Origin of the sequence: Leptospira tipperaryensis (genome assembly GCF_001729245.1) — a bacterium.
Lineage (GTDB): Bacteria > Spirochaetota > Leptospiria > Leptospirales > Leptospiraceae > Leptospira > Leptospira tipperaryensis.
Window position 1 is genome coordinate 598185 of the sequence record NZ_CP015217.1, and the last position, 199316, is coordinate 797500.

The 199316-nt window shown below is 42.4% G+C and carries 163 protein-coding genes, 2 tRNA genes and 2 pseudogenes (2 of these 167 cut by a window edge); 83 read left to right on the forward strand and 84 right to left on the reverse strand.

Annotated elements, in window-relative coordinates; genetic code table 11:
- Nucleotides 1-562, reverse strand: the 5' end (the start) of a protein-coding gene (locus tag A0128_RS02930) for a UvrD-helicase domain-containing protein (protein ID WP_069606155.1). The gene continues 740 nt to the left of window position 1, outside the view; 562 of the gene's 1302 nt are visible here — the first part of the coding sequence; the start codon lies at nt 560-562; the stop codon falls past the left edge of the window.
- Between the two features lie 521 nt (nt 563-1083).
- Here A0128_RS02930 and A0128_RS02940 point away from each other — a divergent pair.
- From A0128_RS02940 to A0128_RS02950, 3 genes are all read left to right on the forward strand, one after another.
- Nucleotides 1084-1416, forward strand: coding sequence for a hypothetical protein (locus tag A0128_RS02940; RefSeq protein WP_069606157.1), 333 nt, complete (start codon nt 1084-1086; stop codon nt 1414-1416).
- A 96-nt stretch (nt 1417-1512) separates the two neighbouring features.
- The gene (locus A0128_RS02945) at nt 1513-2157 is read left to right on the forward strand and encodes a DedA family protein (protein ID WP_069606158.1); all 645 of its coding nucleotides are present in this window, start codon (nt 1513-1515) and stop codon (nt 2155-2157) included.
- A 43-nt stretch (nt 2158-2200) separates the two neighbouring features.
- Nucleotides 2201-3208: a hypothetical protein gene (locus A0128_RS02950; RefSeq protein WP_069606159.1), complete on the forward strand. Its 1008-nt coding sequence runs from the start codon at nt 2201-2203 to the stop codon at nt 3206-3208.
- Between the two features lie 80 nt (nt 3209-3288).
- Here A0128_RS02950 and A0128_RS02955 read toward each other — a convergent pair whose 3' ends face one another.
- The gene (locus A0128_RS02955) at nt 3289-4434 is read right to left on the reverse strand and encodes a DUF1577 domain-containing protein (protein WP_069606160.1); all 1146 of its coding nucleotides are present in this window, start codon (nt 4432-4434) and stop codon (nt 3289-3291) included.
- Between the two features lie 483 nt (nt 4435-4917).
- Here A0128_RS02955 and A0128_RS02960 point away from each other — a divergent pair, with 483 nt between their 5' ends.
- The 5 genes from A0128_RS02960 to A0128_RS02980 all read left to right on the forward strand — a co-directional run bounded on the left by A0128_RS02960 (nt 4918) and on the right by A0128_RS02980 (nt 12642).
- Nucleotides 4918-5259 (forward strand): hypothetical protein, encoded by a 342-nt coding sequence (locus A0128_RS02960; protein WP_156781757.1) that lies wholly within the window; start codon nt 4918-4920, stop codon nt 5257-5259.
- A gap of 40 nt (nt 5260-5299) precedes the next feature.
- Nucleotides 5300-7528: a carbonic anhydrase gene (locus A0128_RS02965; RefSeq protein WP_069606161.1), complete on the forward strand. Its 2229-nt coding sequence runs from the start codon at nt 5300-5302 to the stop codon at nt 7526-7528.
- Nucleotides 7529-7739: 211 nt separating this feature from the next.
- Complete coding sequence (locus A0128_RS02970; RefSeq protein ID WP_162274088.1) at nt 7740-8099, forward strand: hypothetical protein; 360 nt, start codon at nt 7740-7742, stop codon at nt 8097-8099.
- Between the two features lie 105 nt (nt 8100-8204).
- On the forward strand, nt 8205-9560 hold the full coding sequence (locus tag A0128_RS02975; protein WP_069606163.1) for a TolC family protein: 1356 nt from the start codon (nt 8205-8207) through the stop codon (nt 9558-9560).
- Nucleotides 9526-12642: an efflux RND transporter permease subunit gene (locus A0128_RS02980; protein ID WP_069606164.1), complete on the forward strand. Its 3117-nt coding sequence runs from the start codon at nt 9526-9528 to the stop codon at nt 12640-12642. The genes A0128_RS02975 and A0128_RS02980 overlap by 35 nt, the downstream gene beginning before the upstream one ends.
- Before the next feature lie 80 nt (nt 12643-12722).
- On the opposite strand, the gene A0128_RS02985 is transcribed toward A0128_RS02980, so the two are convergent.
- From A0128_RS02985 to A0128_RS03000, 4 genes are all read right to left on the reverse strand, one after another.
- Nucleotides 12723-13643, reverse strand: coding sequence for a lipase family alpha/beta hydrolase (locus A0128_RS02985; protein WP_069606165.1), 921 nt, complete (start codon nt 13641-13643; stop codon nt 12723-12725).
- A 358-nt stretch (nt 13644-14001) separates the two neighbouring features.
- Nucleotides 14002-14922, reverse strand: coding sequence for a lipase family alpha/beta hydrolase (locus A0128_RS02990; RefSeq protein ID WP_069609072.1), 921 nt, complete (start codon nt 14920-14922; stop codon nt 14002-14004).
- Nucleotides 14923-15206: 284 nt separating this feature from the next.
- Nucleotides 15207-16103, reverse strand: coding sequence for a hypothetical protein (locus A0128_RS02995; RefSeq protein ID WP_083244040.1), 897 nt, complete (start codon nt 16101-16103; stop codon nt 15207-15209).
- A 95-nt stretch (nt 16104-16198) separates the two neighbouring features.
- Nucleotides 16199-17023, reverse strand: coding sequence for a hypothetical protein (locus tag A0128_RS03000; protein ID WP_069606166.1), 825 nt, complete (start codon nt 17021-17023; stop codon nt 16199-16201).
- Nucleotides 17024-17284: 261 nt separating this feature from the next.
- Here A0128_RS03000 and A0128_RS03005 point away from each other — a divergent pair, with 261 nt between their 5' ends.
- Nucleotides 17285-18508: a hypothetical protein gene (locus A0128_RS03005; protein ID WP_069606167.1), complete on the forward strand. Its 1224-nt coding sequence runs from the start codon at nt 17285-17287 to the stop codon at nt 18506-18508.
- A 126-nt stretch (nt 18509-18634) separates the two neighbouring features.
- Here the strand turns inward: A0128_RS03005 and A0128_RS03010 are convergent, their stop codons facing one another.
- Nucleotides 18635-19450, reverse strand: a complete 816-nt coding sequence (locus A0128_RS03010; protein WP_427854339.1) for a hypothetical protein — start codon at nt 19448-19450, stop codon at nt 18635-18637.
- A gap of 403 nt (nt 19451-19853) precedes the next feature.
- Nucleotides 19854-20927 carry a PA0069 family radical SAM protein gene (locus A0128_RS03015; protein ID WP_156781758.1) on the reverse strand — a complete coding sequence of 358 codons (1074 nt, stop codon included), beginning with the start codon at nt 20925-20927 and terminating at the stop codon, nt 19854-19856.
- A gap of 160 nt (nt 20928-21087) precedes the next feature.
- Between A0128_RS03015 and A0128_RS03020 the strand changes: the two genes are divergently transcribed.
- From A0128_RS03020 to A0128_RS03035, 4 genes are all read left to right on the forward strand, one after another.
- On the forward strand, nt 21088-21375 hold the full coding sequence (locus A0128_RS03020; protein ID WP_069606170.1) for a metal-sensitive transcriptional regulator: 288 nt from the start codon (nt 21088-21090) through the stop codon (nt 21373-21375).
- Between the two features lie 18 nt (nt 21376-21393).
- Nucleotides 21394-21603: a heavy-metal-associated domain-containing protein gene (locus tag A0128_RS03025; RefSeq protein WP_069606171.1), complete on the forward strand. Its 210-nt coding sequence runs from the start codon at nt 21394-21396 to the stop codon at nt 21601-21603.
- A complete protein-coding gene (locus A0128_RS03030) occupies nt 21600-23834 on the forward strand; it encodes a heavy metal translocating P-type ATPase (protein WP_069606172.1) in 2235 nt (744 codons plus the stop codon). Before A0128_RS03025 ends, A0128_RS03030 begins: the two co-directional genes overlap by 4 nt.
- Nucleotides 23835-24480: 646 nt before the next feature.
- Entirely contained in the window at nt 24481-25749 is a 1269-nt protein-coding gene (locus A0128_RS03035; protein ID WP_162274089.1) for a S41 family peptidase, read from the forward strand.
- Between the two features lie 34 nt (nt 25750-25783).
- Here the strand turns inward: A0128_RS03035 and A0128_RS03040 are convergent, their stop codons facing one another.
- From A0128_RS03040 to A0128_RS03050, 3 genes are all read right to left on the reverse strand, one after another.
- Nucleotides 25784-26404, reverse strand: coding sequence for a glutathione S-transferase family protein (locus A0128_RS03040; protein WP_069606174.1), 621 nt, complete (start codon nt 26402-26404; stop codon nt 25784-25786).
- 93 nt (nt 26405-26497) lie between these two features.
- Complete coding sequence (locus A0128_RS03045) at nt 26498-27415, reverse strand: AraC family transcriptional regulator (RefSeq protein WP_069606175.1); 918 nt, start codon at nt 27413-27415, stop codon at nt 26498-26500.
- A gap of 6 nt (nt 27416-27421) precedes the next feature.
- Complete coding sequence (locus A0128_RS03050) at nt 27422-28741, reverse strand: ATP-binding response regulator (protein ID WP_069606176.1); 1320 nt, start codon at nt 28739-28741, stop codon at nt 27422-27424.
- 180 nt (nt 28742-28921) lie between these two features.
- On the opposite strand from A0128_RS03050, the gene A0128_RS03055 reads away from it, so the two are divergent.
- Both A0128_RS03055 and A0128_RS03060 read left to right on the forward strand, forming a co-directional pair.
- Nucleotides 28922-29620, forward strand: coding sequence for a PAS domain S-box protein (locus A0128_RS03055; RefSeq protein WP_069606177.1), 699 nt, complete (start codon nt 28922-28924; stop codon nt 29618-29620).
- Between the two features lie 200 nt (nt 29621-29820).
- Entirely contained in the window at nt 29821-32079 is a 2259-nt protein-coding gene (locus A0128_RS03060; RefSeq protein WP_282433214.1) for a PAS domain-containing sensor histidine kinase, read from the forward strand.
- A gap of 38 nt (nt 32080-32117) precedes the next feature.
- On the opposite strand, the gene msrA is transcribed toward A0128_RS03060, so the two are convergent.
- Entirely contained in the window at nt 32118-32711 is a 594-nt protein-coding gene (msrA, locus tag A0128_RS03065) for a peptide-methionine (S)-S-oxide reductase MsrA (protein ID WP_069606179.1), read from the reverse strand.
- Nucleotides 32712-32857: 146 nt separating this feature from the next.
- Here msrA and A0128_RS03070 point away from each other — a divergent pair, with 146 nt between their 5' ends.
- On the forward strand, nt 32858-34114 hold the full coding sequence (locus tag A0128_RS03070) for an NAD(P)-binding protein (RefSeq protein WP_069609074.1): 1257 nt from the start codon (nt 32858-32860) through the stop codon (nt 34112-34114).
- 332 nt (nt 34115-34446) lie between these two features.
- Here the strand turns inward: A0128_RS03070 and A0128_RS03080 are convergent, their stop codons facing one another.
- Entirely contained in the window at nt 34447-35316 is an 870-nt protein-coding gene (locus A0128_RS03080) for a class I SAM-dependent methyltransferase (protein WP_069606181.1), read from the reverse strand.
- Between the two features lie 265 nt (nt 35317-35581).
- Between A0128_RS03080 and A0128_RS03085 the strand changes: the two genes are divergently transcribed.
- On the forward strand, nt 35582-36154 hold the full coding sequence (locus A0128_RS03085) for a hypothetical protein (RefSeq protein ID WP_069606182.1): 573 nt from the start codon (nt 35582-35584) through the stop codon (nt 36152-36154).
- Nucleotides 36155-36317: 163 nt separating this feature from the next.
- A complete protein-coding gene (locus A0128_RS03090; RefSeq protein ID WP_069606183.1) occupies nt 36318-36848 on the forward strand; it encodes an SET domain-containing protein in 531 nt (176 codons plus the stop codon).
- A gap of 21 nt (nt 36849-36869) precedes the next feature.
- Here the strand turns inward: A0128_RS03090 and A0128_RS03095 are convergent, their stop codons facing one another.
- On the reverse strand, nt 36870-37469 hold the full coding sequence (locus tag A0128_RS03095; protein WP_069606184.1) for a DUF2179 domain-containing protein: 600 nt from the start codon (nt 37467-37469) through the stop codon (nt 36870-36872).
- Nucleotides 37470-37820: 351 nt separating this feature from the next.
- Between A0128_RS03095 and A0128_RS03105 the strand changes: the two genes are divergently transcribed.
- Entirely contained in the window at nt 37821-39887 is a 2067-nt protein-coding gene (locus tag A0128_RS03105) for a cellulase family glycosylhydrolase (RefSeq protein ID WP_069606186.1), read from the forward strand.
- 185 nt (nt 39888-40072) lie between these two features.
- Nucleotides 40073-41260, forward strand: a complete 1188-nt coding sequence (locus tag A0128_RS03110; RefSeq protein WP_069606187.1) for a serine hydrolase domain-containing protein — start codon at nt 40073-40075, stop codon at nt 41258-41260.
- Nucleotides 41261-41492: 232 nt separating this feature from the next.
- Here the strand turns inward: A0128_RS03110 and crcB are convergent, their stop codons facing one another.
- From crcB to A0128_RS03190, 14 genes are all read right to left on the reverse strand, one after another.
- A complete protein-coding gene (crcB, locus tag A0128_RS03115; RefSeq protein WP_069606188.1) occupies nt 41493-41876 on the reverse strand; it encodes a fluoride efflux transporter CrcB in 384 nt (127 codons plus the stop codon).
- 13 nt (nt 41877-41889) lie between these two features.
- A complete protein-coding gene (locus A0128_RS03120; protein WP_069606189.1) occupies nt 41890-42315 on the reverse strand; it encodes a hypothetical protein in 426 nt (141 codons plus the stop codon).
- A 174-nt stretch (nt 42316-42489) separates the two neighbouring features.
- Nucleotides 42490-43593 (reverse strand): peptide chain release factor 2, encoded by a 1104-nt coding sequence (prfB, locus tag A0128_RS03125; RefSeq protein ID WP_069606190.1) that lies wholly within the window; start codon nt 43591-43593, stop codon nt 42490-42492.
- 53 nt (nt 43594-43646) lie between these two features.
- Nucleotides 43647-44492 carry a hypothetical protein gene (locus tag A0128_RS03130; RefSeq protein ID WP_069606191.1) on the reverse strand — a complete coding sequence of 282 codons (846 nt, stop codon included), beginning with the start codon at nt 44490-44492 and terminating at the stop codon, nt 43647-43649.
- Nucleotides 44493-44496: 4 nt separating this feature from the next.
- Nucleotides 44497-45777 (reverse strand): phosphoribosylamine--glycine ligase, encoded by a 1281-nt coding sequence (purD, locus tag A0128_RS03135; protein ID WP_069606192.1) that lies wholly within the window; start codon nt 45775-45777, stop codon nt 44497-44499.
- Nucleotides 45767-48415 (reverse strand): valine--tRNA ligase, encoded by a 2649-nt coding sequence (locus tag A0128_RS03140; protein ID WP_069606193.1) that lies wholly within the window; start codon nt 48413-48415, stop codon nt 45767-45769. Before A0128_RS03140 ends, purD begins: the two co-directional genes overlap by 11 nt.
- Nucleotides 48416-48504: 89 nt before the next feature.
- Complete coding sequence (locus A0128_RS03145) at nt 48505-48936, reverse strand: DUF1801 domain-containing protein (protein ID WP_245667192.1); 432 nt, start codon at nt 48934-48936, stop codon at nt 48505-48507.
- Nucleotides 48937-49011: 75 nt separating this feature from the next.
- Nucleotides 49012-49791 (reverse strand): TetR/AcrR family transcriptional regulator, encoded by a 780-nt coding sequence (locus A0128_RS03150; RefSeq protein ID WP_069606195.1) that lies wholly within the window; start codon nt 49789-49791, stop codon nt 49012-49014.
- 494 nt (nt 49792-50285) lie between these two features.
- On the reverse strand, nt 50286-51857 hold the full coding sequence (locus tag A0128_RS03160) for a cytidylyltransferase domain-containing protein (RefSeq protein ID WP_069606197.1): 1572 nt from the start codon (nt 51855-51857) through the stop codon (nt 50286-50288).
- Nucleotides 51832-53370: a spiro-SPASM protein gene (locus tag A0128_RS03165; RefSeq protein WP_069606198.1), complete on the reverse strand. Its 1539-nt coding sequence runs from the start codon at nt 53368-53370 to the stop codon at nt 51832-51834. Before A0128_RS03165 ends, A0128_RS03160 begins: the two co-directional genes overlap by 26 nt.
- 49 nt (nt 53371-53419) lie before the next feature.
- On the reverse strand, nt 53420-54454 hold the full coding sequence (locus A0128_RS03170) for a putative peptidyl-prolyl cis-trans isomerase (RefSeq protein ID WP_069609075.1): 1035 nt from the start codon (nt 54452-54454) through the stop codon (nt 53420-53422).
- An 84-nt stretch (nt 54455-54538) separates the two neighbouring features.
- Entirely contained in the window at nt 54539-56614 is a 2076-nt protein-coding gene (locus A0128_RS03175; protein WP_069606199.1) for a methyl-accepting chemotaxis protein, read from the reverse strand.
- 168 nt (nt 56615-56782) lie between these two features.
- Nucleotides 56783-58861, reverse strand: coding sequence for a methyl-accepting chemotaxis protein (locus A0128_RS03180; RefSeq protein ID WP_069606200.1), 2079 nt, complete (start codon nt 58859-58861; stop codon nt 56783-56785).
- Nucleotides 58862-59393: 532 nt separating this feature from the next.
- Complete coding sequence (locus A0128_RS03190) at nt 59394-60611, reverse strand: aspartate kinase (protein WP_069606202.1); 1218 nt, start codon at nt 60609-60611, stop codon at nt 59394-59396.
- A gap of 179 nt (nt 60612-60790) precedes the next feature.
- On the opposite strand from A0128_RS03190, the gene A0128_RS03195 reads away from it, so the two are divergent.
- Entirely contained in the window at nt 60791-62596 is a 1806-nt protein-coding gene (locus A0128_RS03195) for a sodium:solute symporter family protein (protein WP_069606203.1), read from the forward strand.
- A gap of 124 nt (nt 62597-62720) precedes the next feature.
- Here A0128_RS03195 and A0128_RS03200 read toward each other — a convergent pair whose 3' ends face one another.
- Nucleotides 62721-63209 (reverse strand): PaaI family thioesterase, encoded by a 489-nt coding sequence (locus A0128_RS03200; protein WP_069606204.1) that lies wholly within the window; start codon nt 63207-63209, stop codon nt 62721-62723.
- A gap of 467 nt (nt 63210-63676) precedes the next feature.
- On the opposite strand from A0128_RS03200, the gene A0128_RS03210 reads away from it, so the two are divergent.
- Nucleotides 63677-66496 carry a TonB-dependent receptor plug domain-containing protein gene (locus A0128_RS03210; RefSeq protein WP_069609076.1) on the forward strand — a complete coding sequence of 940 codons (2820 nt, stop codon included), beginning with the start codon at nt 63677-63679 and terminating at the stop codon, nt 66494-66496.
- 112 nt (nt 66497-66608) lie between these two features.
- Here the strand turns inward: A0128_RS03210 and A0128_RS03215 are convergent, their stop codons facing one another.
- Nucleotides 66609-67220 (reverse strand): Tll0287-like domain-containing protein, encoded by a 612-nt coding sequence (locus A0128_RS03215; RefSeq protein ID WP_069606206.1) that lies wholly within the window; start codon nt 67218-67220, stop codon nt 66609-66611.
- Nucleotides 67221-67398: 178 nt separating this feature from the next.
- On the opposite strand from A0128_RS03215, the gene A0128_RS03220 reads away from it, so the two are divergent.
- Nucleotides 67399-68148: a YebC/PmpR family DNA-binding transcriptional regulator gene (locus tag A0128_RS03220; RefSeq protein WP_069606207.1), complete on the forward strand. Its 750-nt coding sequence runs from the start codon at nt 67399-67401 to the stop codon at nt 68146-68148.
- Between the two features lie 102 nt (nt 68149-68250).
- Nucleotides 68251-68745, forward strand: a complete 495-nt coding sequence (locus A0128_RS03225; RefSeq protein WP_069606208.1) for a crossover junction endodeoxyribonuclease RuvC — start codon at nt 68251-68253, stop codon at nt 68743-68745.
- A 312-nt stretch (nt 68746-69057) separates the two neighbouring features.
- Here A0128_RS03225 and A0128_RS03235 read toward each other — a convergent pair whose 3' ends face one another.
- Nucleotides 69058-69588, reverse strand: a complete 531-nt coding sequence (locus tag A0128_RS03235) for a rhodanese-like domain-containing protein (protein ID WP_069606210.1) — start codon at nt 69586-69588, stop codon at nt 69058-69060.
- Nucleotides 69589-69718: 130 nt separating this feature from the next.
- Here A0128_RS03235 and A0128_RS03240 point away from each other — a divergent pair, with 130 nt between their 5' ends.
- The gene (locus tag A0128_RS03240) at nt 69719-70585 is read left to right on the forward strand and encodes an alpha/beta fold hydrolase (RefSeq protein ID WP_069609077.1); all 867 of its coding nucleotides are present in this window, start codon (nt 69719-69721) and stop codon (nt 70583-70585) included.
- Nucleotides 70586-70787: 202 nt separating this feature from the next.
- On the opposite strand, the gene A0128_RS03245 is transcribed toward A0128_RS03240, so the two are convergent.
- The 3 genes from A0128_RS03245 to A0128_RS03255 all read right to left on the reverse strand — a co-directional run bounded on the left by A0128_RS03245 (nt 70788) and on the right by A0128_RS03255 (nt 73052).
- Nucleotides 70788-71324 (reverse strand): hypothetical protein, encoded by a 537-nt coding sequence (locus A0128_RS03245; protein ID WP_069606211.1) that lies wholly within the window; start codon nt 71322-71324, stop codon nt 70788-70790.
- A gap of 194 nt (nt 71325-71518) precedes the next feature.
- Complete coding sequence (locus A0128_RS03250; RefSeq protein ID WP_069606212.1) at nt 71519-72292, reverse strand: type III pantothenate kinase; 774 nt, start codon at nt 72290-72292, stop codon at nt 71519-71521.
- A 1-nt stretch (nt 72293) separates the two neighbouring features.
- Nucleotides 72294-73052 (reverse strand): biotin--[acetyl-CoA-carboxylase] ligase, encoded by a 759-nt coding sequence (locus A0128_RS03255; protein WP_069606213.1) that lies wholly within the window; start codon nt 73050-73052, stop codon nt 72294-72296.
- Between the two features lie 281 nt (nt 73053-73333).
- Between A0128_RS03255 and A0128_RS03260 the strand changes: the two genes are divergently transcribed.
- Complete coding sequence (locus A0128_RS03260; RefSeq protein WP_069606214.1) at nt 73334-74050, forward strand: DUF1554 domain-containing protein; 717 nt, start codon at nt 73334-73336, stop codon at nt 74048-74050.
- 405 nt (nt 74051-74455) lie between these two features.
- On the opposite strand, the gene A0128_RS03265 is transcribed toward A0128_RS03260, so the two are convergent.
- Both A0128_RS03265 and A0128_RS03270 read right to left on the reverse strand, forming a co-directional pair.
- Nucleotides 74456-75781: a thiolase family protein gene (locus A0128_RS03265; RefSeq protein WP_069606215.1), complete on the reverse strand. Its 1326-nt coding sequence runs from the start codon at nt 75779-75781 to the stop codon at nt 74456-74458.
- A 44-nt stretch (nt 75782-75825) separates the two neighbouring features.
- On the reverse strand, nt 75826-76686 hold the full coding sequence (locus A0128_RS03270; protein WP_069606216.1) for an acyl-CoA thioesterase: 861 nt from the start codon (nt 76684-76686) through the stop codon (nt 75826-75828).
- A 252-nt stretch (nt 76687-76938) separates the two neighbouring features.
- Between A0128_RS03270 and A0128_RS03275 the strand changes: the two genes are divergently transcribed.
- From A0128_RS03275 to A0128_RS03285, 3 genes are all read left to right on the forward strand, one after another.
- Nucleotides 76939-77553, forward strand: a complete 615-nt coding sequence (locus tag A0128_RS03275; RefSeq protein WP_069606217.1) for a TetR/AcrR family transcriptional regulator — start codon at nt 76939-76941, stop codon at nt 77551-77553.
- 179 nt (nt 77554-77732) lie between these two features.
- A complete protein-coding gene (gene msrB / locus A0128_RS03280; RefSeq protein WP_177343069.1) occupies nt 77733-78128 on the forward strand; it encodes a peptide-methionine (R)-S-oxide reductase MsrB in 396 nt (131 codons plus the stop codon).
- Nucleotides 78129-78239: 111 nt separating this feature from the next.
- On the forward strand, nt 78240-79130 hold the full coding sequence (locus A0128_RS03285) for an esterase/lipase family protein (protein WP_069606219.1): 891 nt from the start codon (nt 78240-78242) through the stop codon (nt 79128-79130).
- A gap of 287 nt (nt 79131-79417) precedes the next feature.
- Here A0128_RS03285 and A0128_RS03290 read toward each other — a convergent pair whose 3' ends face one another.
- Nucleotides 79418-79678 carry an RNA-binding regulator gene (locus A0128_RS03290; protein ID WP_069606220.1) on the reverse strand — a complete coding sequence of 87 codons (261 nt, stop codon included), beginning with the start codon at nt 79676-79678 and terminating at the stop codon, nt 79418-79420.
- 33 nt (nt 79679-79711) lie between these two features.
- Nucleotides 79712-79892: pseudogene (locus A0128_RS22320) on the reverse strand (hypothetical protein); the annotation flags it as partial.
- A gap of 37 nt (nt 79893-79929) precedes the next feature.
- On the opposite strand from A0128_RS22320, the gene A0128_RS03295 reads away from it, so the two are divergent.
- Together A0128_RS03295 and A0128_RS03300 are read left to right on the forward strand one after the other, a co-directional pair.
- On the forward strand, nt 79930-80505 hold the full coding sequence (locus tag A0128_RS03295) for a GNAT family N-acetyltransferase (RefSeq protein ID WP_069606221.1): 576 nt from the start codon (nt 79930-79932) through the stop codon (nt 80503-80505).
- Between the two features lie 163 nt (nt 80506-80668).
- Nucleotides 80669-81763, forward strand: coding sequence for a fatty acid desaturase (locus A0128_RS03300; RefSeq protein ID WP_069606222.1), 1095 nt, complete (start codon nt 80669-80671; stop codon nt 81761-81763).
- Nucleotides 81764-81888: 125 nt separating this feature from the next.
- Here the strand turns inward: A0128_RS03300 and A0128_RS03305 are convergent, their stop codons facing one another.
- A complete protein-coding gene (locus A0128_RS03305; protein ID WP_069606223.1) occupies nt 81889-82317 on the reverse strand; it encodes a DUF1801 domain-containing protein in 429 nt (142 codons plus the stop codon).
- 114 nt (nt 82318-82431) lie between these two features.
- On the opposite strand from A0128_RS03305, the gene A0128_RS03310 reads away from it, so the two are divergent.
- Nucleotides 82432-82680 (forward strand): GNAT family N-acetyltransferase, encoded by a 249-nt coding sequence (locus A0128_RS03310; protein ID WP_069606224.1) that lies wholly within the window; start codon nt 82432-82434, stop codon nt 82678-82680.
- A 7-nt stretch (nt 82681-82687) separates the two neighbouring features.
- Here the strand turns inward: A0128_RS03310 and A0128_RS03315 are convergent, their stop codons facing one another.
- The gene (locus A0128_RS03315) at nt 82688-83281 is read right to left on the reverse strand and encodes a TetR/AcrR family transcriptional regulator (RefSeq protein WP_069606225.1); all 594 of its coding nucleotides are present in this window, start codon (nt 83279-83281) and stop codon (nt 82688-82690) included.
- Nucleotides 83282-83653: 372 nt separating this feature from the next.
- Between A0128_RS03315 and A0128_RS03320 the strand changes: the two genes are divergently transcribed.
- Nucleotides 83654-84103, forward strand: a complete 450-nt coding sequence (locus A0128_RS03320) for an acyl-CoA thioesterase (protein ID WP_069606226.1) — start codon at nt 83654-83656, stop codon at nt 84101-84103.
- 156 nt (nt 84104-84259) lie between these two features.
- Here A0128_RS03320 and A0128_RS03325 read toward each other — a convergent pair whose 3' ends face one another.
- Nucleotides 84260-84949 carry a zinc finger Ran-binding domain-containing protein gene (locus A0128_RS03325; RefSeq protein ID WP_069606227.1) on the reverse strand — a complete coding sequence of 230 codons (690 nt, stop codon included), beginning with the start codon at nt 84947-84949 and terminating at the stop codon, nt 84260-84262.
- 90 nt (nt 84950-85039) lie between these two features.
- Here A0128_RS03325 and A0128_RS03330 point away from each other — a divergent pair, with 90 nt between their 5' ends.
- Both A0128_RS03330 and A0128_RS03335 read left to right on the forward strand, forming a co-directional pair.
- Nucleotides 85040-85891 carry an LIC13305 family lipoprotein gene (locus A0128_RS03330; RefSeq protein ID WP_069606228.1) on the forward strand — a complete coding sequence of 284 codons (852 nt, stop codon included), beginning with the start codon at nt 85040-85042 and terminating at the stop codon, nt 85889-85891.
- An 87-nt stretch (nt 85892-85978) separates the two neighbouring features.
- A complete protein-coding gene (locus tag A0128_RS03335) occupies nt 85979-86788 on the forward strand; it encodes an LIC13305 family lipoprotein (protein WP_069606229.1) in 810 nt (269 codons plus the stop codon).
- 176 nt (nt 86789-86964) lie between these two features.
- Here the strand turns inward: A0128_RS03335 and A0128_RS03340 are convergent, their stop codons facing one another.
- Nucleotides 86965-87855, reverse strand: a complete 891-nt coding sequence (locus A0128_RS03340; protein ID WP_069606230.1) for a LysR family transcriptional regulator — start codon at nt 87853-87855, stop codon at nt 86965-86967.
- 99 nt (nt 87856-87954) lie between these two features.
- Here A0128_RS03340 and leuC point away from each other — a divergent pair, with 99 nt between their 5' ends.
- From leuC to A0128_RS03360, 4 genes are all read left to right on the forward strand, one after another.
- Nucleotides 87955-89367 (forward strand): 3-isopropylmalate dehydratase large subunit, encoded by a 1413-nt coding sequence (gene leuC, locus A0128_RS03345; RefSeq protein ID WP_069606231.1) that lies wholly within the window; start codon nt 87955-87957, stop codon nt 89365-89367.
- Nucleotides 89364-89957: a 3-isopropylmalate dehydratase small subunit gene (gene leuD, locus A0128_RS03350; protein WP_069606232.1), complete on the forward strand. Its 594-nt coding sequence runs from the start codon at nt 89364-89366 to the stop codon at nt 89955-89957. The genes leuC and leuD overlap by 4 nt, the downstream gene beginning before the upstream one ends.
- Nucleotides 89958-90288: 331 nt before the next feature.
- The gene (gene lpxD / locus A0128_RS03355) at nt 90289-91302 is read left to right on the forward strand and encodes a UDP-3-O-(3-hydroxymyristoyl)glucosamine N-acyltransferase (protein WP_069606233.1); all 1014 of its coding nucleotides are present in this window, start codon (nt 90289-90291) and stop codon (nt 91300-91302) included.
- 138 nt (nt 91303-91440) lie between these two features.
- Nucleotides 91441-92346: a DMT family transporter gene (locus tag A0128_RS03360; protein ID WP_069606234.1), complete on the forward strand. Its 906-nt coding sequence runs from the start codon at nt 91441-91443 to the stop codon at nt 92344-92346.
- A 299-nt stretch (nt 92347-92645) separates the two neighbouring features.
- Here the strand turns inward: A0128_RS03360 and A0128_RS03365 are convergent, their stop codons facing one another.
- Both A0128_RS03365 and A0128_RS03370 read right to left on the reverse strand, forming a co-directional pair.
- Nucleotides 92646-92867, reverse strand: a complete 222-nt coding sequence (locus A0128_RS03365) for a hypothetical protein (protein WP_069609078.1) — start codon at nt 92865-92867, stop codon at nt 92646-92648.
- Nucleotides 92868-92923: 56 nt separating this feature from the next.
- Nucleotides 92924-93532 carry a tetratricopeptide repeat protein gene (locus tag A0128_RS03370; RefSeq protein WP_427854316.1) on the reverse strand — a complete coding sequence of 203 codons (609 nt, stop codon included), beginning with the start codon at nt 93530-93532 and terminating at the stop codon, nt 92924-92926.
- Nucleotides 93533-93772: 240 nt separating this feature from the next.
- On the opposite strand from A0128_RS03370, the gene A0128_RS03375 reads away from it, so the two are divergent.
- Both A0128_RS03375 and A0128_RS03385 read left to right on the forward strand, forming a co-directional pair.
- Nucleotides 93773-94381, forward strand: coding sequence for a hypothetical protein (locus A0128_RS03375; protein WP_069609080.1), 609 nt, complete (start codon nt 93773-93775; stop codon nt 94379-94381).
- Between the two features lie 182 nt (nt 94382-94563).
- On the forward strand, nt 94564-95181 hold the full coding sequence (locus A0128_RS03385) for a hypothetical protein (protein ID WP_069606236.1): 618 nt from the start codon (nt 94564-94566) through the stop codon (nt 95179-95181).
- 5 nt (nt 95182-95186) lie between these two features.
- Here A0128_RS03385 and A0128_RS03390 read toward each other — a convergent pair whose 3' ends face one another.
- On the reverse strand, nt 95187-96089 hold the full coding sequence (locus tag A0128_RS03390) for a LysR family transcriptional regulator (protein WP_162274090.1): 903 nt from the start codon (nt 96087-96089) through the stop codon (nt 95187-95189).
- A gap of 88 nt (nt 96090-96177) precedes the next feature.
- Here A0128_RS03390 and A0128_RS03395 point away from each other — a divergent pair, with 88 nt between their 5' ends.
- The 5 genes from A0128_RS03395 to A0128_RS03415 all read left to right on the forward strand — a co-directional run bounded on the left by A0128_RS03395 (nt 96178) and on the right by A0128_RS03415 (nt 103136).
- Entirely contained in the window at nt 96178-97167 is a 990-nt protein-coding gene (locus A0128_RS03395; RefSeq protein WP_069606238.1) for a zinc-dependent alcohol dehydrogenase family protein, read from the forward strand.
- Between the two features lie 116 nt (nt 97168-97283).
- Complete coding sequence (locus A0128_RS03400; RefSeq protein WP_069606239.1) at nt 97284-97832, forward strand: glutathione peroxidase; 549 nt, start codon at nt 97284-97286, stop codon at nt 97830-97832.
- A gap of 66 nt (nt 97833-97898) precedes the next feature.
- The gene (locus A0128_RS03405; protein WP_069609081.1) at nt 97899-98756 is read left to right on the forward strand and encodes a ChaN family lipoprotein; all 858 of its coding nucleotides are present in this window, start codon (nt 97899-97901) and stop codon (nt 98754-98756) included.
- A gap of 44 nt (nt 98757-98800) precedes the next feature.
- Nucleotides 98801-101578 carry a transglycosylase domain-containing protein gene (locus tag A0128_RS03410; RefSeq protein WP_069609082.1) on the forward strand — a complete coding sequence of 926 codons (2778 nt, stop codon included), beginning with the start codon at nt 98801-98803 and terminating at the stop codon, nt 101576-101578.
- On the forward strand, nt 101568-103136 hold the full coding sequence (locus tag A0128_RS03415) for a hypothetical protein (RefSeq protein ID WP_069606240.1): 1569 nt from the start codon (nt 101568-101570) through the stop codon (nt 103134-103136). Before A0128_RS03410 ends, A0128_RS03415 begins: the two co-directional genes overlap by 11 nt.
- A gap of 671 nt (nt 103137-103807) precedes the next feature.
- Here A0128_RS03415 and A0128_RS03420 read toward each other — a convergent pair.
- Both A0128_RS03420 and A0128_RS03425 read right to left on the reverse strand, forming a co-directional pair.
- Nucleotides 103808-103892, reverse strand: a tRNA-Tyr gene (locus A0128_RS03420).
- Between the two features lie 11 nt (nt 103893-103903).
- Nucleotides 103904-103976: transfer RNA gene (locus A0128_RS03425), tRNA-Thr, on the reverse strand.
- A 192-nt stretch (nt 103977-104168) separates the two neighbouring features.
- On the opposite strand from A0128_RS03425, the gene A0128_RS03430 reads away from it, so the two are divergent.
- The 5 genes from A0128_RS03430 (at nt 104169) to A0128_RS03450 (ending at nt 108513) form a co-directional block, all read left to right on the forward strand.
- Nucleotides 104169-104555: a hypothetical protein gene (locus tag A0128_RS03430; protein ID WP_069606241.1), complete on the forward strand. Its 387-nt coding sequence runs from the start codon at nt 104169-104171 to the stop codon at nt 104553-104555.
- A gap of 60 nt (nt 104556-104615) precedes the next feature.
- A complete protein-coding gene (locus A0128_RS03435) occupies nt 104616-105440 on the forward strand; it encodes a transketolase (RefSeq protein WP_069606242.1) in 825 nt (274 codons plus the stop codon).
- 191 nt (nt 105441-105631) lie between these two features.
- Nucleotides 105632-106531 carry a transglutaminase-like domain-containing protein gene (locus tag A0128_RS03440; protein WP_069606243.1) on the forward strand — a complete coding sequence of 300 codons (900 nt, stop codon included), beginning with the start codon at nt 105632-105634 and terminating at the stop codon, nt 106529-106531.
- 67 nt (nt 106532-106598) lie between these two features.
- On the forward strand, nt 106599-107558 hold the full coding sequence (locus A0128_RS03445) for a polyprenyl synthetase family protein (protein ID WP_069606244.1): 960 nt from the start codon (nt 106599-106601) through the stop codon (nt 107556-107558).
- Nucleotides 107559-108009: 451 nt separating this feature from the next.
- Nucleotides 108010-108513: an SRPBCC family protein gene (locus tag A0128_RS03450; RefSeq protein WP_069606245.1), complete on the forward strand. Its 504-nt coding sequence runs from the start codon at nt 108010-108012 to the stop codon at nt 108511-108513.
- Between the two features lie 39 nt (nt 108514-108552).
- On the opposite strand, the gene A0128_RS03455 is transcribed toward A0128_RS03450, so the two are convergent.
- Nucleotides 108553-109293, reverse strand: coding sequence for an LIC10920 family plasminogen-binding lipoprotein (locus tag A0128_RS03455; RefSeq protein WP_069606246.1), 741 nt, complete (start codon nt 109291-109293; stop codon nt 108553-108555).
- Between the two features lie 160 nt (nt 109294-109453).
- Between A0128_RS03455 and A0128_RS03460 the strand changes: the two genes are divergently transcribed.
- From A0128_RS03460 to A0128_RS03475, 4 genes are all read left to right on the forward strand, one after another.
- The gene (locus A0128_RS03460) at nt 109454-110617 is read left to right on the forward strand and encodes an LBF_2804 family protein (RefSeq protein ID WP_069606247.1); all 1164 of its coding nucleotides are present in this window, start codon (nt 109454-109456) and stop codon (nt 110615-110617) included.
- A 9-nt stretch (nt 110618-110626) separates the two neighbouring features.
- Nucleotides 110627-114127: a PAS domain-containing protein gene (locus A0128_RS03465; RefSeq protein ID WP_069606248.1), complete on the forward strand. Its 3501-nt coding sequence runs from the start codon at nt 110627-110629 to the stop codon at nt 114125-114127.
- Nucleotides 114128-114148: 21 nt separating this feature from the next.
- On the forward strand, nt 114149-114544 hold the full coding sequence (locus A0128_RS03470; RefSeq protein ID WP_069606249.1) for a response regulator: 396 nt from the start codon (nt 114149-114151) through the stop codon (nt 114542-114544).
- A gap of 110 nt (nt 114545-114654) precedes the next feature.
- Entirely contained in the window at nt 114655-115677 is a 1023-nt protein-coding gene (locus tag A0128_RS03475) for an MBL fold metallo-hydrolase (RefSeq protein WP_069606250.1), read from the forward strand.
- Nucleotides 115678-115699: 22 nt separating this feature from the next.
- Here A0128_RS03475 and A0128_RS03480 read toward each other — a convergent pair whose 3' ends face one another.
- The 4 genes from A0128_RS03480 to A0128_RS03495 form a co-directional block, all read right to left on the reverse strand.
- Entirely contained in the window at nt 115700-115993 is a 294-nt protein-coding gene (locus tag A0128_RS03480) for a hypothetical protein (protein WP_156781761.1), read from the reverse strand.
- Nucleotides 115994-116175: 182 nt separating this feature from the next.
- Nucleotides 116176-116949 (reverse strand): ribonuclease H-like domain-containing protein, encoded by a 774-nt coding sequence (locus A0128_RS03485; RefSeq protein WP_069606252.1) that lies wholly within the window; start codon nt 116947-116949, stop codon nt 116176-116178.
- Complete coding sequence (locus A0128_RS03490) at nt 116950-118698, reverse strand: apolipoprotein N-acyltransferase (RefSeq protein WP_069606253.1); 1749 nt, start codon at nt 118696-118698, stop codon at nt 116950-116952.
- Nucleotides 118698-119750, reverse strand: coding sequence for a lipase secretion chaperone (locus A0128_RS03495; RefSeq protein WP_069606254.1), 1053 nt, complete (start codon nt 119748-119750; stop codon nt 118698-118700). Before A0128_RS03495 ends, A0128_RS03490 begins: the two co-directional genes overlap by 1 nt.
- Before the next feature lie 87 nt (nt 119751-119837).
- Here A0128_RS03495 and A0128_RS03500 point away from each other — a divergent pair, with 87 nt between their 5' ends.
- A complete protein-coding gene (locus A0128_RS03500) occupies nt 119838-120860 on the forward strand; it encodes an NAD(P)-dependent oxidoreductase (protein ID WP_069609083.1) in 1023 nt (340 codons plus the stop codon).
- 187 nt (nt 120861-121047) lie between these two features.
- Here the strand turns inward: A0128_RS03500 and A0128_RS03505 are convergent, their stop codons facing one another.
- A complete protein-coding gene (locus tag A0128_RS03505; protein ID WP_069606255.1) occupies nt 121048-121878 on the reverse strand; it encodes an Fpg/Nei family DNA glycosylase in 831 nt (276 codons plus the stop codon).
- A 311-nt stretch (nt 121879-122189) separates the two neighbouring features.
- On the opposite strand from A0128_RS03505, the gene A0128_RS03510 reads away from it, so the two are divergent.
- The 3 genes from A0128_RS03510 (at nt 122190) to A0128_RS03520 (ending at nt 123726) form a co-directional block, all read left to right on the forward strand.
- Nucleotides 122190-122552: a TIGR04452 family lipoprotein gene (locus A0128_RS03510; RefSeq protein ID WP_069606256.1), complete on the forward strand. Its 363-nt coding sequence runs from the start codon at nt 122190-122192 to the stop codon at nt 122550-122552.
- A 113-nt stretch (nt 122553-122665) separates the two neighbouring features.
- Nucleotides 122666-123196: an acyl-CoA thioesterase gene (locus A0128_RS03515; protein WP_069606257.1), complete on the forward strand. Its 531-nt coding sequence runs from the start codon at nt 122666-122668 to the stop codon at nt 123194-123196.
- 20 nt (nt 123197-123216) lie between these two features.
- The gene (locus tag A0128_RS03520; protein WP_069606258.1) at nt 123217-123726 is read left to right on the forward strand and encodes a MarR family winged helix-turn-helix transcriptional regulator; all 510 of its coding nucleotides are present in this window, start codon (nt 123217-123219) and stop codon (nt 123724-123726) included.
- A 21-nt stretch (nt 123727-123747) separates the two neighbouring features.
- Here A0128_RS03520 and A0128_RS03525 read toward each other — a convergent pair whose 3' ends face one another.
- Nucleotides 123748-127248 carry a response regulator gene (locus A0128_RS03525; RefSeq protein ID WP_069606259.1) on the reverse strand — a complete coding sequence of 1167 codons (3501 nt, stop codon included), beginning with the start codon at nt 127246-127248 and terminating at the stop codon, nt 123748-123750.
- A 620-nt stretch (nt 127249-127868) separates the two neighbouring features.
- On the opposite strand from A0128_RS03525, the gene A0128_RS03530 reads away from it, so the two are divergent.
- Nucleotides 127869-130250 (forward strand): PAS domain-containing sensor histidine kinase, encoded by a 2382-nt coding sequence (locus tag A0128_RS03530; protein ID WP_069606260.1) that lies wholly within the window; start codon nt 127869-127871, stop codon nt 130248-130250.
- Between the two features lie 756 nt (nt 130251-131006).
- On the opposite strand, the gene A0128_RS03540 is transcribed toward A0128_RS03530, so the two are convergent.
- On the reverse strand, nt 131007-131684 hold the full coding sequence (locus A0128_RS03540; protein WP_069606262.1) for a flagellar filament outer layer protein FlaA: 678 nt from the start codon (nt 131682-131684) through the stop codon (nt 131007-131009).
- 86 nt (nt 131685-131770) lie between these two features.
- Here A0128_RS03540 and ompL47 point away from each other — a divergent pair, with 86 nt between their 5' ends.
- The 3 genes from ompL47 (at nt 131771) to dinB (ending at nt 134815) form a co-directional block, all read left to right on the forward strand.
- Nucleotides 131771-132856, forward strand: a complete 1086-nt coding sequence (gene ompL47, locus A0128_RS03545) for a multi-beta-barrel domain surface protein OmpL47 (RefSeq protein ID WP_069606263.1) — start codon at nt 131771-131773, stop codon at nt 132854-132856.
- Nucleotides 132857-132945: 89 nt separating this feature from the next.
- Nucleotides 132946-133677 (forward strand): ComF family protein, encoded by a 732-nt coding sequence (locus A0128_RS03550; protein WP_069609084.1) that lies wholly within the window; start codon nt 132946-132948, stop codon nt 133675-133677.
- Nucleotides 133678-133726: 49 nt separating this feature from the next.
- Entirely contained in the window at nt 133727-134815 is a 1089-nt protein-coding gene (gene dinB / locus A0128_RS03555; RefSeq protein ID WP_069606264.1) for a DNA polymerase IV, read from the forward strand.
- Nucleotides 134816-134819: 4 nt separating this feature from the next.
- On the opposite strand, the gene A0128_RS03560 is transcribed toward dinB, so the two are convergent.
- The 7 genes from A0128_RS03560 to A0128_RS03590 all read right to left on the reverse strand — a co-directional run bounded on the left by A0128_RS03560 (nt 134820) and on the right by A0128_RS03590 (nt 144473).
- Nucleotides 134820-135773 carry a hypothetical protein gene (locus A0128_RS03560; protein WP_069606265.1) on the reverse strand — a complete coding sequence of 318 codons (954 nt, stop codon included), beginning with the start codon at nt 135771-135773 and terminating at the stop codon, nt 134820-134822.
- Between the two features lie 12 nt (nt 135774-135785).
- Nucleotides 135786-137072 (reverse strand): hypothetical protein, encoded by a 1287-nt coding sequence (locus A0128_RS03565; protein WP_069606266.1) that lies wholly within the window; start codon nt 137070-137072, stop codon nt 135786-135788.
- Nucleotides 137073-137074: 2 nt separating this feature from the next.
- Nucleotides 137075-137596 (reverse strand): RNA polymerase sigma factor, encoded by a 522-nt coding sequence (locus A0128_RS03570; protein ID WP_069606267.1) that lies wholly within the window; start codon nt 137594-137596, stop codon nt 137075-137077.
- 435 nt (nt 137597-138031) lie between these two features.
- Nucleotides 138032-139237 (reverse strand): sigma factor sigX-regulated lipoprotein SrpA, encoded by a 1206-nt coding sequence (gene srpA / locus A0128_RS03575; RefSeq protein ID WP_069609085.1) that lies wholly within the window; start codon nt 139235-139237, stop codon nt 138032-138034.
- A gap of 244 nt (nt 139238-139481) precedes the next feature.
- Entirely contained in the window at nt 139482-141356 is a 1875-nt protein-coding gene (locus tag A0128_RS03580; RefSeq protein WP_069606268.1) for a RecQ family ATP-dependent DNA helicase, read from the reverse strand.
- Nucleotides 141357-141522: 166 nt separating this feature from the next.
- A complete protein-coding gene (gene mnmC / locus A0128_RS03585) occupies nt 141523-143484 on the reverse strand; it encodes a bifunctional tRNA (5-methylaminomethyl-2-thiouridine)(34)-methyltransferase MnmC2/FAD-dependent 5-carboxymethylaminomethyl-2-thiouridine(34) oxidoreductase MnmC1 (RefSeq protein WP_069606269.1) in 1962 nt (653 codons plus the stop codon).
- Nucleotides 143484-144473: an LIC10647 family lipoprotein gene (locus A0128_RS03590; RefSeq protein ID WP_083244044.1), complete on the reverse strand. Its 990-nt coding sequence runs from the start codon at nt 144471-144473 to the stop codon at nt 143484-143486. The genes mnmC and A0128_RS03590 overlap by 1 nt, the downstream gene beginning before the upstream one ends.
- 92 nt (nt 144474-144565) lie before the next feature.
- Between A0128_RS03590 and dusA the strand changes: the two genes are divergently transcribed.
- The 4 genes from dusA to A0128_RS03610 all read left to right on the forward strand — a co-directional run bounded on the left by dusA (nt 144566) and on the right by A0128_RS03610 (nt 148890).
- A complete protein-coding gene (dusA, locus tag A0128_RS03595) occupies nt 144566-145633 on the forward strand; it encodes a tRNA dihydrouridine(20/20a) synthase DusA (RefSeq protein WP_069609087.1) in 1068 nt (355 codons plus the stop codon).
- A 171-nt stretch (nt 145634-145804) separates the two neighbouring features.
- The gene (locus tag A0128_RS03600; RefSeq protein ID WP_245667193.1) at nt 145805-147637 is read left to right on the forward strand and encodes a PP2C family protein-serine/threonine phosphatase; all 1833 of its coding nucleotides are present in this window, start codon (nt 145805-145807) and stop codon (nt 147635-147637) included.
- Between the two features lie 399 nt (nt 147638-148036).
- Nucleotides 148037-148381, forward strand: a complete 345-nt coding sequence (locus tag A0128_RS03605) for an ArsR/SmtB family transcription factor (RefSeq protein WP_069609088.1) — start codon at nt 148037-148039, stop codon at nt 148379-148381.
- Nucleotides 148378-148890, forward strand: coding sequence for an SRPBCC domain-containing protein (locus tag A0128_RS03610; RefSeq protein WP_069606271.1), 513 nt, complete (start codon nt 148378-148380; stop codon nt 148888-148890). The genes A0128_RS03605 and A0128_RS03610 overlap by 4 nt, the downstream gene beginning before the upstream one ends.
- 399 nt (nt 148891-149289) lie before the next feature.
- On the opposite strand, the gene A0128_RS03615 is transcribed toward A0128_RS03610, so the two are convergent.
- The 4 genes from A0128_RS03615 to A0128_RS03630 form a co-directional block, all read right to left on the reverse strand.
- Complete coding sequence (locus A0128_RS03615) at nt 149290-151182, reverse strand: AMP-dependent synthetase/ligase (RefSeq protein WP_069606272.1); 1893 nt, start codon at nt 151180-151182, stop codon at nt 149290-149292.
- A gap of 63 nt (nt 151183-151245) precedes the next feature.
- Entirely contained in the window at nt 151246-152004 is a 759-nt protein-coding gene (locus A0128_RS03620) for a helix-turn-helix transcriptional regulator (RefSeq protein ID WP_069606273.1), read from the reverse strand.
- Nucleotides 152005-152206: 202 nt separating this feature from the next.
- Complete coding sequence (locus tag A0128_RS03625; RefSeq protein WP_069606274.1) at nt 152207-153058, reverse strand: pirin family protein; 852 nt, start codon at nt 153056-153058, stop codon at nt 152207-152209.
- Between the two features lie 116 nt (nt 153059-153174).
- Nucleotides 153175-153942 carry an SDR family oxidoreductase gene (locus A0128_RS03630; RefSeq protein WP_069606275.1) on the reverse strand — a complete coding sequence of 256 codons (768 nt, stop codon included), beginning with the start codon at nt 153940-153942 and terminating at the stop codon, nt 153175-153177.
- A gap of 84 nt (nt 153943-154026) precedes the next feature.
- Here A0128_RS03630 and A0128_RS03635 point away from each other — a divergent pair, with 84 nt between their 5' ends.
- From A0128_RS03635 to A0128_RS03655, 3 genes are all read left to right on the forward strand, one after another.
- The gene (locus A0128_RS03635; RefSeq protein WP_069606276.1) at nt 154027-154809 is read left to right on the forward strand and encodes a helix-turn-helix domain-containing protein; all 783 of its coding nucleotides are present in this window, start codon (nt 154027-154029) and stop codon (nt 154807-154809) included.
- A 1416-nt stretch (nt 154810-156225) separates the two neighbouring features.
- On the forward strand, nt 156226-157191 hold the full coding sequence (locus A0128_RS03650; protein ID WP_069606279.1) for an MBL fold metallo-hydrolase: 966 nt from the start codon (nt 156226-156228) through the stop codon (nt 157189-157191).
- A gap of 80 nt (nt 157192-157271) precedes the next feature.
- Nucleotides 157272-158261: a cytochrome-c peroxidase gene (locus A0128_RS03655; RefSeq protein WP_069606280.1), complete on the forward strand. Its 990-nt coding sequence runs from the start codon at nt 157272-157274 to the stop codon at nt 158259-158261.
- 275 nt (nt 158262-158536) lie between these two features.
- Here A0128_RS03655 and A0128_RS03660 read toward each other — a convergent pair whose 3' ends face one another.
- The 4 genes and pseudogenes from A0128_RS03660 to A0128_RS03675 all read right to left on the reverse strand — a co-directional run bounded on the left by A0128_RS03660 (nt 158537) and on the right by A0128_RS03675 (nt 160816).
- Nucleotides 158537-158938: a DUF3703 domain-containing protein gene (locus tag A0128_RS03660; protein ID WP_069609089.1), complete on the reverse strand. Its 402-nt coding sequence runs from the start codon at nt 158936-158938 to the stop codon at nt 158537-158539.
- A gap of 65 nt (nt 158939-159003) precedes the next feature.
- Complete coding sequence (locus tag A0128_RS03665) at nt 159004-159351, reverse strand: nucleotidyltransferase domain-containing protein (RefSeq protein ID WP_069606281.1); 348 nt, start codon at nt 159349-159351, stop codon at nt 159004-159006.
- Between the two features lie 52 nt (nt 159352-159403).
- A pseudogene (locus A0128_RS03670) lies at nt 159404-159529 on the reverse strand (HEPN domain-containing protein); the annotation flags it as partial.
- 6 nt (nt 159530-159535) lie between these two features.
- Nucleotides 159536-160816, reverse strand: a complete 1281-nt coding sequence (locus tag A0128_RS03675) for a citrate/2-methylcitrate synthase (RefSeq protein WP_069609090.1) — start codon at nt 160814-160816, stop codon at nt 159536-159538.
- Between the two features lie 116 nt (nt 160817-160932).
- Here A0128_RS03675 and A0128_RS03680 point away from each other — a divergent pair, with 116 nt between their 5' ends.
- The 7 genes from A0128_RS03680 (at nt 160933) to A0128_RS03710 (ending at nt 167660) form a co-directional block, all read left to right on the forward strand.
- Nucleotides 160933-162030 (forward strand): AraC family transcriptional regulator, encoded by a 1098-nt coding sequence (locus tag A0128_RS03680; RefSeq protein ID WP_069606283.1) that lies wholly within the window; start codon nt 160933-160935, stop codon nt 162028-162030.
- A 99-nt stretch (nt 162031-162129) separates the two neighbouring features.
- Complete coding sequence (locus A0128_RS03685; protein ID WP_069606284.1) at nt 162130-163101, forward strand: M24 family metallopeptidase; 972 nt, start codon at nt 162130-162132, stop codon at nt 163099-163101.
- A 114-nt stretch (nt 163102-163215) separates the two neighbouring features.
- Nucleotides 163216-164046 carry a metal-dependent hydrolase gene (locus A0128_RS03690; RefSeq protein ID WP_069606285.1) on the forward strand — a complete coding sequence of 277 codons (831 nt, stop codon included), beginning with the start codon at nt 163216-163218 and terminating at the stop codon, nt 164044-164046.
- Nucleotides 164043-164867: an SDR family NAD(P)-dependent oxidoreductase gene (locus tag A0128_RS03695; RefSeq protein WP_069606286.1), complete on the forward strand. Its 825-nt coding sequence runs from the start codon at nt 164043-164045 to the stop codon at nt 164865-164867. The genes A0128_RS03690 and A0128_RS03695 overlap by 4 nt, the downstream gene beginning before the upstream one ends.
- A 120-nt stretch (nt 164868-164987) precedes the next feature.
- A complete protein-coding gene (locus A0128_RS03700) occupies nt 164988-165965 on the forward strand; it encodes an alpha/beta fold hydrolase (protein WP_083244046.1) in 978 nt (325 codons plus the stop codon).
- A gap of 143 nt (nt 165966-166108) precedes the next feature.
- Nucleotides 166109-167134 (forward strand): hypothetical protein, encoded by a 1026-nt coding sequence (locus A0128_RS03705; protein WP_069606288.1) that lies wholly within the window; start codon nt 166109-166111, stop codon nt 167132-167134.
- A 16-nt stretch (nt 167135-167150) separates the two neighbouring features.
- A complete protein-coding gene (locus A0128_RS03710; RefSeq protein ID WP_069606289.1) occupies nt 167151-167660 on the forward strand; it encodes a C40 family peptidase in 510 nt (169 codons plus the stop codon).
- A 538-nt stretch (nt 167661-168198) separates the two neighbouring features.
- Here the strand turns inward: A0128_RS03710 and A0128_RS03715 are convergent.
- Nucleotides 168199-169086 carry an alpha/beta fold hydrolase gene (locus A0128_RS03715; protein ID WP_069609091.1) on the reverse strand — a complete coding sequence of 296 codons (888 nt, stop codon included), beginning with the start codon at nt 169084-169086 and terminating at the stop codon, nt 168199-168201.
- A 143-nt stretch (nt 169087-169229) separates the two neighbouring features.
- On the opposite strand from A0128_RS03715, the gene A0128_RS03720 reads away from it, so the two are divergent.
- The gene (locus tag A0128_RS03720; protein WP_069606290.1) at nt 169230-170231 is read left to right on the forward strand and encodes a class I SAM-dependent methyltransferase; all 1002 of its coding nucleotides are present in this window, start codon (nt 169230-169232) and stop codon (nt 170229-170231) included.
- Nucleotides 170232-170401: 170 nt separating this feature from the next.
- Here A0128_RS03720 and A0128_RS03725 read toward each other — a convergent pair whose 3' ends face one another.
- On the reverse strand, nt 170402-171310 hold the full coding sequence (locus A0128_RS03725) for an EAL domain-containing protein (RefSeq protein ID WP_069606291.1): 909 nt from the start codon (nt 171308-171310) through the stop codon (nt 170402-170404).
- A 217-nt stretch (nt 171311-171527) separates the two neighbouring features.
- On the opposite strand from A0128_RS03725, the gene A0128_RS03730 reads away from it, so the two are divergent.
- Nucleotides 171528-172289: a hypothetical protein gene (locus A0128_RS03730; protein ID WP_069606292.1), complete on the forward strand. Its 762-nt coding sequence runs from the start codon at nt 171528-171530 to the stop codon at nt 172287-172289.
- A 12-nt stretch (nt 172290-172301) separates the two neighbouring features.
- Here A0128_RS03730 and A0128_RS03735 read toward each other — a convergent pair whose 3' ends face one another.
- The 9 genes from A0128_RS03735 to A0128_RS03775 all read right to left on the reverse strand — a co-directional run bounded on the left by A0128_RS03735 (nt 172302) and on the right by A0128_RS03775 (nt 188505).
- Complete coding sequence (locus tag A0128_RS03735) at nt 172302-172985, reverse strand: response regulator (RefSeq protein ID WP_069606293.1); 684 nt, start codon at nt 172983-172985, stop codon at nt 172302-172304.
- Nucleotides 172986-172989: 4 nt separating this feature from the next.
- On the reverse strand, nt 172990-175617 hold the full coding sequence (locus tag A0128_RS03740; RefSeq protein WP_069606294.1) for a sensor histidine kinase: 2628 nt from the start codon (nt 175615-175617) through the stop codon (nt 172990-172992).
- On the reverse strand, nt 175614-176198 hold the full coding sequence (kdpC, locus tag A0128_RS03745; protein WP_069606295.1) for a potassium-transporting ATPase subunit KdpC: 585 nt from the start codon (nt 176196-176198) through the stop codon (nt 175614-175616). Before kdpC ends, A0128_RS03740 begins: the two co-directional genes overlap by 4 nt.
- 10 nt (nt 176199-176208) lie before the next feature.
- Entirely contained in the window at nt 176209-178293 is a 2085-nt protein-coding gene (gene kdpB / locus A0128_RS03750; RefSeq protein ID WP_069606296.1) for a potassium-transporting ATPase subunit KdpB, read from the reverse strand.
- A gap of 10 nt (nt 178294-178303) precedes the next feature.
- Complete coding sequence (gene kdpA, locus A0128_RS03755) at nt 178304-179977, reverse strand: potassium-transporting ATPase subunit KdpA (RefSeq protein ID WP_069606297.1); 1674 nt, start codon at nt 179975-179977, stop codon at nt 178304-178306.
- A gap of 9 nt (nt 179978-179986) precedes the next feature.
- Entirely contained in the window at nt 179987-180076 is a 90-nt protein-coding gene (locus tag A0128_RS22515; protein ID WP_069606298.1) for a potassium-transporting ATPase subunit F, read from the reverse strand.
- Nucleotides 180077-180175: 99 nt separating this feature from the next.
- The gene (locus tag A0128_RS03765; protein WP_069606299.1) at nt 180176-185386 is read right to left on the reverse strand and encodes a trifunctional serine/threonine-protein kinase/ATP-binding protein/SpoIIE family protein phosphatase; all 5211 of its coding nucleotides are present in this window, start codon (nt 185384-185386) and stop codon (nt 180176-180178) included.
- 65 nt (nt 185387-185451) lie between these two features.
- Nucleotides 185452-187521, reverse strand: coding sequence for an NAD(P)-binding protein (locus A0128_RS03770; RefSeq protein WP_069606300.1), 2070 nt, complete (start codon nt 187519-187521; stop codon nt 185452-185454).
- A 60-nt stretch (nt 187522-187581) separates the two neighbouring features.
- Nucleotides 187582-188505 carry a hypothetical protein gene (locus tag A0128_RS03775; RefSeq protein WP_069609092.1) on the reverse strand — a complete coding sequence of 308 codons (924 nt, stop codon included), beginning with the start codon at nt 188503-188505 and terminating at the stop codon, nt 187582-187584.
- 702 nt (nt 188506-189207) lie between these two features.
- On the opposite strand from A0128_RS03775, the gene A0128_RS03790 reads away from it, so the two are divergent.
- On the forward strand, nt 189208-190584 hold the full coding sequence (locus tag A0128_RS03790; RefSeq protein ID WP_069606303.1) for a hypothetical protein: 1377 nt from the start codon (nt 189208-189210) through the stop codon (nt 190582-190584).
- A 119-nt stretch (nt 190585-190703) separates the two neighbouring features.
- Here the strand turns inward: A0128_RS03790 and A0128_RS03795 are convergent, their stop codons facing one another.
- Genes A0128_RS03795 through A0128_RS03805 form a run of 3 tightly spaced genes read right to left on the reverse strand, consistent with a single transcriptional unit; the run spans nt 190704 to nt 194277 of the window.
- Nucleotides 190704-192290: a hypothetical protein gene (locus tag A0128_RS03795; RefSeq protein WP_069606304.1), complete on the reverse strand. Its 1587-nt coding sequence runs from the start codon at nt 192288-192290 to the stop codon at nt 190704-190706.
- A gap of 6 nt (nt 192291-192296) precedes the next feature.
- A complete protein-coding gene (locus A0128_RS03800; RefSeq protein ID WP_069606305.1) occupies nt 192297-193391 on the reverse strand; it encodes an LIC_10091 family lipoprotein in 1095 nt (364 codons plus the stop codon).
- Between the two features lie 4 nt (nt 193392-193395).
- The gene (locus A0128_RS03805) at nt 193396-194277 is read right to left on the reverse strand and encodes a formylglycine-generating enzyme family protein (protein WP_069609093.1); all 882 of its coding nucleotides are present in this window, start codon (nt 194275-194277) and stop codon (nt 193396-193398) included.
- A gap of 264 nt (nt 194278-194541) precedes the next feature.
- On the opposite strand from A0128_RS03805, the gene A0128_RS03810 reads away from it, so the two are divergent.
- The 3 genes from A0128_RS03810 to A0128_RS03820 form a co-directional block, all read left to right on the forward strand.
- The gene (locus A0128_RS03810; RefSeq protein ID WP_069606306.1) at nt 194542-196068 is read left to right on the forward strand and encodes a M14 family zinc carboxypeptidase; all 1527 of its coding nucleotides are present in this window, start codon (nt 194542-194544) and stop codon (nt 196066-196068) included.
- Entirely contained in the window at nt 196068-196967 is a 900-nt protein-coding gene (locus tag A0128_RS03815) for a DMT family transporter (protein ID WP_069606307.1), read from the forward strand. The genes A0128_RS03810 and A0128_RS03815 overlap by 1 nt, the downstream gene beginning before the upstream one ends.
- Nucleotides 196968-197479: 512 nt before the next feature.
- Nucleotides 197480-199316: the 5' portion of a DUF4132 domain-containing protein gene (locus A0128_RS03820; protein WP_162274091.1), read on the forward strand. 2171 nt of this gene lie beyond the right edge of the window; 1837 of the gene's 4008 nt are visible here — the first part of the coding sequence; it begins with the start codon at nt 197480-197482; its stop codon lies beyond the right edge, outside the window.

Consider the following 199316-nt stretch of genomic DNA (forward strand, 5'->3'; position numbering starts at 1 on the left):
ATTCTTCGTTGAATTTTAGACCTTCCAAAAAAAGAGTTACCAGATCTTCAAAGTCCAAATATCCGTTTTTATTTTTATATTCTTTATAATGAAATTCTAATTCGTTTAACAATTCCGGAAAATTTTCTTTTATATAACTTATGTTTTCGGCCCAGAAGAGTTCGTAAGGAATCCCGCCTACGAGAAATCTTTTTTGTTTTAGGAATTGCCTGTAGAAAAGATTCTTTTCTTCGGGTGGAAGAATTTTCGGTTTTTGCGTTTTGAATTTCGGGTGCCATCGACTGAGGGCGTAGAGACAAAACGCGTGAAAGGTCTGAACTCGAATTTGGTCAGTTCCCGTTACTTTTCGAATTCTTTCTGAAATTTCTCCAGCCGCTTTTTTCGTAAAGGTTAGAACCAAAATGGATTCTTCCAGAAATAATTTATCCCTTAGGATTCTTTCTACGATTCCGACCATCGTGCTTGTTTTTCCCGAACCCGCCGCGGCCACGACCTGTACGAATCTGGCGTTTTCTTCGATGACCGTTTTCTGGGCCTGACTGTATTGAATTTTTGATTTCATTCTTTCCTCCCGTTTCTACGGTTCCGGCATGTGATCAGGGAAGAGTGAAAGTTTTCCTTTTTTGAAAAGAATGACTTCCTACATCAAAAACTTGGTCTAAAAAATTTCCTGAATTCTAACTTGAAGGCCCTCGAACCGCCAAATCCTCTCTTTTTGAATTCCCAAATGTGAGATTTGCATTTAAGGAAGTTTTCGATATTTTCTTCCTATCAGATAAGATGAATGGAAACGAAAGTAGCTTTGTAAAACAGGATTGAATTTGATGTTTTTCAACTTGTCTCAGAAGAAGAAAGGTTTGTCCTGAAAATCCAAACAAATGCGAAAAAGGCTGTACTTCTGCAAAAAGAAAATCAAAGTTAGGACGGATCGGTTCCCGGTTTTGATGGGAATGGAAACGTAGAATTTGTTTTGTACTTCGATAGCGTTTTGAAAAACGACTTCTCCGATGTGAATCGTATTCATCTCTAAAAGGTTGCAAATCTGATTCAAAAGATTCTCCAGAGAAAAGGACAAACAATAGAATGATGACTCAGAGCCCGATCCATATTCTTCCGAGAAAGAGAACGCGCTTTCGCGCGACAGTGGTCTCTATTCTCAGTCATAAAAATCCGGAACAATCCAGGATCTTATTGCAGGACATCTGTCTTTTGATTTCCGGAAAATCGATCATTCAATCCCAGCTATTTTATCTTTCTCGTAAATTCTCTTCTATGAATTTGAAATCCGGAGACGAGGTGGAATTCGACGCAAGGATCAAACCGGATCGAAAGGGACTTTCTTCCAATTCCATCCGTCTCAACTATCCAACAAAAATTTTTCGTTATAGTCCCGGAAAGGAAAGGCTTCTTTTTTAACCCTTTTACGCGTTTGACTTGTCTGCTTCTTCCGAAATTCTATCCTAAAATATTCAAACACAGTGAACCTGGCTCTTTTGGAGCAAGGGAGGAACCTTGGAAACCCTTAAGTTTTTTCTCGATTTCTTTTTGAACTTGGAAACGCATCTGGATACGATCATTCAAACGTATCAGAGCGGAACCTATGTCATTCTTTTCTTAATTATCTTCGCGGAGACCGGTCTCGTCGTGACTCCGTTTTTACCGGGAGATTCTCTTCTCTTCGCGGTTGGAGCTTTTATCGCAAGAGGATCCTTGGATCTGACGAGCACTCTCGTTCTTCTTGTTATCGCGGCTATTCTGGGCGATACAGTAAATTATTCCGTGGGGAATTTTACCGGTGAAAGGATATTAGAAAAAGAGAAAATTCCTTTAATCAAAAAAGAACATCTGCAGAAGGCCCACCGTTTTTACGAAATCTACGGAGGAAAGACGATTATCATCGCTCGATTCATTCCGATTATTAGAACTTTTGCACCTTTTGTAGCCGGAATCGGGACCATGACCTATGTTAAATTTGTTGCATATAATGTGATCGGTGCAATTCTTTGGATCTCAATTTTTATCCTGGGCGGTTACTTTTTCGGAAACTTGGATTTTGTGAAAAGAAACTTTAAAATCGTTATTTTCGCAATTATTATCATCTCGGTGATGCCTGCTTTCATCGAGTATCTAAAAGAAAGAAGAAAGGGTAGAATTTAGAATTTTTCGAATCAAAAAGACTCGCCCGGATTGTAGGTAATCAGTGAACTTAAAAGAAAGCTTTATTACTAAATTCGCGGCGAGCGTCGTGAAACCAAGATTTGAAATCTGGTTCGCGGTCATTCTCATTCCCGAAAACAAACAAGCGTTTTGGGTCCGTTATACGACTCTCAATCCCAAAGGTAAGTCCGGTCTTTATCCTTCCGCCGTGCTCTGGGCTTCTTTTTTTGACATTCAAAAACCTGAAAATCATCGCACTGCAGTTCAATCTTTTCCTTATCAAAAAATTTCGATCGAAGACGAATCGATAGAATTTCCGGGCGCGTCCGTCGGTCCGGATCACATGAAAGGGAAAATTCTAACCGGCAAGGGTGAAACACTCAGTTGGGATTTGGAATTCAAACACAAGCTGGAACCTTCCGGTCATCTTCCTCGTTGGTTGGATCGAACACCGATTCCAAAAACGAGAAGTATCGTGAGTTCTCCTTTTACCGAGGTCGCCGGGTCGATTCAGTTAAAGAATAAAAAATATACATTCAAAAAAGGGAATGGACATTTCAATCATATCTGGGGAACAAATCGAGTCGCGGAGTTATTCTGGACCTTTGTTCCTAAGTTTGACAAGGATCCTGAGAATTGGTCTTTGGAAATCGTTACGGTGCGTCCGCAACCTTTGGCGCCGACGTTGACGTTCGTAACTCTGTTAAAAGACGGGAAGCCGATCCATCAGCATTCGCTTCTTCGTTCTTTGAGAAGTAAGGTGAAGGTGAATTATCCTAAACTCAGCTTTCACACTCGTTTGGACGACTATGAGATTTTTGTGGAAGGGGAAATGGATCCGGTTCAAATCGGTTCTTATATTTACAGAGATCCGGACGGAAGCCGACGCTACATAGAACAGAGCGATATTGGAAGCGTTCGTTGTGTGATCTTACACGAGGGCAAGGAAAGAATTCTCACTTCCAAACACGGGGCCGGGGTTGAATTTCACGGATTAAAACCTTGGAGAATCGATCACAAATACTTGGATCCCTATCAAGATTTCATCTAACGTAGAAACGGAGCCTGGAAAAGAACGCAGTATTCAAATTAGAATTTTTTTGTACTGCGTTTTTGCGAAAACAATCCTTCTCAGAGTTGTCCTTTGCTGAGAAGGGCTATGTTTTTTTCATAACGAGCCCTTTCTCCGGGCAAATCCGATTTCGCGGTCAGTTCAATTCCTAAGATGAGATGATTGTTCTCGTCCTTTTTAAACCAACGAATCAATCCATGAACGGTAAACGGCGCCTGCATACGAAAGAAGATGTCGAATACAAAACTGTCCTGTTTCGGAAGGGTTTCGATCAGATGAGCTTGATCGATCTTTACCTTGATTCCACCCTGAGAAGCCTCAAGAATTTGAAAACGTTCTGCGGTTTTAATCGTATTGGATTCTTTGATTCTCTCCACCATATCTTGCGACAGATTTTTGAGTTCTTCCGCATATTGTTCCGTAAGATTTTGCTCTTTACTCTGAACACAAATATAACCGATCGGAATTTTTTCATCCGCGTGATTTACGTAAATGATCGGAACTATGAGTTCGGAAAGAATTTTCTGGTCCTTGAATTTTTTAAGACAGGAAGATAGATCGTCGTCCACGTCCTTCTCATAGCCGAGTCTTCCCGGAGTCGACTTCTTATAAGAATTCGGATCCTGGGTATTTTCGATCAAAAGATATTTCTGAGTCTTTTTTACGATTTCGTATTTTCGTTCCAAGCCGGGTTTGAACGTATCTATGTTGATGATGTCCTTGCTTCGTTGTTTGAGGCGATTCTTGTAATCCTCAAAGTTCACTTTTACGAGAGTCGGAACGTTAAACATGCTTGCTTCGATGATCGTTTTAGAGGAGATCACGTTTGTCACGTAGACTCCGCCGGGTTTCACAGGAAAACGTTGGTATTCTCTATTCTTCTTTGCGATCGCTAACTTTTCAACTTTGAGAGTGGCGTGCGACTTTTCGAGTTTTTGAACGAGTACACATTCCAATTGAATGTATTTGGCAAGAATCATAAAAAGGACAAAAGAATTTTCTCCGGAAGAATCTTCGGGATTGAGGAGTTGAACTACGATCTTATCCCCTCCCTCTAAAATTTTCTTTATGACCGCCTTCTGATCAAAAGGGTCTACCTTCAAAGTAAGTTCTTTATCAAAAAGATATTTAGAAATAACGTGATTTTTCTGCTCGATAGACGTTATGATGTCCATCTCTCGTTTGCCTTTTTGTAAATATTCCATACTCATTCGGTGTTATCTTTATGTGAGCGTTTGATTTCGGAGCGATTCAGTAAACGAAAAATCAATAGTGCAAATTATAAAATGATAATACTTCTTATAATGTCATTAAGAGACGGATTCTTTTTTTTCAAAGATACAGTTTCTCTTTTTTGAGTGAGAGGTGCCTTTTCTTTGGAAAGAAAAAGACTTAAAATTGTCATGAAATAATTTCCAAGGAAAATTTAGAAATTCAGGAGAGAGGTTTCGAGGTCTTAAAAAAGGCAAATATTGAATTCATGAAATTCAAACTCTTCTTCTTACCTTTTCAGACGTTTCCCTTCATGGAATCTTCTCCGATCGAAATTTTTTAGCGCAAAGCTTCGATCCGATTTCGAGAAAAAACTCCCCGGTATTGAGTAGTCCGTTCTCTCCTTGCTGAAAAAATGGGCAGAATTAGGGCGCGTGAGCGGTCTAAACTTCGGTAGAATGAATTTTTCTTTGTCTATGATTCTTAAATTAATTTCCATGGAACACAGAAAGGCAGGCGCGATCCTAAGCGTTTTTCTCATCCTTTATTGTTCGATCTTATTGATACCCATCATGGACTCGGGAAAAAACGCCTCGCCGATTTCCGCTTCGAGCGAAACTTCGGAAACGAAGGAAGGCGAGAAGGAAAAAACATCCGAGCTAAAGTTAGAAGATTTTAGTTCTTCCGATGATCTCCTCCTCCTCGGAGTTCCTTTAGAGACCGTTTCGTATTATGATTCCTCCGATTTTATTCTTCCTCAAATCTATTCTAAAATAGAAAATCCTCCTCCTGAAAAACTCTCCCTTTCTTCGATTTAATCTATTTCGAAATTAACCGGTTTTTCCGGTGGGAGTTTTTATGAATTTATTATATTCTTTTCGCAATGTCTCGTGGAATCACGTCAGACAAGATATTTCATCGAGTTTAGTAGTTTTCTTGATCGCGTTGCCCCTTTGTATCGGAATCGCGTTTGCATCCGGAGCGCCGATCCTTTCCGGGCTCATCGGTGGAATGGTCGGAGGTTTGATCGTTTCTTGGATCGGCAAATCTCCGTTATCCGTAAGCGGGCCCGCCGCAGGTCTTACGGTCATCGTGTTGGATTCGATTCAAACATTAGGAAATTTTAATGATTTTCTTTTTGCGCTTTGTCTGGCCGGAGTTCTGCAAATCATATTAGGCTTTTTGAAAGCTGGAATTTTGAGTAACTTTTTTCCTTCTTCGGTGGTTAAGGGAATGTTGGCGGCGATCGGGATCGTCCTGATTTTAAAGCAGATTCCGCACGCGATCGGTTACGATATCGACTATGAAGGAGACTTAAACTTCTTTCAGAACGATCGTGAAAATACATTCACCGAAATTTGGAACGCTTTTCTCCGCTTTACGCCGGGGGCGGTTTTTCTCTTTGTAATTTCCTTTTTTGCGATTCTCCTCTGGGAGAAGTTTCAACTTCACAAACGTTTTTTGATTCACGGTTCTTTGATCGCTATTTTGATTTCAATCGTATTGAACCAAGGAATGGGATTTTTATTTCCTACGCTAACGGTCGGATCCGAACATCTCATTCAGCCGATTCAACTCGGAAACGTTTTGGATTTGTTTCGAGACGACTATCATCCTAGTTTTTCCCAATGGAAGAATCAGACCGTCTATTGGATCGCGGTCAAGATCTGCGTCGTTATGAGTTTGGAAACTCTTCTCAACCTGGACGCGATTGAAAAGATCGATCCCGAAAGAAGAATCTTTTCCAAAAATCGGGAACTCATTGCTCAAGGTACCGGAAATTTATTTTCCGGAATTCTCGGAGGTCTTCCCATCACTTCGGTTATCATTCGAAGTTCGGCGAACTTACAAGCGGGAGCTAAAACCAGGTTGTCCGCATTTTTACATGGGGCTTTTATTCTTCTTTCTCTGATTCTGATTCCCGATTGGATCTCGAAGATTCCCCTCGCGTCCTTAGCCGCGGTTCTTTTGATCGTAGGTTACAAACTTACTGATTTTCGAATTCTTAAATCGCAATATAAGAAAGGAATGGATCAGTTTCTTCCGTTCTTTGCTACGATCGTTGGAATCGTTTTTACGGATATCTTGATTGGGATCGGAATCGGTTGTGCGTTTGCGATCTTTTTTATCATGAGAAGAAACATTCTCAATCCCTATGAGTTTAATAAAAAAGACAAAGCTTACGGAGTGGAAGTTCGTATCGATCTTTCGGAAGACGTTTCTTTTTTAAATAAGTCGAGTATGTTGTACAAACTCAACCAAGTGGCGGATAACTCACATCTGATTATCGACGGTTCCAAATCCAAATACATAGATCCGGATGTTTTGGAAATCATAGAGGACTTTAAGATTTCAGCACGTTCTCGAAATATCAAACTCGAGATCATCGACGTTACTACTTCTTACGAAAAAATAAAAAATCGACCTTTTGATCTCGTCGCACAACAGGATTATCAAAAACTTTTCGAGAACAACCGGATCTGGGTGGAGGAGAAACTGGGAAAAGATCCGGATTATTTTAAGAATTTGTCCCTTGGCCAAGCCCCTCAGTATCTTTTGATTTCTTGCTCTGATAGCAGAATTTCAGTCAACGAGATGACGGGGACGAGCGCGGGAGAACTTTTCGTTCATCGAAACATCGCAAACCTCGTGATCGATACGGATATGAACTTAATGTCAGTTCTACAATACTCGGTCGAGGTTCTAAAGGTGAAACATATCGTAGTTTGCGGACACTACGGTTGCGGAGGAGTGAAGGCGGCGATTGACGGAAAGTATCACGGTTTGATCGACGCTTGGCTTCGAAATATCAAACAAGTCTATCGAATGAACCGTAAAGAGCTTGGTTCTATTTTGGATGAAGAAACGAAACACCAACGTTTGGTAGAACTCAACGTCAGAGAACAAGTTTATAATCTATCGATGACAACGATCGTTCAAAACGCATGGAGTCAAGGAACGGATCTACAACTTCACGGTTGGGTTTACGATATTAAGGAAGGAAAGATTATCGATCTCAATATAGATATTGATAAGGATTTTCAAGACTACGATATCTTTCGTTATCAATTTGCAACAAAAGTCTGATCCGACTTATTCTCTTTTGATTCGATGTCCTTGCAGCTTTCATTTCTCTTAACGATCCGGGCTTGCGAAAGAGAATGCGAAACGATCTCACTGGAAATGATTTAAGGCTCTGTTCTATCGAGAGGGCCTTAAGTCATACGGTCACTTTTTCCATTGACAAGCTACGAGGTGCATTAAGCTGGACTGTATGGTTTTCGCAATTTTCAAAACAATGATTGTTTGCACTCTGCTTTCGATCTTCGTTTTGATTTTCGATTGCGGACCTGTCTGCGAGTTCGATTCTAAACTTGAGAATCTCTCAAAGGAAATACAAACCGCTGCGCCTTGTCATCAAGAGCAGAGCTCGGAAGAAGCTCCCGGTTGCGAATGGGATTCCGGTTCCATCGCGATTTCCGAAACCGATTCGCAGTCTTTTAAATTCCTTAAGGAATTTTTTCCGATCCATTATCGATCTTCCGATCTGCTTTTTTCCTACGATCCGATTCCTTATTTTAAGAAATTCTTATATGATGATTTTAAAATGAATTCGATCACTCTTTTAATCTTACCAACAATTCGTATTCTCATTTAAGCCGCCTCCTTCCGCTTTCTCTCAAAAAAGAAATTCGAAACGATAGGTCGTTTTCGATTCTGAAAAATTGAGGGATTTGATGTTTGTTTCAAGGAGGTATACTTTATGAAATTAAAACAAAATGCTTCTCCGTTCTTCGATACAACGCGGAGAGATTCATTTTTATCGAAGAATTTTACGAATAGGAAAATTCTTTTCTCTGTCAAATTCTTATTCGTTCTCTTAATCTTTTCTCCGCTTCAATCAAACTCCTCGAAAGAATTGGATATCGCGTCTATCTTGAGTTTGGCGGAAAAAAATTCTCCCTTACTTCTTTCTCTGAATGCGGATTTGGAAACGCTCTTCTATCAGAGAAAACAGCAGGGCAAAACTCAAAACCCTTCTTTGACGATGGACTACGGACAAAGAAACGCGGCCGGACAGATCGGTTCGGAATATGCGATGCAGTTTGAACAACCGATTTACTTTCCCGGAAGGAAAGAATTGCGTCAGCTCCTGGTGGATAATGATTCTCGAATTAAGGAGATTCAGTTGTCCGAAGCTAGCAATTCGATTCGTTTTAACGCTCTTAAGTTTGCGTATCGATATCTCGTTTCCGCAAGCAAAAAAGATCACGTCAAGGAACGACTCCGAAGACTCTCGATCATAGAAAGTTATATTCGAGCGAGACCTTTTATCACACCTCAGGCAAAGACGGATCTGTTTATCATTCAGAGAAAAATTTTAGCTCTTAGAAAACACTTTAACGATTTGGAATTGGATGCGAACAAACAATACGAAGCGATGAATTTGTATCTTATGCTCGAAACCGCGCCTTCGGTAAGAATCCCGTTTTTTTCGGAAGGTGTGAAGTTTGATTTTAAGGAACTGCAAGACAAAGCGGTTTCGCAGAATTTAACATTGCTAGCCGCAAAAGGCGAGATTGAAAAAGCCAAAACCGAACTTAATATCGCCAACTTAGAAAAGTATCCTGATTATTCGATCATCAGTCAGGTCGGCGAGGATAGGTCGGGGGTTGCTAACCGGTTTTACGACGTCGGGGTTAAGTTCAAACTTCCGGTTTGGGATCAGTTTCAAAACAAAGTTTCCGCGGCGGAAACAAACGTAAAGTCCAAACAAGGGCTTCTCAATCATCAGGAAAACCTTGTAAAGAGCGCGTTCAAGCAGGCGTTTTTGGATTACGAACAATCCAAGGCTAATCTCAAACTTTTTAATTTGTCCAAGTTAGACGAAATTGAACGCGATTTAACTTACGCGGACGTCGAGTTTAGAAAGGGAAGAATTTTGATGATGAGTTATCTGGAACTTGAAAATCAACTCCATGAAACTCATCACGCGATCCTTGACGCGCAAATTTCTCACGTAGAAACCCTTTTGAACCTGCTTCATATTTCAAACGAAAAAGAAATTATAGGAACCTTTAAACATGCTGTCCAAACTTTTGAATATCAGCTTAAATAGGCCGATTCTTTCCGTAGGAATCATATTCTTCTTATTTATTTACTCGTTCTTTACGCTTCGTGAAGTTCCTATCGATGCGGTTCCGGATATCACGAACGTTCAAGTGATCGTGACCGTTAAAACAGGTTCCTTAGATCCTGAGCAGGTAGAGAAGGTAGTCACGTTTCCTTTGGAAACCGAGCTCATGGGTATGCCGAATTTAATCGACGTTCGTTCGGTATCTAAATTCGGACTTTCTAATATATCCTTGGTCTTTAAGGAAGGAACTGATATCTATCAGGCTCGTGGTATGGTTTTGGAAAGGATCGCGAGCGCCAAAGAAAAACTTCCCAAAGGAATTTCACCCACGATCGTTCCCAATACTACCGGACTTGGTGAAATTTTCTTTTATACCGTGGAAGCAAAACCGGGTTCGAAATTGGCGTCTCTTCCGGAAAAGGATCGTCTTCTTTTTTTGAGAACCATTCAGGATTATACCGTTCGTCCGCAACTGAAGGCCCTTGTTCCTGGAATTGTGGAGGTCGATTCCAACGGAGGATATGAAAAAGAAATTCATATCGATCTCAACCCACATAAGATGAAGACCTGGGGAATCACGATCGATCAGTTGATGAGTGAGTTGACTACGATCGGTGAAAGTTTCGGAGGGGGTTTCATTGAAAACGGGGGTAGGGTTTCTATCGTTCGCGCGTATGGAATCAAAAAGAGTTTGGATTCGTTGTCTCAAGTTACGGTTCGACGCACTGTCACCGGTCAACCGATCCGAGTTTCCGATATCGCTCATGTTAACGAACACGGTAAACAACGATTAGGCGGTGCGAGCGCCGAGGGAAAGGAAATCGTTCTAGGGACCGCTATGATGTTGCGGGGAGAAAACAGTTATCAAGTCAATCTGGATTTGAATCGAGCGGTCTCTAATTTGAATCTTCCGGAAGACGTACAAGTAAAGGTTCTTTTGGAAAGATCATTTTTGATTCATTCCACGATCAAGACGGTGTTAACGAATCTTATCGAAGGAGCGGTTCTCGTAATTCTTACCCTATTCTTTATTTTATTCAATATCAAGGCTTCGATCATCGTCGCAATGATCATTCCCGGATCGATGCTTCTCACCGCGATCTTTATGAAGTTCTTCGGGATTTCGGCTAACTTGATGAGTTTGGGAGCCATAGACTTCGGTCTTCTCGTGGACGCGTCGATTGTGATCACCGAAAACGTTCTCACTCGATTTGAAAAGGAAAGCTATCTCAACAGAGAGGATAAGATGAAGGCGATCTTACAGGCTTCCATCGAAGTTTTAAAACCGGTTTCTTTCGGAGTCGTTGTTATCATGCTCGTCTATCTTCCGATTCTTACTCTGGATGGAATTCCCGGAAGAATGTTTCGACCGATGGCTGAAACCGTCCTGTTGGCCTTGGGATTCAGTTTGATCTTGGCCGTGTTTCTTTTACCTCCGCTTCTCTTCTTCTTTATTTCGCCGGCGGGAGATCGTAAAAATAAAGAGATCAAGAAGAGTCGTATCGTCGAACTCTATTCGTTTTATCTGCCGCGTCTTTTGGACAAACCGAAACCGATCGTGATCGGATCGGTTGTATTCTTTGTATTGACGTTATTCATTTATTTTAGAATGGGAACTGTCTTTCTTCCAAAATTGATGGAAGGTGATTTGATGCTGGTCGTTGTAAGAGAAGGTGATATCAGCATCGAAGAAAGTTTAAGAGAACAGAAAGAAGTTGAAAAACTCTTAATGACGTTTCCGGAAGTGCAGAGCGTCTTTTCAAGAATCGGAACCAGCTCCGTTGCAAACGATCCTATGGGAACCTTCAACGCGGACACGTTTATCATTCTGAAAAAAGAAAATATTGCGGATCTACTCAAAGAGAAGAATTGGGAAAAATTCTTGGATCGGATTCATACTCAGGTTCAAGAAAGATTTCCGAAATCCGAACTTACTTTGAGCCAGCCTTTGGAAGCGCGATTCAACGAACTCTTGGAAGGAAGTCGTGCGGATATCAGCGTGAGAATTTTAGGAAAAGATCTCAATACGCTTTTGGATCTGCAAGGGATCCTAAAAGAAACTCTCCATAATATTCCGGGAGCGGCAGAAGTCGAACTGGACCCGATCATGGCTTTGAGAAAATCAAAGGTAATCGACATCACTCCGGATCCTGATAAATTAAAATATTATAATATATCTCTTCCCGCGTTTAACAGCGTGGTGGAGGCTTCGATGAGCGGATTTGAACTCGGAGGATATTACGAGGAAGAAGTAAGATTTCCGATCAAGATCTGGTTATCCGAAGATTTTCGAAATCAAGAATCCGAAATCGCAAACATCGGAGTCGGAACGATCGACGGCGGGATGATTCCGATCAAGTTGCTCGCTTCGATCGAGAAGAAAGACAAGGTTATGACCATCTCTCGAAATCGTTCTCGACGATTTGTTGCGGTTTCAGTAAATCTCAGGGGAAGAGATCTCGAAGGCTTTTATACGGAAGCGAAGGAAAAAATTTCGCAGATGGGGATTCCCAAAGGATATACCGTGTTTTGGGGAGGACAGATCGAAAACCTCTCCAACGCAAAAGAGAAGTTAGCGATCATACTACCTTCGACTTTTTTGATGATCTTTGTGGTCCTGTATTTGGGTTTGGGTTCGGTGCGTCAGGCTTTGTTGGTTTTCTTTTGCGTTCCCTTTGCCCTCACGGGAGGAATCTGGTTTCTTTTTCTGAGAGGAATGGATCTCAGCGTTTCGGCCTTTGTAGGTTGTATCGCGTTATCCGGAATCGCTGTCTTGAACGGACTCGTGAAGTTGGATACGATTCATCGGATACGAGAAGAGAAGAATCGTTCGGTTCGAGAAGCGGTCTTAGAGGGTGCAACGAGTAGAATCCGGCCGGTAATCATGACGGCGCTCGTGGCCTCTTTCGGATTTTTACCGATGGCCTTCGGTTCCGGATTGGGTTCTGAAGTTCAAAAGCCGCTTGCGACGGTCGTGATCGGAGGAATCATATCTTCCACGATACTCACGCTGATAATTCTTCCTGTATTTTATTATTGGTTGGAAAAGGATTCGAAAGATTAGAAAAACGGAATGTTTTTTTGAAAAGATAAAACTCGAAATTCTTCCCGCGATCAAAAACCGCGGGAAGAATCGAAACAAAATTACTGATTACTTTTCGCGTTAGACGACATTTTCAAAAAGTAAGCATTGGTATCATACCAGAGTTGACCGAGATGAAGAGCGTTGGTCGCTTCCAAGTGATCGATTCCAGTAGTCAAAAGAGGAATAGAAGGCCCGCCTTTCCAGGTTCCCCATCTTTGAGAAGAATCCGGAACCACACCGTCGTTCGCGATGCTCATTCCGTAGAAAGGAGCTCCGATCGCACAGATTGGATAGATAATTCCCATCGCAGGATGTTGAATCAAATCAGGAACAGAAATTGTAGATCCGTAAGAGAAATATTTCACTCCGGAAACGTTCGGAGCCGCAGCGTTCAAAGCTTTCAAACCGTCAGTGGTCAGAAGTTTTAGGGCAGCCGTCGCATTTTGGCTGGAATCTCCGTAAACAAATCCGATTACCGCATTGAGCACTGTGGAAACATAAGGAAGCGCCCAACTAGGAATTACAGTCGCAACGATGTTTGCAACCGGGCTTCCTTGGTGAGGCGTGTTCAAAGTAGTGAGAGTCGCCACTTTGGAACTCATGGAAAGATTCGATACCATATAACGTGCATCCAGACCACCTTGTGAGTGACCGATGATATGCACTTTACCGGTGTAATTGTTTGCGGCCATTGCCGCGAGGATTGCAGTTTTTAACTGTGAGGCCCTGCTGGAGCTGGAGTTCAGCGCAGTTACGGAAGGAGTCAGTACGGTCGCACCTTGACTAGTCAGATACGCCGCGTTTCCACCCCAATAATCGATTACGGTGGAACCGTTTCCCCAACCGAACAAACCGTGAGCTAACACGATTGGATAGGACCCGGAAAGGGGCTTGCTGGTGGAGCCGCCGCCGGACGCAGATAGAACGCTTGTTATTAAAAAAACAAGCAATACGCTTAATATTCTCATCACTTTTTTCATTTTGTATTTACCTCGTGCTCTTTGGAAAGAGCGCAGGAAGCAAGATAATAAAGAATAAACGACATTCAAGAAAAAAATGTTAAGCGAAGTGAGTTATTTAATTTTTTATTAAATAACGTACGTTTGTTATATAAAATTTTTAGATAAGTTTTATATAATTAGAATATAAGTAAAATAGAATATTCTTCTGCATTTTTTGAATTGTATTGAGGCGAGGCGCTGTTTGGGTTCGCAAAAGATATCCCGTGGCGATTTTTACCACGGGATCCAGTTACAGAGGAGTCGATTTGCGCTGATTAGGAAGCAAGTCATAACTCGGTAGGGAGTTATGACAATGGATTCTATTTTTTAGAAATGTTTACTGATTGCTCTTCGCGTTAGACGCCATTTTAAGAAAATAAGCGTTTGAATCATACCAGAGCGAACCCATATAAAGAGTGTTCGGAGCTTCTAAGTGATCGATCCCAGTTGTGAGTAAAGGAATAGAAGGCCCGCCTTTCCAAGTTCCCCATCTTTGAGAAGAATCCGGAACTACGCCGTCGTTCGCGATGCTGAGTCCGTAAAACGGTCCTCCGATCGCACAGATCGGTTGTAGTAATCCCATGAGTGGGTGTTGGATTAAATCCGGAATGGAAATCGTGGAACCGTAAGAGAAATATTTCACCGAAGAATTGTTCGGTGTATTCGTGTTAAAGGTTTTCAAGGTTTCCGTTGTAAACATCTTGAGAGCGGCAGAAGCGTTCTGATTGGATTGACCTAAAACGATTTTTACAACAGATCCTACTACGATTGAAACCGAAGGAAGAAGCCAGCTTGGAATTACGGCTAACATGATGTTGGCGATCGGGCTTCCTCTGTGAGGAGTATTGAGGGTTGTTAAGGATGCGATCTTACTCGCCATTCCTAAATTTGCGATCATATATCTGGAATCCAAGCCGCCTTGGGAATGTCCGATGATATGAACCTTGCCTGTGTAATTATTAGCCGCGAGAGCTGCTAAAATTTGAGACTTGAGTTGAACCGCTCTTGCTGAACTGGATTCAAGGGATGTAACGGTCGGAGTGAGAACGGTAGCTCCTTGATTTCGCAGATAAACCGCGTTGCCTCCCCAATAGTCAGTGATCGTGGACCCATTTCCCCAACCAAGAGTACCGTGTGCCAGGATGATTGGATAACTTCCGGAAAGAGGTTTGCTGGAGGAACCCCCGCCGGATGCATACGTAACGTTCGTTATTAAAAACGCTAATACAAACAAAATTCTTAAATTCACTTTTCTCATTTTCTTCACCTTTTCTATTTCAATTGGAACGCTCTGGACCGTAGATTTTGAAAGGGAATCGGGCAAGTAAAAAAAGAAAACCAGCGTTCATTCTTTGAAAATTATTTTACAAAAGCATAATATATATCGAACGTTCGAAATTTAAACTGAGCTTTTGTGGACGCACTATGGAGAATGGATGTAGAATTCTTCCGGATGTGTTGGTTAGAAAAGGCCGAGTGGAAAGAATATTCTAAATTCTTAATGTGTTAGAACGTTAGTAATTCCGCTCGAGCAATTTGTTTTTACTTTGAGCTGCAGTCTCGAATCTTTCTTGGGTTTTGAATCTTAGGGAAATCGGAAAAAGAAGGAAAGGGGCTTGCTTCCATTTTGATAGGGCCTTGATCTGCGGGGCTGATTCCAACGGAACCGAAGGACGTGGGCGGATAAAAACAAAGTGGGAACTCATTCGTTTTTTGGAGAATCGGTTTTTCTTTTGAAATCGAATAAACAGATTCGGAAATTTGAATATAGATCCGATCCGATTTTTGAGACCAACGCAATCGATGTAAGGGAGTTTCTTTCCATTCCGGAAGTGGGATTCGAGATACAATCCGTAGGGAAGAATCCGTTTCGGAACTTCTCCGCAACCAAAGAAACTCAGGCTGAAGAAATTCCAAGTCCGCGTCCGGAACGGCAAGGACGAGAATTAGGGAATTGCCATCCGGTGAAGGGATGAGCTGCAACACGATCTGGCCGGGTTTTAGATGTGTGGAAATCGAAATTTCTTTTTTTCCATCCAGGCTGAGTGCGGACGGGATTCTTGAAAAGCTTCCATATTGATCGTCTTTTCCTCCGATCCAATACAAGGATCTCGTTCCGGAGTGAAAGTAAACGGTTCCCGGTAAAATCCATGATGAGAATGGAATCTGATCGATAGGATTTGAAGATTCTTCCGGATGAAAGAGGCGGATCACGGAGCGATAGTTTCGTTTTAGAGTAGTTCCGGAAAGTGGATTCCAAGAATCCTTTTCTTCATAAAGAACTTCAGTTTGAACGATTTCCTTACCGGAAGAGGACCAGCCTCTTTCCAGGGTCAGAGAAGAATCCTTCCAAATCAAAAAAGAACAGGAAGGAAAGAGAAGAATGGATAAAGTATATAATAAATTCTGAATCTGTTTTGGGAGAGATTTGTATTTCATAAAAGGAGAATGTTTAGAAATGTAAAATCGAAAGGCCTTGGATCAAGGCAACCCCGCTCGATAGAGCGGAGCTGCACACATTGACTAAGGTTGAATTATCTCCAACCTTCGTTTTTCAGCTCACTGTGGTTGAGATACAATCCCGAGGTTCCAACGGAAGGCGCTCTGGTATGTCCTTGAAACTGAGTGTAAGTTACATTCGAGTTAAAAGGCCAAATCCCTTCGCTCTGTGTCAGAGAAGATTGGCACTTGCTTACGCCACCCGCCTTGTTATAAGCACAAGAAGAGTGAAAAGCGACCGCGTAGTCATCTTCACCAGGTAGAATCAGAGAAGCTCCGATCATTCCTTTATAACCAGGAACCTGATAAACGGTAACTCCGGCGGTGTTGTTGTGATTATAAGCACCTCTCGCAGTAGAAACGATCAGAGCTTTGTCCATCGCGTTTCCACCAAACCCAAAAGTAATTCCATTGAGAGCCGAAGCGAGTTCGGATCCGCCGGATGCGGCAGCCAGTGCGGTAATTTTTGTGAAATTATATCCGCGGCTGGAAGCGCTTGCTCCAAGGTTTGCGAGCCAATACTCAGTCACATAACAACCAGCGCTATGGCAAACGATTTTGCAAGAATTAGATCCTTTGCAATATGTGTTTACCACAGTTGTAAAGTTAGTCTGTGCTCTTGCAGAACCGTAATTTCTTGGATCTGAAGTTCCATCGTAACCAACAAACACCTTTGCTCCTGAGACAGAATTTACGCTACTTCCCCAGTAATTATTCACGTCCACAGTTCCGGTTCCGTTGTGATTCTTATCAGACTTTCCATGTACAAACACGGTGTAAGTTTGAGCGGAAAGAGTTCCCGCTAAAAGAAATACACAAAGAGCCAGTCCCATCATCAGCTTTGTTTTCAAATTACTCATCTTTTTCACTATTCTCCATTTCTTAGGGGAAAGGAAATTCCTCTCCCGCTCTAAAAGTTTGACTCTTCTAATATTAAGTCAAGTGAAGTATCTCGATTTATAAATAACGGCTAAAATAAAAAAAATTCTTTAAAAAACGCTAATTATAAATAAATACAAATGTGATTGCTCTCTCTTTGGGAGAATTTACGCTGATCCTCGAAAAATACCCTCTATTTTGCGTTATGTGCTCTTTTGGGTGAGGGATAAGAAAAGGAATTCATGAAAATCGGAAACAAGTATGTGATCTATGGAGTGATTGTGTCAGCGATCCTAATTCTAACGGCGTTCGTTTTCTGGCCGGAAGAGAATGGCGGTTCTTGGTTCCAATCCGAGGCTGAAAAAAAGGAAAGAGCGGAAAGGATGGCAAGAAATTCTCCGCCGGGCGGTTCCGGTTCTTCTTTTGAAGGGGACAATAGCGGAGGATCTTTGCAGGATATAGACGATTCTATTCCTATCGAAAGAATATTAGAAGATTATAAAGAATGGTCTCAATATCCTCCGAGTTCGAGACCGCTTACCAAGTTCAATGAAGATTTGATTCGACCGTCTTTCATTCAGACGACTGCGATTCCGATGGTGGATACTGCGGACTCAAAAGAACCGAACGGTTACAGTTGTCAGTTGCAGCCTTTGACCTGGGCCGTCATCGGTTCTCAGGATCATATGAGAATTGTTTTTGATTGCAGGGGACCCGAAGGAAAAAGAATTCCGATCGAGATCAAAGGTTCTCGGATGTGGAGAGAATTTGACGGCGAGAAGTTCGGAACCTTGAGCCCCGACGTCGGAGATAACGGAGTCAACGGAGACGATGTCGCCAAGGACTTACTCTACACGTTTCAGTGGAAACCGACTCAGAAAGACTGGGGTGATATGATTCTCGAAGTTGACTTTCGTTACGGGCCGGGTTATAAAAAAACAGGAAAATTGAATACTTCATTCTATTCTTCTCCCGGGAAACCCGCCGAGTTAAGCGGAGCGTTTTCGGATACGACGAGCGACGGTTCTCTTGTGGTTCGTGTAGGAATCAACGTTTATACCGCAGGCAATTATCACGTGGAAGCCAATCTAAAACACGCTGAAACGGGAGAATATATAGCTTGGGCGACTTTTGATTCTAAACTTCCTTCCGGTTACGGAGAGGCCGAATTCTTATTTTATGGTAAGTTGATTCGAGATTCCGGTCTGGACGGTCCTTACGTGATCACTGACGTAAGAGGACATAGAGTGAATCTCGCGGTCGATCCCGAATGGTTTAGCCAAGGAGACGCCGGATTAAAAAAGATCCAAGCCGCGAGAACGACCGAGCCGGATCGAGAACTGATTCTTCCCTATAAGGATTTTTTTAAGACGAAGTTTTACGACGTGAAACAGTTTACATCGAAGATCTGGGATAGCAATGAAAAACAGAGAAGGATCAAAGAGCTGGAGAGTATGGAAAGATAGGAATCTAATTTAGGAAACTGGAATATTCTTCTTTTTAGATGGATTTAGAGTTCGATGAGATTGAATCGGATTCTCGCGAACTCCGCTCCCCATAAAGAGCGGAGTTTCTTTTTTAGGATGGAAGAATTATCTCCAACCTTCGTTTTTCAGTTCACTGTGATTCAGATACAATCCAGAAGCGCCAACGGAAGGAGCTCTCGTGTGTCCTTGAAACTGAGTGTAAGTTACATTCGAGTTAAAAGGCCAGATCCCTTCGCTCTGAGTCAAAGACGCCTGGCACTGGCTCAGTCCACCGGCTTTGTTATAAGCGCAAGAGGAGTGATACGCAACAGCGTAGTCGTCTTCGCCCGGAAGGATCAGAGATGCGCCTGCCATTCCTTTATATCCCGGAACCTGATAGATGGTAACTCCCGCGGTGTTGTTGTGGTTGTAAGCACCTCTCGCTGTGGAAACGATAAGAGCCTTGTCCATCGAATTTCCGGCAAAACCAAAAGTTGCACCGTTCAATGCGGACGCCAATTCAGAACCACCGGAAGCGGCTGCAAGCGCGGTTACTTTTGTGAAATTGTAACCTTTGCTGGAAGCGCTTGCTCCCAGGTTTGCGAGCCAGTATTCAGTCACGTAACAACCCGCGCTATGGCAAACGATTTTGCAGGAATTGGTTCCTTTGCAATATGTGTTCACTACAGTCGTAAAGTTGGTTTGTGCTCTCGCCGTTCCATAACTTCTTGGATCCGAAGTTCCGTCGTATCCAACGAAAACTTTCGCTCCAGAAACAGAATTCACACTTGTTCCCCAGTAGTTGTTTACGTCGGTCGTTCCAGTGCCGTTATGATTCTGATCAGACTTCCCGTGAACAAACACGGTGTAAGTCTGAGCAGACAAGGATCCTGCCATAAACAGGGCACAAAAAATCAACCCAACGCTCTTCGTTTTTTTCATTTTCATTCTCTTCACTATTCTCCTGATATATAAATTAGGAAGGAGTCCGCTGCATTGTTCAGAACTTAGGCAAGTTTAGTCAAGTCCAAGTGGAATCTTTTTTAAATAACGGATAGAATAAAAACTTTCATCTTATTTTTTGATTTTTTGAGTTCGTTTCTTTTGGTTTACGAAGAACGTCGTTAGTTAACTTGAATTTTGTTTCCGAGAATGAGTTGAAAAGGAATTCTGAGTTAACAATCAGTCTTCAATTGGAAAAGCGTGTCTTTTGAATCTCATTTTTGTTAAGCGAAATGAAGAATTTATTATGTTCTTTTGAATTCCTTATAACCAACGATGAAAAAGGATGGAGAATTTTAAATCGATCCGTAAAAAAGGGAGAATTCCATTTTAGTAATAGAGTTCAAAGTCCGGGGAAAAGATTTTCTCCTTTTGTTAAGCGAAGTCGATAGATTTCCGGAATTCGAAATAATTCTTTGTTAAGAGACATCGAATCGTTTAGTTCTAATCTTTTTCTGGAGATTTGAAATCGTTTCCAGAGCATTTCCGCGTAAGGTCCGGTTCCTATCATTCTACTCGAATAATCGGAATCATAGAGTTTGCCACCTCTTGCTTGTCGGATTAAGTTTTCTACTTTTTCCTTTTTAAGAGGGTAATTCTTTTCCAACCAATCCAAAAAGAGAGGCGCGACTTCGAATGGGAGTCTCAAAAAGACCATTCCCGCTGATCTGGCTCCGGATTCTTTTGCCGCTTGAAGGATCGTTTCGAGTTCGTTATCGTTTAGGCCGGGGATCATCGGAGCAGCCAATACTCCGGTAGGAACTCCAGCATCGGAAAGTTTACGGATGGAATCCAATCTTCTTTCCGGACTGGCTGTTCTTGGTTCCATTTTTTTCCAGAGTTCCGAATCCAGAGTGGTAAGGCTGATAAAAACTTTTGTTAAATTCTGAGACGCCAATGTTTCGAGAAGATCTAAGTCTCGGGTTATGAGATACGATTTTGTAGTGAGAGTTACCGGTTGTCGAAACTCTATAAATACTTTGAGGAGTTCCCGCGTGATTTCCAATTTTCTTTCGGTTGGCTGGTAGGCGTCGGTGGCTCCCGCGAGCTGAATGGTTCGAACTTCCCCTTTTTGTTTTGAGAGATACTTTCTCAGAAGTTCGGGCGCGTTTCTTTTTGCAAAAATCTTGGTTTCAAAGTCGATACCGGGAGAAAGATCCACGTAGGCGTGATTGGGCCGAGCGTAACAGTAAATACAACCGTGTTCGCATCCTCTGTAGGGATTGATGGACCGAGTAAAGTAAAGATCCGGACAATCATTTTCCGACACGATTGTCTTTGCGTGTTCCTCGAAAAGTATGGTTTTGGGTGAAGGAAGTTCTTCCCAATACTCAGGATCTCTTTCCCGTGTGATAGAATCAAACCGTCCGGAGATTTTCGATTCCGTGCCTCGGTTGAATTTTCTCTGTTCCATCATGGATTTTCTCAAATTCGAGTATTTACTATTTATAAAATAAGTAAACAAAAATTAAGTATTCTTACCTTTTGAAAAGACTAAATAATTCGAGAAAGAAATCCGTATTTTTTTTATTCACTTTTGATATAAAATTCGTCTATAGTATAGGGGGGTATAGTATATGAAACCGAAACACAAACTACATTCGGATCCTAAGACAAAAGAAAGTTTAACCTTGAGGCTCAAAAAAATAGAAGGGCAGATCCGAGGAATCCAGGGAATGATTGAAAGGGACGAATACTGTGACGACGTTCTAAATCAATTGTCTTCCGCAAAGTCAGCGTTAGACGGAGTTTCAAAAACTCTTCTAAAAAGCCATATTGAAACCTGCGTCGTAGAAAGATTTAAGGAGAACGATCCCGCGATCTTGAATGAGTTTATGACTACGGTTGACCGCATTCTTAAATAAATCTTGGAGGAATGAATCATGAAAGAAATTAAATTAACAGTCGAAGGAATGACCTGCAACCACTGTCAGCACACGATCGAATCCGCGTTAAAGGAAATCGGTCTTTCATCCAAAGCGAGCTTGGCAAATAAGGAAGTCGTTTATCAAGGAGAAGGTACGGAAGAAGAATTATCCAAGGTCAGAGCCGCGATCTTGGAAGAAGGATATACGCCGGGTGCCGTTCAATGAGCGCGCTCGTTCAAACTGAATCCTCCGACTCCGGAATTACGCTCGACTTGATCGGAATGACCTGCGCCAACTGCGCTCTCCGAATCGAGAAAGGTTTAAAAAAAGTTCCGGGAGTCAAGGACGCGAGGGTCAACTTCGCGATGGAAACCGCAAAGGTTGAATTTTCATCTCCGGTTTCGGAAGAAGCCTTATTGGATAAGGTGGATTCTCTCGGATACAGAGCGCTCGTTCACGAAGATATAGTCATTCATGGAGAGGCGGAAAAAGCCCACGAAAAAGAATTTAAAAAACTCAAATTCAGGCTTCTAACTTCCGCTTTGTTTTCTTTTCCATTGCTTTTGGCGATGGTCGGACATTTTGGGGAAAACAAACTTTCCGAATATTTGCATTTTCTAATGAACCCTTGGCTTCAGTTCGCACTGGCGACTCCGGTACAGTTTTGGATCGGTTCCTCTTTTTATCTGGGTGCTTTTCGATCGCTTAAGAACGGCGGGGCGAATATGGACGTCCTCGTGGCTTTAGGAACTTCCGCCGCCTATTTTTACAGCTTAAACCAATCGTTTCTCTCTTTGGAAGAACACCATCATGGAGAAATTTTTCTCTACTACGAAACTTCCGCGGTCTTAATCACTTTGATTTTATTCGGAAAATTCTTAGAACATCTCGCGAGAGGAAAATCTTCGAAAGCGATTCAATCTTTGGTCGGGCTTCAACCAAAGACCGCAAATATCATTCGCGAAGATGAAATTCAGGAAATCCCATTGGCGGCCGTGAGAACCGGAGATTTACTTCTCGTAAAAGTTGGAGAAACCGTTCCCGTAGACGGAATTGTGGAAGAGGGAAATTCTTCTATCGACGAATCGATGTTAACCGGTGAAAGCATCCCGGTTGAAAAGAACATCGGCAGTTCTTTGTTTGGAGGTTCGCTTAACAAAAACGGAGTTCTCAAACTCAGGGCTTCGAAGGTCGGAAAGGATACTCTTTTATCCGGAATCGTGAGGGTCGTCCAAGAGGCTCAAGGATCCAGAGCGCCTATTCAGAGGATTGCGGATCGTATTTCCGGAGTGTTTGTTCCGATCGTGATTGTTATCGCCGCCATTACTTTTGCTCTTTGGTATTTTTGGATCGAACCTGGAATTTTTGCAGGAGCTTTAGAAAAGGCTATTGCCGTTTTAGTCATCGCTTGTCCCTGCGCTCTCGGCTTGGCTACGCCCGTTTCCATCTTAGCGGGTTCCGGAAAGGCGGCCACACAGGGAATTTTATTCCGGACCGCAGAAGCATTAGAAATTGCTCATAAAGTAAACACAGTGGTCTTTGATAAAACCGGAACCTTGACCCATGGAAAGCCGATCCTTAAAAAGATCGATGTTGTGAAATCGAGTGATGAGAATCAGCTCCTTTTGCTTGCTGGTTCCGCAGAACAAAATTCGGAACATCCGCTCTCAAAGGCAATCGTAGATTCCGCGAAGCTCAGAGGACTTGTCCTACCGATTCCAGAAAAATTTGAAACGATTCCGGGCGGAGGTGTTTTTGCAATCGTGAACTCAAAGGAAATTCTTTTGGGAACGGATCGTCTCTTTAGAGAAAAGGGAATTCCATTGGATCAAACTCTTCTCGATTTAAAGATTCAGAGAGAAGCGGAGGGAGCGACGGTGGTTCATCTCGGTGTGGATGGAGTTCATAGCGCCATTTTTTCTCTCGCAGATACCGTCAAAGATTCCACTCCCGCTTCGGTCGCAAGGTTGAAGGCTCTGGGAATGGACGTTTATATGATCACCGGCGATAACGAAAGGACCGCAAAGGCGGTGGCAAAGACTTGCGGGATTGATCACGTTCTTGCGGAAATTCTTCCGGAAGGGAAGTCAAAGGAAGTGAAGAGGCTTATGGATTCCGGTAAGGTCGTTTCGATGGTAGGCGATGGGATCAACGACGCTCCTGCATTAGCAGTTGCTAATTTAGGAATTGCGATGGGGACCGGAACCGACATCGCGATGGAATCTTCGGACGTGGTGATTATGAACGGAGATCTATCTTCGATTGCGAATGCGTTCTTGATGAGTCGAAGAACCGTATACAATATTCGTCAAAATCTTTTCTGGGCCTTGATCTACAACGCGCTCGGAATTCCTTTTGCCGCGGCCGGTTTTTTAGCTCCTTGGATTGCGGGCGGGGCGATGGCGTTTAGTTCCGTTTCCGTGGTTCTCAATGCGCTTCGATTGCAAAGAAAGTAAATTATGAAACTATAATATTCTCAGGGCTGATCAGAATTTCGGTCATGAGAATGTCTTTTTCGAACTTAATGATGATTCTGTTAGTGTTTCGGTTGAAATCAATGTAAGCATTCCAAATTCTTCTGGACTTTATTAAGCATCTTGTGATTGTTCTTCTCTTATCATGAATCAAGTTCAATTTCATATAAAGTTCAAGCTTTTAGTATTTTTTATAGCCGTTTTGATTCTTGGAAGTTGTAAATCTATTCCGAATCAAAGTTCTATAAATCAATCTGAAAAATCGAATCCGAACTTAAAGTTTTTTGATTCAATTTTGAGAGCCGTCGATCGCTATTATTTAGATCCAAGTCGAGTGAATTTAAAATTCGGCTATATTGAAGCGGCCAGCGAAGCCCTTTACTCGATGCCAAGTCCGTTGATTCTCATTCCGGATGCTTCCGAGTTTGCAAAAATCTGCGACGAATCCGGACCTGGTTGTATAAGATTCCTTCCAACGGATCCGTTCTTTGCAATTGATCCGAGGCATTCCGCAAAGAATTTGGACATTTCTCAATTCGGATTAGAACGAAACGACGCAAAGTCCCGCTCTAAGATCGATATTGCTTGGGAGAAACAAAATTTCGGAAGAGCTGATTTTCTACGAGTTATGAATTTTATAGAAGAGAAAATTTCGTTTTACGATTCTCCACAATATAGATCTGAAAGAGGTATTCGCTCTTATGATTTAAGGCGCGCCTATGCGGCCGCGGCAAGCGGATTTATTTCTACTTTAGATTCAGGTTCGGCTCTTTTTTTAAGGTCTGATTTTGATACAAAAGAAAACGAAAAAGATAACGCCGGCATCGGCGTTGTAATCAGCAAGATGCATAACGGTGAAGTTAGAGTTGAACAAACGATTGCCGGTTCCGGAGCTCGAAAAGTCGGGCTTCTTCCGGGAGATATAATTTTAAATATCGATGATATTCCCACACGTGCTAAAACTCTTAATTCTGTTATTTCAAGTTTAAAAGGTCCTAAGGGGACGATCGTAAAGGTTTCTATTCGCCCCTTTAACGAAAAATCAATCCGAGAAATCTTAATCCAAAGAGATATTGTTAATATTGTGAATGTTTCAAGTTCGCGCTTGGGAAAAAACAAAGACATCGGATATATTAAAATACTCAGTTTTTCTAAAACGGATACTTTAAATACGGATAAAGATATTGTGTCCAATTTTAAACAACTCCAAAAGGATGCGGAAATTAGTAAAATACCTTTAAAAGGTTTGGTTATAGATATTAGAAATAATTCAGGAGGATATCTACATCAATGTATCGACAGCGCCGATTTATTTTTATCCGAAGGACTGATCGTAAAAACTCAAATGCGCGTTAAAGCTGAAGAATATAAAGCAAATTTATATTCCCTCGACGCGCCTCCGATTTTTATACTAGTAAACTCTCGAACCGCGTCAGGGGCAGAATTGTTTGCGGAAGCGCTTAGGGAAAATGGAAAAGCGTTTGTTTTAGGCGAAATCACACATGGGATTTCAAGTATTCAAAATATTCTACCTATTCCAGAGGATGACGAATATCTAATCAAACTCACTTCCGCGATGTTTTCAACCCCGTCCGGAAACAAGTTACAGTTAAAGGGTTTAAGTCCGGATATCTTGGTTTCTGAAGAAGTAGATGGAAGTTTTCCGGAACGATATCGGGAAAAAAATAAATGGAGACGATTACCTGGCGGAATCGAATCGAATGCTTGGAGCCCGTCCGAATCAAGAAAGATGATATTAGCTGAAATGCGGAATCGAAAACCGCCGGAAGACATTAATCTAAAGGTAGGGGAGCAGGATTTATTTTTAGAACGTTCGTTGTTCTACGTGAATGGTATCTTGGAGTTGATGAATTCACAGAAGGAGAATTCGAGGTAAGCGTCCCCAGATCTTCTCCTAATTTCAAAGCTGACTATTTCAAAACTCCGTCCATCCATTCTTTATAAGAATAGAGGCTGCTAATCGTCGCGATATACGATTTTGCAGCAGGGTCGAGATCGATTCCGTAGGTAAGAAAACGTCCCACGACCGGCGCGTAAAACGCATCTGCGATTCCGAATTGTTTTCCAAAAAGAAACGGTCCTTTATAAGTAGTGAGACATTCTTTCCAGATGGATTCGATTCTTCGAATGTCTTTCCAGGCTTCTTCCGGAAAGGTTCTTCCGTGTAATTTTTCGGCGAGGTTCATCGAAAGATTTTTTCTAAGATCGCTAAAACCCGAATGCATCTCCGCGACGATCGATCTTGCAAAGGCTCTCGCGGCCTTATCTTTCGGCCAAAGATTTTTTTCAGGAAAACTTTCGGCGATGTATTCAACGATGCTTAACGTGTCCCAAACATTGATATCTCCGTCGATGAGAACGGGAACCTTGTTTGCATTTGAGTAGAGTTTGATTTTTTCAAAAAACTCGGGCGTGTTTAGAACGAGTGAAATTTCAGTAAAAGGAACTTTGATTTCTTTTAATAAAATCCAAGGACGCAAAGACCAAGAGGAGAATTTTTTATCGCCGATAACGAGTTGAAGATCTGCCATAAGACCAAACTTCTTCAATTGAAGAATCTTGAAAATTGAAATTCTTCGGTTCTAAGATTCTAAATAAAAACAAAATTACTTTTGTAAAGGATCTTAGTCTTTTACGGGCAGGAAAATTTCCATTCTATTGTCCAGGCGGTTCTCGCTGGTTAAAAATTTACGATCGAGAACATCCGGACCATTGAGTTGGAGCCCCGATTCCGGGAGCCATTTAAGATAGATTTGTTTCCAGGCCTCGATCGCCGGCTCCGGACCGTTTCCGAAAACTTCAAAAACGACGTATCTCGCGGGTGGAATATTCAAAAGTTGAAATGGAGAATGTTTTGATTCGGAGTTTTTTTGTTTTGAGTCCTGGATTGAATCGTTTGAAGAATTTTTCATCACGTCGCATCCGATTAAAAACGGAAATTCGTAATTCTCTTCCCAATCCGAATATATTCCAAAAATAGAATATTCGTCTTTTCTGTTTTGAATCGAATTCCAGATTTTTTCGGAAACAAAACGATCCCAGGCGTTTGTGATATCGGTAAAGTTCTGACCGCCTTTCATCGTAGTTTGACCGGGAACGCCGAGTATATTCCATTCCATAACGAGGACGTCTTTGCGGCGAACCTTGGCGACTTCTTCTCGGATTTCCAGAGGTCTTGGAGTAAGTTCGAATTTAGGAAGAAAGGAGAGCGGTCTTCCCGATTTCCTCGCTTCCGAAGGGGTGATCTGATAGAGTTTTCGAAAGGCTCTCAAAAAGGATTCGGGGGATTCGTATCCGTGATCCAAAGCGATATCCAGAATATTCTTTTTCGAAAACAAGATTTCTTTTCCAGCTTCGGAAAGACGACGTTGACGAATGTATTCTTTTACCGAATAGCCGGTAACAAATCGAAACAATCTTTGAAAATACCAATGAGATACAAAGACAGATTCAGAAACCTTTTCCAAAGTCAGATTGGAAGCGAGATTTTTTTCTATAAAATCCAGAGAACTTCTGACTACGGACTCGGCTTCGTATGCCATAAGCGTTTAGTATTTTAGAGGAAGCGATAAAGAAGCCAAAACGGTTTCAACCGGGATCTCTGAAACAGAATGATCTAAAATATTAGATATTTGGAATGTTCCTGAATGTTTTCGCGCCACAAAGTCGACGATCGTCAAACCGAGTCCAGAGAAAAAAGTTTCCAGAGGAAGGCTCTCGTAGATAAAACCGGTCAGACGATAGAAGGGCTGTTTTACCAAAATTTCCTTATCTCTAGGAACCCCTGGAATCGATTTCAGATCGAATTCGTTTTTGAAAAAGAGGTTTAACATTCCGTTTTGAATTTTATCGTAGATAAGAATTTTCGTATCTTTACGCGAATACTTGACCGCGTTTACGATCAATTCTTCTAAAATCAATTGAATCGAAGTTTTATCCACTTCGATTTGGATTGTATTGGAATGTAAGGATTTATGAAACGAAATTTCTAAGGACTTTTCAGTTAAAAAGTTATCCATCTTTTGATTTGCATTTTCGATCGTATTCCGGATCAAGTCGAAAAGATCGGAAAGGCTTATCGTCTCTCTTTGGTTCGTGATATCTCGATTGAGAATGCTCATACTTTTTTCCAAACACTTGAGAGTATCGTGGACCGTTTGATTGTTTTGAAAAAGAAGATCGGTAATCTCCTTTGGTAAAATGCAATTTTCTCCTTCGAACGTTGCGGAAGTTTCCAGGATTTCGATCAAGCTTACGATGGCGCCGAAACCTCCTCCGCTCAAAAAAGTTTGTTTGATATTATTGAGGGTTACTTTGCTGATATCGACCGTTTTATCAAGATCTGACAGCCAGGATTGTTTGTATAAAATCCAGTCCAACTGCGCTCTCAGTCTCGTTTCAGTTTCTTCCTGAAAGACTTTCTCTATCGCTTTTTTTTTTGTATATTCTACGATCCGTTTCATACAATGTCCGAAAACTTGAATGTCCACGGGTTTGATCAAATAATCCAAAACTCCCAATTTCATTACTTCGATGATAGTATCCGGTTGGTTGTTTCCGGTTTGAACTAGAATGATCGGGTCTTCTATGAAACTTTTAATTTCCCTAATGAAATCCTGTCCTTTGATAAATGGAGTTTCGAGATCTACGATAAACGCCGCGTAGCGGTTTTTTCGAGCGGCCTCTAAGGCTTGTTTTCCGTTTGGATAACCTTCCGCGGCGATTCCTAAAATTTTGCAGACCTGGAGTAATAGATTTCTGATTTCTTCCGCATCTTCTAAGATAAGAATCGGGTCTCTCAGTGCAATCGGTTGTTCCGGAGAGAATTGTTTGATTTGATTTTGGCGAATGTCGATTGTGTTTATCATTTGTCTATTACCTAACTAACTAAAGTCACTGATTTTTATCAATACCCGCGCGCGGTTTCTTACAACGGATAGAATTGACGGAAGAGAAATATACTTTCATACTAAGGTAGTATTTAAACTGAAATTCTCACTCTTGATCAAAGCAACACCCACGCTACTCAAGGGATATGGAGGGAATGTATGTCAATCGTGGAAAATCAGAACCAAATCAAGAGCGAAGATTTGTCATCAATCTTAACTTCTTATTTCTATCAGTATCCGCACGCGATGTTTATCACAGACAGAGAGGGAAAGATAGAATTTACCAATCCCGTATTTGAAAGACTGTCCGGATATCAACGAAACGAATTGATCGGCAAGAATCCTAGATTCTTTCAATCAGGGAATCACGATTCTGAATTTTATGAAAATTTCTGGAGAACGATTCTGGCCGGAAAAGAATACGAAGGGAATTTTTTAAATAAAAACGGAATGGGAGAAACAATTTCTTGGAAGGAAAGAATCACCCCACTCCGGGATGAAAAAGGCAATATCTCGAATTTTCTTTGTAAGGTGGATCTTCCACAAGATAAACTCGCTTCCGTCACCGTTAATCCATCTTCGGATTCGGGAGTTTCTTCCACAAAGATCAAAGAATCCCTTTTTCCAAAACTTCAAAAAGAATACGGCCTTACTTATCAAGAAGCGAAAATCTGCGAACTTCTCGTAGCCGGACAAACTAGAGAAAGTCTGGTGAAACAGCTCGGCGTTCACTCCGGAACTTTGAAGAATCATCTAAAAGCGATCTACCGAAAAACGATCGAAAGAGATCTCGCAGAGCCCGGGCAGGGAAGAGATAAACTACAAAGATTAACCGTATTTTTGATTCGTCTTTGTTGATCTAAAAGCTTTCGAATCGCTATTCACATTAGAATAAAACGTTCTTCTATATCGCTTAGAAGAGCGTTTCCTATTTTTTAACTCCTATTATTACTTTAGGGCTTAGACAAAAATCAAATCGTGTTGTATGATTTGAATTCAACTTTCTTAATTTGTTTCATCCCCTCATTCAAAACAATCTCAAAAAGCGTAATATTTCAGTGAAGGAAAAATTGGATCTTAAGTCGGCGGCTTTCTCTTTTCTCGAGAATAGCTCGATGCTCGTTTGTTTCGCCTCCGAAAAGGGAGAGGTGCTCTACTTAAATCAATCGGGATTGAATATGCTCGGCCTTTCCGGAGAAGAGGCGGTGAAAAAAACGATTTTGGATCTGCATCCGAAAAGGTATCGGGAAAAAATACTTTCGGAAGTTCTTCCGTTTGCCTTTGAAAAGGGAGAATGGAACGGAGATCTTTTGCTTTCTTCGCCTAACGGGAGTATATTGGTCCAAGAGACGATTCGTATCGAAAAAGCCGAAGACGGAGAAATCGAATCCATCGTTTTGATCGCCGAAGACGTTCTAAAGGCGCAAGCCAATTCTAAAAGTTATAGATCCGGAGAGATTCTTTATTCCACTCTTTTATCCGCAGTAGAAGAAGGGATTTTATTCGTGGATAGCACCGGAACGATCCTGAGAACCAATCAGAGTTTGGAAAAAATGCTCGGGGTAAAAACGGAATCCATCGTCGGTCACTCCTATCATAGTTCCGCTTGGCGAACGATCTATCCGGACGGACGCGTTACACACATGGAAGAATCTCCGATATACTATACTTTGAGCACGGGGCTCCCGGTTCGAAGAGAAGTTTTAGGATTTGTAAAATCGGATCTGCAAGTTCTTTGGGCGCACGTTACTACGGTTCCCCTATTTGATCCGGAGGCGGATCGAATGATGGGAGTTGTCGTGACGATTTCCGATATCACAAAGGAAAAAGAAAACGAGGATCGATTGAAACAACTGTCCATGGTCGCTTCGCAAACGGGAGACGCCGTTTTGATAACCGATCTGGACGGAAAAATTCTTTTTGTAAATCCCGCCTTTGAAATCGTTACCGGTTATCTTTCCGAGGAAGCGATCGGTCAATTTCCCTCTTTGCTCAAATCGGGAGTTCATTCTCCTGAATTTTATCGGGAGATGTGGGATGTAATTTCCAAGGGAGAAACTTTTCGGGCCACGATCACGAATCGAAAAAAGGAAGGGGCTCTCTTTTATTGCGAACAAACGATCAATCCGTTACGGGACGCAAAGGGAAGAATTCTCTATTACGTTTCTCTCCTTAGAGATGTGACCGAAAAAATGGAATCCTTTGAAAAATTAAGACTGAGCGAGGAGAACTATCGGATTCTTTTCGAAAATTCGATCGAGGGAATTTTTTCAAGCTCCTATGACGGAAAATTCATACAAGTAAATCCGGCGATGAGTAAAATAACGGGATATTCCAAAGAAGAACTGTTGAGTTTGGATCTGCAAAAAGATCTGTATGTCCACGGAGATCAAAGATCATTCTTTTTGAATATGATTCTTCAGAATTCCAAGATAGAAGGAGAGATCGTTCAACTTAAAAAAAAGGACGGTTCCACGATCTACGTCGAAGTCTTTGCCGTGGCCCATTTTGATTCGAACGGAAACATGAAACAGATCGACGGAAGAATGATCGACATCAGTCCCAAAATCGCCGCGGAAGAAGAACGGAACTTTTATGAAAAAAAGCTTAGACAGTCTCAAAAATTGGAGGCGCTCGGCACTCTGATCTCGAGCGTAGCGCATGAGATCAATAACCCGCTCATGTGTATATTAGGATATTCTCAAATTCTAAGTTTGGAAATGACGGATCCCGCGCATATTAAGTTTGCGGGAATCATTACGGAAGAGGCGAAACGTCTGTCTTCGGTTGTGGTCAACCTTCTGGACTTTTCCAGAAAAGAATCTGATAGTTTTAAAAAGTACGATATCGCTCGCGTCGTCGAATCTGCGGTTTCTCTTTTGGACAACGTTTTTGAGAAAAACTACATTCTCGTAGAAACTGAGTTCGAACTAGATCTTCCTCTCGTTGAAATGAGAGAACAGTTGATTCGTCAGGTATTGATCAATCTTCTTGTCAATTCGAAGGACGCGTTGAATACGAAATACCCCGAGAGAAATCTCCATAAGAGAATCATAATACGCCTCGAAGCCTGCGTTTCGGAATCCGAACCTTATGTTAAGTTGACTCTCGAAGATTCGGGACAAGGAATCCCTTCGGAAATTTTAAAACAGATCTACGATCCTTTTTTTACTACCAAAAGAGAACAGGGTGGAACCGGGCTGGGGATTCCGATCAGCCAGGGGATTATCAAAGAACACAACGGTTTTTTTACGATACAATCGGTTTACAAACGTTATACGATTTGCACGATTCTTCTGCCCGTAACTCAAAGATAGATTTGATATCCGTTTGCAGAATCACGGCAATTTGATTTTTATTTTTTGCCCCAGAGATTTTCCAAGTAAGCCTCTCTTCCCGAACCTTTGCGATACGATTTATAGTGATCCGGGTTGGTCTTATAATAATTCTGATGATAACCTTCCGCAGGATAAAAAGAAGTAAAAGAAATGATTTCTACAACGATAGGAGCGTTGAATTTACCGGACTTCTCCAATTCTTTTTTGGATTCTTCGGCGGCTTTCTTTTGTGATTCGTTGTGAAAAAAAATTCCGGTTCGATATTGATTGCCTCTGTCCGCAAACTGACCTCCGTTATCCGTCGGATTGATCTGTCTCCAAAAAACGCGTAAGAGTTCGGAATAACGAATCTTAGAAGGATCGTATTCGATCTGAACCGATTCTCTATGACCAGTTCTTCCGTAACCGACGTCTTCATAAGTAGGATTGACTTCTTTGCCTCCCGCATAACCCGATGTGACTGAGATCACTCCCGGTAAGGATTCGAACGGACCTTCCATACACCAGAAACAACCGCCGGCGAACGTAGCCTTCTCCGTCTTTGGACCCGCGCTCAGAGGAGAAAGGAAAAATCCGAGAAAGAAAACGATAAAAATTTTGGAGTAGAGCATTCTACCCTCCTAAGAACAGAGTTCGTTATTTTGACGGAGCGGTTACAGAGAGAGAACGAAACAAATCCCGTTTTTTTGTTTTTCATTTCGAAAGAGAAAAAATTTCTATGTTTTCTTTTCCAGATTCTAATTCTAAGAGTAAGAATATGAAAATCGCAATCTTAGGAAGTGGAATCGCGGGACTCAGCGCTTGTTGGTATCTGAGTAAAGAACACGAGGTTGTTCTCATGGAACGTCATTCACTTCCCGGAATGGATGCACACGGAACCGATGTGGCTCTCAAGGATAGAATTTTTAGATTCGACGTTCCTTTCAGAGCTTTCAAACAAAACTACTACCCCTGTCTGATCGAGATGTATCGCGAAGCGGGAATCGAATTTCGGCCCGTCGATTATTCTTTTTCGTTAAGCGAAAGAGACGGAACTACATACTTTCAATTTGCGACCTTCGGACTCGGAGGAAATTTTTATCCATTCGTTTCTCCCGTTTGTTTTAAGACCGGGGAATCCAGAAGAATTTTCGGAGACACGATTCGATTTTACAGAGAATCTGCGGACCAGTGGGAATCTCTGAAAGGCGAACAACTTACGATTTCGGGATTCTTACAAAGATTCGGTTATTCAAAAGAATTCGAAGATAAGTATTTGGTTCCCATGTTCGCGACGATCAACACTTGTACACTCAAGAGCGCGAAAAATTATCCTGCAGAGGCGGTGATCAGTTATCACGCTCAGGGTTTGAAATTTCTTAGATTCTTAACCGCGAGTCATGGAACGAGGGACATCACAACTCGTCTTTCCGTGGGCGCAAAAGAAGTACGTTTGAAATCGAATCCGAAAAAGATCGAACTCAACGGTAAAAAAGTTTTTGTGAACTTCGAAGACGGAAGAGAAGAATTTGATCGTGTCGTAGTTGCAACTCCGGCCAACCAAGCGATTGGACTTCTTCCGGACGAGATGAGTCGGGAAAAGGAGCTTCTCGCTTCCTTTCGTTACGAAGAATCTGAAATTCTCATGCACACCGATTCTTCTTTTATGCCCAATAAAAAAAGTCACTGGGCTCCTCTCTGTTTTACTCTTTCTCCCGAAACCGACAAACCGTCTGCGACGATTCGTCTCAACAAGGTTCTTCCCGAGATCGGAAAAGAAGAGATCTTTCAGACTTGGAATCCTTTAGGAGATCCGAAGGCGGGGACCTTGATTTCCCGTTCTCGTTTTGAAAGACCGGTGATCGATCTCAAAAATCAAAAGACCATCGAAGAACTAAAGAGTCTTCAAGAACAATCCGGAAGAAAAGTCTGGTTTTGCGGATCCTATGCAAGATATGGAATCCCTCTTCTCGAAGCGGGTGTTTCCACGTCCTTGGATGTAAAACGCTGGGTCAACGAATCGATGCGCTCTTAGCCGGGCTTTTTCTATTCAAAGCGAAGGGGTTTTGTAGGAGTTCCTACAAAATTGAAGAGGAAAATTCCACTCGCTTAAAGTTGAATTTTGTGATAGAGAAAAGTCGCCGCGAGTTTTTCCCGCCACCGCACCCCTCCACCCAAGTTCAGGGCGGGGCGCGCGACTTTCACGGAAGAGCCGTCGGAGTTCCTACAAAATTGAATAGGAAAATTCCACTTGCTTAAAGTTGAATTTTGTGATAGAGAAAAGTCGCCGCGAGTTTTTCCCGCCACCGCTCCCCTCTACCCAAGATCAGGGCGGGGCGCGCGACTTTCACGGAAGAGCCGTCGGAGTTACGACAAATTTTTCTGAAGATTCAATCCCGATATCGGCTTTTCGGCGGAATAGAGAACGAATTGGAAATACTTTTCCATTCTTTCTCCCCCTAAGAATTTTCCGAAGCTCGCGTATTTGGCCGCGATCCTCTCGGGAATTTCAGTTTGACCGGGTCTCGTTTTTTCTTTTAAGAATTTTGCAAATCCTCTAAAGACGTTTTTTTCTAAGAATGTAAATTCATCGGTTTTAAAACCCACGTCCTTGAGAATTCGAGAAAGAGAATTCGGAGTCACTCGGTTCTTGGAAGGAATTCCGCTGAGCTTGCAGACAAAACTTCGAAACAAAGAATCTAAAATTCCAAAACGCCCGTCTCTGAGAATCAGTTCCACGGAAACCAGACGTCCTTTGGGTTTAAGAACACGAAAGGCTTCCTTACAAAATCGAATTCGGTCCGGAAAAAAATAGGCGCTGTCCAAGCAAAGAATTCGATCAAAACTTTCTTCAGGAAAAGAAGACATCGTATTTTCCAAAGAAGCGCAGATCAATTTGGGTAGAATTTCCTTCTTTTCGTTTAAGAGATTTTTTGCAAATTCAACCTGAACCGGAGAAGGATTGATTCCTGTGAGATGAGAAAATGGGAGTGAGAATTCTTCCTTCCAGACAAAGAACTGATCTCCACAACCGAAGCCGAGATCCAAAACTTCTTGTTCCGGTTTTAAGTCGGCCGTCTTTCCTAAAAGAGAGGCTAACGTTTTGCAAGCGGTCGGGTAGTCTTCCGTGTCTTTCCAAAAACCGAAATTCGCCCAAGAAGAATTCTTAGGATTGAGAAGGAGATGAGTCAGAGTGTTCGGAGCTTCTTCGAGTCCGAAGCGTTTTGCGGAGGTCATCTTAGAAAATTCTTCCCTGAGGGAAATATTCCATAGAATGTCGCAAATTGGCGATTTGAAGCATTATAGGACACGAGGTCTTTGAGGACCGAAAAAGAAACAGGTTGAATTTAGATTTCATTTGATAAAATGCTATACATATATTTAGTCCATCCGATAAGTATTTTAGGACTCCGTTTCTCATCTTGAGTCCGTTTGAAATTCAGTACAATTTCGATTCTTCCCAAGGAAGAAGTTTTCGAAGTTTATAAACTCAGAGAGAATCATGCTGTTATTAACGCTCCTAGATCCGATCCAAGCAAGAAGCAATTTGTTGCTTCGCTGGAAAAAGAAACTCAATCGCAAGAAGGTTTATCCCGTTCTCATATTTCCCGAAGGCTCTCTGAATCTCGAGAGGCTTCATCGACTCGCAAAAATTACTTCCAAGCAAAAGATTTTTTCTTCCAGTCCCGTTTTCTTTTATGCGGAATCCATTTTGAAGGCCGGGTCCTTTCTTCTTTCGGATAGTATTCCTAAGGAAGAAAAAATTCTTCCGATCTTCGTGGACTTCGGTTCTCTTTCTAAGGACAGAGAAGGAAGAGACTTCGAGGAACAGGTTTTACTTCTTCAGGAGAAAATTGGAAGTCGTTTCTCGGCGGTTTGTTTTTTAGAGACTGGGAAAACTCAAGCAGGATTGGAAAGATCGGGGAACAGGAACTGGCTCTTTCACAAGTCTTCTCTCGTTTTAGAGATTTCCGGTTCTAATTTCAAAATTCTAAGGAAGGATTTACCCGAAGAAGAAGGTGAGACCTATCTGGAACCCTGGATTCCTTCGGGTTTGCTTGAGAATCGTCCTTAAGAAATTTATTTACTACTTGGAAGAGAGTAAGATCGAACCGGGAGCTTCGAGAGGAACTTGCATTAAATATTACTCGATTTTAGTATTTTAATTGAAGTTTTTTTTATCCCATTCTTGATAGATAAAAATTTTGCCTTAGGCAATAAACGCAGGGATCTTCTGCATGATCGAGAAACGAATCAACAAATTCGGGGAGAACGGAACCTTCGCGACGAAGACCATCCCCCAAGGAACTCTGCTGTTCAGTTACAGCGAGTGGATCGAGGATGAAGAGTTCGGGTGGAAAGTTCTGACGGTTGAAGAAGCCGAGTCTCTTCCCGATTCTGAGAAGGACATCTTCATGAAGTATGGATACGATGTGGATTTTGGAATCGTCACCGGGCCAACGAGCGGCGAATACGTAATCAACCATTCTAACTTTATGAATCATTCTTGTGATCCCAATATGTGGTATGACGAGGACGACAACATTGTCGCTAAGAGGGAAATTCTCGCCGGAGAAGAACTTACGATTGATTACGCAAATTTCGTAGTGAACTTCGACCAGACCTTCGAGTGCGGTTGCGGATCTGCCAACTGCAGAAAATTTATCCGAAAAGACGATTGGAAGCTTCTGATCAACGAGTATCAGATGCACTTTCCAAAATTCATCCAAAAAGAAATCAAAAAGCTGTACGTTAAAATTCCAGTATAGAACGACTTAAAACGAAAAATCCTATTTTCTGACCTTTAAGATTCGTTCCAGGATTCCTCTGCTGAGAAGTCCTGGAGAATCTTCCGAAATCGCAGTGTTGGTGCTTCTCGCGTTTTCTATCGAATAGAAAACGTCGGGTTCCACTTCCTTTACGATCGCCATTGCCTGGCGGATCTTTTTTCTTTTTAAAACCGTAAAGACGATCTTCACCGGTCCTCTGCTTCCTTGTCCGTCCATCGTAGTGACTCGATAACCCGCTTCGGAAAGTTTGTTCGCGATCGCAGATCCGTTTCGAGGAGAGATGATACGAAGAAGAGAAAAACCGATCGCCAACTTTTCTTCTAAGATCATTCCGATAAAAGTTCCAGTCGCGAAACCTCCGGCATACGCAAGATAGCAGAAGACGTTGTTCAGATTTTTGATGACCTGTGTGATAACTACAACCCAGAGGAGGACTTCTAAAAATCCAAGCGAAGCCGCGATCGCTTTTTTCTCTCGGGTGAGAAGAATGACGCGGATCGTTCCGATTGATACGTCGGCCACTCTGGAAAAAAAGATAAAACAAGGAAGAAGAACGTAATCAAAGATCGGATTACCGGGAGAAGGAAAGCTCAGTTCCATACAAGACAAGGATTGTTTGGTAAATCGAAAACGTCGAGGAGAAATACACGATTCTTAAAGTTCGTTTGGAAAACGCGGATGATTCCTAATCTTCTCAAAGACTCGGAGTTCGATTTAGACAAAATAAAATTCGTAAGAATCTCGTTGGGAACGAGTAGAATTTGTTTTGTAAGATTCAAAGATTCTATGATTTTTAAAAAGACGGCGGTTGATAAACGACTTATAAACGGCTTAGAATTCGGGAATAGATTTAAAAAAATAAAATATCGATTTCGTTTAACGTAGTTCTTTTTTAAATCCTTTTTTAAAATTGGATTTCAATTCTAAAATTCGATTCTAAGATTCCTCTCCATGAATCGATACATTTTTTCCTTGTTTCTTTTGTCTTCCATTCTCTATCAATGCGAACCTTCCAATTCAAAGGAGAACGTATTCTTCTCTTTGTTTTCTTCCAGTGATAAGAATCTAACGATTACAAGACCGTTGAATTCTTCGCTTTTGAATGAAACGTCGAATCATTCTTTAAACTTCAGGGATCTTCCCGAATCTCGAAAGATTTTGATCGGGGAAAAGACGTATCTCACAAAGACGGATCCGATTTTCTTAGACGCGCTCGGAAGAGAAGCATACTTTCGAGGTTTTAATATCTCCGGTAATACAAAACTTGTGCAACACGGATTCAAACCCTTTCAGAACGAAGCGGATGCAGAAATCGGATTTTCACGTTTGGGAAAGACAACGGGTTCCAATATGATTCGTTTTACTATTGCTTGGGAAGGAGTTCATACCGGAGTCGATACGATTGATACCGTTTATTTGGACTCTGTCATCGCGCAGATGAAGAAGGCGATCGCGCTAAAGATGTATGTATTGGTCGACTATCATCAGGATCTATTTTCAAGAAATCTTTTTAATAAGAATTCTTGGTACACCGGGAACGGGGCGCCGAAATGGGTCACACCTTCCGGATTATATCCGAGCGAATACTGTGGAATCGTCTGCGCGAATTGGAGTCAGAACAATTTGACGAACGAGGCGATTCGAAGAGGATTCAGAAACTTTTGGAACAATTCTTCCTTTCCTAGCTCCGCGGGGACGAGAAATATGCAGACTGAGTTTATCTGGCAGTTGGGAAAAACGGCTAAATACATTCAAGAAAGATTAAGTTCTGAAGAATTTGATTACGTCTTGGGAATGGATCCGTTTAACGAACCCGTCGACGGAGGGATGGAAGGACTTTCTGCGGCCCAATGGGACAATCAGAAACTCTGGCCTTTTTACAGAAAAGTCCGTGAAGAGCTGAACGCAAACGGATGGGAAGCAAAATACGTATATGCAGAACCTCTTGTATTCTGGAATACGAATGTGGGAAGCGCGATCGTTCCTCCGACCGGAGGAGGTCATCTTTCAACTTTGCCGGGTCCCGGTTTTGTATTCAATTCTCACTTTTATGACGCTGGGAGGATGGGAACGGATCTGACCGGAATCGACAACGCCACTTATTTCAAGTATTTGGATGAGATTCGAAAAGAAACGAGATTCTTAAAGATTCCGGTATTTTTGAGCGAATTCGGAATGTGGTTAAACGGAACGGGAGCCAAGGACACTCCGAGGATGATTTCCGCAGTTTATCAGGCGATGGAGATTTCCGACGTTGAGCAGACGACTAAGACGCGTTATGCGGATTTTTATTCTCTTTTGGTTTCAGGAACTCAGTGGCACTGGGATTATTATTACGACAATCATTTCGAATATAAGAACGGAAACGTTTCGAAGCTGGTCACAAAAAAAGACGCATGGAACGATGAAAACTTTTCGGTGATCGGAAACTACGGGACGAGTTGGAATCTGGATTCTAAGGCGATTCAGAGGAGTTATCCTCGGAGATCTCAAGGAAGAATTTTGAGTTTTTACTACAATACCTTAGGCGCCGATTCCTGGAACAATATCTACGCCTGGGGAGGAATTCGTCCCAAAACAAACGGTTCGATTTATTTTGGAGATAGACGTTTTGCGATCTTGATCTGGAAAGGAAGAAGTTCCGATGCGCCGACCGAACTTTTTATTCCTCCGCATTTAACAACGGAGAGTATCGTGTTCGTATCGGATTCTAAGATCTATAACAAGAGTTTGACGTCCGTGGTTTCAAACGTTCTCAACGAATCGATTTTGATTTCCGATCCCGATCGCGCGGACGGTTCCGGTTCTCTTCTGCTTTCTTGGGACGATTTGGAAAACGGAGAAGACCCGGAGAATGGAATACATTACATTTTGATTGTGGATGGAAACGGAGTGGAATATTCGGACTCGTTTCTTACAAGTTTACAGACGGATCTCAATCAAAGAATTCTTGTCGAAAAGAAAAGTCCGGTTTATCTGACTGGAAAGATGACTTACGGAGGATATCCGGCTCAGTAGAAGAGGCGGATTGTAAAGTCCTTTTAGAAACCTTGTGGTGCTGTGTTGTATGTTCGATTCGAATCCGGAGCTTGAAATATGACTTGAGAAAACCCGGTAAAAAGAAAGATTCCGGAATCGAAGTTCGAAATCGAGAGTCCAAAAGAAGGATCTTTAAATCGAAAAAAGGAAATTAAATTCTTCTCATGTTAAACTTTCAAGACCGTCTTCTTATCATTTTATTTTTCATTCTTCTTATTAATACGGGATGTCAGGGCGCTCCCGTAAGACTTGTAACAAACGAATGCGTGTCTCCGCAAGCGGATTCATTTTGGAAAATTGCAAGCGCGAAAGAATCAGACTTTGATTCGGAGGAACTCTGCGACTTGCTCAAGGGATCCGCTTCCGAAAAAAGCGGATTCCATTCTCTTTTGATTGAGCGACACGGAAAACTTGTGACCGAGATCTATCACGATGGGGACGATAAACCTCTGAGTCTCCGTTATGGACTCCGTCTTCCTTTTGATGGAGAATCCACTTTCAATGAAAAAACGTTACACGACGTGAGATCGGTGAGCAAGAGCGTCGTTTCTCTTCTCTTCGGGATTGCGATAGAAAAGGGATTGATAGAAGGAATCGACACGCCCGTTCTCTCTTCCTTTCCTGAACTTTCCATTTCTGAAAATGATCCACGAAAGACAATCACTTGGAAACATCTGCTTACGATGAGCAGCGGCTTACACTGGGAAGAATGGAGATCCGGATTTCTTTTCAGCGACGAAACACGTTTGTATTGGAAAAAGAATCTTGTGGAATTTGTTTTTGACCGAGAAGTTTCGGAAGTTCCCGGAAAAACTTTTAATTACAACGGAGGAGGCACTTCCGTTCTTGCGGAGATTCTTACGAAGAAGACCGGAAAATCACTCAAGGATTTGGCGGGAGAGTGGATCCTTCATCCGATCGGAATCGAGGATTATGAGTGGGTGGAAGATCGACATGGAAGAGGGCTTGCTTTTGGAGGTTTACGTTTGAGGCCGCGTGATATGTTGAAGTTAGGAAGATTGATCTTAAATGAAGGAGTTTGGAATCGGAAACAGATCGTTCCAAAAAAATGGATTCAAGATTCTTTAAAACCTCAGATTTCGACTAACGTTACTTTTTTTCGAAGCGATGGAAGTTCCATGGATTACGGTTATCAGTGGTGGATCGGAGAGACTCGCCTAACAAACCGAAACGTTCCTTGGAAGGCGGCTCTTGGAAACGGAGGACAGTTGATCTATGTGATTCCGGATTTGGATATGATCGTGGTAACGACCGCAGGCCGATACGGTTCTCCAGAGGTGATTCTCGAAATAGGAAATCTTTTGGACAAGATCATCGCTTCAACGAATTGATAAGCGAAGTTCCATTGTAGAATTTCGATTTTGTAGGAGTTCCGACTTCTTCCGTGAAACTCTCGCGGCCCCCACCCTCATTGGGTGGAGGAGGCGGGCTTCGTGGGAAAATTCCAAAAAATCTCTATATCACAAAAACATTCTTCTTACAATCAGATTTTCTTTTTCAAAATTTTCTAGGAACTCCTACAGATTCGCCTAAAAACGCCTTGGATAAAAAGTAGGGGCTTCTTCAAAACCACTTTACGATCCAAACTCCTGCGAGTGCGAACCCTATCCCACCGAACACGCTTAGACCAATATATGCAAAAAATAGAATATAGTTACCCGTTCTCAACATCTGAAGGCTTTCATAAGAGAACGTAGAAAACGTGGTAAATCCCCCGCAAAGACCGGATGCGATAAAAAATCTCCATTCCGGATTAATTTCCGGAAATTTTTCCGAGATTGCGTAGGCAACTCCCAACACGAGCGAACCCAGAAAGTTGGCAACCAAGGTTCCCATCGGTAATTTGAAACCGAGTATCGTTCCGAACCAATATTGTAAAAGATAACGTAAAACGCTTCCTATGGCGCCGCCGATTCCGATTAAAACAAGGGTTCTTTCCAAATTCATCGTTCTTAACTTTTTAAGAAGAGACGTTAGACGCGCTTTCTTCTTTTTTTCGCTCCGTAAAATATCGATAGATCTGGTAGATTCCCACTCCTAAGGTCACGATGGAATCGTCCACGGGCCCCGGAAGAAGATTGGGCGCGATCCAATAGATGAGAATGATCAATACTGGCCAAAAAATTCTGAGGGTTTCGATAGGTTTTGAGTCTTTGATCGAAAACCAAATTCCAATCAGCAAGGAAAGAATGACGGCAACAAGAATCCCTCCAAAAAGAAGAATGTGTTTTCCGGCGAGAATCATCCAATCTCCGACGGACACTGCTTTTCCATAATCGTCTTTTAAAAGAAAAATTGTAATTCCGATAGAGACAAAGAGAGTTACAAAAGGAGTTAACATTCCCCAGAGACAACCGTATTTGATTTTTTTGGGAAGAGTAGACATATTCGATTCTCGCTTTTTGGATTCAATTTTTTGTGATGCGACCGCTCACTTCGTTCGCTGAAACTCAATGTCGCACTCCCTATGGGTCGTGCGACAGGGATGTGGAGCGCGCGACGCGCGAAACAAGCCCGCTCCTTCCCGACTGGAGGTCGGAAGGAGCCGCCCCAAAGAATATTAGAGCGTCTTTAAATAAGCGAGAATAAACGGTTCTATTTCTCCGTCCATCACGGCGGCTACGTTTCCGGTTTCATGATCCGTTCTATGATCTTTTACAAGATTGTAAGGATGGAACACATAACTTCGAATTTGCGAACCCCAGGAAATATCTTTTTTTTCTCCGGATTTCTTTTCCAATTCTTCTTTTGCCTTTTCTTGTTCCATCTCATAGAGTCTTGCTTTTAACATCTTAAAAGCGGTGTCTCTGTTTTTGATCTGAGATCTTTCGTTCTGACAAGCGACTACGATTCCGGAAGGCATGTGAGTGATTCGAACCGCAGAGTCGGTCGTGTTGACGTGCTGACCGCCCGCGCCGGAAGAACGATAAACGTCCACTCGAATGTCTTTCTCTTCAATCTTGATATCGATGTCGTCGTCTATCTCCGGACTTACGTGAACGGAAACAAAAGACGTATGTCTTCTCTTGTTTGCGTCGAAAGGAGAAATTCTTACCAATCGATGAACTCCGTTTTCTCCTTTTAAAAATCCGAACGCCCAGTCTCCAACCACGTGTATCGTCGCGTTTTTGATTCCAGCTCCGTCTCCGGCTTGTATGTCGACTAAAGAATATTGATATCCTTTCTTTTCAAAGAATCTCATATACATTCTCAGAAGCATTTCCGCCCAATCCTGGCTTTCGGTTCCACCCGCTCCGGGATGGATATTGATGAAGGCAGATTTGATGTCTTCTGGATTTTGGAGCGCTCCGAGCAATTCAAGTTCTTCGAACTTCTCTTGAAGTCTTTGATACTCCGAAGACAATTCTCCGACTCCGTTTTCGCCCTTCTCGTCCAAAGTCATATCGACTAAATCAGGAAAATCTAATATATCTTGTTGTATTGAAAACCAAGGTGTAAGCTTTTTTTCGAGTTCGTTTTTTTTCTGGCTTACGATTCTCGCTTCTTCCGGATTGTTCCAGAGATCCGGATCTTCGGCTTTTTCGCTGAGAGACTTCAGTCGGTCTTTGTCTTGCTCCAAATTTAAGAGTTTCCAACGATTTTGGAAATTCTCCTGTAATTCTTTGGATACTCTCTTGAGTTCTTTTGCTGATTTTACTTCCATATTATTTGCTTTTTATCGATTTGATATTTTCCAAACGTTAGATTCGTTTGGATTTATTGGAAAAGAAAGTCTTCTTTGTTTTCTCTTTCTTGTTCCCAGGAAAAAACGGTGTCACGAAGTTGCGGAGTATTGCCTTCCACCGTAGCTACTAAAATGTATTCTTCCTTTTTTCGGAATTCTTCCGGATTCTTCTTTAAGATGAGTTTGCCCGATCGAATCAAATCCAAGACGTGAAGTAAGAATGGATCTTTTTCCGTTCTTGAAAGCTCTTTCATCGCAGTATAAAAAGGAGTGATCCCTTTATGAAACCAATCCACGATTTCATTTTTACCGGAAGGCCAGAGTTGAGAAAGTTGAATCGTCTCTTCTCTCAAAAGGGATTTGCCCTGAAAGGGTTTTTGAAGATGTCTGCACTGAAAATAAAGTTCGTGATTGATTTCTCTCGGAAACGTTTTTCCATAACCCGAGCCGATCCATTCGATCCAGGCTTTTTTTTCTTTTGCGGGTAGAGAAGGAATGAGTGCGAAGAGATAATTCTGATTTTTGAATATTCGAGAAGTGGAAAGGTGATCCAATACTTCGTACGGAATCATGTATTGACCTTTCTGCCATTCTAAAACCAAAGGAATTTTTTCTATGTCCAGATATTCTACCGGGGTCTCCGCTCTTACCACGTCTCCGAATTGGGTGATGATATAGATAAACGAAAGTAGTTCTTGCCGATTCATCTTTCGAATCAACGCGTCAGGATCTAGATTTCTATGAAGAGCGTGTCTGAGTAGATTGTATTGTTCCACGGGGAACTGTCCTGGTGACAATATGATCCCAAGAAATTTTTCCATCTTCTTGAGGCTATGTCGATCCACGAGATCCAGGTTTCCAGAAATCAAAAATGGCATAGGTTTAAAGGGCTCTGTGTCCGATGTCTTTTCTATAAAACGTTTTGGGAGCCTGGATATTTTCCAGGAAGGAATAAGCTTGAGATACCGAACTCTTTAGATCGGATCCATAGGCTACTACTCCGAGAATTCTCCCCCCGGATGAAAAAACTTTTCCATCTTTTTTTAAAGTTCCCGCGTGAAAAAGATAAGTGTTTTGACCAGTCGTTTCAGGCAGATTTAAGGAAATATTTTTTTCATAAGAATCCGGATATCCTTGTGCGGCGAGGACTACTACGGTGGCGGCGCCTTTTTTTACCGAGGCTTGGATCCCTTTGATCTTGCTTGTGGAAGCTGTATAAAGAAGTTCTAATAGATCACCGTCGAGCATTGCGAGTACACATTGTGTTTCGGGATCTCCAAATCTACAATTGAACTCTACAACTCTAGGTTCTCCATCGGAAGAGATCATTAATCCCGCATAAAGAAGGCCTCTATAAGGATGTCCTTTTTTACGAAAGATTTCAAACATTCTATCGAAGACTCTTTCTTTCACTTTTTCCAAGATAGAATCGGTTACGACCGGTGCGGGACAATAAGCTCCCATCCCTCCGGTGTTCGGTCCTTCGTCTCCGTCATACGCTCTTTTGTGATCCTGAGCTGCCGGTAGTAAAAAATAAGAATCTCCGTCTGACACCGCAAAGATGGAAGCTTCTTGTCCATCCATAAACTCTTCGATTACGACTTGGTTGCCGCTTTCTCCGAATTTTTTATCCTCAAAGATTTCTTTGAGGGCGTTGACAGCCATTTCTTTCGTAGTGGCAACGGTGACTCCCTTTCCGGCGGCGAGTCCGTCCGCTTTGATTACGATCGGAATCGTCTTGGATTCCAAATACTTTAAAGAAGCTGAATATTCAGTAAACGTTGCGTATTCCGCGGTGGGAACGTTCGCTTCCACCATCAGAGATTTTGCGAAATCCTTGGAGCCTTCTACTTGCGCGCAATAAGAGTCGGGTCCGAACGTTGGAATTTTGAGTTCGGCCGCCCAATCCGCAAATCCCGCGACGAGAGGGTCTTCCGGGCCGACCACGATGAAATCAAAAGGATTTTGTTTTAAAAAAGCCTGGACCGATTCCTTTGATAAAACGTTAAACGAATTGGAAGGTAGAATCTCGTGATCCGGAAATCCGCCGTTTCCCGGAAACACTTTCAATTCGCTTAGCAAAGGCGATTTTCTGAGATGAAAGGCGATTGCGCTTTCTCTTCCACCCGAGCCTATAAGAAGAACTTTCAACTTAGCCTGCAAGGTTTTGAATCCCTTTTTTTAGAACTTCCACCTTATCGATTAAGGTATTCAACTTTTCTCTTTCTTTTTCAACGACGTCGGGTGCGGCCTTGGAAAGAAATCCGGGATTTGCCAGTTTGGTTTCCAGTTTTTCTTTTTCGATCTCGGACTTCTGAAGTTCTTTTTCGAGTCGAGCCTTCTCTTTTTCAACGTCGATCAGACCTTCCAGAGGAAGAACGATTTCACCTTTTGTAAAATGGGAAACCGAATCCGTTTTTTGAACATCGTAGGCGGCTTCGACTTTGATCGATTCCAATCTTGCGAGTTGCAAAAGAGAAACTTCGTTTTCTTGGATCGCGGACTGGGCTAAAGGATCTGCGGATTTTACGATCGCCTTACACTTCTTATCCGGTGTTACTCCGTTCTCAGCGCGCATAACGCGGATTCTGGTTACGATTTCTTGGAGAAGATTGAGTTTTTGAACTCCGAGCGCGTCAGACGAAATCGGATAAGCTTCCGGATACGGGGTTGTGGCGAGAAATTGATCCGAAAACACAGAATGAACTTCTTCGGTGAGGAACGGCATAAAAGGATGCAAAAGTCCTAATGCACGAGTAAGAACGTCCACAAGAACTTGTTTTGCTACTTCAGCCGATCGTGGGGAAACTTTTCCGTAGGCTCTTGGTTTTACGAGTTCGATATACCAATCGCAGAAATCTCCCCAAACAAATTCATAAATCGAAGCTGCCATTTCGTAGAAATGAAATTTAGAATGAGCCTTGTCGTATTCTTCCAGACAATGATTGAATCTGGAAAGAATCCACTGATCCATCGGTTCTAGATCTTTTTCGATTTCAGACGTGATTCCGGTGGGAGTAAAAGATTCTTCCAAGTTCATGAGAATAAAACGGGAAGAATTCCAAATTTTATTACAGAACGAACGATAACCGTCTAACCTCGATTCGTCGAAAAGAATGTCTTTCCCTTCAGGAAGGGTTGCTGCTAAGAAAAAACGGAAAGAATCGGTTCCGTATTTTTCCATCATCACGAGTGGATCGATTACGTTTCCGATCGACTTGGAGAATTTTTTTCCGTCCTTATCTCTGACAAGGCCGTGTATGAGTACTTTATGAAATGGTGGTGCTTCCATAAATTTCATTCCCATCATAATCATTCTGGAAACCCAGAAAAAGATGATATCAAAACCCGTAACAAGAACGGAAGTAGGGTAGTATCTTTTTAGATCCGCGGTCTGTTCCGGCCATCCCATGGAAGAAAAAGGCCAGAGCTGAGAGGAAAACCAAGTATCGAGTACGTCAGGGTCGGGTTCCACTTCTTTGGATCCGCAAGAAGGACAAGTTGTCACGGGAGTTTCCGATACTTCAATGTGTTTACATGTTTTGCAATGGTACGCCGGAATCTTATGACCCCACCAGAGTTGTCTGGAGATACACCAATCTCGAATGTTGTTCATCCATTCGAAAAAAGTTTTTTCCCACATCTTAGGAACGAATTCGACCTTACCCGATTGAACTGCCTGAACCGCTAAATCCGCGAGAGGTCTGATTTTTACAAACCACTGAGTGGAAAGATAAGGTTCGATCACAGCTCCTCCTCTGGAGTTGTGTCCGACCGCGTGAACGTGATCTTCTATTTTTTCGATGAGTCCCTTTGCTTCCAAGTCGGCTACAACTTTTTTACGAGCGTCAAAACGATCCAGACCTTGATAGACGCCCGCGTTTTCGTTCATCGTTCCGTCTGGGTTCATGATAAGAAGCGGCTTGAGTCCGAGTCTTTGTCCGGCTTCAAAGTCGTTCGCGTCGTGAGCGGGAGTGATCTTGACAAGTCCGGATCCGAATTCTTTATCCACGAAAGAATCAAAGAGAAGAGGGATTTGTCTGTTTGTTAGAGGCAATTCTAAGATTACATCTTTTAAAGACGAGTAACGTGTGTCCTCGGGATTCGCGCAGACCGCGACGTCGCCGAGCATCGTTTCCGGTCTCGTAGTCGCTACTACTACGTATTGATCCTTTTTGCCGTGGATCGGATATTTGATATGATAGAGTTTCCCTTTTGTCTCTCTGAATTCTACTTCGAGATCGGAGATCGCAGTTTGTGAGGCGGGGCACCAGTTGATGATTCTTTCTCCGCGATAGATCAAGCCCTCGTCGAAAAGTGATTTAAAAACTTTGAATACTGCTTTGGAAAGACCTTCGTCGAAAGTGAATCTTTCTCTGGACCAATCGACGGATTCTCCTAAGAGCCTTTGTTGACGAGTGATCATTCCACCGGAATGTTCTTTCCAATCCCAGACTTTTTTTTCGAATTCTTCTCTCGTAAAGTCGGTGCGCTTCTTTCCTTCTTTCGCGAGTTCTCTTTCGACGACCATCTGAGTCGCGATTCCCGCGTGATCCATTCCGGGAAGCCAAAGAGTAGACTTGCCTTTTTTACGTTCGATACGAATGAGAATATCTTGAATCGTATGATTGAGTGCGTGACCGATATGCAGAGATCCCGTAACGTTAGGAGGAGGGATGACTATAGAAAAAGATTCTTTAGAGTTTGGATCCGGTACAAAAGACTTCTTCTCTTCCCAGAGTGAAATCCATTTATTCTCGACTTCTTTCGGTTCGTAGCGATCGCCTATCTGCTTTTTCATGGCCGTAAAAAACAGGTTTTCCTGGATTTTCCCGGGGTCAAGAGGATTCAAACTGATCCACCTTTTAGGCGGGAAAAATTGATTCTATCTTACTTTTTACGATAAGCGGATTTTGTCTCAAAGAGCTTTTTTGAGATAGATTTTCTACGAGACTCAGCCTTTTCGTTCGGGATTCTTAACTTCGCTTTGGGTTTGAGAGCCGATCGTATGGAAGACTGAATCACTTTGAGAGGAAACGAATCCTTATCTCTGACATTGAGACAAGCTTTTCCAAAAAGAAGCGTAGGAAATTTCTTCTTGAGTTCCTTTAAAGAATCCGGACGACAGAGATAGATCGAGATATGATTTTTCTGCGAAGCAAAAGAGATCCAATTCTCGTCGAGTTGATACGTCGGCATTTTGTATTTCATCGATTCTTGGATGCCTGGGAACGTGTCGATAAGCCAAGTGCGAAGAGAAAGAAGTCTTTCTTTTCGGATCGAGGATTGTGAATCGATATAATGGTAGATTTCCGAAGACATAATAAACGTCGGAATTGGAATAAAAGAAAAAAGATACATATTCGTTTTAGGTCGATGCAAGAATCTAAATAAAGATTATACGGCCTTTCCTCCTTTCAGGGTCGAAATCTGGAGAGGTTTTTGTTTCGCATTGTTTTGTTTTTCGAATTCTTGTGAGAACTTGCGTAAATTTTCTGCGGAAGAAATGATTTCTTCCTTAGGAAATGGAAATGCGGATGGATTTTTAATTCCGAGGATCATGGAAAAAAGATCGTGAGAATGTTGACCGTTTTCGTAGATCATATCCGGAGATATATCGTTGAACCCCAACATATAGAGCGCGAATTTTTCGTTCTGGACGTTTTCGATGGAAAGAATCGATTCGGCCAAGAATTCAGCGGGCATTGTGTTGGAAAAAGATCCGTCTTTTTGTCCTTCTTTGACGAGCTCCGTAAAAAAGGCGATATCCCTTTTGATCATTTCTTTTTCGAGTTTTGCTTTGAGGGAAAGGTTTTCAGGAAGATAGATCGCCTTTAAAAAGAAGAAGACCATCTCCGGATTTTTTTTAACCCAGTCAAAATGGAGTTCGTGAATGATTTTAAGTTTATCTAATGTGTTTTTAGGATTTCTGGATTTTACTTCCGAGAGAAGCCCGGCCGTGATTTCGTCGGAAAGAGTCGTTGTCAATTCCATGAGGAGTTCTTCCTTGGAATTGAAGTGATGATAGAAAGTGCCTTTGGCGATCCCCAGTTCGTCGATGATATCGTTGACCGAAGTCGAATCGTAACCCTGTGAAAAGAAGAATTTTCGAGCGCATTGTAGGATGTCCTCTTTTCGCTCCTTCCCCCTTTGTTTGTTTAGATTTATCTTTTTCATAAAACCGACCGACCGTCGGTCTATTTTTTGGAAGTGGGAAGCCTCTGGTCAATCAAAAATAGGGAAAAATGCGGGAACTCCCGCGATTTTCTCATTTCGAGCTCATTCTTTCGCTCAAAAATACGTGCATTGGGCGTGGAGAACCAAACCCGTCCCGAGGAGAGGTTTTCTAGGAGTTCCTACGAAACTGAAGAGGGAGCTTTCCGCTTGCAAAAAGTATGTTTTTCTGATATAGGAAAGTTTCCGGAATTTTTCCACCACCCACCCCTCCACCCAAAATTTGGGCGGGGCCGCCGCGACTTTCACGGAGGTTTGTCGTATTTACGACAGATTTTTTGAAATTCAATGTCTTTGTGGGGAGGATATCCGAAGCGCGCATGAAACGAAATACGAAAGTTAGAAGTCGGAACTCCGGATGGGATTTCGAAAGAGTCGCCAGAAAATCGGTCCTTCCGGATTTCACGAAGTGAATCCCAAAAACTCGATTCTTAAGCTTATAAGAATTCTTTAATTTCGCTTAACAAAATGGAATAACCTTTTCCGGAAACTGGTTTCGCGCTCTTTTTCAGTTCCGGATTCTTTCCAAAATCGGAAGAACCCAATTCTCCAGCGAAGGGGATTCCGTATTCTTCTTCGCTCAGGATTGAAAGCGTGGAATGGACGGGGCCGATGGAAAAACTCGCGACCTTTTTATCAAAGAATACGGCTTCGAACAAAGACTGGCCGAAGTAACCGATAAAGCCGCCGGACTCCGCCAAAAGGATTTGAAATTGAAACGTAGGAATTCTGGATAAGACTTCGATCGTTTTCAAATCGGAGCCTTTCCCTCCGACCCGAACGACCTTTGAAAAATTTTCCTTAATTCGAATCGCTTCCAGATATAGATCCAACGAAGCGGTCAAGTCGGGTTTTAGATTCCCCGCATAACAAAGTAAATACGAACCGTTCTTTTTTTCCAAAAAGTTCAGACGGGGTGAAATGAGAATCCGATCCAGAGAAAAATTATTTTTGATTTCAGGGTGAGGGAGAATTTCCAAATGGCGGTATTTTTTTCTTTCGGGTCCGAAATGATCCAAAAGGAGTATTTTTGTTTTAGAATATTCCGGAATCCGAATGTCTCTCGAATCGACAATGAGAAGATCCAAATCCCCGTCGTTTTGAAATTCTTTCAACCAAGTCATACGAAATCCTTCCGCGGAGAGAAGGGAAAATAGAATCCGTGAACGTTCAAAGTGACCGCTTCCGAACAAAACTGGATCCCCCGCCAAAAGTCCGATCGTCTTTTGGGAAGAATTTTGTATTTTCGGAGTTTCAAAACGAACTTGTTCCACTTCCCGATTCCCTTCGAAAATTTTCGGAGTTTCTTGAAACAAACGAATGACTTCCTTCGCGCCAAAGAAAGGATTTTGATCGTTTAGGGTTTTAAAAACTTCGGAAGTCGTTTCAAAGTCTTTGGGTTCGTCGATCGTAAGCCTGAGATGAGGAAGAATTTTTTGTTCTTCTTCGTTTAACAAAGACGCCAATTTTAGAATTCGAAAACGATCCGGATTCTCTTTGATATGAAGACTAACGTGTTCTCTGTGTCTTTCCTCTAAAACGTTCGGGGTCCAGGCGAGCGCTTCTCGGGTGAAAATTTCGCCGCCCATTCCCAAAGGCAGATTGATAACGTGAGCAAGATCCGGTTTTGAATGTTGAAACGTTTGTAAGAGTTGATCCAGATGAAGCGTATCGTAAAAAGGATTGTCTCCCGTCAGACGCAAAATCCATTCCGCTTGAACGGTCTTTGCCGCGTTTAGATAACGTTCTCTTACGTCCAAAAGACTTCCCGTAAGAAAATTATAGTTTCGTTCTTCCAAGAAGAATCGAAGTCGGTCGTCGTTTTCCGGAATCAAATAAAAGATTTGTTCTTCGGGAAGAACTGTCCGAATTCGATCTTGAATTCTATCAAGAAGGGTTTTTCCAGAGCCGAACGGAAATTCATTTAATACCTTTCCCGGAAGTCTGGTAGAATCGGTTCGCGCTTGGATAAAGGCGAAGATCTTAGGCGTTGAAAGTATACCACTCATCGCAGGTTAGGCAAGGTGCGCCCGTGGCTTCGTGTTTTCCGTTCAATGAGTTACTAAACGAAGGAAGTCCTTTTTGCCAGATGTCTATTAGATTTTCTTTATGAAGATTTCCGAATTCTTTTCCGGAAGATTGTCTGCAGATCGAAACGGTTCCGTTTGAATTTACGTAGAGATCCCGATTGAGATGCCAACAAAATTCTCTCTGAATCGGAGTTAGATCAGTAACCCTTTTCTCCGGCATCAAACCGGCGAATCGATTGTATTTTTGAAGAATCACTCCGTAACCTTGTCTTTCGGTTTCGTCGACCCAAGCTTCCACTTCGTCTTCGGCTTCTTTTATCTTTAAGAATTGGAGATGGATTTGATTTTTTGGAAATATCTTTTCCAGTTTTTCCAAGTTGGAAAGAATTTTCTCCAATTCTTTTTTACCGTAGAGGTTTTTATATTTTTCCGGATTTCGAGTCGTGAGATTCACGATCCAAGTGATTTTTTCTTTTTCTTCCGAAGGAAGTTTTTCTAAAGATTCTAAGATCGGATTCAAATCGGAATAGAGCGCAGTCTCGATCATCAATTCTTGTAAGAGAGAAAACGAAGCGGTTCTTTTTACGAGTTCGGCGAATTGAGGATGAAGAAGCGGTTCTCCCATTCCTCCAAAACAAACGCTGTATTCGTTTGAAAAAGAAGCTTCCTGTTGTTTGAGAAGATTCTCCAAAAAATTGGGAGCGAGAAAAGTTCCGTCTTGATCGTTGGTTCCAAACTGTCTCGGACAAAATGTACAGCTGAGTTCACAACCTCTATAAACCTCGAGTTCCAAATAAGAAGGACCGGTTCTAAAAACTTCCGGATGACTTGTGATCCAAGGAAGAATTTCTTGATAAGACCAATCCTCTTTTGTTTTGAGAAAACCCCGGACTAAGTTCAGAGACCTTCTGTTTTTTAAAGAAAAGTCCAATCGATATTGTCGTAAATCCGGAGCGTGATAAAAAATTTCCACGTCGTAGTGATTGATGTTCTTGAGAAGATATTCCTGCGCGGAAGTTTTGATCGTTTCCGGAAGGCTGTTTGTAAATTCTCTGGATAAAATCGCAGGTACGATTCCGGCCGGGAGATTTTCGCTATAAGAATATTGAGAAAGATAACGGTCGTGTCTTTCATAGAGTTCTTTGGTCAAGGTTTCGTCCAAACAAGGAAAAAGCCCGGAGAAATAAAAAAAAGACGCGTCGTCCCAGTCGGGATCTCCGGTTCTGGAATCCAAAAGATTCTCCGCCACCTTCTTTAAAAAAACATCCTCTTTTAAATTTTCTAAAATTTGAATATTCAAAGAATTAAATGTGATTTCATTTTCTCCAAACGGCCAGTGATTAAAAAAAACGGTGGAATCCGGAAGAACTCTGGAGAGGTTGAGAAGAGAAAGCCGAAACAGATTTTCCCTTTCGTTCGGAGATAAGGACTGAAGAAGAGTGACCGTTTCGGAGTTTAAAAAAACGGCGGAATGAGAAATCGGAAATTTCATGACTCAGTTTGAATATCGGTCGACGTTTGGAATTTCGAAATACTCAAAATCAGTCTAAGTGAAAAGTCTCTTCTTTGAGAGAGATTTTATTTTCTTTTCTGTAGTTTTCGTCGAAGATTTGGATCGGGATTTCGGCTCTGGATTCTTTTAGCCATTTGTGAAACGTATCTTCTTCCTTATCGCGATAGAGGATGTTCTGGATTCCTCCCCGAAGATTGTCCATCGGAGTTGGTCTTTTTCCTTCGATCTTTAAGATACAATAACGTTTTCTTTCGTCTCGGAATACGTCTGAAATGCCTCCGTTGGGAAGAGGGGCCGCGATGGTCGCTGTGATCTTACTGTATTTGTAAAGATCAAAGGAAGAAATCCATTCCACCATTCCTCTTCTGGATCGGAGAGTCGGATCGTTTCTGGGAGAACCCGCGATGAGAGCAAAAGAAGAAGGATCGGAAAGAACCGATTTTTTGATTTCGGAAACTTCCTTAAAGAGTTTGTTTTCTTCCTGTACGGAATCGTTGTCCGGAGCGATCGCGATGATTCTATAACGAATTTCGAATCCTACTTTGTCTTTGTTCTGATTATACCAGGTTCTGATTTCTTGTTCGTTCGGAGGAGGGACCGCGATCTTCAATTGAAGGAGTTGTCCCTTTTTGATCTGATACGGAAGTTCCGTAACCCAGAGTTCGAAAGGCATATTGGAAGAAGCTTCCATCGCTTTTTCGAATTGTTTACGAGTTGTGATTCCCATCACTTCCATTCTTTTTTCGATCTCCGCATCGACTCTTTGTTCGTTCACTTGAACGGATTCTTCTTCGGCGACCACGTCGACGATCGCGCGATCGATGAGAAAATCTATGATTCGAGTGCGAAGAGATTTTCGGAAGTCTTCGTGTTTGAGGTGTTTTTGAAGACGATTGTATTTTTCTCCGGCGTCATCCAGATCCAATTCGGAAATGGATACGGTGCCGACGGTCGCGATGACTCGGTTGAGAGATTCCGCGGTTTGGATCGGAGTTTGAAAAAACAAGGACACAAACATTCCCGCGACGAGAAAGGGTCTAGCGTATGTTTGTTTTGTCTTCATCCACGGTTCTCCAAGGGTAAGAATGCCTTTGATCTGTAAGATCCTCAGTTCTTTCCCTTGGTTCAACCGTTTTTCTAAGGCTTTTTAGTTCGTTCTAAACTTTCCTACGAGTTGCCCTAATTGTTCCGCCTGTCCGTGCATATTCCCAGAAAAAGAAGTGAGATCGTCCGCGCCCGCTGCGATTTCTTGAGTTCCATCGGAGATGCTTACGATCGTTTTTGTGATCTCATCCGTTGCGCGTTTTTGTTCGAGGACCGCTTCTTCGATTTGAATGCTGAAGGTCATGAGTTCGTTCGCGCTCTGAGAAATTTCTTTCGTATTCTCCTCTTGGTTTCGTACGGAAGAAAGAACGTTCTTTGCGTAACGATCAAATTCTTCCACTTGTTCTCTGAGTTTGCGAAGTACACTCGACGCTTCGGAAACTTTTGAGTTTCCGTTTAATACCGCGTTGTTCGTAGAATTGACTAAAGCGCCGATCTCTTGTACGCTCGTGGAAGTTTGAGAAGCGAGTTTTCCGATTTCTTCGGCGACGACCGCAAAACCTTTTCCCGCTTCTCCGGCCCTCGCCGCTTCGATGGCTGCGTTGAGCGCTAGCAAGTTTGTCTTCTCCGAGATCTCGGTAATGATGGAAAGAATTTCAGTGATCCGAGAAGCGCTTTCGCCGATGGCGCCCATCGCGCTTGTGGAAGCCGCCATCGCATTCTCACCTGTGACTCCTTGCTCCTTTGATTCCGCAGCTAAGCGTACCAAGTCCTGCATCTCGTTGTTGATGTTTGTGATCTGTTCCTTGAGACGAATCACGTTCCCGTCGATTTCTTTCATACTCGAAACGGCTTTCTCCATCGACTTACCGACGTTTTGCGCCGAAGCAGCGAGTTCTTCCACGGCCGCAGAAGATTCTTCCGCAGCGGAAGCTTGTGTTTGCGCGACATCGGAAAAACTTCTGGAAGAATCCGCCATCTTTTCGGAAGTACTTTTGAGTATCGTAGCCGATCCGCCGATTTCTCGAACCACTTTGAGAAGATTCTCCCGCATCTGATTCATGGATCCGAGCAGGGTTCCGATTTCATCGGATCGATGGTAGTCTTTCTCCGCGATCAGATTTCCTTTGGCGATCTCTTCGGAAAAACCGATGGCTTTGAGAAGACCGGAAGTAATCAATTTTTGGAATATAAAATTCAAACAGATCAAAACGGAAATCAAAATGAGAATCGCGGCCAGATAGCATTGTAAGACAATTTTTAGAATTTCGCTTTGATAGATAGAATCCGGAACGCTGACCTGCATTACCCAATTTCGTTTGTCCTTTCCTACGTGAAAGGGGAAGTAGTAGTGGGTGTGAGCATTCGAGTTGTAAGTATAATTTTTTCCTTCCTGAGAATGTTTGTTAAAAACTTCCATTTCTTTAGAATCCGGAATTTTCTTTCCGATCAAGCTCGGGTCTTTCCCGTTTACCGTATAAAGGCCGCTAGGCGAAATGAGAGTCATGTATCCTTGGTTCCGGAAAGGTTTCACTTCTCCGAACTTGGTCTGTAGCTCTTCGATTTTCAGATCGATCCCGCAGGCGCCGCGAAAGAATCCGTCCTTGCTGATCGGAGCTACGATCGAAATCATCATCACTTCCGTCGTGCCCGCTTTGTAAACATAAGGCTCTGAAACGTAGTAGGAATTATTCTTTTTGGGAATCTGATAATAATCTCCGGCTCCGTTCGTGTTATCATAATTTATGCTCGCTTCGACGTTCGCCTTCCCCTTTTGTCCCGATTGATAAACGTAGGGTATAAATCTTCCCGAAGAATCGTGAGCAAAGGAGTTTCTAAATTGAGCGTCCTTTCCGTCGTAGAGATTGGGTTCGTAGACAAGCCAAAGACCGAAGAAGACCGGATTTCTTTCGATCACTTCCTTCATCGATCCGATGATCTGATCTCGAGCCGGAGAAGTAAAGATGAGAGGGGAACGAAATCCTCTCGCGTAGAACATCGCAGAATCCAAAATATCTTTTACTTCGAGAGACCAGCGTTCGGAAGTAATCGCGGAGTTATTTTCAACTTCGGATTTTAAATTTTGATAGGAAGTGGTCGCATTGACCGCCGCCAAAATTGAAAAGCCGATAAACAATACGATTGATAAATAAAGAGAAATGCGAAATCGAATGCTCATATTTTGATCCCCTGCTTTCCATTCGGAAGAGTCATTCTATCGAGAAAGTAAAAGTCTTCAATTCAAATTGAGAAAAAGTTCAGCTTCTTTTGATTGGAATCATAAAATTCTACAGAGTATTATAATTCTGAGTTTTTCTAGATCGGGTTCAATTTTAGATTTTAAACTTTACTCCGTTCTAAATTTTCCGATCAGTTGACCGAGTTGTTCCGCTTGTCCGTGCATTTCTCCGGAAAAAGAAGTGAGGTCGTCCGCGCCCGCTGCGATTTCTTGGGTTCCATCGGAGATGCTTACGATCGTTTTTGTGATCTCATCCGTTGCGTGTTTTTGTTCGAGGACCGCTTCTTCGATTTGAATGCTGAAGGTCATGAGTTCGTTCGCGTTCTGAGAAATTTCTTTCGTATTCTCCTCTTGGTTTCTTACGGAAGAAAGAACGTTCTTTGCGTAACGATCAAATTCTTCCACTTGTTCTCTGAGTTTACGAAGAATGGCGGACGCTTCCGAAACTTTTGAGTTCCCGTTGAGAACCGCGTTGTTTGTAGAATTGACTAAACCGCCGATCTCTTGTACGCTCGTGGAAGTTTGAGAAGCGAGTTTTCCGATTTCTTCGGCGACGACCGCAAAACCTTTTCCCGCTTCTCCGGCTCTTGCCGCTTCGATGGCTGCGTTGAGCGCTAGCAAGTTTGTCTTCTCAGAGATCTCGGTGATGATGGAAAGAATTTCAGTGATCCGAGAAGCGCTTTCGCCGATGGCGCCCATCGCGCTTGTGGAAGCGATCATTGCGTTTTCGCCGGTGATTCCTTGCTCTTTGGATCGAGCCGCGAGTTGGACGAGCCCTTGCATTTCGTTATTGATGTTTACGATCTGTTCTTTAAGCCGATCCACGTTCCCGTCGATTTCTTTCATACTCGAGACGGCTTTCTCCATCGACTTACCGACGTTTTGCGCCGAGGCAGCGAGTTCTTCCACTGCCGCAGAAGATTCTTCCGCAGCCGAAGCTTGCGTTTGTGCGACATCGGAAAAACTTCTGGAAGAATCCGCCATCTTTTGAGAAGTACTTTTGAGTTTAGAAGCGGAGGCTCCGATTTCTCGAACCACTCGGAGAAGATTTTCCCGCATCTGATTCATGGATCCGAGCAAGGTTCCGATTTCGTCTTCTTTGTCGTGTTCCTTTTCCGCTAAAAGATTTCCCTTTGCGATTTCTTCGGAAAAACCGATCGCTTTGAGAAGTCCGGAAGTAATCAATTTTTGGAATATAAAATTCAGACTGAAAAGGACGACGATTAAGATCACAAGAGTCGAGATAAAACCTCGAATTAAAATTCCCGCGATATCGTCTCGATAAATAGAATCCGGAATGCTGACCTGCATGACCCAGAATCTTTTTTCTTTTCCGATATGAAACGGAAAGAGATAATGACTGTGACCGTGAGAATTAAAATTGAATTTTTTTCCTTCCTGACTTTTGACAAGATAAGAATCGAGTTCTTCTTTTTCGGGAATCAGCTTCCCTACTAAATTCTTATCAAGGCCGTTGATTGCGTAAATTCCTTTGGGCGAAATGAGAGCGACGTAACCTTGATTGCGAAACGGCTTTGTATCTCCGATGAGATTTTGTAATTCTTCTAATTGATAGTCTAAGCCCGCGGCTCCGTAGTATTTTCCATCGGTGCTAATGGGAACCACCAAGGAAATCATAAGAACGTTGATCTTTCCTTGTACTTCGTAATAATACGGATCGGTTGCCAATGGAGAATTTGATTTTTTCGGAATTTGATACCAGTCCCCGTCCGGACCGAGGTTGTCGTAGTTTTTCGCGGCTTCTAAGACGATTTCTTCTTTTGTTTTTCCACGATGAAGATAAGGAACAAATCTTCCGGTCGCGTCGTGCCCTTCGGTGTTTTTAAATTGAGAATCTCTTCCATCAAATCCGTTCGGCTCGTACGCAACCCAGGCTCCGTAGTAATTTTCATTTCGTTTTAATATTTCTTTGAGAGCGAAGATGACCTGACTTCTCGTAGGGGTCGCATACATAAGAGGAAAACGAAACCCTCGGATGAGAGCCATCGTTGTGTCTAGATGATCCTTCACTTCGAAAGTCCAGCGTTCCGCAGTAACATTCGAACTATTGACGACCTCCGTTTTCAGATTTTGATAAGCGGTATAAGAATTTGTTCCGGCCAAAACCGTAAAACCGACAAAAAGAACGATGGAAAGATAAAGAGAAATGCGAAAACGAATGCTCATAGCAAACTCCGAGTTGTTACTCAAGAAATGGAAAAGGGTAATTAAAAGAGGATCGGACGAAAAGCTCGAGCAAAATATTGCCAGATTATAAAAAATTCCTCATTCTATCGGAGAAGGGAAAAATCCTTTCTATGTCACATTCTAATTCTTCTCATAAGAGGATTGAGAAGAAGGATTTCATCTCAGATTTTAAAACGATAAAAGAATTCTGAATGTCGGAATTCCGGATCTCGCACTTTGTAGGAAACGTTTATCTTTTAGAAGCAGGAATCGCGGGAGTTCCCGCAAAATTTCTCCTTCCAAAGGAAAGGCAGAGGTCTTTTTCCGAGAATTCTTCCAATGATGGCTTCGCGATACGAGGGAAGAAAAATAGGAGTTCCCCCTTTTCTAAATTTTACAAACAAACTTACAACGTGGAAAAGAAAGACTGGAATCCGAAAAAGTTTACATCGTAAGAAGAGTGTTGGGTCGAATCGGTGGGAAAGTTAGATTCTCCCCGGATTCTTAAAAACCCGGGGTTAAAAAAAGAAACTTAGCTGGAAAGACCGAAGACGTCGTGAATCTTATTGATCGCGATCTTTGCTTGGTCTTCCGGAATCACACAGGAAATTTTGATTTCGGAAGTGGAAATCATTTCGATGTTGATTCCATTGTCCGCGAGCGCCTTAAACATTCCAGCCGCAACTCCGACGTGAGATTTCATTCCGACTCCGACCGCGGAAACGATCGCGATACTTTCGTTGATCTCCGGTTCTTTTGCACCCTGTGCTTTCGAGAACGATTGAAGAATCGGCTTCGCTTCCAAAACGTCCTTTTTTGGAATCGTAAAGGAGATCGTATTGATTCCATTATGCGGAGAGGACTGAACGATCATATCGACAAGAATATGTTTCGTGCTCAATTCTCCAAAAAGTCCCGCCGCTAAACCGGGTTTGTCCGGAACTCCGGCGATCGTGATTCTCGCTTGATCGCTTTTTGCGGTGACTCCGCTGACTTTTAATTTTTCCATAATTTTATCCTCGCTCACCACAAGTGTTCCCGGGTTATCATTGAAGCTGGAACGGACGTGGATTACAACGTCGTAATTCATTCCCAACTCGACGCTTCTGGAATGAAGAACACCCGCGCCTAAACTTGCAAGTTCGAGCATCTCTTCGTAAGTGATCTGCTTATGCTTTTTTGCGTTAGGAACCACTCTCGGATCGGCGGTGTAAACTCCGTCCACGTCGGTATAAATTTCACATTCTTTTGCGCCAAGGACGGCGGCTATCGCGACTGCGGAAGTATCGGATCCGCCTCTTCCCAGAGTCGTTATATTCTCATCCGCGTCGATTCCTTGAAATCCCGCGATGATGACGACCTTTCCTTCTTCGAAAGCCGCATCGATACGAGAACGATCGATCATCTTGATCTTCGCGTTTGAAAAATTTCCGTCCGTAAGAAGTTTGATCTGAGAACCCGTAAAAGAAGTTGCGGGAACTCCAATCTCCCAGAGGGCCATGGCGAGAAGGGCCGTTGAAATTTGTTCTCCCGTAGAAAGGAGCATGTCCATTTCACGTTTCGGAGGATTCTTAGAAATTTTACCCGCGAGTTCGACGAGTTCGTCCGTCGTATGTCCCATTGCGGAAACAACGACCGCGACTTGTTGACCCTTGTCATGATAGGATTTGATTCTTCTTGCAACGTTCTGGATTCTTTCCGGGGTTCCCACGGAAGTTCCGCCGTATTTCTGAACGATGATATTTGCCATAACCTGAGGGTCATATTTTTCTTTTCGGGCGGGGGATCAAGAGAATTCGATTTTGATTCTCCGATTTTGGAAAGAGGGTTTCGTTCTCAGGGAAAGACTCAAAACTGACGAAAGTTTTATCAACACCGGGGAAGAACGAAGTTTGAAATATTTCCCATTTTACGTTCAAAGAAGAAAACATGTTTAGCATCCTTGATTGGTCCATTCTTTCGATTTATCTCCTTTTTGCATTCGGCGCGGGGGTTCTTCTTTCACCCAAGGCCGGTAAAAGTCTGGTTTCTTATTTCGTAGCCGACCGCAAACTTCCCTGGTGGTGGCTCGGGACATCGATGGTTGCCACAACTTTCGCTGCTGATACTCCTCTCGTGATCACCGGTTTTGTCGCGGCGGATGGAATCTCCGCGAATTGGTTTTGGTGGAGCTGGGCGATCGGTTATATGGCAATGACCGTTTTCTTTGCGGGAAAATGGAGAAGAATGGAAGTTCTCACCGACGTAGAGTTCGTCGAACTTCGTTACGGCGGAAAACCCGCGATGATCTTAAGAATGGTCAAAGCGTTCTATTTGAGTATATTAGTAAATTCGATTGTACTCGGATGGGTTTTTAAGGCGATGTCCAAGATCACGGGACCGTTTTTGGATTGGAATGAACTTCTCGGTCCTGAAAATTTTTCTACGATTCAAAGTTTATGGCCTTCGTTTTTAGTATTCGATTCTTTGAATAATACGATCACGGTTTTGATTCTTTTTCTTGTAGTCGTGATCTACAGTAGCATGGGCGGGATCCAAGGTGTGATTCTTACGGACCTCGTGCAATTTGCTCTGGGAATGGGAGGAGCGATTCTATTCGCGGTCTACGCGGTTTCGAGTCAGGGCGGAATTTCCGGTCTTCTTTTGAAGATGGAGGAAGTATATCCCGACAAACACGAATCGATTTTAAGTTTTTGGCCGGACTTTCAAGACGCGTCCTTACCGTTTACTGTTTTTCTAATATTCATAGGAGTTCAGTGGTGGGCTCAATACTATTCGGACGGTTCCGGATATTTGGCGCAAAGAATTCATACGGCGAAGAATCCGGAAGAGGCCGAAAAAGGATCGCTCTGGTTTAACATTGCAAACTTTATCATTCGAACCTGGCCTTGGGTTTTGACTGCGCTCGTAACGTTAGTCGTCTTTCCTCTTCACGATCCTACTCGTTATTTTGCGGAAGGACAAATCGTTGGAAACGATCGAGAGATGGGTTATCCCGTTTTGATGAAACTAATTTTACCCACGGGGGTTTTGGGGATCGTCTTTGCGAGTTTGATGGCGGCTTTTATGTCGACCGCGGACACTCATATCAACTGGGGAGCGAGTTATCTCGTAAACGATTTCTATCTTCGTTTTATTCATCCTTCTGCGAGTGATAAGACATTGGTGAGAGTGAGCCGGATTGCGGTAGTCCTCATGTCCATCATCGCGATCTTGGTCGCAACTCAGATTCAATCCATCGCAAGCGCTTGGAAATTTTTGCTCGCCTTCGCTTCGGGAATGGGATTGCCTCAGATTCTAAGATGGGTTTGGTGGAGGGCGAATGCGTGGACGGAACTTTCCGGAATGATAACCGCTTTGATTCTATCCATGATTCTTTATCCGGTCTATCCGGAAGTAAGATCCGAATATCTTCTTTTCTGGGTGGCGATGGGTTCGGTCGTCGTATCGATCGTCGTAACATTGCTTACACCTCCGGTTCCCAAGGAAACGTTAGACGCCTTTATAGAAAGAGTGAATCCTTTCGGATTCTGGCAGGGAAAAGAGAGCGAAGTAAGACTGAACGAATTTAAGAGCCGAATTTATCTATGGATCTTGGGAACATCGGCTCTCTTTTTCGGAATGTTTTCTCTTGGATACTTTCTTCTTTTACAACCTTGGCAGGGGTTGATTTCTCTGATCGGATTTGTTTCTTTGGGAAGTTTGTATTGGAAAAAGGGATTTAGTAAGAATTAAGAATCGAAATTGCGGGAGTTCCCACATTTGGCTTTATAGAAGTTGGATTTTTAGGAGTTCCTACAAAAATTTTTCCAAACATTTCACTCAAAGCCGAATTTGAAGTTCGATCGAAAGTGGGTTATCACGCCGATCTTCTTTTCAAAAGATCCGATTTTTTACGGACGTAAATTGTCTTATCGACTTTGGCGACAACGTCGCCGTTCTTTTCTTGGATCAAAATGTTGAGATTGAAAAGAGTTTTTTTCTTTTGTTCGCATTCTCCCGTAATTTTATTTAAAACTTCAGGAGGAATTTTGAATTCCGCAAAAACGTCTTGAGAAGTCGCCTTAATGTATTCGATCGAACCGTTGACATCCCAGAGGATATAATTTTCTCCTAAATTTTCTTTGAGCATGAGAAGAGGAATCGGATCGACAAAGGCATAGAGCGCACCTCCGAAGTGTGTGCCCATCAAACCCCTTGTATTACGATTGAATGGAAGTTTTACCTTCATCTCTCTGAGATCTTCCGTGAATTGAAGGATTCTTCCCCCGCATCTCCAGTAAATCGGGCATTTCAAAAACATCTTCCATTGGTAGAGTAGAAGTTTCCATGAAGAGTTATCTATCATTTTGAGCACCGTTAATAGTTTTATATAAAACTATTAACGGTGCATGTCAATTTAAAATTCGTCTTCGTAAGGGTTCGGCGAAAGTTTGAAAAACAAAGGATTCTTCCCATTTGCTGTTAAGAATGAAATTTATTTTTTGTCAATGTTTTGCAGAGCGAGTCATTTGGTCCGACAAACTTTGCAGCGTTCAAAAAATTCTTGAAAAAGAACTTCCGTTGGTCCGGTCCGGAGAGAATAACGTTTCCTTCTTTTTTGAATTCAAGTTTCGAACTCGGGTTTGAATCGGATTTTAGGATGCTTCGATCTTATTTTTTGGTCCAAGACATTCAAAATTCAAGACCCACTTGTTTACTTTTGAAAATTACTCTTTCCCGAAAGACTTCAACCGCCCGAGGAATTGGTTTTGAAAGATAATTATAGATTGAAAAACAAGTCCCAGTTTGTTTTTTGAAGTTTCCGGCAGAGAAATGAAAATAATTGCAAGACTTACGATCGATCGATTCTCTTTTCTTTCAAAGCCCGTCCTCTCATCCGGAAAATTTTTCCCAGCTCGTCTTTTTCTTCGCGGAATTTCGTATCGACGTTTCTACGTGTTTCTTTGTTTTTTTGGATTCTCACTGAATTCTCTTTTTGCCGAAAAGCCCTTACAAGTCGAAGTTGTGATCACGGAAGAATCCGGAAACAACGCAGTCGCAAATACTCCAGTCGTATTTCAAGAAATCGGAAAGTATCTGATTACGAACGGAGACGGGGTCGTAAAGGCTTCTTTCCCGGCTCCAGGAACTTACAATCTAAGAATTATGACTTCGGAGAGGGTTTTTAAAAAGAGCATAACGGTAGAATACGACGGTCAGAAAAAATACCTTTTTATTCGAAAGCCGGTTTCCGGAGAAATCAACGTATATGGAGATAAGGATCTGGAATCTCTTTCTCGATATACTCTTCAACAAGAAGAGATTCGCAGGCTTCCCGGAGCGCAAAACGACGCTCTCAAAGCGATTCAAACTCTTCCGGGGATCGTAGCAGTCCCTCCGATCGGACTTTCCTCTTCTTCGTTTAACAATCTTGTTAATAGCGTCGGAAATTCGAATCCTTATTCGAACAGTGAAAGGGGTTTTCTCGTGATGCGCGGAGGAGGGGCTCTCGCCAACGGTTATTATCTCGACGGTTTCCCGATGTCTTATCCGTATCACCTCGGAGATCAGTCTTCCGTATTAAATAATAATATTATAAAGTCGTTTAATATTTATTCCGGCGCTTTCCCGGTTCAATTCGGTTTTGCCACGGGCGGAATCATCGATATCAGAACCCCCGACGCGGTTGCGAAAACATTCTCCATCGTAAACCTGAATACGTTTCTTTCGGACGTTTATCATCAGAACAAAATCGCCGATAACCTTTTTGCGATCGTCTCCGCAAGAAAATCTTATCCGAACGTCGCTCTTTTAAAACTCTATCCGGACGGAATTCCTCCCGACGCGAAATACGCCGACTACGAAGACTATCAAGCGAAGTTTAACTGGAAGCCGGGAAACAATCATACGTTTAACGTTTTGCTTTTCGGGGCCAAGGACAAACAACAATATACCAAGGCTCAGGATAATTTTGAAAACAGCAAGAAGGACGTCTTCGGCGCTTCCACGATTCAATCCATCGCTTCGGGGCGGCCTCCCGTAGGTTTAGAAAGATTGTTTCGAACTTCCGGTTTTCGATATTCTTATAATAATAAGTCTTGGTTTGAAACTTCTATTTCCGTTTCTAATAATTACTTTCGAGAGAATTTCGATGTGGATTTTAAAAATCCCCTCACCGCAGAACAGATCTTCGGTCTTTCCAACGTAACTACGCAGAATATAAATTTTGTGGAAAACAATACGCGGATTACTCTTTTAGAAAGATATCTAACGTTCCGATTCGGAGGACAACTTCGAGAGAAGACGATCGAACTTCAAGGAGAAGATATCAAATCGTCCAACGCTACTTTCTTGGATTTTTTCAACAGTCTCTTGGATTCTAATCGTCAGTTCAGGGCTCTCATCGAAGGAGATCAGATTCATACGAGAGAGATCGCAGGTTTTGCGGAATTGGAATTTAAGATCGGAGGATTCAGCGTTCTTCCGGGATATCGCCACGACTACTACGATAAGGCTCACGAAAAAAGGGACGCGTTTCGAGGCAGAGCGGAATACGAAATTCTTAAAACCGGAACCAAATTTTTAGCGGGAACCGGAGAACACTACAACGCCCCGCTTCAAATCGAACAATTCTCATCTCGTTCCGGAAACCCGAATTTGAAGATGGAACATTCGATTCATTCTTCGGTAGGGATCGAACAAAGAGTGACTTCCGATTATTTAATCAAGGTGGAAGGATTTCACAATCAGTATTCCAATCTTGTCACTCCGGACGCTTACATCCAAGATCCGTATCAACCTAACAACGAAAAACGAGACATCGTCAATCATCCGGACGACGTAAATAAGAATCCTTTGATCGTACGAAACATGAATTATTCGAATTCAAGAGACGGATTCTCTCGAGGTGTGGAAATTTTCTTAAAAGCAAATCAAGGTTCGCACCGAAGATTTTTCGGTTGGATTTCTTATACGAATTCCATTTCGAAAAGAAACAATCACCAACCGCAACTCACGGACGACGAAGAAAAAGATCGGACCAAGAACAATAGAAACCGTAAACTTCAGTATCAACTTCACGAAGGCGGAAATTATCTCAACTACTACGACGACGGAAAGTTCGAACTTCTCGTGGATAACGATAAACTTCTTCTCTACGATTACGATAGAACACATATTTTGAATATAGTCGTTGCTTGGAAGATCGGTCAAGACTGGCAGATCGGAAGCAAATATACCTATCTTACAAATGTTCCGATCACTCCCATCGTGGGATCCGATAAAGCGGCGGGAATCGCATCGACTGGGATCAATCTCTACAATCCAAAATATTCGGATTATTACAATTCAGGAAGATGGCCCGACTTTCATCAGCTCGATATTCGGATCGACCGTTTTATGAACTATCAGTGGGGATACGTGAATACGTATTTAGAATTTATCAACTTCTTTGGAAATCGAAACCAGATCAGCGAATCTTATAATAATTTCGGACAGTTTACTCGTATGTCTTCCACAAATCCTCTGACCGGAATTACAACCCCGAGCAATCCATCTCCGATCTACAACTCGAACTACATCGAATCGACCGCGTTCGGCGGAAAGGTGAAATACTATCCTCTGATCAGCATCGGAATGCAGATCAAATTCTAAATTCCGAAAAATAAAAAAAATCGGGTTTGGAAGGGGAGCGCAAGGGTTTTTAGAAACTTTCACATTTTAGAATATTCTAAAAATAAAATATATCTGAAACGCTCGAAACCGATCACCAAGTCGCGGAAAAGGCGCCTCTTAGATCTCCGATTTTGTATCCCGTCGCTTGGTCCTTCGGATAGAGTTCAGAAATCTTTTTCGCAACTGCCGGGCTGATATCTTTAGGACCGCCGTGACATTTGAGGCAGGTTGGATTTTCCAGAATGATCGGTTTTAGAATTTTTACCTGATTGTTCTCACTGAGGATGACAGTGTAAGGAGACATTCCCGTTTTCATGGCCTCGGCCCATTCTTTAAAAATACGGGCTTCCCATTCTTCCGGTTGGTGATCCGGTTTTCTCGGTTTTTCCGAAACTCTTCGAACTTTGAGCATTGGAAATTCTTCTTTTATTTCCTTTTCTTTCTGAGGAGAGATCGTTTTGCAAACTTCGAGTGCGGCTACAACTCCTTGTTTCTGAATCGTGGTCTGTAGATTTTTTTGCAGATCTACTTGAAAGTCGCCTATGAGTTTGAGAAGAATTTCCTTTTTCTCTTGGTTCTGGCCGCGATCGCAGACGATAAAGAATTGCACAAAGAGAAAGAATGCAAGAGCTCTTGCGAGGAGATTTTTTCCGAAGAGAAATTGCCGAAGATTTTTTTTAGAATCCATTGAAAACGAGTCCATTTGTCTATTCTAAGCAAGAGAATCGTTTCTGAAAAGAAATTTACCTTCTTCTTTCCGAACGAATTCATCTGTGAAAAGGATGGACAGAATGTCTTTTTTTTGATTTCTGGAAAGTATCATCCTGAATCAACCTCGTTTGATTCCAGTCATCAAAAAGCAAATCTTAGGGGATAGAAGCATGTCCGGACATTCGAAATGGGCGACGATCAAGCGTAAGAAAGACGCGATCGATTCAAAACGCGGAGCCATATTTACTAGAGTAGGAAAAGAAATCACAGTCGCAGCAAGAATGGGTGGAGGAGATCCGGAAGGAAATCCAAGACTCAGACTCGCGGTGCTGAAGGCCAAGTCAGTGAACATGCCCAAAGACAATATAGAAAGGGCAATCAAAAAAGGAACGGGAGATTTAGAAGGTGTTACATACGAAGAATGCCTCTATGAATGTTTCGGACCGGGCGGAATCGCGATCATGGTTTCCGCTGTTACCGATAAAAAGTCTAGAACGACACCGGAAGTCAAAAGTATTCTTACCAAATTGGGAGGTTCTCTCGCAACTTCCGGTTCGGTGAGCAGGCTCTTTGAAAAAAAGGGAATCATCGTATTAGAATCTTCGCAAGTAACTGAAGACGAACTCGTAGATCTCGCAGCCGGCGCCGGAGCGGAAGACGTGGTCAATGAAGGCGAAGTCTTTCGCGTCATCACTTCTCCGGACGACTACGAAGCGGTGATGCACGTTCTGAACGAGAAAGGACTCAAATCGGAAGAATCAGAAATTCGTTATATAGCTCTGGTGAGTTCCGAAATCGAGGATAAAGAGACCGCTGAAAAAGTAATGAAGCTGATCGATCAGTTGGACGGTCACGACGACGTAACTTCCGTCACTTCCAATTTCGAACTCGCTCCTTCTCTCGAAAAAGAATTTGAATGATTCTTTTTTGAATTCCAAGATTCTTCTCTTTCTTATTCTTGAAGGAAGAGAAGAATCGAACGCCTTCCTCAAAAAATCAAACACACTTTCGGAAAACATACAGTGAGAATTATAGGAATCGATCCCGGTTCGCATCGAGCCGGTTATGCGGTTTTGGAAAAAGCTTCCTCTAAAATTCGGATCTTGACTTACGGTACCGTTGAGGTTCCGCCGAGAACCCCGAGTCCGGAGAATCTTCTTCTTTTAAAAAAAGGGCTCAACGAAGTGTTGGAAGAATTTAGTCCGACGATCGCGTCGGTTGAAGAAATGTTTTTCGCAAAGAATAAAAAGACAGCTTCCCGAGTTTTCGAGTCGAGGGGAGTTCTTTTGATCACATTAGCGGAAAAGAATATTCAAATTTTAGAACCTACCGTTTCTCAGATCAAAAAAGGAACGACCGGGAGCGGAACCGCTGATAAAAAGCAGATCCGTCACGCGCTCAAACTTCTTTTGAATATCGATCTCTTAAAAGGCCACGACGATTCTTGGGACGCGGTCGCCGCCGCATACGTGGGACTTTCTATGAGTTCCAGTCCGTTGTTTCGAATTTCAAGATAGAAAAACGAAAATTTTATTTCTGCCTTTTGTAGGAGTTCCTACAAGGCGTTTTTTACTTGCAAAAAGTAGAATTCTCTGATATAGAAAAGTCTCCCGAGTTTTCCCGCCAACCCGCCTCCACCACCCAAAATCAGGGTGGGGCGCGCGAGCTTTCACGGATGATTGTCGTACTTCCGACAAATTTATCTTGAGATTCGAACTACCTTTGCGGTTAAGGAAATGCGCGGAGATGAGTTGCACGTCGAAAGGCAAAACAAAAAACCGAATAAAAAAATCCTTAAAATTCGAACGATGTTTCAGCCTGATCTTCAATCAATGAATTTCGGATCCTTCAAAAGGAAGTTTTGTTTTTTCGACATCTAACAAAGGCCCTAACTCATAGATATTTGTATAACCATAGACCTTCAAGGAAACAAAGGTGGAGAGATTCAAAGAAGCGCCCGGGCTTTTAGCGGCAAAGGCTTGCGGACTGCCTTCAAAGTTATTATTGCAATAGATCAAAATCTTCGTATCAAAATTCGGAATGATCTGGGCGAGGGATTCTTTTGTAAACTCCGTAAAGGGAAGATTGATCGCTCCTTGGATATGTCTGAGCTTGTATCTGGATTCGCTCCGCGCGTCTAAAAGGATTACGTCTTTTTCGGAGATCATCTTTAAAAATTCTTCTTCCGTAAGACGTTTTGTCTCTCTTTCTTGCGCAGAAGAATTTACAGTCTTCTGAAATTTATCATAATCAATCAGGCGATTTGGGATCTTGTTCTGGTTGTTCAATATACGTTTTCCTTTTCCGGTGATGATACTACTACAACAAACCAATAGAAGAAGAATCACGATATTTTTCATAAAAAAGCTCCTTGAATCTGTTCAAATTTTTAAACTTTCAAAATTCTTTGTCAATTCTGTTTTGAAAAAGAGTTTCAAAGAAAAGGCGCTCAAAAATGGTAATTTTAAAGGAACAAAAGCACATAACGTTATGAATGAAAATTCAATCCAAGGTTTTGTAAAATCGAAAGAATGGAACTTGCAATACATCATAGAAGGACAAGGACCGGATGTGTTTGTAATCGGAAGCGCACTCTATTACGATCGAACTTTTTCGAAAGAGATTCGAAAACATTGTAGAATGATCTTTGTCGATCATAGGGGTTACGCCGGTGGAAGTTCGTCTACAAAGAAGGAAGATTTTTCTTTGGATATCATTCTGGAAGATATGGAACTCGTTCGCAATGAACTTGGTTTAGGAAAGATCATTTTGGTCGGCCATTCCGGGCACGGTTACATGGCTCTGGAATATGCGAAAAAATATCCGCAGAACGTAAGTCATTTGATTTTGATGTGTCTGACTCCGGATTTATCCAAAAAAAGTCACGAACTCATCCAATCTCATTTTCAAGAGACCGCGTCCGAAGATCGTAAGAAATATTTCGAAAAGAGGATGTCCAAGCTAACCGAAGCAATCGCAAAAGACCCGAAGAATGCATTCAGAATATTTAATATATTTTCCGGAGCAAAGAGCTGGTTTGATTTCAAATACGATTCCGATAAACTCTGGGAAGGTATCGAAGTCAATACTGCTATGTTTGATCACGTTTGGGGGGAAGTCTTTCGCGACATCGATATCAAGATCGACCTGGAAAAGATTAAGATCCCCGTTTACCTCGCCTTGGGAAGATATGATTATCTGATGCCACCCGCATATCTTTGGGATCCGATTCTTCCCCTTTTCGCCGATCTGAAGATTCAATTTTTTGAAAAGAGCGGACACACTCCTCAGTTGGAAGAACCGGAAGAGTTTGATTCAGCCGTTTTATCTTGGTTGAAAGAAAAGAAGGCGCTTTGAAATTTTATGAAAAGTCTCGATTGAAAAGATTGCCTATAGAAAATTTAAGGGAATGATTTCTTACGGCGACTCCGATGCAGATTTGAAAAATTTTGTCTTTAAAAAAAAGGGGCTTTCGTAGGAGTTCCTACAAAGATTCTTACCGTAAAAGTTGCTTGAAGCGGACTTTAAGTCCGAAAGGAAGTAGAATTCGGCGCGACATTTACGAACTAAGATTTGCCGAAAACCAATCTTTCTGAGAAGAATCCACCTTTTGTTCCTGAGTGACTTTTTTTGCGATCTTCTCCTGGGCGCGGTGGATCGAAGCGTTGATCATCGGATGAGAGATCGCCTCGTTGTTGATTCGGAGCTTTTTCATCACATCGACGATATTTTCACCGCCGAAGATTTTAAACAATGGCTCGTCTAACGATGAAAAGACGGTTACTTCTTTGAGCTGAAGTTTCAGGAAAACATCCTGTTCTTTTTTTCGAAGCGGGTAGTGTTCTCCAAAAATGAGAAATCGATCTTGAATGTCGGCGAATGAAATTTCATTCGCATAAGCGATGTTTGGCGGTCTTTCGTGTTGGTCGAGGGCGGATTGAAATTCTTGAAAGGATTCTTCAAACCAAAAGAGAAAGAGGTAGGATGTATTTTTGCGAAGGAGTCGTCGGCATCTTTCAAATTTCGCTTCGCGAGAAATCCATACCTGGTCGTTTACCGGGACGGAAGGTTCTTTCGATTTAAAAAAGTCGAACATTCTAAAACGAAGATGAAGCTAAATTATTAAGAAGCAAGAACGAATTTTCTTCCCGGCTTAAATCCTCTCTTTAGAATCGATCACCATTCTTAAATTTGCATCTAAGAATTTTAGAATGGGAACTGGGAAAAAGAGAAATATTTTCTTTCATTCGCGAGGGATCTCCGTAAGAATTCGATTCTTCGGAGAACCGATTACGAATTCATCTGATGAAGAATCTGTAAACCTCTGAGAGTCAAAAGAGGATCGATGCTGTCAAAGATTCCCGGATGTGCGGCGTCGATCACCGTGACGAGTCCGCCCGTTCCGATGACGCGATAATCTTGACCTTTGTCTCGCTTGATTTCGCGAATGATTCCTTCCAAAAGTCCGATCCAACCAAAAAAGAAACCCGCTTGAATCGATTCAATCGTAGAATCCCCTAAGATTTTTTCGGGAGATTGAAAAACGATAGGAGGAAGTTGAGACGTATTTTTTGTGAGTGCGTCCATGGAAACCTTGAGGCCGGGTGCTATCACTCCGCCCAGATATTCCGGTTTGTCGCTTACGACACAAAACGTAGTGGCCGTTCCTAAATCGATGATGATGGATTTTCCGGGATTGTCGACGACTGCGGCCGCTGCGTTGACCAAACGATCGGCTCCGATTTCGTAAGGCCTTGGATAAGAAATCGTAAAAGGAAGTTTCATCTGGTAGTTCACGTGAACTGCATCAATCTTAAACCAATCTTGAAACATTCTATCTAAGATTGGATTGAGAGTGGGGACGACACTCGAGTAGATTCCACCGGTAATTTTTTCGTTCTCGATTTTAAATTCCCGTAAAAATCCTCGGAAGAACAATCCGAGTTCGTCCGAGGTTCTGTCTTTTCGAGTTACGGTTCTTTTGTGAAAAAGAGGAGAGGTCTTTCCGTTTTCAAAGATTCCGAAGACCGTGTTTGTGTTTCCGACGTCGACAACTAAGAGCATTTTAGTTTAGAGAATGGAAATCGTCCGGACTGTCAATGAAATCCAGACGGGTTCCCGACGGAGTTTTTAGAATTAGGGAACCGTTTTCTCCCAGACCTTCTAAAATCGCCGTTTGAGGACTTCCGTTCTCCGTGTAACCGATCAATTGTCCTTTCCAAAGAAGGAGTTCGTTTAATAAAATCAGTTCCTTTTTTCTTCCTTCCGCGTCCTTCCAGAGAAGAATCGCTTCGTTCAAAGTCGGAATGAGCTTTTCTAAAATTTCACTTTTTTTCCCGGCCCTATCCGGGTTCGTATTGAGAAAGCCGGCATCGGTAAGGTGAGAAGGAATCATATCTTTGTTTCCATAGAGATTGACTCCGATTCCGATTATAAGAGTTACAGTAGAGCCGATGACCTCGGATTCTATTAGAATTCCTGCAACCTTTTTGTTGCCGAGATAAAGATCGTTAGGCCATTTGATTTTCAGTTCTCTTGCTAATTCAGGATATATGGAAAGAATCGCTTTGCAGACCGCGGTTCCGATAAAAAGAGAAAGCCCAGGGCCTCCGTCAAAGTTTTCCAGGCCGATCTTTCCGGAAAAGATCAAGGATTCTTCTCCTAAAACCTCCCACTTTCGTTCGCGTCTTCCTCGCCCCTCGGTTTGTTCTTCGGCAACGATCCAAGTTCCGTGCGGGAACTCTTCACTTTTGATGAGAGAATTTGTTGAAGTGACCGAATTTAAAAAGATCCCGTTTTCTCGTTGAAGGAATACATTTGGCATGGCCGATAAAATGATTCCGCTTATGGAATTCGCAAGAAGAAAAAAGAAGGCTTGAAAGCCGTATTATAAAACGAGGGAGGACTTAAAAGGGCAATGGAAGCGGGGATTTTCCGCCGTTTTTTTCTTTTTTGCCTTTGCGAATCCCTTGAATCACCTAACAAAGGAAAGGAATTTTTTGCTCTCTGTTGCTCTTGTAGAATTTTTAGGCATTTTTATAAATTAATATTGTTTTCTATAATTTTAATTGACACACATTTTGTTCTTCTTACCAATTTTGAAATATGAAATTTAGCTCACATAAGCAACTAACGTTTTTTCTTTCGCTTGTCTTCATTCTTTCTATCTCCATTTTTCAATGCAAGCCGGAAGAGAAGAATGATGATTCCGCACTTTTACTTCTTCTCGGAGCGGGGGCGATCACGACCGGCGCCGGGGGAACCACGACGGAGACGAAGTTACGAGTCTTTGTTACAGCGGCTTCCTTTGATGGCAACTTAGGCGGAGTGAACGGTGCGGATACAAAGTGCGCGGCCGACGCAAACAAACCCTCGACTGGAACTTATAAAGCATTTATCACAGGGAACTCGGGTGCAAACGGTGTGCGTTATGCCTGTTTGAATGATGTGACGAATTGTCCAACGAACCCTGGGGCTGGAACGAAGAACTGGGTTCTTCAGGCGAGCACGAGCTATTATCGAGTCGACCAAAGCACGAAAGTGTTTACTACAAGTGCACTCGGTTTGATCGGCACAGTTCATACTTCAATTCAAGTTAGTGCTGCTTCGTATTGGACTGGGTTTGTAACCACTGTTACCGATTGGTCGGCGACTCCGGGCGCTGCGGTTTGCGATCTATCTGCGACAACAGCATGGACTGATAACCAAGGGACAAATTCTGGTGCGGTTGGTGATGCTGCTTCTGCTGCCCTTGCCTCCATCAAGGCATTGAACACTCAGAATTGCGGCAGCACAAAAAAACTTCTCTGCGTAGAGCAGTAGTTTTTATTTTTTAAAATCGCTCCGCTCTGGGGGAAGTTCCTTTTCTACGAATGTAAAGAGGAATGGAACAAGGGCGATTTTTGTAGGAACTCCTACATTGGAACTTTTTACTTGCAAAATTAAGATTTTGTGATATTGGAAAGTTTCCCGAGTTTTTCCCGCCACCGCTCCCCTCCACCCAAGATCAGGGTGGGGCGCGCGACTTTCACAGAAAAATCGTCGGAGTTCCGACAGATTCATCGTGAGAATCAAGTAAACCCCTCTATCTAAATTTGCTCGAATAAATTTGGAAGAACGGACATGATCCCATAAAAAAAGCCCCGATCGCTCGGGGCTTTTTTGTTCTTTCGTTTCCGAAAGGACTTCGACAAAGACTTGAGTAGTTTATAAAATTCTAAACTAATATCAACCTTTGTATCTTTCAATCAGCATGGATCCAGCGATTCCACCGTGAGCACACGCTGTGATCACAACTTTATTCGCAGACGGATCTTCTTTCAAGTCCATGATCGCGTTTGCGATCAAACGGATTCCAGTCGCTCCAAAAGGGTGACCGATCGCGATGGATCCTCCGTTCGGATTGATCTTCTTAGCGTCGAAAGATTTTTCCCAATCCCAACCGGTGTCCATTTTGATTTGTTCCAGAGCTCCAACCGCAGTAGCAGCGAATGCTTCATGGATTTCTACGTAGTCGATGTCTTGGATTTTAAGACCGACATCCGCGAGAAGGGCTTCGGTAGCCGCAGCTTGTCCGATTCCCATGTTGTTTGGATGAACTCCTTTCATGCTCCAACCGGAAACAACCGCTTCGATGGTAAGACCGAGTTCTTTCGCTTTTTCAACGGTGGTAACGATTACGCCTGCGGCTCCATCGGAACGAGGGCTTGCGTTGAAGATGGAAACGGTAGGGCCGTGGGATTTTTTCAAATCTTTAGCGTATTTCGTTTTGAATTCTTCAAATTTCATTCCAGGATTATCAAACATCAACATCGCGCGTCCCATACGAGTTGGGTTTTCCACTAAACCTTCACGGAGTCCGACCGCTTCGTCCATCGCGAGTTCGTTTCCGTCTTCGTCTTTCATAGGAATGATATAAGGAGCGTATCTTCCAGCTTTAGAAGCTTCTAATGCTCTTTTGAAAGATTCGAAAGCGAGTTTATCTTGGATTTCACGAGAAAGTCCGTAGTTTTGCGCTACGATCTCTGCTGTAACTTGCATACCGTAAGAAGTTTCCCCGTCGCCGAGTCCGTCTTCCAGAGTGTCTCTCAGTTCCACGCCTTCAGGAAGATTGTCCGGAAGAAGTTTTTTCAACTTATCCAGAGATCCCGCTTTTTTGTTTAAACGAGCGTTCTTAACGATAAAAGGCATAGAAGTTTGAGATTCTTCGCCGATCGCGAGGAACACTTCGCCTTCACCTAAAACGATTCTACGAGCCGCTTCCGCAACCGCTTCCATTCCGGAAACACAGTTGTTTGCAACGGTGATACAAGCGATCTCGTCTCTCATTCCAACGAGGTTCGCGATCACTCTTGCAGAGTTAGGCGCGTTACTAAATCCTTCTCCAACAACAACTCCGTCGATTTGAGACGGTTTCAGTTTGCTTTTAGCGAGAATATCTTCTGCGACTATTTTTCCCAGGTGGTGTCCTGGGTATGGTCCGAGGGCTTTCGCGATCTGAGCAAAAGGAGTTCTTCTTGGTGTACAAATAGCCAATGGCTTTGCTAATTTCATTTTCTTTCTCCAGACTTCAAATTCTTAATCAATCAATCCTATATTCATTTTTGAGAATATTCATAATTCTCAACATAATCCCCCACCAACTTTTGGAATTCTTCGGGAGCTTTTCTCGGTCTCGATTTCGAGACGGAAACGACCAACTGTTCGTCCTGAACCGCGAAGTAGCGTAAACCAGTTTCCACATCCGTAACTTCGTGTCTCATATAGCTCCGAATCTTTTCAAAAGAATGGATCCAAGTGCTTACCCGAACTTTTCTTCCCGCGGGGACGGGATGGAAGAATCTAAAAACTCCTCCCATAAAAAACATCGTAGTATCCATTTCCACAAAACGATCCAAGGTCAGACCGGTTTCCGTGGAAAAAAACCATCGAGAATCCTCGATGATTCTCCAGAGATACGCGGGGTTATATTCCCCGAAAATATTTCTCTCGCTGAAGAGAGTTATGAGTTCCGTATCTACCGTTTTGCATGTCCCTTTAAAATCAGGGATCTCTTGAAACTGATCAAAGCCGGAAATTTCCGATTTCTCTCCCGGAAGTAGATCGATCGCCTTTCCGTCTTTTTCGGAAATGGTAAGAGTTTTGATCTCGGCCGCAGGAGTTCCGGAATCCGAATAAACTTTTTGATCCCAGAAGATTTTTCCGTCTTTCAGAGGAAACGCTTTCGTTTCCGTTCTGAGATTGGCTCCTTCCATTTGTTGAGCTAAGAATCGAATCTGAGATTCGAGAGGATGGATCGCAATCCCTTGAGACAAGATCTCGCGCAAAGAAAAACCGTTTTTTTCCAAGGTCCGAAATCTGCCTTCAAGACAGAAATTTTCATAAGTCCGGCTGGTCACGTGTCTCTGAGTGTCCAGGTCGGAAATGCGAGTCACGAGTTGAATTTCATCAGTGATCATTTCGTCCCTCCCTTTTTCTTTGTCGGAGAATCTGGCCCTATTTCGCGACCCGTAGGGAGCGAAATTGCATTCACCCCAGCGTGCCTTTTGGGAGAATCTGACCCTAGTTTAGACCGGCCTAAATTTTGATCAAACAAAAAAATACAGAACGTTCGTTCTGTTTTTTTATAGAAGGCTTTTCAAATTCGTTGACAAGAGTTTTTTCGGGTGGGAAGATAGTTATGTAAGAATCTCGGAATAATACCTTTAAACATGAAAGCTCAATCGCGCAAAAAGAAAGAATCGGGAATCGGAGTTCGGGAAAGAATCTTAGATACTGCGACTTCTCTTTTTTACAAACAGGGTTTTTCCAATACCGGAATGAGACAGATAATTCAAGAGTCCAATTCCGTAGCCGCAAGTCTCTACGACCATTATCCATCCAAAAAAGAATTGGGTTTGGCCTATCTATCCCGTCAGGAAGAAAAAACTCTCAGCGATCTTCAGGGATTGATGGATCGTTATCCGGACCTCGCAGAATTCTTAAGAGCCTGGGTGATCTTAAAAGAAAAACAAATTCGACACGGTGAATTCTTCGGTTGTCCTTTTGCTGGTTTTGCAAGTCAGGTCATGGACGCGGATCCGGAATATACCGAATTCTTAAAAGACATAGTCACCAAGTGGACTAGAATGATAAGCGACTATCTGCAAAAGGCGATCGGTTCGGGTCAGCTCAAACGAAGCATGGATATCCAATACGTCGCGAGAAGAATGCTGATGGCTTATCACGGTTCGGTGACGATGTGGAGAATGACCTTGGAACTTCGATATATCCGCGAAATGGAAGATTCTCTCCGAGAAATCGTGGAAGAATACAGAATTCTTTAAAGAATTTTGAATTCTATTTTTAGTCGGAATCCATTCCAATCAGTAACCAGTCCAAGAATCAGAACGAATCTTTATATATGGAAAAGAAGATTTTACTAACGCTCGTTTCTGTGTTATTGATATTCGCAAATTGCAACCCCGTAGACGGAGACGATAAGGCAAAGAAGAAAGGAGGAAAGATGAAATACGAAGTAAACAAATCGGAAGATGAATGGAAAAAAGAACTCACTCCTGAACAATATAAAATTCTAAGACAAAAGGGAACCGAGATGGCCTTTACCGGAGCCCTTTATAAGAATCACGATAAAGGAACCTATCTCTGCGCCGCTTGCGGATCCGCTCTCTTCTCATCGGAAACAAAATACGAATCCGGATCCGGATGGCCTTCTTTTTACCAACCTACAAAAGAAGAAGCCGTTGAAAAAGAAACCGATTCGAGTCATGGAATGACAAGAACCGAAGTTGTCTGTGCTAAATGCGGAGGACATCTTGGACACGTATTTACGGACGGACCAAGACCAACCGGTCTCAGGTATTGTATCAATTCCGCTTCTTTAAAGTTTAAGAAAGAATAAGGATTTTCAAATTTCCGGGAAGGGTTCCCTACCCGGAAAAATTCCCGCTCCCGTTTTTTGATTTTCAGCCGTGGTGAAGGGTAAAATAATACCTAAAACCGGAATCCACTCATGAATGATCATCTCGCTTACGTATCCGACAATCGCTCCGTTCGCAATCCTATCCTTCAATTCTTAGCAGAGAAATGGTATACGATTCTTTATCTTTGGCACGCCGTAATAGGAATTTTTATCGGACTCGAAGATTCTCCCGAAGGAGATAAACGTCCTGTAGTTTTAGTTTCCGGATTTTTAGGAAGAACTCTTTCTTGGGAACCGATGCTCAAACATCTTTCTGCGAACGGACATCCCGTTTATACGATTCCTCTCGGTTTTCAAATGGGGAACATCCGAAGAAAGAGTCAAATCTTAGAAGATTACCTCGTTCAGAAAGACATCAAGGATTGTTATATCGTAGGTCACTCGATGGGAGGCCTGATCGCATCGGGTCTTACCTATAAAGGAAGAGATCGAGTAAAAAAAATCTTTATCGCAGGAACTCCCGTTCACGGAACTTATCTCGCTTACCTTGCGCCGATTTTTATCTGCACATGGCAAATGATGCCCGGTTCTAAGTTCATCCAAGAAGCCGTAGAAATTTTTGAGAAGTTGCCTAACGTGCAATCCGTTTTTACAAAAAAAGATCAGATCATCATTCCTTCGGAAAATTCTCGCCTTGGACATTTTGACGACGTGGAACTTCCGGAAGCCGGACATCTCAATTTGTTTATGGGGCCCCTTGGAATCGAATGCCTCTTTGATCTCATTACGGCGGAAGAGAATAAGGATCCAAAACCCGTTAAAAAGAAATTAGAATCTTTGAAACCAGAACCGGAAACTCGAACTTCCGCGAGCGATAAGAAAACAAAAGGAACCTCGAAAAAGAAAACGGTTTCGAAAAAAGCCGCTCCTAAAAAGCCCGTTGCTAAGAAGAAGTCTGCGGTTAAGAAAAAGAAGAGATAAGGTTAACCTTTTTTTTCAGTGCGGGGTCGCCGACATGGATCCATTCTGATTCGAAAAGAAAATACGGTATAAAAGCAAAGACTCAAGTAGAATGGAACAGGCTTTGAAACTTCCCATTCTTTCTGATTCAGTTTGAATAAAACAAAGAATCCGGAAAGTCTAAAAGATAGAATTCTTTCCTAAATTCTTACCCGCCGTCAAATCCCTCAAAAAATAAAAAAGCCGCCTTAGAAGTTTTCACTCCAAAAGGCGGCTTAAAAGATATTTAAAAATTATAAATTTCTAAATTAGAATCTGTCGTTTTTAGGTTTTGCAACGTTAACTTTTAAGTTACGAGCAAGAACGTTTTTTCCGTCCAGATCTTTGATTGCTTTGTCAGCTTCGTCTTTGTTCGGCATTTCAACGAAAGCAAATCCTTTTGATTTTCCGGAATACTGATCAGTAATGATCTTAACAGAATTAACTGCTCCGTGTGCTCCGAAAAGTTCGTTTAACTTTCCTTCAGTGATGTCGTAAGATAGGTTTCCTACATAAATGTTAACAGACATATTTTTCCTCGTGTCGTTATGAATTAGATCAAGTTATCTTGATTTAAAAACAGCATTTTCCCGGTATGTTGGGAGGTAGAAAAATTTTAGAGATGCAGGACTTAAAAAGAAGAGCAAACTTTAAGATAGGACTACGTTCAGAAGTTAGAAAATCGATTGAATAACTGGAGTTCTTTGTCCATACTATCGGCAGAATTTTCTTTGGCAATACTAATTTCTTAAACTTTAATATTTGTTAGGGGAGTTTTAGTGTGAATTTAGAGTCGGAAAGATTGATTTTGAGAGAATGGGAAGAGAAAGATCATCTTCCATTTGTTCAAATGAATTCCGATCCACTTGTCATGAAATACTTTCCGAAACTTCTTACTCGAGAAGAATCCGAACAGTTTATTACAAAAATTCAAAATCATTTTCAGACGTTCGGCTATGGACTTTGGGTTCTGGAAACAAAACGAAATAAAGAATTTCTCGGTTTCACAGGTTTTATGAACGTAACTTTTTCTTCCTTTTTTACTCCTTCGATTGAGATCGGTTGGAGATTACATCCTTCCTTTTGGAGTCGAGGTTACGCTACGGAAGCGGCGTCAACCTGTCTTCAGCACGGATTCTCCAGATTAAAATTTTCGGAAATCGTTTCTTTTACGTCTATTCTCAATGAAAGGTCCCAATCCGTCATGAAACGTATAGGAATGAAAGAAGTCGGATTCTTCGCACATCCAAATCTTCCAAAAGACCACGTTCTATCCGAGCACGTTCTCTACAAAATCTCCGTACCGGAATGGTCTCCAATCGGGCTCAAATCGACAATATCCTCTGATTTTGGATAAGAATTTCGATTTTACGCAAAGAATCCGGATTCTTTTACCCACAACATTCTTTGTTCGATCTAAATATTTTTTCTCCTCACGGTTATTTTTTTCTTGCCAGCATCCTTTTTATTAACTAACGTTGTTCATTAGTAAGTTAACGCCGTTCATTAAGGAGAACGTTATGGAAGTGAAAAATAACTCTACATCCTCACCGAGAGAAACTCTCGGAGCCGTTCGAGAAACCCTCTCGGACGCAACTTTCGAAAATCCTTCTTACAAGGGGATTGGTTATTTCATCAGAGATTTGTTTTTTTTCGGACTCGTCGTAGTCCTTCTCTGGAACGTAAATACCTGGTATCTTCTGCCTTTTCTCTGGTTTTTTTCCGGAATGACGATCGCATCCTTGTTTATAATCGGACACGATTGCGCACACGAGGCGCTTTTTAAAAACAAATACCTTCGTTATTGGATCGGTCAGATCGCAATGTTGCCTTCTTTGCACGCCTACAATCAGTGGGCTTACGGACACAATCGAATCCATCACGGACACACGATCAAAAGAGGCGGAGATTTCGTATGGCATCCCGCAACCGCGGAAGAATATTCTAAATTTGGAATATTCAAAAAAATGATGCACCGATTTTTCTGGTCGGCTTGGGGTGGCGGTTTTTACTACATGATCGAGGTTTGGTTAAAAGGAATGGTTCTATTTACAGCTCCTCTAAAAGAAGCGGGAAGAGATAAGTGGATCATGCTTTCTTTTGCATTTCTATCTTCCGGTTTGGTTTTCTATTTTGGCGGATCCGCTACGGAAGGTGTTTTTGACGCAGGCGCGGGCTTTTGGATGTTTACAAAAGTATGCTTGGTTCCTTTTATCGCTTGGAACTACTTTATGGGAATCACCGTTTATGTGCATCATATACATTCCGAAATTCCTTGGAAGACAAAAGAGGATTGGACCCCTTATTACGGACAAATGAAAGGAACGATCAACTATCACGTAAATCCGGTCATGAATTTTTTCTTTCACAATATTTTCATTCACATGCCTCATCACGTTCACATGAAAATTCCATTTTACAATCTCACTCGCGCCCTGGGAGAGATCAAAGCCGTTTATGGAGAAAACGTCCAGGAAAGAGATACGATCTTCGGCGACTATTTCAAATCGACTTCTCGTTGTAAGGTGATCGATTCCGAAACCGGGAAATGGATGACTTACGAAGAGGCTCGTAATTCCGTAGAAGACGAAGAATTGGAAGTAAGTCCCGCATAACGTTTATTTTAGAATTTTTTGGACTTCTTGAGAGCGCAAATTTCAAGAAGTCCCATTCTCAATCTCAAAGAATTTCTGATCGAAAATGATTCGATTTTTCAAAAGAAGAATTTGAAAAAAGGATTCTATCGTTTTACTTTTTTCTTTTTTTCAAGATGATAGGTGAGGGCCATGGAAATACAAACACTCAACTCTTTGGTCGGAATCGGATCTTTCACGTTCAGTAGAATGCATCGATTCCCTTCGAACTGAATTTTCTTTGGAAAGAGTTCTCGAAACGTTTCCACTAAATTGGTCTGACAGTGAAAGAAGAGCGCGTAGATATTTTCTTCCGAAGAAACTTGATCGATCCGAATCGTACTTCCACTTTTTGTTTGCGGCGTCAGATAACTGGGTTGTCCCCATTTTAAGGTTTCTTCCAGATTTCCGACTCCTTCCGTAGTCTTTGCGATCTTAAAGATCAATTCTCTCACACTCAGCAATCTTTTTCGGATATTTTTTGGGTAGGTTCGAAAAACTTCCGCAACGTTTTGATTTTTAAAATTCTGGGACATGTCTTATCGGATTTGAAATCTACGATGTTCAAAAAAAATATTTCCGTCCTTTTCCTTTGCAAGCGGTATTCGAATTCATTTTCAAAAGTCTAAAGAAAAACTTGTTATTGGGGTTTGTTACTTTCCGCCGACCCTTCGGAAGAACTCGTTAAAGAATATTTGAAAAGAGGATTCTGTTATATCGCGACCTTTGAAACGGAAACGATCGGAATTTACGTATTGATTTACACTCGTCCGAAAACTTTGGAGTTGGTCAACATAGCCGTGGATGAAAAATTTCGACGAAAAGGTGTCGGTAAGGCTTTGGTTCTGCATGCGATCTCAAAAGCAAAGGAATCAAAGATGAAGGTTCTGGATCTTTGACTCGGAATTAAGATTCTTCCATTCGAAGCAATTCCGTTTCCAATCGGTCGATAAACTTTTTATTTCCGGTAACTCCATAGAGTTGCATCGCACCTTGATACAAGAATAATACTTTTTCTGAATATTCTATCGCAGTCTTTGGATCTAAAGTTTTCTTTTTTTTCCAAATCGGGAGTCTGAAATAAGCACCGAAACTTTGGTTCCAGCGATCCAAGGACTCGATCACCCTTTTTCTCAATTCGGGTTCATCGTGTGTTTGGTTTGAGAAGTTGGCGAGAGGACATCCAAAACGATACGTCGTCCTTAATCTTCTTTTTAAAAATCGAACCCAAGAAGAAACAAAATCCTGATACTTGGGATATTTTTTCATCATCATCTCCGCTAAACCAAGAATTTCTTCTTCTTGGAAAGAGACGTAGCTAAGACCCAGATCTTTTTTGGAGGGAAAATAGCGATATAAACTTTTTTTAAAAGCTCCCGCTTCACTCAGGATTTCATTGATACCGGTGTTCGCGTAACCTCTTTCGTAAAAGAGTTTTACGGTCGCCTTGAGAATGCGATCTTTTGCCTGATCCTGTTGTTTTGGTTGCGTTTTACTCATAAGTAATTTCTAATATTCTTAAACTACATTTCAAAAAAGATAGATTCAAAGCCGATTTTTTCGAGTTCATTCTTGAAAGTTCAAAACAAAGTGGAAGGAATCGAAAAGTCAAGATTCTCCCAAAATCAAATCGGAAGCCGACTTGAAATTCGATTTCAAGCTTTTTTCGAGTAAACTTGTTCCCCTCGAAAAACGAATCTTTTTTTCCATCGTGATCGATTCTACCGGAAAATTTTGAACAATTCCATCTCTGAACTTTCCAATAAAACCAATTCCAAGAATTTATTTAGATTATAAAATGGTAGACAAATTTGTCTACCATTTTAGATGTTATCCTAAGGTAGAACAATCGGTCTACCTTAGGAGGACTTTATGAAAACTCTAGAAAAAGAAACAAATTCGGAACAAGGAATCAAACTATTTACTCATACAGTTAAAGTACGTTGGGTCGATTTGGATGAAAACGGACACGTAAACAACGGAGTCTACCAGAGTTATTTTCATGAGGCGAGGGTGGCCGCATTTGACGAAACCGGTCTGAGCCTGACCGAGCTTCGAAAAAGAAACATTGGTCCGGTCATCCTAAAGGCGGAGTTGGAATATAAGATGGAGCTAAAGTATCCTGAAACTACCAGACTGACGACTCGATTTGAAGCTCAGAAAGGAAGTCGAGTTCTTACGATTCAGGATTTATATAGGGAATCCGACGGGGCTTTGGTCTGTTCCGCTAAATTTTACGGTCTATTTATGGATCTGAAAAGAATGCGTCCTTACAAAGTTACGGATGAAGAAGCGAGCAAACTCGCGAGTACTCCGATCTAAATTCATTCTTTAAAGGAGCGAGACCGAACTTTTCTGTATCGATTTCGTTCCTTTAAAAATTTAAAATAGCGCCTAACGATCTTAAGCTGTTAAGGAAAGATTTGAACTCGATGGCGTAAACGAGGAATTTTATTACATTCAAACTGTATTCTTATCTTATCGATTGTCTGGATTCTTTCTTTGTATTCGTTTTAAATTCCAGCTATGAAAAGAAAGAAGAAATCCTGCTATCAGTATATATTCTAAAAAACGAATTCCTAAAACTTGGGGTAAGGAGATTTTTGATTTTTCTTTCCCGTTGATATCAACGCAGGAAAATACCTGAGTCATATCGGTTCTTCCTGGAAGCGGATGACTCACTTGAACCGATCTCTCAGTGCTTGTTCCTTCAGCGCAAACAAATCGAAACGGATAGTTGTAAACGTAGTTCCCCGGCTGGTCTATCGCGACTCCCATCAGAGAAAAGAAAACAATAAAGATCGCTTTTGCGGGTGGTCCGAATTGAGATCTGGCCGCGGACTTGGCTCCAAAAAATCCGCCGATAAACAAAAGAATACTCGCGAAACCTTCTATCTTGGAAAGGGCGCTGATCAATAAAATCGGTGTGAGAATGATGGCCGCCAATCCAAGAAGAATTATAAAAATCCAACCAATGGTGCCTAACTTTAAAAATTTTTGAAAAAAGGAAGCAGAGGGATCTATTGTTTTGACATCGGGACCTTTGCTATTTCCACATTGTGCGCAGTTTTGTAATTCAATCGGGTTTTTATAATCGCAGTGATGACAGATCCATTTCATGGGTTTTATTTTGAGAGGTTGTATTTGATCGGCAAGATCTTTTTGCAAACGGATTCTAAGTTCGCGTTAGCGGGTTTTTAAATAGTGCAAGTTATCAGATGCAGTAAATCCGGAGATTCTTATCTGTTATGATCAAGTATGAATCAAAGAATTTTTACTACGATCGTAATCCTGTTCTTACTTTCAAACTGCGCCCATAAAAAAGAAGTCATCGACGATTCTTTTTTGTTCTTATTGTTACCGCAACCGGATCGAGCCGCGAATTATGATCGTGACGTTCAGATCATAACTCATACGGTACCTCCGCCTGTGTCTTTGTATACATTTGATCTGAGTTATTCTGAGGATGATCTCAATGCCTACGTTTCTATTCTTCGGACACAAATTGCAAAATATCCTCGAGGTTATTGGATCAAGGCGAGGGCGGAAAAAATTTATTTAGTCAAGTATATAAATGGGGTAAATGGCGGGGCAGCAGCAAGAGGTCTTTCTCTGGCTTCCGAAAACAGTATTTATTTAGCGATCGGACAAGGTTTGACCACCTGCAATAACTGCGAAGAGGGTTACGCTTCGACGATGCATCATGAGTTGATGCACAATGTAGACTATTCTCAATTCGGTACTTTTTATAGCTATTCGATTGATGATTGGAACCTTCTAAATCCGAGCGGATTTCAATACGGAAGTGTTTCGAATTCAGATGCGGTTGCCGCTGTTTGGACTCATATCATTCACCCAATGTCCGGCTTCCTAAGCTATTACAGTACAGTAAATAAGTTAGAGGATCGTGCGATCTTTGGGGCAGCGATCCTTGGAGGTTTGCAAGAATTTCAATCCGACACCTTAATCAATTTTTGCCAAAACGATCCGATCGTTGCTGCAAAGACGAGAAATATCATAGAGGATATGAAGAATTTTTGGCCTTTCCCCGGATCGGACACGACTTTCTGGAAAACGAGGATTGCGGAAACCGCAAATGCTTGTAATTAACATTTTGAAAAACGCTTATGTGCGGCTAAGTCCAGGATTATCAGCGACTCGTATTATATAATAATTTTCTAATAAAAGAGGATATTCGTGAAAGTAAAGTTTATTCTAAGTTTGATGTTTTTATCCATATTCGTAGCGTGTGATCACAAAAAAGAAAGTATCGACGATTCTTTTTTGTTCTTATTATTACCACAACCGGATCGAGCCGCGAATTATGATCGTGACGTGCAAATTGTTACCAATACGGAAGCCTCCGGTTCTATTACTTGCAACGCGACTTATACGCAGGAGGATGTAGAACATTATTCGTTAATTGTTCGAGCTCAAATTGCAAAATACCCTCGAGGTTATTGGATCAAAAGCAAGGTGGAGAGAGTTGTACTTTGCGCCAATCTAACCGTTGGCGGTTTGGCTGTAGGAGGATTTATGGATCCTTTGGCGAATAGTATCTATATGAATGTAGATGCAGGTATTGCAACGGGTTTTATGGATGATTATATCGATAGATCCATTCACCACGAAATCACTCATAATTTCGATTTCGCGCAGCGCGGTTTTCTTATGGACTCCCATACGGATTGGGTTTCGCTCAATACCGTCGGATATTCAGCGAACGTGGACTGGTCTTCGCCAACGTTACTTCAGTTTAACAATCCGGTTCCCGGTTTCGCGACGACATATTCAACTTCGAATGTCGCAGAAGACTACGCTGAAATAAGTTCGGGGCTGATGGGGCCTCAATCCAATTATAATCAGCTGATTCAGATTTGTCAAACCGATCCAGTGGTAGCCGCAAAGGTGAGGCTGATGATATCGGATATGAAGAACTTTTGGCCTTTCCCCGGATCAGAAGGAACGTATTGGAAAATCAAAGTTGATACGACTTCTTGTCCTTGATTTTAATTCGAAGAAACGAAATGAGACTTCGTGCAAATCACGATTGAATTCTAACTTCATGGAACGGTTTCGAAATCGGATTTCAACTGGACGTCCCGGATTTTGTGAAGGTCATTAATTAGGATTTAAGAAAAATTTTCTATTTTAGAATTTTATGTATTTCTTAAATACCATTTTTAAACAGAAGGATTGAATAGGCTTCGTGCTTCGCGAACCAATTCTTCCGCCAATTTCGATAACCCTGGACGAATCGATTTTTTATGAGAAAGAAAGAATTTTCTTTCGGCGATCAATTCTGAAATCGGAATCATCCGGAGTTTGGCGGAAAGGCTGTATTCGGATAAGAATCCGATTCCTAAGCCCGCCTCTATACTTTTGATCACGGACTCAACGCTTCTAAGTTCCATTCCGATTTTGGGACGAAATTCTTTTCCTAACGATCTTATCTTTTTCTCCACCGCTTTTCGAATCGCGGATGCCGGATGAAAGAATACAAACGATTCTTCTTTGATGTCCTTTAGACTCTGCTTTTTCTTTTGGAAGATCGGATGTGTTTTTAACGCAACGGGAACGATTCGGTCCGATAAAAATTCTCTCGAAATCAATCCGGGCTCGTTTACGGGGCCGGTGAGAATTCCCAAATCCACTTCGTTTAACAAAATGGCTTCCTTGGTTTCTAGGGAATCACCTTCTCTTACGGACAATATAAGGTCGGGATGTTCTTTCTTTATTTTTTTAAGAATTTCCGGTAGAATCCAGGCTGATACGGTTCCGCCGGCGGAGATCGAAAATTCTCCGGAGAGTTCTTTTCCGGGTTCTTTCATTCCGGATTTTAATTCTTCCCATAGTTCCCTCATCTTCAGCGCATAACCTAAAAAGATTTCTCCCTCGTGTGTCAGCCTGATTTGTCTCGGACCCCTTTCGAATACGAGAGACCCCAGTTCTTTTTCTAAAAGAAAAATTTGGCGGGAAAGGGCAGGTTGAGTTAAACCAAGTTTGGAAGCGGCTTTTTGAAACGTGCCCGCGTCTCTGATTTCGAGAAAATATCGGATCTGTCTAAATTCCATTCTATTCTTAATGTATAACTTTTAGTTATACTGTCAATCAATCCTATTTATTTGCATTATGTCTTGGTTTCTGTTATGGTTTTCTCATCGGAGGAAAGTATGGCCGGTAAAACACTTTATGATAAAATCTGGGATTCCAGAATCGTAACCCGCGACGGAGAAGAGGATATTCTTTATGTGGATAGACATCTCCTTCACGAAGTTACTTCTCCGCAGGCGTTTACGGCGCTGAAGGAAAAAGGAAGAACGGTACGAAAAAAAGAAAGGACGCTTGCGATCATGGATCACAACGTTTCCACGAGGAATCGTGAATGGAACGGGGCCGGTCCTATTTCGCAAAAGCAAATGGAACTTCTTGCGGAAAACTGTAAGGATTTCGAGATTGAGCTCTTGGACATCAATCATCCGGATCAAGGAGTCGTTCACGTAGTAGGACCTGAGATCGGACTTACGTTACCCGGAACCGTAATCGTTTGTGGAGATTCTCACACTTCTACTCACGGCGCTTTCGGAGCCTTTGCGCTTGGCATCGGAACAAGCGAGATAGAACACGTTTTGGCGACACAGACGATTCGTCTTAAGAAATCAAAAAATCTTTTGGTCCAGGTTACGGGAACACTGGCTCCCGATGTCAGTGCGAAAGACTTAGCTCTTTTTCTGATCGGAAAGATCGGAACGAGCGGAGGACAAGGTTATGTAATCGAGTATGCCGGAGATACGATCAGAAACCTTTCTATGGAAGGCAGAATGACTCTCTGTAATCTTTGCATCGAGGCTGGCGCTCGAGCCGGGTTGGTAGCTCCGGATCAAACCACATTTGATTACTTAGAAGGAAAGGATCGTTCTCCGAAGGGAGAAGAATATAGTAGAAAAGTAGAATATTGGAAAACTCTAAAGTCTGATCCGGATGCGGTCTTTGACAAGACCATAGTCTTGGACGCTGGCGAGGTTTCTCCCATGGTAACTTGGGGAACAAACCCCGGTCAGGTCGTTCCGGTAAACTCGGTTGTTCCGGATCCTGATTCTTTCATCGATCAAGAAGCAAAGGCGGCCGCGAAACGTTCTTTGGAATATATGGATCTAAGAGCGGGTCAAACGATGAATTCCGTTAAAATCGATAAGGTTTTTATCGGTTCCTGCACAAATGCGCGTATCGAAGATATCAGAAGGGCCGCTCAAGTCGTTCGAGGGAATCGAGTTTCGTCTAACGTGCAAGCGATTGTTGTCCCCGGATCGGGAAGAGTAAAACGTCAAGCCGAAGAGGAAGGTTTGGATCGTGTCTTTCTCGAAGCGGGTTTTGAATGGAGATTGCCCGGATGTTCGATGTGTCTTGGGATGAACGACGATTTTCTGCAACCTGGAGAACGTTCCGCTTCCACCTCGAACCGAAACTTTGAGGGAAGACAGGGAAGAGGGGGGCGTACTCACTTGGTCAGTCCGGAAAGCGCGGTCGTCGCTGCGATCTTGGGAAGACTGGGAGCCGTCTCGGAATTAAAGGAGGAAAGAAAATGAATCAATCATGGAATAAACATCAAGGAGTAGCCGTTCCTCTTTATCGAAAAGATATCGATACGGATCAGATTCTTCCAAAGCAGTTTATGAAGAAGGTGGAGCGAACAGGATTCGGGAAACATCTTTTTCACAATTGGAGATATTTGGATGACGACGGACTGCAAGAAGATCCCGACTTCGTATTAAATCAAAGTCGATATCGATCTGCATCCGTATTGGTCGCGGGAGAAAATTTTGGATGCGGTTCCAGCAGAGAACACGCGCCTTGGTCGCTTGCGGATTTTGGATTTCGCGCGGTCGTTGCACCTTCTTTCGCTGATATATTTTTTGGAAACTGCGCTAAGAATGGAATCGCTCTGATAAAATTAACTCTTACGGAAGTGGAAGAAATTCTGACTTACATAAGAGAAAATGAGGGAGCCGAAGTTACGATCAATTTGGACACGTTAGTCCTCATTGCCGGGAAAAAAGAATATCACTTTTCTCTTTCTTCGTCTTTGCTGGAAAGAATCACGAACGGATGGGACGATATCGATCTTACGATGAAATTTTTGTCCAGAATCGAAGACTTTGAATCTTCTCTTGTCTAAAATCCGATAAATCGTTCGCTCCGTATCCAATAGGGAGCAAACGATTTCTACTTTATCCCGCTACAAAAAGAAAATCAACGGAGAGATTTTTTCAACAAAGAAGAACCTTCCAAAATAATGCAGGTCTCATTCTCCATTTAAAATCATTTTCTTTTGAATACTGAACGCTGTCCGGTTTGAGAAAAAAACAAAGATTTCATTTTATAAAAACATCACTTGGGTGCGTTGAAAGCACTTTCTTATTATATAATTTAGAATCTTCTGATTCCAAACTTAGAAATCTAAAAAAACGAGTTGAGTCCTTTTTTGGATTTCAAAAAATTTGATTATCATGAAAGCCAAAGATTTAGCGAAGACCCTCGGGTTGGAATTAAAAGGAAACGGCGAACAGGAAGTAATCGGCATCGGTGATATCGAAAATCATTCCCATGTTCAAGCGGATAAAATTTATTATTTCGAAGCGAAGAAGTATCTCAGCTCAAATCCGAAAGCAAAGCAGGTTCAAATCGCATTGACGATTCCTTCTTTAGCTTCCGAATTCCCATCGGCTTTGATTGTTCCCGAAGGCCAAGCGAGATTGAAGTTTATCGAATTACTTTCTCTTTTTGAGAGAAAGCCCGAACGAACTCCTTTCATTTCTACAAAGGCGAGTATTCATCCAAGCGCAAAGATCGGTAAGAATGTTACGATCCTGGATTTTGTCGTGATCCAAGAAAACGCAGAGATCGGAGACGATTGTCAAATATTTCCGAACGTCGTAATCGAAAGCGGAGTTAAGATCGGCGAAGGAACGATTCTAAAATCCGGCGTGATCGTCTCATATAATTGTATATTAGGAAAACATAATTTAATTCATGCAAATACTGTGATCGGCGCGGATGGATTCGGATTTTTTGACAAAGGCGGAGTCCGTTACAAGGTTCCACAAATCGGAATTTCAGTGATCGGAGATTATGTGGAAATGGGTGCTTGTTGTACTGTGGATCGAGCCACTATCGAAACTACTTCCGTCGGGAATCACACAAAATTTGACGATCACGTGCACATTGCTCATAACTGTAGGGTTGGAAACTATGTTTTTATCGCAGGTGGTACGGTCCTCGCCGGTTCGGTTACGCTTGAAGACGGCGTCATCATGGGTGGGCAAGCTGCGGTTGCGGAAGGAATCACGATGAAGAAGGGATCGATTCTTATGGGAATGTCCGGACTCACCGAAGACAGTACCGAAAAAGTCGCTTACTTCGGAATTCCCGCAAAACCCGCGTTAGAGATGCATCGAATTCATTCTTCTATGGCTAAGTTGCCCGAACTCGTGAGAGAACATAGAAGTCGAAACAAGAGTTGATTCGTTATTCTTTTTTTTAAATCGAAAACGCTCTTGCCGTTAAACGAAAAAGATCGTTTCCGATAAATCGAAGGATTCCGAAGTAAGGATTGTATCTGGTTTTCAATTTCTGAGATTGGTAAAAGGGGTTACTCCTTTATGCAATCCAAGACTAGCACAAAATTCTATTTTTTATTAGTGATCTCTATGGTTTCATGGGGTTTTGCCTGGCCTTCCGCCAAATTGATCGTTGCGGATCAACACCCGAACGTAATCATCTTCTGGAGATTTTTAGCCACTGCGGTTTCCTTATTGCCCGTGGTTCTTTGGAGAAAGGAATCCTTTCGTTTACCTAGTTATAAAACTTTTATTCAAGTAGGCATCGGTGGGATTCTTTATACGATCTACAACCAGTTCTTTTTCTTGGGTTTGAACAACGGACTCGCCGGCGCAGGTGGGGTTCTTGTTACGACGATGAATCCGATTTTTACTTACGTGCTTGTTCATTCGTTTCAGAGAAAATTACCGGCGGGAAGAGAAGCGATCGGTTTGATTCTTGGTTTGGTAGGCGGTTGTATTCTACTTCAGATTTGGAATTTGAATTGGAATTCCTTGTTTCAATCCGGAAATATTTTCTTTCTTCTCTGCGCTTTTAGCTGGGCCTTTTTGAGTATGAACAGTCACAGCACGGGTCAGAGCATTTCTCCGCTTGTTTATAGCTTTTATGTTTTTTCGATCGGAACGGTTCTCGACTTTTTTCTCGCGATTCCATACGACGTTATGAATGCTCTGAACGCGGGCAGCGGTTTCTGGCTTCAAGTGATGTATCTGGCAGTGATCTCGACGACGTTTGGAACCACCGTTTATTTTTTCGCTTCTTCTAAATTGGGTTCAAGGGTTGCGAGTTCGTTTATCTTTCTTGTTCCGGTTACCGCACTTTTTGGGAGTTGGGTTTTTCTGGGCGAGGTTCCGAGTTTTACGACGATGATCGGAGGATTTTTCGCGGTCCTTGCGGTTTTTCTTTTGAACCGTAATAAACCGGAAGAGAAAACGGCGGAGACTTGAGACGTTCTCCGTGAGATCCGGAGTAAAAAAGAAAATCGATTCTTTTCACTTTCGGATTCATTGCTTTTGAAAAAGTGAAATCGTTGTACTTCAGAAAATCCCGATTCTTAAAAATTGGAATGGCTTACGCTTGTGATTTCTAAAGTTAGGTCTTTGAATTGTTTTCGGAAAACTCGAATATTTATCTTATATTATTCGGGATAAGAATTTAGAATCGTCCCCGTTGAATACGGTTTAGATAAACATAAATTAGGAAAACTTAATTTATCAAGAGATAGAATGAAAAACGGACTGCGGGTTTAACCCCAGCGGCTTTGGTAGTAGTGATTTCCAGAAGGTGCAATTTCGAAACCTTCCGGGTGCTCGACGACAAGACTGGATTCTTTTAAATCTTCCAGATGAGGTCTCAGTTGGTATGCAGATTTGGCAGTATTGATTTCCAAATCTCCCATCGTGATCATTCTTCCGGATTGAGAAGCATGATAGATATCTTGGAAGATCTGTGTGGAAAGCGGATTCATAACAAAACGAGCCATCCGTATCTTTCGAGCGTTATTCGGTTTGTGTCAAAGCGTTTTTAGTTTTCCTTGCAGAAACTCGAATATTTTTTCAATGAATCTTCCGCTTGAATTGCGGAATCCGTATCCCCCAACAAACGATAGATTTCTATCACGGATTGAATGCTGATTGCGGCCTGACAAGTTTGTCCGATTCTAAACTCCACGATCGATTTCAGATACAATGTCAGCGCGTAATCCCCGCTTTCTTTTTCTCCCAATCGCTCTTGAATCGTTAGAGATTGATCGTAAAATCGAATCGCGGTTTTGTAATCGCGAAACTTCTGTCTGATTGCGCCTAACGTTCTCCATTTGATTGCCAGTTGTTTTAAGTTTTCCGGCGAATATCGATTCCATTCTTTTTCTAATTTAAGAATTTCCGGTTTTGCAAATTGATCCTCGGAAGGAAATGCGGTTTCACTTTTTTCTTCCGATAAAAACGGAATCTTAGATGCAGACTTCGTTTCTTTTGCGGTGGAATTCTCAGTTTTCTGTTTTTGTGTTTTGGATTCTTCCAATGAATCTTCAAAATAAACGACTCGATTTTCAAACTCATTGGAGAACAGAGGTTCTTCCAGAAAAGCGAGCAGAAAAATTATAAAGGAAATCCTTTCTATTTTCGGTTTCATCTTAATTATTAGAATGCGGATCTGAGGAGAATTTCAAGAACTCGGTTTCATTTCTACGTTAGTGATTGCAAAGTGATGTTAAGAATGTATTAGAATTCGATCTTTTCCTTCCGATCCGTTTTGTTTTATGCGAAGTCGATATTCTCCCTCAATTTCCGTTTTTGTTTTTTTATATAATCCGTCTATTTTCTAAGAAAAAGAATGGAAAAGGAATCTTCCCTAGTGGATAATCGTGACCCTATGCGCAAAAAAAACCACATGCCTGAAACAAGAAATCCGACCGAGTTGGAAGAATTTCTTTCCAAAGAAATGGAAAACCCTGCGTTCGACGAATGGCTTACCGAGCTCGCCGATAAGGCGATCGAAAACGATAAGTTCGTATGGAGTTTTTTATATCAGGTAATGAGGGATGCGGATTCCGGAAGACTTTCTTGGGGATATCACAAAAGACTTCTTTCGGGAGTCGTTCAGATTCTTTCCAGAGTCGGAGATAGCCGCGCGTATCGTGCCATCATCAATTATGTAAAATCCTTGGATCGCCAGATTCCGATCGGCGCCTTGGAACTGATCACCGATTTGCTTCCTTCCTTTGCCGAAGTGGACGCGGACGAAATTATAAAAATCGCTTCTCTTTCCGATCCTCTCAAATCCGCGTTTGGAATTCTCGCTCTCTTTCAATTGATCGTTCAGGACAAACTTCCTGCGGATCGTGTGGAAGAAGCGAAGGCCTTTCTCAAAGGTTATAAGAATTACGCTTATTATTTAGAATCCGTCGTCGAACAAGCCCTCGATCATCTGGAAACAGACGATTCTAATATTCTTACATTCTTTGAAGGAATCGCAGTTTAACGGTCGAATACGATTCTATCTTTTCTATAAGTTTGAAAAGATATTATAAGAATTGAGTATTTCTTTGCTCGACGATTTGGTTTTGCTCTTAGAATCCCTTCGTACGTATTAAAAAGAATTCGACCTTTTTTCGAGTCCTCTTTATTCTTTGCAGAATCATCAAAGAATATTAGGAGATTAGAATGAATATCGTATTTAAAGGGATTCAATTTTTAAACCGGTTTTCGATCTTGTATCGAATCGGCGGGGTGGGCTTGAGCGCTTTTATCATTTTTGGAATCGCAGTTCCGGATATGAAATTTCATTCCGCAAAAAAGAATAAGACCGAATTTACGTTTGTTGAATTCGTTTCCACGCCTGCGGATCAAATTCCAAGATATATCAAGATCAAAGACGGAGTCGTTCCCGCAAACAACTACGTGATCTCCACAAAAAAAGACAAATTACAACATATCACTTATCCGGTTGCAACTCTCGACAAAGCCGGATCCAAACACGTCAAAGTCATCGTGAAGGACAGCGAAGTCACTCAAGAAGAATTGGACAATGGAACTTATTTTTCTTCTCCCGCGTTTGCGATCGAAGGAAGATTTAACGATACTTCTTTGGATAGTGAATCCGAAAAAATTTATAAAGACATGGGATACGTTTTGGACAGCCCGATCTATTTGATCGAAAGAGGAAGCGAACCTCTTGGATTTTTTCCGGCGTTGGGTCTTGCGATCGCCGCTTTCGTTTTTGGAATTTTTGTCGCGGCTTCCTTATTACCGGAATCCGTATTGAGAAAAATCTTTCCTTGAAAATTTCAAATCCTTCCCGGCAAAATCTGGGATTCTAAGAATTCTCCAAAGCGGAGAACTCGCTTCGGCGGTTTCTCCCCGGAAGGAAACAAAAGACAAACGGAAGTCTCCGCTTTCCAATGAAGGTTTGGAAAAATTCTTTTCAATTTTCCGGATTGGATCTGCTCTTCTACATCCCAGAAAGAGCGAAAAAGAATTCCGGATCCTCCTCTTGCAACGAATTCGGCGAGAAAGGATCCGTTGTTGGATCGGATGCCTCTGTCTCCTGATAATTCGGAAATTGTCTTTTTCAATTCGGGAATTCTTACATTGGCTTGTTCGTCCACAAAAAGGATGGAGTGTTTTTCCAAATCGGAAAGACGAGAGGGAGTTCCTACTTTTTCCAAATAATTCGGAGAAGCTACGGCGACGATCCGGTTGGCTAAAAGAACCTTACAACGTTCTCCTCGAATCGGTTTCATAATTCGAATTCCCAAATCAAAACGATCCTCGATGAGATTGAACTTTTCATTTCCAAAAATTACTTCCAATTGAATTTCAGGATGTTGATTTTTAAACTCCGCGAAAATGGAAGCGAGAACCCGAGTCGCAAAAGGGGCCGGCGCTGTGATTCTAATTTTTCCTTTGAGTTCTTTTTCGAAACTCGCTTCCTTTTCCGCAGTTCGGAGCTCCTTGAGAATGATTTCAGCCCGAAGTCGAAATCGATTCCCGGCTTCCGTAAGTCGAATGGTTCTCGTAGTCCTTTCAAAGAGGGTCACCTTGAGCGCCCTTTCCAATCTTGAAATTCTTTTACTGATCGTCGGTAGGGAAGAACCGGTCTTTCTCGCGGCCTTCACAAAATTTCCCTCCGCACAAACCGCTTCGAACAACTCGAGGTCCAAAATACTTTCGATATTCATTCTTTCCATTTTAGAAATAATCTCTTTCAAATTCAAGCCATTGTAGAAAGAATCATTTCGGGTTAGAATCTTTTCAAAAGAATCAGGAGAATTTTTTATGAAAGCAATGATCATCCGTAGTTTTGGCGGTCCCGAAGTTTTTGAAGAAGGCGAGGTGCCGAAGCCGAAAATTCTTCCGGGTCACGTTTTGATACGAGTCAGGGCGACGAGCGTAAATCCGGTGGATTACAAAATTCGCAAGTTCGGTCCTTCGATCGCTCCCGCTTTTCCGGCGGTTTTGCACGGAGACGTTTCCGGGATCGTAGAAGAGGTTGCGGATAACGTGTCTCGTTGGAAAAAAGGGGAAGAAGTTTTCGGTTGTGTGGGCGGTCTTATCGGAACCGGAGGAGCGTTGGCGGAATACATTCTCGCGGACGAAAGGTTGATCGCTACCAAACCGAAAAATCTGAGTTTTGAAGAAGCGGCGGTTCTTCCCTTGGTTTCGATCACGGCTTGGGAAGGTCTTTTTGAAAAAGGAAATCTTCAGGCTGGAAATAAAATTTTAATTACCGGAGGCGGGGGCGGCGTCGGACATATCGCAGTTCAACTCGCACGTTGGGCCGGTGCAAGAGTTCTCGCGACCGCAACCGGAGAATCCAAACAGAAACTCGTTTTAAAACTGGGAGCCGAGGCCGTGAGCGGGAGGATGGAAGTCGAGATTCAAGAAGCCGCTCTCAAACATTTCGGTTCGTCGGACTTCGATCTTGCGTTAGACACGGGAGGGGGAAGCGGTTTTGAAACCGCGATTTCAATGGTGAAAAGAAAAGGAAAGGCGATTACGATCAACGCCTCCGGAACCTTTGATCTCGGAAAGGCGCATTCTAAAAGTTTGGATTTGGCAGTGGTCTTTATGTTGATTCCTCTTTTACACAACGAGGGGAGGGAAAAACACGGTTTCATTTTAAAAGAAATTTCCAGGCTCGCGGAAGAGGGGATTCTTCGTCCGATTGTTGATCCGGAAATTTTTTCTTGGAAAAAAATCGGAGACGCGCATCGAAAATTGGAAGAGGGAAAAAGTTTTGGAAAGATCGCGGTGGTGATCGACTGAATCTACGAGGCGCGTTGTATTCTCATTTGAAATCAAGAAAGGGATCAAAAGATTTGAAAAACGATTGAAGCAAAACTGCATGTCGATTTAAACTCTTTTGTAAGAAGGTATCATTCATGCACTCGAAACTTTTGATTCTATTTTTCGTTCTCGGGGTTCTTTTTCCGATCGCAGGGACTTTTGCGAAAGGAAGTTTTTATGATTTTAAAGTAAAGGACATCAAAGGGAACGAAGTTCCTCTTTCGAAATATAAAGGTAAGGTCGTTATGGTCGTGAACGTAGCTTCGAAATGCGGCTACACATATCAGTATGACCATCTCGAAAAGGTTTATAAGAAATATAAGGACCAAGGATTTGTGGTCGTAGGTTTTCCCGCGAATAATTTTGGAAGCCAGGAACCCGGTTCGGACAAAGAAATCGAAACCTTTTGTAGAATTCAAAAAGGCGCGAGCTTTGATATGATGTCCAAGATTTCCGTCAAAGGCAAGGATCAACATCCTCTCTATCAATATCTCACTCAAAATTCTCCAAACCCGGGAGAAGTGCAGTGGAACTTTGAGAAAATTCTTATTTCCAAGGATGGAAAGATAGAAGCTCGTTATCTTTCGGCGATTGAGCCGGATAGCGCCGACGTTTCTCAAAAAATCGAATCTCTTCTAAAGTAAGCGCTTTTCTTGAAAACAAAACTCAAGGTTCTTCGTTTCGGAATTCTCGCGCAGATTTTTTTTGTCCTGAGTATTTCTTCCCTTCGATCGGAAGATATACTCAGAGCCGAAGAAATCCCTCATCCTTTTTCGATCCAGAAAGGATTGAACGATGTCTTGATTTTTCCGGAAACGATTTTCGATTCATTTAAAAATCATGATATTCTTATATTAGGGGAAGAACACGACGATACTGCCGGTCACAAGATTCGACTGGATTGGTTTAAAAAAATATCGGCTTCGAACGAGGTCGTTCTTTCTTTGGAGATGTTGGAGAGAGATCAACAAAAAACTCTGGATGAATATCTGAGCGGTCAGATCGGAGAAAAGGCGTTTTTCAATTCTCTCAAACTCTGGCCGAATCATCTCAGGGACTATCATCCATTCTTACAATACGCAAAGGAACATAGAATTCCGGTGATCGCTTCCAACGTTCCGAGAAAGTATGTGAATTTGGTTTCTTCTTCCGGACTGGAAACTCTCTTTCCAATCCGTTCCGTTTTTTTACCTCCGAAATATCTCATTCGAAAATTCTCCCAAGAAGGTTATGAGAATAAGATTAAGAATACTCTCAAAGAACATCCGGGGATGCATTCGGATGAAACCCTGCAAAAAAGGTTTATCGATGCGCAGTATCTCTGGGACGCGGGGATGGCGGACGCGATCGCTAACGCGTTTTTGACCCGTGGAAAAAAAGTCATTCATATCAACGGAAGATTTCATAGCGACGAAGGATTCGGGGTTACATATCGACTTCGGGAGCTTGGTTTTAAGGTGCTCACCGTTTCGATGTTCCCTCTCAAAGCCGAAGAATCGATTCCCTTGGAAACCGTGACAGGAAACGATTTTACCGTCGTTACGGAAAGGAAAGAAAAAGAGAATTAAGTGCTTGTCTGGATCCAGAAGATGCTCCGACAATTAAGAGGATGATGGAGACAGGGATTCAAACTCTAAGAAGTCCTCGATTTCTTTGCCCTGAATGTGGGACCGCGTCCCGATTGCCGGAAGGAGTTCCGACGGGTTCCGTTTTCCGACTGACCTGCTATCAATGCGGCCATAAGGCTTTGGTGAGAATGGAACTTTCTCCTCCGCCCTTGCCTCCTCGAGAATCTGTCGTTTCTACTCCGAAAGTCAATCCTCCGAGGACGTCCGAACTTCCCCGAAGAGAAGAGCCTCTTCGAAATGCGGGAACTCCCTCGATTTCCACTCCACAAAAAGATCCCGAACCCGCCGGTCCGGGATTCTTAGAAAGAATTTCGAGCGCCCTTGCCCAGACGCAAGCCCTGGTGAATGCAAAGTTGCGGGAACTCCAGCAAAAATTCCAGGAATCACGAAAAGGCCCGACTCCCGATCCCCTCTTTTCCGAGGAAAGGCCGCTTCTACGTCGGGAAAAGATTTCTTTCGAAGAAAAACCATTCTTCTCCGTCCGTCGAGAGATCGAAGAGAACGGCCAAGCCCGGATTAAAACCCTGGCAGAAAGACTTCGGGACCAAATGTCCTCTCACCGACTCCGACTTCCAAATTTTGTTCTTCTTTCCGCCGGAGTTGTCATTTCACTTCTTCTCGTCGGAATGATCGTTTTTTGGGTGGGCGTGATCACTCGAGAATCCGAACTGCAACAGATGATTTCTCTTTTTTACAACCACCAGCCTTCCGTGATCTACGATCGGGACGGAAAGAAGGTCTCCGAAATTTTTGCAAAAAAGACCAGTAATTTAGAATGGGACGCGTATCCCGAGAATCTCAAGAAGATCGTTCTTCTCGTCGAAGACAGAAGATTTTTTTCTCATAGCGGAATCAATTATCTTTCGATCGCGAGAGCGATCTTGGTAAACATCACTAGCTTTCGTTTCAAACAAGGAGCTTCCACGATCACACAACAGCTCGCGAGAATTCTTCTCGACGATCGGGAAAAAAGTCTGATTCGAAAAATCAAAGAAGCGCAACTCGCTTTCGCTCTCGAATATACGTATGAGAAAAAGCAAATATTCTTATATTATTTAAACAACGTATATCTCGGACACGGGGCCTTCGGTTTTTCGAGCGCCGCAGAATTTTATTTTAAGAAGAATCCGAACGAACTTACGACCGAAGAGATGATCGTTCTCGCATCTTTGGCTTCCGCACCGAATCGATATTCCCCTCTGAAAAATCCGGATCTTTCCAGACAAAGGGTCAACGCGATCATCCACTCCTTTCGAGAAGATGAAATTCTAAAAGAGAATCCAAAAACAAAGTTGGACGAACTCTATCTTTCGTTTCACATGCGTTCTCCCGGAGAAACCGTCTTTGGAAATCGAAGGGATCATTCTCCTTACGTCACGGAACACGTTCGTAAATTTCTAAATTCTCTCTATCCAGATTCCAATATCTACGAGACCGGCGGATTTTCTATTTATACTACGATAGCCGAACCCGTTCAAGCCGAACTTCAGAAAATCGTAAAGTCTTATGTGGACAACGTTCAAAAGAACGGACTTGTTCGTAAGACAAAACTCACGGACAATAAGAATTCCAGTGAAACCGCGGTTTTTCGGAAATACGTTCAGGATCTTTCTCCGGCGCTCGAACTTTTTATGGACACGGATTCTTTTTCGGGAGCCAACGAGTCCGGGCTTCAGGTCGCGTTAGTCGCCGTTGACCCTTCCACCGGAGAAATTCTTTTGATGCACGGCGGCTCCGAGTTCAAGGCGGATAACCAGTTGGACAGAACCACGGGGATGAAACGTCAGACAGGATCTTCTATCAAGCCGATTCTTTATTCCGCTGCGATTGAAAACGAACTTGTCAACGCGTCCTCTCGAATTTTGGACGCGCCTCTTATCTATAGAAATCAAACCGGAAACTGGATGCCGGAGAATATCGGAAATCAATACGACGGAGATATCAGCGTTAGACAGGCTTTAGCCAAATCCAAAAATACGGCCGCGGTTCAGATCGCGGAGAAACTCGGGATTTCGAGAATACAAGAATTCTTCCAGAAATTTTTCTTTCCGGATTCTAAAATGCTTCAGTCCAGATTCAGAGGGGATCTTTCTCTCGCGTTAGGTTCTTTGGAAATTTCGCCTCTCGAAATGGCGTCCGCTTATTCCGCGTTTGCAAACGACGGTTCGATCAAACGTCCTTATCTGATCCAAAAAATAACGGATCGTTCCGGTAAGATTATTTTCGAAAGAAAGGCGACTGACGAGTTCGGTTTAAAAGTTCCCGAAGAAAGAAAGGTTTTGTCCTCTCAAGTTGCGGAGATCATGATCGATCTTCTGCACGGAAGCGCCAACTCGGCGGGTGTAAGAAACACGGGATACAAAGGAGAGGTTGCGGGAAAAACGGGAACTACAAACGACAACCGAGACAACTGGTTCGTCGGAGTCAAACCAGGACTTTCGATGGCGATTTGGCTCGGATACGATGATCCCAGTTTCGGGCTCGGTTCTTCTGCGTTAGGCGGAACGGTGGCGGCTCCACTTTGGGGTGCGGTTGCGAAAGTTTTCGAATCGGCGGAAGACTCAGAAGAATTAAAACGAAGATATCCAGTAACAGAACACGCGATCACGGCCACGGTCTGCGAAGAATCCGGAAAACTTCCGGGGCCGTCCTGCAAACACGCCAAAAAAGAATTATTTAAGAATGGAACCGTACCTTCCGAAATTTGCCCACTCAATCACGGAAGCGACGCTAAACGGGAAGTTCTCAGAAATGTATTCTAAACGTTTTGTCTATATTCTCTTTTTCTTAAGTTTTGTTTTGAGTTTAGAATCGGTCTCTTACGAAGACGCATACGCGATGGAAAAAGAAGACCCTCTTTTTTCGATTCCTCTTTATGAGGAATTACTTAGAACTTCCCAGAAATCGGATATTCGTAAGACCGCTTCCTCCAGACTCTTCTTTCTATATGAGAAATATCGCAAATACATTCCGGCGATCTTGATCATGAGTCGTTCCGGGAAGATCACTGATAAAAAGGGAAAGTATCCTTCCATCGTCACGGAACTCGCGAACGGTTTAAACGTGAGTCCTTCCGCGCTCGTTTCGGTGATTTCAGGGTGTAGTCGGCCGATTCCCGATCCCGATTCTTTTTTGCAAGAGCTGGCTCCCAAAGAAAATTTTCCCGAAACCGTAGCGGAAGAATCTCTCGAAACACAGACGACTCCGGTTACTCCCGAACTTCCTTTTTTATTCAAGGTCCTTTCAAAAAAGGAAAACGTTCCTCTCTATAAGGCTTGTTATGCGGTGAAAATTAAAACGGGAGATTACGACGGCTGGGAAAAAATTCACGCCTTCGGAGAGATGAGAAATCTTTTAAGTCCTGAAACTTCTCTCGCTCTGAGAATCAGTTATACTCTTCATTCCGATCGCGGAAGCGCTTACAAAAGAATCTACGCAGGCGGTAAGTTAAAATCGTTAAGCGAAGACGGTAAATCGGATCTTTTGTATCTCTACGGAAAGTTTTTGCGAAATATAGGAAAGTTGGATTCTTCCGCGCGTTATTTTTGGATGAGCGCTTCCTATGGAAACAAGGATCGAGGAAAGATCGAAACCGCTAAAACACTTCTCGCTTCCGGAAGAAAACAAGAGGCGTGTGCTCAAGTCGCAAAAGGATTTTCTGCGGGAGACGAATCCGAGGAACTCTTAAATAGAATCTGTTTTAAAAACTTCGACGACGGTCATCCGGGACAAGAACTTCTGAAGGCCATTCGAATTTTGAATTCGGATGCCCCCGATCCGGTTTACGGTTATCTTCTCGGAAAAGGTATTTCGCAAAAGACGGACGATGCAGAGCCGGAAGAATCTTCCGAAAATTCTTCGCGTTATGCGGAACTTCTGGACGATAAACTTTTTAGCGGCGATAAAAATCCGACTCCGTTCTGGGATTATAGAAAAGCAGAAACAACTTTCTTTTTGTCCGCAACTCCCGCGTTTCTCTGCAAGCAGGGACGTTCTTCCTTATTTAAGAAAAACCTTATACAGCCTCAGAACTGTGTTCCTTTTCAAGGAGCTTCCTCGGAGGCAATTTTAGGGAGTGCTCTTTTTACAACGGACCAGGACGAATGGAGTCTCGTATTCGCAAATTCCGCATACAACACAATTCCCGGACGTCTTGGTTTTCGCAGTGAGGCTTTGGAAGAATCTCTTCAAGTTACAAACATCGTCTATCGTAAGGCCCTGAATCGTTTTTTTGCGGAAGGATATTCCAATGACGGAAAGTATCGTTTTTATTCCATCGATTGGAAAAATGCTCAGGTAAATATTTCTGAGGGCAATTGAAGATTGATGTTTATTGTTAGTTTTTGTTTTTTCTACTGATTGCTCAAGCTTTCTTGATTGATGCTGTCTCAAAGATTCAAGACAATTGTTGAACTTTTGTATCGCACTCGCGCTTCTTGATATATTCTAAATATTGAATATAGTTCTATAAAATGAACCGCTCTATTGCTTGAAGATGTATTTGGAGTTAGAAATCAGATCGGATCAATGATTTCCAGAGGAAGGAAGTGTTTTCGCACGACGCAGACCGAACTCAGTATATTGCCTTTCTATCGATCCCAAAAGAATTTGCTCTACTCAAATGAACTCAGCAGAATCTCCCCTAAGGGAAGATTCTATCTTCCGGATTCGTCTCTAAATATTAGATTTTTGTGAAATAGGTGAGAAACAATGGTGGGAGAACTCAGCGCAACGCTCTCTATGGATCGCGTTGCAGGGAAGGATTCGCCGTTACGCAGTCTCGCATCGTGCTCGACTTGGCTCCACGGCGTCTTTTTCGCGCACTCATCCATCCATGGATTCGTGTCGTGTTTTTTCGCTTCTTACGGAAGCTCAAAACACTCTCGCTCAAAAGCTTCGAATTGGACTCAGCAGAATCTCCCCTAAGGGAAGATTCTATCTTCCGGATTCGTCTCTAAATATTAGATTTTTGTGAAATAGGTGAGAAACAATGGTGGGCAGGGAAGGATTCGAACCTTCGAAGACATAGTCAGCAGATTTACAGTCTGCCCTCGTTGGCCACTTGAGTACCTACCCGAAGAGAAATTAGCTGCCTATAGGAATCGAACCCACAACCGTCTGATTACAAATCAGATGCTCTACCAATTGAGCTAAGGCAGCAATTTTACTATGAAAGCCAGTATTTCGGGTTGTTTTCCTTGGTCAAATAAAAAATCCAAGATGGGTCTTCTCTCGAAAACTGATTTTGGAACGACCGGAGGCGGGTCGTAATTTAGATTATTTCGTGCTTTCTCTGGAGATGGATCGGAAAAAGTGTTTCGAAAGTCCGAACTCTACCGAAAATGGAATGAGATGATTTTAACCCTTATCAATGTTGGAATGGCGATTTCCCTCCTTAGTTTTTACGTGGGTTATTACTTTCGTTTTAGAAAGAATCTCCTCCATCGCATTTTTAATCTGATTGGAACCGCTCTGAATTTAATCACCGCTCTTGGACTTTTGTATGTGAAGTATCTGGGTGGAGGTTTGGAGAATGCGGGAATCGTTCCCACAGCGGATCGCTGGATCATCGATACACATCGGGCTTTTGCAGCTTTGACCTTGGTTTTGATGCTTCTTATGGCCTGGTCCGGTATAATGCGAAAAAAAGAATTTCACAGAAAACTACACTATATTTTCCTTCCTCTATACACCGTGATTTTCCTTTCCGGCCTGGTTTTGTTTCGCTCCACGAACTGACCTTCTTTCGGCACCTCTTCCAGAGGTTGGAAATCTTTATCGCAATCACATAGGAAAAATATGAACGAAATCAATGAACTCAAGAATTTCGCAAACGAACTCAGAAAGAGCGTGATCCGTATGGTGACCGCCGCAAATTCCGGTCACCCGGGCGGACCTTTGGGTCTTGCCGATATCTATGCCGTTCTATATAAGAAAATTCTAAATCACAAACCGACCAATCCGGAATGGGAAGAAAGAGACAGATTGATTCTTTCCAACGGTCACGTTTGTGCGATTCGTTACGCTGCGATGGCTCATTCCGGCTACTTCCCTGTGGACGAACTTCTTACTTTTCGCAAGTTGAACAGCAAACTCCAAGGACATCCTTCCACACGTTATATGAAAGGGATCGAAAGTTCTTCCGGTTCTCTCGGACAAGGCCTTTCGGTTTCCGTTGGTCTTGCGCTTGGGGCAAGATTGAAAAAACAAAATCATAAGATCTACACTTGTATTTCCGACGGGGAATGTGGAGAGGGAATGACTTGGGAAGCGGCTCAGTCCGGTGCGCACTATAAATTAGACAACTTGATTGCTTTTATGGATAAGAACGGAATTCAGATCGACGGATTTACAAAAGACGTCATGAATCTCGAACCTCTCAGCGAGAAATTTCTTGCCTTCGGTTGGAACGTTTTAGAAGCGGATGGTCACAACATCGAGCAAATCATAGAAGCTTTTGAAAAAGCAAAACTTCACAAAGGTTCTCCAACAATCATTTTGTTCAATACCGTTCTTGGAAAAGGTGTTTCTTTTATGGAAAACAATCCAGGTTGGCACGGAACTCCTCCGAAACCGGAAGAAGAGAAGAAAGCTCTCGAAGAACTATCGGCTCTTTCCGTTTGAATTTTATAGCTCCCCAAAATTTGGGGAGCGTTTGCTTTTTTTCATTTCTTTTCAAATCGTCTTTTCAATTTTTTAGCTCTTTCCTTAACCGACCGTAAGACATAGTAATTTATCATTCGCATTTCATTTTTTCCACAAACAAATTTCATTCTGAATTGACTCATTTTGTTTTTTGGAAAATGATCTAGTTTATGCCCTCATCCGATTCTTACTTTGATTCTCTTTCCTTTCCTCCTGAGAAGTTAGAAGAAAAATTCTATCAGTTGGAATTTGCCGGAGCGGAAGATAAGATTCAGGTTATGCGCGAGATTGCCGAAATGGTTCCTTGGCAATATAGAATCAGCGACTTCGTAGACGAGTTCAAAGATCCCACGTTGAGAGTTTTTGCTCGTTCTATTTCTTCGATCGTTCATCTGGAACGTATCAATTCACGTTATGTGCTTCTTGCAGGCAAGGGACATATAAACGACTACTCGGATTTGGAAGAAGCGGTCTTTCTTCTTTCGAGCGTTGGTGATCCCGACGCATCGTATCACGAATTTAAAATTTATCTCGATCAGTTGGCGCTCCGAGTGGAAGAACTCTGCGACCTCAATCCGGAATACGTTTCCGAAGAACTCAAGGTTCATTTCTTGACAAGGGTTCTTTCTTCCGAGGAAAACTTTCAGGGGAATAACGATCAATACGACGATCCGAATAATTCTTTCGTAACTCGAATCGTGCGCACTCGAAAGGGAATTCCGATCTCCTTGTCGGCCATTTATCTCCTCGTGGGTCAAAGGCTTTCTCTTCCTCTTTACGGTGTGAATATGCCCTTACATTTTCTTTTGCACTTTGATTCTACCGATTACGAAACCTTTATCGATCCCTTTCACGGCGGGGTTCTTCTGGATAAATCCACTTGTATCCGTTTTTTGGAAGCGAACAGTTTTACTCCGAGCGAAAGATATTTCACTCGCGCGAGTACTCTTTCCATTATCAAAAGAATGTATCGAAATCTGATTCATATCTACCGTAAGGAACAGTATCGGGATATGGAAGATATTCTCGCTCGTCAGCTCCTGATTCTTGAAAACAAACTGAAAGCCTAAGTTCCTACAAAGAGTTCTGCTTGAGCCTGTACAGATATTTTGAATACTGGCCCCACGGGAAGAGGTAGTGAAAGTATCGGTACTGAAAGATTCTTTAGTTCGGAAGTTTGATAAAAAACTGGAAGCGATCATTCGCGAGGACCTCAAAATTCTCGCCGAGATCAAAACCTATACTATCCGATCCGGTGGAAAGCGGATTCGTCCGATCTTGCATTACTGCCTTTGTCAACTCCTCGGTTATTCCGGCAAATACTGGCTGGATGTAGGAGCCATCGCCGAACTCATCCATTCCGCGAGTTTGCTTCACGACGACGTCGTGGACGAAGCTGAAACCAGACGCGGTCTTCAGAGCGTGGGTTCTAAATTCGGAAATAAAACCGCGATTCTCGCCGGGGACTACCTCTTGGCCTGTGGAATCGACCATCTCAACAGCCTGGGTTATCCGGAACTGATGGATCTTTTTACCCAGGTCATCAAAGACCTTTCCGTTTCGGAACTCATTCAGATGGAATGGGAAAAGAATCCAAAAATAACATTAGAAATCTATAATAGAGTGGTTTACGGAAAAACCGCGTCCCTTTTCGGAGCCGTCACTTCGGCCGCCGGAATTCTTTCCGAAAAACAGGACAAAGAAAAGAAAAAGTTGAGACAATTCGGAATCGATCTTGGTTCCTTTTTTCAGAAGAAGGACGACGCGATCGATTACTTTTCTCCCGCGAGCAAGAGTGGAAAGGTTCCTCTGAAAGATTTTTACAACGGTCTTTATACGTATCCGATTCTTCTTCTCTTGGACAAGGCGGATAAGAACGATAAGAAGCTGATTCATTCTCTCTTTGCAAAATCCGAACGTTCTCAAGGAGACGGTGTTGTGATTCTCAGTTTGCTTTCCCGTTATCAAATTCGGGAACAGATGGACGCGGAGTTTCAAAACATAGCGAATAACTTGATGAAATTCTTAAATGGATTTCCGGATTCCGGAATTCGTAATCTTTTAAAAGACCAAATTCTCAAACTCTTAGAAGAATAGATTTGCATTTCCTTTCAAAGAAACGTTTACTGTTTCTCCGACGGTAGCGAAGCGTTCGATTCCGGTTTTGTTTCCCTTGTCTAAAATAGATTCAAAACCATGCGGATTGATGTAGGAACTCCCACTCAAGAAAGCTTTGTGCTTGCAAAATTATAATTTTATGATAGAGAAAAGTCTCCGGAGAGTTTCCGCCACCCACCCCTCCACCCAAGATCAGGGTGGGGCGCGCGACTTTCACGGAGGATTGTCGTAGTTCCGACGGATTCATCTCGAGATTCAAGTTGTTCTGAATCAGGAGATCGGTCGATCAAGGAAGGATTTGAGTTCAGGGTAAAACTTCGGAAATCCATATTCCGAAAGTGAATCGAGCGCTTTTCTTTCGCAGTGAAACGGCGACTTTTGCAACGCATGAGCAAAATTGAATACGGTTAAAATGAGAGGAGAAAGTAGAATGACGCCAAAAATTTATCCACAGATCGATCCGAACCTGGATTTGGTTTTCGAAAGAATCGTAGACGTTCCTCGTGAATTAGTCTGGGCAGCGTGGACAAAACCGGAACACGTCGTAAAATGGTTCACACCGGCGCCTTGGAAAACTATCGATTGCGAAATTGATCTGCGTCCGGGGGGAATCTTTCGGACAACCATGCAATCACCCGAAGGAGTGGACTTTCCGAATTTGGGTTGTTATCTGGAAGTGATCGAAAACGAAAAACTTTCTTGGACCGACGCGCTTCAGCCGGGCTTTCGCCCTTCACCGGATCCGACGAATCCGTTCGGATTTTTTACCGGGATCCTAACTTTGGAGATTCACGGAAAGGGAACAAAATACGTAGCGACGGCAATTCACGGAAACGAAATCAATCGTAAAAAACACGAAGAGATGGGTTTTCACGAAGGTTGGGGCAAAGCTCTCGATCAACTCGTGGAGCATGCAAAAACAATGAAACTCTAATATTAGAAAATTCCGATGTAACAATCGGAGTTTTATTTCTTATTGAGTGGTGGTGCTTCCGCTTGGAATCACGTTCGGAGCGCTGCAAGAAATGTTTCCAGTAATCGTCACCGCGGTTCCCGATGCAGACGCAGTCGAAACGCAGGTCTGATTGTCCTGGGTAAAACATTGTTGTGTGGTTGTAATCGAAGTACAGTTTACGTTATCGGACGTATAACACTGATTGAGAATACCCGTGGTTGTAGAGCTTGCGAGCAATTTTCCAGTAAGAGAAATTTCGATATCCATGTATTGAAGTGTCTGTTGTTGAGCCGCGCCACTGGTGCCCGGATATACCGGGATTCCGGAAGCTCCCCATTCTACCTTACCTACGTTACCGGTAACGGTTCTTGCAAAAGCGCCGCCTGAATAACTAAAACCCTGTTGCGGATCCACGGATCCTTGATACTGGGAAGAATCGAATTGAAACCGAAGAACCAAAGATTCTCCCGTAGTCTTCATGATCAACTGACTCGTGATCGTATAACGTGTGCTTGTCGAACCGGAAGTAGTGGTCGTACTTCCCGAAGTAGTTCCTGTGGTTCCGGTAGAAGTTGTTCCGGGAACGGCGACGCCGCAGGAGGAAATCTTATCGGAGTCGACTTCTCCATTGATAAAAATGATATCCCCGTTCGTCGCTAAAACCTTCAGATCCACGTTGTTCTGATCCTTGTGCTGACAATCGAGAAAGAACACGGAACTAAGAATGGATATAAAAAGAATGGTATAAGAACGTTTCATAGAATGCCTTTAATTCATGCTGATTGAAAAGCGAAAGAAGGTCAAGAATGAAATTGAACTTCGCTTTCTGGTTTCGACCCTGCATTTAGAAGATCGTTCCTTTGCACCCCGATTCTGAAACAAAAATTGAAAGAATGGTTTGACAGGCTCGGAAAATGGTATGAACTCCCGGCGCATGGAAAAAAGCTCTCAGGCCGCAGAACATAAACCCGGACTCTTGGAGCGCTGGGGAATTCGCGTTTTACAAAATCTCGCGCAAAGAGACAAAAGATCTCCGGGAAATTGGACGCGTCAGGAGTTTGGAATCGGCTCCAGAAAAATCATCGGCTGGACCGTTTTTTGGTCCTTACAAACCGGATTTTGGACCACCTTCTTTATCATCCTTGTCGAAAAGATATTTCCGGATTCTCCGGAACTTTGGTCTCCCGTATTTTTGGAAAAATGGTTTTGGACGGGACTCGCTCTTTTGTTGGGAACCGTTTTAGAATTTTATCTTCTCTATCGAATCGGTCTTTCTTCCGTCTACAAGATGACCCGTCTCGCAGGGCTTGACTTAGAAGAAGATCCCGATTTGATCACCGGAGTCAGCAACCTTCTTTCCAGATTGGCTCTTGAAATTCCGGATCCAGATCTAAGACTTCTGGGAATCGATCCTTATCGCCTTACGAACAAACAAAGTCTTTTTATTACGACCTTGCTCTACAAAGCAAAAGTCTTCTTGTCGAATTTGGTCGCGAAAATTGTGATTCGAAAAATTCTCGCAAGAAACTCTTTTCGAGTCTACGCGGACTTTGTCGCGGCGCCAATCACCGCGATTTGGGACGCAATCGTACTTTATATTATTCTAAAGGAGTTGCGGACTCGACTTCTCACTCGAATCTTATCCAAAGAACTCGTGGAAGATATTCTTTCGAGAGAGAATGCGCTCAGCCGGGAGGCGAAGATTGCCTGTATGACCGCGATCGGGAACTCCGTAGTTTTTACGCAGAGATTTCATCCGAATTTAGAATACATTCTTATCAAACTTCACAAAGCCTTTCAGATCGAAAATTATCACTTTCGATTGGATGAATGGGAGTCTCTGGAGAAACTTTTAAAGAATCTGAATGAAGAAGAAAAAGAACTCTGCCTAAAAATATTGAGCGTAACTTGTTGTTTTGATGGTAAAATTTCCTTCTTTGAAAGAAAACATCTCCCACTCGTCTTTGGCGAAAAATCAAAGGAAAGATTGGAATGGGTAGAATCTCTCGCGAATTCGATTGGGCGCGGGGACTTGGAGGAGGCGAGAGAACTGTCTAAGATAAATTTTTCGGTTCCTCGATAGGATCATAAAATGCAGGCCGTAGTTCAGTGGTTTGAATCTATTTTTCAATCGATTCCTCTTCCTTTGTTGGAGGTTTGGGGAAATTTCGGTTATTTCTTCGGCTTGATTCTTATGGTTTCCGCCTTCGGTGGTTTTACGTTTAAACCCGGAGGAAAATTCGGATTTGGGAGAGAAAGACAGGCTTGGGATACGCAGGCCTTCCTAAGTATTCCTCTTACCTTTGTTCTCATTTTTATCACGGGATATCTCGGCTCTTTTGTAGTTTTGGTTCCGGGAGCTCAAACGTTCGAGTCTCTCAAGGACCTTTCGGTTTTTCTTTGTATCGTTTTGTTCGGTTATCCCGCGTTGATCGCGGTTCCATTCGCATACGGTCTTTCCGATTTGATAGAGGGAGTTCCTCCCAATTTTTTACTCGATTGGTTGCTCGGATACTTTATCAATCCTGCATGTTTCTGGGTCGCTTATCAATTGATAGGAAGGGATCCCGACTTTCGAAAAATCAAAGTCTGGTTCTATTATCTTTTCTTTGTATTCATTTTTATGGCCGTCGAACCTCTGCTCTGGGGTTATATCTGTGCAAATCAATTCACGCCGGGGATCTCTTATAGAAATATAACGCCGGCTTTGCTTTTTACGACGTCGATCACTTGGATTCTCGCACCGTTTGCGATGCTCGTTGCGCTTCCTCTCGCAAAAAAATACGGAATGTTTTGGATTCAAATTCCGTGTCACGTAAGAGAATTCGTCTTCGATCGAAAAGAATGGCTCTGGAACGAAGTTAAAAATCCGTACGAAGAAGAAACTCCGATTCTTGGTTTACCGATTCGGATGTTTATGGTGACTCCGTTTATCTTTCTCGTGATGGCTATGGTCGGAATGACCGCGTATCTCAATCTAAAAAGTTCCGAGAGCGCCGCGGATAAACTTGCCGGGCAATTGCATCAGGAAATTTCAGAAAACATCAATCTTCAATTGGATCGGTATCTTGAGAATTCTCGCAAACAAGAGGAATATTTTCGTTTAAAGGGGATTCTTCCTCTTCTAAAATCGATGAGCATAGCGGAACACGGTCGTGCGATCATCATCGATCGTTCCGGAACTCTGATCGGTTCTTCCAAATACGAAAATGCCGGTGATTGGAAACAAGGCGTCGAAGGGGATCTCGTTTTTGTAAACGCGCTTCAAACTCTACGAAAAAATCTGGGAGATCTCAATACGCTTAAATCTCCTGTTCAATTTAGTTTTGACGTAATCACCGCAAAACCTTTGTCTCTTGAGACTTGGCTTACGCAAGCCACTCCATACGAAGACAATCACGGAGATAAGAATTGGATCGTGATCACTGCGATTCCCGCCGCGTATTATCTGGAAGGAGTTCGTATCGGAAGTAGTCAGTCGGCGATGGTGTTTGCGATCGCTCTTACTCTATCTTTGTTGATTGGTGCGTTTCTCGCGGGAATCGTCACCGCCCCGATCCAAAAAATTCTGAACGCGAGTCGTGCGATGGCACACGGAGATTTTGAACAAAGGGTTCCGAGCAGTCGTCTGGAAGAATTGGGAACTCTTTCTCATTCTTTCAATTATATGGCCGAACAACTTCAAGAATCCTTTCAAAGAACGAAGTCGAGTGAAGAGAGGTTTCGAGATCTTGTGGACAGAACTCCCGGGATCGTTTGGGAAGCCGACGCCACGAATTTTAATTTTACTTTTGTGAGTCAGCAGGTTGTGAGCATGCTCGGTTATTCCGTGGACGAATGGAAAGAACCGGGCTTTTGGGCGAATCATCTTTATCCCGACGACCGAAGTTGGGCCGTCGATTTTTGTATCGCTTGCACGGGAAGAATGAAGGCTCACGACTTTGAATATCGTTTTTTGAGAAAGGACGGTAGCGTGGTTTGGCTTCGGGATCTCGTAAAAGTAATCGTTTTCGACAATAAACCGCAGTGGTTGCGGGGAGTGATGGTCGACGTAACCGAACTCAAACAGATCGAAGAAAATCTTCGTGAAAGAAATCAGTTTATAGAATCGATCCTGGATATTACTCCGGATATATTATATATTTATGATATACTGGAAAAAAAGAACGTATATAGCAACAACGGAATCGAAATCGTTCTCGGATATTCGGTGGAAGAATTACAGTCGATGGGAGACAAGCTCGTTAGCGGTTTGATGCATCCCGACGACTACGAAACTTACGTAAGGGAAGTGCTTCCTCGTTACGAGAAGGCGAGCGATAAGGATTTGATAGAACATCAGTATCGAATGAGGCACATCGATGGAAACTGGAGATGGTTGATTTCCAGAGAATTGATTTATAAAAGAAATCCGAACGGTTCCCCCGAACAAATTTTCGGAATTATCTACGACATTACGAAAAGTAAAGAAGCGGAAGAGACGATCCTGGATCTCAACGCAAACTTGGAAAAAAAGATCGACCTTCGAACGGAAGAACTTCGCAAATCGAATTCAGATTTAGTGGAAGCCGTTCGAAATCTGGAAAAGATCATGAAGGAACTCCAAGGAGCTCAGGATCAATTGCTTCTTTCCGAAAAGTTAGCCGCCATCGGTCAGCTCGCCGCGGGAATGACTCACGAACTCAACACACCTTTGGGTGCGATCGTATCTTCGAACCGGGCGATCTTGGAAATTCTTCAAAACGAAATCGGAGAAATTCCAAATTTGATTTTTAATTTTAGCGAAAAAGAAGTTCAGGATTTTAAAATTCTTTTGGCGGAAAGTCTACAGGACGCTTCTCAATCGGAGATCATTCCGAATCGAAGTTTAAAAAAAGAACTCATCCAATTTTTCAAAAACGCCGGAATTCCAGATTATGAAAACGTAGCGAGCGCAGTCTTGGATTCGGGCGTTTACAGATTGGGAGAGAAACTTCCCGATCTTTTAAAGACGGAAAAGAGAATGGAAATTTTAACCGCGGTTTCCTCTTTTTCTACAATCGTAAGATTGAGCAACGTGATATCCATTGCCAGCGGAAAGGCTTCTCACGTTGTGGAGGCCTTGAAGAATTATTTGAACCCCGGAATCAACGAACAAGAGAGTGAAATCGTTCCCGTAGATATAAAGTCTGAAATTGAAATCATTCTTACTTTATATCATACAAAAATAAAATACGGCGTTGAAATCGTTAAGGACTATCGGACCGGAGAACTTTGTCTCGGAGACGGAAATAAACTCAATCAAGTTTGGATTAATCTCTTGAATAATGGTTTGCAGTCCATGAATTATCAGGGGAAGATTGAAATCTGTATTGAAAAACAGGATTCATGGATTATAACTTCTTTTATCGATTCGGGAAGCGGAATTCCGGATTCAATAAAAGACAAAATTTTCGAACCTTTTTTTACAACAAAGAAACAGGGGGAGGGAATCGGCCTCGGACTGGATATTTGTAAAAAGATTATAGAGAAGCTGGGCGGAAAGATAGAGTTTGAAAGTGTTCCTGGAAGAACAAAGTTCAGCGTGTGGTTAAAATCCGCAAGCTCGGTATAACGGAGATACCTAAAAGATACTATGGAAAATAACGCTATTCTCTGCGTGGACGACGAGCCGATCATCTTGATCGCACTGAAACAGGAATTAAAAAAACAATTCGGGAACGAGTTTCAATATGAAACCGCGATCAATGCGCAAGAAGCCCTTGAAGTTGTGGATGAGTTGGTAGGAAACGGGATCAATGTAATTCTTATTCTCTCCGATTGGAGAATGCCCGGTATCAAGGGAGATGAATTCTTAATATTAGTTCATCAAAAATATCCTCATATACGTTCTATATTGATCACAGGTCACGTCGACGAAGCCGCGGCGGAAAGAGTGATGAGAGAAGCGGGGACTTATGCCGTTCTTCCCAAACCCTGGGATTCGAAACAATTGCTGGACGCGGTCAAGGTTTGTTGCGGTAAGAATTAGATTGATTTCGAAAATCTGATGCGCCTGGAAGCGATTGAAATTTCAATTGCCCGTCTGCGTATAACGAAAGACCTTGTAATCAAAGGGATTGCTCCTTTTGGGAGAGTTTAATGAAAATTCACCGATATGATTCTATACCGGATGTGAAGGAAATCGGCGATGGAATCTTCAAAACGGAAATCCCTCAGCCGTTCTATTCACCTAACAACATTTATATTCTTCCTGATGGAGAACCCACTATCATCGACTCGGGTTATATCGAAAACCTGGGACTTTTACAGAAGGCTCTAAAGAAGATCGGTCTTTCTTTGAGTAAGATCAAACATATCATCTATACTCACAATCATCTGGATCACATGAGCGCTGCCTTGACTCTTCGTTATTATACGGACGCTAAGTTATACGCGATGGCGGGAATGGCCGCCGGCATCGACAACTACGTTGAATTCGTTCAAGTATTTCAGAGAGCGATGAGAAGATTGGTCTACAAAGGTCATCACGATAATTCCATTCGAGCTCAAGAACTCAAAAGAGTCGATACCGGAATTTTTGAATTTCAAGACGCTCTGAACAATTCGGAAAGAGTCGATCCTTATTTGAACTTCGACGTGGAACTCGTGGAAGGGGACGTGATCGTGGCGGGAGGAAGAGAGATCGGAATTCTTTATACGCCGGGTCACAATCGTTGGCATCTTACTCCTTACATTCTCGGAGAAAAAATCTATTTCACCGGCGATCTTGTGTTACAAAATATTTCTTCCATCTATGCGGAGATTGACGGAAACCTCTACGACTATCATCAATCCTTAGATCGTCTTTCTAAACTTCCGATTCGGAGACTTCTTCCCGCGCACGGACCGGAGCCGGAAGATCCGCAGAGAGCGATCAAACTTCTTTCCAAAACTCTCAACCTCTTGGAAAGAGGGGTTGTTCGCCGACTGAAAGAGAATGATCAGGATCTTTCCACTTTGGTTTTGGAGGCGATGGGAGAAAAGGTCGCGAATAGCGGATACTATAACACCGCTTTGGCGATCATGCATTCTTTGATTCGAAAGCTTATCGATCAGGGGCAGGTTCGTATTATGGAAATAGATCCTCCTTATGAAAAGTATCACTGGATCGGCGGCGAGTAAGAATTTTGTGTTCATTCTAAGATCAGATTACTTTTTCGATCGCGAGACTTCTCAAATATAAATAGAATAAAAAGTAGATCACAACTACGAATTCTAAGATAGAAACGGGAATCCAAATTCGTCTCTGATGATTTGGATTCCTTTGAAGATAAACTCTACTCAAATAGCCGCTTACAATAATTACAAAAGGCAACGTCGCGTTGTATATTGGTGCAACGGACAGAATCGCATATATGCCCGCGGCTTGACTGAGACTCAAATCGAATAAACCGAATTCTATACCCAGCGCTTCGATGACCATTATGGCCGGAAGCAAGGGGAACATTCCGATCGTAAAAACACTGATAAGCAGCGAGAAAAAGGCGATTAAATAGTAGACGCTCAAAGCAGAACCTCATAAGAAAAACATTCCATTTTTCTAAAATTGAATCAGAAACTGTAGAATGGTTTCTAACTTATAAGGTAGGCGAGGCCCTAAGAAAGAAGTCTCCGGCTTTGTTAAAATCTGAGATCTCCCGGTTCTCTAACGATCTCTCCGTAAAACGGAGTCTCTCTGATTTTTAAATTGTAACCTTTGATGAACAAGATTTCAAGGTTAACTGTGTCTTCTCGGTTATAACTTTCTAAAATTCTCAACGCTTCCGTATCGTCGTAATCTACGTATTGTCTCCAGAGTTTTACCGCGTCCGCGCCGTTGATCGCGGCTTCTTCCGGTCGACGGATCCCCAAGGCTTTTTCACAACCTTTGAGTCCGCCTTTGATACCGAGGGATCTTAAGAAAAACATAATATCAATGTGATTGTTTCGAAAACGAACGTTAAACTCTCTTTCCAAAAAAGGAACGTCGAAAGCGATTCCGTTGTATGTGACAAAAACCCGATCCGGACTTACGTTGTCTAAAAAAAAATCCAGATTGAATCCGCGGGTGTAGGCCTTGTATTCGGCTCCGTCATAGGTTCCGATCATCGTAGTTCTGTCTTCGCTCGTTAGGCCGGTCGTTTCGATATCCAGATAGAGTAGCTTTTGACGAATGACCGGGAACAATCTCCAGTGATGTTTTGCCGAAAGAACATGGAAGAAGTAAAAAAAATTCTCCCGTTCCAATTCTTTTTTAGAAAATTCTAATGCGTCTAAGATGAGATTTTTAATCGGAACGGATTCGGTTTTTAAAAAATCCTTTAAGTCTTTCCAGTTTAGAATGCCTTTTTCCCAGAGACTTTTTTCTTCCACCGAATCGATACCCGGCAAATGACAGAACGTATGTTCGAGCATTCAAATTTTCCTTCCGCTTCGGAATTCAAAAAATAGACAAAGTAGAATGATAAGGGCACATCCGATCGATAAAAAAGAAGTTCCGATTTTTGTATAAATGGTCGCTCTCGAAGGATTGAGTTGAATTGCAAACGTGCGAATCGCGGTTTCGTGAAAGCCAACGGGAGTAATCAGAGAAATTCCTCTCGAATCCCAAACGTCTGTGATTCCTGAAACGGTTGAACGAATCATCGGAAGTCCGGTTTCTATCGCGCGGAGGCGAACGGTTCCGGAATGTTGATTCGCTTCCAATTCGGAATCGAACCAAGAATCGTTGGTGAGATTGATCAAAAGATCGGGACGTTCTTCCGAATGAAAGTAATCGAGGACCAGATCCGTAAACATCGCCTCGTAACACAACAAGGGAAGAATCGAATAAGAATATTCTAATTTTTTAATCTTCTCCGATTGTGTTTTCGGGGACGCGAACTCGGTTCTTATCGTTTCCGGGACGCTGAGTTCCTCCAGATCGTGTCTTTGAGGAGGTGAAACCTGGACTCGGTTTTTTGTAATGGTTCCGGAAAGAAGTTTGGGAGAATTTCCGGGAACGTAACGAGAAGTTTCCCGAAAAATGTTCCGCAAAAACGGGAATCGAGATTCGAAAGGAAGATATTCTCCAAAAGCCAAAAGCCTTCTTTTATTATAACGCTCGGTGATTCCGTCCAGATTTTTGAACAAGCTGATCTGATTTCTCAGTTGACCGTCTTCCATATTCAACTCGTTAAAAAGGACGTCGGCGCCGGTATGTTTGGAAAGATAGAGGACGACTCCCTCCATCGTGGAAGAATAGATGTGTTCGTTCTTATTTTCATCGGAATGAATCGTTCCGTGAAAAGGGATCGCCGATTCCGGAAGAATGATAAGCGAAGGAGGACTTTCCGCCGCCATACTACCTTGAAGCGAAAGAGAAAGAATTTTACTCATCGTGCCTGCGAGAAAGATTTCGTCTGCTTGAAGATTTTTTGTTCCCGGAGACGTATTCGGCTGAATCATTACGACCGAAAGAATTTTTGTATCCCCTTCGACTATCGAATCGGAAACAAATCCGATTTTATACAAACCGTAAGAATAAATAGAGAAGATCAGACCACACGACAAAAGGGCGATTTTAAATTCTTTCGATTTTCGATCTTTAAATTGAACGATCAAAAAAACTAAAACGGAAGAGATGAAAAGCAAAAGAAAGCTTAATCCGTAAACTCCGAGGATGGAAGCAAATTGTTCGAATACGATCGAACCGGAAACTAGATTTCCCCAATACCAAGGAAATATCTGATACGTGATCTGGTCGGCGATCGTTCCGGCGGCGGGAAACAAAAGTAAAACGGACGGTTTGGAAGAATTTTGAATATTCGAAAAACGAAATATGAAATAAAAAGGGATAAATTTGATATGCGAAATCAATCCATAAAACAAAAAGAAAAGGAAAGAAACAACCGGACCCGTACCGGAAATTCTGGAAACCGCGCCCGGAATCCAAAAAAACGTAGTAAAGTTTAGAATCTGAGAAAGTAGTAAGAGCCAGAGAAGAGCGCGGAGCGGAGATTCTCGATTGAGAGAAAAAAACAAGAAGAGCGCGGAGACGGAGGCTATAATTCCCGCGCTGAGAAAAGAAAATGGAGAAAGTCCTAAAAGAACGCCGAATCCGACTCCAAAACAAAGAAGGAGCCGGTAACGAATAGAATCTAAGGGAATGAATCGATAAAACATCAATTTTGATTTTTCTTTAGTTCCTCTTCATACTTAAGTCTTCTTGAATATTCTTCAGCTTCTTCCTTTCCAAGGTTTTTGACGCGAATTTCCATGAGAGCTTTTTCTCTCGCGTCACCTTTTACGTTCGAATTTTTCTGAAGCCAATCCGATTCTTCCGTATGAGTTTGTTTTTCCTTCTTTTCTCTATCTTCGATTTCTTTATAAACGGCGTCCATACGATCGGCTCCGTCTTTTCCAAAATACTTTTCACGGATGGCTCTCGTTTTGCCGTTTCGATCCGAAAGATTCATCTTTTCCAATTCTTTATCCCGCAAAAACATTTCAGTTTCATAGGTATTGTATTTCGGCTCTCGAGTCTTTACGGTATTATAATATTGGCCGTAGACATTTTTTCGGTAATCTTCGTATCGTTCCATTCTTCTGTCGCCGCTAAGAGAATCCGTCTCTTTTAAAAATGCGCTCAAAGAATCCTGATACGTTTCTTCGGCTTCTTCCAAACCGAAGATCAACTTAGCGTCGTTATCCGAAAAGATTTGTCTTCTTTTCTTTTTGACGAGTTCGTATTTTTCCGCGCGACTGAGTTTGTCCGGAAGTTCGAATTCTCTCATCGTAGTTTCGTATCTCAGATAACCCGAAAAAAGTTTCATCAGATAATCAGCGTCCTTACCGGAGTAATGATCCGCAATGAAGGCGCGGATGATTTCGTTACACTGTTCGTAGGCGGTGTTTTCGGGGCATTGTCTTCTGAGGGCCCAGAGTTCGGAGACGAGGTTGACTTCCCCGGTTGCGGCGTACTGCATGAGTTCATCGAAGGTCAGCCATTTGCCGTTCTCGTCAAAAATTCTTCTGGAAGTATCTACTACGGCTTGGTTCAGGACCCATTCTCCCGATTCCGATCTTTGAAGAGTAAACTCTGTCTCCGAATCTGCGGAGCGGTTGTTCGAGCCGGAGCCGCCGTTAAAAAAAACGAACCAAATCAATGCGATGAGAATCACAGAGATCAATGCGATGACTGCTGGGAATGTAATTCTTTCCTGGAGAGATTTCATGGACCTGTGATTCTGAAAGAATTCTTTCTCAAGGCAAACCTTTTTTGTTTTTTCTGAAAAAGAGGGTTCGGATGAAATGACAAAGTGGTGAAACAGAAAAGACCGATTCTCTATTACCCGGAAGGGACCACGGGCGCGAAGGAGATTTTTTCCCACTTAGAAAGATTCGACATTCGCTCCTACACGTCCGATCAAATCTCTCGACTGGACGGGGAAGAACCGGAGATACTCATAGCCAATACAAGGCTGAAAGTAAACAAGGACGCGGTTCAAAAATATCAGACGGTAAGAATTTTTGCGACGGTAAGTTCAGGCACCGACCACGTAGATTTTGCGGCTCTCAAAGAAACCGGAAGAATTTTTTTGAACGCCCCCGGTTGTAATGCGACTTCGGTTGCAGAATATTGTTTCGCCGGTCTGAGAAGTCGATTTTCCGAAGAAGAACTCGGAAGTCTTAAGGTAGGAATGATCGGTCACGGTCATACAGGAAAAGAATTTTATAAAATTCTAAAGTCGCGCAAGATCGAATCCGTTTTTTACGATCCGTTTTACAAAGCGGAATCGTCACCTCTGAAGGAAGTTTTGAATTCCGATATCGTAAGTTATCACGTTCCTCTGACAAAAGAAGGTTTGGAACCGACTTTTCGGATGATCACAAATACGATCGTCGATTCTTTCAAAACAAAAACCGTTTTTATCAATACGAGCCGCGGAGAAATTTTTACTCCGGAGGCATTTTTGAAATTGCTGGAAAGAGAAGATATATTCAAAATTTGTGATGTATTTGATCCGGAACCTCCAACCGAAGAATTCGGAGCCGTTTTATCGAAAGCAAAAAATTCCATCTTTACTCCTCATATCGCGGGTTACAGCCAGATCGGAAGAATGAGCGGAACACATCGTGTCGCGGAAAAGTTGTCGATTCTTTACGAGGACAAGCCCTTACCTCCGCTCGAATTCTTTTTAGAAACGAAAGGGGAATTTAAAACGGAAACCTTTCTTTTGGAAGAGGATCGTCTTTTAAAGGAATCTTGGAAGAATGGTGATTCGAGTTATTTTGAAAGAAGACGAAATTCTTATCCCGTCCGATTGGACTGGGGTCTTGTGTAAAAAATTTTCCTCTTGGCGATGAAATCGATTTTTCAAAGCGGATTTGTCCGTGATTCTACGGATTGGCGGACTTAAAGTCCGTTTCAAGACAAATTTTACGGTGATACTTTGTCGGAACAAGTTTGATTTTTCATTTGATTTTTACGTTAGGCAAAACGGAACCGAAGTTTTTTCGAAAGGAATGGATCTAAACGTTTCCCCAGTCGATAAACTGTTGTCCTTTTGATTGTTGGCAGTTTGGACAAAAGAAAGAATCATAACCTAAGACGTTTGCCCTTCGAATCGTAGTTCCACAAACGGGGCAGGGTTCGTTTTTACGATTTCTGACTTTAACGTGGTCGCGAACTTTCACTTCTAAAGGCGCGTTTTTCTTTCGAATATAATCGATCGAAGTGAAAAGAACTTCTTTGATACTTTTGTAGAGTAGGGATTTATCTTCCGGTGCGAGTTGATTGCAGGGAGTTTTCGGATGAATTTTTGCAGCGAAAAGGACTTCGTCCGCATAAGCATTTCCTAATGCACTCAGTTTGGTCTGATCCATCAAAAAGACTCTGGTCTGTTTTCGACTTTTGTCCATCAGCTTTAGAAAGAGTGATTCCGTAAATTCTTCGGAGAGAAGATCGACTCCTTGCTCTTTGTATTTTGGAATTTGTCCCAATTCTTCCGGCTTCAAAAAATAGACCTTTCCCATTCTCGTGTCGTCCATATAATTCAGGACGGGACCGTCCGTATTAAACCGAATACAAAGATCCTTTCGTTTGTATTTTGGATCCAGGGAAAATCGACCGGATAACATCGGATGAATGACTATATTCATTTTTTCGAATGCGAAGTTGAGAAAGGGTCCGTGTCTTTCTATTTTTTGGAAAACGGCACCCTTGAATGCGGTTTCCAAGGCTCCGCCGGTAAGATCGCGGACTACGATCGGATCGACGACCTCGATGGATTCGATTTTTCGATCGATCAACTCGGGAATGAGTCTTTCTTGAATGATGACTAGATCCGGGAGTTCGGGCATACGGGCGATTGGATTCTATTTTTTTACTTTCGTCAAGAAGTTGTCCGTGTTTGAATACGCGAATTTTATTGCCCTTCCCCATACTTCTTCTAAGAATAAAATAGATTCTTCTTTCATTTCGGCTTAGAAAAAATCAAAGCGGAAACGAAAAATACCTAAGTATTCCATGATTGAAAACTTTTTTTGAAAACTGCTTGTTTATTTCCTGAAAATCTTATTCTCTTGAGTTGAAAAGAGTGAGGACGTCCGCGAAACAAATTTTGAATTTTCTAGATCTTTGCCGCCGGAACCTACTCGAAAAGGAGCATCGTATGAAACGTATTCTTGGTATCATTCTGATTTCTACATTTGCAAATTGTTTGCTCGTCGATTCCTTAGGTCTGGAAACGAGATATAAGGGTAAAGAAGCCAAACAAAAGATTGCGGACGCGATCAACAAAGTCGCTTCCGTGAGAAAAGCAGCGGGTTTTGTGGATACTCCGGAAGAATCTCTCGTGTTTCTTTTGGCTCCGGACTTCGCAGGTTTTGAAGACGATAAATATTATCCGAAAGTAAGAGTCGACGATTGTGCTAAAAAAATTATTTCTCCAACGGGAGCGATCGTATCTCCCTTGCTTCCCATTCTATTTGATTGCAATTTAGATCCGGACGGAATACTGCTTCAGAACGAATAAAACGAATAAGGCCGATTCTTAAATTATTGTTTGACATTTCTTGATTCATGGTGTGCAATTGCACATGTGCAGATACATATGTGTATTTGCACATAAAAGTTTTGGAGGCCTTTATGCTTTCTACGTTGGACAGAACTGAATTATCTCCTTCCGGTCTTTACAGGATTCGTTTTCAGGATTGTGATCCTTTCGGGCATCTCAACAACGCTCGTTATATGGATTACTTTTTAGAGGCGAGGGAAGATCACCTGAGGGATTTTTACGGATTCGACTTGTTTGAACATTCTTCCAGAGAAGGAAAGTCCTGGGTGGTGACTCGAACCCAAATCGCGTATCTCGAGCCCGCTAAACAGAGCGATCTGGTTCGGATCGTTACGAGACTGGTTTCCAGGAGCGACGGTGGAATTCGAAACGAAGATCTGATGTATGATCAATCCGGAAAAAAATTAAAGGCTATGTTATGGATTGATTTTGCTTTTATAGATCTTAAAAGAGGGAGACCGACCCGGCATGGAGAGGACTTGAATCAGTTTTTCAATTCCGTCCTCTATTCGGATCCCGGACTACAAAATGCAAATTTTGAAGAGCGCGTTCGAGAGATGAAACGAACTATGGCTCCGGGAATGGAAGCGGTTCCCGCATAGAATCAATTCGGAGAATTTTTATGGTTAAGAAAGTGGAATCTACGGTTTTAAAAAAATCTTCAAAAAAAGAATCTTTGAAACCTACTCGAGATGAACTCTTGACCGTAGGTTTGGGATGTCTCAACTTCAATTTGAAAAGGGCATCCCGAGCCATTGCTCAATACTTCGATCACGTTCTGGATCCGGTTGGTCTAACCTCCGCACGTTTTAATATTCTTATGACTCTGGGAACCACGGAAGGAATGGAGTTGGCTCCGATGGCGGATCTCCTGGTTTTGGATCGGACTACTCTTCTTCGGAATTTGGAACCTTTGGAAACGTTAGGCTACATCAAGGACATTCCTTCGGAGAATAAAAGGGCTAGAAAGGTCGCCCTTACCGAAAAGGGTTGGGACGCGCTCCGTCTGGCGTATCCGGTTTGGAAAGTGGCACACGATCACGTTGTTCAAAATCTCGGCGTTCCGGAATGGAAATCCATTATCAAAGGTCTTAGAACAATTTCCAAAAAAAGAATATTCGAAAATTCTTAATCGTTTATCGATCTGTTTTGTCTACGCCAACCACTTTAAGATGACCTTGGTAAAATCGGCTTGGACCGCGGGTTTGCTTACGTAGTCGTCCATTCCGGCTTCGATACATTTTTCTCTTTCTCCGGATACGATTCCCGCGGTGAGCGCGATGATCGGAACCCTTCGCTCCATTTCCAAACCTCGAATTGCGAGCGCGGCTTCGTATCCGTTCATCTCCGGCATTTGGATATCCATAAAAATCAGATCCGGCATCGACTTTAAGTTTTGTTCGACCGCCTCGAGTCCGTTGCCCGCCTCTACGATTTTTGCGGCGGGAAGAATTCTCGCGATGATACTTTTGGTGAGAAGCATGTTGACGGGGTTGTCCTCGGCGATCAAAATTTTAACAGCCTTCCGAATTGCGGGAGTTGCCTCTCCTGTTTTGATTTCGCTTTTTTGCGAATAAGGTTTTTTAAGAATCTGGTTTCTTCCGATCAGATCGTAGAGTTCGCGGATATATATCGGTTTTGTGATCACTTCTTGAATTCCGATCGCCTGAGATTCTTCGATCGTACTGGAATCGTCGGAGGCGCTGCTCAACAGAATGATAGGTTGTTCTTCCGCCGGAACGTCTAGTTTCTGACGTATGATTTTTGCGGTTTCTATTCCGTCCATAAAAGGCATGTGGTAATCCAACAAGACGAAGTCGTAACGATTTCCGGAAGAAATCTTTTCAATCGCTTCGGTCCCGCTCCTTACTAGTTCGCAGGGAATATTCGATAACTTTAACATCTCTTCCAAAATTTTTCGATTGTTATCGTTATCGTCCACGATCAATATATTTTTGACGGTTTCAAACCGGGGCCATTGATTTGTTTGGTTTGATTCTAAGATTTCCATTTTGAGATCGAAGAAAAAAGTGCTTCCGACTCCGATCTTACTTTCTAACTCCAACTTGCTTTTCATCATCGCAAGAATTTGATTCGAAATCGTAAGTCCCAAACCTGTTCCGCCGAATCTTCTCGTAGTCGAGGCGTCTTCTTGAGAGAATGCGTCGAAAATTCTTTTTTGATTTTCTTGGGCGATTCCGATTCCTGTATCACTTACTGAAAATCGGAGAACGGATTCCTTTTCGGAGACTTTCTCGAGGACTTCGATTTTAAATTCGATCTCGCCTTCTTCCGTAAATTTGATCGCGTTGCTAAAAAGATTTACGATGATCTGTTTTAAACGAACATTATCCGTGTTTACGAATTTTGGAACCGAAGGATATATATTTACGAGCAATTCCAAATTCTTTTTGTGAGCCTGAAATTTGATCGTATTTACGACTTGGCTTCCCAATTCCAGAACGTCGGTCATCTCATAGGAGAGTTCTAATTTTCCGGCTTCAATTTTAGAAAAATCTAATATATCGTTGATGACGTCGAGCAACGATCCGGCGGATTGATAAACGGTCATCATATACTGATGTTGAGTCGCGTCTAAATTCGTTCTGAGTAACAAGTCCGTAAATCCTATGATTCCGTTGAGAGGTGTTCTGATCTCGTGGCTCATGTTCGCCAAAAATTCGGATTTTGCGCTGCTCGCTCTTTCTGCGACTATCTTTGCTTTTTTGAGTTCTTCCCTTTGCTGACAACTTTCGGTGATATCCTGAGTGAACATCATGATTCCTCCGATCGTTCCGTCCAATTGATACCAAGGCCGAACCTCCCATCTCAGATATTGATCCTGTTCCCAGCCTGCGGGTCTCCAGACGTCTTCGTCGTTCTTTAGAACTTCTCCGGAAAGACATCTTTGATGTGTCTCTTTCCATTCTTGAGAAATGTTTGGAAATACTTCGTAATGAGATAAGCCTAAGATGTCTCGACCTTGGAGATGATATTCCGCGAGCCATCTTTCACTGACTGCGATGTATTTGATTTCGGTATCGAGCATCGCAACTGCGGCAGGCGCGTGTTCGACGAAAGCGAGTAATCTGGATCTTTCCATAAAGAGGGCGATCTCGGTTTTTTTTCTCTCGTCGATGTCGTATATGGCTCCGTAGATTCTTATACAGATTCCGTTTTCAAATTCCGCGTTGGCTACGGAACGTACCCAGAGTTCGTTTCCTTTTGCGGTAACCAATTGCATTTCGATATCGTATGGGATTCCGTTCGTGATTAGTTTTTCGACCGCCTCGCTTACTTTTGTTCTGCTTTCTCCTTCTTTTACGAATCGAAGTCCGTGCTCGATCGTAGGTACGAAGTCGGCCGGAACCTCGTGCATTTCTTTTGTAACAGAGGACCAAGTGCCTATCCCCGTTTTTAAGTCAGCGTCCCAGGCTCCGATCCTGACAAGTTTGCTCGTTTGTTCCAAAAGTCCCTTGGCTTTTATCAACTCGCTCTCAAAATTTTTACTCTCTGTGATATCGTAAGTAAGAATCATAACGGAATAATCCGGGAGATCGAGAGGTAGGGCCGTTACTTTTGTCCAGATAACCGATCCGTTTTCGATTTGAATCCCGACAACCTCGTCTTTGACGACGTAATTTTTGGTTCTTGCTTTGTAACTCGGAAGTTCTTCCAAGCTGTAACGGGTCCCGTCTGCTTTATAGTAAATTCTGTTTTTATAATATCCCTTTTCCAATCTTTCATTATCGATCGAAAGGATCTGTCCCAGCGCCGGATTGATTTTGACCACATCGTGATTATGATTTAATAAGGTTACGCCGACTGGAAGGGATTCAAAAAGAGTGTTTAACTCGATCTCGCTCTTTCGCAAAAGTTCGGTGGTTTGTTTGATCGAGGTTATATCGTTAACGATCACAAAAAAACCGGCAAGTTTTCCGTCTTTTATATCCGGGATGTATTGGGCGATTGTCTTTTTAGCGGGTTTACCTTCCGGCATCGGAATTGTTCTTTCAAAACTTTGTTCCTTTCCTTGGAGCACATTTTCGATGTAGGGAAGATTTTGTTCGTAGAGTGATTCTCCTAAAATTTCACGAATATGTTTTCCTAAAATATCCTGGGGCGCCATTCCAAACCATTGAAGATACGCTTCGTTTGCAAACCGGTTTATTAGGTTCGCGTCCCAGTAACCGATGAGAGCGGGTAAGGCGTCCAAAATCGATCGAAAGTATTCGTTTAAATTTTCGGAGGTTTTCGTTTTTAGAATTTTTTCCGAATCGTCTACTCCGCCTAATAATAAGTAGGCGATGCCTTCTTCGTTACGGAGAATTTTTATATGGCTCTTAAGGAGAGTGAGGTTTGATTTTGATCGAAAGGAAAAAAGCCCATCGGTTTCGGTAGAATTACCTTTTTTGACTTTGCCGGCGAGTTGATCCATTTCTCGGATCGTTTCTTGGGTCAAGATAGAGCCGTGATTTTCGAAAGACGGTTCGTAATCGAGGGTTCTTAAAAATCTTCTGTCACACCAAAAATTCTTCTCTGATTCTAAATCTAAAATCCACAATCCGTCTAACGCTCGATTTTGAATCCAATCAAAGAGTGTAGAATCTTTTTGAATCCAGAGATGTAGTTCCTGTTCCAGGGAATTTGGCATATACGTAGATTTTGACGGATGAGACTCGGAGGATAAGGATCGAGGATTCTATAAACGAGAAAAAAAATTCCAAGTCAAATGAAAATTAATTCTCTTTGCAGGGGATTTCGAATCGAAGAAGATTCTTACATAAAAAAGAAGGCGAGTCTCAATTTTGATCTATAAATAAGAATCGGTCTCGAGCTTCTTTTAATTCCTTTTTGTTCAATTTATGTCAAAATCAAGCTCCTTTCCGACCTTTTTTAATCCGAGAATTCTATCGCTTTCCGTTTTGCAGAAACGATTAAATTTAATGCCTGGTATCTCCTAAGTCAAAAAATTTCAAGATCCGCTGCGAAAAAAAGATTCTTCGAATTTAAGTAAGAATATTCAAAAAATTGAATTTACTTCTAAGAATTCTCCGGTATTCTTATATGCCTGCGGGAGTGATTTAAAATCGTTTTCCGTTATGTTCCTATTTTTATTTTCGTCGATTTAAAAATCTTAATCCTTTCGCTTTAGAAATATAGAAAATAATCGGAAATGATGCGAGATATTTTTAAAAAAATAAATTTTATATAAATCACGCTTTGCTTCCATATGATTTCGTGCAAAAATGGTGCCCCGATTCCCCTAAAATCATGATTCAGTTGAAAATACCTTCTTTTTTAAGGCCTCCGGTCTTTTCCGATACAGAGAAAGATTTTTCCGTAAAGCTCATGTATGGAATCATGATCGCTTGTTTAACGGTGGCTCTGAGTTATCGAATTCTACATCCGATCCTCGCCGAAAAACCTAAGGCCGTTTACATCGCCGCCTATCTCATTCCTCTCGCCGTTTTTATCTGTCACGTAGTTGCAAAAACCGGAAGGATTCTACTCGCGGCTCATATCATGATCGGAATCGAATGGCTCGCCACTTTCGGAATTATGTTTCGAGAAGGAGCGACTCAAACGGTAGTGTTTCCATTCAGTCTTATTTTGATTTTAATTTCGGCGCTTCTCCTCGGAACCAGAGCCGTGTATTTTTACGCGACTCTTTCCATTACTTTGGCGATCTTTAGCGAATATCTGATTCAAAATGGGATCATTCAAACTGTGGAGAATCCGACGGGGCCTTGGTCGGTTCTTATGGGAGAAATCGCCGCGTTTGTTCTCGTCGCGATTTTGATGAGATACACGTTGCTCGGCTTTACCAAAGTAAAAAAGGAATTATCCGATATTCAACGTTATGCGAAATTGGGAGCTTGGAGTTTGGATACTCAGACGTTGGAACTGACTCTGACAAAAGAGTATCAGTTTCTTTTGGGTGATATGAATGCTACCGAGTCTATAAATATCTCTTTTTCCTCCTTTTTGGAATCCTATGTTGTGGAAGAGGATAGGTCAAAACTTCTTACCATTCTCGCGGAAAGTTTAACTCATAAGGAAGAACCGAACTATTCCATTGAGTTCGTTTATCAAATCAGAAGGGTGGACGGAAAAAATCGTTTTCTCCTTGTAAACGGTAGATTCGGAAATCCGTTTATCGAATTCGGAACCGCTCAGGATATTACTGAAAAACATTTAGCCGAAGAAGCGTTACGACCCACACAAGAGATCTATTCTAAAGTGTTTACTCTGAGTCCGATTTCGACGACGATCTCGACGGTGGAAGAAGGAAGATACATAGAAGTCAACGATAGCTTTGTGAATCTTTTCGGTTATTCAAGGGAGGAGTCGATCGGAAGAACGAGCACCGAGTTGAATATTTGGCCCGATCCGAAAGTAAGAAAGGCTTATCTGGAAAGATTGGTTCAAGAAAGAATTCTTCTGGATCAAGAATTGATTCTGCAAGCTAAGGATGGGAGGACCATCCATGCGGAATGTTACAGTATGTTTGCTGAAATCAGCGGCAAACTCTGCGTAATCAATCTAGTAAAAGACATCTCCGAGAAAAAAGAAGCCGAAGCATTACGAAGATTGAATAAGGAAATCTCGGATCAAAAAGAACTGATTGAAAAGCAAAAACAAGAATTGGAGGAGATTCTCCAGAACTTAAAAAAAACTCAGAGTCAGCTTATCGTTTCCGAAAAAATGGCCGCCTTAGGACAGTTAGTCGCGGGGATCGCGCATGAGATCAACAATCCGATCGGGGTCATCAAGGCGGCTAACGACTCGATTCAGAATTATTTCGAACATTCTACAGATAGATTGTCCAGACATTCCGATCTCATTCAAGGTTTGGATATTTCAGTTTTAAAGGAGCTTTTTTCCTTTATGAATAAGGGGAAAAAAGATCAAGAAATCATTCCTCCTAAGGAAGCGCGTTCTCGGATCAAAGAATTGGAAGCGAAGCTGAAAGAAAGGAAAATCGAAAATGCACATTCGATCGCTCAAGATTTAGTTGAATCGGGTTTGGAAAACTCGTTGGAGGAATTTCCGAAATTATTTTCCGGTAAACACATTACGATTCTTTTAAGTTTTGCTATGGAAGAGATTCAAGCTGCGAAAAGTTCAAAGTTGATCGATATGTCGGTGAATCGGACTTCGAAAGTCGTTTTTGCTCTTAGAAAATTTTCTCATTTCGGTTCGGAGGGACTGAAAACATCCGTGATTCTTTCGGAAAGTATAGAGACGGTCCTTACAATCTATCAAAATCAATTGAAGACCGGAGTGGAAATCCATAAAGAATACGAGGATGTTCCACCTATTCAAGGTTATGCGGACGACCTCATTCATGTCTGGACGAACCTCATCTATAACGCCGTGCAAGCGATGTCTTTTAAGGGGATTCTTGGGATCGCGATCAGAAGAAGCGGCGAAAACGAAGTGGAAGTGTCCGTCTCCGATTCAGGGCCGGGGATTCCGATGGAAGTGCAGGATCGAATCTTCGAACCTTTTTTTACTACGAAGGCGCAAGGAGAAGGCTCCGGCCTCGGTTTGGATATTGCCCGAAGAATCATCGAAACCCACGGGGGGGCCATTCGTTTTGAAACTTCTCCGTCGGGAACCAAATTCTTTGTCCGTCTTCCAATTGCGTAGATCGCAACCGAACGTGTGTTTTTGGATCGTTCGAATTTTTTTATCGAACAGTTTTTTCTTACCCTTCCTTCGCAAATAGATACCGCCCCATAAAGATCTAAAAGTTTATCCGAATTCCTCGAATGAAAAAGAATCCGGTTTATAAAATTCTAATCGATCCGTGTGAGTTCCCACAAATTGCGTCTCATTGATTTTTTGTAAAAGTTCTCATTGTTCTTTTTTATTCAAAATGCGCGAAGAGTTCCCGCATGTTTAGAGTTTCGAACCGGCTCCAAATCAGACTTTCATTCCGACCCGGGGAATAACCTTACCTATAAGTTGGCTGAAATTTTAAGAAGAATCTGTCGGAACTCCGACAACCTTTCTGTGAAACTCGCGAGCCCCGCCCTGATTGGGTGGAGGAGGAGAGGTGGCGGGAAAAATTCCGGAAACTTTCTTCTATCAGAAAATCATACTTTTCGCAAGCAAAAATCTCCGTGTAGGAACTCCTACAAAACCCTTACTTGTCGGACAATTCTCCTTGCAGTTCCTCTCAACCAATGGGTTAGCTATCCCGGGCGGGATGTTTGATTTCGATCTGTTAGAAAACGGGAAATTTGAAACTTTGAAACGATTTTGTTTCGAAAAAGAATCCCTTCTTCGAATTTCGTTTTAGATAATACATTAAAAAAAAGGAATGTAATTTCCGGAAAAAAATGAGGTCGCAGGAGGGACAAAGGACTAAAACATTCTTCTTTTATAAGAATCGGTTCCGTTTTAGCGAACTAAGGTTCTATCGTTCGGAAACATTCGATTCTTATCCCTGATGATCGCGAGAATATCGTCGATTGCAAATAGATCTCTGGTTCCACGTTTCATCTCAAAAGGAGCTTCGTAGAGAAGTCCTAAAAATTCTACCGGAGCTTGTTTTGTAAAAACGATATCGTCTTGTCTGATTTTTCTCACCACGTTGAGTTTGATTTTTTTCCAACCTTCAAAGCTGAGATGGGTAATTAGTATTTTCTTAACTTCTAAAGTAGAATCCCTTAGCAAAACGTAAAGTGAAGCGCCGGAGCCGGAGGAATAGACGTGAAACTGGAATTCCTGAACAAAACCTCGCGTCCTCCAAGGAGATTCCCAGAGGATTTCAAAGGATTGATTCTTCTCCGCCGGCACTTCTAACAGAAGACTTTTGGATGAATTCCGCTCGGGACTGAGTAAAAGAGAGGAAGTTCTTATGTCCGGAAAATATTCTTTCGCCAAACGAGTCTTTAGATTCTTCGTATTCCATTCTTTGGTTTCAAAATCCTCGACGACTACTTGTTTCCAAATTTCGGCGGGCGATTTTTCTTGAGCGTCCACCGGATTGGACAATTTGAAAAAAAGAAGCATCACTAAGAGAACGTAATTTTGAATCTCGGTCATTCTCATTGAGAGGAAGGATTTTTTTTTCATAGAATCAGTTGACACGCTCCTTCCAAAGGTTTCCACTATCCGAATATCGTCAAAAAACTAATTAACCTAATTCATAGGAGTGTAAAATGAAGGGTTCTTATCTCGCAAGACTCGCAATCGCTTTTTTAATGTCCTTTTCCGTGGCTCTCGTAGCTCAGGAAGATCTGGACGAAAATTCTACCCCTCAGGCAACTACTAAGGGGCAAACAGAGGCGTCCGCACCTGCGGCTACCACTAAAACTGCGGAAAACACTCAAAGTGATGAAGTAAAGAATGCAGATCTTTACGTGAACTCTAAAAGTTCTTTTGAAATTTCCGCAAAAGACGATTCCAGCACAGTAGATTATATCGAATACAAGATCGGCGACGCTGATTACGCGAAATATACTTCTCCGATTGCAATTCTGAAAGAAGGTGTAAACCGCCTTACTTATAGAGCTGTGGATAAAGCTGGAAACAAAGAACCTGCAAAGGCTCTTGTTGTCGTAGTGGATAACACCGCGCCAAGTATCAAAATCGCTCCGAGTGAAATTCTCTACAATCTGGAAGGATACAATTTCGGTTCTAAGAACGTAACTTATACAATCACTGCAATCGACGGTCTTTCCGGCGTGAAAGAAGTAAAGTATTCCATCAACGGTGGAGATTTGAAAACTTATGACAACCAGCCTATCAAACTTGAAAAAGCCGGCGTCAATCTGATCAAGTATTCCGCAGTGGACAATTCCGGGAATTCTACATCAGAAGCGATTCTCGTTGTAACTCTGGACGACGTAAAACCGGAAGTTGAAATTCAAGGAAATACTCCTCTTGTAATCATCGACGGAAAAACATATTCCAGAAAAGGAAACTCTTTCACTATCAAAGCGATCGACGGACAATCCGGAATCAAAAGAATTCTGATCAAAGTAGACAATGCTACTGATTTCGTTCCTTATGCAGAATCGATTGTGATCGACTCTCAAGGCGAACACACGATCGAAGCAAAAGCGGTTGATAATGTTGGAAACGAAAGCGAAACCAAAAAAGTTAGCTTTTCCGTGGATGTAAATCCTCCGACTACTCAGATTCGTAAGGTGGAAGCAAGCTCTAACAGCAACACTCAACCTGCGCCTCAGCCTCAACCAGCGGCGAAGCCGGCGACTACAACTCCTGCTCCTGCTAAAAAGTAAGAATTAAAAAATCTTACCGTTTGCAAAAAAGCCCGGATTTTTCCGGGCTTTTTTATTGTCTCCGTATTCTTCCCGGAACCGTAAAGGATATGGGAATATGGAAATTCTTAGATCTATTTCTTCCTTCTTCTTGCGAATTCTGCGGAAGACACGATTTCTTTTCTTCCAAGTTCGGAGTTTGTAAACTCTGTCATTACGATAACCGAAATCCGGAAACGGGTCGCGGAACGGAATGCGGGATTTGCAAAGAATGGAATTTAGGAATTGAATGCTCCTTTTGTTCTTCCCGAAATCTCTTTTTTGAAGAATTAAAATTCTTAAGAAGCAGAACCCCGTTTTTGGCGAAGGTCATCAACTATGTCAAGTTTCAATCCGTCTATCTGCTTTCAGTTTATCTTTGTCTTGGAATGAAGAGGGAACTCGCTTCTTGGAAAAAAATTTCGTTTTCGGGAATCATCGTTATGCCTTCCACAGAAACGAGATGGTATCTGAGAAAAAGAACACGGCCTTTTGAATCCTGTGATTTCGCTTTGAAAAGATTGCGAAACATTCTTCCTCTTCCTCGAATCGATCCTATCGCAAAGATCAGCCGTGAAAAACAGGCCGGTAAAAGTTACGCCGATCGATTTATTCACGCAAGGCTTGCGTTTCAAATCAAAGAGGAGTATAAAGGAAAGCTAAAGGGAAATTATCTTCTCTTGGACGACGTATTTACGACCGGAGCTTCGGCAAACGAACTCGCGAGAATTCTTTTGGAAAATGGAGCCGAGTCGGTTCGAGTGTTGACCTTAATTCGAACCGTGGGGAAAAGTCGGATCTAAAAAGTAGGTTACAAATGTTTAGTATGCTATAACTTGACCTCAGCTAAAGATGGAACCACGAAAAATCATTCATGTGGATATGGATGCCTTTTACGCTTCCGTAGAACAGAGGGACTTTCCCGAATACAAGGGAAAGGCCTTGGTTGTAGGAGGACCTCCGGGAAGTCGATCCGTGGTCGCCGCGGCATCCTATGAAGCGAGAAAGTTCGGCATTCGTTCCGCGATGCCTTGTTCCAGGGCTGCACAGTTGGCTCCGCAGGCGATTTTTGTCTTTCCTCGTTTCGAAGCCTACAAGGAAGTCTCGAGACAAATCAAAGAAATCTTTTTAGAATATACCGATCGAGTCGAGATGTTGTCTCTGGACGAAGGTTATCTGGATGTTACATTCAATAAAAAGAATATTCCCTACGCAGTCACCATCGCTAAAGAAATTCGAAGTGAAATCCTAAAACGAACGAATCTTACCGCTTCTGCCGGAGTCGGAAATTCGAAGTTCATCGCCAAGTTGGCTTCCGAAAAAAACAAACCCGACGGGCTGACCGTCGTTTTACCGGAAGACGTGGTTTCGTTTATCGAACCTCTGCCGGTGAGTAGCTTTCACGGGGTCGGAAAAGTAACGGCTCAGAAAATGGAAGAATTGGGAATCCGCACTGGAAAAGATCTTCGCACCAAAAGTATCGAAGAACTCGTTCAACACTTTGGAAAGATGGGGATCTATTATTATAAAATTTCGAGAGGAGAAGACGACCGGGAAGTCGAGTCGTCCAGAGAAAGAAAATCCCTCGGGGCCGAAATCACATTTGATCAAGATCGAATTGAAAAAGAAGATCTTTTCAATCAGCTCAAATACGTCGCTGGAGAAGTGGAAAGACGTTTGAAAAAACGGGATTTTTCCGGTAGGACTCTCACTCTGAAAATCAAGTTTTATGATTTTACTTTGAAAACGAGATCCAAAACTCTCCCCGAGATGATTTTTTCAGAGGAGGATCTTTTCAACACAGCCTCTTCGCTTTTGGAAGAATTTATTGAAACAAAAAACGGAAAGTTAGTTGCGAACAAAGCGATTCGACTTTTAGGAATCAGCCTTTCTCATCCGAACGCGGCCGAAGAAGAACCGAGCTTATTTCCATTTTTATAATATTCTAAATTTTGATTCCAAATCCAAGTAGCACCAGGGGTTCGCTGAATTGATACGAATGGACGGATGCGTTCAGATAAGTCTTTCTATATTGAACCGTGAGATTGAAAAAATACGATTTGAAGTCCACTTGCAAACCGGTTCCGATCAAAGCAGTTTCGTAAACCAGTTGTTTTGAATAGATTCCGCTATTGTAACTCTTTCCGATCCCGACTCCCAACTGGGCAAACCAAACGATCGAATCTGTAATCGAAACATAATATTTCACGCTCGGTAAAAGAGAAAGTGTGGAAACGGTAAACCTTGAACTGGATTGTTTGTTCCCCTTGTATCCGCTGGAATCGGTATTGAAATTCTGAGCCAACGTCGATGTGGCGGCTAACGTTTGATATTCAGGCAAAGCGTTCAAACTTGCGTTGGTCGCGATTGCTGCGAAGGTTGAAACTCCCGTTTCCGGAAATATAAAATTGTTATGTTCTAATGCGAGAGAAAAACCGAGGTTCGGATTGCGGCGGTATTCTCCTTGTAAGGCGATCGATTGTACTTTTACTGAATATTTTTTTTCCAGATACGGATCGATATAAAGGGCGGTCGTAACGAGATCCGTCAGAGTGTAGTGGCGGTTTAGATCCATGGGTTCTGAAATACGGGAACTCCATTGAGACCCGATCAGGGAAAAATAGAATTTTTTAAAATCTTTCGGATTGGAGGTTTCTCCCTTTTTTACTTCGGAAACGAGGATTTTTTCTACGAGTTGGAGATCGATCTTCTCCACGTTTCCAAATTCATCTTCCACAAGAACATGATCTTCTTTTAATGTAGATTTTACATTCTTTAAAACGGAACCGTCTTTTAAGATCACCGAATTCCCAAAGATCAACTTGGGAGCCGCGATTAGAAGTAAAAACAGGATCCAAGCAAGAATTCGAATCCACTGCGAAAGGAAAAAATCTCTCATAAAGACGTCGCTTTAAAATGAAATGGATTCCACGTCTTCGGCTTTGATGACTCTTTTTTTGCCGTCGATCTCAAGAACATACTGATTCTCATATTGAATGAGATTTCCTTTTAACTCCGATCCGTCCTTTAGTTTGATCGTCTTGTTGCCGAGTCGAACCGGCTCTTCCTTTTTGGATTCCGGCGTTTCCTCTATCACAGAAGATTTTTCTTTTTGATCAATTTTGAGAGGTTCTTGAATTTCTTTTTTGGATTCTTGAATTTGAGGATTTCCCAAAGTCTGTGAAATTTTTTCTAAATCGTTTAGATTCTCCGGAGTAAACTTCGTGGTTTTGTTTTGTTTGAGACGGGATTTAAGAATGTTTTGAATTTGTAGTAGTTCCGTTTGAATTCTTTTTTTATCCTCGTTGAATCCGTTATCGGGGGAAACAAAAATTTTAGAATCTTTTGGAAAGTCGATCGATTGTGTTTCCAGAAGTGAATCCGAGATGATATCCGTTTTGATGTCGTTTAACAATTCTTTGTTTTCTTCGCCTAAGATTTGAATCAAGTCCTTCGGATCCGAAAGTAAGAATGGGAGAATATATCGAACACCGGAACGAACGGAAACGGAGCCGTTCCAAACTTTGAGACTTCGACCGTTTTTTGAATCTTCAATCAGAACTTTTGTTCCCAGTAATTCGATTTGAGTTCCGTTCCAATAGAGTTTTGTTTTACCCGAAGAATGAATGACTTCGTTTAACAAAAAACTTCCTTTTTCAAAAAACAAAGACAAGGATTCTTTTGGATCGTTCGTTTTGGGAAGATGTAAAATTCTTACTTTCGAATTTGGAAAAATTCTAAAATGAATATTTCCTTGAGACCGGATGACTTCAACGTCGCAAAAGGAATTTTCATCCAATTGGATCCAGTCAGCGGTGAGACTTTGCGAATCACAAGCTCCCAAGGTATGGATGGAAACGGAATCCCGTTCTTCTGGAATTTGAAATCTTAGAATCAAATAAATTGAAACGATCAACGGAATGATTGCGGCTAAAAGGAGAACTCGATTGTGAAAGAGTTTTTTTGCGAACGTTTCCGGAGAGGAAACATTTTGATTTTCGAATACGGACCTGGAAAGCGCCTTCTTGTGAAGTTTGAGACCTTCCTGCATTTTGATATAGTTTTCGTATCGTTCTTTCAAGGACGAATCTTGATCGATGATACGATGCAACTCTACTTTCTGCTCATCGGTGATTTCGCCGAAAAGGGCTAAAGACATTAGGTCTTCGAATTCTTCTAATAGATCTTTTCTTTCCATCTTTATAGAGCCACTTTTCTTCTTTCTAATTCTTCTCGGAGCAGATCCAAAGCCTTTAACAATTTTCTACTGACCGTTCTGGAAGAAATGTTCAACGCCTGCGAGGTTTTCTCCAAAGTGTAATTGTTAAATTCTTTCAAAAGAATGATGCTTTTTTCAGGTTCCGGTAAGGAAGATATGATTTCTCTCAATTCTTCCTCTAAAATTTTAGTTTCCAAATCCTGAATAAAATCATCTTTCACTCGAAGCGATTCTAATGAAGCATTTTCTTCCAGGATCAATTCCTTTTTCCGGTTTTTCCGATACGTAAAATATGTATTCTTTGCGATTGCCGACGCCCAGGTATAAAAGCTTCCCTTTTCCTCTGAATACCCGGGGAAACCGCGATAGAGATTGATAAAAACTTCCTGCGCAATGTCTTCGACTTCGTTCGGATCCGTGGAAAGAAATCGAATTACCTTGTAAATCGCGTCTTTGTATTTTTCATAAAACAGAGAAAAATCGTGATCTTGACTTAACTTCATTTTAACCTTTCAATTGGAAAATACAAAAGAAAAACATACATAAGATAGACGAAAACAAAATGGATAAAATGGCGAAGTAAAAATCGTAAGTTTAATTTTTAGATTCTCTTGTATTTCTTTCATCCATTTGTCCTCAATGAAAGACTCTGATTTGTAAGATCATAGAATGGATGTTGTTTGATCGAGTCATAATTATTCTTACTCCGAACTTATTATCATTTGAAAAATTAAAATTGAAAAGATTTCCGTGTTTGATTTACTCAAAGGCAGGGAAATCTTATTCTTATCCGTAAAATTTAAACCGAAATTCTCCATCGCGAGGCCGTTCTAAGCAAACACAGAAAGGAGCACGGGGCTCCTTTCTGTGTTAGGCAGATTGTGATGAGTCGATTCTTCTACAATTAAGATGGAATCTTTATAGAAGAAACTTTCCTATCATTTATATTCGCTCAAGATCGTCGGTAAGTGAAAGATCACGTTTCTTCTGGCTGCGTTCGTTAAGTTGTCGTTCCCATCCGTTGCATTCGGTCTATCGGCCGCGTCGAGCTGAGGTGAAAAAACATTGTCTGCGGAACTCGAGTCCCAGAACAAAACGTTTTCAACGGAAAGGTTGAAAAGAAGATTCGATTTTCCGGGGTTCGAGTTATCTAGATCGACTACGAGTATATAAGGTGTCGTGGCGGGAATTCCGTTCATACTCGCGGGGCTTTTGAATTTCAGTTTTTGATTCGCCGATGTGTAGTTTACTCCTGGGTTCACAGGCGTGTTTAAGAATGCTCCGGGATAACTGAAGTAATTGAATCCTGGGATAGCGAGAAAAGATCCGGAAGAAGAATCCACAGCGGATTCTACAAAGGTACAGGAGCTCATAAGTGTTTCTCCGGCAGGAAGTAATTGATTGAGAATAAAACCCGCTGAATTGGTAAAGGACACCGGACAACCGTTACCGAAAATTTTTGTACTGACTTCCCCTCTACTCATCTGAGGAGAAGGGTTGTTCAGGAGTAAATCCACGTAACGATAGGAATTTTCGGGGACAACATTTGGTTCAAAATAATAAGAAAATCCTCTTACGATAATTCCAATTCTGTCATAGTCGGCGCTGACCTCGGAAGGAATGGGGGAGATTGGAAGATAAGCAGAACCGGTAGTGCCTTCTCCGACTTTGAGGGCGACGGACATAAAACCGGAGCAGGGACCAAGATCGGGAGCGCCGCCGGGCACGTTGTTGTTTCCCAGTTTAAATGGTCTAAAGTCGGCATTCTCTATCGTTTCGGTTCCGGGAGCAGGACCGCCTTTTGCAACCTTCTTATACGCTAAAATTTGACAAACTTCCATCGATACAGCTGCAGGTGTTAAGAAGTGATCCGAGAAAGCGTCGCCGTCTCCGTAGTTGAGGGGATTATCACCCGCTAAATCGATTAGAAATCCGGATGCATTGGGGCCGACGAGAAAACCGGAAGAGTTGGAAACCCGAGCCCCCGCCATTGCGGTTGCGGTAGTGAGTTTGAATTCCGCATTACTTCCACCCGCGGCAATTCCAAGCAACGCCAACAACAAATTGCTCGAATCATCCTTCTTCTTTGAGTTACAATCCATCAAGAATAGAAAGAGAGTAAAGAACGCCGCAACGGGAAGCATTCTAAAATTGAGTCTATATTGATTCAGTTTCATCGTGTTAAAACCTCCAATGAAATCGCAAAAGAAATATAGAGAGATTGGAGAAGAATCGAGACAGGTTTTGTTAAAAAATGGGAAAGATTAGAGAAGAATCAGATTCGATTTCGACTAAAAGTGTAATCAGATTATAACTATACACATTGCTTTCATGAATGAAACAAAGACGACGATTAGAAAAATGCTAGGTTTGTAAAAATCAAAATTCTTATTTCCATTTTTCTAATATTCTCAAGATATCATTTCCGAACTTTTCGACTTTCGCGGAACCCATTCCCTTGATGAGCGAAAGTTCTTCCGGGGTTTCGGGCATCGCCTGAGCAATTTGTGCTATGACCGGATTTTGAAGAACCATAAACTTTTTCCACTTTCTTCTTCGAGCTTCTCTGTCTCGAAAATTTTTGAGTTCTTGTACGACGTTTTTTGCCGGAAGAGTTTTGCGCTCCGGGTCGGCGCTTTCTTCTTTTTTCTTACGGGGAGTTCTTACGATTACGGTGGATGTTAGGATGAGTTTTGGATATTTATCTCCGACGATTTTTACTTTTTTTTCGGAAATCCATTCGTCCAGGATTCTTAAGATGGCCTCCTCCGGAACGGAGCGGAGAGATCCGTAAACGGGAGTTCTATCTAGTTTTTTTCTAAGAATTTCGTTTGAACGTGAACCTCTCAAAACTCCTGCGATCATTCTTTTTCCGAATTTTCCGGGAATGAGTTCGAGCAATTCTTCGATCGTATTTAATTCTTCATTTGAAAAATCGTATTTTTCTTTTTGTTCTTTTTTCTGTTTTTTATCTTCTTCTCTTTTGAGAAACTCGTCTCTTCCCGATGTCGGAAGTTCCTCTTCGGATTCTTTTTCTAAACAGATATCGCAGGTCTTACATTCCGGAATTGCTTCTCCGAAATAAGAACAAAGAATTTGTTGTCTGCACTGATTGGAAACCGCGTAATCTTTGACGTAGGAAAGAAGGGTCTCTCCTCCTTTACGATTGGATTCTTTTCCGATGATAAAACTTTGAGTGACAAGATCGGAAGGATGATAGAAGAGAATACAATCCGAATCCTTTCCGTCTCTTCCCGCTCTCCCGGCTTCTTGATAATAACTTTCCAGAGACGCAGGAGTTTGATAGTGAATCACCATTCTTACGTCGGGACTATCAAGACCCATCCCGAACGCGTTAGTCGCCACGAGTATGTTTGTCTTTCCGGTCGAATAACCATCCTGTGCTTTTTCTCTACTCGAGCCGGTTCTTCCCGCGTGATACTTTCCTACTTTGAATCCATTCTTCTTTAGAAAATCGTAAACCGATTCTACCTTTTGTCTGGTCGCGCAATAGATGATCGCTCTTCCGCTTGTCGATTTTTGGAAATTGCCTCGGATGAGAATTTTCAAAAGTTGGCTTTCGCGGAAGGTTTCGTTTTGAGGAAAAAGAATGGAGAAGTTTAGGTTTTCTCTGTAAAAACTTCCTTTGATAAGCGAAGGTTCTTTTAAACCCAGGGAATCGGAAATGTCTTTGATGACTCTTTGCGTCGCGGTGGCGGTTAACGCAATGACCGGAATCTTCTTCGGGAATTTATCCCGGAGTTCGTAGAGTTTTCTGTATTCGGGTCTGAAGTCGTGACCCCACTGAGAAACACAATGAGCTTCGTCTACGGCGATTCTTTTAAGAGGAAGTTTGGGGAGAATTTCGAGCACTTGTCTGCTCAGAGCTTTTTCGGGAGATAGATAAAGAATCTGGATTTTTCCCGTTGCGGCCCGGCTCAGAATTCTCAACTGTTCGAGATCGTCTTGAGTGGAATTACAATATTCCGCGGTGATCCCCTTTGCTTTAAGAGAATCGACTTGATCTTTCATGAGAGCGATCAGAGGAGATATGACGAGGGTAAGAGATCCTTCCTCTAAAACGGAAGGGAGCTGATAGATGAGGGACTTTCCTCCGCCGGTAGGAAGGATGACTAACGTGTCGTTCCCTTCGAGAACGGATTCGATCGCTTCCTTTTGTCCTTTTCGGAATTGCGGGAGCCCCCAGACTTCTTTGAGGGCCGATTCTAAATCTTTAAACTTTTTATTTACTTCTGAGTTCATGGAATCCGTTTACATAAATTTCTTTCTTTGGATCTGGAACCGGGTTTATCGATTTATATTTATCTCTCCAAGAATCACCGGAATCGATTTGTTTCTTCGATTCCGCGATATCCGCTTTCCTTCGAGGACGAAGCCTTGATCTGCGTTGATACAAAAGGCGCCAGATTTAGTCCAGACTTCGTATCTTTCGATATAGGAATCGACTCGGATGCAATGCTTCCAATAAAGAAGATTCCACGGGGGCGGGTTCATCCAGTATCAAAGAAGCTAAAATCTCCGCACCTAAAAAAGAACTCAAAATTCCTCTGGAACCCAAGGCTCCGAAAACAAAAAGACCGGGAATCGGTTTTAGGATCGGAAAATTTTTGGTTCGATTGCGGGGAAGTTCGATTCCTTTGTAGGCGTTTGTAAATTCTTGCGGAGAAAGGACCGGCCCGAGGATGGGAAAACGATCCGGAGTCTGGGCTCGAAAGCCGACTCTTTCGGTAAGAACCGATTCTTCGTTCCAATTCAAACTCGGATATTTTTTTTGAATGTATTGTAGGAGTTCCTTTGTGTCCTTTGTTCTCGTTTTGGGATCGAGATCGAATTCGTCAAAGGTGGAACCGAGGATATGTTCTCCCTCGATGGAAGGGGTGAGATAATGTTCCGCGCAGAGAATGCTTGGAAGTCGAGAGGAAGGTTCCGTTTCTTTTAGAACCAACAATTGTCCTCGGACTTTTTTGATCGGTAAGAATTTCTCTCCCAGGATAGGATCGAGCAATTCTCCGATTCCATGAGAATTACAGAATATAACAGAATCAGAATGTAGATCTTCTTCGGAGTCCGAAAATTTTATTTTCCAACCGGACGCGTTGGATTGAACCGCAGACGCAGTTTTTGGAATGAATTCTATCGAGGGCTGGTCGATCAATCTTTTTGCTAAAGAGTTCGGCTGGGTCCAAAATCCTTTTTGGAAAAAAACTCCGTTTCCCATTTCTTTTTCCAAATCGTTTTTGTTTTGAGAATCGTTCGATGTTTCTTTCCAAACCACGATCCCTTCCGAAAGTTGATGATTCTCCAATCCTTTCTTGAGTCTTTCGGAACTCATCTCTTCGGTGACTCCGTGAAAAAGACCGGAAGTTTTAAATTCTTTTTTGTCAGCAAAGGAAGAAAGAAAATGCAATGCGTATCGAAAGGCGCGTAACGTGAAAAGGCTCGTCGGCGTGGGAAGTTTTGTGATATGAGGATGCGAAATCGCTCCTGGAATTCCGGAGGCTTCGTTTGCGATCCCGGACGGATCGATGACGGTCACTCGGATTCCGCGTTTGGATAAGGAATAAGCCAAGGCGGAACCCGCGATTCCGGCTCCGATGATTGCGGCCGTCTTTGTTTCCGGATTGGAAAACAAACGTTGCCGCCAGGGTTTTTCCTTTGGAGTCGACTCATCCGATTTTTCTTCGGTTGGAGAATACGTTCCAACGAGCATTTCTCTTTTTCTCCCGAAGCCCGGACGTTTTTCGAGATGAAAACCGCAAGCGGTCAAAGAGTCTCGGACCATTCTCGCGACCGTGAACGTGGAAAACGTAGTTCCCATTTTACAAACTCGTCTTAGATGAATCAGAATCGATTCTTCCCACATGTCCGGATTTTTAGAAGGAGCAAAACCGTCCAAAAAGATCGCGTCGACTTTTCCTGATATTTCGACTAACGCGTCCTTGACGTCCCCCAAAAATAACGTCAGATGAATCCTTCCGTTTTGAAACCGAAAGTAATTCATTCCTGGGATGAGATCTTGATAAGAATTTAGAAATTCTTCTTTGTATTCGAGAAGTTCGGGAAATACGGAAAGCGCTTTTGCGATTTCTTCTTTGTTTAGAGGAAACTTTTCAATGGAAATGTAATGAAGCCGAAATAGATCTCTGTGTTTGGAATATTCTTTCCATGTCGTTAGAAAGTTGAGTCCGGTTCCGAATCCTAATTCTAAGATCGCAAACGATTTTTGCAGATTCGGATCCTCCCATCTTTGTGTGAGATTGTTTCCTTCGATAAAGACGTGTTTTGTTTCTTCCATTCCGTTTTCAGGGGAAAAGTAAATGTCTCCGAATTGTTCGGAGATCGGAGTTAGATTTTCTTTCCAGGATAACATTAGATTCTCGGAGGTACGGGTTCGGTTTGTTTGGGAGGAGAGGATTCTCGCGTTGGACCGCTGTCTCTTCTCATGGATTCTTCCGCAGAGGGACGAGACAACTGAATTTCTTTTCGAACTCCGATTCGATACGTATCCATCGTAAGATAAAGATCGGGAACGGTCCCTCCGGTCGAAGTAGGAATCGTTTGTTTGATCGGATCGCTTTCCGAAGTGAGCCGCGATATTTCGAAATAAAGATACGTGTTGTAAAAGATGGAATCTTCCAAAAATCTTCCGATATTGTATTCGTACAAAAATTTCAGACCGGTAACCAACCGCACTCGGTTTCGAGAAGAGGATATTCTCACATTTTTTTCCAATACGTCGAAGTCATACACGCTAAATCCAACGTTGAACCCGGCTCCGAAATTCCAATTTTGAAATTCTAAAAACAGAAGATAGATGGTGGCATAGGCTTGGTAATCCGAGTAGAGATATTCCGACTTTCTACCAAATGGATCGGGAAGGGGATACAATCCGTATGCGACTTGTTCGACTAAGTTTGTTGCAAGACGTCCGTCGTCCGGAAAGTTAAGAAGGTTTCCTCGAAACGTTCTAGGAGCGGTCAGAGTCAAACCGTAAGCAACGTAGTTTAGATATTTCAAATATCCTTCAAAGGGTGTTCCGGGAATTCTTCTTGGAATCGATCCGATCGTATAAAATGGAACCGACTTGAACGGATCTTGGTTTACGGTTCGATCCGGCGTCGCAGATTCTTTGGTTCCTGCGTTTGTTCGAATCACGTTTTCTAAGGGACTATAATTTGTGGAAAATGTAAGACGAGTCGAATCCACACCTCCCGTAAGTACGATCGTTTCGAAAAAAGATTCTAACGTTCTACAAGAAGAATAGAAAGTGAAAAATGTTAAGAGAAGTGAGAATCGTATCGTTCTTTGTAAGAATCCGAAGATAACGTGAAATAGGGAATTTTTCTTCGAAAGGATCATCGTTTTTTGTTTCTCGCATGATTCGAAGACAAAGGAATGAAAGAGGATCCTTGACCGAAGGGCTTAGAAAAAAAACTCTGGTAAGAAGTTGTATGATCGAGATCGGCGCAAAAATTCCAAAACCATATCCGGTTTCTCTGGCTCCTATGATGGACTGGACCGATCGTCATTTTCGTTATCTTTTCAGAATGATTTCCAAACATACGTTTCTTTATACGGAGATGATTCATACGGGCGCGATTCTTCACGGAGATAGAAAACGATTCTTATCATACAATCCGGAAGAATTACCGCTTGCGATTCAGTTGGGTGGCGACAATCCAAAGGCTCTCGCAGAATGTTCTAAGATCAGTGAAGACTACGGATATTCTGAGGTCAATCTGAATGTAGGTTGTCCGAGCGATCGTGTGCGCGAAGGAAACTTCGGAGCGTGTTTGATGGAAACTCCGGAGAAAGTTGCCGAGCTCGTTGCCGCTATGGACGCTTCCGTTTCCATTCCGGTCACCGTTAAGTGTAGAATCGGAATTCCCGGAAAAGAAAGTTTTGAAGATCTTTGTAGATTTATTGAAACCGTAAAGGAAGCGGGCGTAAGACGTTTTATCATTCACGCAAGAATCGCGATCCTGGGCGGTCTTTCTCCCGCGCAGAATCGGCAAATTCCTCCTTTGCGTTATACGGACGTGGAACTTATCAAGAAAACGTTTCCCGATCTGGTAGTTGAAATCAACGGCGGGATTCGCACTTACGAAGAGATCAAAGAAAGACTCAAGAAGAACGACGGAGTTATGATCGGAAGAGCTGCGTATGAAACTCCTTATCTTTTTTCGGAACTCGATTCCTTGTTCTTTCAAGACGATACTTCCTCTTTGAGTAGAAGAGAAATTTTGAATCGGATGCAAGATTATATCGATCGTCTTCTTTTGAACGACACAAACGCCAAACCTCACTTTGTCTTAAAACATCTTTTGGGTTTGTTTCACGCGGAGAAGGGCGCGCGCAGTTATCGAAGAATTCTTACGGAGAAAATGTTTTCGCATTATTCTCGCGATCTTTTAAAAAACGCGGCTCAAGAGATTCCTGACTTTGCGTTAGATTTCATTCCTTCCCAAAAGCGCACTTCAAATTCGGAAAACTTAGAATCTACGATCGTTTCTTTATAGCGTTCCTTCATTCTTTTGATTCCGATTCAAATTTAACTTTACACACGCATAAGCAAAGTTAGTTTGATCCCCTCTTTTTATATGAAACCGATTTTATTCGGACTATTTCTATTATGTCTAATTACCTCCGCAGTATACTCGGAACCGATCGATCCAGAAAAGGTTCAGCTATTGAGCGAAGGATGGGAATACTATAGCGTAGACGGAAGAAGTTTTAAATCCATTCTTCCCGGAGTCGGTTTAACGAGCCAAGGTTTTGAGATTCCGATCAAAGGATATTATACGGTCTCGGTCGAATATCCGGATTCTTCTCCTTCCGGATCGCAAGGAATTTTCTTAGATAGAATTCAATCCGCAGACAGAGTTTACTTTAACGATAAGCTCATCGGAAAAACTGGCGAGATGGATCCGTATTCTCCCGCTTGGTTTCGAAGTCGTTTGTATAAAATTCCTCTCGAATGGATTGAAAAAGGAAAGAAGAATACGATTCGAATCGAAATCGAATGTCAGGAACTCGGATTTCACTGCGGAATTTTTAGAAGTATTCCTAAGTTAGGCGACTTTGACGAACTCAAGGACACTCTGATACAGGAAGACGCCCTCCAACTCGTTCTCATCGTTTTATTTTTAGGAGTTTTTTTACAACAATCGATTTCGTATTCTCTCAATCGTTATTCCAGAGCGAGCATCTTTCTTTCCATATCAGCCTTTCTTTTTGTTTTTTGGAGATTGCCCCTTCTTCATAAGATGAATTACATAGACGTTCCCTTTGGAGTTTTGTCTCGATCCTTCTTTTTGGCTCAGACGGTATTTCCGACTTGTATATTATATTTTTTGTATGCGTTGTTCCGAAAAAAGACGGGAACTGCGGCGAAGATGATCATGAAGTCCAGTCTTGTGATCGGAGCATTGCATTTTTTAGAACTCGACGGAACACAAAGGGTTTTACTCGTTTATGCGTGGGAAGGAATTTTGTTTTCCATGTTCTTACTTCTTGTTCCGATCTTTTATGCCGAGTTGAGAAAGAAGCTCATGGAAGCTCTGATCATGGTCGGGGGCGTCGGATTGCTTGCGATCTTCGCGATCATAGACGTCGTTTTGGATAACGTTTCCGGAAAGAATATGTTCTTATCTCAATACGGTTTTTTCGCGCTTTTGATTTCAGGAGCCGTGAGTATTTCCTATCAAAACGCAAGAGCCCATTCCGAATTAAAAAAATTAAACACCACTCTGGAAGCGAAAGTGGAGAAAAGAACCGAAGAGTTGAAAAAACAAAACCGGATTCTTCATGAAGAATTGGGAATGGCCGCCAATTTACAAACAAGATTGATCCCTCAGCTCGACGGAAGAATTCATCGTTTGTCAGTAAACTCGGTTTATATTCCCGTGGATCAGGTCGGAGGGGATTTCTTAGATTATCATATTCTAAATGAGAAAAAGGTAATGTTTATTCTCTGCGACGTTTTGGGTCACGGGGTCGCGTCCGCTCTTGTTTCTTCGATGCTCAAGGTTTCGTTTTTGGAATTGAGTCGAAAGATGGAGGAGCCTTCTAAAATTCTTTCCGAATTGAACAACCGGATGTTTCAGGTTTTGGAGAAGAATTTTATATCCGCCTTTGTCTGTCTTTATGATCTCGAAAAGGACGAATTTCGATATTCCGTGGCGGGGCATCCCCCTCCCGTTTTGATTCGAGAAGAACCTGCCGAACCTGAATTTCTAAAGGGAAGGGGAATGATTCTGGGGATGTTGAAAACGATAGAACCGGAAACTTATACGATCGCTCTGAAAACGGGAGATCGATTTTTCTTTTATACGGACGGAGTCACGGAGGCCCTCAGCCCGGAGAGAGAGATTTTTGGAGAAAGGAGACTTCTGGAAGTTTTGAAGAATAATTTTTTTCGAAATCCGAGAAATCTGAACGAAGAGATCTTGGCAACGGTGCGATCTTTTTCTTCCTCTAAGATTCCCGACGATCTGACTTACTTGACTGTGGATATAATGTAGCAAAGGATTCTCAACTCACCCGCGATCCTACACATTCAAGCCGAATGATCCCTCGCTAAAAGCCAACTCAACTCACCGTTAAAGATCGTTTTAACTCAAAATTCCCTCATCTCAATCTTTTTACTATTACGCTGATTCAACGAAGTATCTAATCATCGGGTATTATCCAAAGACCTGTTCTTACTGTAAAATTCCCTTATCTGCCTAACTCCCTTTATGGAACTCCATCGAAAAATGATAAAATTGCTTTTATAGAGATTCTATTGATTTTGTCGTGGATGCCCGAAAAACGATGCTCCTGGAAGAACAGCTAACGAATTGTATCGCGTAAAAGATTTCGATAAAAAAGAATTGACTTCGTTTTCTTATATAGCTATATGTTTATATAATAATTTAGCTATGCAAAACCTCGATTCTACCTTTGCCGCACTCGCTGACAGCACTCGCCGCGCAATACTCATGCGCCTCGCGAAGGGTGATTCAACGGTTATGGAACTCGCTAAACCTTTCAAAATGAGCCAGCCGGCCATTTCGCGGCATCTCAAAGTTTTGGAGGAGGCTGGTCTTATTTCAACCACGATCCGCGCACAGGAGCGCCCGCGCCGACTTGAAACTGCGCCGCTCAAAAAAGCCATAGATTGGATTGAGAAATACCGCCAGATGTGGGAGAAACGTTACCAAATACTCGACGGGTTACTCGAAGAATTGCAGACGATACAAACAAAAGGAGATCAACAAAAATGAAAACAGATCAAAAAGAAGTGAAGGTAGAGCTTCGAGGCGAAACCGAAGTCGTGCTCACACGCTATTTCGCCGCACCGCGTGAATTGGTATTCGACTGCTTCACCAAACCCGAGCTGATTCGTCGCTGGCTGACTGGTCCTGAAGGCTGGTCGCTTGACACTTGTGAGAACGACCTTAAGGTCGGTGGCAAATACCTCTATGTTTTTGTGGACTCAAAAGGAACCAAAATGGGTATTTATGGAAAATTTCTCGAGGTGATTGTTCCTGAGAAATTGGCGAATAATGAGAATTACGCTACGGACATGTCGGCGTTTAATCCGGATGGTCCTGAAAATCCAGACGCTACCGTCGAGTCACGTGCCTTCACGACAGAAGGCAATCTAACGCTCATGACACACGTCTGGAAATATGCTTCATCCGAAATACGCCAGATGGAACTCGGCGCGGCCGATGGTTGGGTAATACTCTTCCAACAACTCGATAAATTATTATTGGAGCTCGCAAAATAGATCTAAAACACTTCGCTGTGATCTTTGCGGCATGTTTCTCGTTTTCGTAATGTCGCAAGGGATCGGCTCTATTTTAGAAAAACGTAATGGTGTTTCCGTTACGCAATCATTCGATAATGTGATTTCGGGGATTGATCCTATATCGGAATGTTTTTGTAGAAGCCAGGAGAAGGCTTCTTCTATAATTCTTTTTGATTGATTGAAAAGTTAAAAAAACTCCAATATCCGTTGCGCGAATTTTTGAGAAGATCCTTTTTTACAGGAAGTAGAAGACGTGTTGACTGCGACAGAAGAATTTAAGGAATCGTGCGAAGCCAGATTCTCGCCGCGCACGCCGTATATTCAAATTTACTTAAGTTACGATAGCTTGTTCAAAAAAAACAACTTCAGAGACAAAATTCATTGATACATTGAATCGATTAATCCTTGGTATTTTTCCGTGATTATATGTCGTTTGATGGACATTTTCGCAGAAAGTTCATCTCCTACTTCGAACGCCTTTGGTAGCAAACGAATATCTCCAACCTTTTCAAAACTCTTAAATCCATTTTCTGAATTCATTGCATCTTTAACTTCGCGCATGATTTTTTCTCGCACAATTGGATTGGCTGCGAGTTCTTGATATGTTTTTCCAAAGTCTTGAAACTGATCGAGGACGGGGAGAACTAAGGCTCCTAAAAATCTTTGATCCTGTCCAACGACCATGATCTGATCGATAAAGGGTGATTGTGCAAGTTTGTTTTCAATGGGGACAGGTTCGATATTCTCTCCATTGAGTAAAACTACGGTTTCTTTTGTCCTACCCACTATTTGGAGTGTGTTGTTATACGTAATCATCCCAAGATCACCGGTATTAAGCCAGCCATCCTTGGTTAGAACTTTGGCTGTAACTTCAGGACGTTTATAGTAACCTTTCATGATTTGAGGGCCGCGTACATGAATTTCCCCTTTCACACCTTTTTTAGGCGGATACAAAATTTTTCCGCTCTCCACATCTTTTAAAAGTATTTCCACTTCGGGAAAAAGCGGGCCCACACTTCCGATTACCAAATGATCCGGTGTACGGAATGCAATGCCTGGAGAGGTTTCGGTTAAACCGTATCCTTCGAACAGAGGGATTCCAATCGCATTAAAAAATTCATCAATATGAAGAGGAAGCGCTCCTCCGCCTGAAACTGTACCACGCAGTTTTCCGCCGGTTGCCTGTCGAATTTTATTAAGAACAATCAGATCAAGAAGTATATAAGGAATAGTGAATGCGATGATTGTTAAAAGAGATTGTCCGCCCATCGATAATGATTGTAGAATATTTCTTCCTTTTAAATCCAGACGATTCCCTCGGAAAAAATGCAAAGCACGTTGAACCTTTAGAGCACAAAAATAGGCGCTCTTAAATAAGATTCTTTTTACCGCCGATCCCGATTGGATTTTTGACTGAATCCCGTGGAAGATATTTTCCCACAAGCGTGGCGCCGATGCCATAAAGGTAGGTTTAACAATCAATAAATCTTCCTTAATATTTCGTACATTCGTGTAATACTGCCCGGCTCCCATCGCGATCGTTCCCATCTGAAAAACTCTTTCGAAGCTGTGCCACACGGGTAAAATCGAAAGGAATCGATCCTTAGGACCGATATCTATCGGAATGTTACGCAATTGCGAGATCATATTGGCATGAGTTAACATGGCACCTTTCGGTTCTCCAGTCGTGCCGGAGGTATAGATGATGGTAAATAGATCATCGGGCTGAATCGCTGCGACTCGTTCTTCCACTTTGTGGTCACCGGACGCTCGCAATTTTTTTCCTTTCGCAATTAGGTCCGCCATTCGAATGATTTTTTTATCCGTAATGTTCGCTTCGTCATCCATAAGGACGATATGTGTAACGTTCGGCAGATGGTTTAGATTCTTCTGCACCTTTCTCAATATAGATTCATTTTCAACGAATACAATTTTTGCGTCTGAATGAGGGAGAATATAACGAATATCTCCATCTGTTACATCCGTTCCCCGTGGAACATCGGCGGCACCGCTTAACAATATTCCATAGTTTGCAATGATCCATTCCTTTCTATTCTCCGATAAGACGGCCACATGTTCGCGAGCTTTCAATCCCAATTCAGCCATTAACCCCGTTGCGAGCGCTACACCTGTCTCATATACTTCACGAAACGTTACGATAACAAATATTTTGTTTTTATTTCTTGTTCCAAATGCCGCCTTGTCCCCGTATTTCTGCGCCGAATCATAATACAATTCCGCTAAGTTTTTTGCTGTGACTTTTGAACTCATTTTTCTTTCTCTCCGATATCGAGACGATATCAAATTTTAGAAAAAGGATCTTGAACGAAGCGGCTATTTTGAAAAGAAGATCGCACTGAAAGGCTCGTTCTTTTTTGTAAAGTCGGAGGGACTAATTCCGAATGATCGGCGGAAAATACGCGTAAAATGAGATTGGTCGGCAAATCCTCCTTCATAGGCTGCATCAAGCAAGTGCGGGTGATTCGCCAAATTATCGACAGCCTTCTTTGTTTTTAACCAAAGGCGATAGGCAGAAAAAGGGACACCGGTTTCCTGTCTAAAAAGATGACGAAAACGTTCGACCGATAATCGAGCTTCAAAAGCTAAACTGGTAAGAGAGAAATCGTCAAGCTCTACATTGGAAATGCTTTTTTGAATACGCTCATCCAACTCGTCCTTTCCTCTCCTCGGAAAATCTTTATTTAGAATATCAAGAAGTTGTGTTCGTACTTTCGTATCGGACGTATTTAGAATGGACGTTATCTGATCCTTTCTTTTGTCAGTAAATATATCACCAACTTCAAATGCGGAGTGATTAGCCGCCAAACTTCTTTCGTAAAAAAGATGATTCCCTGTGGTCAATGGATCTAGAAAAAGTAATGTTAAATTACCTTCAACTCGTCGCATTTCGTGACTTACACCGGATGGAATAAAAACCGAGTTATATGTCTTCCAGTCGCCGTCGCGAGTGCGTAATTGAACACGGCCTTCATCGGGTAAACTAATCTGAATATAAAAATGACTGTGACGTCCTGTTAAAAATCCTTCACCTCGATATGTAGCAAAATCATTCCATATTAAAAATTGCTTCATATTCCTTGAATCTCAAAACCCGGAATATCCGGCGAGCTTAAATGAAGCTCCGAGCACCTCTGTGTTACGGCCGAGATGTTAGTAGAGCGATTTCTGATTACAAAGTGGAATCACTTAAAGGAAGCATAGAATATAAAACTCATCAATACGAAGCAAGTTCACCTTCTTCCTTTGATCCTACATTTTCGCTTCCGCTTTCCTCTTAATGGATCCACTCTCCAAATTTGCCCGATCTGTAATCAGCAAAAGCTTGGATGATTTGTTCTTCCGTATTCATCACAAAAGGGCCGTGTGCAAAGACCGGTTCTCGCAGCGGTTTGCCGGCGATCAAGAGCACTTTCAAATCCTGAATGGCATGCACTTGGATTTCGCTGTCGTATTCAACGGAAGGTTTCATCCAAAGGAGTTCCTGTTTCCCGGCGCGAACCTGATCGGCTCCAAAGATCCCGTTCCCTTCCAATACATATAAAAATCCATTGTAGTCCGGCTTTAGATCCTGTTTAGCAGTATGGCCGGCCTTTATCGTAATTTCGACCATGGTAACGTTTGCATAATTTTGAGTGTTCGATTTTACATCGCCGGAAGATCCTGAAATAACCCGGTATTGAACTCCATCTTCATTCCGTATCGGAGTATCACGATACAAAATATCCTGATATCGCGGCTCGCTCATTTTTTTATCAGCCGGTAAATTTACCCACAATTGCAGTAGATGAGCGAAGTGACCTTCTGGGGCTTCTTCCAAATGCAACAGACCCTTTCCTGCGCTCATCCATTGTGTATCACCTTTATTTAATGTTCCTTTGTTCCCTGCGTTGTCCCTATGATCCATTACACCATCAATCATATAAGATACGGTTTCAATACCACGATGGGGATGAAAATCAAATGCTCCTTTTCGCATGTTGTCCTCTGCCATCAAAAGGAACGGATCAAAACGTTCCCAATCACCAGGCGGCAAAATGATACCGGCTTTATGTATTGGCGAATCAACGCGGGGTATGAGGTTCCATTTTTCTTCTATTTCTCTTTGTATGACGTTATGCGTTTTCATGGCCTCAGGTTATCGTTAAAAATGAAATCCGTAAATCTAATTTTAGAGAAAACAATACCATTGTATAATAATACAAGGGACTCACTTTGGAAATTTTAAAAGAAGAAAATCATTGTTTACTTTTTGTAAAATTTATTTACCGCATTTTCTACCATTTTGTCTACTAATGATGGAAAGAATAAACGAAGAACATTCCCGAATTTTCCTTTCCACGTCATGATCTCTTCTCGTTTCTCTTTCTCAGCGGCTAAAATGATTCGTCTCGCACATTCGGACGTCGGCATAAGCATCTTTTGATCGTAGTGGTTCCCTTGACGAATGTCTGATTCTACTCCACCGGGACAAACAATGGTAACTCCAATATCCCTAGGCGCGAGTTCCATTCTTAACGAATCGAAAAAGCCGTGAAGAGCATGTTTACTTCCGGAGTAGACGGCACTTCCAGGAAATCCTGTTTTCCCTTGTAAGCTGGATACGATTACGATTCTTCCTCCCTTATTGAGGTAGGGGATTGCGTAATGTGTAAGAAGTAACGGCCCCAAGAAATTGATTTGAACAATTTTTTTTAGATCGGAAATTTCGAGAGTTTCAAAATTTCCATGAACTTCAATGCCTGCATTCAGAATCAAAACATCCAAACCTCCGAAATTTTCTTTCACGTCTTCCATCGTTCTCTTGCAGTCTTCTTCCCGCGAGACGTCACAAACACTTATCGTTGTCTCTGCTCCCTTTAGAAGACATTCCTCCTTTACAATCTCTAAGTCTTTGAGGGTTCGGGACGCAAGAATCAATTTTGTTCCTCTGTTAGCAAGCTGGATCGCTAACGAACGTCCGATTCCACGAGAAGAGCCTGTGATTAATACACTCTTTTTATTCCAATTCATACATTGATTCTAAACTTATTCAACGACATCGTCAATTCCCTGTGTGGTAATTGACTAAGATACCAAGCCTCCTACGATTGTCTTATGAATGGATTTGGAGAATTGCTAAAACACTGGAGAACCAAGAAATCGATCAGCCAGTTTGATCTAAGTTTAGAATCGGGGATCTCTTCTCGACATATTAGTTTTCTTGAAACCGGTCGATCGAATGCGGGTAAGGATTCTATCATGAGAATAGCCTGCGCCTTGAATCTTTCAGGAGAAGAGACGAATGGCTTGCTCATCGCTGCGGGATTACCTGCCTTACCGAATCGAATGGATTTTGATCTTCCTGAAAATAAAAGAATCCGTGAGAGTGTGGATCTTTTTTTATCTAGTGTATTACCTGCGCCTGCCATTGCGATGAACGCTCAAAGAGATATTTTAAGAATGAATGAGAGTGCAGAACTTCTTTTCGAAAGAATGTTACCTGGAAAATCTCGACCCGCAAATCTGATCCAATTACTCTTTCATGAAAACGGCATTCGTTCTTATTTGCGAAATTGGGAACAAGTGGCGGTGATATTGGCGCACAGGCTCCGAAGGGAAGCTCTTCTTGGTGAGGAAGATTTGAATTCAATTCTTAAAAATTTGGATCTTTCTCGTTATGAAAAAATACCAGTCATTGAAGAGAGCGAGGTCTCCTTGTGTATGGAAATGGAATTTGAAAACAAACATTTATCTTTTGTAAGTATGATCTCTACACCCGGCACGCCTTTGGACATTCGTTTGAAATTTCTTCGTATGGAAATGTTTCTACCTGCAAATTCCGTCACTCGAATCTTTTGTGAAAAGTTGTTATCAGAGAATATCGCTAGCAGGAAATAATAGGAGGATTGTATTATTTATCAAAAATGTCGGGATTAAAAGAGCTTTTATATCCTCTATCGAATTTCGAATTCTTAGAAGGCTCTAAAAAACTGGAAACAATTTTAATAGACTCTAATAGAAAAGTGAACATTAAAACCTTAGCTAAGTTTCCGATCAAAATGGTTGATATTCATTTTACAGATTCTTTAACGATTGCGCATAAAATTAGAGAGGAAGTTAGAAAAATTCATCCTAATTGCCAATTTGAATTTACTCGAAAGTGAATAGGTGAAGTGCCTCATCCGTGATTCTTGGTCTCTGGAATGATCTTCTTTCACCCGGATCACTTAGGTTCGATCAGTATGGTGACAGATGGACAAGGAAACAGAATCCCAACTTAGTTCGCATATAAAAGTCGCTATCAACGTAGGGGTTGTAGAAAAACGACGTCAAAGTATCCTCTCCATTGTTGAAGTCATTCAATGTTCCCCAAAGGTTCCCCACTGGCACGGTGTAACGAACTGAGTCCTATGAGCGATCAGCACAAATATGCAAGAGGGTCTGTAGTTTGGCTAGGTCCCGTACTGAAACCGAATACATTGGTCAAAAAAATTAGTAACCATGTATAAGTAGTTCCAAAACAAATCGCATCTAAGTGTTATCAACCAATTCCGCTCCAAAATTAGAATTTGGCCTTATAAAAGGGAAGCTGCATACGACTATTATGATTGACGTTGTATCTATATATGTTAAGAATTTTTCCCATGGCAGGTGCATATTTATTTCTTACATTTCGCACATTGCTAAATCCCAACCCGTTTCTCCGAAACGTCCGGGGAGCGGCGATTTTCACTGCTCCTGTAAGAAATAAATTTCTAAAGTATATTCCAACTTCTTCGTATTCTTCACCTAACCCAAAATCGCCGACTGCCAAGGATCGCTTTACTCAAAAATTTCCTCGCTTAAACATCGACAAATATACACGGATCAGTAAGAATCTATTATCTAATCCCTATTCTAAGAATTCTCCTGATTGTAAAATTTCTCTTAGCAAAGAAGTTTCCACGAGAGAGAATGTGATTTGCTGTCCTGAACGTAATTATTTAGAATCAAAGACTTCTTCTACTCCTTTAGAACATTTGAAATTACCGTTATGGGTTTTCTCTTATTTGCTCATTGAATCGATTGAGTTGATTCCGTTCATTAAGGAATTTGAATCTTTCATTTAGAAAGGCCCTTTGGTAAGAAGAAGTTAGGATGATTGCGGACTTGTAGGGAAGGGAAATGGGGAATAAACTTTTCCATGTCCTTGCGACTCCGTGCACGTTGCGGGCCTGCCATTGCAACATAGAGCAGGGCACGATATTGTTTTAGTCGCTTACGTGGAACCTCGGTTTGTTTGAGAATTTTCAATTCTGAAATCAGGAGAATCTTATGCCGCCTTATGAGAAAGAACCCTTTCCAGGATTGTTTACGATCGACTGCGATTATATTTTTCCCGGCGTGGCTTGCGCGTATCTAGTCGTCGAGGGAAACGAAGCCGCCTTTGTCGAAAACAATACCAATCACGCGGTTCCGATTCTTCTGGAAGAATTGGAAAAAGCAGGTCGCAAACCCGAGGACGTAAAATACATCATCGTCACTCACGTTCACCTCGATCACGCGGGTGGAACCGGGCTTCTTGCAAAACACTGTCCGAACGCGATCATTCTCGCGCACCCGAAAGCGGCGAAACATCTCATCTCACCCGAGAGGCTCATACAAAGTTCGATCCAAGTCTATGGAGAAGAGAATTTTCAAAAACTCTACGGAGAAATTCTTCCGGTTCCCGCGGATCGAGTGAAAAGTCCGGAAGACGGGGAAGAAATCCGGTGGGGTAGAAGAATATTCAAATTCTATTATACGCGCGGTCACGCAAATCATCATTTTTGCATATACGATTCTCTGAGTAACGGAATTTTCACCGGGGATTCTTTCGGACTTGGATATAGAGAATTCGCAGTGGGAAAAAGTCCTGTCTTGTATCCTTCCACGACTCCGACGGATTTCGATTCCGAAGAAGCGATGAATACGGTGGATACGATTCTTTCTACCGGAGCGGATAAGGCGTATCTCACTCACTTCGGAGTTTGGAAAGATCTGCCTGCCGGTGCGCGCCAGATGAAACAGGGACTTCACGCGATGCAAAACATTCTTTCCTCCGGCGAAAGATCCGGTCTCGAAGGGGAGCCCCTTTTAGAATTTTGCACGGGAAGAATTCGTTCTTATTTAGAAAGAGAAATTTCCACTCAAGGAATTGTTCTGGGAGAAAGGGAAGATATGCTTCTCGGGTTCGATTCTAAGATCAATGCCCAGGGTTTGGTATTTCAGATTGAGAGGAAAAAGCGAAAGAAGGTTTGAAAAAGAATTGTCTTTTAGAATGATTCTAAATAGAATCTACTTTTAGAATCATTCTAAATTAAATAGAAAGAGGAACTGGTATGAAAAAATCTACATTGGGGGCCCTGTTCTTGGTGCTCCTCGGAACCGTTTTGGTGTCCTGTGGTCCGTCTGAAAAGACGAAGAAGCTAATCGAAGATTCCAAAAAGATCTTTGGAACGATTCCGGAAAAAGTTCCGGGAGGAGAAGGCGATACTCCGGAGCTGGTCCAACTGGGAGAAAAGTTATACTTTGAAAAGAGGCTCTCTGCGAATGATACCCAGGCTTGTAATTCTTGTCACAACGTGGCGGGAAAGGGCGCGGGCGTGGACAATCTTCCCACTTCTCCAGGAGCGTTTGGGAAGAATGGGGACAGAAATTCTCCAACCGTTTTGAACGCAGGTTTTCACCTCGCTCAGTTTTGGGACGGAAGAGCGAAGGATTTGAAAGAACAAGCGAAAGGCCCGATCTTAAACCCTGTGGAAATGGCGATGCCGTCCGCGGCTGAGGTCGAAAAGAAAATCGGAGCGATTGCCGAATACCAAGACCTTTTCGTGAAAGCCTTTCCTAAGGATGAAAAGAAAATCACCTATGAAAATCTCGCCGGGGCGATCGCCGCTTTCGAGAGAACTCTCGTAACAAAAGACCGTTTTGACGATTTTCAGAAAGGAGATCACAAAGCCCTTTCTTCCGAAGAACAAGAAGGTCTGGAGAAGTTTTTAGCGACCGGTTGTACGGCTTGTCACGTCGGTCCTCTTTTCGGAGGAAATTCTTTCCGAAAACTGGGTCAGGTGAATCCGTACGAAAATACTACGGACAAAGGCCGTGTCGCTGTGACGAAGAATCCGGCCGATGCTTTTGTGTTTAAAGTTCCGTCTCTTAGAAATATCGCCATCACCGGTCCTTATTTTCATGATGGGAAAGTCGCTACTCTGGAAGAAGCCGTGAAAAAGATGGCTCATCTTCAGCTTGGAAAAGACCTTTCGGATTCCGATACAAAGTCGATTGTAACTTTCTTGAAGGCGTTGACCGATAAGAACCGGTCTAATTAACTGGACTTACAGAATTGAAACCTATTCAGCCGGCGGTTGCTAACGCGATTGGCCGGTCTTTTTTTGTCCTCAGGATTTTGCCGTCTTTTGGATGAATTTGTGGGAACTCCCCGTCTTTGACCTCGGGGATTTACCTGAAGAGGCGGGGCTTTTTTAGAGAAAAGTGTGAGTTCCTACTTTTTCAAAGTCCACGGAAGAATTGTGACTTCCAAGGAATGTGGGAACTCCCCCGAAAATCTGAGGTTCTACTCTTGAACCCGCCTTTCTAAAAGAATTCAGGAAGTTTTTTTCTTCAAACCGGACAAACCCTTTCCGGAAGTATCCGCGTTTTCCAAGAGTTCCCGCAAATCTTTCGGAAGAGGAAGGGACGCGAGAATCGGAACATTCGCTCCGCCCGTATTTCCGACCGGGACTCGATTGAAAAGAGATCCAAATCCTCCGACGGCAAGACGCAAGAGTTGTCCGAAAAATTCTTTTCCGTTTCCGGTTCGAACCGCAAAGACCAGCATTCTAAAATGAATCCCAGTGTGCGAAATCGGATGGTATTGACCGATCAAATGTGCCCTTTCTAAAAACTTCCAGGCATCTTTCCAATCTCCCGTTTCCAACTTTGATCGATAAGATGCAAGTTCTTGCATGTAGGCGGTTTTGAAATCTTTCGGCATTCTAAAATTCATCTTGTTGCTCTGACTGATTTTATTTGTTTTGTGCGACTGAATAAAAATCGTTTGAAAGAAGTATATTACAAAATAGGAATCATCTCTGCAAAAACCGTTTTCCAAAAACCGGGATATTGGCTTTGTTCTTGGATTTTTTGCCATTCTTCTTCCGTATAAACGAATAAGTTCCATTCGACGGGGAGTCGTAGAAGTTCCGGAAAGAGTTCCTGTCTTTTTAAAAAAGGAAGATCCGTTTTTGCAATCACGATCAGATCGACGTCGCTATAGGCGTGCTGCGAATTTCTTGCGACGCTTCCGAATAGAAACGTCTTGATTACTTTTTCCCGAAGGGCAGATTGAATATTTTGGATCAGTTCTTCTCGACTCATTCCGCCGAGAGGATTTCTTTTTGGAAAAACGATCACGCTCATCTGAGTTTTTCTTTTACGATGCGAATCAATGTTTCCGCAAATGAGAAGGCGCTTTTTCTCCCACTTGCTGGCAGACAAAACAAGTTTGCGCAAAAAAACCCGATTGTAAAGAAGCTTCCGCCCATTCCAAATCTCTTTCGGCTTGGGCGAGCCAGTCTTTCCATCTCGGGTTTTGCATGGTTGTCTATCTTTCAGAAAGAGGAGTGTATTTTCTTCCCATCTCTCCGGTATAGATTTGTTTCGGACGAGCTTTGCTGTAGTTTCCGGAAACACGTTGTTCTCTCCAGTGGGCCAGCCATCCCGGGAGTTTTCCGATTACCTGCATAGCAGTGAAGAGTTCTTTCGGAATTCCTATCGAGTTGAAAATCACCGCGCTATAGAACTCAAGATTCGGATACAGGTTTTGATTTATGTAATATTCATCATTTTGCATGTATTCGTCGATCTTGAGGGCCACTTCCGCAATCGGATTGAGAGGATGTTTTTTATAAAATTCGTGAAACAGTTTTCCGGCGATGATCGCTCTTCTGCTTTTTGCGGCGTAGGCCTTGTGACCAAAACCGTTTGAAAAAAGTCTTTCCGAATCTCCTTTGAACTTTTCGAAATATTCAGCGACCGTCTTTCTGGATTTGATGAGGTCTTCGATCAGACCGACCGCGGCCACTTGACGACCGCCTTCTCTGGAACCCCAGAGCGCGTTGATCGCTGAAGAGATCGAAGCAAAAAGATTAGCCTGAGTCGAACCGATCACTTGAACGGTCGTATTGGAAACGTTCTGTTCGTGATCGGCATAAAGAATCCAAAGTTGATTGAGAATTCGATCCACGTCTTCGCTCGGAACGTGATCCTTGGAAGGAATCGAAAACAACATATAAAGAAAGTTCGTACAATACGGATGTTTGTCCAAAGGATAAACGAAAGGTTGACCCACGATTTTTTTGTAACTGAAGGCAGCGATCGTTCGGATCTTTGCGAGAAGTCTTGCGGAATGATCGATTCCTTTGTCGAGAGATTCTTCGTATTCTTCTGGATAATAACTGGAAAGAGAAGTAACCATCACGGAAAGAACCGCGAGCGGATGCCCTTTACCGGGAAAGCCGTCGAAGAGATTGATCATGTCTTCGTGAATCAAAGAGTGTTTGGAAAGTTTTAAGCTGAAGTCCTTGAGTTGCTGCTCGGTAGGAAGTTTTCCGTAGATCAAAAGATAACTCGTTTCCACAAAGGTGGAGTGTTGAACGAGATCCGCGACGTCGTAACCTCTGTAGTGAAGATCACCGGAATCCGGATCTCTTCTAGAAATACGACTCACTGCATAAGCGGTATTAAAAAAACCGGGATCGTAAGAAATGAGTCCGGTTTTTTGATGGAGTTCACGAATATCGATTCCTTTTTTTCCATCCGTTCCGGCGATCAATGGCAACTGGTAGGATTTCTCCCCAACTTTGATTTCAACGAATTCACTCATACCGATAGGGAACCTCAGAGAATGGTATGCGTCAATTCTTCTAATTTCGGGAACGTTGATTTTTCCCGTTTCTTCTGGACAAAACTTAGGGGTCGGCTTTCCTTCTCGCATTTCCTATGCACCCGATTTTAGCTCCGGATTTATTCTGGCTCGGCCTCCAATTTTTGATCCAACTCGGCCCGGGTTATTGTATTCTTCTTTTTTTCGTCGAGTTAGCCAAACACAAGCGAGGAGAAGAATTTACAGGGATGTTTTTCTTGGCTCTTCTCATGGCCTCCGTGGAATCTCGGATCGGCTTTGTTTCGATCCCCGGAACGGGGGCTTATCCTTTTCTCTGGATCTTCTTTTTTTCCTCTCTTCTCGCGATGGGCCCGGCGCTTCTTCTCGTGAGCGGGAGAATGTTGCAATTTGTCCTGGAAAAAAAGATCCCCCTAAAGAGACATTTTTTTCCTGCCTATCTCGCGATTCTCTGTGAGTTGATCTTTTTTCTTTCACCCGTGGGTTCGAGGTCGGAACTCATCCAGGATGCGTTTGTAAATCGCGGAAAAAGTCCGATTTCCCTTTTGATCGGAATCGGATATCTTCACCTAACATTCTATTGTTTTTATTCCGTTTATCTTTTTTGGAAATCGTTTCGGGAGATCGACTTTCATCTTTCCAGGCTCGCGTCTTGGATTCTTTTGATCACGATTTCCGCGGTACAACTTTCGGGAATCGGATTCTATTTGGATTTTCCGAATCTTTTCGTCCTTGCTTCGATCTTAATGACTTTTGGAAACGGACTCGTCTTTGTGTTCACGGCGCGATATCCGAACTTCTTCAATTCTCTAAAGTTAGAATTACAACAGAAGAGATACGAGAAAACGCAGCTCGGTGGACTCAACTTGGATGCGATTCGAACCCGTCTGAACGAACTCATGGAAGAGGAAAGAATCTATCGGGACGAAGAACTTCGAATGCAAGACCTCGCGGAAAAACTTCTTATAACACCGCATCAGCTTTCCAGGATTCTTAACGAGTTGTATGAAAAGAATTTCAACGAGTTCGTCAATGGATATCGAGTGAAAGAAGCCAAAAAGATTCTTTTGGAAGAACCCGAGAAGACGATCCTTTCGATCGGGTTTGAGGTCGGTTTCAATACAAAGTCTACGTTCAACGCGCAATTCTTAAAAATCGCTGGAATGACTCCCGCGGAGTGGAGAAAAAAAATCTAAAAATCGGTAGTAAATCATAAGATCGGACGATTACTCCTGTAACATGCGTTACAATCTCCAAACCGAACCGGCGTCCAAGAGTTCGAGAGGAGAGGAAGAATGTCTCGTGAGTATTATACATCTGCGGATCTAAACGATTTTAAGAATGTGCAAAAACTTGCATACGATGCGGTGGAGTGGGTCCGCGAACGTCTCGTAGAAGGGATGACCGAAAAAACAGCCGCTTCTCTCATCGATTCTTATATCTACGAAAGGGGCGGAAAGAATTTCTTTCATTACGGATTTGCGTGGTTCGGAGACAGGACCTGCTTTCGAGGATTTAGAAGACCTCTCACTTGGAAACGAATCGGAGGAGACGGACTTCTTCCTCACTTTGGATTTCAGTTTCAACCTTCCAATCGAAAGTTAAAAGAGGGAATGGCGGTGATCTTAGACGTTGCGCCTAACGTGAAAGGTGTGACCGCCGACGTGGGATATTCTTTTGCATTTGGAAAAAACGCGGAAGTAGAACAGGGACGCAAGGATCTCAAAGAATTTAGAACTCTTATCTTAGAATTGGTTCTCGCTGAAAAAAACATGGGCGAGATCTATCAAGCCTGCGACGATCTCATCCACGATCTCGGTTATTCCAACTGTCATACGATTTATCCCAACGGAGTTCTCGGTCATAAAGTAGGAAAGGTTCCGGCCTCGAGTTTTCCGGCGGGAAGACTTCTCGGTTTTCCACCTCAGACTTTTCTCTACTTGGTTCCACAAATTCTCAAAGGAATCTTCGCTCCTTCTTCCAACGCTTCTCCACTCTGGGGAGAATTTACAAAGTCTCGAGTGGACGCGGGGCTCTGGGCCGTCGAACCTCATATCGGAAAGATTCATTTTGGTTCGAGAGCGGAGGAAAGTTTCGGAGTGAAATGGGAAGAGATCTTAGTCGTAAGCGATTCCGATGCATTCTGGCTGGATGAAAATCTTCCTCACGTTCGTTTCTGGAAAGAAGAGGAAAAGAAAAAATTAAGGAAGGTTTCCTCTCTTCCTAAAACAAAAAAGCAATCGAAGCTCAGAATAGGGGCGGCTTAATACTTTTGTAAAACGGGGCCATCCACTTCTATTTCTCGGAAATGATTTTTGCCAATCGAAACGATAAAACAGAAAATTAGAATATTCTAAAATAACAAAGCGAACGGAAGAATTATGAACAAGATCGAAAAGCCGGATTATCCGGTTCGAAAGCCCAGGTTTCAATTTTCGGAAAACGTCCCGAAACACTGGTGTGGAGGGAACGCTTCCCTCACTCATGTTTTGAACGCGTGGACGATCCTTTTTCCGGAAGGAGAAAAATACTTTATACGGACGATTCAGAAATACATTCCCAAACTCAAAGAGGGAAAGGTGAAAAGAAACGCGATCGCCTTCGTGGGCCAGGAAGCTCAACACGCGGGAGAGCACAAAAAATTTTGGCAGAATCTCAAAGACCAAGGCTACCGCTTTGAAGGTTTTATGAATTTTGTTGTTTGGTTTGCCTTCGGTCTTCTGGAAAAACTTTTTTCCGAAAGAATGAATATGGCCGCCGTTGCGGGCTTGGAGCACTACACGTCTCTTGTCGCGGATCTGGGATTACGAAGCGGACTTCTCAAACCGGCTCATCCGGAAATGAGAAGACTTTTCGAATGGCACGCGGCCGAAGAATTGGAACACAAGTCGGCTGCCTTTGACGTCTTGAAAGAGGTCACTCAAAGTTATTGGATCCGAGTGATAGGAATGTGTATCGCGTCCGCCATATTTTTTACGTTTACGTTTATCGCGGTTTTGTTATTCCTCTGGCAGGATGGAATTCTTTTTCGAATTCAAACTCAGAAAGAATTGTTTCAACTTCTCTTTACAAAGGAGAAGGTTTTGCCTTTGACGATGCGAGCAGCGTTTCGATATTTTAGGTTTTCCTTTCATCCGGACGAAGAGGACAATCTCTACTTAGCGAAAGAAATTTTTTCATCACAAGAACACCAATACAGAGAAGCGATATGAGCAAATTGAAAGATAAAACGATTTTAATCACCGGAGCCAACGGAGGTTTCGGAAGAGAACTTACCAAACAACTTTTGGAAAAAGGGGCCAACTTGATTCTTACGGATCTCAAGGCTCCTCTCACGGACGCGGATTTTTATCTGCAGAGAAAGTGGATCGAAAACTATAAAAATGGTTCTCATCCTTCCTACGTTGGGAAAATTCTCGGAAGTTTTTCCGGAGACTTACAAACGCAAGAAGGTTGTAAGGACGTTTATCAAAATACGTTGAAAATTTCTCCGAAGGGAGTCGATGTGTTGATCAACAACGCGGGACTCGCTTTCAAAGGCGGGCTTCTGGACGTTCCCGATAAAAATTGGAATCTGATCCTGGATGTAAATCTGTACGCACCGATTCACCTGAGTCGTTTGTTCGTTCCTGCGATGTTGGAAAGAAAACAAGGACAGATCGTAAATCTTTCTTCGGTCGCGGGTCACGTCGCTGCGGGAGAACTGATCTACTATTCCATTTCTAAGTTTGGAATTCGTGCGATGGGAGAAGCGATGGACGCGGATCTTCGCAAGAAGGGAGTCGCGGTTACAAACGTATATCCGTTCTTTGCGGACACAGGAATTCTCAAGTCGCAACAATTCGGAAAACAACAAGACATTCCGATGGGAATCGTAGACAGTCCGATTGCGGTTGTCAAAGCGATCGTGAAAGGAATGGAAAAACGAAAACTTCACGTTTTCCCGGGTATAAAATCCAAGACGATCAGTTTTTTCAGTCGTATGACGCCGAATATCGTTCACAAAGTTACGAGTCTGAGCGATCGTTTCTAAGAATATTCCGTTTTTATTGTATAACTTCCCTTCTTGATTCTTCTGAAAGGAGGGAGGGAATAATTTTTTAAAAGCGCCGGACCTTTGTTATTCGAGGCCGGCGCCGTTGGAAGGAAAAGAATGATCGCAGTCGACCCGGAAAAACAAAACACATTCCAAAAAATGAAAGTAGATTCCTTGTTTCAAAGAACCTTTGTTCGAAACGGAAATCTAGATCTTTTTTTAAAATACAATACGACCGCTTTGGAAAGACCGGATCGGGACACGATTCTTTTTGTGCACGGATATCCTGACGAACATTCGACCTGGGATTCGCAGTTGCATTCTTTATCAAAAGAATTCAACGTGGGCGCCTTCGATTTGAGAGGGGCTGGTAATTCGAGCAAACCGGAAAGACAAAAGGACTACAACGCGCGCGTTGTCTTTCAGGACTTTGAAGCGGTGATTCGTTTTTTAGGAAATGGAAAACCCGTTCACCTCGTGGCGCATGACTGGGGCGCTCTTTTGTCCTGGGGTTTCGTAGGTGATTTAGAATATTCTAAACTGATTCTTTCTTACACTGCAATGGGCGGACCACATCCGATTCTCGCGAGAAATCTGATGTTTCGTTATTTCTTCAGCTTGAGTCCGAGAAAGATCTGGATTTCGCTCAAACAATCCTTGAAGTCTTGGTATATCCTATTCTTCCAGATTCCTTGGCTTCCGGGTTTTTTAATTTCCAAGTTTACGATGCTCGTCTGGACGTATCTTATGCACGAGGCTGAGATTCCGAAAGGAGATCCGATGCGGAACTTTACAAGAAACGAAATTCTTAAAAGCGCGATTTATCCGATCCACTTATACCGAGAACTCATTCGAGGAAAAAAATTTCCAACTCCGAAAAGGATTTCTGTTCCGGTCCGACTTCTCATTCCGATACGCGATATGGCGATCAGTCCCGAATGTTACGATTCTCACGAAAGAATCTGTGACTTCTTAGAAACGACTCGAGTCGATTCCAATCATTGGATTCAAAAGGAGAAGCCGGAATTTGTAAGTGAAACAATTCGAAACTTTGTAATTCGAAACTCCTCTCGAAAAAATCAGAATCGAAGATAAACCTGAAATTCTGACGTATGGCTTGAGAGATGCATTCTAACTTAAAATTTGAAACAGGGTAGATCGAAAAAAACATAGCCAGAGGGCTTACTCGGGTAATTTTAGTATTTTGATATACTAGATTTGAATTTTTTACCCGCCCCATGAAACATATAGAACTTAGAAATCAAACGATTTCAATCCGCTCAATTCTCTGCGTTTTTCTTTTTTGTTTTTTTGCACTTCCTTCTTTTGCGGAAACAAAATCAAAAGATAAAGATTTACAAGATATCGTTCCCTTTGCCCAAGCAAACGTGGAAACAAAAACGGAGCCGGTTCCCGCGCCCGTAGATCCAAAAAAAGTCGAAGCCGAAAGAAGAGTCGACCAGCGTAAGGGAACCTGGAGTTTTCAGTGGGGTTACAACCGCGATTATTATACGCAGAGTGATATCACCTTCAAGGGGCCCGGATACAATTTTACTCTCAAAGACGTAGTTGCGAAGGATAAACCCGAAAAACTCGATCCTTCGGTTTATCTCAATCCGAGTCTTTGGGAAATTCCTCAGTACAACTTCCGCCTAACGTATTATTTCGCTGATAAGTTTTTTATCGCCTTCGGTCAGGACCACATGAAATACGTGATGAGTCGAGGTCAGGCGTCGAACATCAACGGTTACATCGATCCTCTCGCGATTCAAAGGGCGCATCTTGGAACCGCTTCCGATATGGCCGTCTATCTCTACTTATTTCCGGACGCATACAAACGACTGGAAGGATATCACGACGGAGAGACGATCAGTGTGACTCCCGACTTTTTAAAATTCGAACACACAGACGGTTTAAACTTTCTTTATATGGACGTGGGAACGATTCAACCTCTTTGGGTTTCGACTAACGGAGAACACGCGTTTAGTTTTGTTTCTTCCGTGGGCGGCGGTCCTATCATCGCCCGAAGCGACGTACGCTTATTTGGTGAAGGAAAGAATAATCATTTTCACGCCTCGGGTTACGGAGTTTCCGGTTACGTCGCTGGAAGAACCGATCTCTACAAATCCTTCTTTTTTGAATTCGGCGCGAAGGGAGGTTATATTGATCTTCCTAATATTTTTACGACCGGACGTTCGAAAGATCGAGCGAGTCAGAATTTCGGATTTTTGGAGATTATAGTTTTCGGCGGAGTGAATTTCTAATCCGTCTAATCTAAGAATGTTTCCTTCCAAACTCGTATTCTTTTTTACTCTGTGTATCGTCACGATTTGTTTTGCGATCTTACACGGAGAAAAGAAGAATCCGGACAACGCCGAACTTCAGAATTATTTCCAACTCAATCATAAAATTTCCATCGGCCCGAAGGATTCTTTTCCTCTCTACAAAGAAGTCTATCGTTGGCTCGGAACTCCTTACAAAGATTACGGAACCGACGAATCCGGGATCGATTGTTCCAGTTTTACGAGTAAGATTTTATCAAAAGTTTACGGCTCGAATCTGAGCGGGCCGAGTTATACGATGGTTCCTCGAACCACTTCCATTTCAAAAGAAGAATTGAAGGAAGGAGATTTGATTTTCTTTACGATCTCGGGAAACAAAGTGAGTCACGTAGGAATCTATCTCAAAGATCAAAAGTTTGTTCACGCTTCTACAAAACGAGGTGTGACGATCAATTCCTTAGAAGAAGAATATTATAAAAAGTATTATACTTCTTCCGGAAGACTTTGACCGCGTAAGTAAGATCCGATCTGCGATCTACTCCCTTTGTGTGTTTGCATAAGCTTGCTCGCAAGTTTCGTGGGTAAGCGGAAATAAGAATGGTTCGAGGATGGGGTTTTGTTGGAGTTCCTACAAAATGGAATTGTACTTGCAAGAATTATAATTCTGTGATAGAGGAAAGTTTCCCAATTTTTTCCCGCCACCTCACCCCTCCACTCAAAATCAGGGCGGGGCGCGCGAGTTTTACAAAAAAATCGTCGTAGTTTCGACAATTTATCTTGAGATTCAAGTACTTTGAGGGTAAGGATATTCGATGAGAGTGGGGCGGGAGAATCGATTTAGACCTAAGGAAAATTTTGTTCAAATTCTGAAAAAATAAAATTCTTTCGATATTTTATTTCAAAGGGACTTCAGTCCGATTTCAAATCTTTTTCAATAAAGCAATTGCCGTAATAAAAAAGAATAGAATATTTTTATAATATAGAGTCGAGTCTTTCAGAAAAAACTTTATTAAAATTCGAAACCTGCTTTCCCGAAATTCTTTTTATCAAGCCGAGTATTTCGTAATAAATTTTTGTATTAGTTCGGTTACAACTTTCGGTTGTTCTCTGTGAACCCAATGATTGGAATCCAATTTATGAATTTCTAATTTTTCGACGTAATCCTTTGAATTCTCATAAACCTCCGGAAGAACTATAAAGTCCTTATTCGGAACGATCAATTGTACGGGAACTCGAATGTTCGAAGGCGCGGAAATCACGGTCTTACCGAATAACAATTCACGGAAGAGATTGATCGGAGCCATCGTAGCGCTGTAGATATCGTTTCTACTCATCTGTCTTAGGTGATCTTTCTTCGGAACTCCCCCTAAATCCATGACCAGTTTATAGATGGGTTCTCCGAAATTCTGCCAGAGAAACTCCGGCAGCATGGGAATCTGATAAAACCAAATATACCAGGAACGTACACCTTGATCAAAAACTTTCTTCCAGTTTTCAAGTTTCAGGCTGAAGATGTCGTCGATCATTCTTTTTCCCGCGAGCCAAGGGTGAGGACCGGAAATCGCAGTAAAGGATCTGATATAACCTGAATATTCAGGATCGCTAATGAGTAACCAACCCAAGGCGGCTCCCCAATCATGACCGACAAGATGAACTTTTTTATCCTTGGAAAGAAATCGGATCGCTTCTAAAAGATCCGGAAGTATGACCGCATAGTTGTATTCGGATTGTTCCAAGGGTTTTGAGGATCTTCCAAAACCTCTTAGATCGATCGCGCCCAAACGATACGAACTTTCCAAAGCCTCGATTTGCAAATCCCAGGTTTTGTGAGTATCCGGATAACCGTGCACAAAAAGAATCACATCCTTGGATTCGGTTTCAGAATAAGTAAGAAACAATTTTACTTTTTGATTTTCGAGGTAAGTGTATTTCAAAAGTCCATCTCCAAGGTTACGAACCGAATCGTAATAAAAAGGCCAGGCTATCATCTCCCTATGCTGCAAATTTTCCAGTCTTTTTAGAGATTTTTAATTTTTGTTCTGGTTGGATTTTCGAGAGGAGATTCTATCTTGGCCTCATGTCAGAGAATGGATCCGAGGAAGCAAAGTCGCTTAACGATTCCGGAAATCCGATGGTGATGTTTCGAAACCGTCTCTCAAGAATGTCCAAACATTGGAAGAAATGGGCTCGGAAACGAGGTCTCCAGTGTTTTCGAATCTACGACAGGGACATCCCCCAAGTTCCAGTAAGCGTCGATCTTTACGGACCTTATTGTCAAATCTCCGCATATAAAAACAGTTATGAAATTTCAGACGAGGAAAGAGAAAGCGAAAACCAAGAAATCGGTAAGATCGTATCCGAAATTCTAAATCTAAATCCGGAACAAATTTTTTGGAAAAAAAGAGAACCCAAAAAAGGAACGTTACAATACGAGAAACAATCGGAACAATCCGAGTTATTGGAAGTGGAGGAGAACGGACTTCTCTTTTATGTAAATCTTTCCGATTATCTTGATACCGGTTTGTTTTTAGATCACAGAGTTACGCGTGATCTCGTTCGTAAAGAATCAAAAGATAAGAAATTTCTAAACTTGTTTTCCTATACCGGTTCCTTTACGGTTTATGCGGCTTCCGGCGGCGCCTCAAAAAGTCTTAGCATCGATCTTTCCAATACCTATCTCGCTTGGGCTGAAGAAAATTTAAGAGCCAACGGCTTTTCCATTTCAAAACATAGAATGCTTCGAGCGGACGTTATGGAGTGGTTGCAAACCGAACGAAAAGAGAACGATCGAGAAAAATACGATTTGATCGTAGTCGATCCTCCCACATTTTCCAATAGTAAGAAGATGATCGATATCTTCGATGTGCAAAGAGATCACGTTGAGATTTTAAACATTCTCTATCGGGACTTTGCGCTTCCAGGCGCGGTTCTTTACTTCTCAACAAATTTTAGAAAGTTTCAACTTTCGGAGAAATCAATCCTCTGGGATCAAATAGAAGATATTTCCAAAAAGACATTGCCTGATGATTTCAGAAACGAAAGAATTCATTTCTGCTGGAGAATGCAAAAATCAAGCTGAATCTTTTTAAGAATCGAGCGGCCTTTAGAAATTTGAATCGATTTTTTTAGAAGGAAAACAATCGATAAGGCAGCCTCGGCGGCGGAACTCCTTGTTTTCGTATTGAAAAGACGATTCAATTTCGAGTTTGAGAAGATTGGAATTCTCCTTAGACATCTACTGAGAACGAATCAAACGGATCGATTCTTGGATTGAAACAGATATCCTTGCACGAGAGGAAATCGCATCTCGGCAGCCAATCGAAGATCCTCAGGCGTTTCAATTCCTTCCAAGATACAAAGAATATTCGATTCTTTGGCAAAATCAAGAAAACCCCAGAGTAAATATTTATAGGATTCCTTTGTTCTGATCAGATTCAACCAATGTTTATCAAACTTAACAAATTTAGAATATTCTAAAAAGTCGAAACAGAAGAGATTTTCTTTTCCGCCAACGTCGTCCAGAGCCAAAGGTATTTCCGCTTCGTATAACATTTTCAAACAGAAACGTGTGTCCGCAATCAGAGTTGAATCGGTATTTTCTATAATTTCGCAGACAAGATGACTCTGGCTGCCAAGTAGATCGCGCCAGTGTTTTGCTTGCTTCTCACTTCTGCAAACATGCGGATCCAGATTCAGAAAAAGGCGTTTGTTCTCGGGACGATTTTGAATTTGGAAACGTTTTAGATTCTTTTCAAATTCGAAAAAAAGATCTTCTTGATGATGTAATTCTTTAAATACGAAGTCCGGTGAAACGTTTTTACCTTCTATGTTAAATCGAGCGAGGGCTTCGTAAGCGAATATGTTTCCGTTCTCGAGAGAAAGGATCGGTTGGTATTCGGTATGAAAATTTTCTTGTTCTAAGATTTCGATTAAAGCCTTCTGAAAAGTTTTCTTTTCTATCTTGGAGGATGGGGGCTTCGGAGGATCCGGATTATTGAAAGAGGAATTTTCGGATAGAAGGTCGTTTACGATATCACTCGCGACGGTTCGTTCGGGATTTAAGGAAAAAAGATTCTGAAATACTTTCCGATCCAGAATTGAAGTCGATTCGAATTCCAATAAATCGCTGTTAGGTGCTGATTTGAAAATTCCCTTCATACAAAACCTCATTTTCCCAGCCTAAGAAGGGTTCTAAAAAAGTCAACACAAATGAGAATGAAACTCAATATCATAAATTGTCTAAACCTCGTAAATTCGGCGATTCTTATCAAAATAGGCTTTTCGGATTGGAAGTTCGGCGTATGCGTTACTTCAGTTTGGCTCTTTTTCCAATTTACGCTTTCGGATTGGAAATAAATTCTTCCTAAGGTTCCCTATGAAATTTACTTCTAAGATTCTAAACTTCCCTCTTTTTATCGTAATCCTTCTATTCTTAGCGTCGTTTCCCGGTCTTCTTCGTTCGGAAGAATCCGGTCCTTCCGATCTTTCTTCAACGATCGGAAATCAGAATGAACGAAGAGCTCAAAAGCGTTTTTACGTTGGAGGATTCGGGATCAACGAGTTGTCTTGGCTTCAAGCGGGTTATAATCTGAGTGGACGATTCTCCATTTCCTTTTTAGCCCACCAAAGACATCGAGCGGATCATTTTGATTTGGATCGAACCGCGTATCACACCGGCGCCGTCGCATTTTCTTTACAGAATAAAGACTTCACTCAAAATCAATACACGATTGCTCTAGAATGGTTTCCGTTTACGATTCCATACTACTTTAGCATCGGAGTGGGTCAGGAGTTTTATTTTCAAAGAGATCGTAAAAGCGAATTTTGGGTTTACTCGGACGGAAGCGCCGAAGGCAGAACTTGGCAGTATTCGATTTCCAATAAAAGAGCCTTTGTTGCTCCGGGTGCGGGTCTACGTTATGTGTTCTCCTCTGGGATTTTCTTAAACGGAGGGTTTAACGTTCTAATGTTTACGAACAGTTCCGCGCATATTCAGAGGGAAGATCTCAGCTTTTACAATCAAAAGCCGGATCCGGCGACCTTGGAAAGAATCTGGAAGGACGGCAAGGAAAAAGAATTGGATCGTGCGAAAGGAATCGGAATTCAGCTTTTTTTATCAGCCGGTATTTCTTTTTAATAAATTTGTTAATTAGAAATTGACTACGAGTCTGTATCCGACTCCGGGTTCGGTCAAAAGTAATTCGGGATTGGATGAATCCGTTTCGATTTTTTTTCTAAGACTTGCGACGTGAACCCTCAGAGGACCCGATTCGTTTTTCGCCAAAGGCCCCCAAATATGACGGATGATTTGTTCCTGAGTCAGTACCTTACCGGCGTGTTGAATCAAAAGAGAGAGAAAGGAAAATTCGATCGGAGTCAGATGAACCGTCTCACCGGAAACTTGAACATTCCTTCCGGCTAAGTCTACGTATAAATTTCCGGAGATAAAAACGGGTGATCCGGCTTCTTGAGTCTTATTCCGAAGCGCGACTCGGATTCTTGCAAGAAGCTCTCCCATACTAAACGGTTTTGTAATATAGTCGTCCGCTCCCGTATCAAGAAGTGTGATTTTTTCCGGGTCCGAAGATAACACGGATAAGACGATGATCGGAGTTTCGCTCCAAGTTCTGATTTCTCTTAATGCATCGATTCCGTTTCCATCCGGAAATTGAAGATCCAAAAGAATGACATCGGGAGATTCTCCTGCGGCTTTTTGAATCGTTTCCTGAACAGTTCTCGATTCAATTACGTCGTAGTGGGAGGCGCTGAGACTGATCCGAATCATTTTTCGAATTCGGTCGTCGTCGTCCGCGACGAGAATCTTTGAGTTCATACTTTCAACCCGGTTTTACAGGAATATCGATACAAAATCTAGCGCCGCCTTCTTTTCTATTTTCTGCAATCAGAGTTCCTTGATGAGTTTCCACAATGGATCTGCTGATCGAAAGCCCGAGCCCGCTGCCGACGTGATTTCGATTTTTACTTCTGTAAAATTTTTCGAAAATCTTTTCAAGATCTTCTTCTGCGATTCCGGGTCCGTTATCTTCAACAATATATTTGATTCTTTCTTTTCCGCAAATCAATTCGATCGAGATGGGAGAACTTTCCGGAGAAATTTGTACGGCGTTGAATAGAATATTAAAAAGCGCTTGTTCCATAAGAGTAAAATCCATCCAAACAGGAATCGGATTTTCAGGAATACGAATCACACAACGACTGTTTTTAACGGTTTGTCTTAACCTCCTCACGACGACGTGAATCAGATCGGAAGGATCGTGCCAATCTTGTCTTAGTTTTAAAAACCCGGATTCGAAACGGCTCATGTCCAAAAGATTTCCCAATAACAAATTGAGAATCATACTGCTTTCATTGATTTCGTTTAACAATTCCTTGCGGGCTTCGGAGGAATTGTCTATTTCCGGTTCCAAAAGGGCGGTGACCGCGCCTCGTATTGCGGAAAGAGGAGTTTTTAACTCGTGAGAGAGAGAATTAAAAATGATCGTGTAAAGTCTTTCCGATTGATTTGCGAGATATCTTGTTCTTGTCTCTTCGGATAACAATTCTCTTTCAAGAGCGAGTGCGATCTGATTGCCCATAGTGAGTAAAAGATTTTCCTGATCGAGATTGAGTCTTTCCTTGAGGATGATTCCTAATACGCCGATGATTTTTCCAGGAGCTATCATTGGAAAGTAAGTGCCCTGAGACATGGAAAGAGTATCCGAATACTTGCCGGCGGTAATTTTATTTTTATAAACCCAGTTTGCGACCGCGGTTTCTTTTGCATCCGGGAAAAAATTTCCCGCTCTTGAAGAACTCGAATCGATCGTACCTTGATTCTCCAAAAGAATCGTCACTGCGGTTTGAAAAACCTTCTTAAGATATTCTGCGCCTATTTCGGAAATTTGACGAATCTCTCTTGCGTGTCCCAATTCTTTCGAAAGCTCGTATAACGTAGCCAATCGCAACTCTCGATTGACGAGAGCCTTCTCTTTTTGTCTCAATCTTGACGTTACGTTACCGATGGTGATTGAAATAAAAAGAAAGGAACCGAACATCAAGACGTCTTCTAACTTTTCGATATAGAACGTATATTTCGGCGGGATAAATAAAAAATCCCACAAGAGTCCGGAAAGAAGTCCCGCAAGAATCGTGGGACCTTTGGAAAAAAGGGATCCGATTCCCGAAACGAAAAATAAATATAAAAATGAGATGCTCCAATATCCCGTGACCGGTTCTAAAAAAAGACTGAGGCTCGTAGCTAAGAAAATCAAAGCAACCGATGCGACGTATTGTTTTCCTCCGGAAGAAGTTCTTAAAAATCGATTGAGAATCGATTCTTCTCCCGAAAACGAAGTGTGATCGTATGGAACCAAACACAATTCGAAGTTAGCCGTAATTCTTGCAAGTTTGGATGCGGGAGAATTCCATTTCTTCCACCAAGACATCGGCGGTTTTCCCAAGACTACTCGGGTGATATTTTTTTGTTCAGCAATTCTAAGGATCGCCTCCACCGGATCTTCGTCAGCGGAATATAAAATTTCGGAACCGAGTTCTCTTGCAAAGCTGAGATTTTTTTCCAGCTGGCTGACGGATTCTTTGGAAAGATTCTCCCTTGTTTGATTGTAGATGGAATACAATTCTCCGTTTCTTTCATAGGCTAGACGTTTCGCATAACGTAATAAAGAATAAGAATTCGGACTCGCGCTGATCGCAACAAGGATTCTCTCTCTAAATCTTGTCGAGTCCGGCGAAGTGTTTACGTGTCTTGCCGTATAATTGAGCGCGGTTTCACGTAAGAAGGAAAGATTCTCCTTTTTGAAAAAATGATCTCCGGCAAAATTCGCTTTTTCGGGAACGTAAACTTTTCCTTCCTGTAAACGTTTACGGAGATCGTCCGGTGATAAATCGATCAGAAGAATTTCATCGGCGATGTCTAAAACGGAATCTGGAATCGTTTCGCGAATTTTAACCGAGGTCGTTTTTTCCACAGCCTCCACTTGACTTTCCAAGTGTTGAACGTTGAGAGTCGTGAAAACGTTGATACTATGTTTTAAAATTTCGATTACGTCTTGGTATCTTTTGATATGTCTGCTTCCGGGAATATTCGTATGAGCAAACTCGTCCACTAAGACAACTTCGGGTTTTCTTTTGAGAATGGCGTCTATGTCCATCTCTTCGAATTGAATTCCTCTGTGTTCGATACTTTTGCGGGGAAGAATTTCGAGTCCTTCCAAAAGTTCTTCCGTTTCTTTTCTGCCGTGGGTTTCGATATAACCGACGACAACGTCCACTCCTTCTTTTTTGAGCGTACGAGCGGCGTTTAACATCGCGTAGGTTTTTCCGACCCCCGCAACCATTCCGAAAAAGATTTTTAGTTTTCCGGAAATGGATTTTTGTTCCTCGGCTTGAACCTTTCGAAGAAGTTCATCCGGGTCCAATCGGTCATTTTCTTTCCAATCGGTCATGGATCTAATTTTCCAAATTTAGAATCCAGATTCAAGTTCAATCTCAATACGTTGACTCGTTTCTCCCCTATAAATCCGAAGGAAGGATTTTCGATCGATTGTTCTACGAGTTTTTTCAGTTCTACGATTTGATCCGGACTCAGCCTTCTTGCGGTCGCAACCCTTTGTATTTGAAAAAAGGCCCCTGCGGGACTGATATGCGGATCGAGTCCGGAAGCCGATGCGAATAACAGATCAGGAGGAACGATCGTTTGATCCGGATGTTTTTTCAGAAGAAATTGTTTTCTCTCTTCTATTTTCGACTTTAGAGCTGAGTTTGTCGGACCCGCGTTAGACGCTCCCGAAGGAATCGTTCCGTAATCTACAGCGGAAGGTCTTTGCCAGAAATATTCATCTTTTGTAAACTTCTGAGCGATGAGCGCGGAGCCGATGATTCGTTCGTTCGCATAGATCAAACTTCCGTTTGCTTGAGAAGGAAAAAGACGTTCTGAAAAACCGGTCACTATGAGAGGATATATAACTCCGGTGATTATGGTTAGAAACAATAGGGTCCTGATGGCGGTTAACGTATTTTGTAACATTATACTTTCCTTAATTGAGTCCTAATAAAACTAAGATCCAGTCTATCGCCTTGATTCCGATAAAAGGAGTGGCGATTCCCCCTAAACCAAAGATCAGAAGATTTCGTTTGAGAATCGTGTTTGCGCCCAACGGTTTGTATGCGACTCCCTTGAGCGCGAGCGGAATCAACGCGGGGATTACAAGTGCGTTGAAAATTACGGCGCTCAAGACCGCGCTTTTTTGAGAGCTCAATTGCATGAGATTGAGGACGGAAAGAGGACCGCCTAACGCATCCGATGTCGCGTAGAACGTTCCAAACAAGGCCGGAAGAATGGCGAAGTATTTTGCAACGTCGTTTGCAATGCTGAAAGTGGTAAGGGCGCCTCTCGTCATCAGGAGTTGTTTCCCGATTTCAACGATTTCTATGAGCTTGCTCGGGTTGCTGTCAAGGTCGATCATGTTGCCGGCTTCTCTCGCAGTTTGAGTTCCTGTGTTCATCGCAACCCCGACGTCCGATTGTGCGAGAGCGGGTGCGTCGTTGGTTCCGTCTCCGATCATCGCGACGAGATAACCCTTAGCCTGTTGTTCTCTGATTCTTTTGAGTTTGGTTTCGGGAGTGGCTTCCGCGAGAAAGTCGTCGACGCCCGCTTCCGCCGCAATTGCCGCCGCGGTGAGTTGATTGTCTCCGGTGATCATCACGGTTCTAATTCCCATCTTTCGAAGACTCGCGAATCTTTCTTTCAATCCTCCTTTGACGATGTCCTTTAACTCGATCACGCCCAAGAGTTTGTTGTCTTCCGCTACAAGAATCGGAGTACTTCCTTTTTGAGAAATTCTTTGAATCGTATCTTCCATATCGGAAGGAATTTTTTGACTGAAGTTGTAGAGATAGGTTTTGATCGCATCCCCAGCGCCTTTACGGATTCTTCTGATCACCTTGCCTTCTTTTTTTAGATCGACTCCGCTCATCTTTGTGGAGGCGCTAAATGGAATAAATTCGCCTTCCATCTCGGCGAGATTTCTTTCCCGGATTCCAAACTTCTCTTTTGCTAATACGACAATGGATCTTCCTTCGGGAGTTTCATCCGCCAAGGAAGATAGCTGTGCTACGTCGGCGAGATATTTTTCCTGAACGCCGACTGCGGGGAAGAATGCTCTTGCTTCTCTGTTGCCTAACGTGATCGTTCCCGTTTTATCCAAAAGAAGAATGTCTATGTCGCCCGCGGCTTCGATCGCCTTTCCGCTTTTAGAGATTACGTTAAACCGAATGAGACGTTCCATTCCCGAGATACCGATCGCAGAAAGTAAACCGGCGATCGTAGTCGGAATCAAACAAACAAGAAGAGAGATCAAAACCGGAATCGAAAGTTCAGCTTTTTGTCCGCCTTCTTTAGCGACGAATTCCGCGAGAAAGGGGAGACTGATAACGGCGATCAAAAATACGAAGGATAAACCGGAAAGAAGCATCGTAAGTGCGATCTCGTTCGGCGTCTTTTGACGTTTTGCTCCTTCGACTAAGGCAATCATCTTGTCTAAAAAAGTATTTCCTTGTTCAGCCGTGATCGCGATTAGGATCTTGTCGCTTAACACTCTGGTGCCGCCGGTGACCGCGCTTCTATCTCCGCCGCTTTCTCTCACAACCGGAGCCGATTCTCCAGTGATCGCAGACTCGTCTACGCTTGCGATTCCTTCGATGATTTCTCCGTCTCCCGGTATCAAGTCGCCTGGTTCGCATAACACGCGCTCGCCGAGCTTGAGGGAAGTTCCCGGAACGAGTACGATTTTTCCGTCCACGATTTTTTTTGCGACGATGTTTGTTCTCGTTTTTTTAAGGCTATCGGTTCTGGCTTTCCCTCGGCCTTCGGCAATGGCTTCCGCGAAGTTTGCAAAAAGAACCGTGAACCATAACCAGAGTCCGATCTGAAGATTAAAGGAAGAATAAATTCCTCCGCTCAGGTCTTTGATAAAGATCCAGGTTGTGAACAATGCGCCTAAGAATACGATAAACATCACAGGATTCTTAGCCTGAGAACGAAAACTCATCTTCTTAAAAGAGTTGATAAACGCTTCTTTTAAAACTCCGGATTCGAAAAAAACTTTGGATTTGCGACTCATCCGATTCTCCTTAAAAAGTTCTGCCTTGTAACATTAGAAAATGCTCAAGTATGGGGCCGATCGTAAGAGCCGGAAAAAAGGTGAGCGCCCCGACGATGATGATAACCGATAAAAGAAGAATGTAAAAAGTTCCTCCTTCCGTCGAAAAAGAACCCTCTGATACGATCTCGGATCTTCTTTTTATAGCCGCGCTTCCTGCGATCGCAAGAACCGGGAGTATGACTCCGAACCTTCCGATTAACATCGCGATTCCCAAAATAGAATTGTAAAACGGAGTATCGACGCCTAACCCTGCAAAGGCGCTTCCGTTGTTTCCGGCTCCCGAAGAGAACGCATAGAGAATTTCAGAAAGACCATGAGGGCCTCGATTTGATAACGAAGACAATCCTTGCGGCAGACTGACAGCGATCGCTGTAAAAAGAAGTATGACGGTGGACGGTAAAAGAATACCAAGCAGAGCCATCTGGATTTCTTTTTTTTCGATCTTTTTTCCCAAATACTCCGGGCTTCTTCCCACCATGATCCCGCTCAGAAATACCGTAAGAATTATAAAAAGAACCATTCCATACATCCCCGCGCCGACTCCTCCGAAGATCACCTCTCCTAATTGAATATTCAACATTCCTACCAAGCCTCCGATCGGAGAAAAACTGTCGTGCATGGAGTTGACTGATCCGTTAGACGCCACCGTAGTAGACACTTCCCAGATCGCGCTGTTTAAGATTCCGAATCGAGTTTCCTTTCCTTCCCAAAAACCGTAAGTTCCGGAAAGAGGATTCAAGGAGGATTCCGCGGTCCACACGGTAAGGACTCCGAAACAAAAGACGGTGAACATCACTCCGAAGACGACCCATGCGTGTCTAACGTTGCCTATGATTCTTCCGTACAAAAACACACAAGCCCCCGGAAGTAAAAGGATCGAAATCATCTGGAAGAAATTCGAAATCGGGGTCGGATTTTCAAAAGGATGAGCGCTATTGACCCCGAAAAAACCGCCTCCGTTTGTTCCGAGTTGTTTGATTGCAATCTGCGAAGCGGCCGGTCCCATAGGAATGATTTGTATGTTTCCTTCTAAGGTTGTCGCAACCGCTGAATCAGAGAAATTTTGAATCACTCCGGAACTTACCAAAATCAGAGCGAGAAGAAAGGAGAGCGGTAAAAGGACGTATAACGTTCCTCGAATCAAGTCCTTCCAAAAATTTCCGATGCCCGCGCTTGCATGGGAGGAGAGTCCTCGACTCAACGCCAAAAGAACGCAGAATCCAGTCGCGGCGCTTACAAAATTTTGAGTTGTAAGTCCTACGAATTGCGAAAAGTAACTTAAAGCCGCTTCGCCCGAGTAAGCCTGCCAGTTCGTATTCGTTGCAAAACTAACTGCGGTGTTAAAAGCTAAAAACGGATTTAATCCGGCCAAGCCTCCGGGATTCAAAGGAAGAATATTCTGAAAAATTAATATTGTAAACAGAACCAGAAAGCCGAGGAAATTAAATAGAAGAAGAGAAATCGCGTATTCCTTCCATTCCATATTCTTGTCGGAATCGATTCCGCAGATCCTATATATGATCGTTTCTATCTTGAGCTTCTTGGAAGAGGTGAAGACTTGATAGAGCCAGGCTCCGAGCAAAGGTGATAGAATGACGATTGAAAATAGAAAGATCGAAAGTTGAATCCATTCCGTGGCCATAAGCTCTCCTTAAAATTTTTCCGGTTTGAAGATTGAAAAAACGAGATAGACAAGACAAATTGCGCCCAAAGAAAGGGCAATGGTTGTTTCTAAATTCATAATATTGATTTTTCCTGATCAAAGTAGATCACGAATGAAGTCCGGAGTCAAGATCTGTGAGATTAAGGAGGAGAAAACGAGGTTAAGAAGTTGTTAAGTTTATAAAACTTCGACGGAAAGGAAAGTGATATCGTCTTGCGTCTTTTGTCCGGAAAGAAAGGTTTCCAAGTCGCTGAATATGGATCTTACGAGATCCGGAATCGATTTGGAGGATTCCTTGAGTATCGAATCGAGCAGACGCTCTTCTCCGAATTCTTCCTCGAAGGCGTTGAACTCTTCTACGATTCCGTCCGAAAAGAAAAACATTTTGTCGCCCTTTGAAATTTCTAAGAACTGAGATTGATATTTTACTTTCTCCGAAATTCCGATGATCGGACCGCTCCTGGAAAGTCGGGTAACGGTGCTTCCCGCGAGACAGAATTGATCGGGATGTCCCGCTGCGGAATAAGAAAGGGTTCCTTCGCCCGTATCCACGTCCGCGATGAGACAACTAAAAAAGGATTTGATCGCGCTGTATTTTGCGATGATTTCTTTATTCAGTTCCGAGATAACTTCTCCCGGAGGAAGATCCAAATACTTTAGGCTTTCATATTCGGATTTGATTAACATGGTGACTAACGCAGCCTGTACCCCGTGACCGGTTGCATCCGCGAGAAAAATTCTTATCTTACCCGGGGAAATTTCGGCGTAGTCGTAAATGTCTCCGCCGACCTCGTTCATAGGAATGTATTTCGTGAGTATATAAATTCCGCCTAACGTCGTTTCCGGCTTAGGAAGAATCCGGTCCTGAATTTTCTGTGCGTAGAGTAAGTCCTTTTGTATTAATTTAATCGTATTGTTGAGTTCGGAAGTTCTTTCTACCACCTTTTCTTCCAACTCTGCGTAGAGATTTGCGTTTTCGATCGAGATCGCGGCTTGTCCTGCTATGAGTTCCAAGGTCTGAATTCTGTTTTCGGTGAAGATCCCTTTTACGAGTTGATTCTCGAGATAAAGAACTCCTTTTAGGCCTCCCGCGTGAACTAACGGAATACAAATTACCGATTGAGGCCTTTTTTCTTTGATATATTGATCCGTAAAATCTTTGATCGAAGAAGAATCGAAACCGTTCGTGGAAATCATTTTTCCGGTTCTAAAAACATAGTTGAGATAAGAGACCGGATATTGAGTCTCTTCGAGTTCGGGAAGATTTTCGACGACGATCCCGTTTTCCCCACTTTGCCCGGCAAGATAGACCATTAGATTTTTATTGTGTAGGTGAAAGTAGATCGCTCGTGTAGCACCTGCGGTTTCCATCGCTATTTGGATGAGTTTTTTAAGGAGATTGTCCAGGACGATCTCTCCGGAAAGTAAATTATATGTTTTTAATATGATTTCTTGATCGAGGTCAGGTGTCTGATTTTGGATTTTTCTTCCGATTGCTTCCGGAGAAAGAGAAAGATCGAGTCTGCTTGAAAAACGATTTTCGAGATCCTCTACTTTTTTAGCAGCGCCCCACCGGGAATACAAATCGATTGCGTGTTGAATGTAATGATTTCCTAATGAAAAGTTTCCGTTTTTATAATGGAATTTCGCGGCGATTTCGCAGGAAAGCGCCTGAAAGGAGAGAAAACCGGATTCTTGAAAAAGTTTGATCGCTCTTTCGTAACCCGAAATTGTTTCTCCGACATTTCCTTTGTTTCTATCTCTTTCCGCTCGTAAGAGTTCCAAGTGCCCCATAAAATTTTCGGGACAATCTTTGCTCCAATTTTCAAAAAGTGCAAAGATCTGTTTTAACTTTTTATTAAAGCGAGTTCGATTGGAAAAAGAAAAGTCCTTATAGTTTTCTAAAATTGTAAGTCCGTAATAAAACCAAAACTCGGCATAAGGAATCAACCCGAACGCGTTTTGAATTAATTTCTCGCCTTCTTGTCCGGTCTCCAGGGCCTTTTTGAAGTTTCCGGAAAAGTAATATAATTTCGTGAGGTCGTGGTAGAAGTAAGCGAGCGCGGTAAAGTTCTTATCCGCTAAGATTCCCTTTTCAAATTCCTGACTGTGAAAATTTTCATCGTCAAGAGATTCGGGAGACTGAGTTTTTCCCGCAAGAGCCTTTATAAATTGATGAGAACTTTTTGCGATCGTAAACGCAAAGTTGTCTCTGGAAGCCGTAAAATATTGATCAGCGCTTACAATGTCGTTTAACAATTCTTCGATCGGGAACGAAGCAAATATTTTTTTCTGGGTTTTTGCCTGCATACTGAAGCCGGCGTAAAAGATATCCCCGTTTTGTAAGGCCCCATTGTGCACGTCGTCGAGAAGGCTGATGTCCAAGGTGATATGCCTTTTCCAGTGGCAGAGATAAGCCGAATAAACATACTGGACCTTCCATTTTACCAAATCAAAAGGGATTTTGTCGTTTAAGTCCATTGCGAGCTTCGAATATCGAATCGCTTGATCCAAATCCTTGAGAGCCTGATTTACGATCATTCCGTAACCGCTGTAGGCGATAGGACTACTTCTGGAAACTCCCTTTGTCAAAGAAGTATTAAACATTTTTAATACGATCAAAGCGAAAAGGTTTTGGTTATAAGTAAACGCAGACGGTCCTAAATCCGCAAAAAGATCGATCAAGGCCTGATATTCGGGTTCTCCGTTTTCGGGAACGTTTACGAGTTCGATATCGGTTTTACCTTTGGATAGGATCATGGAAAGAATGAGTTCCTTAAATAGAACCATCGTTACCCGAAGCGGAGACGACGGAATATTGATCTTAAAGCGTTTCATCGCTCGAAGTCCTGCGAGGACTGCATTCTCCACCTTGTTCATTTTGGAATAAAGTCTTACTTGAATCGCGTCGGCCCGGATGTATTGAAGATCCGGAAGATTCAAATTTTCTAATGATTCTAAAAGTTGCATCGTCCTTTCGTAGTTATTCAAAAGGTATTCCGTTTCTGCCGTTTCCAGGATCACGTTCGAATACAGCTCTAAATCGTTGATCATCGCTTCTTGATCCAACGATTCCAAGGCCGAATTTAGATATTGGAGAGAACTTTCGTAAGAGCCGGAACTTTTTGCTTGTAAGCCGGCTTTGTAATTCAAAAGAGTGAGTTTTTTTCTTAGAACGTCTTCTTCTATGATTTCTTGCGATTGATTGAGGTGATTCGTAATTTGAAAGAGCACCCGATTTTTAGGATTGGGTCCGTGTAGATTTAGAAGCGCGATTCCCACTTTTTTGTGAAATTCTTTTCGTTTCGGTTCTTCCAAGAGACTGTATGCTGCCTGTTGAACCCGGTCGTGAGAAAAACCAAACGCCTGTTCTGCGGAGATGTTTTCCTCAAAAAGAGAATGATCCTGGTCGTGAGAAGGAGCTAAAAGTCCTTCTCTTACGGCTTCCCAGAGAATTTGATTGAGTTTTCCAGTATCAAAGAAATGTAATTTAGAAATGAACCCTGAAGTAAACCTTTCTCCAAGACACGAACAGACTCCGAGAAGTTCCTGAACTCCCGGTGAAAGGTCTCTGATTCTCTGGCATAAAAGATCGATCACGTTATCCGCAACCGGAAGCTGAAGGGCTTTTTGGGTGTCCCACTTCCAGAGTTTTGTTTCAAATTGATACGAAATCGAGTTTGTCTTTTCGGAAGCTCGGAGTAATTGAACGATAGCGAACGGATTTCCCAGAGTTTTTTTGTGTAGAATAGAAGATACGATTTGAATCTCGTCGGCCGGACCCGGAGCCAAATCCTGCAAAAGACGATGGATACTTTCCTCGTTCAATGGATTGACCGTGATAAGACTCTTCTGAACCTTATTACTTTCTATAGATTCTAAGATCTTAGAAAACGCGTTATTTCTTTCGGTGGCTTCGGGACGATACGAAAGAATACATAAGAAATTCTTAATTTTCGAATAGATCAAAAAGGTTTCGATAAGTTTTAAACTCGCGGGATCCGCCCACTGAAGATCGTCCATATAAAGAACGAGGGGCCGACTCATTTCGGAAATAGCCCGGATAAAGTTTCGAAGCGTAAAGTAGAATCGGTTTCTATTTTCATCCGGAGGTAATTCCGCCAATTCCGGTTGAGGACCGATGATAAATTCCAATTCCGGAATTTGATTTAAGAGAATTTTTCCGTTGGCCCCGGTGTATTGTTGAATTAATTTTTTAAACTCTTTGATATCCTTTTCCGGTTTGGATAAAAAGATGGAAACGAGATCTCGAAGAGAATGAATCAATCCTCCAAAGGGAACCGATGTTTCATACTGATCGAATTTCCCCTGAACTACGATTCCGCCTCTTTCCGAGATACTTTTCAGAAAGGATTTCGCCAACGCGGACTTTCCGGAACCGGAATCTCCGGTGATCAAAACCAATCCGGTTTCTCCGCGGAAAACTCGATCCAATGAAGATTCTAAAACTGCCTTTTCTCGATCCCTTCCATACAACGCCGAGGGGTCGAAACTTAATTCCGGAACGTCCCTAGTTCCCGGAATAAAAACCGACTCGTTGTTTTTATCCTCATATTCTTTCTGAGAAAGTTCTAAATCGTAGATCAATCCATTGATAGACGCATAACGTTGTTCAGGATCTTTTTCTAAAAGTTTTGCAATGATAAGCGAAATGGAGACTGGAAGGTCGTCTCGAAGAGTGTGAACTAAAACGGGTCTTCGAGCGAGATGAGCGTGGAGAATTTCATTTCTATCTTTGGAAACAAACGGCAACATTCCGGTGATCATCTGGTAGAATATGATTCCCAGAGAATAAAAATCGGTACGAAGATCCAATACGCGTGAAAGTCTTCCCGTCAACTCAGGAGGAAGATAAGAAAGGATTTCCACGGATAAGTCGGGAGTAATGGAGGGTGACGTGTCTTTACCGGAAAATGTTGAAGATGAAAAATCGGTGATTCTTGCAACTCCGGTTTCGGGTTGAACCCAGATGTTCCCCGGACGCAGGGCTTGGTGCAAAATTCTCTTATCATGAATTTCTTTGAGAGCTAAGGAAATACTCATGGCAAGCTCAAAGAATTTCTCTACAGAATTAACACCATTTGGAAACATTCTGGAGAGTGGGACGGATCCGTTGTCTTCGATGACAAGGACCGGAAGATCTTCGTGTCGGATTAATTCCAGGGAGTTCTGGATTCTCGGACCTTTAGCAAAACTAGAAATTCTAAAATCGTGATGGATCTTCTGAATATCTTTGCGCGAAGGATTTTTTTGACGAAGGATTTTGAGAAGAACGTGCTTCCCCGATCTTTGATCCAGAGATCTGTATATCAGAAACTGATGATCAATGGAAAAGGATTCGAAGGTTTCAAAGCCGGGGAGTTCCATCCTGGAAGAACTGTGATATTCTCCCTAGGATTAAAATCAAAAAGAAAAAAATTGATTTTAGAAAATCAGAGGAAACATTTCGCCGCTTCGATTCCGCTCACAACGGTGCTTTCCACACAACCTGCGTTTAAGACCGGATTTTGTATCCAATCTCCCGTGATGACAAGATTAGAATAACCGTTCATTCCTGCGGGAAGTCTGTATTTTGTGGATCCTTTCGCCGATAACACATATCTTTCCGTGGGCTGAATGTTTAAACGGACAAACTGGCCTTCGATTCTCGTAACTCCGCTCTTTTCCTGCTTATCCAGAAGAAGATTCCAATTGAATCCGGATCTTGCTCCTTGAACGCTCGAGGAAGGCCAAAGAGCGCTAACGTCTTGGTTTAGGAAACTTGCAACTCTTTCTCTTAACTTTTTCATCTCAGCCTCGATGTCAGGGTTGGCAAGAGGATTGCTCGGCGCCGTTCCCGGAGGGGACGGTCCGCAAAAATACGCGATGTGATTCGGAGTCATGGAGTCCGGCCAAGATTCTCGATTGATGAGATGGCTCATGTCGCACCAAGTATCGAAAGGCTCTACAAAAGAACCCAATATCGGAGGTTCGTTCTTCCAATACTTCCATCCCAAACCGGCAGTGTCCGGAAACATCCAGAGTTGAAACGCATCGGTCAAACAAGTCTCGATCGTTTCCGTCATTTGTCTCCATTGCTGATTGGAGCTTAGAATTTGAGGACATAAGAATGGAATAGCCCCGATCGAAATTCCGAAGACGATTCGATCATAATCTTTTCCGTATTCTAAGACGATCTCTTCTCTATCTTTCCAGTCGGACCAATAATCCTCCAGATCTACATGCTCTTTCTTTAATATTTCTCCTTCTACGATTTGATCATAGAGAGGTTCCGAAGGCCAGCAACCAAGACCTTTGACGTCGATGAGAGGAGAATACTCTTCCGTTTTTAAAGTCACCTGTCTTCCGATTCTTATACTCTGGATATTTTCCTTTCCATCAGCAGATCCGGGGATGAGTTCTCGAACCCTATGAAAGAATTTGATCTTAACTCCTCTTTGTTTTAGAATTTCGTAAAGCGGAGTCATGATCGTATCTCCCATTCCCGCTTGCATTCTGTAAGCGACTGCGCCCTTGTATGTAAAGACCATACGAAGCGCGCCCTTGAGAGCGGTTCCCGCGGCGAAAGTGTATTGATTGACTCCTCCAAAAACGAGACCGTAGATCGCTTGAACGATTGCGGAATTGATCGTGAGTTCGCTCGCTCCGTGATGTCTCAACCATTCTCTATAGTCGTAGTCGTCGATACTTTCAAAGCCCTTTTCAAAAAGCCGATCCTCGATCATTCCTTTGATGTTAGTGAGGGAAAAATCGACCATGATCCAAAAACGTCTCGCGTCCGTGTTGGATTCTATTTGTTTTTCAACTTTCTTCCAGAGCGTCTTTGCAAAAAGGTCGACGATCTTTAGAAATCGATCTTTCGGAAAATCGGAACTGAGTTTGTTCAGAAGAGTTTTTAAAACGAAGAGAGTATTGCCGATCAGGTCGAGACCGATTGTTTCGACGGTTCCTTCGATCCATTCTAAGATTTGATTCCAGATTCCGCTTTGATTTTCATCCTCTTTTTCCGGGAAGATCGTATCCGCGTTGTCGTTGTAATATTTGTGCAGGTAGTTCAAGATGAGACCCGGATAGTTAGCCGGATCCGGAAGATCGAGACTGTCTCCGGGAATTTGATTGTTCATCGGAAATTCAATGGGCCAAGGAACGTAACCTTCGTTTACTTTTTCTTCCAAGACGAAGTAGTTCGCGGGTTTGAATGCTTCTTCCCAGGTCGCTAAGGGTTGAGTGAGAGATCTGCCGACTTCCTGATAACATTTCCGAATGAGTTGAAACGCGTTATCGTAAAAGCCAAACCAAATGTGAAGACCGTGTTCTTCGATCCGATTGTAGATTTGTTGATTTCTCCCGCTCGCGCCTTTTCCGCCGAGTCTCCAACCCATGTGATATAAAGTAAGATCGTATTTTTGTTCCCAATCAGGTTGAGAAGTGATTTCGTAGGCCGTAACCAACGAACTCAAACCTCCGCCTAAAATAACTACTTTTTCTTTTTTGCCCGCCATCTTTCTACCTAACTCATTTTAAAAATTTTTATATATTAATTTAAGAATATTCTTAAACCTTTATGTATTTTGGTGGATGATTTTCCCCGGAGAGAAATCAAAATCAAAATCGCACCAGATTCCGAATTGAACCGGAACCGAGTTTCCTTTGAGACCAAAATCCTGAACAAAAGGAAAATACGGATTATCCAGAAGATCTAAGACGTAATTGCCTTCCAAAAGTCCGCCTTTACGGAAATGAGTTACGTTGCTGCTCGCTTCTACGATTGCCTGGTAACACGCCAAAGTCGGATTAGCCGCGTCTCTGAATTGTTTTAAAAAGACCATTCCCAATTCGGGTGAGAATAGGAAATCCAGAAGATTGACTACGAGTCCCATTCCCGGGATTGCGATCTTTGAAGGATCTCCAAAAAGAATTTCCGCAAACTTGCTACCTATCTTTGAAAAATCGTCATAGGATTCTTTCGTTTTCGATCCGCCGGGAGGACAAGTAAGAGTGAACATTCTTTGAGAGATGGCTTGTCTATCTTTTCCACGAGGAGTGATCGCATCTACGGAAAAGTATTCGGGAGGAACTTGAAGAGAAGGCATTTGAAAATCGCCGTGAATTTTATGGAAGCCGTAGATTTCTCTTCCCGTTGCCATCGCGGTAGGAATGTCCACAAAAAGATAGGGTTGATAAAAACGAATTCTGAGAGGATCTTTTGCAAAGAGCGGAATCCAAAAGCCGACGTCCGTCTCTTCCACCCAACCGCAATCGTTACCCGGAACCAGATATTGTTGTTTGGCAAATACGAGAAATAATTTATCGGTAAACGCCGAATAGTGTGCAGAACCGTTCGCAGGACCGTTTAAGTCCCGATCCACAATCGCTTGAATCGCATTCTGATTTCCTTCTATGCAAAAAGAATAAAATTCTACCTGTTTCATCTGGTAGGGCGGGGGTAATTCTTGTTCTCCACCGCGTACAACGTAGTTTGCCATGAATGCTCCTGTTTTGATCGGGTTCATGGTTTCTTAGAAACTTAGATTATTGTAAATAAGAAAATTACGAAAAAATGATGGTTCTTTTGTTTCTTGTTTCCTTGGGCGTTTTTGAAAAAGGTTTCCAAAATTTTGGGCATACAACGGTTCGAATGGAATTTTTGAGGTAAACTTAGAGCTCCATAAAAAAAGAACAAAACTTTTGGATTTTTTCGGATTCATTGTCGGGAATTCAAATTGTGGAGAAAAAGATTTCGGTCGTTATTTGCGTTAGGAAAAATTTCATTCCTTCTATAAAAGATTCCTATTCTTTGGGGTTTATCGGATCCGATAAAAATGAAAAATTCTTTCGACATCCGATATTGATTCGATTCTTTTTAAGAATCTTATTTGATTTTATCTATATAAATCTATTTAAAATATTAAATAAATAAAATATATTTTATTATTAATATTTTTATTTGTTCGAGTGCGATTACGATTTATTGATTTATTTTTTATTAAAAAGAGTATATTATAGAAGAATAAAATTATTAAATGGAAATAATTTCACAAATTGATTGATCTATAAATGAACATCGGGAAATAGCAAATCCGACGCTAATTTTAGAATCTTCTTTGTTTTTAGTGCGATGGTCTCAAAAACGAAATTCTATTCGTAATCTTGAGAACCTAACAAAATAAAACGAAGAGGTGAATGAAATGAAACATTTCGTCAGAGTGATTGTGATGTTGTTTTTACTGTTTTCTCAATCGGTCTTTGCGGAAAATTGGCGGGAATCAGGAAGTTTTTTGCTGCCGAGGGTTCCCATCGGAAATACGGAACTTGGTACGAATATTCGGTTGATTACGATTCAAAATACGAATTCCGATTCTTCAATGATAGGAAACGTGGCGCTCGCTTACGTAGAAGCGAGTACTACAAGAAATACAAATCTTCTACCGATTCGAGTTAAAAAACTTTCCCATTACAATGGAGGAGGATCTTTTTCCTCTTCGCTTGATACTTGGACCACTATAGGAAATGCGGGCTTTACAAACCGAGGTTTTTCTTTTACGGGTTACGCCGATTTGGAAGAATACAACTATGAGATAGGCGGAACCAGCTTAACCAATTCTATCTTAGGATGTTTTGACGCACCCTGTAGTAATTTTCAGACCTTAGGCGCTGTTACAACGCTTGTTCCCCAGATCGAGCCTGCTTTCGCTTATCCGAATGAAAAGAGCAATACCGATATGATTTCAACCGAAACTCACGATTATTTCGCGTATCCGGATCAAACCCAAGGAGGAAGAGTAACAGTTGTTAGGCGAGAACATAGTAGCGGTCCTTTGACGAGCGGGGCTTGGGAAGTCGTAGCTCAACCCGGTTTTTCCGGCCCGGGGACTATCGCCCATATTCGACTCGCGTATAAGCGTGGAAACGAGATTCGAGTAGTCGTCGCTACGGACAACGGCTCATTATCCGCGATTCAAGTATTTCGCTTATCACGAATTCAAATCATGGGAATGCCACCTTTTTCTCTTTGGATGCAGGAAGGAAATGCGATTTCGGTCTCTCATGTAATTATGAGCGAACCTTCGATTCCAAATTTTAAATACTACGCGCATCCTGATTTGGAAATCGATAACAATGGAATTCCGCACTTGTTGTTTACCCGAATGACAACCGCTTCCGAAGGAGGAAGGATTCAGTCCACCGTTCGAATTCTGAGCGGAAATACTTGGGTCGATTTTGTGGATCCATTTATTGGAAATTTATCCAGCGAGGATAACGTGTGTACGGATATGACGTTTGATACGATCACAAATAAACTATTTGTCGGCTGCGTTAACGTCACACACTTGCGGCCGATGGTAAAAACTCTCAGTGGGTTTCTGATTTCTCGTTGGACTACCTTGGGCGATATCCTTTCGGAAGCCGGAAACAAAACCGCGTGTATTCCTTTTTTTCCACCGGCTGATACTGGAATTACCTATGACCGGGGAACGAACGCGTTGTTTTTTGCATATTCGAGTTGCGGCGGCACCACAAGCAATGTTTCAAACGTTCGTGTTGTAGCGAAGGACTTGGATTAATCTAAGAATCCTACACTTGCGGAACGGCTAAGACGGAGTCTTCGTTTTGGCCGTTCTATTTTTTTGAGTTTAGAAAATACGAATCAGTTAAAAATAGAAAATCTATTTAAGAATCATCCTTACGGTAAAGATTTTCTCCCCGTAAGTCTGTGCCACAATTCGATCTCTTCGATTTTCTTTTTCCGGAATCGAATGAATCTCTCTTTTGAATCCGAATTCCATATTAGAATTTCATGTTTCTCGCATGGAACGCGAAAGTTCGGTTCGCCGAATTCTTGCTTTAGGATTGTTTCGTTCAAGCCGGGGAGGATTGCAAAATTGTATTCTTTCTCGGGGGTCTTTGTATACCAGCTCCAAGAATTCTGCCAGTATTCGGGATGAAGGTCTTCCAAATAATTATCGGCGCGTAAATTGGTTTGAGAAAAAATTCGGATTTTTCTGGAATCCCAAAAGTTAGAAAGACCTCTCGAGAGAGAGTAAAGTTTTTGATTTTTATCCAGACAAGATGCCAAGGAATCCTGATAGAACCTCGGTCGTAAATCGCCCCAATACAAGGAACATCCGATCATGAGTATAAAAAGAAAACTCAAAGAACGAAAGACTCGTTCCGGATAAAAAAAAGACCAGCGGAAAAGTCCGATGCTAACAAGCGGAATCCAAAAGAAAAGAAGAGGTAGCAGATAACGGATCGTAATTCCTTCCTTCTGAAAAACTCCGGAGATCGTTCCTGAAATTAAAATTCCAAAAGAAGAAACAAGAACGCTCGCGATCAGAAGGAGAGAATGTGAGTGCAGCCCGTCTTCGCTTTTTATTTTCTTTTTAGAAAACTTGAGGATGATCCAAATCGAAAGATAAAAAAAGATCAAAGCTCCGAATGAATAAGGAGTATTTGCGATTTGATTTTGGAAAGTTCTCCACAACGGAGAAAAAAAGTTCCAGGAGAATTCTCCCTTGTAATAACCTGTGGGAATAAAAATCCAATCCGATTTGGTTAGAATTTTGTAACAATAGGCGCCGATTCCGCCGGCAAGGAGTAAAAAGATAAAAGAATTTCGATCGTCCTTTTTTTTTGTCTTTTTCCATTTCCATCCCAAAAGAAGTAAATAGGGAAGTGGAAAGTAGAATAAATACAAGGGATCGGATACGATCAATACGATCTGAAGAAAACCCAATAAAAGCCAAAAGAGGATTTTATTTTTCCATTCTTCTTTGGAAAACAGGAGGCCCGAGGAAAACAAAGCGAAGACCAAGGCATATCCGTGCGATACGAAACCGAAGACGGGAAAAAAATAGGACTGAAACGAAAAGGAAAACAGAAAGATGGAATATACTAAAAATGTAATTTTTGTTATGAGTTCTTTGTTTGATTCCGAGTTTGCCCCGGAACGGACAAAAAACAAGAGGGCGGCCAAAAGGGCCAACGCCTGTAAAAAGAAAATAAGATAAAGACTTTCCACCCCGTCTTTAAGCAAAAGTTTAATTGGAAAAAAGACCGCGATATCGGGAAAAAAATACGGCGAGGGCGTAACGCTCCAGCCAAAAAAAGGGTTTTCGTCTGTGATAAGATCCTGGTAGAAGATTGCGGGATAAAGAGTGTCCGCGTTAAAGACGAGACTTGAAATTTGCGGTTGATTGTTAAGCGAAGTTAGAAAAACAAAAAAGGAAATCGCAACGAGTACGATTTCCTTTCTGAATTTCCAACCCATTCGGTTTTACTGAGGAGCGGATGTGTTGGATGTAGGTTGTGTTTTAGGCGCCGTTGTCGGAGGGAGAGCGATTACGGGTTCCCTGTCCACGACGGTAATTCCGTTTTTCTTATCTACGGTTCCACCTTCCACCATCACTTGCAGGGAACGAAGTCCCGGTTTGTTGCTCGCGAGCCATTTCTGAAAATTGGAAATTTTCTGAACGCAGTAGTGAAATCCTCGGTCCGTGGAAATTTCAGAACCGGGCGACCAAGGAAACAAATCTCTTCGAACCGAAATCGTTCTTACAACCAAAGACTTTTCTTCCACGGGAAGATTGATAAGCGAATTCTTAAATTCTTGCGGATAAGCAAAGTATTCTTCCGCGTTGCTGAAATAGATGATCCCGACTTTGTGTCCCACTTTTTTCAGAGTGTTTCCGATACCGAGCAAAGTTGTGTTACCGAGCAGATTTCCTTTTAATGGAAAAATTCTGTCCTCGATCGCTAACTTTCGAATATAAGAATATTGTTCATCGTCGGTCTGAAACATCTTGTAGTTGTATTTTTTAGAAAGCATCAGATTGGTTCGGTGACGTTTCCGAATAAAAGGAGAAGCTTGTTTGTAGACCTTCTTATAAACTTCGGGATTGGGAAGGGAAGTTTGGATCAACTCAAGCGCGTCCTTTTCTCCTTCCTTTCCCCAATAGCGGATAAAATCTTCTTTTTTCTCGCCTTTTTTTAAGAAAAGAATCGTGATCTCATTTGCGTGAACTACGATTTGAGTGAAGTCCATCAAATAGATAAAATCCGACTTTGCCCACGCTGCGATCGTAAGATTTTGTTCGGAACCGACTCCAACATAGGCGTTACCTACGTTTTGAACGTGAGGAATGAGAAGATCCAGTCTGTCTTCGTTTGAAACCGTTGTATCGCCTACGTCCCATTTGGTGGGAACGAGAACTTCTTGCGGAGTTTCTCTCAGAATTCCGATTTTGGAAACGAGGCTTTCTTCGCTGAGTGAACGGTTTTCTTTAACTTTTTCGGAACCGGAACAGAAAGAGAATCCGAAAGCGAGAAACGTAAGAATAAAATAAATTTCTAATTTAGAATTGTTGAACATGCTATTAGTTTGCGTCCTTGGCACAACGGAATCCAAAGTGATGGTATTCCGGAAAATTTTCTGGGATATGAGCTCTTCTTTTGGAACCTCTCGCGTAGTTGGCGGGCCACCACCAAGATCCGCTTTTCAAAACCTTCTTCGTAAAACCCGAACAGGATTCTTTTCCCGCACAAGGACCTTTCGGATCCTTTCCCCTGCAAGCGTCTCCGCAGGCTTTGAACGAAGGAGAATACCAATCCTGGGTCCATTCCCAAGAGTTCCCCGCCATATCGTAAAGTCCGTAGACTCCGGGGGCTCTTGTTCCCACGTTTGCGGTCGGCATCAGATGAGGTTTCTCCGTTTTTTTGGCGACACATCCCTTGATATCTCCCACTTCAATGATTGCTTTTTCGCAAGTCGCAGGCTCGTTTCCCCAAGGATAGAGATTTCCGTTAGGACCGCGCGCCGCCTTTTCCCATTCGGCTTCGGTTGGAAGGCGTTTGCCCGACCATTCGCAAAATTCTTTCGCGGTGTACCAGCTGATTCCCGCAGCGGGTTGTTTGGGTCCTAAATACGGTTTACCATAACGTGGTCCGATATAGTTGCACTTTCCTGTTTTAAGACATTCTTGGCATTTGCCCGCGCTTTTGCATTTGTCGAATTCTTCGTTTGTGACTTCATAGATATCCATGTAGAAGTCGCTTACGTAAACTTTCTCTTCGGGCTTTTCATCCGCGTCGTATAAATTGCTTCCGCGTATGAATTCTCCGGAAGGGATACATTTCATTCCGGGAATTTCTTGACCACCGCAAGCGGAAGAATCCGCAAGAAGTTTGCAGTTGCATTCCACACAAACGGCCGAAACGATAACGACCCAAAGAAGAACGTTCTGAATTTTCGATTTCATTGAAGGGTTCCTGTCCCAAAAGATTCTTAACTTACAAAGAATCCTTTGGGTTGAGGATAGACTGGAAAAGGAAACGGACAAATCAAGAGAAAATTCCCTTCGATACGCGTCTTCGTCGCAGCTTAGGCAAGACACTCTTGTTGATGGGGGAGTCGTTCCCAGTGAAAGCATCCGTTGTTTATCGATGGATGCTTTTGTATCGAGGGAAAAAATATCTGGATTCTAAAGCGGATAGGAACAAAGTAGTTCCAGTCTTAGAAACGAATGAAATCGCAAATTGCTCTTTTGATCCGCGCCTTCCTTATCCTCTGTTTGGGTTTGCTTTTACTCGTTTCTTGCGCGGGTTTTTTTCGGAAGAAGATTCCGAATTCTCCCTTAAACGATACAAGAAAGATGCTCCTTGTCAAAATCGAACCGGGTCGGTTGGGAGAATTTAAAGAAAGAACCAAAAGAAAATATAGGATCAGTTATCAAGAATCGGACGCTTATTACTCCGTGATGAGCAAAGAGGATATTGAAAAAACGGGGTTCCCAAGTCAAGGGATCACAGTGATCAAACAAAATTTTCCTTTCAAATACTATTCCGGAAATTATCAGGAATTGATCAGCGAAACCTTCGGCGGACTTGAGGATCTCAAAAAAGGTTATAAGGACAATATATTAAATATTCATTATTTACTCGGAATCGCCAACCACCATTCTAAACTAGCGCGTGTGGAAGTGATCGGTAAAAGTGCGAGGGGAAGGGAAATCCCGGCCTTGCTTCTGACCGATTCGAGCGTTCCCGACAAGGACAAGGTTTCCGTACTTTTTAACTGCGCTCACCACGCCAACGAAGCGATCGCGATCGAACACTGTTACGATATCGTTTACTCCATTCTTTCCAAGCCGAAAGAATATGAGGAAATTCTAAATAAGATGAAGATCTGGGTGGTTCCCATCGTAAACCCCGACGGGGCCAGACATTTTTGGCACGTTTCCAATCTGATGGGAAGAAAGAACGGACATCCCGGATTCGGTCCCGTAAACGATAAGATCAATCCCGGAGTCGATATCAATCGTAATTATCCTTTTTTCTGGGGCAAAACGGGAGGAGGTTATTCGTCTTCTAATCCCTCGAATTATTTTTATCGAGGTCCTTCCGCCGGATCGGAGCCCGAAACAAAAGCGATGATGGATCTCGCACAAAAGGAACGATTCGTAGCGTCCATTAGCTATCACGCATATGCAAATTGTCTGTTGATCCCTTATTCGATCGATTCGTTGAACAATCCGGAACCGGACATGGCTTCCGAATTGGGGAGAAAGATCGCGTCTTCGGTTGCGAGTTTGAATCCTGAAAAAGAATTTGAAGCAAGAAAAAATATCTACCCGATCGACGGTGTGGATCAGGATTATCTATACTTTGCGTACGGAACCCTCGCTTATCTTTTGGAGACGACCCACCTCAATCCTGTTTATAAGGAAGTTGAAAAGGTGAATCTAAGTCTAAAAGAATCCTGGAACATTTTGTTAAACGAAGTCGTAGAGGGAAGAAAGATCTTTTTAAAAATCACGGACGAACAAGGAACTCCTCTCGAAGCTAAGATCGAAGTGGAAAGAATGAAATACTTTCAGGAAGAAAGCAGATCTTCCAATCGCCAAAACGGACTTTTCTTTCAGTTGTTTCCTGACCGAAAGGAAACTAAGATAAGAATTTCAAAAGAAGGTTACGAGCCTTACGAGTTTCAAATCCGCCCAAGCAGAAACTGGGAACCGTTTAAAATTCTACTTAAGAAAAATAGAATCTAATGCTGCGTTCCGGTAAGTTTTTAAACGAGGCGGCCCTTGTGTTCTGTACCTTGATTTGGGGTGGAACCTTTACGATGACGATTTTCGGATTGAGGGACACTTCTCCTTCGGTCTTTTTGGCTTTGCGTTTTGCGATCGCGAGTCTGATCTTTTTACCCTTCGCCTGGAAAGAATTTAGAAATGGAAAACTCTGGTATCCAGGAGCGTTTTTTCTGGGAATGTTTTTATTTCTCGGATTTGCTTGCGAAACGGTCGGACTCAAGACGACAACCGCCACCAAATCCTCCTTTTTAATCGGAACGTTAGTCGTCATTACTCCGTTTTTGGAAGCGGTTTTAAAAAGAAAAATCCCATCCGCTGGAAATCTTTTCGGAGCTGCGGTAGTCTTTGCCGGGATTTGTCTTATTTTTTTGGGAGAATCCGGAAAGGAAGGTTCCTTGCAGATCGCGAGCGGGGATTGGATTACGTTAGGCGGTGCTCTTTTCTTTTCTCTATATATAATACAAATGGATCGTGTGAGTTCGCAGACTCCGATCGGGGTTTCCGTTTTTTATCAGTCGGCGATCGCCGGTCTTTTTGCTTTTGTTTCCGTAATCGTTTTACATTTTACGGGCCTGGAAGAATTAAAGCTGGATCTGAACGCTCGACTGATCCCCGGTGTGTTATACAACGCTCTTTTGGCGTCGGTGCTGACCACATTCTTACAAACAAAATTCCAGAGATACGTTTCTCCGACTCGAGTGGGAATTATCTTTTCTCTGGAACCGGTGTTTTCCACTTTGTTCGCCTATTTTTTGTTAGGTGAAACTTCCGGTCCGATCCGAATTCTTGGATGTTCGTTTGTATTTGCCGGTTTGATTTTGGCGGAGTTGACCGGAAAGGATCGAGAAGGAAAATGAAGAGAATTTAGACGATAAACTTCTCCATCAAAGATTTTACTTTCATAGACTGAACATCCATCGTGCATATACGGTCCGGTAAGAGTAACGTCTCTCAAGGCTGTAGTTTGGAAAACTCTTTTCATAACTTTGATAGGAACGAGTTTAAAACGGCCCGGATCTTTCTCCTTCGATTTGATTCCGATATTATGAAACCCGTCGTCCGCAATATTATCTCCAAAATGACAGGCGATACAATTCGCTTTTCCTTTAAAAAGGGAATCTATTCTTTGCGCCGAATCCGAAATTACTTTGTTGTCTCCTTGAACCCAGCGTCATAAGGAGATTGAAACGAAAGAAAACTTCTTTCTAAACTTGCGATCGATTGTACTCTTATTTTTTGTTTCGAGGCCTTGATTCTTTCGATCTCATCGCAAAAAGATAAATGCAATTTGTTGTCATTTTGTAATCCATCTCCTTTGTGTCTCGCGAGGAGGGAAATAAAACATTTTGAATACGGGAATCTTACTTCAATGACACGTAACTTTATTTTTCAAAAAGGAAAGTCGGAAAAATTCTGGTCCATCGATTCTAACACAAAGTCCATTACCTATCGTCAAGGACAACGTTATGGAGAAGCGAAATCAAATACCGAAACGTTTGCTTCGGAAGAACTTTGTCAAAAAGAAGTGGAACGTCAGATCGCCGCTAAACTGAAAGAAGGTTTTGAAGAAGTTTCGATTCCCATTCGGAACGTAAACGTATTTGATCTGAAGTTAGTAGAGGACGCAAGAAAACAAAAGAGCGAACGATTGAGTATCAACGTCCAAGGTTCCGCCGAACTCTTGGAAGAAGTCTGCGCCTTGGATTGGCTAAAACATCTGGAACTACAAAATGTATCTTCCATCTCCGAGAGCATCGGAAATTTTAAGAATCTGGATCATCTGGAAATCAAGGAAAGCAAATCTTTAAAATCGATACCGGAATCTCTAGGAGAATTGAAAAATCTAACTTGGTTGAGCGTGGAAAGAACCGCGATCGAATTTTTGCCCGAGTCTCTTGGAAAACTTTCCAATCTGAAACGATTGAATATACAACACAATGAAAATATAATAGAACTACCGAAGAGTATCGGTTCTCTGAAATCTCTGGAAACCCTCTGGGTGAGTTACAATCGCGAAAATGATCGTTCCGACCAAAAGAAGGGTAGAAGCGCCATAGGAATTCCCGATTCCATCGGAGAACTCACACAGCTGACCGAATTATCTTTGAACTCCAATTTACTTTCGGACCTTCCGGCGGCGATCGGCAAACTTAAAAACTTAACCGACTTGGATTTGAACTTTAACAAGTTTACGGAGATTCCGAAATGTATTTTCGAACTGGAGAATCTGGAAACCCTGGAGATAATCTATTCCCCTCTGAAACAGATACCATTAGAATTCTGTAATTTACTAAATCTTACTCGGTTTGATATCGAAGGCAATCAGGTCGAAAATATCCCGGAAGAGATCGTCTACGGAGGGATCGAGTCGATCCGAAATTTTTTAAATCCGTCGCCGGCCCAAAAACAAGAGAAAGTTCCAGTCGCGGACCCGCTCGAACTAAAACAAAGCCTGGAACAACACAAGGGCGCTCTGGAAAAATTCTATCGAGCCGTTAAGGACAAGGCATACAAAGAAGATACGAAAAAGAAACTCGCCGCACTTCAGAGTTTTCTTTCCGGAGAAACGAACGAAATTCCAAAGGCGATCAACGAAGATCAGTACTACTTTCAAGATCTTCCGAGCGTTTTGACTTCTTATCGAAAATGGACCACCGTAGATTTTAGAATTCTTTCCTACGTCACGCAAGGAGCTTGGTCCTTTAAAAAGAACAAAGACGGTTTTTTTGAATCCTTTTATCGATGGATGAAAAAGGAAGTCTTGGGTCATCCCGAGGACGAAACACTTTTTTCTGATATTCTTCAAACACTCAAAGAATACGGAGTCGACGAAACAAAGATCCTCGTAGAAAGAAAACACGAGATCAGCGAAATGGCCCTCACTTCGGACAAAAAGGTCACTTCGTTCGGAAAATTTCTTCTTACAAACTTGGAAATATTGTTAAACGACTTCGTAGAAGCCGGCTTGCCTACTCAGTTCGTAGAACTTTTTGTTAAGGAAGGATTGGAGAAGATCCGTAACCACATTCCTAAAATCACCGGAATCAAAGAATACGACGGAAACGACGGTAAAAAACATGTTCCTTACAAGACGATCGAAATTCTTTGTAAGGCGTCTCCGGCGACGATCGAACCCATCCTAAACGATCATATTCAAAATATTGATTGTGTTTCTTGTAGAGCCGAGCTCGCTCGAATTCGCTACG

Bases quoted from the DNA above. Each gene is read 5' to 3' on its own strand.
- A0128_RS03620 (WP_069606273.1), bottom strand. From the start codon at position 152,004: ATGAAGCAATTTTTAATATGGAATGATTTTGCTACATATCGAGGTGAA.
- A0128_RS03395 (WP_069606238.1), top strand. From the start codon at position 96,178: ATGAAAGCAATGATCATCCGTAGTTTTGGCGGTCCCGAAGTTTTTGAA.
- A0128_RS03415 (WP_069606240.1), top strand. From the start codon at position 101,568: ATGTATTCTAAACGTTTTGTCTATATTCTCTTTTTCTTAAGTTTTGTT.
- A0128_RS03705 (WP_069606288.1), top strand. From the start codon at position 166,109: ATGAAACATATAGAACTTAGAAATCAAACGATTTCAATCCGCTCAATT.
- A0128_RS03605 (WP_069609088.1), top strand. From the start codon at position 148,037: ATGCAAAACCTCGATTCTACCTTTGCCGCACTCGCTGACAGCACTCGC.
- A0128_RS03800 (WP_069606305.1), bottom strand. From the start codon at position 193,391: ATGTTCAACAATTCTAAATTAGAAATTTATTTTATTCTTACGTTTCTC.
- A0128_RS03220 (WP_069606207.1), top strand. From the start codon at position 67,399: ATGTCCGGACATTCGAAATGGGCGACGATCAAGCGTAAGAAAGACGCG.
- A0128_RS03020 (WP_069606170.1), top strand. From the start codon at position 21,088: ATGAAACCGAAACACAAACTACATTCGGATCCTAAGACAAAAGAAAGT.
- mnmC (WP_069606269.1), bottom strand. From the start codon at position 143,484: ATGTTATCCTGGAAAGAAAATCTAACTCCGATCTCCGAACAATTCGGA.
- A0128_RS03150 (WP_069606195.1), bottom strand. From the start codon at position 49,791: ATGAAAAAGATAAATCTAAACAAACAAAGGGGGAAGGAGCGAAAAGAG.
- A0128_RS03730 (WP_069606292.1), top strand. From the start codon at position 171,528: ATGAAATTTACTTCTAAGATTCTAAACTTCCCTCTTTTTATCGTAATC.
- A0128_RS03690 (WP_069606285.1), top strand. From the start codon at position 163,216: ATGAACAAGATCGAAAAGCCGGATTATCCGGTTCGAAAGCCCAGGTTT.
- A0128_RS03000 (WP_069606166.1), bottom strand. From the start codon at position 17,023: ATGAGTAATTTGAAAACAAAGCTGATGATGGGACTGGCTCTTTGTGTA.
- A0128_RS03725 (WP_069606291.1), bottom strand. From the start codon at position 171,310: ATGAAGGGAATTTTCAAATCAGCACCTAACAGCGATTTATTGGAATTC.
- A0128_RS03655 (WP_069606280.1), top strand. From the start codon at position 157,272: ATGAAAAAATCTACATTGGGGGCCCTGTTCTTGGTGCTCCTCGGAACC.
- A0128_RS03045 (WP_069606175.1), bottom strand. From the start codon at position 27,415: ATGGCATACGAAGCCGAGTCCGTAGTCAGAAGTTCTCTGGATTTTATA.
- A0128_RS03450 (WP_069606245.1), top strand. From the start codon at position 108,010: ATGACGCCAAAAATTTATCCACAGATCGATCCGAACCTGGATTTGGTT.
- A0128_RS03110 (WP_069606187.1), top strand. From the start codon at position 40,073: ATGTTAAACTTTCAAGACCGTCTTCTTATCATTTTATTTTTCATTCTT.
- A0128_RS03505 (WP_069606255.1), bottom strand. From the start codon at position 121,878: ATGCCCGAACTCCCGGATCTAGTCATCATTCAAGAAAGACTCATTCCC.
- A0128_RS02980 (WP_069606164.1), top strand. From the start codon at position 9,526: ATGCTGTCCAAACTTTTGAATATCAGCTTAAATAGGCCGATTCTTTCC.
- A0128_RS03360 (WP_069606234.1), top strand. From the start codon at position 91,441: ATGCAATCCAAGACTAGCACAAAATTCTATTTTTTATTAGTGATCTCT.
- A0128_RS03050 (WP_069606176.1), bottom strand. From the start codon at position 28,741: ATGATAAACACAATCGACATTCGCCAAAATCAAATCAAACAATTCTCT.
- A0128_RS22515 (WP_069606298.1), bottom strand. From the start codon at position 180,076: ATGAATTTAGAAACAACCATTGCCCTTTCTTTGGGCGCAATTTGTCTT.
- ompL47 (WP_069606263.1), top strand. From the start codon at position 131,771: ATGAAGGGTTCTTATCTCGCAAGACTCGCAATCGCTTTTTTAATGTCC.
- srpA (WP_069609085.1), bottom strand. From the start codon at position 139,237: ATGCTTCCCGTTGCGGCGTTCTTTACTCTCTTTCTATTCTTGATGGAT.
- A0128_RS03365 (WP_069609078.1), bottom strand. From the start codon at position 92,867: ATGAATCCGCTTTCCACACAGATCTTCCAAGATATCTATCATGCTTCT.
- A0128_RS03485 (WP_069606252.1), bottom strand. From the start codon at position 116,949: ATGCTCGAACATACGTTCTGTCATTTGCCGGGTATCGATTCGGTGGAA.
- A0128_RS02995 (WP_083244040.1), bottom strand. From the start codon at position 16,103: ATGAAATACAAATCTCTCCCAAAACAGATTCAGAATTTATTATATACT.
- A0128_RS03260 (WP_069606214.1), top strand. From the start codon at position 73,334: ATGAAATTTAGCTCACATAAGCAACTAACGTTTTTTCTTTCGCTTGTC.
- A0128_RS03250 (WP_069606212.1), bottom strand. From the start codon at position 72,292: ATGCTCTTAGTTGTCGACGTCGGAAACACAAACACGGTCTTCGGAATC.
- A0128_RS03490 (WP_069606253.1), bottom strand. From the start codon at position 118,698: ATGTTTTATCGATTCATTCCCTTAGATTCTATTCGTTACCGGCTCCTT.
- A0128_RS03625 (WP_069606274.1), bottom strand. From the start codon at position 153,058: ATGAAAACGCATAACGTCATACAAAGAGAAATAGAAGAAAAATGGAAC.
- A0128_RS03195 (WP_069606203.1), top strand. From the start codon at position 60,791: ATGTTTAGCATCCTTGATTGGTCCATTCTTTCGATTTATCTCCTTTTT.
- A0128_RS03165 (WP_069606198.1), bottom strand. From the start codon at position 53,370: ATGAAATTTCCGATTTCTCATTCCGCCGTTTTTTTAAACTCCGAAACG.
- A0128_RS03095 (WP_069606184.1), bottom strand. From the start codon at position 37,469: ATGGAACTGAGCTTTCCTTCTCCCGGTAATCCGATCTTTGATTACGTT.
- A0128_RS03245 (WP_069606211.1), bottom strand. From the start codon at position 71,324: ATGTTCGACTTTTTTAAATCGAAAGAACCTTCCGTCCCGGTAAACGAC.
- A0128_RS03525 (WP_069606259.1), bottom strand. From the start codon at position 127,248: ATGCCAAATTCCCTGGAACAGGAACTACATCTCTGGATTCAAAAAGAT.
- A0128_RS03170 (WP_069609075.1), bottom strand. From the start codon at position 54,454: ATGAAGACAAAACAAACATACGCTAGACCCTTTCTCGTCGCGGGAATG.
- A0128_RS03370 (WP_427854316.1), bottom strand. From the start codon at position 93,532: ATGAAACCGAAAATAGAAAGGATTTCCTTTATAATTTTTCTGCTCGCT.
- A0128_RS03470 (WP_069606249.1), top strand. From the start codon at position 114,149: ATGGAAAATAACGCTATTCTCTGCGTGGACGACGAGCCGATCATCTTG.
- lpxD (WP_069606233.1), top strand. From the start codon at position 90,289: ATGAAAGCCAAAGATTTAGCGAAGACCCTCGGGTTGGAATTAAAAGGA.
- A0128_RS03735 (WP_069606293.1), bottom strand. From the start codon at position 172,985: ATGAACTCAAAGATTCTCGTCGCGGACGACGACGACCGAATTCGAAAA.
- A0128_RS03320 (WP_069606226.1), top strand. From the start codon at position 83,654: ATGAAAACTCTAGAAAAAGAAACAAATTCGGAACAAGGAATCAAACTA.
- A0128_RS03710 (WP_069606289.1), top strand. From the start codon at position 167,151: ATGTTTCCTTCCAAACTCGTATTCTTTTTTACTCTGTGTATCGTCACG.
- A0128_RS03080 (WP_069606181.1), bottom strand. From the start codon at position 35,316: ATGACCTCCGCAAAACGCTTCGGACTCGAAGAAGCTCCGAACACTCTG.
- A0128_RS03235 (WP_069606210.1), bottom strand. From the start codon at position 69,588: ATGAAAAATATCGTGATTCTTCTTCTATTGGTTTGTTGTAGTAGTATC.
- A0128_RS03810 (WP_069606306.1), top strand. From the start codon at position 194,542: ATGAAATCGCAAATTGCTCTTTTGATCCGCGCCTTCCTTATCCTCTGT.
- A0128_RS03040 (WP_069606174.1), bottom strand. From the start codon at position 26,404: ATGGCAGATCTTCAACTCGTTATCGGCGATAAAAAATTCTCCTCTTGG.
- A0128_RS03030 (WP_069606172.1), top strand. From the start codon at position 21,600: ATGAGCGCGCTCGTTCAAACTGAATCCTCCGACTCCGGAATTACGCTC.
- A0128_RS03055 (WP_069606177.1), top strand. From the start codon at position 28,922: ATGTCAATCGTGGAAAATCAGAACCAAATCAAGAGCGAAGATTTGTCA.
- A0128_RS03530 (WP_069606260.1), top strand. From the start codon at position 127,869: ATGATTCAGTTGAAAATACCTTCTTTTTTAAGGCCTCCGGTCTTTTCC.
- A0128_RS03775 (WP_069609092.1), bottom strand. From the start codon at position 188,505: ATGGCAAACTACGTTGTACGCGGTGGAGAACAAGAATTACCCCCGCCC.
- A0128_RS03590 (WP_083244044.1), bottom strand. From the start codon at position 144,473: ATGATCCTTTCGAAGAAAAATTCCCTATTTCACGTTATCTTCGGATTC.
- A0128_RS03210 (WP_069609076.1), top strand. From the start codon at position 63,677: ATGAAAATAATTGCAAGACTTACGATCGATCGATTCTCTTTTCTTTCA.
- A0128_RS03180 (WP_069606200.1), bottom strand. From the start codon at position 58,861: ATGAGCATTCGTTTTCGCATTTCTCTTTATCTTTCCATCGTTCTTTTT.
- A0128_RS03765 (WP_069606299.1), bottom strand. From the start codon at position 185,386: ATGGAACTCCCCGGCTTTGAAACCTTCGAATCCTTTTCCATTGATCAT.
- A0128_RS02940 (WP_069606157.1), top strand. From the start codon at position 1,084: ATGATGACTCAGAGCCCGATCCATATTCTTCCGAGAAAGAGAACGCGC.
- A0128_RS03140 (WP_069606193.1), bottom strand. From the start codon at position 48,415: ATGAAAAAGCAGATAGGCGATCGCTACGAACCGAAAGAAGTCGAGAAT.
- A0128_RS03550 (WP_069609084.1), top strand. From the start codon at position 132,946: ATGGGAATATGGAAATTCTTAGATCTATTTCTTCCTTCTTCTTGCGAA.
- prfB (WP_069606190.1), bottom strand. From the start codon at position 43,593: ATGGAAGTAAAATCAGCAAAAGAACTCAAGAGAGTATCCAAAGAATTA.
- A0128_RS03190 (WP_069606202.1), bottom strand. From the start codon at position 60,611: ATGGCAAATATCATCGTTCAGAAATACGGCGGAACTTCCGTGGGAACC.
- A0128_RS03795 (WP_069606304.1), bottom strand. From the start codon at position 192,290: ATGGGTTGGAAATTCAGAAAGGAAATCGTACTCGTTGCGATTTCCTTT.
- A0128_RS03375 (WP_069609080.1), top strand. From the start codon at position 93,773: ATGCGCAAAAAAAACCACATGCCTGAAACAAGAAATCCGACCGAGTTG.
- A0128_RS03560 (WP_069606265.1), bottom strand. From the start codon at position 135,773: ATGAGAGATTTTTTCCTTTCGCAGTGGATTCGAATTCTTGCTTGGATC.
- A0128_RS03390 (WP_162274090.1), bottom strand. From the start codon at position 96,089: ATGGAAAGAATGAATATCGAAAGTATTTTGGACCTCGAGTTGTTCGAA.
- A0128_RS03455 (WP_069606246.1), bottom strand. From the start codon at position 109,293: ATGAAACGTTCTTATACCATTCTTTTTATATCCATTCTTAGTTCCGTG.
- A0128_RS03815 (WP_069606307.1), top strand. From the start codon at position 196,068: ATGCTGCGTTCCGGTAAGTTTTTAAACGAGGCGGCCCTTGTGTTCTGT.
- leuC (WP_069606231.1), top strand. From the start codon at position 87,955: ATGGCCGGTAAAACACTTTATGATAAAATCTGGGATTCCAGAATCGTA.
- A0128_RS03650 (WP_069606279.1), top strand. From the start codon at position 156,226: ATGCCGCCTTATGAGAAAGAACCCTTTCCAGGATTGTTTACGATCGAC.
- A0128_RS03805 (WP_069609093.1), bottom strand. From the start codon at position 194,277: ATGAAATCGAAAATTCAGAACGTTCTTCTTTGGGTCGTTATCGTTTCG.
- A0128_RS03610 (WP_069606271.1), top strand. From the start codon at position 148,378: ATGAAAACAGATCAAAAAGAAGTGAAGGTAGAGCTTCGAGGCGAAACC.
- msrB (WP_177343069.1), top strand. From the start codon at position 77,733: ATGAAATACGAAGTAAACAAATCGGAAGATGAATGGAAAAAAGAACTC.
- A0128_RS03615 (WP_069606272.1), bottom strand. From the start codon at position 151,182: ATGAGTTCAAAAGTCACAGCAAAAAACTTAGCGGAATTGTATTATGAT.
- A0128_RS02960 (WP_156781757.1), top strand. From the start codon at position 4,918: ATGATTCTTAAATTAATTTCCATGGAACACAGAAAGGCAGGCGCGATC.
- A0128_RS03340 (WP_069606230.1), bottom strand. From the start codon at position 87,855: ATGGAATTTAGACAGATCCGATATTTTCTCGAAATCAGAGACGCGGGC.
- A0128_RS03015 (WP_156781758.1), bottom strand. From the start codon at position 20,927: ATGATGGAACAGAGAAAATTCAACCGAGGCACGGAATCGAAAATCTCC.
- A0128_RS03035 (WP_162274089.1), top strand. From the start codon at position 24,481: ATGAATTTTATAGAAGAGAAAATTTCGTTTTACGATTCTCCACAATAT.
- A0128_RS03315 (WP_069606225.1), bottom strand. From the start codon at position 83,281: ATGAGTAAAACGCAACCAAAACAACAGGATCAGGCAAAAGATCGCATT.
- A0128_RS03200 (WP_069606204.1), bottom strand. From the start codon at position 63,209: ATGATAGATAACTCTTCATGGAAACTTCTACTCTACCAATGGAAGATG.
- kdpB (WP_069606296.1), bottom strand. From the start codon at position 178,293: ATGAGTCGCAAATCCAAAGTTTTTTTCGAATCCGGAGTTTTAAAAGAA.
- A0128_RS03120 (WP_069606189.1), bottom strand. From the start codon at position 42,315: ATGTCTACTCTTCCCAAAAAAATCAAATACGGTTGTCTCTGGGGAATG.
- A0128_RS03330 (WP_069606228.1), top strand. From the start codon at position 85,040: ATGAATCAAAGAATTTTTACTACGATCGTAATCCTGTTCTTACTTTCA.
- A0128_RS03515 (WP_069606257.1), top strand. From the start codon at position 122,666: ATGCTTTCTACGTTGGACAGAACTGAATTATCTCCTTCCGGTCTTTAC.
- A0128_RS03630 (WP_069606275.1), bottom strand. From the start codon at position 153,942: ATGAATTGGAATAAAAAGAGTGTATTAATCACAGGCTCTTCTCGTGGA.
- A0128_RS02985 (WP_069606165.1), bottom strand. From the start codon at position 13,643: ATGAAAAAAGTGATGAGAATATTAAGCGTATTGCTTGTTTTTTTAATA.
- A0128_RS02965 (WP_069606161.1), top strand. From the start codon at position 5,300: ATGAATTTATTATATTCTTTTCGCAATGTCTCGTGGAATCACGTCAGA.
- A0128_RS03410 (WP_069609082.1), top strand. From the start codon at position 98,801: ATGGAGACAGGGATTCAAACTCTAAGAAGTCCTCGATTTCTTTGCCCT.
- A0128_RS03085 (WP_069606182.1), top strand. From the start codon at position 35,582: ATGCTGTTATTAACGCTCCTAGATCCGATCCAAGCAAGAAGCAATTTG.
- A0128_RS03160 (WP_069606197.1), bottom strand. From the start codon at position 51,857: ATGAGTGGTATACTTTCAACGCCTAAGATCTTCGCCTTTATCCAAGCG.
- A0128_RS03385 (WP_069606236.1), top strand. From the start codon at position 94,564: ATGAATATCGTATTTAAAGGGATTCAATTTTTAAACCGGTTTTCGATC.
- dinB (WP_069606264.1), top strand. From the start codon at position 133,727: ATGGAACCACGAAAAATCATTCATGTGGATATGGATGCCTTTTACGCT.
- A0128_RS03695 (WP_069606286.1), top strand. From the start codon at position 164,043: ATGAGCAAATTGAAAGATAAAACGATTTTAATCACCGGAGCCAACGGA.
- A0128_RS03540 (WP_069606262.1), bottom strand. From the start codon at position 131,684: ATGAAAAAAAAATCCTTCCTCTCAATGAGAATGACCGAGATTCAAAAT.
- A0128_RS03400 (WP_069606239.1), top strand. From the start codon at position 97,284: ATGCACTCGAAACTTTTGATTCTATTTTTCGTTCTCGGGGTTCTTTTT.
- A0128_RS03475 (WP_069606250.1), top strand. From the start codon at position 114,655: ATGAAAATTCACCGATATGATTCTATACCGGATGTGAAGGAAATCGGC.
- A0128_RS03270 (WP_069606216.1), bottom strand. From the start codon at position 76,686: ATGATCACTGATGAAATTCAACTCGTGACTCGCATTTCCGACCTGGAC.
- A0128_RS02970 (WP_162274088.1), top strand. From the start codon at position 7,740: ATGATTGTTTGCACTCTGCTTTCGATCTTCGTTTTGATTTTCGATTGC.
- A0128_RS03215 (WP_069606206.1), bottom strand. From the start codon at position 67,220: ATGGACTCGTTTTCAATGGATTCTAAAAAAAATCTTCGGCAATTTCTC.
- A0128_RS03665 (WP_069606281.1), bottom strand. From the start codon at position 159,351: ATGAGCGTGATCGTTTTTCCAAAAAGAAATCCTCTCGGCGGAATGAGT.
- dusA (WP_069609087.1), top strand. From the start codon at position 144,566: ATGATCGAGATCGGCGCAAAAATTCCAAAACCATATCCGGTTTCTCTG.
- A0128_RS03700 (WP_083244046.1), top strand. From the start codon at position 164,988: ATGATCGCAGTCGACCCGGAAAAACAAAACACATTCCAAAAAATGAAA.
- A0128_RS03435 (WP_069606242.1), top strand. From the start codon at position 104,616: ATGAACGAAATCAATGAACTCAAGAATTTCGCAAACGAACTCAGAAAG.
- A0128_RS03495 (WP_069606254.1), bottom strand. From the start codon at position 119,750: ATGAAATCTCTCCAGGAAAGAATTACATTCCCAGCAGTCATCGCATTG.
- A0128_RS03635 (WP_069606276.1), top strand. From the start codon at position 154,027: ATGAATGGATTTGGAGAATTGCTAAAACACTGGAGAACCAAGAAATCG.
- A0128_RS03720 (WP_069606290.1), top strand. From the start codon at position 169,230: ATGTCAGAGAATGGATCCGAGGAAGCAAAGTCGCTTAACGATTCCGGA.
- A0128_RS03175 (WP_069606199.1), bottom strand. From the start codon at position 56,614: ATGAGCATTCGATTTCGCATTTCTCTTTATTTATCAATCGTATTGTTT.
- A0128_RS03740 (WP_069606294.1), bottom strand. From the start codon at position 175,617: ATGACCGATTGGAAAGAAAATGACCGATTGGACCCGGATGAACTTCTT.
- A0128_RS03070 (WP_069609074.1), top strand. From the start codon at position 32,858: ATGAAAATCGCAATCTTAGGAAGTGGAATCGCGGGACTCAGCGCTTGT.
- A0128_RS03240 (WP_069609077.1), top strand. From the start codon at position 69,719: ATGAATGAAAATTCAATCCAAGGTTTTGTAAAATCGAAAGAATGGAAC.
- A0128_RS03430 (WP_069606241.1), top strand. From the start codon at position 104,169: ATGATTTTAACCCTTATCAATGTTGGAATGGCGATTTCCCTCCTTAGT.
- A0128_RS03465 (WP_069606248.1), top strand. From the start codon at position 110,627: ATGCAGGCCGTAGTTCAGTGGTTTGAATCTATTTTTCAATCGATTCCT.
- kdpA (WP_069606297.1), bottom strand. From the start codon at position 179,977: ATGGCCACGGAATGGATTCAACTTTCGATCTTTCTATTTTCAATCGTC.
- msrA (WP_069606179.1), bottom strand. From the start codon at position 32,711: ATGCTCTACTCCAAAATTTTTATCGTTTTCTTTCTCGGATTTTTCCTT.
- A0128_RS03570 (WP_069606267.1), bottom strand. From the start codon at position 137,596: ATGAAGTTAAGTCAAGATCACGATTTTTCTCTGTTTTATGAAAAATAC.
- kdpC (WP_069606295.1), bottom strand. From the start codon at position 176,198: ATGTTACAAAATACGTTAACCGCCATCAGGACCCTATTGTTTCTAACC.
- A0128_RS03660 (WP_069609089.1), bottom strand. From the start codon at position 158,938: ATGAATTTTAGAATGCCGAAAGATTTCAAAACCGCCTACATGCAAGAA.
- A0128_RS03580 (WP_069606268.1), bottom strand. From the start codon at position 141,356: ATGAACTCAGAAGTAAATAAAAAGTTTAAAGATTTAGAATCGGCCCTC.
- A0128_RS03025 (WP_069606171.1), top strand. From the start codon at position 21,394: ATGAAAGAAATTAAATTAACAGTCGAAGGAATGACCTGCAACCACTGT.
- A0128_RS03790 (WP_069606303.1), top strand. From the start codon at position 189,208: ATGAAACATTTCGTCAGAGTGATTGTGATGTTGTTTTTACTGTTTTCT.
- A0128_RS03145 (WP_245667192.1), bottom strand. From the start codon at position 48,936: ATGTCTTCGGAAATCTACCATTATATCGATTCACAATCCTCGATCCGA.
- crcB (WP_069606188.1), bottom strand. From the start codon at position 41,876: ATGAATTTGGAAAGAACCCTTGTTTTAATCGGAATCGGCGGCGCCATA.
- A0128_RS03770 (WP_069606300.1), bottom strand. From the start codon at position 187,521: ATGGCGGGCAAAAAAGAAAAAGTAGTTATTTTAGGCGGAGGTTTGAGT.
- A0128_RS02975 (WP_069606163.1), top strand. From the start codon at position 8,205: ATGAAATTAAAACAAAATGCTTCTCCGTTCTTCGATACAACGCGGAGA.
- A0128_RS03675 (WP_069609090.1), bottom strand. From the start codon at position 160,816: ATGAGTGAATTCGTTGAAATCAAAGTTGGGGAGAAATCCTACCAGTTG.
- A0128_RS03565 (WP_069606266.1), bottom strand. From the start codon at position 137,072: ATGGAAAGAAAAGATCTATTAGAAGAATTCGAAGACCTAATGTCTTTA.
- A0128_RS03520 (WP_069606258.1), top strand. From the start codon at position 123,217: ATGGTTAAGAAAGTGGAATCTACGGTTTTAAAAAAATCTTCAAAAAAA.
- A0128_RS03305 (WP_069606223.1), bottom strand. From the start codon at position 82,317: ATGTCCCAGAATTTTAAAAATCAAAACGTTGCGGAAGTTTTTCGAACC.
- A0128_RS03130 (WP_069606191.1), bottom strand. From the start codon at position 44,492: ATGCCATTTTTGATTTCTGGAAACCTGGATCTCGTGGATCGACATAGC.
- A0128_RS03440 (WP_069606243.1), top strand. From the start codon at position 105,632: ATGCCCTCATCCGATTCTTACTTTGATTCTCTTTCCTTTCCTCCTGAG.
- A0128_RS03255 (WP_069606213.1), bottom strand. From the start codon at position 73,052: ATGCCAAATGTATTCCTTCAACGAGAAAACGGGATCTTTTTAAATTCG.
- A0128_RS03460 (WP_069606247.1), top strand. From the start codon at position 109,454: ATGAACTCCCGGCGCATGGAAAAAAGCTCTCAGGCCGCAGAACATAAA.
- A0128_RS03010 (WP_427854339.1), bottom strand. From the start codon at position 19,450: ATGAAAAAAACGAAGAGCGTTGGGTTGATTTTTTGTGCCCTGTTTATG.
- A0128_RS02955 (WP_069606160.1), bottom strand. From the start codon at position 4,434: ATGGAATATTTACAAAAAGGCAAACGAGAGATGGACATCATAACGTCT.
- A0128_RS03285 (WP_069606219.1), top strand. From the start codon at position 78,240: ATGAATGATCATCTCGCTTACGTATCCGACAATCGCTCCGTTCGCAAT.
- A0128_RS03300 (WP_069606222.1), top strand. From the start codon at position 80,669: ATGGAAGTGAAAAATAACTCTACATCCTCACCGAGAGAAACTCTCGGA.
- A0128_RS02990 (WP_069609072.1), bottom strand. From the start codon at position 14,922: ATGAGAAAAGTGAATTTAAGAATTTTGTTTGTATTAGCGTTTTTAATA.
- A0128_RS03105 (WP_069606186.1), top strand. From the start codon at position 37,821: ATGAATCGATACATTTTTTCCTTGTTTCTTTTGTCTTCCATTCTCTAT.
- A0128_RS03275 (WP_069606217.1), top strand. From the start codon at position 76,939: ATGAAAGCTCAATCGCGCAAAAAGAAAGAATCGGGAATCGGAGTTCGG.
- A0128_RS03290 (WP_069606220.1), bottom strand. From the start codon at position 79,678: ATGTCTGTTAACATTTATGTAGGAAACCTATCTTACGACATCACTGAA.
- A0128_RS03265 (WP_069606215.1), bottom strand. From the start codon at position 75,781: ATGAAATTAGCAAAGCCATTGGCTATTTGTACACCAAGAAGAACTCCT.
- leuD (WP_069606232.1), top strand. From the start codon at position 89,364: ATGAATCAATCATGGAATAAACATCAAGGAGTAGCCGTTCCTCTTTAT.
- A0128_RS03510 (WP_069606256.1), top strand. From the start codon at position 122,190: ATGAAACGTATTCTTGGTATCATTCTGATTTCTACATTTGCAAATTGT.
- A0128_RS03680 (WP_069606283.1), top strand. From the start codon at position 160,933: ATGCACCCGATTTTAGCTCCGGATTTATTCTGGCTCGGCCTCCAATTT.
- A0128_RS03005 (WP_069606167.1), top strand. From the start codon at position 17,285: ATGAAAATCGGAAACAAGTATGTGATCTATGGAGTGATTGTGTCAGCG.
- A0128_RS03090 (WP_069606183.1), top strand. From the start codon at position 36,318: ATGATCGAGAAACGAATCAACAAATTCGGGGAGAACGGAACCTTCGCG.
- A0128_RS03685 (WP_069606284.1), top strand. From the start codon at position 162,130: ATGTCTCGTGAGTATTATACATCTGCGGATCTAAACGATTTTAAGAAT.